Origin of the sequence: Nocardia sp. NPDC052254 (genome assembly GCF_040679495.1) — a bacterium.
GTDB lineage: Bacteria > Actinomycetota > Actinomycetes > Mycobacteriales > Mycobacteriaceae > Nocardia.
In genome coordinates this window covers 173,015-403,700 of sequence record NZ_JBFAUW010000003.1, presented here as the reverse complement: position 1 = coordinate 403,700, position 230,686 = coordinate 173,015, and the positions used below count along the sequence as shown (strand labels likewise).

The following is a 230,686-nucleotide window of genomic DNA, read 5'->3' as shown; positions in this document are numbered from 1 at the left end:
CGGCGTTCAGGTAGTGCCGCTTCTCCCGCCCGTGCCGGCGGGCGACGACCAGATTCGCCTGCTCGAGTACGGCGAGATGTTTACTCACCGCCTGCCGCGACATCTCCAGCCCACCGCACAGCTGCCGCAGCGTCTGCCCGTTCTCGGAGTTCAGGCTGTCCAGCAGCGACCGCCGACTCGGATCGGCCAGCGCCTTGAACACCTCGTCCACCCATCACCTCCGAACGCAACCTTGTGGTTGCCTGAAGCAGGGTAGGCAACCTTTTGGTTGCATGTCAAGCCCTGGTGTCGCGGCCCGCCGCCGCGGACGGCAGGATGACTCGGGTGCTGCGTAGTTTTCAGGTGACCAATCACCGTTCCCTCGCCGAACCGCAGGAGCTCCGTCTGGTCGGGAGCCGCGCCGGTGCCCTGCCCGCACCGGTGACCGCCGTGCACGGCGCCGCCGCCAGCGGTAAGTCCGGCCTGATCGACGCGCTGGCCCAGATGCGCGAGGCCGTGCTGCATTCGGTCACCGGCTGGGATCCCTATGCCGGTCCCGTGCGCACACCGCATCTCGGATTCGCGGATCGTCCTTCGGAATTCGCCGCCACCTTCGTCGCCGAGGGCATGCCGTACAGCTACGGTTTCCGGATCGACAACGCCGATGTCACCGCCGAGTGGTTGCACACCCATCCGCACAACCGCAAACGCATCGTCTTCGAACGCGAAGGCGAGCAGATCCGGATCGGGCCGATGTTCGAGCCGGTGCGCTACGGCATCGGCGCGCTGATTCCTCTCGTACGCCCGAATGCGTTGCTGCTCAGCCTGTCCGGGCAGATCTACGCCGAAGCACTGGTGCCGGCCTACCGCTGGTTCTCCGCCGCGCTGGATGTGCAGCACGGTCCCGCGGACACGCACGCCGTCGCCGAACGCCTGGGCGGTCACATCTCCCGATCCACCCACAACGCCGCCCGGCTGCTGATGTTGCTGCGCTCGGCGGAACTGGGTATCGAGGATGTCCTGCTCGCCGAGAACGATCCCGCCTACGCCGACTACCTGCGCGACCTGGACGGTGAAATCGCGGGCCTGGCAAAGGAACTCGACATGTGCACGCACTCCCCCGCACATGCCCTGCAGCTGCGCGAGACCCACGGCCTGGAGCCGACCGAGCTCGAACGTGAACTGAGTAATCTGCGCGCTGCCCGCGACACCCTCTACACCCGGATGGTCGCGCGGCGTGGCGTCGGGCTCGGGCTGGTCCACGCGGGCATCGACGCCGCCTTCGACATCGCCGACGAGTCCACCGCCACCCTGGCGTTGTTGCGCCTGCTGCCGACCGTGCTCGACGCACTCGACACCGGCCGGGTCCTGGCGGTCGACGATATCGACACCCACCTCACCGGCGATACCGCCGACCGGCTGATCCAGCTGTTCCAGAATCCGGAGACCAACTCCCGGGGCGCCCAGCTGATCTTCACGACGCGCAACCGCACTCTCGTCGATCGGGGCAACGGCCGATCCCAGTCCCGCCGCACCCGGGTCTGGCAGCTGCGCCGCACCTCGACCGGGACCAGCGAACTCACCACGGGTTGAGTACGCGGCGGCCCGCACCGCCACCCGTGTGCGCGAGGAGCGCCACGCGGCACGAGCACCCTTCCGGTCCGCAGCGTCCGTCGCGCGAGTAGCACGACCGGCCGTGCGGGCCGAGCGATTCGACTCCCGCGCCGCTCACCGCGGCATCTCCGGGCTGTCCAGTTTGTCCGCCTAGCATGGAGGCATGCTGCTGCAGATCGTGTTCATCGTGTTGATCGCCGGCGCCCTGGTGGCGCTGCTGATGAACTTCCGCCGCGGCCGTGGCCGGCCCGGCGGATTCCAGCGCGCACCGCAGGAGGCCGGAACGCTCCGGATCACCGGTGTGAGCCCGCGCCCGGCCGGTCAGGGCGAGCAGTTCGTGACGATCACCGGCACGATCTCCGGCCCGAGCGTGCCTGCCGAAACGGTCTACGGACGCTTCGCCTGGGACGTCAACCAGTGGCCCTTTCCCGGCGAGGACCTCCCCGTGCGATACCCGCCCGGAAAACCCGAGCGCTGGGAGATCGGCCATCCGGACCCGCCGCAGGGATTCTGACCCGTAGACGCGCGGTCGCGGCTCACCAACGGTGTCGAGAGGCCGGAGCCGCGGCGCCGGGACCACCGTCGCGGTGAGCTTCGAGCGGCCCCGGAGCGGTTGGTGTCGCGGGCTCAGTCGAAGGTGAGCGATTCCGGATCGTCGGCGTAGGCGCGGGCGATATCGGCGCTGAGATCCAGCGCACGCCGGGCCCACGCGAGCGGGGCGGCGGCGAGGCCGCAGGCCGGGGTGACCAGGACACGATCGGTGAGGGTGCGGCGGCCGAAGCCGAGGCGATCGATCAGCCGCACGCCGGGCTCGGCGAGTTGACGCCAGGTCGGCGGCGTCGCCGGAGCAGCGGTGGGAACCAGGCCCAGCGCGAGGAGTTTTCCGGAATCCAGCAGCTCGCCGACGGCGTCGAGATCGCCGGTGGCGATCGTCGACAGATCGAAACCGATTGCGGCGGCGGCACTTCCCCGCAGGAAGTCCAGCGGCGGCGAGGTGGCACAACTGTGGATCAGGACCGGGCCGGACTGAGCGGCGACGACCGTGTCCAGGATGTACAGAGCCTCGGGTGCGGGCAGGGCACGCACCGTGTTCAGGACGCTCGCGCCGCGCAGACTGCCCTCGAGTACGGCCGGTGCGGACGGCTCGTCCAATTGCACGACGATATCGGCGCCCAGGCGCTTGCCCACCTCGGCCGCATGTGATGCCAGCCCCTCGGCCAGCGATTCGGAAAGATCGCGTACCGCACCGGAATCGGTGAGCACACGATGGCCGTTGGCCAGTTCGAGCTGCGCCGCGAGGGTCAGCGGACCGACCGCCTGAACCTTCACCACCCGGCCGGTTCCGGCGTAACCCGCCGTCTCCCACGCCTCTTCGAGTGCGTCGAGGTCGGTGCGCAGCAGGTCGTGGGCACGGCGCGCCGTCGCGCCCGGGCGGGCGCCGAGCCGGTATCCGCGAGTGGTGGTGTCGAATTGCATATCGACCAGCAGCGCCGACGCGCGCCCGACCATATCGGAACCCGCACCGCGACCTGGCAATTCGGGCAGATGGGTGAGCTCGGGCAGCTCGCCGACGATCGTCGTGGCGGCCTCCCGGGGATCGGCGCCCGGCCACGAACCGACGCCGGTCGCGATACCGCCGTGCAGGCACGACTTCCCGTCGGAGTTCTTCTCGCTCACTGTGTCACCCATTTCGATGGTTACGCCGGTCAGGAGGAATCGGCCGCCGGGCCACCGCATCCTCCCAGACCGGCAGGCCGCCCGCCGTCGCAGGCCGGTGGGCGCATCGGCACCGAGCGCCCCGATGGGACTCAGCGGTCGCGATGCGACAGGACCCCGGCCGGGACCGTTGCGCCACCCGGCGCCCCATCGGTGGCCGCCCCGATCGCTGTCACCGGGCGGATTCGGCGACCGGCTCCGCCGCACGCTCGCGATCGGTGGCGCCGATGGTTGCGCTGCCGACCACCCTGTCTCCCGCCGCGTCCGGGACGTAGGCGACGACGGCCTGGCCACGGGCCACACCGGTGAGCGGTTCACGCAGATGCGCGAGGAGGCCACCGTCCGCGGTCGCCGCGACCGTCGCGGGCGCCATCCCGCCGTGCGCACGCACCTGGACGACGCAGTCGAAGGGCGCCTCGGGCACCGCACCGGAGGTCCACACCGCCCGGTCGGCCCGCACCGTCCACACATCCAGATCCTCGGCGGGGCCCACGTGCACGGTCCCGGAATCGGGATCGATTCCGGTGACGTAGCGAGGACGACCGTCGGCCGCGGGTCCGGGCAGGCCCAGTCCCTTGCGCTGACCGATCGTGAAGCCGTGCACGCCCTCGTGCTCGGCCAGCTTGTGCCCGTCGCTGTCGACGATCGCGCCGGGCCGCACACCGATCGAGGCACCGAGGAAGGCACGCGTGTCACCGGAGGGGATGAAGCAGATGTCGTGTGAGTCCGGCTTGTTCGCCACCGCCAGCCCGCGCTCGGCCGCCTCCTCGCGAATGCGCGGCTTGGGGGTGTCACCGACCGGGAACATCGCCCGCGACAGCTGATCGGCGGTGAGGACGGCCAGCACGTAGGACTGATCCTTGTCGGCATCGACCGCACGCCGCAGCACGCCGTCGGACAACTGCGCGTAGTGGCCGGTGACCACGGCGTCGAACCCCAGGGCGATCGCACGATCGGCCAGGGCCGAGAACTTGATCTTCTCGTTGCAGCGCAGGCACGGATTGGGCGTCTCACCCGCGGCGTAGGCGGCGACGAAGTCGTCGATCACGTCTTCTTTGAACCGATCGGCGAAATCCCAGACGTAGAAGGGAATCCCGAGCACATCGGCGGCCCGGCGCGCATCGCCGGCGTCTTCCTTGGAACAACACCCGCGCGACCCCGTGCGCAGGGTGCCCGGTGTGGCCGACAGCGCCAGGTGCACCCCGACCACCTCGTGGCCGGCGTCGACCGCACGCGCGGCGGCCACGGCGGAATCGACACCACCGCTCATCGCAGCCAGCACTCTCATCGTGTACCTCCCTTCGCACCGGCCAGTCCGGCCGCTTCGGCTCGCTCCACCACCGGCGGCAGAACGTCGAGCAATCTGTCGATATCGGCGCGCGTCGAGGTGTGCCCCAGGGAGAACCGCAGCGATCCGCGCGCCCGCCTCGGTTCGACACCCATCGCGAGCAGCACATGGCTCGGCGCCGCGACGCCGGCATTGCAGGCCGATCCGGTCGAACATTCGATACCGGCCGCGTCGAGCAGCATCAGCAGGGAGTCACCCTCGCAACCGGGAAAGGTGAAATGCGCGTTGCCCGGCATTCGCCGTTCCCCCGGCGCGCCGTTGAGAATCGCATCGGGCACCGCGGCCCGGACCCCCGCGATCAGCCGGTCCCGCAAGCCGGTCAATTCCACAGCGCGCACGGGCATTTCCCGCACGGTGGTACGCAGCGCCGCCGCGAGGCCGACCGCGGCCGGCACATCGGAGGTGCCCGACCGCAGGTCCCGTTCGTGGCCGCCGCCGTGCATCAGCGGGACGCATCCCACCTGCCGGCCGAGCAGCAGTACCCCGCAGCCGTGCGGGCCGCCCACCTTGTGCGCGGCGAAGCCGGCGGCGAACAGACCGCTCGCGGCGAAGTCGATGGGCAGCTGAGCCGCCGCCTGCACCGCATCGCTGAACATGGGGATGCCGAATTCCTGTGCGACGGAAGTCAATTCGACAATCGGCTGGACGGTTCCGACCTCGTTGTTGGCCCACATCACGGTGACCAGCGCGGTGTCGTCGGCGTAGGCGGTCAGCGCCTCCCGCAGCACCGCGGGCGATACCGTGCCCTCGTCGTCCACATCGAGCAGCGTGACCTGCGCGCCCTCGTGCTGCTGCAGCCATTCCACCGCGTCCAGGACGGCATGGTGCTCGACCGCGCTCACCAGAATGCGGGTTCGGCGCGGGTCCGCGTCGCGGCGGGCCCAGTACATCCCCTTGACGGCCAGATTGTCGCTCTCGGTGCCGCCGGAGGTGAAGATCACCTCCGAGGGGCGCGCCCCCAGATCGGCGGCGATGGACTCGCGCGACTCCTCCAGCATCCGCCGCGCGGCGCGGCCGGAACCGTGCAGCGAGGAGGCGTTACCGACGGTGCCGAGCGCAGCCGCCATCGCCTCGACGGCGGCCGGGAACATAGGTGTCGTGGCCGCGTGATCGAGGTAGACCGTCTTGGGCGCCGCTGCGACCGGACCCGGGAAAGCCGACATCATGACCGAATAAGCCTATCCGATCGTTGACCTGCGCATCCTTGGGGTATCCCGAGCCGGCGACGGTACTCCACAAATCCGCACACCACTGACACAACCGGCCGCCCGCGTTCCGGTATTCCCGCGCCGCCGCATTTGCTCCCACGGCACCGAGTGGGCCGTCCGCTCGCCACGCCATTCGTGACACATCCGCAACCACATCGTTGTGCCACTCATTTGCTGTAACACCGAGCATGGCGGCGACGATCATCCCACCATCCGCCCAACCATCGATTCCGTTCGAAATCTATTGAAATTCACCCTCTTTCGCCGTATTCGGCGCGAACAAAGAGGTTTGCAGTCACCGGCGGAGCTGACTAACATAGTTGCTGAGCGATTACCACGGCGTTATTCGTATTCGTTCAGGCGGGCGCGATCGCGTATTTTTCCCGTCTTGTCGTGGGTGGTGCTCGGGGGTTGTTCGCACGGATATGACGGTTGAGCGCGTGGTGCGGCAGGTCGTACCCGCGCCGTGAGGGTGAGGAGAACGGTGAGCGGCGAACTGATCACGGCAACTCCGGCGGCCGACGTGCTGGTGGAGGAGATCATCGATCGTTACGGGTCGATCGCGCAGTTCTGCGATGTCCTGCGCCGAGATCTGGACGATCCGACCGTCGAACTGCCGTGCATCCCCGTCGTTTCCCGCCCCGGACAGATGCGCACCGCACCGCCACCGCCGAACCGAACCGCGGGCACTGCGGTACCACCACCGGCGCGCACCGCGCCGGCGCCTCCCGACTTCCCGGTGCCCCCCACCGTGGCGCCACCTCCCGCCGCCGCGGCCGTACCCGAGGCCGAGGCCGAGGCGCACCGGCGGCGGGGATTCTGGCGCCGGTTCCTCGACCGCTGGCGCTCCTGACCGGCACCGTCGCATCGCTTCCGGCAGGATCGATGCGGTGAACCCGCAATTCGCCATCGGTACCGGGTACGCGGCGTATCGGGGTCCGGTGTCCGACAGTGGAATCCACCGGCACGCCGCATTCCAGATCGCCATGGCCGCGGACGGGGTCGAGATGATGGACGCGGCCGGAACCCGGCACCGATCGACGGTGCTGCTGGTTCCGCCCGCGCACCACCACCGCATCCGCGCCACCACCTGGCTCGCGATCTACTTCGTCGAACCGCAGTGCGTCTTCGCCGATCGGCTGCGGGCCCGATGCGGTGCCGGCATCACCGTGGCGCCCGAATTACGGGACGTGGACGAGGACGAGATCCGGGCCGGGACGACTCCGTCCAGCGAGCTCGACCCCCGGCTGCAGCTCGCGATGGATCTGATGCGGGACAACGGGTTTCCGATGCCGGAGCTGGCGGCGGCGGTCGGGTTGTCCCCGCAGCGGCTGCGCGCGCTGGCCCGGGCCCAGGCCGGTATGCCATTGACGCGATGGCGGGTGTGGGCCCGATTGCGCCGGGCGGCGCGCGCACTGCGATCGGGCAGTTCGGTGGCCGATGCCGCCATCGTGGCCGGCTTCGCCGATCAGGCCCATTTCACCCGGCAACTGCGCGAGATGATGGGGATGACGCCGACGCAGATTCTGCCGATCCTGTGCCCTCAGTCCCGCCGCGCGACATAGATCGAGACGGACCCGGTGATCGTGGACACCACCTCGGCCTCGCGTACGTCACGAAATCCGCCGGCGCACATCAACTCCGCGACGATGCCGTCGGCATTCGGCTGGGTGTCGGCCTTACCATCGGCGAACTGCACGATCCGGAACGCCGAACGCATCGCCGGCGTCCGCTGCGCCCCGTAGTCGGCGATCACCAGCCGGCCACCGGGACGCAACACCTCGTGCATCGAGGCGAGTATCGCCCGCTTCACCTCGAGCGGGCACTGATGCAGCACCAGGCTCGACAAGACGGTATCGACCGTTCCCGGACCGGACACCTCCGTCAGCCGGGTTCCCATCCCCTCGCACCATCGCACCGCCGCACCCGCGGCATCGCCCTTGCGGCGGGCCACGGCCAGCACGGCCGGGTCCGGGTCCACGCCGATGATGTCCGCCGCCGGCTGCACCCGGGCCACCAGCAGGGCCGACGAGCCGGTACCGCACCCCACATCGAGGATCACCTCACCGGGCCGCGGCGCCACGTACATCACCGCCAGCGCCCGCCACAGGCGCTCCCGGGTCAGCGCGACCACGGAATCGTAGAAGCGAACGGGTGCGAATCGTCCCAGAGCGGGAGTGAAGGTGTGGTCGGTCATCTCGTCAGTCTCGACCGCCGCCGGTGCGCGGTCTTGAACGAATCGCTCGCCCCGACGACCACGGCGGCGGATGCCCGGCGGACCCCGGAGATGACCACGAATCCGCCGCGGTCGATGATCATCGGAGATGTCCGGCGCACCGGCGGGCCGGACGAGGAAGGAGTCCCGCACCCATGAGCAGTGCGTTCTTCCGCGTGAAGCACGGGGATACCGAGGAACTGCATCCCGAATCCCGCGCGGGCAGCGGCTGGGGTGCCGATCAGATGCGCGGTCCCGCGGTGAGCGCGGCCCTGGCACGCGAGGCCGAGCGGACCCTGGCGATGCTGGGCCGATCGGATCTGCAGCCGGTGCGATGGACATTGGACCTGTTCCGCGCGGTGCGGATGCGCCCCTCGGTCACCTCGGCGACGGTGGTGCGATCCGGGCCACGGCTGTGTCTCATCGACGCGGTCCTGAGCCAGGACGGCGAGCCGCGCGCCCGCGCGACCGTGCTGTTCCTGCGCCCGAGTGAGGCGGCGCCCGGCCACGTCTGGTCCGGTGGTACCAGCCCGGCGGCACCGCCGGAAGGTCTGGTGCCGGTCGGGGACCCGGAACGGCTGTACTTCACCGAAGCCGACGGCTGGGGCGAGTGGAGCGACGCCTTCCGCGACAGTGCGCGAAAACGTATCTGGCACCTTCCGGTTCCCGCCGTGGACGGCGAGGATCCGACCCCGTTCCAGGTGGCGGCGTCGGTGGCCGATGTGACGAATATGGTGTCGAATCTCGGCAGTGCGGGACTGGAGTACATCAACGCCGATGTGACGATGGCCCTCTCGCGGCCGCCGGAGGCACTCGAGGTCGGGCTCGCACTGACCGAGCGCACCGAGCACGCGGGCATCTCGGTCGGCACCGCGGTGCTGTTCGACCGGCAGGGCGCGCTCGGCACGGCCACCGTCTCCGCGCTCGCCAATGCGCAGCGCGCGGTGCGGATCGCACGTGGAGCGGAGTAGCTGACCGCCTCACGCCCCGGCCACCCCCTGCGCGTCGGCTCGCCCAGCTGTGGACACCGGCTCGCTCTCGCCCCGTGAGTTCGCGGTGCGGCAGGCGATCAGCGCCGCGACCAGGGCCAGCGCACCGGCCACGAACAACGCGATGCGGAAGCCGGAGGTCATCGCCGCCACCGGATCGTCGCCCTGTGTCAGCCGGGAGTTCGTGTGTGAGGTCGCGACCGCGGTGAGCACGGCCAGGCCGATGGCGCCGCCGAGTTGCTGAGCGGTGTTGAGCAGCGCGGCGGCCAGCCCCGCCTGCGCACTCGGCACTCCGGCGTTGGCGGCAGTCGTGTTGGCGACGAACACCGCACCCATCCCGACAGACATGATCAGCAGACCGGGCAGCAGGTCGTGCAGATAACTGCCGTGCACGGGCAGCCGGGACAGCAGTATGACGCCGAGACCGCCGACCGCCGCGCCGCCGACGATCACCGGGCGAGTTCCGATGCGGGGGAAGACCTTGGCGAACAGGCCCGCCGCGGCGCCGATGGCCAGACTGACCGGCAGCGAGGCCGCTCCCGCCCCGAATTCGCTGTAGCCGAGGACATTCTGCATGTACAGCGTGACGAAGAAGAACATCGCGATCATGCCCGCGGCCACGGTCATCTGGGTGAGATCGGCGGCGGCCAGACCACGGATCCGGAAGATGGACAGGGGCATCAGCGGATTCGCGGTGAGCCGCTCGTTGAGAACGAACCCGATCAGCAACAGGGCCGCCAGCGTCAGCTCCACGATCGTGCCCGCACTCGACCAGCCGTGTGCGGGCGCCCGAACCAGCCCGTACACCAGCAACATCAGCCCGCCGGTGGCCGACGCGGTGCCGAGCAGGTCGAATCCGCCGCGCACCTCGTTGCGCCGATCATCGGGCAGCAGTGCGGGAATCGCGACCAGCGCCAGCAGACACACCGGCGTGTTGACGTAGAACACCCAGCGCCATCCCGGCCCCTGCGTCAGTACGCCCCCGAGGAAGACCCCCGCGGCCGAGGCCAATCCGGCCGCACCACCCCACGCGCTCATGGCGGTATTGCGCTCGGGCCCCTCCCGGAAACTCGTGGTGAGCGTGGACAGCGCGGCCGGCAGCATCAGCGCGGCCCCGACGCCCTGCGCCACCCGCGCGCCGATGAGCAACCCGGCGGTATCGGCGAGTCCCCCCACCGCCGAGGCGATCCCGACGATCGCGGTGCCGGTCAGCAGGACACGCCGCCGCCCCAGCAGATCGGCCAGCCTGCCGCCGAGCAGCATCAGCCCGCCGTAGGTCACCAGATAGCCGCTGGTGATCCACTGCAGCGTCGACATCGGCACATCGAGTTCGCGCTGGATCGTCGCCAGGGCGATATTCACGATCGAGCCGTCGGCGAAGTCGAGAAACGCGACCGTGCACAACAGCGCGAGTACGAGCTTGCCTCGGCGCGTGCCGAGAAACGACGGCGTCCCCGCCACCACGGATGTATCCACCGAACCGCCCTCTCCGGGATGGACGCCGGATGCGCCCGCTCCCCTCCAGAGGCCGCTCGCCCGGAGAACGTGACAGCGTGAGATATGGATCACAGCTCTCGGTCGCGTCGACCGGCCGACGCACGACTCCCGGAGGTATGTTCGCCGCATGCGCCTGAGCACCAGGAATCAACTCGACGGAACCGTCGTCTCGGTGACCCGCGGCGAGGCCATGGCCGTGGTCCGGGTCCGGTTGACCGGTGGGGACGAGATCACGTCGTCGATCACCCGGGATGCGGTGGAGGACCTTGCGCTGGCCGAGGGGTCGGTGGTCAAGGTGCTGATCAAATCGACCGAGGTCACGCTCGGCATCGAAGAGGACCGAGCGCCCCGCACGCGAAGGGCGAGTGATCGCGCGCAGTAGCGTGGTCGGTGTCCGCCGAGGCGCGGGCCGGGATCGGTGGTGGCGCCTCTTCGCCGATGGAGGGTGTGCCGTGACGACGCTGCGACCGGATGCGCGCCTGCGGCTGTCCCACGACGGCCGTGTGCTCATCGGTGGTTCGCCGATGCGGATGCTGCGCCTGTCCCCCGCCGGAGCGCGCAAGGTACGGGCCTGGCTGGCCGGTGAACCGGTCGGCGCGGAACCGTCGGCGCGGGCGCTGGCCCAGCGGATACTCGCCGCCGGAATCGCCCATCCGGTGACCGTGGCCGGTCACTTCACCAGCGGCGATGTCACCGTGGTCGTGCCGGTGAAGGACAACCCGGCCGGACTCGCGCGGCTACTCGCGGCGATCGGCGAGGTGAGGGCCCGGATCGTGGTGGACGACGGATCGGCCCGACCAGTGCCGAGCGCGCTGCGGCACGAGAACGCGCGCGGTCCGGCGGCCGCACGCAACACCGGTTCACGCGTGGTCGAAACGGAGCTCATCGCCTTCCTGGACTCCGATGTCATTCCCGATCCCGGCTGGCTCGACACCGTACTTCCGTTGTTCGAGGACCCCGCGATCGCCGCCGTCGCACCCCGGGTACGGACGCTGGCGCGCGGACCGCTCGGGCGATACGAGACCCACCGGTCGAGTCTGGACATGGGCCCCGATCCGGCGGTGGTGCGGCCGGGTGGGCGGATCTCCTACGTTCCCACCGCGGCACTGGTGATCCGGCGGCAGGTGCTGACCGAGTTGGGCGGATTCGACGAAACTCTGCGCTACGGCGAGGACGTCGATCTGATCTGGCGGCTGGTCGCGGCCGGTCACCTGGTGCGCTACCAACCCGAATCGGTGGTCCGGCACGAACCGCGAGCGACCGTGCGGGACTGGCTTTCTCAGCGCTACGCCTACGGCTGCTCGGCGGCGGAACTGGCACGCCGGCATCCCGGGCAGTTGTACTGCGCGCGCCTGCCCTGGCCGAGCGCGCTCCGCTGGCTGGCACTGGCCGTGGGCCGTCCACTTGCCGCACTGCCGACGCTCGTCGAGCCGTTCCGGCGAGCGCGCGAACTGCGCGCACACGGCCTGCCACTGTCCACCGCGGCCGCGGTGATCGGCGATCGCGAGGTGTCGACGGCGCGGCAGCTGGGCGATGCGCTACGCCGGATCTGGTGGCCCGCGGCGCTTCTCACCCGGCGCGGGCGGCGGATACTGGTCGCGGCCTACCTGCTCGTCGCGGTCGACGCGGCCGTACGTGGGCGCGATCCGCGGGCCGCACCGCTGCGGATCGCCGACGATCTGGCCTACGGTTGCGGGGTGTGGTCGGCGAGTCTGCGATCACGGCGAGCAGAACCTCTGCTACCACAACTGATCTGGAACAGCGGGAAATCCGATGCGCCTGGCTGACCTGACCGCCGCCGACCTCGACACCGCACCACTGCTGGCGATCCCGCTGGGCGCGACCGAACAACACGGCCCGCATCTACCACTGGGCACCGACACCACCGTGGCGGTGGAACTGTGCCGCCGCCTGGCCGCCGAACGACCCGATATCGTTGTGGCCCCGGCCATCCCGTACGGATCCAGCGGCGAACACGCGGGATTCTCCGGGACCCTGTCCATCGGCCGCGCGGCACTGGAACTCGTCATCCTCGAATTGGTCCGGTCCGCGGACGAATTCGCCGGAGTCGTGCTGGTCAACGGACACGGCGGCAACCTCGAGCCGCTACGGGCCGCGCGGCAGCGCCTGGCCACCGAGGGCCGCGACCCACTGCTGTGGTCGCCGACCGGCCCCGCCGACGACACGCACGCCGGGCACGGCGAGACCTCGGTCATGCTGGAACTGCACCCCGACCGGGTCGCGATGGACCGCGCCGAACCGGGCAACATCCGGCCCCTGCGAGAACTGATGCCGCAGTTGCGAACCGGCGGCGTGCGAGCCGTGAGCCGCAATGGCGTCCTGGGCGACCCGAGCGCCGCCTCGGCATCCGACGGAGCCCGGATACTCGACCGATGGGCCACCGCGTTGATTGCCGCCGTCGGGGAGAGGTTCCCCGAAAAGCGCTGAGCGGCAGTCGATCGCCCCAGGTCATGGTCGGCGGATGGGCGTAAAATCTCGCGTCGTGGGTCGATTCGGGAGGGGGCCGATCTCGTGACACGGGTGTTCATCAGTCACTCCGGCCGAGACAATGCGTGGGCCGTCGCGGTGAAGCAGTGGCTCGTCGAGCAACAACCGGACCTGGCTCAGGAGATCTTCCTGGATATCGATCCTCGGACCGGCATCCACTCCGGGCAACGCTGGAAGGATGCCCTGCGCGCGGCCAAAGAACGCTGCGAAGCGGTGGTCTGCCTGGTATCGCGGAACTGGCTGGGCTCGAAGGAGTGCGAGGCCGAGTACCGTGCTGCGGAGTACTTCGGCAAGCGCATCTACTGTGCCCGGATCGAACCGTTGGACGGCCTGACCGACATCACCCGTGAGTGGCAACGCTGCGATCTGTACGGCAACGGCCCGTATACCGAGGTCCGCATCGACGCCCGGCCCGAGCCGATCGCACTACGGACCGCTGGGCTACAGCAGCTGCTGACCGGATTGCGTTCCGCGGGCATCGGCACCGATCACTTCCCGTGGCCCCCGCCCGATGATCCCGATCGGGCGCCCTATCGCGGCTGGGAACCGTTCGAACCTGTTGATGCGGCAGTCTTTTTCGGGCGTGACGGGCAGGTCCTGCGAGCCATGGACACGCTGCGAGCGATGCGTACCGACGGCACGCGGCCGCTGTTCGTCGTAGTGGGCGCTTCGGGCACCGGCAAGTCGTCATTTCTGCGAGCCGGGCTGATTCCGCGACTGACACGCGATGACCGGCATTTCGCGGTCCTGGACATTCTGCGACCGGAACGACACGCTCTGACCGGCGTCCACGGCCTGGCGGCGGTGGTCTACGCGACTCGTCGGCGGGTGGGTCTCCCGGCTCCGGATCTCGGTGACGTCAAAACAGCACTTACCGAACAGGACACCGCCGCGCTGCGGCAATGGCTGATCGAAATCCAGCAGGCCGCACGGCATCGTCTCGGCGATCCGAGTATCGAGGCCCCTACGCTGGTCCTCCCGATCGATCAGGCCGAGGAGTTGCTGTCCACCGACGCCGGCACCGAGGGGACGTGGATGCTGGACCTCCTGGCGGGTCTGCTGACCGCGCCGGTCGGTGAGCGACCATCACTGATCGTCGCGGCGACCATCCGCACCGACCGCTACGAACGCCTGCAATCGACCCAGCAGCTGGCCGATGTCGCGACGGTGGTGTTCGACGATCTCAAACCGATGCCACGCAACCGGTTCCGTGACATCATCACCGGTCCGGCGGGCCGCAGTCTCCGGCACCTCGAGGTCGAGCCCGACCTGGTCGACCAGCTACTGGCCGATTGCGGCGACGGTGCAGACGCCTTGCCGCTGCTGTCGCTGACACTCGCCACACTCCATCGCGATTACGGTGCGAGTGGCACACTCACCCGGGCCCAGTACACCAAGCGCCGCGGAATCGGCACGGTTGTGGCGACCGAGATGGACGCCGTGCTGTCCCACGATCCGAGGGTTCGCGAACACGAACTCGCGCTGTTGCGGTCAGCGTTCATCCCCTTGCTGGCCACAGTCGCATCCGACAATGATCAGCCGCTGCGCCGTATCGCCCGATGGCGGGATCTGCCCGCCGGGGCCCGCCCGTTGATCGACCGGTTCGTCGACCGCCGCTTGCTGGTCAAGGACCACCGATCCACCGGCGACGACAGCGGCGAGACCGTTGTCGAGGTCGCGCTGGAAAGCTTACTGCGGCAATGGGATGACCTCGCCGGGTGGCTACGCGAGGAAGCCGAGGATCTGCGCACCGCCGATAACCTCGAACGTTCCGCCGATGACTGGCACCGCAACGATCGGAGCGCCGCCTGGCTGCTGAACGGTGCACGGCTCATCGCCGCCGAAAACCTTGCCGACCGCCCCGGCTATCGCGAACGTCTCGCCACCACTCGGAATTACCTGGCCGCGTCTCGGGAAGGCGAAGACGCGCGTCACGCGGACGAGTTGCGCCGAGCCCGAGCGCACGCCGACTCGCTGCGCCGACGGGCCCGAATCCTCGTCGCACTCGCCACCGTTGCGATCCTCGTGGCGATCACCGCGGGCGTCTACTATTTGCGCGCCGACACCGCCGAACACCGCGCCAGCGACCTCGCCGATGCGAGCATCGCCGCTCGCCTGGCTCGAGATGCCCAGCAGCGACTTTCCAGTGGCCGCGACCAGCGCCGCAGTATTCTGGAAATACTTGCCGCACATGCACTTTCATCAGATAACACCGCCACCGCCCTGCTCGCCGCGCAACTTCGGACACAGAACATCACCAAGATCCTCAATGTCCGCTCGACGAATTTCGCGGGAGACGCGGTCAGTCCGGACGGACGCTGGATCGTCACATGCGACGGCGCGAAGGCGGTGTGGGTGTGGGATACGACCTCCGACACCGGACCGAAGATCCTGCCCGACACCGGTTCCGCGTCGGTCGACGCGGTGGCGGTCAGTCCGGACGGACGCTGGGTTGCCACCGGCGACGACACCGGCGCGATACGAATATGGGACACGACCACCGACAACGGACCGAAACTACTGCCCAACACCGGTTCCGGGCCGATAAATGTGCTGGCGATCCGGCAGGACGGACGCCGGATCGCCACCGGTGGCATTGCGGGCGCGGTCGAGATGCGTGATACGACCTCCGACACCGGACCGAAGATCCAGCCCGACACGGGTTACCGAAGAATTTCGGCCATGGCGGTCAGTCCGGACGGACGCTGGACGGTCACCGGCGACGACACCGGCGCGATACGAGTATGGGATACGACCTCCGACGCCGGGCCGAAACCACTGCCCGGCACCGGTTCGACGCCGGTCAACGTGGTGGCGATCAGTCCGGACGGACGCCGGATCGTCATCGGTGAACGTCCGGGCACGGTGCGGGTGTGGGACACGGTCTCCGGTGGTGGACCACGGACTCTGCCCGAGACAGATCACCGGAGGATTGGGGCACTGGCAGTCAGTCCGGACGCGCGCTGGCTGGCCACCGGCGACGACACCGGCGCGGTACAGATTTGGGACATGGCCTCCGATGCCGGACCGAAACCACTGCCCGGCACCGGTTCCGCCTCGGCCGACGCGGTGGCGGTCGGTCCCGACGGACGCTGGGTCGCCGCCGGCGACGAGACAGGCGCGATACGACTGTGGGACACGACCTCCGACACCGGACCGAAACTCCTGCCCGATATGGGTTCCCAGTCGGTGGGCCTGGTGGCCGTCCGTGCGGACGGGCGCCGGGTCGTCACCCGTGACACCGCCGGTGTGGAACGGGTGTGGGATTCGACCGCGACCGTCACCGAACAGAACCGATTTCCGAGCTTTCGGGACAATCGACTCGCAACGGCGGTCACTCCGGACGGACGCTGGACAGTCACCGGCGACGGCGCGGGCACGGTAGAGATCTGGGATACGGCCTCCGGTGCCGGACCGCGGAGTCTGCCCGCTCCGGGTGACAAGGACATTGTGACTGTGGCAGTCACTCCGGACGGGCGCTGGGTCGCCGCCGGCGACCTCTCGGGCGGCGTACGGGTCTGGGACACGACCTCCGACACCGGACCGAAACTCCTGCTCGACACCAGTTCCGGGCCGGTCGCCCTGCTGGCGATCAGCCTGGACGGACGCCGGGTCGTCGCCGACGACACGGCCGCGATGCGCGTGTGGGACACCACCTCCGACACCGGACCGAAGCTTCTGTCCGACAGCGGTTCCGAGTTGAACAACGCCGTGGCGGTCAGCCCCGACGGCCGCTGGATAGCCACCGGCGACCTCGCGGGCGCCGTCCGGGTCTGGGACACGACCTCCGACACCGGACCGCGAGCTCTACCCGACAGCGGTTCCGAAATGATCAACGCGGTGGCGCTCAGCCCCGACGGCCGCTGGATAGCCACCGGCAATCTCACAGGTGCGGTGAGGGTCTGGAGCACCGGCGCGAACCAGAGCGGGGTCGCTCTGTACGAGCAGACCGTGAACGGCCTCCGTGACATGGCGTTCGATCCCGGAATGAGGTCGATCGATGTCCTCACCAAAGATGGCGGGTTCGCCGCTCTTCCTTTTCCTGTCCTCGACCCGAAGCAGTTGTGTTCCAAGCTGACAACGACGATGAGCAAAGCCGAATGGGACGAATGGGTGACACCGAGCCGGTCTCCCGCCCAGCTGTGCGACGGCCTGAATCCGCCTCCGAGTAGGTAGGATCACACCGAAATATGGCCCTCGGTACAAGAATTCGCGATGCTCTCGCTCCCAGCAGAGCCGCGGCCACGCACGCTGCGGCACCCACGATCCACACCGGGGTGTAGGAGCCGTCGAGGTCGCGGATCAGGCCGCCGATCAGTCCCATCACCCCGGGTCGAGTACTCGCTCACGCCCACCGGCGCCGCACTGCGGGATTTCGTCGCCGAGTTGGACCGCTGGGGCGATGCCTACATCCGCGGCATCGAGAGCCGAGCCGTCGGCGCGACGGCGATCGACCACTGACGGCACTCCCGCCGATCAGGGCGGGAACCCGCTGACGCGCGACCACGCGATGACGATCACGACCTCTCTTCGAGACCGCGTCCACCTCCGAGCCGGATGACATGGTGTGGCGGCACGCGTAGAGTCCGGGCTCGCTGTCCGAAGACATGGGAGGGGCTGGCAATGGTTCGATCGGGACTGATGCGCACCGTGGGAAACATCGCCGTGAGTGTGGCCGGGATCCTGGCGATGGTGGGTGCCACCACCGGATGCGGATCGGCGGATCCGGCGCCCGCACAGCCGCCACAACTCAACGCCCACTGCGACGACCATGGTGCCACCGCGCGAGTGTCCGGCGGCCGCACCGTGTATTGCGCCCAGGTGCAGGGCACCGGCACCTATGTCTGGGCCTACACCCGCGGTCCGCTCGCGCACGACCCCAATGCCCGCAAATACACCTGCGACGACAAGGGGTGCACCAATCCCGACGGCAGCACCGTTCCGGACTATCAGCGCTGCGGACTTCTGTGCGGTGAACCGCCGACCAGCGGAGACGTCCAGAGCGGATTCGCGGACTGCTTCACTGCGGGCACACCGTTCGAGGAGTGCGAGCGCCGGCTGCAGACCGGTCGCTGAGATCGGCCGTCGCCGGATCGAACGCCTCGGCTCGTCCGCGGCGGGCCATCAGGACGAATTCGCCTGGCGGCGTTCGATTTCCGCGATGCTCCAGGCACCGATCATCCGGGCCGTCATATCGATGGCCTCCCGTCGTTGCTCGGGCTCCACCTCCAGGGCGGAGGCGCGCAGGACGGCGGAAAAGCCGGTGTTCACCAGCACGAAGGCCATGATGTCGAGTTCGTGGTCGTCGGCGGGACCGAGAATCTGAATCAGCAGGACCTTCACCAGCAGTCGCAGCCGCGGTTCGAATTCGGGAATTCCGCTGTTGTAGAACTGCACCCCGGCGGCCAGCGCGCGAACCAGTTTCGCATTGGCGACGAGTTCGTCGGTGATGGTGGCGAGGATATCGGCGGTGAGCTCCTCGACCGTCTTCTCCGACAGATTCAGGCGCTCGGTGAAGCGCCGCTCGATACTCTCCAGCAGCTGTTCGAGCAGTTCCTCGACCATGACCGTGCGGTCGGAGAAGTAGCGGTAGACGGTGCCGATACTCGTGCCCGCCTCGGCCGCGATCCGGTTGGTGGAGGTGTTCTCGATCCCCCGCTCGCCGAACAGTCGGGCCGCGGTGTCGAGGATGTGCTGGCGAGTCTCCTTGGCACGCTCCTGCATCGGGCGTCGACGCTGACCGACCGCCTTGGACGGCATCGTCCACTCCTGCCTGTTGCCATTGCTGTCACCCACCACCACCCGCCGGCGGTACGCGGATCGGTTGACCATCCTAGAACTCCGGACGCGCGGCCATCGACCGTTCGGCGTCGCATGGGCACGAATTGGCCGAGTCCACAACGCGACGTCACGCACGCTATTACCGTCGCGCACGCTGTCACCTCCGCGTCACCGCCCGCCGTACCTTGTGTCCGGTACCACGGTTAACATCCATCCGTGGCGAAACTGAAGGTCTCGGTCGACGTTCCGGCCGCCCCCGACCAGGCGTGGTCGCATGCGTCGAATCTGCGCGAGCTGGACCGGTGGCTGATCATGCACGAGGCCTGGCGCGGCCGGGTGCCCGACGATCTGACCCCCGGCACCGAACTGGTCGGCGTCGCCACGGTGAAGGGGTTTCGCAACCGGGTGCGCTGGACGGTCCGGACCGCGGAACCCCCACGTCGGCTGGTGCTGAGCGGCGCCGGAATCGGCGGGACCAAGCTGGGTCTGGAAATGCTGGTCACACCGAAAGGTTCGGGTTCGGCGGTCACCGTCGACATCGATCTCGGCGGGCGGCCACTGTTCGGGCCCATCGGATCGGTGGTGGCGCGAGCGCTGAAGGGCGATATCGAACGCTCCCTCGACAAGTTCGTCGAACTGTACTGCTGACGGCCGGTCCGGTCAGCGACTCCCGAGTACGACAACGGGTATACGCCGGGCCCCGGCGTTCTCGGACCGCGAAACGTTCACCGAACCGCCGCTGATTCCGCACCTGACCCGGTTGCGGACCGCACACACGGCAATATGCTTCCCATTGTGACGAATCTGCGGATCAGTGAGGCGGCGGCGCTGCTGGGCGTCAGCGACGACACCGTGCGGCGCTGGATCGACCAGGGCCGACTGCCGGAGGTCCGGCTGGACAACGGCCGCAAGGGGGTGCGCGGGGAGGACCTCGCCCAGATGCTGCGAGAGCAGTACACCGTGGCGGCCGAACCGGGTGCCACGGTCGCCGCGTCGGCCCGCAACCGGTTACGCGGCATCGTGACCCGCGTCGTCAAGGACACGGTGATGGCGCAGGTCGAGATGCAGGCCGGGCCGTTCCGGCTGGTGTCGCTGATCAGCCGGGAGTCGGTGGACGAACTCGGTCTCGAGGTCGGCAGTGTCGCCGTCGCCTCGGTCAAGTCGACCCATGTCGTGGTCGAAATACCAGAAAGTTGACGAGAATGCAGATCTTGCGAGCACTCGGTGTCGCGGCGGCCGTCCTGGCCGTCACCGCGGCAGCGGCCGGATGCGGCTCCGACGATTCGAAGGCCACCTCGGGAACGGGCGAGCTCTCCGGCACCGTCACGGTTTTCGCGGCGGCCTCGCTGACCGAGACCTTCACGAAACTGGGCCACGACTTCGAGGCAGCTCATCCCGGAACCAAGGTGGTCTACAGCTTCGGCGGCAGTTCGGCACTGGCACAACAGATTCAGCAGGGGGCGCCCGCCGATGTCTTCGCCTCCGCCGCACCGTCGAACATGCAGCAGGTCGTCGACACCGGTGATGTCACCGCCCACCCCGAGACGTTCGTGAGCAATCGCCTGGAAATCGCTGTGCCCAAGGGCAATCCGGGCAAGATCGCCGGGCTGGCCGATTTCGGGAAGCCCGAGCCGCGGATCGCGCTGTGTGCCGTGCAGGTGCCGTGTGGGGCGGCCGCCGAGCAGGTGTTCAAGATATCGGGCATCACACCGCAGCCGGATACTCGTGAGCAGGATGTCAAGGCCGCCCTCACCAAGGTGACCCTCGACGAGGTCGACGCGGCACTGGTGTATCGCACCGATGTGCAGGCGGCGGGCGACAAGGTGGAAGGTATCGATTTCCCGGAATCGGGGAAAGTGATCAACACCTATCCGATCGCGCCACTGGCAAAGGCTCCCAATGCCGCCGCGGCCGCCGCCTTCGTCGAGTACATCCACTCCGACCAGGCGAAGAAGGTCTTCGCCGACGCGGGATTCGACACGCCATGAGCCCGTGCGGCGAGGCGACGTGGTGAGAGGCGCGGCGGCGCGGCGGCGGGCGGCGACCGGGCGGCGACCGGTCGTGCTGGTGCTGCCCGCCGTCTGCGCGCTCGCCTTCCTGACGGTTCCGCTGATCGGCCTGCTGGTGCGCGCACCGTGGGCCACGCTGACCGATCGGCTGTTCAGTGCCGAAGTCGGCGTGGCACTGCGCCTCTCACTGGTCTGCGCCACCTGCGCGACGGTGATCTGCCTGCTGCTGGGCATTCCGCTGGCCTGGTTGCTGGCCCGCGCCAGGGTTCCGGGGCAGGCATTGATCCGGGCCCTGGTGACGGTGCCGCTGGTGCTACCACCGGTCGTGGGCGGGGTGGCGTTGCTACTGGTGTTCGGGCGGCGCGGGCTGCTCGGGCGCCACCTCTACGAATGGTTCGGTGTCTCATTGCCGTTCACCACCGCCGGTGTGGTGGTGGCCGAGGCGTTCGTGGCGATGCCCTTCCTGGTCATCTCGGTCGAGGGTGCGCTGCGCGGCGCCGACACCCGATACGAGGAGGCCGCGGCCACCCTCGGCGCCGGCGACTGGTACATCTTCCGCCGGGTCACGCTGCCCGCGATCGCCCCCGGGGTGATCGCGGGCAGCGTGCTGTGCTGGGCGCGCGCCCTCGGCGAGTTCGGCGCGACCATCACCTTCGCCGGTAATTTCCCGGGACGCACCACCACCATGCCGCTGGCGGTCTATCTGGCGCTGGAACAGGATCCGGACGCCGCGATCGTGCTGAGCCTGGTGCTGCTGGTGGTCTCGGTCGCGGTGCTGGTGTCGTTGCGGGAACGCTGGATTCGAGGTGCGGTATGACACTGCGCGCCGCCCTGCAGGTTCGGCGGACGCGATTCCGGCTCGACATCGAGCTCACCGCCGAGCCCGGTGAGGTCGTGGCGCTGCTCGGGCCGAACGGTGCGGGCAAGACCACGGCACTGCGCGCCCTGGCCGGGCTGGTGCCGCTCACCGGCGGGCGGCTCACCGTCGGCGGTGACATCTGGGACGAACCACCGGCGATCTTCGTACCGGCGCAGCGGCGCCGAGTCGGCGTCGTCTTCCAGGATTACCTGCTGTTCCAGCATCTTTCGGCGATGGAGAACATCGCCTTCGGTCTGCGAGCGCGCGGAACGGGCCGCGGTGAGGCCCGCGCCCGGGCCACCGCCTGGCTCGAACGGGTCGGTCTCGGCGAGCACGCCCGCGCCACGCCGCGCGCCCTGTCCGGCGGGCAGGCGCAGCGGGTGGCCCTGGCCCGCGCCCTCGTCACCGAGCCCCAGCTGTTGCTGCTCGACGAACCGCTCGCCGCACTCGATGCCGGCACCCGGCTGCAGGTACGGGCCGACCTCGCCCGGCACCTGCGCGATTACGGCGGCCACACCGTCGTGGTCACCCACGATCCACTCGATGCCATGGTGCTCGCGGACCGGCTGGTCATTCTCGAGAACGGCGAGATCGTCCAGCAGGGCGCACCCACCGAGATCGCCCGCCGGCCGCGCTCGGACTTCGTCGCGGACCTGGTGGGACTCAATCTGTTCCGTGGCAGCGCCGACACCACCGCCGTCGCTCTCGACAGCGGCGGCCGGCTGACCGTCACCGAACCGGGCACCGGCCGGGTCTTCCTCGCCTTTCCGCCGACCGCGGTGAGCCTGTATCGCGATCAACCCACGGGAAGTCCCCGCAACACCTGGCCGGTGACCGTCGCCGGGCTCGAACAGCACGCCAACCTGACCCGCGTCCGGCTCGACGGCACCCCGCCGGTCCTCGCCGACATCACCTCGGCCGCGGTCGCCGAACTCCGGATCGAACCCGGTATGCGCCTGTGGGCCGCGGTCAAGGCCGCCGAGATCCACGTCTATCCGGCGTGAGCGGGCAACCGCGTGACTAGCGCCGCACCGGGTTCAACGGCGGCGCCGGGTGGAAGGCCACCGGAAGGGCGACCAGCGATCGATGGAAAGCGCCCGGCCGCCAATGCAATTCACTCGCGCGCACCTGTAGCTCCGCATCCGGGACGGCGTCGAGCAGCTGATCGACGGCGTCCTGCGCGATCCGATAGGCCGCGGACTGCGCCGGGCACCGATGCCGCCCGGCACCGAAGGCCAGATGTGAGCGATTCCCGCTGCGATCGCCACCGCGCACCTTGGGATCGTCGTTGCACGCGGCCATACTCACCAGCACCGGTTCGTCGGCCGGCAGCCACACCCCTTCCATCAGCATCGGCTGCCGGGGATAACGCGCGCACGCATTGGCCAGCGGCGGATCGTTGAACAGCACCCAGTCCAGCGCATCGCGGGTGGACAGGCTGCCGTCGCGCAGTCCGCCCGAGAACGGTTCGTCGGTCACCAGCAGCAACAGCGCGTTGGCGATCAGATGCACCTGCGGCTCCACCGCGGCCGTGTAGAGCGTGGCGATCTGCTCGATCAGTTCCTCATCGCTGAGCTCCGCGGGATGTCCGATCAGCCGCGAGGTGACGTCGTCACCCGGATCGGCGCGTTTGCGGCGCACATGGTCCTGCAGTGCCGCGACCATCGTCTCGGTCGCGGCCTCCGGGTCCACGGTGTTGTCGAAGCTCTGGGTCGTACCGGCCGCCAGGTGTTCACCGATATCGGGTTCGATACCGAGCATGGTGTCGATCGCGGTGCAGACCAGCGGATAGACGTACTGCCCGATCAGTTCGGCCTCACCGACCGCGCAGAACTCGTTGACCAGCGTTATCGCGATCTCCTCGACCAATGCGTGCATGGCGTGCAGATCGACCCCGCCGAGAGCGTCGGTGCCGGCGGAACGGAAGCGTCGATGGTCGGCGCCCTCGTTGCGCAACGCATTCGGCCGCCAGCCCAGGGTGGACAGGATCGGGCTGTCCCCGGGCACGGTGTCCTGCCAGCGCCGCGGATCGGCGGGAAAATGATCGGCGTCATTGAGAATCTGCACCGCCGTCTCGTAGCCGATCACCAACGTGGCCGGTACATCCGGAGCCAGCTCCACATTCGCGAAGGACGGGTGTCGCCGCCGCATCTCCCGGTAGGTGCTCTGCGAATCGGCCGCGAAGCCCTCGGTGTAGATCGCGGTCCGTTGTCCACCCGATATCGGTTGCAGCGCATGCGGCGTCGTCACAGCGAGAACTCCATAGGTCGAGGTACGTGAAACACACAGCGACATCTCACGACCGGGACTGTCCGGCACCTGTGCCACCCCGCCGACATGTGGAGAACCCGCAAAAGGGCGTCCGGCGCGGGACCGCGGCGGCGCGGCGGAACAAGAACTCCGGCCGACCGTGCAGGCTCACGATGAGGTCGAAAAGGCGAGTACGGTGACTCGCGCTCCCCCCTTGTCGTATGCCAAAACTCTCGTGCAGAAGCTGATTCGGCTCCGATGCCCGATAATAGCGGAGCCGCCCACGACCGCGCAGGAGGACGATCGAAGTACGCACCGTCAGCGACCACTTTCAGGTGCCACTTGTTTGCAGTTCGCCCGTCCGGCGCTTGATGGCGGCCATCGGGCCGCCATCCTGTGAGGCGAAGTCGATCGCTCGCCGTGCGTTCTTCTCGATGGACACGATGGTGTGGCGGACGTACACCGGATCAGTTGCGCGGCAGGCCGATTCTCATCGCCGAGATCCACCGCACCATCGTCTCCTCTCGTATTGCTCCCCCGCGGTCAGCCGTTGACGATCGTCGTGCAGGCGAAGGTGATGGCGAACCTGGCTGTGGCGGGCCCGGCCATCGGGTTCGACATGTCGGGGGCGGAGACACCCTCGCCGGTGATCTTGTAGGTGTTGCCGTCCGCGACCACCGCAGCCGAGCCACCGGGCTGACCGTTGCCGTACCCCACCGCGTACGGCATACCCGACGAGCCGCCCCTGCTGCCCCCGATGGCGACGGCCTGCACGGTCTTGTCGCCGGTCACCGTGGCACTGACGCTCAACTGCCCGTAGGCCGGGTTGTCGGAGTCGATCATCGCCAGCGCGAGGGTGTCGCCCTGCTTCGCACAGGTGGTCTCGAACTTACCGGCCAGGTCCTTCCCGTCCACCGACGCCGCCGACGTACCGGAACCGGCCGGGCTCGCCGGCGCCGCCGAGGTCTGCGCGGTCGCGGAGGTCCCCGCCGCGGGCGTCGTGGTGGTGCCGGAGTCGTCCCCGCAGGCGGCGACCGACAGGACGAGCCCCACGGCGGCGAGCGTGGCGGCGGCTGTGCGAATCTGTTCGACGTTCACGATGTTCATTCCTTCGCTCCGGTGTGCACCGGCCCCGTGATCGGGCCGTCGAGGAGAATGGTGGCCGCCGCGCGGCGCCTACCGATCCCAGGTTTGCGGTGCGGACGCGAATCGGACAGTGGGCTAGCCTGGCCGAATGCGACGACCGCGCGCCATGGTGCTCGACGAGGTGTGGCGCGATATCGAGGGCGTCGAAGCGCTCAGCGGCGCCCACGGCGGGCCGCTGCGCCGCACCGTCAAACTCGTGCTCGATCCGCTGGTGCTCCGCCCGGTGCAATACCCGGCGTGCGCCGGGCCGATGGTCACCGCCGAGGGCGCCGCACTGCTCGCGACGCGTCTGCGCGCCGCGGCCGAGGTCCTGCGTGCCACGGCCGCCTGGTTCACCCTCCTCAAACAGGTCCGCCGCACGTTGCGGATCACCGAGGGACACCCGCAGGACCTGTACTTCCAGCGATGTTTCGAGCTGGCGACCGCATCGGGCCGGCCGGATCCCGGACACGATCGCGCCACCGCGGAATCGGTGCTGCACGAGATCCATGACGTCGCCGCCGGCCGCACCACACGAGCGCTGCGGGACCACCTCACCGACCCAGCGACCACCGCCCGGCTCGGCACCCTGATCGATTCCCGCTGGCGACACCGGCCGTCGCACCCCGGCGGCGCCGACACCGCCGCGCTCACCGCCCTGCTCGAGTCGTGCGCGGCGCTGCGATCGAGCGGACGCGTCACCGACGGACGGATCCACGATCTGGTCGCCGCACATACCGGAACTCGCTCGGGAATCGATTTGTGGCACAACCACTCCGGTAGCTCGGCGCAGGAACTCGGCCTCACCGCACATCCCCTTCCGGCCGCACCCGCACTCGGTGCGGCGGCCTCGACGGCGACGCTGGCACTGCCCTTCGATCGCACCGTCTACGAGCGGGTGTTCACGGTGCTCCAGGCATCCACCGAGCGATCGGACCTACCCACGATCGAGCAGCTCGTGACCACCGAAGTCGACCGCAGTTGCGCACCGTGGGCACTGCTGGACGAGTCGCTGCGGGTGGCCGCGGCCGCCGGGATGCAACTGGCACTCGGACTCTCGCCGATCACCACCGCGATCCCGATCGACGCGGCCGGCGACCCGAATCGAGACACCACCGCCGCGCACCGCGTGGTCAACGGGCGCTGGCGGCGAGAGGCCTATGTCCTGCAGGCTCGCCGCCTGGTCGTGCACGACACCGGAGCCCAGACCGGTCCGCTGACCACGATCGCGGCGGAACTACACCGTCCGTGGCGCCCGTACGCTCGCCGACTGTGGGTGCGCCTGCACGGGCGCGACGTCCGCGACGCGCCGATTCTCGACCCCGCCGAGCTGTGGGATCTGCTCGACGGCGTGGCCCGCTCGGTCATCCTCGATCACCGGAGCCGGGTCAAGAAGGCTCTGAGCACGAATACCGTTGCTGCGGCATCGGATACGACGGAATCGAAGGCCAGCTGATGCCCGAGCCCGTGCACGTCCGCCACGACTCCACAGGGGTGATCGTCACCCCCGCCGGAGCCCCGAACGTCCTGGAATCCGCTGCCGGTCTCGATACGCTCGTCCTCGAGACCGCGGGCGGTCATCTGTCCTGGAGTCTGCTTGCCGGACAGTGGGTTCCGGCCGCCGCACTGCACGATCCGGTGGTGGCGCAGGATTGGCTGTGGGCCGTCTACGGCGAGCCGGTGGCGCTGGCGGTCGCCGAGCGGACGTCCGGGAATCTTCCCGCCGAACCGGTCCTGCCCGATCTCGTGGACAGTGCTCGCCGGCTCGCCTACGCGCACTGGGCGACCCGCTGGTGGCCGACCTCCTCGGTGGACGGTATCGCCGCACTCGACCGGCGCCTGCTCGATGCGGAGATCGCGGAGCTGACCGAGGCATGTGATCCGATCGTCGACGGCCCCGACGCCCAACCACCCGCGGTGCGCACACCGTTCACCGAGGTCACGGGACAGCGGCAGGACTACGCCCTCGCGGCCGGAGCAACCGCGTCCACCGGGTTGATCCTCGCGGCCGGAACCACCGGATGGGATTGGCGGCGTTGCCCGCCCGGCATTCTGGACGCCTCCGAGCACGCGGTGTCCTGGCGGCTCACCCACGATTCCGGGTCCAGGACCGTCCGAGTGGAGGCGGTCTGCGCCCCGGACCTCACCCCCGGGCTGCCCGCACACCTGTGGCCCCACGCGCACGTCACCGCCGCGTCGGCGACCACCGATCTGGCCCTGACCCGCACCGGCGACACCTGGTCCGGCACGGCGGGTATCGACGCGGACGACATCGCCCGCGTCGACGTCCATGTCCCGGGCGTGGGACCGTCCGATTCCGGCACGACGGACGCGGAACACGGCCCGCGGGGCCGGCAGCTGATCAGAGATTTCGCGGCGCACCGGTTGCGGGCCGCCCCGGCCACCCTGCCCATCGCAGTGCTGCGGGCCGAGATCGCCGCTGCCGCCTCGGATTCGGACTTCTGATGGCCGACTCACCCCCACCGGGTCTCGAGCTGCTCCACGAGGGCGCCGCGGCACACGGCCGCGGCGAGATCACCGAGGCACTGCGGATCTTCGAACATGCCGTCCGCACCACCGCGGGCGGAGTGCGGGTGAGCGCCATGATCAACGCGGCGAGTATGCGCGACGAGCTCGGTGACCATTCCGGCGCGATCGACGGCTTCCGGGCCGCTCTCGCCGAAATCCCGGACGACGCGATCGAGAAACTCGCCTCGACCCTGATCAACTATTCCCAGGCACTTCAGCACATCGGCGAGCTCGATGACGCCCAGCACGCGCTGGAACGGGCCCGCGACCTGCTCACCGGGCACGAGGAGTTCGCGACACTGCGGGTGTCGTGCCTGGTCTCGCTCACCGCGGTCGCCACGCACCGCAGCCAGTGGGTGCGGGCGATCGAGCTGGCCACCGAATCCTTGGACGCCGCACAGTATTTCGCACCGCGGCTGCGCGGTCACCCGCTCGGGAACCTCGCGGTGGCGCATTTCGAGTCCGGACGCGCCGAGCTCGGGCTCGACTTCGCGCGGCAGGCACTGGTGGCGTTCGAGGCGGCGGGCGATGTGAACGCGGCGGCCGAGTCGCGACAGAATCTCGCGCAGATGTATGCCCGGCTGGGCCGCGACGACGAGGCCGAAGCCCACGCTCGCGACAGTCAGCGCTATTTCGAGCGCGCCGGTCTCGGCTACCGCGCCGGCGTCGGTCTCGCACTGCTGGGCCTGCTCGCCGAACGCGACGGTGACCTCGAGCGGGTCGAGGAGCTGTATCGGCGCGCGCTCGACCATTTCGAGACCTCGGGCGCGGTGCTGGACGCCGCGGGCGTCCGGATCCGGCTGGCGACAACGGCTTTCGCGCACGGCCGCGCCGGCGACGGTGAGCGACTGCTCGCCGCCGCCTATCACACCTACGCCGAGCGCGGACTCGGGCTGCACTGCGCGCGGGTCGACTTCTGGCATGCGTCACTGTGGGATGCGCTGATCGACGACATGGTCGATCCGCCTCCTCCGGAGGTGCTCGCGCAGGCCCGCGATCTGGCCGTCACCGCCGCGATCGCCATCGACGCGGTGCGCTACGGCTTCGCCAACGGCGCCCAGCGCGCACAGTGGAACCGCGAGATGGCCGCGCCCGCCCTACGGCTGGCCTTTCGCTTCGCCCATCGCTGCGGCGACGGCCGGTTGATCGCCGACCTGATCGAAACACAGTGCGCGGGTACGACTCTGGATCGCACACCGGCCGGGCCCGCGGCGCCCCCGCAGTTGCCGTTCGAGGCGATGCGCCCACCGGCCGATCCCGATTCGCCGTCGGCGGGCACCCTGCGCCTGGGGGCCGCGCTGGCACAGGTCGCGGCGGCCGCCGGGCTTCCGGTGTCCCCGCCACCGCGTCTCACGGTCCCGCCGGACGGGCGCATCGCGCTGGATGCCTACATCACGGCCGCCGAGCAGCGCTACGGTCGGCCGGTACGCGAGGAGCGGGTACTGCCGACATGAGCGAGAGTTCCGTCCCCGGGCAGCCGACGGTGATCGTGCGCATGGCCGACGCCGGCGAGCTGTACATGTCCTGGTACTGGACCGACGGCAGCGCGGAGCAGGGAGCGAGCATGCTGCCCGGAGCCGATGTGGACGCCGTGGTGCGGCGCCTCGCGGCAGCACTGCCCGACCTCACCGACCCCGGTGGCCTCGAACGTGCGCTCACCATCGGGGCGTTCGCCGATCGGACCTCGGAATACGAACTGGCACAGGCGCTCAGCCGCGCACTGCTGCCGCAGGGACTGGCGGTGCAGTTGCACGCCCTGATGATGAGCGGAGTTCGCCCGCACATCCGGCTGCAACCCTCGCCGCGCGTGGCCCAGGTGCCGTGGGAGATCATCGCGCCCGACCCCTCGTTACGGCTCATCGACATCGCCGATGTGAGCCTGCTCGCGCCCGCGGGTATCGTGCACGCGCCCGGCCGGGTGGCGCGCTCCTGGGCAACCGATCGCGATCTGCCGGTGGTGGCCGTCCTCGATCCCCGGGTGCCCGGTTTCCGGGCCGACTCGGAACTCGGTTCGGTACTCGGGCGGATGTCGGACACCGCACCGCTGACCGAACGGATCGCCGGTCACCTTGCGCGACAACGTCTTCGCCCGCGGGTTTCCGAGCCCGGTGCGGCGTTCCGGCGCACCGATCTGGACCGCGAGCGGCTGGCCGCCCTGCTCCGGGACGGTGCGAGCCGTCTGATCTATGTCGGTCACGTCACGGCCGCGGTGCCGGAATCGGGCCAGAGCGAGAACGCCGAACTCCACCTGTGCTGCACCGCCGACACCATCGGCTTCGCCCGCCCCCTGCGCACCCACCGGCCGCTGTCGGCCAAGGATCTCCTGCTCGGCACCCACACCCTGGACGCGGAACCCGTTGCCGGACCGCAACTCTGGCCGATTCCGAGCCGGGTGGCGCTGATCGCCTGCGAGAGCGGCGGCGATCTGCGCTTCACCGAGGCCCTGGGCTTGGTGGCCGCGATGATCAACGGCGGCGCCGAACTCGTCACCGCCACCCGCTGGCCACTACCCACCGATCTGGCCTTCCAGCGCCTCGCGGGCGCCACCGATGCCACCCCGCTGCAGCACGTCGTCTGCGCGGTCGACGCGGCGCACGAACAGCCCGACCCGGTCGGCGTCCTGGCGGACTGGCAGCGCGAACGCCTCACCACCTGGCGCGAGACCGGCGCCATCGAGAACTCACCACTGCTGTGGGCGGCATTCGCGACCGTCCGCACCTGATCTCCGCCGAGGGCCCCGCTATTGACAAAGGATGATGCCGGGCCAATTGTTCGGCGCGCACCCCCATGACGAACTCGCCCCTGACCCGGAGGAAATCAAATCCTCGCCGGTCAGGGGCGGGACTGCTGCACGATCGGGTGACAGCGGTCAGGCAGCTCGAAGAGCTGGTGTGGTCATGATGGCCTCGTATTCGACCGGGGGCAATTTGCCGAGTCTGGCCTGGCGCCGACGTCGATGGTAGGTCCGCTCGATCCAGGTGACGATCGCGATCCGCAGCTCATCACGAGTCGCCCAGGACGCCGGTCGAGGACGTTGCGCTGCAGTAACGGTGATCGGGTCGACGAGCCACCGGTAGTACGGTTGGCGCACGATTTCGAGGACCCTGCACGTCACCGCGACAGGGATCCCGTCGGCGGCCAGCTCAGTGCGGCAGTCCCCCTACCGCGTAAGCCCACCCGGCGCGTCCGGAACTTTCCGAACAGACAAGACCAAACCTCGGCGGGACGCCTCGCGAAGTCCTGGTGGCGCCCATCGGATGCGTGCCCGGGGCGACTTCGGTTGCCCCGTAGTTCGGACGCCGTCGGCCGAGATCCACATCTGTACCAGTCCTCGGCCGGCGGCGATCGTTGCCCGCTTCGATTCGGCCGTGAAATCCAGTGCGGCACAGGACCAAACCGCTCATCCGAGCGGATCGAACTCGGAGTTGTCCTCTTTTGCCAGCGGCCGTCGGGCCACCTCTCACGAAGGAACGAATGATGAATCTTGTGCAGCGTTCGATGGCGTCGGTGATCGCGCTGGCCGCGGTGACCGCGGGTTTGACGGCGTGCTCGAATGACGATTCCGGCGGTTCGAGCACGTCCGTGCCGGCCTCATCGATGTCGAGCACCCCGAACGTGTCCGCCGCCGCGGATCTCGTCGGTCCCGGCTGCAAGCAGTACGCGCAACAGGTGCCCACCGGTGCCGGGTCGGTCGAGGGAATGGCACAGGATCCCGTCGCCGTCGCGGCGTCGCACAATCCGATGCTCACCACTTTGACGGCGGCAGTATCCGGGCAGGTGAACCCTCAGGTCAATCTTGTCGACACCTTGAATGGCGGACAGTTCACGGTGTTCGCGCCCGTGGACTCGGCCTTCGCGAAAATACCCGCGGCCACGATGGATTCGCTGAAGACGGATTCCGCGGCGCTCAGCAAGATACTCACGTATCACGTGGTGGCGGGCCGGATCTCCCCCGATCAGATCGCCGGCACACACAAGACCGTCGAGGGTGCCGAGGTGACCGTGGCCCGCAACGGTGACGCCATCAAGGTCGGCGACGCCTCGGTGATCTGTGGTGGCGTGCAGACCGCCAACGCGACGGTCTACATGATCGACACCGTGCTGATGCCGCCCGCCTGATCCCGCTGCGCGTTCGCGACTCGCCGCCGATCCGAATGCGCGACGAAACGAAACCCGCAAGCGCCGAAGTCCACGGACCAGTAAACCACCGGAGCTCACGGACCCCGTTGTGTCCGAATCGGTTCCACGAATGACGGCAGGTGCGAGCACGATGAACGAACTTCTCGATGGGCAGCAGTCGGTTCCGGGCATATCGCCCGCCAGAGACCCGCGGGACAATGGGGTTCAATCCCGGCTCGCCGAGTTGCTCGTCGCGGTGAGCAACGGTGACCGGGACGCGTTCACCGCGTTCTACCGGATGACCGATCAGCGGGTCTTCGGACTCGCATTGTGGATGACGCGTAATGCGGCCATGGCTGAGGAGGTCTCTCAAGAGGTCTACATCCAGGTGTGGTCTCTCGCCGGTCGCTACGACCGGGGCATGTCGACTCCCATGGGCTGGGTGCTGATGCTGACACACCGTCGTGTTGTCGACCGTATTCGTTCCGAACAGGCGGCTTCCGGTCGCGAATCGGTGTATGGCGGCCTGCACAGCGGTCGTGACCACGATGTGGTGTTCGAAACGGTCGAGCAGCGACACGACGAGCGGGCGGTCCAGCGCTGCCTGGAACTGTTGACCCCGCTGCAACGCGAGTGCATCGTGCTCGCCTATTACGGCGGACTCACCTATCCACAGGTAGCGGAACGGTTGGGAACCCCGGTGTCGACCGTGAAATCACGCGTTCGAGAAGGGTTCAAGCGCATGACCGGAGCTCTGAACGGGAGCGTCTGCCCATGAGTGGTTCGGAGTTGCCGGAGCTGGATCTACTCGGACTCGCCGAGGAGTACGCGCTGGATGCTCTGACAAAGGTGCAGCGCGGCATGGTCGAGGAACGACGCGAGCGATCGGACCGGTTCACCGCGGCCGAGTTCGATGCGGCGGTCGCGGCGGCCCACGAAGTTCTCGCTCAGCTGGGTGCCGTGACCGCCTGCTCGCCGCCACGCGGTATGGAGAATCGGATTCTGCGCGCGTTGGACAACAACACGCGCATCGATCGCCGCCTCACAGGGGACCGTCGGGCATGGTGGCCACCGCCGCGACGAGATCTGCTACTGGTAGTCGCGACGGCGGCACTGGCGCTGGGCGGGGTCGTGGCGGTGACCACACAGCCGTTCGCCGGCCGCGATCGGCCGCCGGAGATCACGGCCGAGGCAATCGATGCCCAGCCCGATCTGCTCGTCCGGACGGTGTCGGCCGCGGACGGCGGCCGACTGGAGGTCCACAGCTCGGCCGGCCTGTCCGAGCTCGCGGTGTCGATCGCCGGACTACTCCCGCCGGGGCTGCACCGGTCGTATCAGGTCTGGCTGAGTTCAGCGGACGGAACCACCGATTCACTGGCCGTTTTCGACGCACCGCCGACATCGGCGGTGGTGGCCGGATTTCGCTCCGCGGACACGATCGCCGTGACCGTGGAACCGGCTGGTGGCTCGTCACGACCGACGACAAAACCGATCGCGAGCATCGACCTGAGCTGATCCGACAGCTCGTTCATCTGATACGGAAGTACTCACCATGACCGCGTCACACGGCACATCAGCTGTGCCGGAGGGGAATACACGACGACCGATCCGCGCGATACCAGCTGTCGTCGCGGGCATACTCGCCGCCGCGACGGTCCTCGGGGTCGGGCACGCGATCGCCGTATTCGTCGACCCGGCCTCGTCACCGTTCTTCGTACTCGGCGCCACGATGGTGGACCACACACCACACGAATTGAAAGACGCCGCCATCCGCCGGTTCGGCGACCACGACAAGGATGCGTTGTTCGCGTCGATGGCAGTGGTGATGATCGTCGGCGCGGCCTGTGCCGGCCTGATGGAGCGCCGTCGCCCCCTGGGCAGCATTCTACTGCTGGGCCTCGGTGGTCTCACCGTATGGGCTGCGCTGACCCGCCCATCGGCCACACCGGCGTTCGCGATCCCCACGATTGCCGGAATCGTGTCGGGTGTCCTCGCCCTGCGACTGTTGACCACCGCGGTTCCCACGTCGCGTTCGTCGACCGGTAATGCCATGTCGCGCAGGCGATTCCTCGGCACGGCCGCCGCTGTCGCGGCATTGGCCGCCGGTAGCGCCGCCGCGGGTCGCTTGCTCGCACAAAAGTTACGGGATGTGGCAGCCGACCGGGCCAGATTTCCGCTGCCCAGGCCACAGCACCCTGCGCCACCGGTGCCCGCGCAGCCGCGAGCCCCCGGTCTCAGCGCATTCGTCACCCCCAACGACACCTTCTACCGTGTCGACACCGCCTTGCAGCCGCCGGCTCTCACTCGCGCCGACTGGAGGTTACGGATTCACGGAATGGTTCGCCGCACAGTCGAATTCGACTTCGATCGACTGGCCGGGCACACGGCGATCGAACGAATCATGACATTGACCTGCGTATCCAACGAAGTCGGCGGGCAACTCGCGGGTACCGCGCGCTGGCTCGGATATCCGCTGTCGGAGTTGCTCGCCGAGGCCTACGCCGATCCCGGCGCGGATATGGTGTTGTCCCGCAGCATCGATGGGTTCACGGCGGGAACGCCGCTGTCGGCGATTCTGGACGGCCGTGACGCTCTGCTCGCGGTCGGCATGAACGGTGAGCCACTGCCCATCGAACACGGCTACCCCGCGCGGCTGATCGTTCCCGGGCTCTACGGTTATGTGTCGGCGACCAAATGGGTCGTCGACCTGGAAGTCACCCGCTTCGATCGGGCAAAGGCCTACTGGACCGATCGCGACTGGTCCGATCGGGCGCCGATCAAGACCGCCGCGCGCATCGATGTGCCGGCCGCATTCGCCTCGGTGCCCGCGGGACGGGTGACGGTGGCCGGTGTGGCGTGGGCGCAGCGCCGTGGTATCGCGACGGTCGAGGTTCAGGTCGACGATCAGCCGTGGCGACTCGCCGAGACCGCCCCGCAGTACTCGCTGGACACCTGGCGGCAGTGGACCTGGTCCTGGGATGCGACACCTGGAACACACACGCTCCGCGTGCGGGCGACCGACGGCGAGGGACAGCAGCAGACCGAGCGGCGTGCAGCTCCCTTTCCGAACGGCGCCACCGGTTGGCACAGTCGCGTGATCACGGTTTCCTGACCAAACCGCGGTGAACCCCACATCGAAGCACAGGTATGCATCCAACCCACCCTCCGTCGCCGCACCGGGCACATCCCTGCGGATCGCGATCCACACGGCGGGCCGACCGCGGCGTGCGCTGTCCGGTGCGCAGTGAGGTCACGGTGATCGATACAGGAGACCGCAGTGCACCGCCTCGTCCGTTTCGAGCCCACCGCCCTCGTCCGCGAACCGAGGCCACCCGTGCGACCACATCCCCGCAACGCTGCGGATACGGTTCACCGAGAACCACCATCGCTGCGGGTAGTGTCCGAACGCGTAGCAGATCGTCGCACCGGTAATCGGCTGTGGTCGGCATCCGAATTGCCATCGGGATACGCCCACACAGGAAGACAAAGCGCTATGGCGGATGAACGCCCCGAGTCGCCCGGGGCGACCGATCACATCGACGTGCGTATCGACGAGCCCGACGCCTGTCCAGCGCATCGGGCGCAGCCGGACCCGGAAGCGGCACGACGGCTCGCCGAGCAGCTGCGGGGAATCGCGGACGGCGATCGGCATGCCTTCACCCAGTTCTATCGATCCACCAACCATCGCGTCTACGGTTTGGCATTGCGCATTCTGCGACGACCGGCCGCCGCGGAGGAGATCGCGCAGGACATCTATCTCTACGTGTGGAATGAGGCGGCACGCTACGACTCTCGCCTCGCCAGTCCGATCGGATGGCTCATGATGCTCACCCATCGGCGCGCCGTCGACCGCGTTCGCGTCGAATCCACTTCCACCACACGCGATCTCGCGTTCGGCCACCGAAATCTGGGCCGTGATCACGATATCGTCGCCGAGACGGTGACCCAGCGCTCGGAGGAACGCGCGGTCGTCGAGTGCCTCGCGACGCTCACCGAGACGCAACGCGAGACCGTGGCGCTGGCCTACTACGGCGGACGAACCTATTCCGAAGTTGCCGAACACCTCGACATCCCGCTCAACACTGTGAAGACCCGAATTCGTGACGGTTTCAAACGGCTGCGCAATTGCCTGACGGGATCGGTGAGCGATGCCTGACATCGATCCGAACAGCGAACTGCTCGAGCTCGCACACCCCTACGCGCTCGATGCCCTGTCCGAGCACGACCGGGCCAGCGTCGAGCGCCTGCTCGACACCACCACCCCTGATCTCGCGGCGGCATTTCGCTCCGAGGTGTACCGACTGCACGAGACGTTGGCACTCATGACCGTGGTCGACACCGTGCCCGCGCCGGCGACCCTCGAAGCGACTCTGCGACGCGCACTCGACGCGCGTGGCGCGAAGCCGGTCGAGGAAGGCCTGTCGCCGGATCGGGAGATGGCATCCGTTCGCAGCATCCGGTCCCGACGGCTGCGCGATCCGCGATGGCTGGCCGCCGCGGCGGCGGCCGTGATCGTCGTCGCGGGAGCCGCGGCGGGAGTCGCCGGATACAGCACTCGATCCCACGACACCGGCGGCGTTACCGCACAACAGGTCATCGACCACTCGGACGCCCGCGAACAGACGGTTCCCGTCGAAGGCGGCGGCACGATCACCGTCAACGCATCACGTGAACTCGACGCGGCCGTCGTGTCGTTCGCCACCGTCGCGGCCCCGCCGACCGGCCGCACCTACCAGCTGTGGCTGATTTCGGGTGCGGGCCAAGTCCGTTCGGCCGGCATCCTGGACGCGCTACCGACCGCACAGGCGCCGAAACTCGTGCGGTACGGGGACGCTGGCACGCTGGCGATGTCCATCGAACCGGAGGGCGGTTCACCCCAGCCGACCACCCAGCCGATCGTCGGCGTACCGCTCACCTGAGTTCGCACACCTCCATGCGCCTGCCAAACCATGCGGCGGGGCAGGCCGAAATCCCTTCGAAGTCAACGAAGGGACGGCCACCATGGCACGGACGCACGGCACGGTGAAGTGGTTCGACGAGAAGGTGGACTTCGGGTTCATCGCTCCCGACGACGGGGGTCCCGACCTCCTGGTCGAAACAGCGGACATGCTCACAGAGCCGCCTGACCGGCACCTGCGGGAAGGCCAACAGGTCGATTTCGACATCACGATCGGATCGAAGGGACCCCAGGCTCGGAATGTGTGCTGCCGCTGAGCCCGAGTCGAACCCCCGGAAATGTGCCGCTCCGGCTCAAGACCGAACCGGAGCCAGGCACAGCGCGAAACATTTGTGTGCCATCGGACAGTGACCGACAGCTGACGAGCGAAAGAGGTCCAACAGTGCGAGTATCACGAACGGCGGTGACCACGCGGCTTCTTGCCGGCGTGCTGGCCGCTACCGGTCTGGTCGCCACAGCCGGCGCGGCCACCGCCGCTCCCGAGACGGCCAGCGTCGTCTCCGTGGAGCAGGTCAGCGCCAGACAGCAGAAAGTCATGGTGTTCTCGCCGAGTATGCACCGGGCGATCCCAATCCAGGTCGTCCGCGCGGCGGACACCAGCACACCACGCCCCACCCTGTATCTGCTCAACGGATCCCAAGGTGGACCCAACGAGAGTGGATGGGATGCCGAGACCGACGCGCTGAACTTCCTGCGCGGCAAGGATGTCAACGTCGTCAACCCCGTGGACGGCGCCAGCTCCTATTACACCGATTGGATCCACGACGATCCGGTCCTGGGCAACAACAAATGGCAGACATTCCTCAACGACGAGCTGCCACCGGTCATCGAGGGGTATCTCGATGCCGACGGACATCGCGCACTGGCGGGTGTGTCCATGAGCGGCACATCGGTTCTGAACCTGGCCATCGCCAAGCCCGGCTTCTGGAACAGCGTGGCCTCCTACAGCGGCTGCGCACAGACATCGGATCCGATCGGGCACGAGTTCGTCCGGCTCACAGTCGAGAACTGGGGCGGTGCGCGCAGCGTCGCGAACATGTGGGGCCCCGCCGACGACCCCCGCTGGCGCGCCAACGATCCACTCGTCAACGCCGACAAATTGCGGGGTACCGCGATCTATTTGAGTTCGGGCAGCGGTGTTCCGGCCGCGCCCCACGACACCCCAACCGATCGACGGGTCGAGGAGGGCCGCATCCCGCTGCCAGCGCAGATCGCACTCGGCGGACCGATCGAGGCGGCGATCCACTTCTGTACCGTGAACCTGACGAACCGACTACACGAACTGAATATCCCCGTGACAGTCGATGATCGGCCGGTTGGCACCCATTCATGGGGCTATTGGGAGGACGATCTGCATGTTTCGTGGCCCTTCCTGGCCCAGTCGATCGGCAGCCGAACCGGCTGAGGTGGTCCGATCATCAACCGCACCCCCGAAGTTCGCAGATCGTCCCGTTCCCATATTCGACGTGCTCGGCCCAGAACACATACAAAATGGTGCGTGCCCCGCCGAAGATGCGAGTCGTCGGCCGTCGAGGTAGCGGGCGTCATCACGGTCTTGTGGGAGACCGGTGGGGCGCAGGTGGCACGGTACCTACCGTGGCACAGCTGAGAACCATTCCAGGGTAAGGTAAGTCACTTGATACCGCATCGGATTTCCTCAGCGCCCGGGGAGAGAAGTCCGAACCGAACCTGAAGGTCCAGTGGGATCCACGCGCACATCCAGCGCGCCCGTTTCAACTGCCACATGGGTCAGGTAAATCTGCCGCATCGAGGGAATCGAGTCCCCCGCTCGCACAATGCCTTCGGTCATGTGGGAACATCAGGGGCCCGGTGTGGGAGACGGGAAATGCGACCGATGGGGCCATGCCTCAGGCGATCGCAGTCTCACAAGTCCCACCAGGTTTCATTGAAACCGCTGGTTATCAGCCGTTTTGCCGTTTATCGCCCAGCGGTCGGCTCGTGCCGAGTCAACGCGCTTTCCCGTGATGCCGAATCCGATGCCGAGAACCTCGACAAGAGTTGAAGATGACCTGAAAACTGTTGACCAGGGCTACCTTTCATGGCAACAGGGACGGGATTTGAACCTGCGACCTCCGGGTTATGAGCCAACGGGAGGCAGTCCGGGGCGTGGCACCGCGCACCGCTGCGCCCTGTCCATACAGGTCAACGGGAGGACAATCGTCCACGCCGTCCGCCCTGATACCACTCTGACCGATAATTCCCACCAGCGGGCGATCAGGGCGGCCATAACCTCCGCCCGCGCACCCGACAAAACCGGAACGAACGCGCCACTGCCCGGAACCACCGGCGTGACGCCGTTGGACAACTCGGTCAAACATCGACAGGACCGGTCGACGAAACGGTCGGCGGCAATTTTTGGGGTTTTCTTGGCGAAGGGTCCGATCAGCGGACCGAACGAATATGGCCCCTGACCCATATTCCCTGGTCAGGGGCCATATTCCTGCTCCCCCATCTGGACTCGAACCAGAAACCTGCCGATTAACAGTCGGCTGCTCTGCCAATTGAGCTATAGGGGATTGTTTCGAGCCTGCCCTTCCGGGCTGGCCGAGGACAAACTTTATCCTATGTCCCGTCCAGGACCCAAATCGGCCCTTGACCTGGACGATGTCGGTATCCGGGCACACATGGCCGGTGCCGCGGACGCGGTGCGCGCCGTCGTGCCGCGCCGGTTGTGTGCGGCGAACCGAAACGGATGTGCGGCCGGGGAATTCGGATCGCTGCGAGGCCTCCGGCGCGAAGGGGCGCAATGTGTCGGTGCGGTCTGGCAAGGTGGTGCCGGATCGACAGCTCGACCCGGCGTCGGGCAGGATGTACGGCGCGGACAGCTACTGGGAGGAGCCCGAAAGAATGCTGCGGTTGATCATCGGCGTCGCAGCCGGTTATGTGCTGGGGGCAAAGGCGGGGCGGGTTCGTTACGAGCAGATCAGCAAGACCACCCGCGCTGTTGCCGCCAGCCCCGTCACCCGCAAGCTGGTGCAGGTCAGCAGGCAGAAGTTGTCGGACCGGCTCAATACCCAGCCGAAGCTCGAGCCCATGCGACCGCTCGACGAGCGCACCACCGTGCTGGTGCCGCACGATCAACTCCGTCGCTGAACGCCGAACGGCAGCGCTCCCCCGCGCCGAAACCTCATTCGGCGGCACCCGCCCGGTCACCCGGCGTATTCGCTCAGCGGGCGGCCGCTGCCGCGATGCGATCGGCCAGCAGTTCCGGTGCTTCGGCGTGGGCGAGGTGGCCTTGACCGGGCAGCAGTTCCACGCGCGCCTGGGGTAGTGCCGCCGCGATGCGATCGAACGCCGCTCCGTACGGTTCGCCACCTGGGTTGAGTTCACCGAGTAACAAGGTCACCGGCGACGCCGGCGTGCGATACCGATCCCAGCTCGGGATGTGAGCGTCGATCGCGGCCAATTCGTCGGCCAGGGGCGCCGTCAGCGGTCGCAGTACCTCCCAGACCGGCGATTGCCGCAGCGCCTCAACATATTCCGCCGAGAACCCGGACACATCGGTATTCACCAGCCGCACCGCACCGTCCGGGTCGCCCCGCTCGATCGCGGCCCGCACCGCCGGAATCGCGGCGGGTGCGAACGGGGCGCAGACCGGCTCGTAGGCCGTCAGGGAACGCAGCTCCGGCCGGTCGACGGCGACCTCGAGCGCGATCAGGCCACCGTAGCTCCAGCCGAACAGGTCGGCCGGGGTGCCGAGCGAGTCGAGCACATGATGCAGATCCTCGATCTCGGTGCGCAGCGAGTAGTCGTCGCCGAGCGGCCCGCTGGGGGTGCGGCCGCGCCGGTTGATGGTCACCACCGGATTCGGCAGTGCGATCGCGTCGGCCACGGGCCGCCAGGTGGCGGCATCCGACATCACGCCGGGAGGCTCACCAGCGGTGGCCCGTCACCGTCACGGATGTCGGCGGTCAGATGGGTTCCGGCTCGTTCGAAACATGTCGATCTCATACCGGGTGGAACTACCGGACGGGCGTGAAATCATCCGAGTTGCCCATGGCCTGGGTGAGCAGGCTCTTGCGGTATTGCTCGAGGGCGACCAGATCGCCGAACAGCGCCATGTAGTCGTCGGGTTGCTCGGTGGACGACACCCGCTGCAATTTCGACTTCAAGGCCGCGACCTGCCGTCCGACCCAGGCCTCCTGGACCCGGGCCAGCACACCGGCGATGAATCGCGGAATTCCGTCCATGGATTTCACCGGCAGCGATTCGGCGGCCAGTTCCGAGACCAGCGCGCGCAACACCAGGTCATCGGTGTGGTCGGCAACCAGGGAAACCCACTCGGCTCCCCCGAGTCCCGCCGCGGTACCACCGGCGGCGACGATGGCGGCGTGCACGGCCGTATAGGCCGGATGTGTGAAGGCCTCCGGCTCCAGGCTGTCGAACAGCGGTCCCGCGGTCGCCGGATACTGCAGCGCAGCGGCCAGCACCTGACGTTGCGGCAGCAGTACCGGATCACCGGGATGCGGGCGGGCGGCCGCCGCGGCATTACCGTCGGAACCCGCCTGCCCCTCCGAACTCTTTGCCTCGGCGGCTGTTTCGCGCCCGGTGACGGCCTTGCCGGCCCGGGCGCGGCGGGCCTGGTCTCCGACCCGGCGCACCACCAGCTGGATATCGTCCCAGCCGACCCAGCCCGCCAGCTTGATCGCGTAACCCTTGCGCAGCGCGTTGTCCTTGATCTGCGCCACCACCGGAACGGCGCGGCGCAGCGCCTCCACTTGCCCTTCGGGTGTGTCCAGGTCGTGCTCGGTGAGCAAGCCGCGAATGACGAACTCGTACAACGGCTGACGACGGGCCACCAGATCACGCAATGCGCCGTCACCGGACCGCTGACGCAGCTCGCACGGATCCTGGCCGTCGTCGGCGACCGCGATGAAGCTCTGCATGGCGAGCTTCTGATCCCCCGAGAACGCCTTCAGCGCGGCGGCCTGACCGGCGGCATCACCGTCGAAGGTGTAGATGATCTCGCCGCGCATCCAGGTGTCGTCCATCAGCAACCGGCGCAACATCGACAGGTGTTCGTCGCCGAAGGCGGTGCCACAGGAGGCCACCGCGGTGGTGACACCGGCCAGATGCATCGCCATCACATCGGTGTAGCCCTCCACGACCACCGCCTGATGACTCTTGGCGATCTCACGCTTGGCGAGGTCGAGCCCGAACAGCACCTGGGACTTCTTGTACAGCAGCGTTTCCGGCGTGTTGATGTACTTGGCCGTCATCTGATCGTCGTCGAACAACCGGCGCGCACCGAAGCCGATGACATCACCGCTCAGATTCCGGATCGGCCACAGCAGCCGCCGGTGGAAACGGTCGATCGGACCGCGCCGGCCGGGTTTGGACAGCCCCGCCGCCTCCAGTTCCTTGATATCGAAACCCTTGCGCAGCAGGTGTTTCGTCAACATGTCCCAGCCGGCCGGGGCATATCCGCAGCCGAACTGCTGGGCGGCACCCGCGTCGAAATTGCGATCGGTGAGGTACTTGCGCGCGGCCTCGGCGGCCGGATCGCGCAACTGCGCCTGATAGAACTCGTGCGCGGCGGCATTGGCGGCCACCAGCCGGGCGCGGGTGCCGCGATCGCGCTGCACCGAGGTGCCGCCACCCTCGTAATTGATCTTGTAGCCGATCTGGTCGGCGAGCTGCTCGACCGCCTCGACGAATCCGACGTGCTCCATCTTCTGCAGGAAGGCGAACACATCGCCGCTCTCACCGCAGCCGAAGCAGTGGAAGTGGCTGTGATTGGGCCGCACATGGAACGACGGCGACTTCTCGTCGTGGAACGGGCACAGTCCCTTCAGCGAATCGGCCCCGGCCCGCTTGAGCGAGACGTATTCGCCGACGACATCCTCGATGCGTACGCGTTCACGTATTGCCGCGATATCGCGATCCGGAAGTCGACCTGGCACGACAGCGAGTCTAGCCCCGTACCGTCACGCCCACGCCGACGACCGTCTCACCCGGCCGCGATGCGCTCGAGCCGGCTCTCGGTACAGGAGGCGATCTGATCCACGATCACCCGGACCCGGTCGGCGTCGTCGACGGCCGCGTCCCACCACGGCAGCAGAATCGGATCCAGGCCGTGCGGGGCGCCTGCCAGCAGGTGCTCGCACACCCGGCGGATACGTTCGCGCTGTTCGGCCTGGCGCCGATGATGTTCGGGGTCGGACATCACATAGCGCAACGCCACGGTCTTCAGCAGTGCCACCTCGGCGGCGACCACGGCCGGAACCTCCAGATCGGCGGCGTAGCGGCACAGTGACCGCCCGGGCCACGCGTCCCGGGTGGCCTCCACCGCGGCGGTGGCGAACCGGCCGACCAGATCACTGGTGAGCCGCTTGAGCGCGACCGAGGCGCGCAGGGTGCCGTCGTAGACCGCGGCATCGGCGATCACCCGCAGCTGTGACAGGCGTTCACCGGCCGCGATCAGATCGTCGGCGGTCAGATCGAGGTGCTGACGCTGGCCCAGTTCGGCCAGGGCCGCCTGTTCGGCCGGATCGGCGAGGGCCCGCAGGTCGATGCGCCCGGCGATCACCCCGTCCTCCACATCGTGCACGGAGTAGGCCACGTCGTCGGCCCAGTCCATGACCTGTGATTCCAGACTCTGCCGGCGTTCGGGGGCACCCTTGCGGACCCAGTTCAGCCTGTCCATGTCCGCCGCGTACGCGCCGAACTTGGTACCCGAACCCGTTCTGCCCCAAGGATATTTGACGGTGGCATCGAGGGCCGCGCGCGTCAGGTTGAGACCGAAACTCTCCCCCGGCTCGTCGAGCACCTTGGGTTCCAGCCGGGTCAGGATGCGCAGGTTCTGGGCGTTGCCCTCGAATCCGCCGTGGGCATCGGCGAATTCGTCGAGGGCGCGTTCACCGTTGTGCCCGTAGGGCGGATGACCGATGTCGTGGGCCAGTCCGGCCAGATCGACCAGATCCGGGTCACAGCCCAGCCCCTCGGCGATACTGCGCCCGATCTGAGCGACCTCGAGCGAGTGGGTGAGCCGGGTGCGCGGGGTGTCCCCTTCGCGGGGTCCCATGACCTGGGTCTTGTCGGCCAGGCGCCGCAGCGCCGCCGAGTGCAGCACCCGGGCCCGGTCCCGGGCGAAATCGCTGCGCCGCGCCGGGCTGGGTGACCAGCGCAGCCCCGCGGTCGACGCGGTCTCGGGCACCATGCGCTCGTGGTCGGGTTCGAGATACGGACAGTCGGGCACGCGATATCCTTCTCACTGTTCCGCGGTGTATTTGAAATCGGCGGAGAAATGGGTGATCTGGTACCACAGCAGCGCGCCGGTCTCCCGGGCGATGCCGTGGAACTGGGACTCCCTGGTGTAGACCGCCGGGCCCGTCCGGGTCGGCGCCGTCCACGCGTCCAGTCCCTCGTCCCGGGCCATCGTCCGGATCCGCAGCGAATGCCACGGGTCGCTCACCAGTACCGCCGAACCGATATCCCGGCCGCGCATCGCGGCCGTCACCGCCTCGATGCTCTGCAGGGTGTCCGATCCGGTCTCCACCGCGACCACATGGTCGGCCGGAACACCGCGCTCCTCGAGATAGTTCTTCCCGGCGGCGGCCTCGGTGTAGTTGTCGCCGACCTGTTTGCCGCCGACCGTGATGACCAGCGGCGCAACACCTTTGCTGTACAGGTGGAAGGCCTGCCCGAGCCGCGCCTCGAAGACCGAAGACGGGGTGCCGTTGTACTGGGCGGCGCCCAGCACCACGATGGCGTCGGCGTGCGAGTAGTCGTCGATCCGCGCCACCTGCCACACCCGGAACGCCGTCCCCGCGACGAGGACCACGCCGATGAGGATGATCCCGGCGATCGTGCGCAGCACCCAGCGTGCCAGCGCCGACCCGCGCGAGCGGCGGGGGGCCACGGGCGTGCGGGTAGGGGCTGGGTGGGTGAGGGCCGACGGCATGACCCGAGTGTGCCAGCGCTCGGTCACGTCTTTGTCACCGCCGCGGCCGCCGCGGCTCGGGGCCGGATAGGGGCGTCACCAACCCCGCTGCCGCCAGTGCGCCAGTTGCGGCCGCTCGGCTCCCAGCGTGGTGTCGTCACCGTGGCCCGGGTACACCGCGGTCCCGTCGTCGAATCGGTCGAACAGTTTGGTGGTCACGTCCCGGTAGAGCGAGTCGAACTCCTCCGGGCCGGCGGTTTTGCCGACACCACCCGGGAACAGGCAGTCACCGGTGAACACATGGGTACGACCGGCGCCGTCGGTCAGAACCAGTGCCACCGAGCCGGGCGTATGCCCGCTCAGATGGACGACCTCGAAGGTCAGCTCACCGATCGACACGGTGTCCCCCTCGGCGAGCAGGCGGTCCGGGCGCACCGGCAGCGGCTCGGCATCGAGGGCGTGCGCGGCGGTCGGCACACCGGTGTCGGCAGCCACGGCACTCAGCGCCTGCCAGTGGTCGAAATGCTGGTGCGTGGTGACGAGCAGGCGCAACCGGCCCGGGACCTCCTGGTCCAGCAGGGCCAGGATGCGCTCGGACTCGTTGGCGGCGTCGATCAGGACGGCATCACCGGTTGCGGTGTCCTGCACCAGATAGACGTTGTTGTCCATGGGGCCGACCGACATCTTGACGATCCGGGCGCCCGGCACGTCCCGCTGCTGCGGATTGCTGCCCGGTGCGACATGACCCGTATAGGGGATATCCAGCGTGATCACGCTGACGATGGTAGTCACCCGCTCCGACACGAGTAGACCCGAACAGCGCCGATTCCGAGGTGACGGCGGATACATTCGAACCATGCGACCGCTCCCGCATCCACGCCGACCTCAGCCGCCGGCGGTCCTCGCGGTGCTGCTGTCGGTCGTGTTCGGGTTCGTCCTGGGCTGCTGCGGCTCGGCCGTGGCCGATCAGCCGGTGCGGCTCGACACCTCCATCACCGATTCCGCGCAGGCGCTCGGCACAGCGCAGCGCGATTCGGTACAGACCTCCGTCGATGCGCTCTACACCGCGCATCGGGAACGGCTGTGGGTGGTCTACGTCCGCGATTTCGGCGGCCTGGATCCGCAGAGCTGGGGTGAGCGCACCGCGCAGGCTTCCGGATTCGGCGACCGCGATGTCCTGCTGTCGATCGCGACCAGCGACCGGTCCTACGCGTTCACCGGGGCACTACCGCAGTCGGTCACCGAGTCGGAACTGAACTCGCTGCTCACCGACGAGGTGGAGCCGCGCCTGCGCAGCGGGCAGTGGGCCGAGGCCGCGATCGCCACCGCGGACGGATTGTCCACGGCCATGGGCGATTCCGGTGGCGTGGGAATCTGGCCGCTGATCGTGATCACACTGATCGTGCTGGGTGTGATCGGCCTGGTGCTCGGTTATTCGCAGCTGCGGCGCCGGGCCCGCGGCCACGCGGAATCGGAGGCGGCGCGCGCGGTCGACCCCACCGACACCGCCGCCCTGAACCGGATGCGACCGGATCTGCTCGATGCCCGGTCCGCACAGGTGCTGGTCGACACCGACAACGCGATCCGCGACAGCGCCGAGGAACTCCAACTGGCCACCGACGAATTCGGCGCCACCGCGGCCGCCCCGTTCGCCGCCGCGCTGGAATCCGCGAAACAGGCATTGGCACATGCTTTTTCGATCCGGCAACGGCTCGATGACGACATTCCGGAGACACCGGACGAACGCCGTGATCTGCTGGTCGAACTGATCTCCACCTGTGGGCGCGCCGATGCCGAACTCGACGCGAAGGTGAGCGAATTCGACACCATGCGCAATCTGCTCATCGACGCGCCGCAGCGCCTGGACACCCTCACCCGCGATGTCGTCGATCTGACCGTGCGGGTGCCCGGATCGGAGGAGACGCTGCGGCGACTGCTGGGCGCGCAGCCGGAGTCGGTCACCGCCGCGGTGCGCGACAACGTGACCATGGCGCGCGAACGCATCGGGTTCGCGGAGCAGACCATCGAACAGGGCCGGCAGGCCGCCGCGCAGCCGGTCGGGCGCCAGGGACCGGTGGTGGCGGCGATCCGGGGCGCCGAGGCCGCCGTCACCGCCGCGCGCGCCCTGCTCGATGCCGTCGACACCGCCGAAACCGATATCGCCCAGGCCCGTACGGGATTACCGGCGGCCGTCGCCGAACTGGACCGCGATCTCGCGTCCGCGACGGAGCTCACCGAACACGGTGGCGCCGAACTGGCCGCAGCGATCGCCGAGGCCCGTGCCGCACTGGCCCGAGCCCGGACCGGCGGCGAGTCCGATCCCCTCGGCACCTTCCGGCGCGCGGTGGCCGCCGACACGGCGCTCGATCGGGCCGTCGCGGCGGCCGGTGAACGCAAACTCGCCGCCGACCAACTGCGCCGCCGCCTCGATCAGGCGATGACCGCGGCCGGAACCCAGGTCCGGGCCGCGAGTGATTTCATCGGCACCCGCCGCGGCGGCATCGACGCCACTCCGCGCACCCGGCTCGCCGAGGCCCAGCGCAATCTCGATCGGGCGCAGCAGCTTTCCGATACCGATCCGCAGAGCGCGCTCACCGCGGCACAGCAGGCCGCCGACCTGGCCACCCGGGCGTTGTCCGCCGCCCAGGCCGATGTGCGCGATTGGCAATCGCGGCAACCGGTTTCGGGGACGTCCCAGGCGGGCGCGGTACTCGGCGGAATCCTCATCGACAGTCTGCTGCGCGGCGCGGGCGGCGGCTATCGCGGCAGGTCGATGGGAGGCTCGATGAGCGGATCGAGCTGGGGCCCTGCCTCTTTCGGCGGTTCGTCCGGTTCTCGCCGGATCAGCCGCGGCGGTCGCTTCTGAGCCTCGGGTTCGGATGGCGCTCAGGAGGCCGGTGGCACGGATGCACCGGAGCGGGTGGCCAGCCACTGCTGGATCTCGATCAGATTGCCCTGCGGGTCCCGCAGATACGCGCAACGGATCCGGCCGTCGTATTCGATCGGCTCGCCGAGGATGCTCGCGCCACGCCGACGCAGCTCGACGAGAAAGCTCGCCAGATCGTCGACCCGCAACGACACCATCGCCGCATCGCCGCCGCGTTCACCGGGCGGGCGCAGCACGGTGCCCAGCGCCGCGGCCAGATCCGCACGATCGTGCAGTGCCAGTGCACTACCCAGTTCGGGCTTGAAGGCGACATAGGGCGGGCGCGGCTCGCCGACCTGCGGCGTGAGACCGATGACATCGCGGTAGAAGCTCACACATCCGTCGAAATCGGAGACGAGCAGGCGGATCTGGGTCAGGTGCACGCCGGCAAATCTACGCCGCGTGCGAGCGGGGAGGCGCGCTCACAACCAGCCGAGACGTTCGGCGGCGCGGACCGCCTCGGCGCGCGTGCGGGTACCGGTCTTGCCGATGGCGGCCGAGAGGTGGTTGCGCACCGTCCCATCCGACAGGTGCAGCCGCCGCGCGATCACCGACGCCGTGGACCCGTCGGCCGCGGCGGCCAGGACCTCCCGTTCGCGGGCGGTCAGCGGTGACGTTCCGGCGGTGAGGGTTTCGGTGGCCAGCGCCGGATCGACCACCCGCAGCCCCATGTGCACCCGGCGCACGGCATCGGCCAGCTCGCGCGCGGGAGTGTCCTTCACGACGAATCCGTCGGCGCCGGCATCGATGGCGCGGCGCAGATAACCGGGCCGGCCGAAGGTGGTGACCATCAGAATGCGCAGGGCCGGGAACTCCGCGCGAACCTGCGCCGCCACCGAAATACCATCCATTCCGGGCATTTCGACATCGAGCAACGCCACATCCGGGGTGCTGCGCCGCACCGCGTCGACCACCTCGTCACCGCGCCCGACCTCGGCCACCACCTCCAGATCGGGTTCCAGGCCGAGCAGCGCCGCCAGTGCGCCCCGGACCAGGGCCTGATCGTCGGCGAGCAACAGCCGGATCACCGCGCACTCCCCCACGCCGCCGATCCGATGACGCTCGTCGCTTCTTCCACATCCGAGACGATAACCGCCGTACCCGAACTCCGGCCGCCGCGGGCCGGGGAGCCACCGGTCGGCGGCCTCGGCAGCGCCGCCGGCGATCGTCATCCCGCCCTCGCCGGGAACGATGATGTGCGGGTGCCGGCTTCGGCTCGGACCGGCTCGGACCGGCAGGTCAGTCCGCGGCCGCGCGCGGTGCCGGGTCCTGAAATTCGGCGGTGACGGTCGATCCACCGTCCTCGGATGGCGTGGTGCTCAGAGTGCCGCCGTCGGCACGCACCCGCTCACGCAGACCGGTCAGGCCCGACCCCATGGGCTTACCCCGCATACCTGTTCCGTCGTCACGTATTTCGATGCGCGTCTCGTCGACGCGCACTCGGCAGTGCCGGGCGCCGCTGTGCCGGACGATATTGGTGACCGCCTCCCGCAGCACCCAGGCGAAGGTCTCGGCATGCCGGGTGCTCACCGCCGCGGCATCGGGCAGGTCGGCCTCGATACCCGCGGCGTGCAGGGCCGTGCGGGCGTTGACGAGTTCCCCGGCCAGCGTGACCTCGCGCAGGCCACCGACGGTATCGCGCACCCCGGCAAGTGCTTCCCGCGCGAGCCGCTCCACATCTGCCATCTCCTGGCCGGCCCGCGCTGGATCGGTGGCCAGCAGCCGTTGCGCCAGTTCGGTTTTCACGGTGATGACGGTCAGCGAATGGCCCAGGATGTCGTGCACGTCGCGAGCGACCCGGTTGCGTTCCTCGACGATGGCGAGTTCACCCTGCTGGCGTCGGGTGAGCTCGCGCAACTGACCGCGCCGCGCGCCGACCTCGCGGCCGACCCACATCAGCACCGGGACGAAGGCGAAATACAGGGGTGCGGTGCCGAAATGGAAGGCGGGCACCAACGAGGAACCGATCAGCACGATCGCGACCCCTGCCACCACAATCCCGGATGTCGCGGTGGGGAAGATGAACACCGACGCGGCGGCGACATAGATCAGGGTCGGCAGTGCGGTGACGCCGAGCAGTGCGGTCATCGCGAAGGACAGCGCCACCGACAGCCCGATCGCGGCCCAGCGCATCAGGTCTCGTCGCGCGTCGGCCGGTTCTCGCGCCTCGTCCCAGTCCGGCTGCCGCAACGGTCCCATGCAGGAGGCGACGAGGCTCCAGAAGATCGCCAGACAGATTCCGGCGGCCATCGCCTGCCAGTGTCTGCCCTCGTGCCAGCGATCGGTGATGCCCGTCACGAGATACAGCAACCAGACGAACGACAGCAGCGCCCCGAAGAACAGCCGCCGGCGATCGACCGCACGCCGGTCCCGATCCTGATCCCCCATCGTCCGCCCCGCGACCCGGTCCAGCGCCTTCGCGATCGGACCGCTCTCCCCGGGTTCGCGCACCTGCACCCTCGGCCTCCCGCCCTGGTCACCGCCACCGCGCTCCGACGCTACCGCACCGTCCGCCGGAGCAGACGGTGCGGAGACCCGGTCAGCGTGCGGTGTCACGACGGAACATCACCGCGGCCCCCAGACCGAACAGCGCGGTCCAGGCCACCACATTCAGCACACCCACGGCGGCCGAGGCAGCGCCGACCTCACCCAGCGGCAGCCGGGCCAGTGTCGCGACACCGTTGGTCGGCAGGATCCGCGAGGCCGTGTCGAGCCAGCCGTGCAGCGGGAAGAACAGCCCACCGGCGAACGACAGCAGCGCGAGCACCGAGCTGAGAATCTGCATGACGTTCTCCGACGGCAGCAGATAGCCCATGAACAGGCCGAAGGCGGCGAACACCACCGAGGTCAGCCAGGCCAGCAGGAAACAGGACACCCACGCGGCCGCGCCCATCGACGTGCCGATCACCGCGCCCGCGATGAAAACGACGGTGACCGAACCGAATCCGAGCACCATGGCGCAGGCCAGCTTGGTGAGGACGTAGGCGGCCGGACTCAACGGTGTCAGCCGCAGCTGGCGTGCCCAGCCCGCGGCACGTTCCACCGCCACTGCCGCACCGCCGGTGGTGGTGGCCAGCATCGCGCCGTAGACCGCGATCGACACCATGACGAAGGCCGTCACGGTGGTCGATCCGTAGTCCGTGGTGCGGGCGGAGGATTGGGCACCGAAGATGACGAAGAACACCACCGGCATCACCAGCGCGAAGACCACGGTGCGCCGATTGCGCACCATGCGGCGCAGTTCGATGAGCAGGAAGGCCCGGCTGAAACCCCCGAGCGCGGGACGTGCGGCGGGCGGGGCTGTCACAGTGGTCATCGGTCGTCTCCGGTCAGTGCGAGGAAGGCTTCTTCGAGGTTGTGGCCGGTGACCTCCAGGTCGACCGCCGGCGTCGCGGTGAGCAGATAGCGGGCCACGGCGTCGGAATCCTTGCCGTGCACCAGCACTCGGTCCCCGCGCTGCTCGACCCGGTCGACACCGGCGATCCCCTGCAACTGCGCCCGGTCGGCGCCCGGCAGGGTGGCCGAGACCGTGCGCCCCGAGGCCAGGTTCTTCACCGCCGCGGCACTGCCGTCGGCGACGACTTTCCCGTTGCGCACCAGCACGATTCGATCGGCGTAGGCGTCGGCCTCGTCGAGGTAGTGGGTGGCGAACACGACGGTGCGGCCCCGACGGGCATCGGCCCGGATGGCATTCCAGAAGTCCCGGCGGCCCTCCACATCCATACCGGTGGTCGGCTCGTCGAGCATCAGCAGTTCGGGATCGGGCAACAGGGCGAGCGCGAAGCGCAGGCGTTGCTGTTGGCCGCCGGAGCATTTGCCGACCTGCCGATCGGCGATCCCGTCGATCCCGGCCCGCATCAGCACCTCGGTGACCGGGCGTGGCCGGTGGTGCAGCGCCGCCACGGCACGCACGGTGTCCGCGACGCTCAGATCCGGCAGCAGGCCGCCGGACTGCAGCACCGCGGAGATACGCCCCGCGGCAATCGCGTCCGACGGCGAACCGCCGAGAACTCGCACACTTCCGGAATCCGGGCGTTGCAGGCCCAGCATCATGTCGATGCTCGTGGATTTCCCGGCACCATTGGGGCCCAGGAAGGCCACCACCTCACCGACGGTGACGGTCAGGTCCAGACCGGCGACCGCGTGGACGGGTCCGGCCGCGCCGCGGAAGGACTTGGACAGTCCGCGGAGCTCGATCACCGGTGCGGCGGCGACCCGTTCCGCCGCACCTGATGTCATTGCTGATGTCATGGTTCCACTGTCGCGCCGGAAGGGCCCCGGTACCTGGCCCGAGCGTCACGACTCTGCGATGACAGATGTCATGGGTGATCGGCCCGCTCAGGGCAGCAGGACGATCTTGCCGCGGGTGTGGCCACGCTCGAGTTCGGCGAAGGCGTCACGGACCGCGGTCAGCGGATAGGTGGCGGCGATCGGAATCCGCAGGGTGCCGGCCGCGGCCAGATCCGCCAGCTCGGCCAGCACATCGATGGTGTCGGCGGCGGCACTGCCCTCGCCCTTGACCCCGTACTTCTCCACCGCCGCGAAATCGATGATGGTGTCGATGCGATCGGATTTCACCCCGAGTTCCACGGCCAGGTCCACATAGCCGCTGCCGAAGGTGTCGACGAACGCGTCGATGCCGTCGGGCGCCAGGGCGCGCAGCCGGTCGGCCAGACCGTCGCCGTATACGACCGGTACCGCGCCGAGCTCGCGCAGATACTCCTGATTGTCCGGCCCGGCGATCCCGATCACCGTGACCTCCCGCGCCCGGAGCAGTTGCACCACAACGTTTCCCACCCCACCCGCCGCACCGGACACCGCGATCGTGTCACCCGGCTCGGGACTCACGGCACGCACGGCCGCGAAGGCGGTGCTGCCCGCCACATGCAGCGAACCCGCGACCTCCCAGGACAGCGCGGCCGGTTTGGGCGTCACCTGATCGGCCGGCACCACCACCCTGCTGGCGTGGCTGGAGCGCTGATCACTGAACCCGAGCACCTCGTCCCCCACCGCGATACCGCTGACCCCCTCGCCCAGGGCGGCGATCCGGCCGGCGAAATCCGTCCCCTCGCCCGAGGGGAAGGACGCCGGCCAGCGCTTGTGCAGTACCCCGGTGCGGATCTTGGTCTCCCCCGGATTGATCCCGGCGGCGACCACATCGACGGCGACCTGTCCCGGACCGGGCTCCGGATCCGGCACCTCCCGCACCTCGAGGACATCGAGATCACCGTATCGATCGAATTCGACAGCCTGGGCCATGACAGCACCTTTCATCGGAAATCACGGGCCGAGACGGCGCCGTGCGAGCGGACTCGCCTCGGGGGGTGTCAGTGGCGGCAACGGATCCGCCGCCCGCGATATTTCCGATGTCCGGACATTCGGGAATGCCCGTTTCCGTCCGGCCGGTCACCGCCCCGGAGTGAACAGCTCCAGATGCCCCAACTGCACGAATTCGGATTTCGGACTCGCGGCGGCGACCGCCTTGCGCAACGGTTCGAGTCCACCGGCATCGCGGGCGGGCTCCGCGAGCGGGTAGTCGAAATCGTCCCAGTGCGTGGGCAGCACGTAGCGGGGATTTCCCACCGTGCTCAGCATCCGCCCGACATAGTCACGCACCTTGGCACCACCGGTGGGCAGCAACACCATATCCGGACGCAGGCCCGCCAATTCGCTTTCCACATAGTTGGATCCGCCGAAATCGAGCACGCTGAATCCGCCGCCGCTGATCTGATACGCGAGTGTGCCGCCCTCCACCAGATCGCTGATCACCTGGGGTGGCGGCAGTTTCGCCGCGCCGTAACCGGGACGTGTTCCGGGATAGGGGATCTGCGCGCGCGGACCCAGCGCGGAGTGCAGCGACCGCAGCACCCGCACGTCGTAGCCGTCGAACCGGAAATCCTCGCCGCCGGTCACCAGCGACAGCTGGTCCTCCGGCGCTCCGAGCGCGGCCATCAGATTCAGATGGGTCTCGGTGCCGAACACGGTGGCGCCGGTCCGGCGGGCCAGATACGGGACGTCGGTGAGATGGTCGTAGTGGCCGTGGGTCACCAGGATCAGATCCGCGCGCAACTGCCCGGAATCCACATACGAGTCGATCAGCCCGGTGTCGACCGAGATCGGTGTCCGCGGATCGGCTCCCGCCGGGGAGTAGGTCCCGGTCTTGAACCGGGTGAGCCAGGGGTCGATCAGGATCGTCTTGTCGCCGACCCTGATCTCCCAGCCGTTGTTACCCCACCACCGCAGCGTCATTCCCGCGCCCGGCGCGGGTGCGGTCGCGGTCGTCGATGCCGCGGGCTGCGCGGTGTCCGAGTTCGAACATGCCGCCATCAACACCGCCGCGGCCGCCGTACCACCGGCGCCCAGCAACCCTCGTCTGCTCACACTCACCGGAGCACGACAGCACAGTCCGCGCGGTACTGTCCACCGGCGACTGCCCAGCGGTGAACCAGACGGCCGACCGAATCCGGACCGCTGCCTCAGGCACCCAGCAGGCGCTGCGCCAGATATCCCTCGACCTGGTCGAGCGCGATGCGCTCCTGTCCCATCGAATCCCGTTCGCGCACGGTGACGGCCTGATCCTCGAGCGTGTCGAAGTCCACAGTGATGCAGAACGGGGTACCGATCTCGTCCTGGCGGCGGTAGCGGCGGCCGATCGCGCCGGCATCGTCGAAGTCGACGTTCCAGTTCCGGCGCAGTTGCGCGGCAAGGTCTTTCGCCTTCGGCGACAGATCGGCGTTGCGCGACAACGGAAGTACCGCGGCCTTCACCGGCGCGAGGCGGCGATCCAGCCGCAGCACGGTGCGCTTCTCCATGACGCCCTTGGCGTTCGGCGCCTCGTCCTCGGTGTAGGCGTCGACGAGGAACGCCATCAGCGAACGGGTCAGACCGGCCGCGGGCTCGATCACGTACGGCGTGTAGCGCTCGCCCGAGTTCTGATCGAAGAAGCTCAGGTCGGTGCCGGAATGCTCCGAATGGGTCTTCAGATCGAAGTCGGTGCGGTTGGCGAGGCCCTCGAGCTCACCCCATTCGCTGCCCTGGAAGTGGAAGCGGTACTCGATGTCGACCGTGCGGGTCGAATAGTGCGAGAGCTTCTCCTTCGGATGCTCGAACAGGCGCAGGTTCTCCGGGTCGATGCCCAGATCCGTGTACCAGGCCAGACGCGTATCGATCCAGTACTGGTGCCACTGCTCGTCCTCACCCGGCTTGACGAAGAACTCCATCTCCATCTGCTCGAACTCGCGGGTGCGGAAGATGAAGTTGCCCGGGGTGATCTCGTTGCGGAAGCTCTTGCCGATCTGCGCGATACCGAACGGCGGCTTGCGGCGGGCAGTCGTCATCACATTCGCGAAGTTCACGAAGATGCCCTGCGCGGTCTCGGGGCGCAGGTAGTGCAGGCCTTCCTCGGATTCGATCGGGCCGAGGTAGGTCTTGAGCATCATGTTGAAATCGCGCGGCTCGGTCCACTGTCCGACGGTGCCGCAATCGGGGCAGCCGATCAGCTCCATCGACACCGTGTCCGGATCGTCGATCTTGTGCTTGTCGGCGTAGGCCTCCTGCAGGTGGTCCTGCCGATGCCGCTTGTGGCAGTTCAGGCATTCCACCAGCGGGTCGTTGAACACATTGACATGCCCCGAGGCCACCCACACCGGCCGCGGCAGGATGATCGAGGAGTCCAGGCCGACCACATCGTCGCGGCTGGTGACCATGGCCCGCCACCACTGCTTCTTGATGTTCTCCTTGAGCTCCACGCCCAGCGGACCGTAATCCCACGCCGACCGGGTCCCTCCGTAGATCTCGCCGCTGGGGTAAACCAGACCCCGGCGCTTGGCGAGATTCGCGACGGTGTCGATCTTCGACTTGGGTGCCACGGCGGAAGCTCTCCCTCTGGATGGCGGTTCGACGATTCGACCCAGCCTAGCGACACGATGAGCGACGACGCGAAGCAGTATCTGGGCGACCCGCCCACACCTTCCTTGACATGCGCACGTTTGCATACCAATAATGGCATCGGTTTCCAATAAGGAGTTGGTTCGATGACCGCCGACAGCGGTGTTCCCGCACGCCGAAGCCGCGTCGCCGTCGAGGCGCCCACCCCGATCCCGCACGACCCGTACCCCTATCGCGCCCCGACCGCACCGGCGGTTCCGGGCCGCACCACCCTCGACAACGCCGGCGAGCTGTTGCGCGCGCTCGCCGCGCCGGTGCGCATCGCCATCGTGCTCCAATTACGGGAATCGCCGCGCTGCGTCCACGAGCTGGTCGATACGCTCGGGGTGACGCAGCCGTTGGTGAGCCAGCATCTGCGTATCTTGAAGTCCGCGGGGGTGGTGCGCGGCGAGCGTACCGGTCGCGAGGTCATCTACGAATTGGTCGACGATCATCTGGCACGCATCGTCGTCGACGCCGTCGCACACGCCGAGGAAGGATGATCGTGCCGGAGAATACGGGCACAGCCGAGAAGACGGTCGGAATCCGCAGCACCCGCCAGCGCACCGCGATCACCGCGCTGCTGGGCGACATCGAGGAATTCCGGTCGGCACAGGAACTGCACGACGAATTGCGCCGCCGCGGTGAGGGCATCGGGCTCACCACCGTGTACCGCACGCTGCAGTCACTCGCCGACGCCGGCAAGGTCGACGTATTACGTACCGACACCGGCGAATCCGTGTACCGGCAGTGCTCCAAGGGCCATCACCACCACCTCGTGTGCCGCCAGTGCGGGCGCACGGTGGAGGTGGAGGGTCCGACGGTGGAGGCCTGGGCCGAGACGATCGCCGGCGAACACGGCTTCACCGATATCAGCCACACCATGGAGGTGTTCGGCACCTGCCGAGAGTGCGCCTGCCGCACCCGCTGACTATCGGTCCGGCGCCGAGTCTCCGATCCGCCCCGCGAGCGCGATCAAGCCCTCGGCGATGTCGTGCGCGGTCGGCGCGTTGTCCGGGTCGAGGGTCCACTGCATCAGCACGCCCGACATCAGGGCCAGTTGCAGTGAGCCGATCGTGCGCACATCCCGGTCGCCGACCGCGTCCTCCGGCACGCCCAGCAGTCCGGCGGTGAGTCCGCTGCGCCCTTCCCGCAGGGCGTGCGCCATGAGTTCGCGGACCCGCGGTGCGCGTTCGGCCTGCACACTCGCCTCGATCGAGGCGAGCCACAGTTGTTTCGCGTCGATGTACGAGGCGATCGTCTGTTCCCAGAAGGCTTCGTAGCGACCCCGCGGATCGGCGTCGGAGGTCAGGCTCGCGAGCGTGGCGGCCTGAATTCGCTGCCCCCATTCCTCCATGGCCTGCGTGAACGCCTCGATCAGCAGCGCGTCCCGGGAACCGAAGTGGTAACCGATGGCGGCATGGTTCACCCCGGCCGCGGCGGCGATGTCGCGCACCGTGGTGGCCGCCCAGCCCTTCTCCTTCAGACAGGTCAACGCACCGGCCAGCAGATCCTCGCGGTTTCCCATGCCCCCGATGCTATCCCGGCCTGATCCATTCGGTTTATCCAAACGGATTGACCAAATGGATAAGACGTTTGTATGGTCATGGGGTCACGTCTTCACACGACCTCTTGGAGCGACCATGACGATGTCCATCCTGATTTCCGGAGCCGGGATCGGCGGCCCCTCGCTGGCGTATTGGCTGGGCCGTCTCGGCCATCGGGTCACCGTCGTGGAGCAGTCGGCCGTCCTGCGCGCCGGCGGCGGCGCGGCGGTCGATTTCCGCGGTGACCAGATGGCATTGCTGCGGCGCATGGGTGTGCTCGACGACATCCGGGCGCACCGCACCGGCATGGGCGATCAGCGGGTGGTCGACACCACCGGCCGCCGGTTGACGACCTTCCCGTCCGTTCTTTTCAGCGGCGAGGTCGAGATCGATCGCGGCGATCTGGCGCGAATCCTGTACGAGCACAGCCGAAACGAGGCCGAGTACATCTTCGGCGATCGCATCACCGGCATCACCGAGCGGCCCGGCGGGGTCGAGGTGAGCTTCGCGAACGGCACGGACGCCACCTACGACCTGGTCATCGGCGCGGATGGCCTGCATTCCGCCGTGCGCGCTCTGGTGTTCGGTGCCGAGGACCGGTTCCGCAGCGACCTCGGCTACTACGTCGCATCGTTCGCGGTACCCAATACCTTCGGCCTCGACCACACCGGGCTGATCTACAACGAGCCGGGCCGCTATGTCTCGCTCTGCAGTGGCCGCGATCCTGAGCACGCGATGGCCGGATTCATCTTCGCCGCCGAACCACAGGAATACGACCGGCGCGACATCGCCGCACAGAAGAGCATCGTGGCCCGGCACTTCGCCGGTTCCGGGTGGAGGACCACGGAGTTGCTCGCCGCACTACAGGATGCGCCGGACCTCTATTTCGATTCGCTCAGCCAGATCCGGCTCGATCGGTGGTCGACCGGCCGGGTCGGGCTGCTCGGTGACGCGGCCTGGTGTGCGGGTCCGGGCGGCAACGGCACCGGGCACGCCATGCTCGGCGCCTACACCCTGGCGGGCGAACTCGCGGTCGCCGACGGCGATTATCGGCTCGCCTTCACCCGTTACGAACAGGCCATGCGGCCCGCGATCGAGAAATCGCAGAAGTTCGCCGCCGGTGCGGGCCGCTTTCTGGCTCCCGCGACCACCGGGCAGCTCCGCCGGCGAAATTTCACCTACCGCATCCTGTCCTCGGCCGTCCTGTCCGGCCTGTTCACGCGGCTGAGCAGCAAAAACGCCAATACCGGCGAGCCGGCGCCGTATCCGCTGCCGGCACCGGCGACCGCATGAGCGACATTGCGATCAGGGAACGAGACCCTGGCGGGCGCGACCGGCACCGGACAGTGCCAGCAGCAGCATGGTCGTCAGCGCCTCGTCCTCCAGGCCCGCCGCGGGGAAGGTGTAGCGCAGCAGGACATCGGCGAGCTTCTCGTGGGCGATGATCGTCAACGAGCCGAACTGCAGATCGTTGTTGCGGTCGGCGACGCGCTTGTGCAGCTGCGGTTTGAGAGGGCGATCCCAGGCGAGTACGCAGGTCAGCGAGAGCACGTCCAGGCCGGGAGCCAGCGTCACCGCTCGCAGTGAGCACAGTGCGCCCTCGAATTCGAAGCCGAGTGCGTCGCCGTCCTCCACGCGTACCGCGATATCGCAGCCACGCAGGCAGTCGGCGGCCCGGGCCTGCAATTCCGCGGCGATGGTCAGATCGTGGCTCACTTGACACCACCGAACCGGCGATCGCGCTTGGCGTATTCCACGCAGGCCTCCCATAGGTCGCGACGGTCGAAATCGGGGAACAGGGTGTGCTGGTAGACGAACTCCGCGTAGGCCGACTGCCAGATCAGGAAGTTGGAGCTACGCAGTTCCCCGGAAGGGCGCAGGAACAGATCCACATCGGGCATATCGGGTTCGTCGAGATACTTCGCGAAGGTGGCCTCGGTGATCTTCTCCGGATCCAGTTCACCCGCGGCGGCCTTGCGAGCGATTTCCCTTGCCGCGTCGGCGATTTCGGCCCGGCCGCCGTAATTGACGCACATCGTCAGATTCATCACCGTGTTGTCCCTGGTGAGTTCCTCGGCGACCTCCAGCTCCTTGATCACGCTGCGCCACAACCGCGGTCGGCGACCGGCCCAGCGCACCCGCACACCCATCTCGTGCATCTCGTCGCGCCGGCGGCGGATCACGTCCCGGTTGAACCCCATGAGGAACCGCACCTCATCCGGGCTGCGCCGCCAGTTCTCGGTCGAAAAGGCATAGGCGGAAAGCCATTTCACGCCGATCTCGATGCAGCCCTCCACGGTGTCCATCAACACCGCCTCGCCCCGCTCGTGCCCGGCGGTGCGCGGCAGGCCCCGGTCCTGTGCCCAGCGGCCGTTGCCGTCCATCACCAGCGCGACATGTTTGGGTACGAACTCCGCCGGCAACGCGGGCGCGGTGGCGCCGGACGGGTGCGGTGACGGCGGGCGGATGGTGCGGGTGGTCTGAGAACGGTTACCGATCACGCCACCTATCCTGCATCACGCCGCCATCCGGCCGGGGCGGGGCCGCCGGATCCGCCGCGCGGGCCGAGCAGCGGGTCAACGCTTGATACCGACGCCGGCCCACACGCCGAAGGCTTTGTCCGCCCAGGCGAGGCGCTCTTCCGGGATGTAGAAATCGGGATTGGGCCGCCACCGGTGCAACGGAACGACGCCGGGGTCGACGAGTTCGAGGTCATCGAAGAAGCGGGTCACGGCGGCGTGGTCGCGCAGTGGCACGGTCATCCCGTTCTGGGCGTAGACCTGGGCGATCTTCGCGAAGGTTTCCGGGTTCAGATCGCTGGCGGCGTGGGTGATGCTCAGGTAGGAACCGGGCGCGAAGGCGTTCATATAGGCCCGAACGATGTCGTGGGCGCCCTCCTCATCGGTGATGAAATGCATGATCGCGGCGAGATTCAGCGCCACCGGTTCGGACAGATCGATGACCGCGGCGAACTTCTCCGATCCCAGAATGATGTCCGGATCACGCACATCCGCCGGGACGAATTCGGTCCGGCCCTGCTCGGATCCGATCATCAACGCGCGCGCATGCGCCAGCACCAGCGGATCGTGATCGACGTACACCACCCGGCAACGCGGATCCACCGCCTGGACCGCATTGTGCAGATTCGGCTCGGTCGGAATTCCGGTGCCGATATCCAGAAACTGCCGCACCCCGTCACGCGCCGCGAGACGCGCCGCCCGGTGGACGAACTCGCGGTTGGCCCGAGCGGCCTGCGCCGTCTCGGGAAATGCCTCCATCACCTCGGACGCGGCCTCGCGATCGGCCGGGTAGTTGTCCTTACCGCCGAGGTAGTAGTCGTACATCCGCGCGGAATGCGCCTTCTGCGTATCGAACTCGACCAACTCGTGCGACATCGAAAAGCCTTCTCCATGTGTTCGGATGCAACCCTCGACCGAAGGTACCCCGTCGTCGCCGCCCGTACGCCTCGACGGCGCGGCGGATCCGTGCCGGACGTGGGTCCCGCGGCGAACGAGCGTAATGGCATGGACCACAGGATTTCTCGTAGAGCGAACGCGGGCGGCAGTACCTTCCGAAAGGGTTGACCTGGAGCACACTCCAGGGGCTAGCGTACGAAACCGCAGATCAGGCATCGACAAGGAGAACTACCCATGGAACTCGGCATTCATGTCCCGATCTTCGACGTCGACGGGGGCACCACCGCGATCGCCGGGGAACTCGCCCGGCTCGGCCAGGCCGTGGAGGCGGCCGGTGTCTCGTGGCTGTCGTTCATGGACCACTACTTCCAGATCGAACCGACCGGGTTGCCGGCCGAGGCCAATATGCTCGAGGGCTACACCACCCTGGGCTACCTGGCCGCGAACACCAGCACGGTGGACCTCGGACTGCTGGTCACCGGTGTGACCTACCGGCATCCGGGCCTGCTCGCCAAGATCGTCACCACCGTCGACGTCCTGTCCGGCGGACGCGCCACCCTGGGCCTGGGCGCCGCCTGGTTCGAGCGCGAGCATCAGGGCCTGGGCGTGGACTTCCCGCCGATCTCGGAGCGGTTCGAACGGGTCGAGGAGACCCTGCGCATCTGCGCGCAGATGTGGGATCCGCAGAACAACGGGCCGTTCGAAGGCAAGTACTACCAGCTGGCCGAGACGCTGTGCTCCCCGCAGCCGATCAACCGGCCGAAGGTGCTGATCGGCGGTGGCGGCGAGAAGAAGACCCTGCGGCTGGTGGCGCAGTACGGCGACGCCTGCAACCTGTTCGGCACCTCCCCGGAGGAGGTGGCCCACAAGCTGGATGTGCTGCGCCGGCACTGCGACGACGCCGGCCGCGATTTCGACACCATCCGCACCACGATCATGGCCAGCAACCCCCGGCCGACACCGGATACCCGCGACGAGTTCGTCCGCGCCATGGCCGACTACGCGAAACTGGGCATCGACATGGCCATCGTCACCCCGACCACCGGCTCCCCGGCCGCCTGGGTCGATGACATCGCGCCGGCCGTGCGGCAGCTCGCCGAACTGGGCTGACCGCGCTCAGCCCACCCGGCTGTCGACCACGTCGTGCGGCCGGGTGCGTTCGATCAGCGGCAGCGTCCGCAGCTGCCGTTCCAGATGCCACTGCAGATGCGCGGCGGTCAGGCCGCTGGCCTGCCGCCGGATCGATTCGGCGACCACATCCAGCCCCGCCCAGTCACCACGATGGAGCGCACTCATCAGTTCCAGCACCCCGACCGACGGGGTGGCCGATCCGGGCGGGCGGCAGTGCACGCACACCGCTCCCCCGGCGGCCACGTGGAACGCGCGATGCGGGCCCGGGGTCGCGCAGCGCGCACATTCGTCCAGCGCCGGCGCCCAGCCCGCGAAACCCATGGCCCGCAACAGGAATGCGTCGAGAATCAGTTCGTGCGGCCGCTGTCCCGCGGCAATGGCGCGCAGCGCACCCGCGGTCAGGGTGTGCAGCCGCGGCGCGGGGGCCCGCTCCTCACCGGCGAGTCGTTCCGCGGTCTCCAGGACCGCACAGGCGGTGGTGTAGCGCCCGTAGTCGGCGACGATATCGGCGGCGAATGCCTCCACGGTATGGACCTGGGTGACGGTGTCGAGATTGCGCCCGGGATACAGCTGCACATCGATATAGGCGAACGGTTCCAGCCGCGCCCCGAATTTCGAGCGGGTCCGGCGCACCCCCTTGGCCACCGCCCGCACCAGCCCGTGCTGGCGAGTGAGCAGTGTGACGATGCGATCGGCCTCCCCCAGCTTGTGCTGGCGCAGCACAATCGCCTGGTCCCGATACAACAACACGCGAACAGTCTCCCACGCCCGACCGACCAGGATGTACGAACCACGCCCGGCCGTGCGCTCACACGCTGCGCGGCAGCCCCTCCCCGTACAACTGCGCGATACGGGGCGCGTGAATTGTGCGCAGCATCAATGTGGTCCAGCCCGTGCGAAGCGGATCGATCGCTCCCCGATCGGCTTCCACCAGCATGCGTTCCGGGCCCTGCAATTCCATCGTGACGGCCGGGTGCCCGAGCCACACATCGACGAGCGCCTCGCCATTACCCCAGATGACCAGGCGTTTTCTGCTCATGCCAATGGTTCCGCCCACGACATTCTCCCAACTGGAAGAACCGTAGTGCAGTGGCGTCCGATAGCTGCGTCTGGCCAGCGATCCACTCACCGGGCCGAATACGACGATCCCTTCCGATTCCAGATCCGAACGCACTTGCGGCGGCAGCTCTTTCGAGCCGAACGCCCGGGACATCCACTTCACTCCAGGATCGTAGGCCCCATACGCAATGTGCGTGCGCACACAGTCTGCACGCTCCTGCGGAAATACCGGATTCGCATATCACGATTCGACTACGACGCGTTTTAACACGCATTAACTGGACGATCGACCAGCTGCGCGATATGTTTTTCTTCATCGACCCCCGAGACGGAGATCACAGATGGCATCGGCGTCCACGCGACAAATGGGATTGAGCGAAACCGCGGCCGCGATCGTCGCCGGGACGACGACTTCGGTCGCCGCGACGAGCACCGCGCTGGACCGGATCGAGGCGAGCGGGTCCACTCTGAACGCTTTCCGTATCGTGCGGCGCGACCAGGCCCTCGCCGAGGCCGCCGAGGCGGACCGCCGGATCGCGGCCGGACAACGGCTGCCGCTGCTCGGTGTCCCGATCGCGATCAAGGACGACACCGACCTGGCCGGCACACCGACGGCCTTCGGCTGCAGTGGTACCTTCCCGCCGAAAACCGAAGACGCCGAATCCGTTCGGCGCCTGCGCGCGGCGGGCGCGATCATCGTCGGCAAGACCAATACCTGCGAGATCGGCCAGTGGCCGTTCACCGACGCGGCGGCCTTCGGATACACCCGCAATCCGTGGAATGCCGCGCACACACCGGGCGGCTCCTCCGGCGGTTCCGCCGCGGCGGTCGCGGCCGGAATGGTGCCGGCCGCACTGGGTTCCGATGGTGCGGGTTCGGTGCGCATTCCCTCGTCATGGACCAATCTGGTGGGCATCAAACCCCAGCGGGGCCGGATCTCCACCTGGCCGCTGGCCGAGTCGTTCGGCGGTCTGACGGTGAACGGCCCACTGGCCCGCACCGTCGCCGATGCCGCCCTGCTGCTGGATGTGGCCGCGGGCCCGCATCCCGGTGACCTGCACACACCAGCGCCGATCGCGGCACAGGAAGCGGTGGGGCACGATCCGGGAAAGCTGAAAATCGCCCTGTCGCTGCGTATTCCGTTCACCGCGACACCGACCCGGCTGGACCCGGAGGTCGCCGCCCGGGTGCACGGTGTCGCGGCCGCACTGCGCCGGCTCGGACACGAGGTCACCGTCGCCGACCTGCACTACGGTCTGCTCGTCGGAGCCAGCTTCCTGCCGCGATCGATGGTCGGAATCCGTCGGGAACTCGCGAAACGACCGGGTGCGCAGGTGGATTCGCGCACTCGCTTCAATGCCGGCGTGGGCCTGGCACTCACCGGGCCCGCCCTGTTCGCCGCGCGGGCGGTGGAACCGTTGCTGCACAAGCGCATCGGCCGCTTCTTCGACGACTACGACATCGTCCTCGCCCCGACGACGGCGACCCCGCCACCCCCGGTCGACGCCATGGACGGGCTGGGCGTCTCCGCCACCGACGCGCTGATCACCGGCGCCTGTCCTTACACCTGGCCGTGGAATGTGCTCGGCTGGCCCAGTGTGAACGTTCCGGCCGGCTTCACCGACGAGGGCCTTCCGGTCGGTGCCCAGCTGATGGGCCCCGCCGCGTCCGAGGAACTGCTGATCGCCGTCGCCGCCCAGCTGGAATCCGATCTGCGCTGGGACCGGCACCGGCCGCAGCCGTGGTGGGAGCGCTGAGAACTCAGAATCCCAGTTTGCCCAGCTGCTTGGGATCGCGCTGCCAGTCCTTGGCCACCTTCACATGCAGGTGCAGGTAGATGCGCGTGCCGAGGATGTGCTCGATCTGCTTGCGCGCCGCCGTGCCGACCTCCTTGAGCCGCGCACCGCGCTTACCGATGATGATCGCCTTCTGACTGGGCCGCTCCACGTAGAGCAGCGCGTGCACATCGAGCATGCCCTCGTGCTCCTCGCGCGGCATGATCTCCTCGATCACCACCGCCAGCGAATGCGGCAGTTCGTCGCGCACCCCTTCCAGTGCGGCCTCGCGAATCAGCTCGGCCATCAGGGTTTCCTCGGGTTCGTCGGTCAGCTCCCCGTCGGGATAGAACGCCGGGCCCTCGGGCATCTTCGACGCGATCACGTCCACGAGCAGTTCGACCTGCTCCCCCTTGGCCGCCGATACCGGAACCACCTCGGCCTCGGGCCCGAGCAGCTGCGACACCGCGAGCAGCTGTTCGGCGATCTTCGGCTTGTCCACCTTGTCGATCTTGGTGACCACGCCGAGCAGCGTCGTCTTCGGCGCCATCTGCTTGATCTGCTGCACGATCCAGCGGTCACCGGGCCCGATCTTCTCGTCGGCCGGAATGCACAGCGCGATCACGTCGACCTCGGAGTAGGTGTCGCGCACCAGATCGTTGAGCCGCTGCCCCAGCAGGGTGCGAGGCCGATGCAGACCGGGGGTGTCGACGAGGATCAGCTGGGCGTGATCGCGATGCACGATGCCGCGGATGGTGTGCCGGGTGGTCTGCGGCCGCGAGGAGGTGATCGCGATCTTCTGCCCGACCATGGCGTTGGTCAGGGTCGACTTGCCGGTGTTGGGCCGGCCCACGAAACAGACGAAGCCGGAACGGAATTCGCCCGCACCGGGCTGCTCGACGCTCATCGCGCGGTCTCGGTGTGCGCATCCACGACCCGGTAGCGCGCGCCCTTGCGGTCGGTGACGATGATCGCCGCCGCGGCGCTCACCTCGTACACCGCGGCCACGCCCGGATCGGTGTCCTGGCCGCCGACGACGACCGCGGCCTCGAACCCTTCGGCGCCGCTGGAGATCGCGGCCGCCACCGCCGCCTGCAGGGCGGTCAGCGATAGCGCGGTCAATTCCACGGTGCCCGCCGCGTAGGTGCGGCCGTCGGTATCGCGGATCGCCGCGCCCGCCGCGCCGCCCGTGCGTCCCATCGCACCGCGCGCCAGCACCAGCAGTTTGTCGTCCTCGGCGCCCAGGTCCGCGGTATCACGATCGCTCATTGACGGCTCCATCCTCTTGTCCCGACATCTCGTCCTGCCCCTGTGGTGTCGTCACTGCCCCGGCATGATCCCCCTCGGGTTCCGCGCGGCGCGCCAGGACCGTATGCACCCGCACCCGGCCGCGGGCGTCGTCGCCGCCCTCACCGTGCAACATCAGTCCGTGCACGACCGCTTCCGATCCCGGCAGCGGCACCCGGCCGAGTGCGTGGCCGAGCATGCCGCCGACCGTGTCGACATCGTCTTCCTCGATCTCCAGGCCGAACAGCTCGCCCAGATCCTCCACCGGCAACCGGGCCGATACCCGGTACACCCCGTCGCCCAGATCCTCGACGGGAGCGATCTCGTCGGTGTCGTATTCGTCCGCGATCTCCCCGACGATCTCCTCGAGCACATCCTCGATGGTGACCAGGCCCGCGATCCCGCCGTACTCGTCGACCAGCAGCGCCATGTGGTTGCGGCGGCGCTGCATCTCGTCGAGCAGCGCGTCGAGTGGTTTGGAATCGGGGACGAACACCGCCGGGCGCATCACCGCCCGCACTCGTACCGCGCGCCCCCGATCCGCATACGGCACCAGGTCTTTCAGATACACCACGCCGAGAATGTCGTCGACGTTCTCGCCGATCACCGGGATGCGGGAGTGCCCGGAACGCACCGCCAGCGACATCGCCTGTGCCACCGTCTTGTCCGCTTCGATCCACACCATCTCGGTGCGTGGCACCATCACCGCGCGCGCGGCGGTGTCGCCGAGTTCGAACACCGACTGGATCATCCGGCGCTCCTCGGAGTCCACCACACCGCTCTGCTGCGCCATGTCGACGATCTCGCGCAGTTCGACCTCGGAGGCGAAGGGGCCGTTGCGAAAGCCGCGGCCGGGGGTGATGGCGTTACCGATCATGATCAGCAATCGGCTCACCGGGCCCAGCAGCGCACCGATCGCCTGTACCGGAAGCGCCGCCGCCAGCGCGATCGAATAGGCGTGCTGGCGGCCGAGCGTGCGTGGTCCGACACCGATGACGACGTAGTCCACCACCACCATCACCACGGCGGTCACCGCCAGCGCCCAGCCCCAGCTCAACACCTCGCTCAGCGCCGCCACCAGCAGAACGGTCGCGGCGATCTCACAGGTCAGTCGCAGCAGCACCATGAGATTCACATAGCGCGGCCGGTCGACGGTGAGCCGGGCCAGACGGCGGGCACCCGGCCGATCGGCGCGGACCAGATCCTCGACCCGGGCCGCGGACACGGTCATCAGGGCCGCGTCGATCGCCGCGAACACACCACCGACCGGCACCAGCAGGATCGCCAGCAACAGCGGGATCAGTGGAGTCACATGCGGCCCTTCACGACACGAGCGGAAGCGGCGGTCGTGATGCCGCGCTGCGCACCGCTCATTCCGGGCCCAGCGGGTCGCCCGGTGCGGTGAAGCCGGTCTTGCCCAGCAGCCGGCGGTCGCGCTCGGCGAGTTCGGCGCGGCGGGCGGCCTCGCGCAGGCTCTCGTACCATTCGGCGAGCAGGCGGTTCTGCAGGCCGAACATCACCTTCTCCTCCTCCGGCTCGGCATGGTCGTAGCCGAGCAGGTGCAGTACCCCGTGCACGGTCAGCAGCGCCAATTCCTGATCGAGGGAGTGACCGGCCTTATCGGCCTGCGCACCGGCGAATTCCGGGCACAGCACGATGTCGCCGAGCATCGACGGACCCGGTTCGGAGCCGTCGGGGCGGCCGCCGGGTTCCAGTTCGTCCATCGGGAACGACATCACATCGGTGGGACCGGGCAGGTCCATCCACCGCATGTGCAGATCGGCCATGGTGTCGAGATCGACCAGCACCATCGACAACTCGGCAGCGGGATGCACGTTCATCCGCTCGATGGCGAACCGCGCGACGCTGACCAGATCCGGCTCGGATACGTCGACACCCGACTCGTTGGCGATCTCGATACTCACGCAACCACCCTAATGGGGCGCGGCGCCGCCGACCGCAGCGGCTGCGGCGCCACGCCGCCGGTCAGCGGCGTGCGGCCCGGTCGGCGGCCCGCCGCTGCGCCCGGTTCCCGGGAAAGTGCGGTGCCACCTGCGGCCGCACATCGGATTCGTAGCGGTCGTAGGCGTCGACGATCTCGGAGACCAAGCGGTGGCGCACCACATCGCTGGAGGTGAGCTCGGCGAAGTGAATATCGTCGATATCGGTGAGGATGTCGCTGACCACCCGCAGCCCGGACTTGGTGCCGCCCGGCAGATCGACCTGGGTCACGTCACCGGTGACCACGATCTTGGAACCGAAGCCCAGCCGGGTCAGGAACATCTTCATCTGCTGCGGCGTGGTGTTCTGCGCCTCGTCCAGGATGATGAAGGAGTCGTTGAGGCTGCGGCCACGCATGTAGGCCAGCGGTGCGACCTCGATGACACCCGAGGCCATGAGCTTCGGGATCGCCTCCGGATCCATCATGTCGTGCAGGGCGTCGTAGAGCGGGCGCAGATATGGATCGATCTTCTCGTTGAGGGTGCCCGGCAGGAAGCCCAGCCGCTCGCCCGCCTCCACCGCCGGACGGGTGAGGATGATCCGGGTGACCTGTTTGGCCTGCAGTGCCTGCACCGCCTTGGCCACCGCCAGATAGGTCTTACCGGTACCCGCCGGGCCGATTCCGAACACGATGGTGTGCTCGTCGATCGCGTCGACATAGCGCTTCTGATTGAGCGTCTTGGGCCGGATGGTCTTACCGCGCCGGGCGATGATGTCCAGGCTCAGCACCTCGGCCGGGGACTCCGAGGACCCCTCGGTCAGCATCGACACCGTGTGCCGGACCGCTTCGGGGCCGACCACCCGATTGTGCGCGGTCAGCGCCACCAGCTGCTCGACCACGCGCTCGGCCAGCGCCACGTCCGCGGCCTTACCGGTGAGGGTGACCGAATTACCGCGCACATGGATGTCGGCCGCGAGCAGACCTTCGAGTTCACGCAGGTTCTGATCGGCGGAGCCGAGGAATCCGAAGACCGATTCCGGAGCGAGTTCGATACTTGAACGCACTGTCCGAGCCGCAGGACCCGAACCGTTGCCGTTGCCGCCGGCTGCGATGCCGGCCGAGGGGGTTGTCGGGTCGCCGATATCACCTGTTGTTCGCAAAAGGGTCTATGGCCTGCTTTCCGGTCTCGAACGATTGCTCTGTCGTGCTCAAAGTCTATCGCGCGGCACCGACACCGCCCAGTGATTAGATCTGCGCCCCGGCCAGGCCCGGAAAGCTCAGCGCCCCGCCTGACGAGCCCATTCCACCGCGAAGTCGCGGAAGGTGCGCACCGCGTCGCCGGGCACCACATCGGCCGACCAGATCAATCCCACCGCGCGCGACGCCCCGGGATCCGACAGCGGAACCAGCGCCGGCCCCGGCTGCGGCCCGCGCACCGCCGGTTCCTCCCATGGCAGCAACCCCACTCCGAGCCCCGCGGCGACCAGCCCGGAGACCGTCACCAGATCGGTGGATTCCAGCACGATGCGCGGGCGGAAATCGGCTGCGGCGCAGAGCTCGTCGAGGATGCGCCGCATACCGTAGCCCGACGGCATGGCGATGAATTCGGCGTCGGCCGCCTCCGCCAGCCGGATCTGCCGGCGACCCGCCAGACGATGGTCGACCGGGACTCCGAGAGCGAGGCGTTGCCGGAAGAGCATCCGCCAGCCCAGTCCGGGGACGGCGGGCCGGGGTGAGGTCAGCCCCAGATCCGCGGTCCCGTCGAGCACCCGGGTGGCCACCACTCCGGCGGCGCCCTGTTCGAGGCTGAAGGTGATCCGTCCCGATTGCCGCCGGAAACCCGCGATCAACTCCGGGACCACGCGACCACCGAACGAATGTACGAACGACAGCCGCACGACACCTCGCGCCGGATTCGCCAGGTCCGCCAGCGACCGGGCCGCGGCATCGAGTTCGGCCTGGGCGCGGCGGGCGTGCTCGTAGAAGATGCGACCGGAATCGTTGAGGGTCAGGCGCTTTCCGTGCCGGTCGAACAACTGGGTGCCGAGCCGGCGCTCGAGGCGGGCCAGCATGCGCGACAGGGTGGGCTGCGCCAGGCCGAGCCGATCGGCCGCCGCACCGACGCGCTCGAGTTCGGCGAGGGTGAGAAACCAGTGCAAATCGTCACTCCGCACAGCACACCTCCGCACGCTCAGCACATCTAATGCCGAAATGACATCGACTTACCGATCATTATGCATTTCCTTTCTTAGTGCATCGGAGTCACGGTGGACATCATGACCGCCACCGTGACCACCGCACCCGCCCGCTCGGCCGATACGGTGCGGCGCGAGCGGCGGATCACGCTGGCCCTGTTCGCGGCCGGGCTCACCACCTTCGGCTCGATGTACAGCGCACAGGCACTGCTGCCGAGCCTGTCCACGGCATTCGGCGCCTCCCCCGCCCGAGCAGCGCTCGCGGTGTCGCTGACGACCGGGCTGCTGGCTGTCGCGATCGTGCCGGTGAGTGTGCTTTCCGGCCGGTTCGGGCGAACCCGGGTGATGATCGTGTCCGCGGTGACGACGAGCGTTCTGGGCCTGCTGCTGCCGTTCAGTCCCAATCTGGACCTGCTGCTGGCCGGGCGAGCGCTCGAGGGGATCGCCGTGGCCGGTGTCCCCGCGGTGGCCATGGCGTACCTGGCCGAGGAGATCGGTTCGGCGGGACTGGGCGCGGCGATGGGTGTGTACGTGGCCGGCACCACCGTGGGCGGTCTCACCGGTCGGCTGATTCCGGCATTCGCCCTCGAGGTGGCCGATTGGCGTTGGGGCGCGGCGATATTCGCGGTCGCCGCGGCACTGTGCACGGTGTGGTTCGTCCGGCTGCTGCCCCCGTCGCGCCGGTTCGTCCCGCAACCGCTGGGCATCGGTGCCCTGGCCGGGGACCTGGCGCGACATCTGCGCGACCGCTCGCTGCTCCCGCTGTTCGGCCTGGCTTTCCTGCTGATGGGCGGATTCGTCTCGGTCTACAACTTCCTCGGCTACCGGCTCACCCAGTCACCGTTCGGATTGTCCGCCGCCACAGCGGGTTCGGTATTCCTGATGTACCTGTCGGGCACGGTGTCCTCGACCGCCGCCGGGCGGCTCGCCGACCGGCTCGGCCGCTTCCCGGTCGTGGCCCTGTCCATCCTGACCATGGGCGTCGGCCTGCTCCTGACCATCCCGGATCAGCTGGCGATCATGCTCCCCGGCCTGCTGTTGTTCACCGCGGGCTTCTTCGGCGCCCACGCCGTGGCCAGCGCATGGGTCGGCGCCGGCGCCACCGGCAACCGGGCCGCGGCTTCCTCGCTCTACCTGTTCGCCTACTACGTCGGCAGTTCGATCGTCGGCGCCCTGGCCGGGCTGGCCTACAGCTGGCACGGCTGGGCCGGATTGGCCCTCTACGTGGGTGTTCTCATCATCGTCGCGGCGGGATTGGTGCTGACTCTTCCTCGCACCTCGCTCCCGCCCGAGGCACAGCGGGTTCGGCTCGACCGGGCGGCTACCAGCGAGGCGTGAGCGCGCCCAGCGCGCCCAGCGCGACCGCAGCCGCCGTGGAGGTGCGCAACACCGTGGGTCCCAGCAGGGCGATCCGCGCTCCGGCCGCCTCGAGTGCCGCGAGTTCACCGTCGTCCAATCCGCCTTCGGGACCGACGATCAGCACGATCCGCGTGGCCTCGGCCACCGGTAGCTCCACGAATCGCGAGGCGCCCGATTCGTGCAGGGCGACCGCGATTCCGTTGTCCGCCACGGTGTCACGAATCAGATCCACCACATCGGCGGTGCGATACAGATCCGTCACCCGCGGAATATAGGGCCGCCGCGATTGGCGGGCCGCCGACCGGGCGGCCGCCCGCCACTTCTCGACGCCCTTGCGCGCCTTGGCTTCCCAGTTGGCCACACAGCGCGCGGCCTGCCAGGGCACGATCTCGTCGGCACCGGCCTCGGTGGCCAGTTCCACCGCGAGTTCGGAGCGATCCGATTTCGGCAGGGCCTGCACGATCGTCACCGCGGGGGCCGCCGGCGGCGCCACGATCCGATCGAGCACGCGCAGCTCCAGCCGATCCCGCTCGGCCACGACGACCTCGGAGGCGGCCATCAGCCCGTCGCCGTCGGACAGGGTGATCGGCTCACCCACCCGGATGCGGCGCACGGTCGCGGCGTGCCGGCCCTCGGGACCGTCGAGTACCGCGATCGCACCCGCGGGCGGTATCTCGTCGAGGTAGAAAACCGTTGCGGCCACGGTGTTTTCAGCGGCCGCTGAACGAGGCCCGCAACCGGGCGAACAACCCGCTGTTGTGTTCGGACTGCGCCGAGAGCACCTCGGTGTGCTCGCCGCCACGCATCGACTGATACTTGCGCAGCAGATCGGTCTGCTTGCTGTCCAGCTTCGACGGAACCACGATGTCCAGATGCGCCACCAGATCGCCGCGCGAACTGGACCGCAACTTCGGCATACCGTGCGCCCGCAGCACCGACACCTCACCCGGCTGGGTGCCCGCGGGAATGGTCAGCTCGGTCGGGCCGTCGAGAATGGTGTCGATGACCACCGTGGTGCCGAGCGCCGCGTCCACCATCGGAACCCGGATGGTGCAGTGCAGGTCGTCGCCGTCGCGCACGAAGGTGTCGTGCGGCTGCTCGACGATCTCGACGTACAGATCACCGGCCGGACCACCTCCGGGGCCGATCTCGCCTTGAGCGGCCAGTCGCACCCGCATGCCGTTGGCGACACCGGCGGGGATGGGCGCGGCGATCTCGCGGCGGGCGCGCACCCGGCCGTCACCACCGCACTTGCGGCAGGGATCGGGAATGGTCTCACCGGTGCCGCGGCAGGTCGGGCAGGGCCGCGAGGTCATCACCTGTCCGAGGAACGAACGCTGCACGGTCTGCACCTCACCGGCGCCACCACAGGTCTCACAGCGCACCGGCTTGGAGTTTCCGTTGGTCCCCGAGCCCTGGCACAGATCACAGAGCACGGCGGTGTCGACGGTCAGATGCTTGGTGACACCGACCGCGCATTCGGCCAGCGACAGCCGGGTCCGCAGCAGTGAATCGGCACCGGGCTGCACCCGCCCACGCGGCTTGCGCGTGCTGGTGGCGTTCATGCCGCCGAAGAACGCCTCGAAGACATCACCCAGACCACCGAAACCGGCGCCGGAGAACCCGCCGCCCGCACCGGCGGACTCCATGGGGTCACCGCCCATGTCGACGATGCGCCGCTTCTCCGAGTCGGTGAGCACCTCGTAGGCGGTGGACACCTCGCGGAACGCCTCCTGCGCCTCCGGGTCCGGGTTGACGTCTGGGTGCAGTTCCCGGGCCAGCTTGCGGTAGGCGCGTTTGATCTCCTGATCGGACGCGTTACGCCCGACGCCGAGGATTGCGTAGTAGTCCCGTGCCACTTGAGTCTCTAGTCCTGTTCCGAATGGTTTCGTTCAGCATCCCTGATCGCAGCCGATGCCGCCCTGTTCACTGTGGTCGATCGGCACCTCCCTGCCGATCGATGCGGATCCCCCGCGACGGGGGCAAGCTCATCGTTCCGCGAGCACCTCACCGATATACCGGGCCACCGCGGCGACCGAAGCGATCGTGCCGGGATAGTCCATCCGGGTCGGGCCGACCACTCCCATACCTCCCAGCACGGTACCCGGCATACCGTACCCGGTGGATACCACGGCGGTCCCGCGCATCTGCTCGACCATGGTCTCCTCGCCGATCTGCACGGTGACCGTGCCGGGATGCTGCGAGGCCGCGAGCAATTTCAGTACCACGACCTGCTCTTCGAGTGCCTCCAGCACGGCTCGCAGCGAGCCCGGGAAGCCGAAGTCGCCGACATTGCGGGTGAGGTTGGCCGTACCGCCGAGCACCAGCCGTTCCTCGGGATGTTCGACCAGCGTCTCCACCAGGACCGTCGACACCCGGACCAGTACGTCGCGCAGCCGCGCGGGAGCCTGTTCGGGCAGCTCGGCGACCGCACTGGACGCCGCGGACAGCCGTTTGCCGTCCATCGCCTTGCCGAGCATGCCGCGCAGGGCGGCCAGATCCTCGTCGTCGATCACGGCGCCCAGTTCGACCAGACGCTGATCGACACGTCCGGTGTCGGTGATCACCACCAGCAGCAGCCGGGCCGGGTTGAGTGCCACGACCTCCAGATGCCGAACGGTGGACGCCGAGACGGTCGGATACTGCACCATCGCGACCTGCCTGGTCAGCTGGGCCAGCAACCGCACCCCGCGCCGCAGCACATCGTCGAGATCCACCCCGCTTTCGAGGAATTCCATGATGGCGCGGCGCTCCGCGTTCGACAGCGGCTTCACCTCGGCGATGTTGTCCACGAACTGCCGATACCCCTTGTCGGTGGGGATCCGCCCGGAACTGGTGTGCGGCTGGGTGATGTAACCCTCGGCTTCGAGCACCGCCATATCGTTGCGCACGGTGGCACTGGAAACACCCAGATTGTGCTTGTCGACCAGTGTTTTCGACCCGATCGGCTCCTTGTTCGCGATGTAGTCCGCGACGATCGCGCGCAGGACATCCAGTCGCCGCCGCTCGGTACTCGACATCGGCCCCACCTCCTCGCTGGCCATCGGGTCCGCACGGCCGCATTCGGGCAGCATCGACCAAGCGGACACTGGTTGATCCGAACCCAGTTTAGTTCCTGTGTGCCCGAGTTCCCGCGTGTGAGGTCGCACAGTGGGCGAACGCCGACGCGAACTACCTGGTGACGCGGTTGTACAGCACCCGGCATCCACAGCCCGGTCGGTACGGTTCCGGCTTCCCGCGCACCAGGAACGGGATTGCCGTGTGTATCGCGGCGCCGCGCCCCGGTGACGAACGTCGCGCCGCGGCCAACCGACTACGCGAAGTCGAATTCGAGCAGGCAGCGTTGTTCGGTCGGATCGGTCACCGTCGTGAGCGAGAGACCGTGCGGCGCTGCGAGCGAACGGGATTCGTCGAGGCGACGTTCCGCGCGCGGATCGACAGCGAGCTCGGCCGCCGGGGCGGCCAACAGAACTCCCCGGCGGATGAGCAGATCCGGCAGCCCCAGCGTCACCGCCGTCCGCAGTGCCATCGGCGTGGCGAGCCCGGCCATGCGACGCAGCACATCCGCATCGTCGTTGTGTCCCATGACAATCCAGTGTGCCGCGCGCCGGGCCGCGGCCGCCGGCCGGTGTCAGAGGGGGTCGGCGGTCTTCCCGGTGGCGGCATCCAACCCCAGCATGGTCAGCAGGGCGATGCAGTCGGGGGCATCGATCGAATGACTGGCGACGGCCCTCGCGGCCAGCGCGTTGCGACGCTCGGTCTCCGCCTTCTCGGCAGCACGAGCTTCTGCGAACTCGCTCTGATCAGCGACGATGGGATGTGCCTGTGTCATGGTTCTCCTTGGGTCGCTTCGCACCCTACGCTGTGCGCCGCATCCTCGGCTCCTGATGACAATCTCCGATGTTCCCATCTCCGCCGACGACGGCACGTGGTCGGCGCCGATCGTCGCGGCGGGCTCAGGAGAGCAGTTCGCGGACCACGCCGTCGGCGAGCAGGCGCCCGCGATCGGTCAGCACCAGGCGATCGGCGCGCACCACGGCCAGACCATCGGTGATCACCCGTTCACAGGCGATGCGACCGTCGGCGTCGAGTTCCGCGACGGGCAGGCCGGAGCGCAATCGCACGCCGAGCATCACCCGCTCGGTGTAGCGCTCCGCATCGGTGAGCGTCTCCCATCCCGCCGCGGGCAGTCCGCCCTGGGCCACGCGTTCGGCATAGCGTCCGGGATGCTTCACATTCCACCACCGCACCCCGCCGACGTGGCTGTGCGCGCCCGGTCCCGCACCGAGCCAGTCACCACCGTCCCAGTAGCCGATATTGTGGCCGCATCGACCGGAATCCGTTGCGGCCCAGTTCGATACCTCGTACCAGTGCAGTCCGGCCGCGGTCAGCCGCGCGTCGATGCGCTCGTAGCGAGCGGCCAGCGTGTCCTCGTCCGGCGCGGGCAGTTCACCGCGCCGGACCTTGCGGGCCATGGCGGTGCCGTCCTCGACGATCAGTGAGTACGCGGAGACGTGGTCGACCCCGGCGGACAGAACGGCGTCGAGGCTGGCGTCCAGATCGGCATCGGATTCTCCGGGGGTGCCGTAGATCAGATCGAGATTGACGTGTTCGAAGCCGGCTTCGCGGGCCTCGCGTGCGGCGGCCACCGGACGCCCCGGAGTATGGGTGCGGTCGAGGATGCGCAGCACATGGGATGCGGCCGACTGCATTCCCAGGGAGATCCGGGTGTATCCGGCGGCCCGGATGCGCGCGAAGAATTCCGGAGAGGTGGATTCGGGATTCGATTCCGTGGTCACCTCGGCACCGGGGGCCAGGGTGAAGTTCGCGCGCAGGGCGTCGAGAACCTCGGCCAGGCCGTCACCGCCCAGCAGCGAGGGCGTGCCCCCGCCGACGAACACCGTCGACACCGGCGGCTGCGCACTCGGCAGATCGTCGAAAACCGCTGCCGCCGCGGCCAATTCGCCGCGCAATGCCTCGAGCCACGACTGCGGCGAGGCCGAGGTGCCCAGCTCCCCGGCGGTGTAGGTGTTGAAGTCGCAGTATCCGCACCGCGTCGCACAGAACGGGACGTGCACATAGATCCCGAACGGACCGCCGCCGAAATCACGCAGCGTCGGCGCGTCGGTGGCTTCGGGAGCGGGTGCGATCACCCCACCAGTGTGCCCGCCGCCCAACAGTGACGGCGGGCACACCACCCGTTCGGCGCACGATCACGCACCGACGACGCCGGTGTTCTGATTGGCGGCCAGCAACCACCGGCCGTCCTCCTTGGTCATCACATACATGGGCGCACCGGCCGTCGTCTCCACGCCCGACCGGTTCCGATACTGCTGACGCACCGTCACCGCCGCGACATCCGGCCGCAGGAACACCACCCGGTCGATCTCGTAGGTCGCGATCTCCGCCGCGGTCGCACCGGGGAGTACCCGGGCGGTGAACTCGGCGATGGCGTCGCGACCGTACAGCCGCTTGCCGTGCGCGGTGGTCCAGACCGCGTCGGGGCGGAACAGCGCGACGAACTCGTCGACCAGCTCGCCGTGTTGCGCGTGTTCGATCCGGGCCACCACATCGCGGATCTCTTGCAGATCGGAATCACTCATGACATCCACCCTGGTTCCTGAACCAAAGTTCAGGTCAAGGGCTCGCAGCGGAAAGAATCCGGTCGGTCTATGACGCATCTCACAAAACAGGTCGCCCGTCCAGGGAATTTCCCCCGATCCTGCGGGAAATATCACCCACCGGTCCGAAAGACCTGGCTGACATGGCACAATGAGTCGCATGACCGGACTTGGAGTACGACTCGTGGCGCGCCGCCATGTCGACTTCAAGCGTGTCTGCAGTGCCAGCTGTCTGCCGGACAGCCTCCGGTAGCTCGGCATTCCCCCTCCCGGTTCCAGGCGTCCGTCGTGATGCCCATCGGCCCGATTCGCTGAACACCGAAGGCGTGAGCCAGCCCCTCCCGCCTGCCGCAAGGCCTGATCCATCTTCTTCAGGAGCGACCCTATGACGTCGAGTACCGACGCCGGTCCCACCCCCGAGTCCGTTCGCGCCGATCGTGAACGCCTCGCTCGTGAGCGCCGCGCCCGTCCTCGCCCGGAGGCCGGAGCCCGGGAGCGCACCGGCAAGCCGGTGCGCCGTAAATCCGAGGGCCAGTGGGCGCTCGGCTACCGGGAGCCGTTGAACGCGAACGAGCAGAGCAAGAAGGACGACAATCCGCTCAACGTTCGCGCGCGCATCGAGAACATCTACGCCAAGGGCGGATTCGACTCGATCGACAAGAGCGATCTGCGCGGCCGCTTCCGCTGGTGGGGCCTCTACACCCAGCGCGAGCAGGGCTACGACGGCACCTGGACCGGTGACGAGAACATCGACCTGCTCGAGGCCAAGTACTTCATGATGCGCATCCGCTGCGACGGCGGCGCGTTGAACGTCGAGCAGGTGCGCACACTGGGACAGATCTCCACGGAGTTCGCGCGCGACACCGCCGACCTCTCGGACCGTGAGAACGTGCAGTACCACTGGATCGAGATCGAGAACGTCCCGGAGATCTGGCGGCGCATCGAGGCGGTCGGACTGCGGACCACCGAGGCGTGCGGCGACTGCCCGCGTGTGGTGCTCGGTTCCCCGCTGGCCGGGGAGTCACCGAACGAGATCATCGACGGCACCTGGGCCGTGGACGAGATCACCAGCCGGTATATCGGCAAGAAGGAATACTCGAACCTTCCCCGCAAGTTCAAGACCGCGATCTCCGGCCAGCAGGATGTGGTCCACGAGATCAACGACGTGGCCTTCATCGGTGTCGAGCATCCCGAGCACGGCCCCGGTTTCGACCTGTGGGTCGGTGGCGGACTGTCCACCAACCCGATGCTGGCCCAGCGGGTCGGCGCGTGGGTGCCGCTCGAGGAGGTGCCCGATGTCTGGGAGGCGGTCGTCTCGCTGTTCCGCGACTACGGCTACCGGCGGCTGCGCACCAAGGCTCGGCTGAAGTTCCTGATCAAGGACTGGGGAATCGAAAAGTTTCGAGAGGTTCTCGAAGAGAAGTACCTGCAGCGCAAGCTCATCGACGGCCCCGCCCCGGAGAAGCCCGCCCGGCCCATCGACCACATCGGTGTGCAGAAATTGCGCAACGGGCTCAACGCGGTCGGGTTCTCCCCCATCGCCGGCCGGGTCTCGGGCACGATTCTGACCAAGGTCGCCGACGCCGTGGAGCGCGTGGGCTCCGACCGGATCCGCTTCACTCCCTATCAGAAACTGATCGTGCTCGATGTCGCCGATGACAAGGTCGACGAGCTGATCGCCGAACTGGAACCGCTCGGCCTGCACGCCCGGCCATCGGTGTGGCGGCGAAATCTGCTGGCCTGCAGTGGTATCGAGTTCTGCAAGCTGTCGTTCGTGGAGACACGCAAACGATCGCAGGTATTGGCCCCGGAGCTCGATCAGCGGCTGGCCGATATCAATGCCCAGCTCGATGTGCCGGTCACGATCAACATCAACGGCTGCCCCAACTCCTGCGGTCGCTCGCAGATCGCCGATATCGGCTTCAAGGGCCAGCTGGTCGACGACGGCGACGGGAATCAGGTCGAGGGCTTCCAGGTTCATCTGGGTGGCACCCTCGGGCTCGACGCCGCCTTCGGTCGCAAACTGCGCCAGCACAAGGTCACCACCGACGAGCTCGGCGACTACATCGAGCGTGTCGTGCGCAATTTCGTGAAGAACCGCGACGGGGGCGAGCGGTTCGCGCAATGGGCTGTCCGCGCCGACGAGGCCGACCTTCGGTAACGGGAGATATCAGTTATGGCAACCACTTTGGACAAGCTGAGCGAGTCCGAGCTGCGCAAGATCGCCGAAGACGGTGCGGCGCAACTCGGTCCGGACGCCTCGGCGACCGACCTGCTGCAGTGGACCGAGGACACCTTCGGCACCAACTACATCGTCGCCTCGAACATGCAGGACGCGGTGCTGGTGCAGCTGGCCGCGCAGACCCGGCCGGGTGTCGACATTCTTTTCCTGGACACCGGTTATCACTTCGCCGAGACCATCGGCACCCGCGACGCGGTCGAGACCGTGTACGGCGTGAACATCGTCAACGTGCGGCCCGAACACTCTGTCGCCGAACAGGATCGGCTGCTCGGCAAGGATCTTTTCGCTCGCGACGCCGCGGAATGCTGCCGCCTGCGCAAAGTGGTGCCGCTGAAGAATTCGCTGGCCCCGTACAACGCCTGGGTGACCGGCATCCGGCGGGTGGAGGCCCCGACCCGGGCCAACGCCCCCCTGATCTCCTTCGACGAGGGCTTCGGCCTGGTGAAGATCAATCCGATCGCCGCCTGGTCCGATGACGAGATGGCCGCTTACATCGAGAAGCACGGCATTCTGGTCAACCCCCTGGTCGAGGAGGGTTATCCGTCCATCGGTTGCGCTCCGTGCACACGGAAGCCGGAACCGGGATCCGATCCGCGAAGCGGCCGCTGGGCCGGCCTCGCCAAGACCGAATGCGGGTTACACGCCTCATGACTTCAACGGTGACAGATACAGAGTCCGATGTTCTCGCTTCGCTCGAGGAATTCGATACCCTCGCCGCCCTCGAGAGCGAGGCCATTCACATCTTCCGTGAGGTGGCAGGCGAATTCGAGCGCCCGGTGATCCTGTTCTCCGGCGGTAAGGACTCCACGGTCCTGCTACACCTGGCCATCAAGGCCTTCTGGCCCGCGCCGCTGCCGTTCGCGCTGCTGCACGTGGACACCGGGCACAACCTGCCCGAGGTCCTCGCCTTCCGTGACAAGGTGGTCGAGAAGTACGGCCTGCGTCTGTATGTCGCCTCGGTGGAGGACTATCTCGCCGACGGCCGCCTGCAGGAGCGCTCGGACGGCATCCGCAATCCGCTGCAGACCGTGCCGCTGCTGGACGCCATCAACGAGAACCGCTTCGACGCGGTCTTCGGTGGCGGCCGTCGTGACGAGGAACGCTCTCGCGCCAAGGAGCGGATCTTCTCGCTGCGCGACGCGTTCGGGCGCTGGGATCCCAAGCGGCAACGACCCGAACTGTGGAACCTCTACAACGGCCGTCACGCTCCGGGCGAGCACGTGCGCGTCTTCCCCATCTCCAACTGGACCGAGCTCGACATCTGGCGCTACATCGCCCGCGAGAACGTCGAACTGGCCACCATCTACTACACCCACGAGCGCCCGGTCTACCAGCGTGACGGCATGTGGATGACGCCCGGTTCCTGGGGCGGCCCGCGAGACGACGAGGAACTCGTCGTCAAGTCGGTCCGCTACCGCACTGTCGGTGACGGATCCACCACCGGCGCAATTCTTTCCGACGCCGCGACCAACGAAGACATCCTGGCCGAGGTCGCCGCGTCGCGACTCACCGAACGTGGTGCGACCCGTGGTGACGACCGTGTCTCCGAGGCCGCCATGGAAGATCGCAAGCGAGAGGGTTATTTCTGATGGGCGAGTGGAGCTTGCGGAACGAGCAGACGAAACGGCCCGATCTCCTCCGTCTCGCCACCGCCGGCAGTGTCGACGACGGCAAGTCCACACTGGTCGGACGCCTGCTCTACGACACGAAATCGGTGCTGGCCGACCAGATCGACGCGGTCACCCGCGCCTCGGTCGACAAGGGACTGGCCACCCCGGATCTGTCGCTGCTGGTCGACGGTCTGCGCGCGGAGCGGGAACAGGGCATCACCATCGATGTCGCCTACCGCTACTTCGCCACCCCGCAACGGTCGTTCGTGCTCGCCGATACGCCGGGGCATGTGCAGTACACCCGCAACACCGTCTCCGGCGCCTCGACCGCGCAGCTGGTGATCCTGCTCGTCGACGCCCGCAAGGGTGTCATCGAGCAGACTCGCCGCCATGCCGCGGTGATGGCGCTGCTGGGGGTGCCGAAGCTGGTGCTCGCGGTGAACAAGATCGATCTGGTGGACGACGCGGAAGCCGTGTTCAACCGGATCGTCACCGAATTCAACGAGCTGACAACCAAACTCGGCTGGTCGGCCGAGGACATCGTGGAGATCCCGGTCTCGGCGCTACACGGCGACAATATCGCCTCGCGCTCGGCGGACACCCCGTACTACGACGGGCCCTCGCTGATCGAGCACCTCGAGTCGGTTCCGGTGGATGCCGACAGCACGGGCCGCCATCAGGTCGGGCTGCGCTTCCCGGTCCAGTATGTGATCCGTCCGCGCACCGCCGAGTACCCGGACTACCGCGGTTACGCGGGCCAGGTCGCGGCCGGTGTGGTCGCCAAGGGCGACGAGGTCGTGGTGCTGCCCTCGGGTATCCGCACCACGGTCGAGCGGATCGACACCGCCGACGGTGAGCTGCCGTCCGCGCAACCGGGCCGCAGTGTGACACTGCTACTCGCCGACGAGGTCGACATCTCGCGCGGCGACACCATCGTCGCGGCCGCCGACGCGCCCGAGCCGATCGATTCGTTCGACGCCACCGTGTGCTGGCTCGGCGACAAGCCGCTGCGGGCCGGTGCCCGCCTGCTACTCAAGCACGGCACCCGCACCACCCAGGCGATCGTGGGCACCCTGATCGAGCGGTTCGACGAGCAGAATCTGGCCGCCGATCCGAACCCGGAATCGCTGGCGCTCAACGATATCGGCCGCATCGCTGTGCGTGTCGCCGAGCCGATCGCGGCCGACGACTACCGGGTCAACCGCTACACCGGCAGCTTCCTGCTCATCGACCCCGCGGGCGGGAACACGCTGGCCGCCGGTCTGGTCGGTGACGTGCTGACCTCGGTCGAGGTCGGTAGCTGAAATGAGCTCCGGGGCTTTCACGCGTGGTGAGCGGACGTCGTTCACCACGCGTGTTCTGCCCGCCGGTGCGACGGCGCGGCTGCGCCGCATCGATGCCGTCCGGGACCCGCGGTCCCGCCCGCGGCCGGCGTTCATCGCGGTCGCGCACGGCAGTCGCGATCCGCGCTCGGCCGCGACCATGTCCGCGGTGGTCGCCGATATCGCGCGCCACCGGCCGGATCTCGATGTGCGCCTGGCCTTCCTGGATCTGAACACGCCGTCGGTGGATCATGTGATCGATGCCGTTGCCGCACAGGGACATACCGAGGCGATCGTGGTTCCGCTACTGCTGGGCAGCGCCTTTCACGCACGAGTGGATCTACCCGGCATCCTGGCCGCCGCGGGTTCGCGGCATCCGTTGCTGCGCATCACGCAGGCCGATGTGCTCGGCACCGAAGACCGGCTGGTGACGGCACTACGCGACCGCGTGTCGAGGGTGGGAGCCGATCCCGCCGACAGCGGGATGGGTATCGCGGTCGCCGCGGTCGGTTCGTCCTCGGCGGCTGCCAATCGGATCACCGGACAGGTCGCCGCCGCGCTGGCCGCGGGCACATCCTGGCAGACCACGATCTGCTTCGCGACGACGGAACCGGCACTGCCGCAAGCGGTGTCCGAACTTCGACGCCGGGGTGCGCGGCGGGTGATCGTGGCTCCGTGGTTCCTCGCCCCCGGCCTGTTGACCGACCGTCTCGCCGCGGCCGATCGCACGCTGCGGCATGCGGCCACCATCGGCTCGCACCCATTGCTCCGCGACGTCGCCCTCGATCGCTACGACACCGCCGATCGAGTCCATCTGGAACTGTCCGCCTAGCACGATCGGCAGTCGGCTCCCGGTACGTTCGCTTCCCGGTGCCGCGACCGCCTTCCCGCAGGACTAATTCCCGAACCAGCGCTCCAGGACCAGTGCGGCGCCGTCCTCGTCGATATCGGCGGTGGTCTCGTCGGCGACCGCCAGTGCCGCCGGCACCGCATTGCCCATGGCGACGGAATGTCCTGCCCAGCTGAGCATTTCGACATCGTTGTAGCCGTCACCGATGGCCAGGGTGGCCTCGGCGGGGATATCGAGTGCGAGCCGCAGCTGTTCCAGGGCCCAGCCCTTGGAAACCCCCTCCTTGGACGCGACCAGCCACGGTTCGTCCTCACCGTGCACCCAACCGGCGCCGGGCAGGTCCAGCTCACCCACGGTTTCGATCATCTCGGCCAGAGTGCCGCCCGGCCACCAGCCGTTGAGCCGGGTGGTCGGTTCGAGGCTCAACTCGGCATCGTCGACGAAACGGAATTCGCCGAGCCGGAAGCTGCCCGGGTAGTAGCCGGTGGCCCAGGTGCCCACCCCGACCTTCTCCACCGACAGCACCATATCGGGCAGGATCGATCGCAGCTGCACCACCGAGGGCTCCGGGTCGAAGGTATGCACCGCGAGTGGCTCCCAATTCGAAATATCCACGTGCACAGCACCGTTCGAGCACAGCGCCTGGCCTTCCTCCAGCCCCAGCTCCTCCATCACCAACCGAGTCGCCAGCAGGGTGCGGCCGGTGGTGATCACCACGTGGGCACCCGCGTCGACCGCGGCACGCACCGCGGCACGCACCCGGGGGCTCATCGGCGCACCTGCCTGCAGGATCGTCCCGTCAACATCGAGGGCAATCAGTCGCGGACTGTTCACCGAGACATTGTCGCCGATCATGCAGATGCGCTTACATCGCGATCGGCGTTACCGGACGGTACGCACCCCAGATACATGACATATCAATTAGACGGCCGGATTCCGCCAGCTCGGCGCGCTTCGGACGACTTGACTGACTGATGCGACGAGATCGCATGGCAGCCAACAGATATGGAGACAGCAATGGACAATCGATTCGAATCCAAGGTCGTTCTGATCACCGGCGCGACCAGCGGCGTGGGTGCCGCCGTCGCACGCCGGGTCGCGGCCGAGGGCGCCGCGGTGGTGCTGGGCGCACGAGGCAAGGAGGCGGGTGACCGGATCGTCGCCGAGATTCGCGCCGACGGCGGCCGCGCCGTCTTCGTCCCGACCGATGTCACGGTGGCCGAGGATGTGGCCCGCCTGACCCGGACCGCGGTCGACGAATTCGGCCGGCTCGACGCGGCGTTCAACAACGCCGGTGCGGTCGGCTCCGCGGGCCCCATCCAGGACATCGACGAGGCCGGGTGGCGGGCGGATCTGGAGCTGAACCTCACCGGGGTGTATTACGGTCTGCGATACCAGATTCCGGCGCTGATCGCTTCCGGCGGCGGTGCGGTGCTCAACAACGCGTCGAATCTCGGCGTGGTGGGCATGGCCTCGGTCGCACCGTATGTCGCCGCCAAACACGGCGTGATCGGATTGACCCGGGCGGTCGCCCTGGAGACCGCCGAGCAGGGGGTTCGGGTGAACGCCCTGGTCTCGGGCGCGGTGGACACTCCGGCCTTCCGATCCTCGATGGGCGCGACACCGGAGGGCGCGGCCGCGGTCGCCGCGCTGCACCCCCTGGGCCGGATCGCAGAGGCCGGCGAAATCGCCTCCCTGTGCGCTTACCTGCTGTCCCCCGAGGCGAGCTTCGTCACGGGCGCGGCCGTCGCCGTCGACGGCGGCTTCACCGCCCGGTAGACCGCCCGCCATCGAGGGCTGCGTGACCGCGTCGGTGGTCGATCCGTTCGGCAATGTCCGCGGAATCATGGCGAACCGGCACCATCTGGATGTGCTCGCCCACCGGACGGCGTAGCCGCCGGAACTCAGTGGTGGAAACCGCCGAATCCGCCGCCGTGGAATCCGCCCGGCATCGATCCCATACCGCCGCCGTGAAATCCACCGCCGGGCGCCACACCCGTGCCGAGTCCGCCGGGACGAGGGGGCGAGACAACTCCCGGACGCACCGGGGCGGGGGCCGCCGGGACCGCGGGGACGGCCGGCACGCTGCCGGTTCCACCCGGGCGGGTCCCGACACCGGCACCCGATCCCGGCGTCGAGTTCATACCCGCGCCGGGCGCGGCACCCGCACCGGCGTCGGAATCGGCTCCCGCCGATGGACCGGAAGGCGTTGTCCCCGTGTGTGAGTTCTCGCCACTCGAATGCGTCGCCCCGCTCGAATTCGCGCCACCACCGGAGTTCGCGGTGTCGGCGGCCGAGCCCGCGTCGTCCGGGGAACTCGCGGCGGGCCCGGAATGGGTACCGGAATCCTGACTCGCCGCATCCCCGGAATTCGTGGCACCGCCCGAACTGTCGGTGCCGGAATCATTCGTGTTCGAGGCGGAGGTCCCGGGAACCGGCGACGTCGCGGACGAATTCGCCGATACCGGTTGCGATTCCGATCCCGAACCGGCGCTGTCGGAGGCACCGGGGTGCACCGCCGAACCGCCGTTGTTGTCCTCGGAGGTTCCCGAGCCCGCGGTTCCGCTGTTGCCGGACGTCGAGTTCGCGCCCGGCGACGAGGCCTGCGGCGCGGACGAGGATTCGCCCGTTCCGCTGCCGGACGCGGGCCCGCTCGCCACCGGATCGCCGATCGGCGCGGGTGCCGGATCGGGTGCGGGCGGGGTATCGCCGCCGGGCGCCGGTGGTCCGTCCGGCGGCTTCGTCGAGCCCTGATCCCGTCCCGGTAACCACGTTCCGGGCAGTGTGCGGGCCGCGAGCGCGGCCGCCGCACCCGAGGATCCGAACGGCAGCGGATTGGTGAATCGGGCGGGATCGGCGTAGGTGCCGCCGCGGGGCGGTTCACACGGGGTCGCGGGGCCGAATACTCGCAGCGTATTCTCCGACTGTCCGGTCAACGCCTTCGAGAAGCCCTGCGCTGCACCGGAATAGGTGCGCAACGCGGGAACAGCGGATGCGATCAGGCCGTCGGCGCGATCCGCCAGCGTCGCGAATCCGGCGCCCAGGCCGGGCAGCCGCGGCCCGTCGATCTCCTCCCGCAGCGCCTGCGCGGGGCCGGCCAGCACCGGGCCGAATTCCATGATCGGGCCATCGGTTCCGACGGGGCCCCCACCGATCATGGTCGCCGCGGACATGGCCAGTGCCGACACCACCGCGGCCGACGACGCGACCGCCGCGACCCGGGTATATCGACCGGTATTGCCGGTGCCGCCCGCGAATCTGGCGGATGCGATCGCCGCGCCGGTCGCGACGGTGTGTGCCGGATCCGGCGCCACCACCACCGGCGGTCCGAGTTCGGCCAGTACCTCCGCCACCTCGGCCGGGCGGGCGGCGCCACCGACGAGCAGTACTCTGTCGATGTCCTCGATGCCGATCCGCGCGCCCCGCAGACATTCCCGCACCACCCGCAGCGAGGTGCGGACATGCCAGGCACGCAGGCGGCGAGTGTCCTCCGCCGGAACGACTTTCGACACCGGCACCGGCATGTCCGGCGCCAGTGCCCTGGCATAGCGCGCCAGCATCGAGCCCAGCGGCCGGCCACCGTAGGAGTCGGACCGGACGCCCGGCCCCACCGTGCCGCGCTGATCCCACTCGGACTCGGTGCGGACCACCGCCACGTCGACGGTGTTGGCGCCCAGATCGTAGACCAGGGTGGAACCCGTTGCGGAGACGCCGAATTCGGCGTCGAGCCATTCGGCCGCGGCCACCGGCTCGGGCATCAGGATCACATCGAACATCCCCGCCCGATGCAGCGCGAACTGCAGTGCCGCGACCTGCCGCGAGGTGTAGCAGGCCGGATGGGTGAGTACCGGACCGGATTCCGGATCGGTGGCGCCGACCAGGCAGCCGGCCACCGCGGCGACCAGGTCCGCCGCCGACCAGATCCGGCCGCCCAGCGACACCGGCTCTCGCACCTTGGTGAGATCGGCGAAATCCGTTACCACCGGAGCGAATCGGGGCGTTCCACCGACTCGAACCGCACCCGCTGGGTCGACGCTGACCGCCGTGCGGCGCACTCGGACCGCGGGTCGATCCCGATCACCGGCGGTGGCCGCCCACACGGAGTTCACCGAGCCGATGCTCATACCGAAACCAACCGTCATTGCCATCCCGTCAACGCACCGAGACCACGGCCCGAGGCGATTCCCGATGAACCACACACGCGGTCGCGGTCGTTTACCAAATAGCGCCAACAGGTTAGCTGGTTGATCTCGATTACGGAAACCGAATGGGCGGAAAAGGTTTCATACACACTGGTCAATCGAGCAAAAGACCTGATAGAGCGGCGTCTGATTCAAGATCAGCGGATCGGATTCACTTGCAGCAGGAAAGTAGCTGGTGAAACTGACTACTTCACAGTATTTCTCGTTGAAAACCGACCGTTGTTCTTTTCGATTGCACTGTCGCCATTCGTGTTACCGATTTACCGCGAGACATTCCGGATGGCTGGACCGTTGCCCGGTGGGGGCCGATCGACGTCACCCCCGGAAAACGTCGAACGCCCCCGATCCGGAGATCGGGGGCGTTCGAGACACTTCCAGGACGAATCCCGCCCTGTGCCGGGTGTCAGACTCGGGCGAGCTTGCGCTTCCACCATGACTGCGCGGCCGCGCCACCACGCACCGCATCGGGGCGGCGGCGCTGTACCAGTCGATCGAAATCGGCGGCGCCGTCCACGGGCCGCGGCAGTCGACCGGCATTGAAATCGTCGACCAATTGGCGGACCGTCTGCTGCGCACAGGACTTGTTCGTCCCGATGAATCCGGTGGGCCCGCGCTTGATCCAGCCGGTGACATAGGTTCCCGGCACCACGGACCCACCGGCCGCGTCCAGCACGCGCCCGTCCGCGTTCGGGATGACTCCGGCCGCCTCGTCGAACGGCACCCCGGGCACGGCCACCCCGCGATATCCGACCGACGCGAGAACCAGTGCGGTATCGAGGATTTCGGTGTCGTCGGTGGCCACCGCGCGCGCCACGCCGCTCTCGTCGGCCACCAGTTCGTTACGCACCAGCTCGATTCCGGTGACCGTGTCCGTGCCGGTCAGTGCGACCGGCGCGGACAGGTAGCGGAATACGATGCGCCGCCGCGAACCCACGGGGCGATCGGCGACGCCGCGCAGCAGCTTCAGCTTCTGCGCCACCTTCTGCGGCAGGTCCGGCGTCGGTTCCGGCACGTCACCCTCGACGACGATATCGATGTCGGAACCCAGCAGACCCACGAATTCCGGCACGGTGAAGGCGGATTCGGCCGGACCGCGGCGTGCCACGATCACCACTTCCTCGATCTTGCTGGTGCGCAACGCCGCCGATGCCGTCGGCGATATCTCGGTGGCATCGAGCAGCTCGGGATCCATGGTGAGGATGCGGGCCACGTCGAGGGCCACATTGCCGTTGCCGACGATCACCGCGCGCCGCCGCGACAGGTCGAACGTGTGCTGCGCGTAGTCGGGGTGGCCGTTGTACCAGGCGACGAATTCGGTCGCCGACAGGCTCCCGGGCAGTCCCTCACCGGGAATGCCGAGCTTGCGGTCGGACGAGGCGCCGACCGCGTAGATCACCGCGTGGAAGTGATCGAGCAGTTCCGCCTGCGAAATATCCTGGCCGACAGCCAGATTCAGATACGAACCGAACCCCGGCTGCGCGGAGATCACATCGAACAACCGGCTCACCTGCCGAGTCCGGGTGTGATCGGGCGCCACTCCGTGGCGGGCCAGGCCGTAGGGCACCGGCAGCCGGTCGAAGACCGTCACCCCCACCCCCGGCTGGGTGAGCAGCTCGTCGGCGGCGTACATCGCCGACGGACCCGAGCCCACGATCGCGACGCGCAACGGACCCCGATCGGTGTCGACCTCGGCGGCGGGAACCGGCTTGGCCAGCAGGTCCCGCGGCCGGGATTGCCGATAGAAATCGGCATTGATCTCGATGAACGGCTTCTGTTCGTCGGTGAGCTTCTTCGAGGAGGTGATGGCGTCCACCGGGCAGGCCGTGGCGCAGGCGCCACAGTCCACACAGGCGGCCGGGTCCACGTACAGCATCTCCGCCGTGCGGAAGTCCGGTTCGTCGGGCGTGGGATGGATGCAATTGACCGGGCACGCGTAGACGCAGGACGCGTCGCTGCAGCACGACTGGGTGACTACATACGGCACTGTATGGCTACCCTTCAGGCGGCTTTGGTCTTGGCGCGCTGCGGCTCCGAACGGTACCGGCTGGCCGGACCGTCGATCTTCAGCAGCTTCCAGACATTCTTCGAGATCGGATTGATCAGACCCAGTTCCTTGGCCAGCGCGCGCACGTCGATGAAGTAATCGGCGAAGGTCTGCCGGGCTTCCTTGGAGCCGTAGAACAGTTCCTTGCGGACGCTGTCCGGAATGTCGAACTCCTCGAAGAAGGACTTCGGCGGGGTCGCGATGGATCGGCCGAGGATCCACATCACGATCGGCATGGCCAGCGACAGTACGAACTTCGCGCCCGCATTCGACTCCGGCACATGCTTTTTCAGGAATTCGTGCGCGAAGGAGATGTGGCGCGCCTCCTCGGCGACGTGAATCGCCATCACGCCGCGCATGATCGGATGCACTTCCTCGCCGGAGCGCAGGATCTGCTTCTGGATGTGGTCGATCGGTTCCTCACCGGCGAGCACCGCCATGAAGAACAGATTGGGGAATCGGGCCGCGACCGGCGCGGCGAAGTACCGGAGCTTGCGCACCAGCGGTCCCATGCCCGGCACGTCGATGCCGATCCGGTTGACCATCTCCTGGAACATCAGGGTGTGGTTGTGCTCCTCGATCATCTCGTGGGAGCAGTACCGGAATTCGGGCGAGCCGTTGGGCAGGCTGAAGTTGTGCGTGGCCATACCGCTGATCAGGATCGACTCGAACTGCAAACCGACCTTGGCCACATTGGCCTGGCGGTACTTGCCGATGGCGATCTTGCGCTCCTCCGACAGCGCCTTGTACCAGGGGTGACGCCCCAGCGGATCGGCGGATTCCGGAAGGATCCACCGCTGCTCGCCGGCATCGGCGGCGAAGTCTGGATTGTCCCAGTCGATGTCGGTGAAGGGATCGAAGTGCTTGTTGACCGAGCCCTCGGACAGCAGAAGCAGCTTCTGGGCGTATTCCATGGCCTCGGCGACCACGGGGTCTACTTCGGGCGTCGCGGCAACGGACATCGTCGTCACAGCCTCTCCATCTCGTGGGTAACTGTTTCCCATAGTTACACCTAAAGGGACGGAGGTCAACACACTCGATCGGCAACCGGGGACACGATCGCGCAACCATCCCATTCGATCATGAAAACCCCAGCTCACCAGCGACAGAAAAGGCATTACCGGGCCGTACTGTGCCGGGCGTCACAGCGGCCGAATCGGTCCGGCAGGACGGCTTCGCGCGTGGTCCGGAGTGGCGGCACCCACATGGCAATTCATCCCATGTCCCGGCTAAGCTACAACTTGTGTCTAAGACGTACTCATCGGCTGAGCGTGCCTATCGGGAGATCAAGGAACGCATTCTCACCGGGTCGCTACCGGGCGGGGAGCTGATCAGCGAAGGCGAGATCGCGACCGATCTCGGCACCTCGCGAACCCCCGTCCGCGAGGCCTTCCTTCGTCTGGAGACCGAGGGCTGGATGCGGCTGTATCCCAAGCGGGGCGCGCTGGTGGTGCCCATTCCCTCGCACGAGGCCGAACACGTCGCGCACGCACGGTTCGTGGTGGAGGCCGCGGCGGTCCGCGCGCTCGCGAGCCGAGACCGTGCCGAACTGGCCGGCAACCTGCGCGATTCGCTCGCCCGCCAGCGCGATCTGCTGACCGAGCTCACCGGATCCGATCCGCAGGTCCTGGCCCGGTTCGCGACCGAGGACACCGATTTTCATCGCACCTATGTCGCCGCCGCCGACAATCCGCTACTCACCGGCTTCTACGATTCGCTGCGCGAGCGGCAGCGCCGGATGAACAGCGCCGCCCTGCATCGCGCGCCGATGAATGTGGACCGCATCGTCGAGGAGCACGCGCGGCTGGCGGATCTGATCGCCGCCGGGGACACCGCGGCATTCGACACCGCGCTCGTCGAACATCTGGCGGGCGTGCATCAGCTGGAACTGAAAGGACTCCGATGAGCGCGCCCACCGCCATCGCACACCGCCCGTCGCCAGCGCACAGCGGCGCCGATCCGCGGGTGTGGTGGGGAGTGGCCGCCGCCGTCTTCGCGATCGCCTGGGGCGGAAACGAATTCACGCCGCTGCTGGTGATGTACAAGAACGACGGGCTGCCGGTCACCACCGTCAATCTGCTGCTGTTCGACTACGTGCTGGGGATCGTTCCGGCGCTGCTCATCGGCGGCCCGCTGTCGGATCGGTACGGCCGACGCCGGCTCCTGCGGCCCGCACCGCTGATCACCGCCGCCGGCTCGATCCTGCTGGCCTTCGGCGACGGTGTGGTGCCGATGCTCTCGATCGGGCGGGTGCTGTGCGGTATCGGGCTGGGACTGGCCATGGCGGTGGGCAGCAGCTGGATCAAGGAATTGTCGCAACCGCCGTTCGGACCGCGGTCGGCGCTGGGCACCGGCGCTCGCCGCTCGGCGATGAGCCTGACCAGCGGCTTCGCCATCGGCGCCGGGGTGGCCGGAGTCCTGGCCCAGTGGGCCCCGTGGCCGTCGACCCTCGCTTATCTGATCAATGCCGCGCTCTGTCTGATCGCGGCGGTGTGGGTGCGGCGGGCACCGGAAACCGTGGCACCGCAACCGGTTCGGAAGCCCCTGCGCGAGGATCTGCGAATCCCGGCGGCCGGGCATCGGCGGTTCCTGAGGATCGCGCTGCCGCTGGCACTGTGGCTGTTCACCGCGGCCGCGACCGCCTACGCCATCCTGCCGACGCTGGCGGCCGATCGCATCGCCGGTACCCCGATCGCGTTCTCCGCCCTGATCACGGTGATCACCCTCGGCTGCGGATTCGCCATCCAGTCGGTGGCGCGCCGGATCGATCTGCCCGGTACCGCGCGGATCGCGGCACTGTCGCTGGTACTTACCACGATCGGGATGGCGATGTCGGTGTACGCGGCGGCCTCGCTGGCACTGTGGGCGGTCGCGATCACCGCGGCCGTGCTGGGATGCGGTTACGGCATCGGCCTGGTCGCCGGGCTGCAGGAGATCGAGCGGATCGCCCGGCCCGATGATCTGGCCGGATTGACCGCGGTGTTCTACTCGGTGAGCTATCTGGGATTCGGCACACCGGTCCTGCTGTCGCTACTGCACAACACCCTGCATCTGGGATATCCGCTGATGTTCGCCGGCGGGCTGGTGATCGCGGCGGGCTGTCTGGCGGTGGTGCTGGCCAACTATCGCGACGACACGATCGACGCCGCGACAGCGGCCGAGCACTCCCCCGCCTGAGGCGCTACACCGGTGGGAGATGGGCCACCTGGATCATCTCGTTGCCGCCTCGGGTCACCAGTGTGCCGCGGCCCGGGGGCAGCTTCGTCGACCGCAGATCGCCGATGATCTTGCCCTCGTCCTTGGGGGCGCTCATCATCAGTGCGTCGACCGACAGGTCCTTCATGCCGCCGAGCACCTTGTCGTAGAGGGCCCGCGAGGCGCCGCCGGAGCGCCGGGCCACGATCAGATGCATGCCGACATCGCGCGCCTGCGGCAGGAATTCCAGCAATGGTGCCAGCGGATTCTCCGCGATGGCCACCATGTCGTAGTCGTCGACGACGATGTAGATCTCCGGGCCGCTCCACCAGCTGCGCTCGCGTAGCTCCTTCGGAGTGATGTCCGAGCCGGGGATCCGCTTGGACAGATAGCGCGCGACCTCCTTGATCATGCCCACGGAGGTCTGTGACGAGGTCGAATACCCGGCCAGCTGCTCACCCTCGATCACCCCGAGCATGGTGCGGCGATAGTCGATCAGAATGACCCGCGCCTGCTCGGAATTCGAATTCTCGACCACTCCCATGACGATATTGCGCAACATCGTCGTCTTGCCGCACTCGACATCGGCGAACACCATGAGGTGCGGCGAAGCGCCGAAATCCAGTACCACCGGCTGCAATTCGGACTCGTCGACACCGACGACGACGCGGGTCGGCCCGAGTTCGATGCGCTGGGCGCGGGCGGTCGCCATCACCTGTTCGCGCGGAATCTCCAGCGGCAGCATGCGCACCTGCGGGGCCCGGCTGTCGCGGTGGAGCTCGCCGAGCTGCCGTTTGGCCTCGCTCACGCCCTCCGACAGTGTCCGGGGGTCGGAGACGGAATCCAGTCGCGGCAGCGCGATCAGCATGTGCAGACTGTCGGGGGTCAGACCGCGGCCCGGCCGCCCCATCGGGACGAGCACGGCCGTGCGGCGGTCCATTTCGGAATCGGTGGGATCACCGAGCCGAAGTTCGAGACGGGTGCCGATGAGATCCCGGACCACAGCGCGGATCTCGGCCCAGCGCCCGGCACCGAGCATGAGGTGAATGCCGTAGGACAGTCCGCGAGCGGCCAGTGTATTGAAAGCCGGCTCGAGAACATCGAATTCGTCCCGGATGGTGGCCCACCCGTCCACCACCAGGAACACATCGCCGAACAGATCCTCGGACAGAGGGTCGGCGGCGCGCTCGGCCTCCGGAAGCTGGGCGAGATATGCCTTGCGCTTGCGGAATTCGACCATCGAGTCGATACCCAGCTCGCGGAAACGTTGCTCGCGCTGGTGCAGCAACGTGTTCATCTCGGCGATGGTGCGCCGCACCCGGTCGACCTCCAACCGGCCGGCCACCGAACCCACATGGGGCACCTCGGCCAGACCGGACAACGTGCCGCCACCGAAGTCCAGGCAGTAGAACTGGACCTGTTCGGGGGTGTGGGTTGCCGCGGCGGCCATGATGACGGTGCGCAGCGCGGTGGATTTGCCCGACTGGGGACCACCGACCACGGCCAGATTTCCCTGTGCGCCGGACAGATCGATCATCAGAACGTCACGACGTTGTTCGTAGGGTTTGTCGATGACGCCGATCGGCATCCAGAGCTGACCGTGGCGGTTGACCGGCGAGCGCCAATCCGGATCGGGGAGCAACATGTCCACCGAAGGCGATTCGTCCAACGGCGGCAGCCACACCTCGTGCGCAGGGCGCCCGTGCCCGTTCAGGCGGGACACGACCACCTGGAGCAGAGTCGCGGGCACACCGCCCTCATCCACACCGGCGATCGACTCGGGTAGCTCCGCACCGACCGCCCCGGGCGGGGGCGGCAATGCCGGAAGTCCTTGCGGCCCGGTACTTGCCGCGACGGACGGCCGCTCGGGCGCCTCGACCTCCGAGGCCGTGAAGATCAAGGGCACCTGTCCCCCCAGCGGCTTGCCGTCGACCCGCTGGCTTCCCTGCGGCGAGATGTACTGTCCCGAGACGTAGGCCGCGTTGAAACGCAACGGATCGTCCGCATCGCTCTTCAGATAGCCCGAACCGGGCACGCTGGGCAGATGGTAGGCATCGGTGATACCGAGTACGGCCCGCGACTCGTTGGCCGAGAAGGTACGCAATCCGATGCGATAGGACAGATGACTGTCCAGCCCGCGCATCTTGTTCTCCTCGAGTCGCTGCGAGGCGAGCAGCAGATGCACCCGCAGGGAACGCCCGAGACGGCCGATCATCACGAACAGATCGGCGAAATCCGGCTTCTGCGAGAGCAATTCGGAGAACTCGTCGACCACGACGAACAGGGCCGGCAGCGGATCGAGCTGGGCGCCGGCCACACGCGCCCGCTCGTATTCGGTCACATTGGCGAAATTGCCCGCCGAACGCAGCAGTTCCTGACGACGGTTCATCTCACCCGACAGCGCGTCCTTCATGCGGTCGACCATCGAGAGTTCTTCCTCGAGGTTGGTGATGACCGCGGCGACATGCGGTAGCGAGTCCAAGCCGAGGAAGGTGGCGCCGCCCTTGAAGTCGACGAGAACCAGATTCAGCAGGTCCGGTGAATGTGAGGTCACCAGCGACAGCACCAGGGTGCGCAGGAACTCCGATTTACCGGAACCGGTGGCGCCGATGCACAATCCGTGCGGGCCCATGCCGTTCTCGGCGGACTCCTTGATGTCGAGTTCGACCGGAGTGCCGTCGGGGGTGACGCCGATCGGCACGCGCAGTCGCTCGCGGTCGCTGCGCGAACGCCACACCACCGCCGGATTGATCTGTCCCGCATCGGGAATCTTCAGCAGTGACATCAAGCCCGTCACCGCGCGGGTCTCGTCACCGAGGCTCACGATCTGCGCGGCGGTCGCGATGCGGTAGCGGGACAGATCTCTGGCCAGCGCCGCGGCCTCGGGCACCGTGACGGTGTCCGCGACGGCGAATTTCTCGGTGCCCGCCGCCGATTTGGCGGCCACCATTCCGTCACCGACGACCAGCTGCAGTCCCCGGCGCACGGCGAGCCCGGTCTGCGGCGCGGTGAGGTCGAGCACGGTGACCGAGTCCAGGCCCGAGTCGCTGACGATACGTTCACTGCCGCTGACGAATCCGTCGTCGATGATGACCAGCAGATGGACGCGCCCGGCCGTCGGCTGGGCATTGCGCATGAAGCGGCCGCGCTCGATCAACTCGGCGGACATGGCGGTTTCGAGTTCGGCCAGCGACTGGTACATCATGCGCCGGGAGCCGAGTCCGTCCCGATCGACCGGATGTTGCAGGTGCGGTAGCCATTTGGCCCAGGACCAGGCCGTACCGTCGGGGTCGGCGCAGATGATGGCCACCGCGGTGTGATCGGGTCCGTGCGAGGTGGCGAACTCCATCAGCATCGACCGGACCAGCATTCTGGCGGCGACGGCATCGCCTTCGATATTGATCGCGGGGAAGGCACGCAGGGAGATCGCGGTGGGCAGGTTGTGCACCACCGAGTGGGTGCGGACGAACCGGCGCAACGCCACGGTCGAGACCGGTTCCAGATCCTCGAGTGGGCCGGTCTCGGGGCGGGCGAGTTTGGTGGCGAGCCGGTGGCTACCGGAGCCGACACGCACATGCCCGAAGTCGGGATCGCTGGGCCGTCGTTCCCACATCCGCCGGGTGCCGGATATCGATTGCAGATCCGCGGGTTCCGGATGACTCCAGACCAACGCCGCCAGCTGGGATTTGCCGGTCTCCCGCACGTCCGTGCGGACCTGGGCGAGGTAGCGGAAGTAGTCCTTGCGTTCCTCGTTGAGTTCGGCGGCCTTCTTCGTACCGCCTCCGCCCCGGAAACCCGCGACCATGCCGACCATCGACATGAGCATCATCATCGGGAACATCATCATGAACGGATTGGCCAGCAGGTTCCGGCCCATCATGACCATCATCGCGATCATGCCGACCACCGCGACCACCATGACCACCGGCATGAGCTTCATCAGCAGCCCGGCCGGTACCGGACGTGGAATCTCCGGCGGCGGCGACAGTGCCACCTCACCACCCGGCGGCCGCGGCGGCGCGATCCGCGGGCGGCGCACAAATCCTTCGGTAACCATGTCCTACAGTCCTTCTCGGGTCTCGTCCGCCGGATCGGAACGGTTACGTCGGCCGCGGAACGGAATCGACAACGCGAAGCCGACCGCGAGCAGCGCCAGCAGGACCAGAGTCCCGATGATGGCGATCCGGCCGGGCGCCGGATCGACATATGCCGGCGGCGCCGGGGCCGGTAGTTGTCGCGCCACGTCGGCGCCGACGGCGATCGGCTGTGCGGGCAGCTGTGCGGTGAGCGCGGCGAGCGGATCGATCAGTCCGGCGCCCAGCCGATCGTCGCGGCCCGGACCGGGTTGCATTGCCGTGCGGGTGATCCGATCCATCACCTGCTGGGCCGACAACTCGGGAAATCTGGCCCGCACCAACGCCGCCAGCCCGGCGACATAGGCGCTGGAAAAGCTCGTCCCGTCGATGGATCCGGTGCCCTCGCTGGTCTGCACGGAGTCGACCACACCGGTGGCGCCCGGTGAGCTGTCGAGGGAGACGATGCCCCGGCCGGGTGCCGCGACGCCGACCCACGGACCGTGAATCGTGAAATCCGAGGGCTTCCCATCGGGGTCCACCGATGCCACCGGCAACACATAGGGGCTGAACCGAGCCGGGCTCACCACGGTCTTCACCGCGGCCCAGCCGGTGCCGTCGTTCTGCGCGGCACAGGCGCCGCCCTGGGCAATATTGCCCGCGGCGGTCACCACCACCACGTTGCGGTCGTAGGCATATTTCACCGCGGCGCCCAGGGCGGCATCGGCGGGGTCGGATCCGCCTGTGGCACAGGCGACTTCGGAGATGTTGAGCACGGTCGCACCCATGTCGACCGCGCGGACGACGGATGCGGCCAGGGTCATCACATTGCCGTATCCGGCCGAGGCGATCTTGCCCGGTTCGTCGCTGCGGCCGCGGTCCTTGGCTTCGAATGCCAGGCTCAACTGCCGAATGGCCAGAATCTCGGCATCCGGCGCCACTCCGGCGAATCCGTCCTCCGGGCTGGGCTGGGCGGCGATCAGGCCGGCCACCAGGGTGCCGTGGCCGTCGCAATCGTCGGTACCGTCCGAATTGGACACGAAATCCCCGCCGGGCTGCACCGCACGCAGGCGCGGATGGCTGCTCACCCCGGTATCGATCACCGCGACTTTCTGGCCGGCACCGCGGCTGAACTGCCAGGCGGCGGGCAGATCGAGCAACCGCTGCGACTGCGGCGGATCGCGCGGCGGATCGCCGGCGAGCTTGGGCTCGGCACAGACCGAGCGCTGTTCGGTGACATCGGGCGCCCCGCCCCCGCTGGCCGCGATCGCCGCGCCGAGCGCACCCGGGTCGATGCTGGGCGGTCCGGCGGCGAAGACCGGGCCGGGAAATCCGATTGTGGTGAGCGCGAGCACAAGCGTGGCTCCGGCCAGCCTCGACGCAGCGCTCATGGACGGGCCTCGGGTCACAGGTTCCGAGCGAGCGAGTAGATGTCCATGATCCACAACGCCAGCGGAATGATGGTGACGATCAGCAGATACTCGAGTATCTCGCCGGCCCGGCGGACCACCGGGGAGAACTCGGTGTGCGGTGCGATGACACCGAAGGCGATCATCGCCGCCGACACCGCCAGCACGATCGCTGCGACCGGCACCAGATGGGACGACTGTCCGAGACCGGCGGTGACCAGCGCCGCGAGCACGGTGACAGCGCCACCCACGATGAGTGTGCCGGCCTGGACCAGGTCCGCGAACGACCGCCCGCGCAGGCACAGGATCAGCCCGACGACCACCGCGAGCGCGACCCCCTGCCAGTGCCCGGACCCGAGCTGATCAGCGGCGAGGACCGCCGCGACGACGGCCGCCAGCGTACTCGCGAGCAGCTGACCGGATTGATAGTGGTTGGCGGCGTTGGCCCGCAGTTCGAGGCCCGCCGCCGACGGCAGCGCGGTCGCGCCGATGGCACCGATGTCGGCGATCGTCGGCCGCGGCTCATGATCGGCCGGGTCGATCGCGCCCCCGGCGGTCGGTACCGGCGGAACCGGCAGTCGCGCGGCCCCGACCGCGAGCCGCGGCGCCATGGTGATGACGATCAGCGCCGCCACGAGTACCCCGGCCGCGATCTTCGGTGTGCCCGCGTCCCACACCATGCGAACCAGGGCAGCGAATCCGCCGAACAGCACGAAGGTGATCACCGTGGCGCACAGCATGGCGCCCACGCCGGTGACGGTGTACGCGATCACCGCCACGAACAGTGCTGTGGCACAAGCCAACAGCAGATGCGGGCCGCCCATGTCACCCGGCACCAACAAGGCCGCGGCGGCGGCGCACAGCAACGTCGCGAACAGCGACAGCATCATCGCGGTCACCCGGGCCGCGTACTGGCGGACCGCGATCACCGCCGCGACGACGGCCGCGACGCCGATACCGAGCGGAAGAAGACCGAGAAAGCTGCTCGCGCCATCCTGTTTGGCGACCAGCAGCAGCCCGAGCGCCGCGGATATCCCGACGAGTGCGGTGAGCAGCCCGGTCCAGCGCGCCGAAACCGGTGACCACCCCCGGAACGACTCCGTGGTCAGGCGGGACACCGCGTCGATGACATCGTCGAACAGCGCCGGTGATTCCTTGGCCGTCACCGAACGCAAGACCAGTAGCTCACCATCGAAAACCTGTGCGTCGATCAAGGTTTGGTTCGGCGGGATCGGATCGTGCCCAACCCTGGCAAGAGTCCAGTGCTCGGTGCGCAGCGGACCGCCCTCGTCGTCCGCGGTGAGATCCGGGGTGCGAGATTCGATGAGGCCGACCACATCGGTGATGAACGCGGCGATCGGGACCGTTGCGGGTAATCCCATGTCCAGCTGGGTATTTCCGCCGATGATCGACACCCGGCACAGTTCCGGATCAGCGGCGCCCACGCTGACGGTCGAAGGCTCGCTCACGAGTTTGCAGACTCCTCATTCACGCTCTCGAGCTGGCTAAGGCCCCCAATCTATACCTGCGCCTGTCGTATGCTGGGCGAAAATTCGTCCGCATCGCACGCTTCGGGGGCTCTCCCACATGACTGACAATCGCCAAGCACAACGCGCATTCGACGCCGGTGTATTGTCGTTGGGCCTCGCCATAGACGGGCAGGAATCCGCTCGCGACCTGGAATATGCCCAGCTCGCGTTCACTCGGGCAACCGAATGGGACCCGGAGATGTGTGACGCCTGGCTGGGCCGCGCGGCGGCCGGTGAGGTCACGCGCGAGGTCGTTTTCAACCTCTATAAAACGAGTTCGACTTCCCTGTTCCGGGAACAACGCCGCCTCGGTCTTCGCCCCCGCGCGCTCGCGGGCCGGTTCGTGATCGGTCAGTACATCGACTATCCCCTCGCCAGTTTCGTCGAGATCGCGCTGGCTCAGGCCTCGACATTGATCACCGACGGCGATTACGACGAGGCCGAGCGCGTGCTCGACGAACTTGCCCGGCATCGCAAATCCCAGCTGTCACAGGAGGACCGCTCGGCCGATGACCGCATCTGCGCGTATGTCCGCGGTGCGCTGCATTATCAGACGCAACGCTGGTCGGATGTGATGACGGTGCTGGCCGGCTCCGCCGAGTGGGACGACGCCTATATGGCCGCGGCCGCACACGTGATGGTCGGCACCGCCTGCGCTCAGCTGGGACTGTTCGGTGAGGCGATCCGCAGGATGGAGCGGGCCGAGCAGGGCCCGATCCCGGCCGCCGCGGTCTCCGCCCGATTCTGCCGTGGCCTGTGCCTGCGTGAAACCGGCCACGAAAGCGAAGCACAGGCACTGTTCGAGAAGGTCTTCTCCGAAGCTCCGGATTTCGATGCCAACGCACAGGCCATGCGCGACCGCAGGTACCGCATCACGACCACGACCCAGGACCGGATCGATGCCCGCACCAACCGCTGGGATCCGGCCTCGGCACCGTCGGCCGAACAGATCGACCGCGAGGAGCGCGACGACAAGGCCAAGCTGATTCTCGACGCCGCCCGCACCGAACTCGACGAGCAGATCGGCTTGACGGCGGTCAAGACCCAGGTGGCCAAGCTGCAGGCCACCGCCCAGCTGGCGAAGATACGTGCCGGGAAGGGGATGGCCAGCGCGCCGCGCGGGCAACATCTGGCCTTCACCGGCCCGCCCGGAACCGGCAAGACGACCGTCGCCCGGGTGGTGGCGAAGATCTATTGCGGGCTCGGGCTTCTGAAGAGCGACTCGCTGGTGGAGGCCAAGCGCGCCGACTTCGTCGGCGAACATCTGGGCAGTACCGCGATCAAGACCTCCAAGCTGATCGACAGCGCGATGGACGGCGTGCTGTTCATCGACGAGGCCTACACCCTGGTGCAATCCGGTCTGCAGGGCGGTGATGCCTTCGGACGGGAGGCGATCGACACCCTGCTGGCCCGCATGGAGGACGATCGCGACCGCCTGGTGGTCATCATCGCCGGATACGACGGCGAGATCGACCGGCTGCTGGCTTCCAACGACGGGCTCGCTTCCCGGTTCGCCAAACGGGTGAAGTTCGATTCCTACACACCGGACGAACTGGGCGAGATCGGGCGATACATTGCGCGCAAACGAGATTCGGCGGTGACCGAGGACGCCCTGGCACTACTGATCGAGGCGTGCACCGAGCTCTACAACCACGAAAGCACCGACTCCAACGGTCAGCCGCGGCGCGGTATCGATCTGGCGGGCAACGGGCGCTTCATCCGCAACCTCATCGAATCGGCCGAGGAGGAGCGCGAGTTCCGGTTGGCCAACGACGAGAGTCTGGACCTGACCGACATCGACGAACAGATCCTGATGCGCATCGAGGCCGAGGACATGCGCAACGCGCTCACGAATATTCTTGGCTAGCAGGCCAATTCGCCTGCCTCAGAGGGTGTCGTGGCTCACCAGGGCCTGCTGGGGAGACAGGGTGGGCCCGGGTACCAGCTGCTCGACGATCGGCCAGGGAGCCGGCAACGGCTTGTCCGCCAAACCGAGGATCTTGGCCGTTTCGGCATCGGGGATACCGTAACGAACGCCGTTGTCGCCCACGTAGAACAGCGCGCCGCGCCGCTCGCTGTCGGAATCGATACCGGCCGCCTGGACGAACTCCCCGGTGCTCGGCGGGATGAAGGCGGCGTCGAGGCGGTCGCCGGTGCCGTCGGCCGAGGTGAGTTCGACCGGAGCCGACGACTTCGCCAGCGGCAGTTCGGACCCCGCGAGCACGGTCACGACCGCACCCTCCCCCGCGGCATTCGCCGACCAGGACACACATCCGACCGGCGCCTTCTCGGCGGAGACGAGGGCAGGTGTCTGTTTCGGGAAGTGGTCGACCGGGAGCACCGTGAGCAGCGGAACACCGACCAGCCGGTCCGGCGGCACGGTCGTGATCTCACTCATCCCTTGGGAATTCGCGTTGCGGATCATCTCGGCCGCGAATGGTGACACCCGCTGTACCCCGGTGGCGAGCACGACATACAGTTCGTCGGAATCGACCCCGCGCACCCGGATCACCCCACCGACCGGCACATCGGAAAGCCGCCCCGGACCGGGCTCACCGATGCGGTCGATCGGCGGCGGCGGAGTCAAGGCCGGAACCTGGACGGCGGCATTCAGCAGGGCGGCACTGATCGGCCTCGGGACAACCTTGCCCGCACCCAGCGCCCTGGCCACGATCGAATCCGTCAGGTCCACCTCGGCACGCTTACCGTCGAAGATCAGGAAGGTCTTGCCGTCCCGGACCGCCAGTAGCGCCTGTGCCGAATTCAGCGGGCGGGCAGCCGCTTCCGCGGAGGTGTCGAGGGCTCCGGCGATCACCGTCGAGGCCGCACCCGACACCCCGGTGGCGCTGCCCGCCGACGACAACGGGACGGTGTCGCACAACGTCCAGGTCGACCGGTTGCCCGCCGACGAGCCCGGCAGGGTGGCGGGGGCGCCGGGGATGCCGAGCAGGGGCCCGCGCGGCATGTTGCCGAGTTTGGATTCCTTCACCGACGTGGGCGTCTCGTTGCTCTGGGTGATCAATCGGGCCGAAGCCAGATTCAGCACCGGATGCAGGGTGTTGTCGACGACCGCGTACAGCGCGCCGCTGTCCTTGGCCATGACGATCTTCGCGTCCCCGACCGAACCCTGTGGACGCAGGAACGACAGGATCGCCGCGCCCGCGATGATCAGGATGCCGAACACCGCGCTGATGATCAGCGAGCGCGATTGCGATCGCATCGGGTCGTGCAGCATGCGCACGTCACGCCGCACCAGCGCGTGCTCGTAGCGGCGCAACAGGAACCGGTACCCGTTGACCTGGGCACGTGTAGTCAGCTGGGCCGGCACGATTCCTCCGAGACACGTGGTGAGCGAATGCGATGGGGCACATACGCCTCGAGCGACGAGAGGTATACCCACCTGAGGTGACCACAGTAGCGAAGGCAGCGACGTTCGGTCCATGATGAGCGGATGGCGACGACGACTGCCGGCCCCACGGCGCACCCGGCGGCCCCACCGCTGAGTTCACAGCAATTCTGGCTGTTCCGGCTGCTTCCACTGCATCTGGTGGTCCCCGTGCTGTTGATCGCGATCGCCGTGGGTTTTGCTGTAATCGCCTGTGGTGCACCGTGGTACGCGGGTGCCGGCAGCGGCGCGGCAGTGGCCCTGCTCGGGCTCGTGCGGTTCGGCGGCACCAGTGCGGCAGCGGCCCTCGGCGAGGCGATCGCTTTCCGATGGCATTCCCAGCAGCGGGGAGAAAAGGCCCTGCGCACACCCTTCGATGTGCCGGTGCCCGACAGCGGTAGTTACGGTATGCGCTGGGACGGGACCCGGTTGGTCACCATGCTGCGCATCGACGCACCGCCACAACATGTGACGCTGCTGAGTCCGAGCGGGCTGAACACCGGCGAGATGGTGCCGCTGCCCGACATCGCCTGCTGCCTCAGTCAATTCGATATCGACCTCGATTCGATCGACGTGATCACCACCGGTGCGCGCACCTCCGACGCCGGGCGGGTCGCACAGTTGTACGAGCAGATCCTCGGGCCATTGCCCGCGGTCGCACACCGGACCGCCTGGGTGGTGCTGCGGTTCGATCCGCTGGCCAATGCCCCGGCGATCGACCGTCGCGGCGGTGGCCCCGAAGGCACCCTGCGGTCGGCCATCGTCGCGACCCGGCGCGTGGCCAACCGCCTCGCCGCCCGCGATCTGACGGTATCGGTGCTGTCGGCCACCGAGATCACCGCCGCGGTGCACCAACTCACCCTCAATGCCGATCTCACCCGGCTCACCGAGACCTCGCACAGCGTCGAGCACGACGGAATCCATTCCGCCACATACCGGATGGCTCCCGAGGCTCTCGGGCCACGCGGGCTGGCCGAAGTGTGGGCGACACCGAGTCTGGCCACGACCGTCACCCTGCGGCTGCGCCGCGCGACCGGCGCACCGACCCACCGAACGGATCGCGGACCGGCCACCATCTCGGTATCGGCCACGGCGCGTTTCGACGCTCGTCATCGGCCGCCCAAGGTATCGAGTCCCGGGCTCGTCGCCCTGTCCGGCAAGCACCGGCGCGCGCTGCTGGATCGGTTGCCGATCGATGCACAGGGGCCCGCACTGACCATCGAGAGCTATTTGGGCACACCGGATTCGCTGGCCGATCTGTTCACTCCCATCACCGGGTGCGGGCAGATCGTCGGTGCCGACTTCTCCGGTCAGGGTGTGGCACTACCACTGGTCGGTCAGTACATCCGCCGGGTCGAGATCATCGGGTCGCTGCTCATCGCGAAGCAGGTGATCCTGCGCGCGATCGCGTTGGGCGAGACCGTCGTGGTGCACACCAGTCACCATGAGGCGTGGCGTGCGATGGTCGCGAGAGTCGATGTACCACAGGCACTCTCGCTGGCGGGCTGGTCGGCCAGTTCGCAGCAGGCGAGTTCGCATCGGTCGGCGACCGTGGTCGTCTACGACGGGATCGCGCCGACCACACATCATTCCGACGCGACCGTCATCGTGTTGCGTCCGCACCCGAGCCACGGAAGCGACACCTTCACGGCCGACATCACTTTGGTCGAAGATCCGCAGACGCCCAATCTCGTCACGGTGCACACAGCGACGAAGCAGACCTCGGTCCACATGGTCGCGACGCCGGCGGAGATGGAGTATCTCGATTCCGGAATGGTCATGGCGTACTGACCGCCCGGCGCAGCACACATTCCCGCGGCCCGAGCATGGGAACATGCTCGGGCCGTTCAGGAGTCGACGTGGTTACATTCCCCTGAAGCTGTCGTAGACCTTGAGATCGGCGTGCTGGGCATTGCCCAGCGCACGGTCACAGGCGTCACGCAGCGCCTCGAGCGTTTCAGCAGAATCCGAGAATTCCTGTTCCCAGCCCTTGTGCGCGGCACGGAAGCCTTCGGCGGACTCGTTGTCTTCCCACGCCGTGTTGATCAGCTTGCCCGCCGCGGCCTCGAGGTGCGAGATTTCGGTCCGCAGCGACTTGTAGTGGGCGTCCAGTTGTTCCATCAGAGGTATGAGGTACTTGGGATCGTAATTGATCATGTTCTGTCCTTTCGAAAACTGGAAACCGCAGCTCAGCGGCCGAGATTGGTGAACTCGTCAAGGTTGGCGGCGTCGACGTTCTCCTTCGTCTGGCCGCCCTCGAAGATCAGCGATGTCATCTGATCGAGCTTTCCGTTCAGACGAGTGCCCTCGTCCTGCCATGCCTCAGCAGCCTTGCCACATGCGGTACTGGCATCACCCTGCCAGCCGGGCTTGGCCTGCTGAATGGAGTGCTCGATACCGGCGATCGTCTTCTTGATCTGACCGACCGCTGTGGTGAAGTCGTTGACCACACCCGCGGTGGCGGCATCATCGTTGGTTACCTTGCTCATTTCCTGACCTCTCGTTGATTGTGTTGTTTCAGGTGGTGTTGCCGATACTTCGCACAGTCGGCCCTCGGCAGCGGGGAAGCTAGGGCATCCACCCTCCGCCGGGCAGGGAATCGATCAGCGCCGAAATCGCCTGCGCGATACGGTGATCGGATCCCGGCGTGAAGGTGGCCCAGACCCGGAGATCCTGCGCCGCTCCAGGACTGGCGACGATGCGGCCACGCGCGGTGTCGTATATCGCCACCGACCCGAGCGCCCGGGTCGTCACCGCGTCGGACGTGGCATGAGCGGTGATTTCGGCGTGCGCGAAACAGGTCGACATGGCCAACCCGAATTCGATCGCCTCGCGTTCCCCGACCACCCCCAGTGAGTACAGCGCCTGGGTGAAATCGGTCGAGGTCGTCGCACTGTCGAACAGCGTGCGCAGATCCTGGGCCAGTGCACTGAAATGGGCGATCGCCGCGGGCTCGCAGGCGCCGAGGGCGGCCACTATCGGACGGGCCAACGCGGTGCCGTCGCCGTCGGCCCAAGTGGTGCGGATGTCGATGTCACCGCCGGTGCGAATGGCCAGCGCATGCTCGAATCCACGGCGTACCAGACAGATTCGGATCGGGCCGGACTCGGTGTAGATACGCGCCACCAATTCGCGTTCCGGCTGAGCCAGGACGTGCAGCGCGGTCGCCAGGTCGGATTCGACCTCGTCGTATCCGTCGATCAGGCCGGCGCCGCGCAGATCCACGATCGCCTGCTGCTGCGCGGCGCGCCAGGCATCGGCCGAATCCTGCTGCGGCCCCACCGCCAGCACGGTCGGAAGAGTTTGCACACCGAGCAGGCCAGAGACGGCGAGCAGCCCGTCGTTGGTCAAGGTCGGCATATCGGCTTCCTCCGTCCGGTCGATGTCATGACTGCGCCCTGCCCGGGGCGGGCGCCGTCTGCTCGGCAACGCCACCGAGCACCGGCGGCGCGGCCTCGACACCGGCCTCGATGTGCAGGGCATCGCCGGGGCGCGGTGTGGCGGCGGCTCCGGCCCGAAGGCTTCGTTCCTCCTCGCCCATCCCGCTCATCCCCGCGGCGCCCGGGCTCATTCCACCGGGCACCATCCGGCCGGTGGCATCTTCCACGTGCATCGGAACCGGCTGTGCCGCAGTGGATTCCACGACCTCCACCGACTGGGCGACGGTCTGGGCCCGATAGGCGGTCTGGGCGAGCGGCATCGCAGGCAGCCCCGGGAGGGCGGGCATGAAGCCACCGCTGGGCATCGCGGGTGTTGCCGTGGTTTTCGTGGCAGCCGCATTCCGCTCGGTGTCCAGTGCCGCGCTCGTCGCGATCACCGGTGGATGCGCCTGCACCCAGGGTGTCGCCAGCGGCGCGGTGGCGGACTCGTAGCCCTGCATCACCCGGGCGGCATCGGCCTTCGCCAGATCCTGTTCGCCCTCGACCTGTGCCGCGGCGGCTACCAGCGGTGCGCCGAGCGCGGCGCCGGCGTGCTCGATGCTCTGTTTGGCCGCTTCCAGTGCCGCGATCTCGGCGACATGAGGCATCGCGAGCCTGGCCACCTCATAGGCGGCGGCCTGGCCCCCCGCGCTGGTGGCATTGCGGCCCGCGGACGCGGCCGCGTCGACGAGCCACTCCCGTAGTTTGCCGATCCGTTCGAGGACGAGATCGCTGCCGTCCGAACGCCACAACTCGCGCAGCTCCGCCACGATCTGGTCGTATTCGACGACCGCGGCACCGAAGCTCGCGGCCAGCTGGGTCCATGCCGTACCGGCCTCGGCCATCGGCGCCGCACCCCGGCCCGTGGTCAGATCGCGCGCCAGTTGCTCGGTGGGTCTGGCGGGCCAGACCACACCGGTGAATCCGATTACCGGTGGCTCGACCATCTTTGTCCCCGTTGCTATTTCACCGCCCGGAAGCCGGTCGCGTTGTCGTCGTCCATCCGATCCATCACATCGGTCTGGGAACGCAGCGTGGCGGCCAGCTTGCGGACCTCGTGGATGCCCGCCGTGGTGGCTTCGTCATAGGACGAGGCAACCGTGCGCAGCGACTGCGCGGCCCGGACCGACACCTCGTCGGTCCCCGCCGGTTCGACGGCGAGCGCGGGTAGCCGCTGCCGCAGATCGGCCTCCAGTCGCGCCGCGAGCGCGTCCAGTGCCGTCGCGGACTTGCGGGCCTGCGTCGATTCGAATTCCATGATGTCTCCCGTCAGAGGGTGAGTGCCTTGTCCGGCGGATCGGAATCCATTGGCCCCGAGGCCTGTTCGGGCGCACCGACCACGGGCATCGATACGCCGTCGACGGGACCCACGACCTCGTCACCGTGCTGTCCGGTGACCAGCAGACCGCGCAGACCCTCGGTTGTCTGCTGCTCCTGCGCACGCGCACCCGCCGCATTCGCGGCGCCGCCCAGCGGCATGGCGCCCGGCGAAGTGCCGGCCGCACCGCGCAGCGACGAAGCCTGAACGGTCGAGGCCGACTCCGCGGCGGGCATACTCGCGCCCGCGGGGCCGAAGGATGTCGCGCCGCGCATTCCGGCCCACGGAGTCAACTGGCGCGCTTGGCTTCCCACGGCCGAACCACCCGCACCGATACCCGCCGCACCGCCGCCGAGCGCACCACCGGGGGTGCGCAACTCGGCCTCGTGGCGTGCGCGCAGGGCTTCGGCATCCTGCTCGACCGTCGCCTTCGCCGGATACAGCGCGGTCTGCGCCGCCTGCAGTGCCTGGCCCCCCGCGTTCGCCATCTGGGTCAGCGGCCCCACCAGTTGCATCATCTGCTGGACCGCCTGAGTCGGATCGACGTTCTTGGGCGCTCCGGTGACCGGGACCTTCTTTCCGGTCTTGGTCATGGCCGCACTGTGCACGGTGAGTTCGGCACGTGTCTTGGCGACGCAGGCGGTGGCCTGGGCGAGTGTGTCGGCCGTCAGCGCGACCACGAACGCCTGGCCCGGCGGGGTGGGAAGGAACGGGGTCGCCGCCACCAGCGAGGTCATGTATCTCGCGATGATCCCGGACATCACGGTGGCGCCCTGGAAGACACTGCCCGCCGCGGCGGTGACACCGACCGATGTCTCCGCACTCTGCTCGGAGACCGCCGCTCCGTCCGTGGCGGCCTGGCCCGCCTTCTCACCCGCCGAGGTGGCGCCCTGTCCTTGCCACAACATCTGCGCGATCTGCATGGCGGAGGTACCCAGTGAGACCGCCGTCTGCACAACCGACGACACCTGCGACAGCGCCTGCACCGGATCGATCGCGGGCGCCGCTGCCGGGTTCACCGTCGGCTCGTTCTGCCCGACGGTTCCCACGGCAGGGATGCGCCCGGTGCCGAACGTGCCCGCCAAGTCGGTGAGCGGTTTCGTCAGCACGGACAGGTCGAGGACGGGCAGTGGCGGAAACTCCGGCATCGGCGGCAGACCGGGGATCTGGGGCAGCGCCGGCAAGCCCATGTCCTTCAGCACATCGTTCACCGGCCGATCGACGGCCGACCCGATGGCACTGTGGCGCAGCAGCTCCACGACCGATCTATCGAGCGGCGCGTTCATATCGATCTGCTGATCTTCCCGAAATCCGAGGCCGAGGCGGCTTCGGTGCCGTCGTACAACGCGGCACTCTCGTATGCGCTGACTGCCGTCATCCCGTGCACATGCGCCAGTTCGGCCACCGAGGTCAGGTTGTTGGCCTGGGCAACGGCGAAGGTAGCCAGAAAATCCTGGCCGATCAGTCCGAAGACCGGGATCGCGGCAGCCATGGTGGCGACCTGACTCGTCGCGCCAGCGACAGCGACCTCGGTCGCCATCGAAGCCGAAGCGTCCCCATACCGGCGGATGGCATCGGACGTGACCACTACTTCATTCATCGCAAACCTTAGCTGCCGGAAGTTGATTGCGCCGCCCCCCTGAAGGTAGCGGATTGCCGCAGCCTGAACACGGCGGAAACTGCCCACCAATGGTGAGTCACCACTGGTCGGATCTCCGTTGCGCTACGGCCCCGTACCCCTTTCGATTCTCTCGGCCCCCATGGGCTGATCCACCGTCTCGCCGTTGAAGGCGGTCACCAGATCGGCACGCTCGGCGAAGGCCCGTTGCGCGGCACGGCTCGCGGTGTCGACCAGGATCCGCTCGAACTCGGCCGGCGAAAGTTTCGCTGTCCCCGAGGACAATTCCAGCTCCTGCAGCGCACCGTTGCCATCGACCACCGCGGTCACCACGCCATCGGGGGAGGTCTCCCGAACCCGGACAGCTTTCATCTCGTCCGCGAGGTCGCGCAGCCGATTCAGGCTGCGATGCGCCCGCGCCTCGATGTCGTCCATCGCGCTGCTCATACCGATCGCAGCCAGCTCTGCGGTTCGACCTCGTATTCCTCTTCTTCAACGAGTTCCTGGCGGGCAACATCTTCCGGCTTGGGCAGGCCGGTCAATGCAAGGACATCGCCGGTCAGCCCCGCCTGCCGCAGCTGCTCCCGGCGTGCCAGCCCGGCCCGATTCGCCGACTGTCGGCAGAGCCTGACTATCTCGGCCGCCAACTCCCCCGGTGGACGGCGTAACTCATCGCGCTCTACTTTGACACCGACCGGCAATCCCTGCTCGGTGGTCTCGACCGAGATCGAGCCACTCTTCGATGCGGCTGTCCACATAGCGCCCCTCATCAACTCGCGCCGACCCACGGGGACCGGCATGGCAGCGGTCGTGATGTCACCGATCACCGTTACACCCCACGGCAATTCGCCGCAGGAGCGTACGGCCACCGGACTGTCGCGCGCCAGTTCACGTGTTGCCACCGATGAGAAGGAGGTCCATCTTGTGCAGCACACGCGCGTGCCAGACTGGTCGAGATTGTCGGTGATAGTCAGGAGCGCGACCTATGGGTGACACCGGGGCCTTGCCACAGACGAGTGCACATACCGGGGGGCACCGATGATGGACGGCGGCGGTGAACCGACCAAGAATGTCGGCCCGGTCACAACTCCCGGCAAGAAGGACAAGGATCCCTGGAAAGACGTTGCCAAGAAGACGGCGGCGGGCCAGGTCCGGTTCGATCCCGCGGCCGCCCAGCTGGCAGCCCAGGAATGCGCCGACGCGATCGCCGGCATCCTCGCCGTCCAGAAGAAGATCCCCGACGCCAAACTCGAGAAGCAACTGAGCAATCTCACCTCCGGCGGTCTGCTCACGGACCAATTCAATCGCACGCTCCGAGGACTGGACGATGTGCTGGAGACCCACAAGAACGTGTTGAATGAAATGCTCAACACTTTCAAGGCCGCTGGCACCAAATACATCGACACCGACCTGGATTCCGCGAGCGGCTTCGATAAGAAGACCAAGGATCGCATGAAAGCCGATCTGTCTGCGATAAAGGCACCGACCAAGGCCGGAAAATTTCACCACAAGGCGCCGAAGGGCGGCAAAGAATCCAAGGATTCCGACACCGAATATCAGAGCGACGATGCCGAGATGACCACGGGGCTCGGTAGAAATCTGATCGATGACGCATTGACAGCGAAACAAAAAGATCTGGTCAGCGATATCAAACCGAGCGATCTGGTCAAGCCCGCAGCTCTGCCGAAAGGGATGGCAGACAGTCTGGGCCACAATCAATCACAGCCGGAGGCTTTGAAGCAGTGGCGACTGGAATTCGACTCCAGGCCCGACGGGGACAAGCACGCCAAGGGCGGAGACCCCAAGCCCGAGAACCCCGCCAGCCAGTTATGGCGTGACCTCTACGATCTCGGCCAGTCGACGAAAGATGCGATCACACCGGTGAGTGACGCCGCCAGAATGTGGAACTGGATGGCTCTCGAACTGGGCGACACCGTGGGAGCTCTCTCCAAGAAACTGACGAATATGCCCGAATCCTTGTGGAAAGGCGACGGCGCCGATTCGGCGATCGGCGCGGTCAAGAAATATCACAAGAAAGCCGACGGGCTGACCCAACGGATGAAAGCCGTCGGTTCCAACCTCAACTACACCTCCGATTGGCTGGCGGATACCCATAAAGGAATGCCAACCAGCAAGGAGCCGATGAAGCCGCTACAGCTGAGCCCTGGTGCCGACAGCGGCGAAATGCCCGGCGGCGGTGCTTCATACGATCAGGCATCATACAATTCCGTCGTCAAGGCCCAGAACGAACGAGCGCTCGCCATATATCGCCAGAACATGGAAAACAACTATGTTCAGGGCGTTCAGACATCGTCGATGTTCGTCCCGGCATTGGACGAACTGCCGACGACGGATACCAAGAAGCCCGGCGCCGGCGACAAGGGTGGCGGAGGCAAACAGTCGGACGGCCCCGGCACGACCCCGGGCGGAGCCACACCGGGTGTCGGTGCTGGTTCCGGCGTCGGTGCCGGTGCCGGCGTCGGTACCGGTGCCGGTGCCACCCCAACCAGCGGCTACACCCCGACGAGCATCTCCCCGACTCCCCAGAGTGTCGCCGACTCCTACGTCCCCTCGTCCGTGGGCGACTCGACCGACCCGTACACCCCCACCAAACCCGCCGCGGTGGATCCCACCGACGCGATTCAATCCGCCACCACCCCTTCGGGTTTGGACGGCCTGGGCCAGGCGGCCAACCTTGCGCAGCAGGGTATGGGAGGTGCCGAGAGCGCGATGCAGGCCGCGGCCCAGGCCGCGCAGAATGCCGCACAGCAAGCCGCCGGTGCCGGACTGAACGCCGCCAGGGCCAACATGCCCTCGGTGCCCGGCGGTCTGGGTGCGAGCAGTGGTGGCGGGGCCGGTGCCAGCAAGATCGGCGGCGGCGCGGGCCTCAGTAGTGGTGCGGCCGCCGCATTGCAGAAGGAAGCCGATGCGGCACGGCTGTTCCCGCGCGCGGGAACAGCCGGACCGGCCTCCTCGCTCGGCCGCCTGAGCGGGATGCCCGCCGCCGGTGTCACGCCCGGAGCCGGAACGCCGGGATCCCCGGGCGCCGCGGGCGGCCAAGGCCAGCAACAGGGCAAGGAACACAAGCGGCCCAAATACCTCGAATCCACCAAACATCTGGAAGAGGCACTGGGTGACGCACCGACCGTTGGCAAGGCCGTCGTGGAGAAATGACCCGGACCTGGAAATTCACCGACCTGGAATTCGTCGTCGCCTGGGAGAACGCGCAAGCCGATGTGCTGCCGGCACCGTTCATATTCACCAGCGACACGCCACTGTACGAGGACTTCCAGCGCGAAAAGCGGGAAGTCCGAGCACAACTGGGACCTCGGCTGGACGAGGTCGAGAACATACTGGATGTGGCCGCGCGGCCGGATATCCGGATCGAACTGCACGGCTGGGGCAGTGACTTCGACGATGCCGCCGGTCAGATCCGGCTACTCGCGGTGCGCCGCGAGGGCTACGGGTATCTGCTGAAGCAGCTTCCGGGCGAGACCGCCTGGCACAGCGGCGGTTACACCATCACCGAATGCGGTGCGCTGGAGCTGGCCGGCTTGCTCATCGCCGAACTGCCCGAAGCGGCCGCGGGCAAACTCTCCGATATCGTACTGGCCCAACGCAATCGGAATCCCGATCTGGACTACTCCTACGGTCAGTCACTGGTGACCGACACCTTCGACGACACCGTGGAACGGCGCGCCGACCAATTCTTCCGCGCCCCCGTCACCGGCGAGGGGATCATCGACATCGTCCAGGGGCTGTCCCGCTTCGGCCCCCGCGGCCTGGCGCAGAGCCGCCTGTGCTGGCGCGACCTCGCCGACGACGGCCGCTACGCGATCACCGACGGGCACCCGCAGATCGCGTTGGGAGCCGACAGCAAACGCCTTGTGACTCTCCTGAATTCCGGTATCGCGGAAGTGATCAAGGCCATCAAGGACGAGCGGCGCTAGACCGCCCGCGACTCGTCACCACTCAATGGCTCATGGGACGGTGACGCCCTTCCAGTGGATCCCCTCGAAGAACTTGGCCGCGTCCCACCCGTCCGGTAACGCGTCCGCGATCTCGGCCGGGGTCGGATAGCGTCCGTCCGGCGGGTACTCGAGCTCACCGAGCAACTGGCGCAGTCGCGTTCCGACCGCTGCGTGCGGGGTCACCGCGAGGTCCGCACGAATGCGCAGGCTCAGTGCCCGCATGCAGTCGGCCAGCTGAGCTGGATCTGCAGTGAGATCCCAGTCCAGACCCTCACGGATCGCGGCTCGAGCACCGCGCCGACCATGGACCTCCACGTAGATCCGCTCCACCCCTTCTCGGCGGAGGTAATCCCGAAACGCCGGAGTGACCGTGTCGCCGCAGCGGGTGTCCTTGTGCCACGGTTCTATCCAGAAGGTGTCGATTCGAGCCGTGCGTCGGCCGTTCTCGTCCCACTCGATGCTGAAGTCCGCGTCACCGACCTCGGCCGGGTTGTCCGGCCAGGTGGCGAATACACCGCGGAACCGCACTCCGGATGCGAATCCACGGGGAGCATTGCGCAAGAATTCGACTCGATTCAGGACGAGTCCGAAGTTGGGTCCGAACTGCAGCTGCATTCCCGAAAGCTCCTGGAGGAGCTCATCCTCTGGGACGTGTTTGTCCCTCAGAAGTTCCGAAATCGTCGGAACCGCGGACAGATCCGCCTGTACCGGCCGGCCGGTGTATCGGAACGGCCGGGGGGCGCCGTCGGTGTCGGGGGCGATGTCGAGCAGCGGCGGGCGGGGGTTGGCGGGGTTGGCCTCATGCAGCATGAGCTCGCGAACCGTCTTGTATTCCAGCGGTCTGGAGCCACGCGACGGCCACAGCTTGCGCGCCTCGGCATAGGCCCACAGCGTGCGGTAGTCGGAATAGAAGCGGTCGACCAGCACATCCCTCTGCCGGGGGTCGATGCGGATCTTCTGCACGAAGGTGTCGGCGTCGCTGTAGAGCGAGTCGAGGCAAGCGATCGCGCGCAGTCGGCGGAACTCGTCCACCCCCGCTGCACCGAATTCATCACTGATCTCCTGCTCGACCATCGCCGTCACCTCCTCGAGATCCGCAGGCGCCCAGGGTGTCCAGAAGATGGTCGTGAGGTCCCACAGGATGTGCCGGACGCCGGTGAGGTTCCAGTTGTCCAGTGCCACCGAGCCATCGGGCCGGACCCACAGATTGCGGAAGGTCGCGTTGCCGTGGCTGAGCCCAGCTGCCCAGGCGGTGTCACCCGGCACCCATATCTCGTTCGGCATCGGTAGCCGCAGAGCGTCCAGGAATCGAGCGCGCTTTTCGTACTTGATCCGCTGCATGCTCCGGTGCAGCTGTTCCCATTCGACGACGGTGCGCACCGCGAGGTCGGCGGGAAGCCGGACGGCCCGCAACAGCCGCAGCTGCTCCAACAGGCCACGGAGGGTATCCCGCCAGTCGGCGTCCCCGACCATCGGAATGCGCCCGCCCATTCCCATACCCCGGATCGAGCTGGAACCACGATGCGCGCCACCGGCACCCCATGCGGCAACTGTCTTCGGTACATCCACACCGACATCGCGAGCCAGGTCTTCCGCCCTGCTCTCGGGCAGGACGATGATGTGGAAGGCACGGTCGCCATCGCGGAGCTGAGGGTGGGTGGGGTTGGCTGCCAGGTCCTTATCGCCCGGCTCCGCCGCTATGTATCGCACCTTCCACATCATTCCGTCATGGTCGGTGACGCACCAGACATGTGTGTAATAGCCTCTGGCGTGTGGCGGCTCCATCGCGGTCGTGACCGCCAACTGGGCAACCTTCGCCGGACCGATGCCGCCGTCGCCGGTCGCCTCTGCGACATCGGAGAAGAATTCCTCGCCGGGCGGCCGACGTGTGGCCGTGCGATTTTCGATCGGAGTCGGCGGCACCGCGTGATCGGTGAGGTCCTTGTTCGCCCACCACCGCGCGGCGCGCAGAACACCTGCCCCCGTCCGGCGGATGAGCGCCTGCGGACTTTCGTCGAGTGGCCAGTCCTGCCACGATGTGTCGGCGGGTGCCTGCGACCGGTACGCCGCCTGGAGGGAGGCCATCGATTCGGTGAACGTGGCCGATCGTCCTTCCCGGCCGTCCCAGTCGAATCCGTTGTGCGCCGCCTGCATACTCTCGTCGCCGGAAACCTCGATCACCAGTGTGTCGGCGCCCAGCCGGCGAGCCAGGTCCTCGGCGACTCCGAGCAGATGCGGACCGCCGTACTCGCCGGCGAGCCGGTCGATGTCGGCACGGGACTCCAGGCGCGCAATCACCGTGCCGGCCCGGGCGGGTCGACCGTCCAGGTGCGGTTCGTGCCCGCTGTCGTCGCGGCGGAGTTCGAAAAGAACTGATACCTCACCGTATTCGCGAGACCCGTCCATCAGCACCGTGCGCATCCGGATGCGGCTCACGATATCTGTCTGCGCGCTGTCGGGCGCCTCGAACCGCGCGCCCACCGGCTCCAGTCTGGCAGGCCCACCGCTGGATCTCATGCCGGCCACGACATTCGCCAGGGCCGCATTCGCAGCGGTCTGCCCGGTACCGGTCAGCAACGGTTCACGTATCGACTGCTGTGGCAATTCGGCCGGCGTCGGCACCTGACCACCGGCCACCGGCTCGGTGGGCAGCTGCTGTTGATCGCGCCGGCGCACGATCCGCCGGGCCCACCGAGCAAGGTGAGCACGCACCTCCGCCAATTCCGGCCCGGTTCGGCCCGCCGCCTCGAATACGCGTCCGAGATTGCGGTGCAAGCCTTCCGCCGCATCATCGAGAACCCGCGAATCTCCGTCGAGGAATGCCGGATCGCGGGCAATGAGCAGCGGCAATCGGAAGCTGTCACCCGCGGCGGACTTCCATGCCTCGACTTTCAGATACTCGTCGAAGTCGTTGGCAGCCTGCTCGCCGTAATGCGCCAGCAACCGCGTCCGGCACCAGTGCTCCACATCAGCGCGGACAGTGGGTGTGGGCCACGGGTTGCGCATGGCGAACGCGACATAGTCCCATACCGGCGAACCCGGGTGGGCCAATTCCAGATCGAGCAGCGCGACCTGATCGCGGTCGTTCACCCGGAACATCATGTTGTTGAACGTCGGATCACCGTGCACGACACCGAGCTGCACATCGTCCGGTGCCGATGGCCGCACGGCGAAGATTTCGTGCAGGCCCGGCATACCGAGCTCGCCGTGGAGCCGGTCCTCCGAGTCGTACTCCAGTGGGATCCGCGCCACCTCACGTACCAGCCGCTGCTCCCATTCGACGCGGGTGAGCGGCAGGGCTTCATCGTGCTCGAGGCAATCCCATGCGTCCGAGTGCAGCGCATGAACCCGATCGAGTTCGGCGAACAGCGCCTCGGCCGTCGGCTGCCAATCCTCGCCCGGTACGGGATGAGAGCCGTCCAGGTACTCGTGGATCAGGAAACTCTGCGGATAGGCGGACCGGGCACCGATGTGGTGCAGCTTCGGCACCCGCACGCCTGCTCGCCGGAACAACTCCGCCGCCAGCGGTTCCCCGAAGACCAGGCCGATCCGCGGATCGAAATTGGGATTCGGTGTATCGGTCGGCACGCGGATGACCACCTTGCGCCCGTTCGGCATCTCGACGATCCAGACGCCGTGGTGGTTGCCGACGATACGGGCCCGGTAACGGACCAGCTCGGCGAACAATTCGATCTGTGGTTCCGTCAGCGCGGGGTCGTCGGTATCCGGCCATGCCGTTCGGGGCCTGCGGCGGACTCCCATCGCCGACGACGGCAGCGCGACACCGGACTGCGCGTCGTCGGCGTCCGCGGGTACACCGTCCAGCACACCCCACCATCGGCAGTCATCCGGCCAACCGTCCAGCGACCGACCGAAATAGTGGGCCATCTCGGCGAAGGTGGGCCGGGCCTCGACCGGTCGGTCGAATCGGTCCAACATCGGATCGACGACAGTACGGTGATCCAGTCTGTTGACCAATTGCGCAGTGCTGTCCCGCGACTCGGCCAGACGGTCCGGATCAGGATCCAGCCGAAGACCGTGGCGCGCCGCGACCCGGAAGCCGGTCCGGCCATGGATCGGCAGCACGATCCGTCCACCGGCGCCGACCGCACGACGCAGCCTCGGCACGAAGTCCGCTGTGAAGCCGCCATTCTGGAACAACTCCTGGATGACGAGATGGTCGAAGGTGACCGTTACGAGTCCATCCCCATCGTGATGGACATGCAAGCGCAGGTCGCCCGGTTCCTCGACATTCGATCCATCGACCCCGACGATCGTCGCCGATACGGTCAAGCAGCGGCTGCCCGCACGCTGGGCGTACCTCGCGGCGGTCGGCACGAGGGTGTATCCGCGCCGGCCGTACTCCTGATTCAGCAGGCCGGTCACCACGGCGAGCAACTCGCTGTCTCCCGGTAGGACGGCAGGGGGCAGCACCGACTCCGGGCTCACCTCGCCGGTCTGCGGGGAATCCGGTGTGCCGACAGGCTCATTCGGCAGTGACGGCTCTCCCCACTCCCGCCGCATCGTGTTCGCCGCTTCCAGCATCAGGCTGCGGACCAGGTGCGGCGGCTGCGCCTCCCAGCCAGGACGCAGACGGCACAACCTCCGATAGTCGGAATAGAACCGTCCCACCAGCACGTCGGTCTTGCTCGGATCTTTCGCGATCTGCCCGACGAAGTATCCGGAGTCGCCGAACAGCGAGTCCAGGGATGCCATCGTCAGGAGCCGATTCAGCTCGACCACGCCACGCTCTCCGAAGCGGGCGCGAACCTCATTTCTGATCTTGTCCTCGACCAGCTCGGCTCGGTCCTCCGGCCACGGCGTCCAGAGCATGGTCACGTAATCCCACAGCGGATGGGTGATGCACGCGTTGTCCCAGTCGAGCAATGTCACCGTGCCATCCTCGGCGACCCGAATGTTGTCGAATGTCATGTCGGCGTGGCTGAGGCTGGGTGGCCACTCGCCATCGTCGGTATCGGCAGACCATGCCTGGTGCGGTGCCAGCCGGAAGAGCGAGTCCAGCCAGTCGGCGCGTGCGCGGTAATTGCGGCGCTGGAAATCCAGGAACAGGTGGAACTGCTCGGTCACCGATCGCACTTTCAGCTTCTCGGGCAGCTCCACCTGCGACAGTCGGCGCTTCAGCTCGAACATCCTGTCCAGCACGGCTTCCCAATCCGAATCCGTCGGAGCGGGGGTTCGGCCGTCTATATACCGTTGCACCCGGTAGGGGCCCCACTCGTACAACTCCTTCGGATATCCGACCTCTACTTCTGTGGTGAGCCGCTCTACGTCGAACGAATCGGACGATAGTCGCCGGAACCAACGGTCGACTCCGTCTTCCCGGCGTGGATTGGTGGTCAGATCCTTGGCCACGACGGTCGAAGACTGCAGCCGGGTGATGATCACCTGATTGCCCTGCTCGTCTCGGTCGATCCACCCCCACTTGCTGTTGCCCCACCACCTGGGAACCCGTAGTGAGGTGCGAAGCACCAGTTTGGCAACGGATTCCGGGGCCAGGATGCCACTTCCCTGGGCCTCGATGTCGACCGGTAGCTTCGGCAGCGCGGGGGGCGGCTCGCTCAGTCCTACGCCCCGCCGCAGTTCGAAAGCACTCCACACGGCGCCCCCCCTATCGGCGGCGAAGGCAACCTCGATGGATCCCCACCACCGATCGGGAGCCTGGGGTCCGCGGGCGGCGACCTCATCGAGATCGACGCCGCAGTCGAGCAGCTCCTTCGGGGAAGGTAGGTCGCCCGTACGTACTCGGCGGATCAACTCCACAATGCCGTCGGATATCTGCGCATCACCCTCTTCGAGGGCGCGCAACGCGCCATCGACCGCCACCAGCAGATCGTCGATATCTTCCTCGTCCCAGTCGAATCCGGCCCTGGCCGCTCCCGGTCCATCGGTGACCTGCAGCCGGAGTCGGTCGATACCCGCGGTACGAGCGAAGTCGAGTGCCAGATGATCGATCGGCGTTCCACCGGCAGCATCACCGCAGGTTGCCGTGATGACGCCGGTGTCACTACATGTGAGAAAGATATCCACGTCGTCGTATTCGCGAGTGCCGTCCATGACGACGGCCTTGACGAACACCTGTCGGACAGCGCCGCCGCTCGAATGCTCGATGCGCGCCTGAACAGGCTCCAGGCGTGGCGGCCCGTCCCAGCACTGGTTGAACACCAAGGCGCGCTGCACGTCCTCGGCCGAGTCTCGGGTGCCGGAATGCCTGGACGTATCGAACAGTCGTCGCGCCCATCGAGGCCGGGCCGTCGACGTGTCGGCCGCGGCACGCTCCTCGGTGGCCGGTGCCGCGCTCGGGGATGCACCCGGTGTATACGAATCCAGTTCGCGCTGTGTCCATTGGTTCAGTAATGCGCGCACGTCCGGCATCTCTTCCAGACCGGGGTCGGAAGCGCGCAGGCCGCGAGCATATTCGACCGCGGCCCTGCGTACCCGGACGACGTTGCGTTCGAAGTCCGGCAGAGCTTCCTCGACGGTCAGGATGCCCGCCGCGATCTTTTTCGGCAGCCGATAGGCGTCGCCGATGATCGACTTCCACGCCTCCAGCAGCACGTACCGGTCGAAGTCGCGTGCCGCATCGGGTCCGTACCGCTCGGTCAGCATTTCCTTGACCCGGTGTTCGACCGCGGTGCGCTCGTCGTCGGTCCATTCGTTGCCGAGATAGTACCGAGCCCAATCCCAAGCGATCGGCGCGAATTGTGCGGATTTGGCGTCGGTGAATCCGATCCGGCCGTCCGTTCCGCGTCGCATCTTGCGGCGGATCGGGTTGCCGTGTGTGAAGCCCATCGGGCTTTCCGGTACGCCGGTCGGCAGCGGACTCCACGTGGTGAACAACGGCACCCCGCCGGTCAGCATTTCCATTCGATGGTCGATGTCGTTCTGGTGCAGTTCACGGACCCGGCGCTGCTGCGTGGTATCCCAGATCCGCTGCGTCAGAGCAGGATCGACGGGTGCCAGCGAGTGCAGCCGGTGCAGCTCCGGGGCGACATCTTCGGTCGTACGTCGCCATCCCTCGCGGGGCAGAACATTCTGCCCCGGAACGAATTCGTGAATCGTCACCCGGTTCGGGTATCCCTCGACTCGAGTCATCGACTCGGAGTCGTACAGCAACCGCGGCCCGTGCACCCCTGCCGCGTGAAACTGATTCGAGGCATCCGCTGCCGACACCGCCAGCGCGTCCAGCTCGAAACTGAGCTGCTCGGCGTCGGGAAGATAAGCCCGGACCGTTACCGCCGGTCCGGCCGGGCCGGCCCCTTCGGACAGCGGGAGATGCCAGACACCGTTCTGATTCTCATACTCGTCCGGTGCGTTGAGTTCCACATTGCCCATCACCCCGCGTACCTCGTCGTGCGTGAGACGTCGACCGATACGCGCGGTGGCGGGCTCGGCGGGCACCGCCCGGAGTCGTTCGCTCACCCACATCGATTCGTCGGCGACCGGTGTGAAACCGGCCCGCAGCAGCTGATCACGATCGTTGAGCACATGCTCCGCCGTACCGTCGGCAACCTTGATCCGCAGCACATCCGCGCCGGTGCCTCGGATGAAATGGCGCAACAAATCGATGAACGAGCCCCGTTCCGTGCCACTACGAGCGGCCAGGTATTGCGGGACGAAGTCCCCGGCCGGACCAGGATCGACACTGGCGGTGACATTCCCCGCCAGATCCAGATCGAAACGCATATCCACTTCGCCGAGCTCGACCGGGCCGATCATCACAACAGCACGGACGTGCAGACGTGTCACCACGCCGGGTTCGGCATCTTCGAACTCAGCGAACGCCATATGGAGACGATGCGGGCGGCGATCCATGGTGAGTTCGCTGTTCAAACTCCTCAGCTGCCACTGGCTCCAGGCCGGATCTCGCAGCACAGCACGAATGGGAATTCTGATACTGGGTGCCAGGGACTCGTCCAGCTCGCGCCTGACATCGAAATTGTTCGCGTCCGTCGGCCACCCCTGCGCGCGCAGCCGCGCGAGATCATCGAGCAGCCGCTGGAAGACCGGATCGATCATGACGTCGCCGTATCGCAGCAATTCGAGGATCGACTTGAACGCGAGCCGCCGATCGGTGGCGCGGACGGTGCCGTCGGCGACAACTCCTGGCAACTGGAACGCCTGCTCGAGGGCAGCGTGTCGCGCCTCCAAGTAGACGTGAGGACTGAACAGCTTCAATACGTCGGGGCCATACAGTCGCCTGATGCGCCGAACGCACCACTTGTGCACTTGTTCTCGCACTCCGGGGGGCCATGGATTGCGGACGACAAATGCGGCGTACACCCACTCCGGCGGACCGGATTCGACGAATTCCCAGTTCGACCCGGCCAGCTCACCATCCGGCGTCCGAATCAAGTTGGCCAGGGTCAATGCGGCGTGCAGGCGGATGGGCTCGGTGTTCTCGGCCGCCGTGGGGAATCGCCTATATCCGTACGCCAGCTCGTCGAGTCGCAGCAACTCGATCACCGGTCCGAGACTTGCGATTCGCACGTCGGCGAAGCGCCGCGCTCGGCGAAGATGTGTGTCCCACTCGGTGCGCGTCGTCGTCGAAAACGGTGGCGGCGGCGCATGATCCGGGACGAGCTCGGCGAACAACGCGTCGGCCTCGTCGGCGAGGAAGGTCCTGGTCTCCCGATCGACGAAGTCGGCCACTGTCAATGGCTGCCCGGCGATGTATTCCTGGACGAGGATATCGTCTCCCGCGTACAACGTTCGGGGCATTCGCGCGCCTCCCCGAACTGCGCCTCCCAGGGCATCGGTGCGGTCGTGGATCGCCCCGTCGGCGGTCACTCCCGGGACCACCTTCAGTGTGGCACTGACGATCCCGGGTACATCGAGGTCGGCGGTACCCAGGAATTTCCGGACGATGACCGGGGCGGTGTGCCCCGGTCGTGGATCGCCCATCAACCACACCCCGTGCGGACCGTCCCGGTAATCCGGCGCGCCATACGTGGTGAGGGCCACGGCCTGTTCGCGGGTGAGGGCAGGGCCGGTGGATGCGTCCGGAACCGACTGTCCGACCGCGAAGTTGTCGCGCGAGCCACGCAACCGGACCTCACCGTCGACAACGAGAACACCGTCATCGACCGGCGGAACACCGTCGGCAACAGGACGACCCCGCTGGTCCAGGAAAAGAGCGAGGACGCCATCGGCGGACTGGTCCTGCGGCCCAGCGAAATTCGGATCGAGATGGCTGACAAACTCCCCTCTGCCCGGATCCCGCAGCTCGAACCACACCCGGTCTCCGTCGACACGGCGAATCAACCACCTGGCATGGCCCAGATCCCCTCGCCGGCCGGACAGGGCCGGCTCGAATACCACCACCGCAATCCCGTCACCCCGCCCACTCGCATCCAGACCTCGCCCCCACGCGTCCAACCGAGCCACCGCATCGGCCAACCCCGCGACGTGCTGCGCCCGGCCATCCAGCGCATGCTCGACATCACTGACCAGCACCCCGTCCATACCGGCCCGGCCCAGCAGCCGAATATCCGTGCGACCGAACCATAGAGCCACATCTTCGACCACCTTCGGACCACACTGATAGCCCTCGAGACCATCGGTCGTCACATCGACCGGGGCCTCGTCCTTCGCGGGGGGCGCAGATTCGAGCGCCGAACGCACGGCCTCATCCATGTCTGCGGCATTCCGCGATGCCGGGTCCACACCGCTGGCGACAGCACCGATGCGGGCGGTGAATCCCGGTTCGGCTACCGACGACGGCGGCTCGAGGTCGCTCACGGGGGAATCCGGGGCATCGGTACCGAGACCGCGCTGCCCGGTTCCATCCTCGAGATCGACCAGACCCGACCAGTCGACTGTGCGCAACAGATCCTTCGCGGCGGCGAGTTTCTCCTTCGCTTCACCCACCTCGAGTCCCAGATCCATCTCCGCCACCTCCTTCGGAAGTTTCTGGAGATACACCTTTTCGACCAACTGCTTGGTGACATCGTTGTCCGGCAGACCGGCCAACGCCTCGTGAACCCTCGCCGCGAACGCCGGATCGATGCTCTGCAAGGTAGGTACAACAGCGTCGTCGCCGTGCTCCACGTTCGCATGAGGATCCGCCATGACCGCGGAAGTGTCGGCACCCAGCGAGTCGTTGGACAGCGAAGCGTCCCTTCCCTGGGCGATCGCCGTCAGCGCGAACGCCACCTGCGACGGTTTCAGTTTCAGCGCGCCGGCGATGTCATCGATCAATCGCGCCCGCTCCGCGGTTGTCATCCCCGTCTCTTCTCCAGGGGTGAACAGGTTCAGGATCTGGCGCCTGCCGAGCTCGGCGTACACGCGGACGACCATTCTCCGCGTCAGGGTGTCCAGATTCGGGAGCCTGGACTCGAAAAACACCTTCAACTTCGCAAACCTCAACGATTTCTGGACATGCGGGACGAACGGCATACCCGGAACGTGGGTAAGGATCGCGGCCCGAATTACCCCTGCGAATCGCTGGGTCAGGTCATCGGCAGATTCGAAGCGCTCGTTCCGTGCGGCGGAATACGCGGCGGAACGTGCGAGCGGCAGGTGTCTCACCCATATCCGGTTCAGTGGCACCGACTCCGGACGCTCACCCGGGAAGGTGAAGAGTAGCTCCCAGAAATCCTCCTCCCCCTCCTCGGGAGGCTCGGCACGCAAGTCATTCGGCCGATACTGCGGGGCGATGAACAGTTCGACAATCGAGCGAACATAGCCGTGTGGCAACTTCAGGACAAAACACATCCGCCGCAGGAAATCGATGTTCACGCGGACGTCGCCCTTCTCTGCGGCTGGTACCGTCCCGTTACGCCCCATGCGTTTGTCGAGCTCCATCTGGGACAAGCGGTAGGACAGCCGGATCGCCCGGACCAAGTCTCCCGGTGCCCACGATTCGGCGGTGGCGGTATCGAGGTCAGGGAGCGAGTCGGAGAGCAAGTCCACGAGCTCGGGAGCCCAGCGCAGGGCCACCGCCCGCATCACATCATCCGGAATATCCAGGGCCACACCGAACGCCCGCAAATACTCGACGGACACGTGCTCGTCATCCTCGTGATGCGCAACAGTGTCATCGGTCACACCAACCGCAGCGGCAACTTCTTGTCGTTCCAATCCGCGACCATCGCGGGCAGCTCTCAACCACGCGCCCAAAGATTTGCGGCGGAATCTGTCCGGGTCGAAGGAAAACTCTCGGAGGCGCTGCGCATACGCAGGAGCCAAGACCAGCACCGCCGAGTACACTTCTTTCGAAATTCCCAGCACCACACCAAGATTCCATAAATACTCGACGGAAACATTATCGTCATGCTCGCTGGCAGAGATAGTATTCTGAGCAACGCCAGTCAGATCAGCAATTTCTTTTTGGGTCAATTCTTCTTTATAGACACGAACACCTCTCAGCCACGCACCGAGTGATTTACGTCCGGACTCACCCGGATCATAAACAAACTCCAGCAGATGCTGCGCGAGGTCCGGCGCGAAATGACGCACTGCCGCGTACACCTCATCCGAAATACCCAACACCGCACCGAACTTCCGCAAATACTCGACAGACACATGGAGGTCACGCTCGTTGCTCGAGACAGTGTCCTCCGATACACCGATCCGTTCGGCAAGCTTCGCTTGAGTCATATCTTTGTACTCACGAACACCGCGCAGCCATACACCCAGCGAGTTACGCCGCGGTTTGTGCGGTTCAACGATCAACTCCCTGAGATGCTCCGCAACCTCGGAATCCCAGAACAACGCTGCCGCGTACACCTCATCCGAAATACCCAACGCAGCGCCGAACACCCACAAATATTCGGCAGACACGCGGGGGGCACGCTCATTGCTCGAGACAGTATCTCGCGATACACCGACCCGTTCGGCAAGCTCCGCTTGAGTCATATCTTTGCACTCACGAAGGCCGCGCAGCCACGCACCCAGCGAAGTACGTCCGGACTCACCCGGATCATAAACAAACTCCAGCAGATGCTGCGCGACGTCCGGCACGAAATGACGCACTGCCGCGTACACCTCAGCCGAAATACCCAACACCGCACCGAACTTCCGCAAATACTCGACAGATAGGTAAACGTCACGCTCGTTGTGCCTGACAGTTTCCTCGAGTACAGCCATCCGTTCCGCGAGCGCCGATTTGGACAATCCTGCGCACTCGCGGGCACCGCGCAGCCACGCACCCAGCGAAGTACGTCCGGACTCACCCGGATCATAAACAAACTCCAGCAGATGCTGCGCGACGTCCGGCACGAAATGACGCACTGCCGCGTACACCTCATCCGAAATACCCAACACCGCACCGAACTTCCGCAAATACTCGACAGACACATGGAGGTCACGCTCATTGCGCGAGACAGTTTCCGTGGATATATCCATCTTTTCGGCAAGCTTCGCTTGAGTCAATTCTTTGTAGTCCCGCACACCGCTCAACCACACACCCAGCGATACACTTCCAGATTTCTGCGGATCGTATACATAATCTTGAAAGTGCTGTGCGAGCTCAGGAGCCCACAACAGTACCGCCGCACGCACCTCGTTCGGAATCCTCAACACCGAACCGAACTTCCGTAAATACTCGACAGATAAATTAATGCCATGTTCGTGGCTAGAGACAGCGTAGAGAGATATTTCCATCCGCTCGGCAAGCTCCGTCTGAGTCAATCCTTCGCGGTTGCGAGCAGCGCTCAGCCACGCACCCAAAGACGCACATCCGGACTCACGCGGAGCAATAACAAACTTCAGATGCCGAGCATGCTCAGGCGCCCAAAACAGTGTCGCTGCATGCACCTCATCCACAATCCCCAACGCCTCACCGAACGCCCGCAAATACCCAACAGACACATACACGTCACGCTCATTGTTCGAGACGACGGCGGGAGATACACCCAGCAGCCCGGCAAGATCCGACTGGGTCAATCCATTGTCGATGCGGGCAGCACTCAACCACGCACCCAACGACACACACCCGGACTCACCCGGGGCATAGACAAAGCCGCCGAAATACCGCGCAAGCTCCGGCTTGAAATGCAGAACCGCCGCACGCACTTCAACCATTATCCCCAACGCCTCACCGAACGCCCGCAAATACCCAACAGACACGTAAGCGCCACGCTCATGGACCTTAACGGTGGAAAGAGATACACGCATCAGCTCGGCGAGATCCGATTGCCTCAATTCTTTATGGTCACGGACAGCGCTCAACCACGATTCCAAAGACGCACATCCGGACTCACGCGGAGCAATAACAAACTTCAGATGCCGAGCACGCTCAGGCGCCCAAAACAGTGTCGCTGCATGCACCTCATCCACAATCCCCAACGCCTCACCGAACGCCCGCAAATACCCAACAGACACATACACGTCACGCTCATTGTTCGAGACGACGGCGGGAGATACACCCAGCAGCCCGGCAAGATCCGACTGGGTCAATCCATTGTCGATGCGGGCAGCACTCAACCACGCACCCAACGACACACACCCGGACTCACCCGGGGCATAGACAAAGCCGCCGAAATACCGCGCAAGCTCCGGCTTGAAACGCAGAACCGCCGCACGCACTTCAACCATTATCCCCAACGCCTCACCGAACGCCCGCAAATACCCAACAGACACATACACGTCACGCTCATTGTTCGAAACGACGTCGGGAGATACACCCAGCAGCTCGGCAAGATCCGATTCGGTCAATCCGCTGTCGTCGCGGACAACACTCAACCACACACCCAACGACACACACCCGCACTCACCCGGGTCATGGACGAAATCCCGAAGATATCGAGCGCGATCAGGAACCCAAAACAACACCGCCGCATACACCTCATCCACAATCCCCAACGCCTCACCGAACGCCCGCAAATACTCAACAGACACGTAGACATCACGCTCGTGGCGTGCGACAGTTTCCGGAGATACACCCATCAACTCGGCAAGGCCCGATCGGGTCACTCCTCCTTTGCGGTTGCGAACAGATCCCAACCACGCACCCAACGACACACATCCGGACTCACGTGGAACATAGACAAACTCACGGAGATGCTGCGCGTGCTCGGGCGCCCAAAAGCGTACTGCCGCATACAACTCATCCGAAATCTCCAACACCTCACCGAACTTCCGCAAATACTCCGCAGACAGGCTCACGCCACGCTCGTGTTCCGAGACAGTGTGCAGAGATACATCAAGCTGTTCGGCAAGTTCAGCTTGATTCAATTCTTTGTCGTCCCGGACACCGCGCAGCCACTCACCCAGCGACGTACATCCGGACTCGCTCGGCTCATAGACAAACTCCTGAAAATGCTGCGCAAGTTCAGGGGCCCACAACAACACCGCCGCACGCACCTCATCCGAAACCCCCAACACCTCACCGAACTTCCGCAAATACTCCGCAGACAGGCTCACGCCACGCTCGTGTTCCGAGATAGTTTCCCGAGCTACACCCATCCGTTCGGCAAGCGCCCGCAGGGACAGTTTTTTGTCGTCCCGGACACCGCGCAGCCACTCACCCAGCGACGTACATCCGGACTCGCTCGGCTCATAGACAAACTCCTGAAAATGCTGCGCAAGTTCAGGAGCCCACAACAACACCGCCGCACGCACCTCATCCGAAACCCCCAACACCTCACCGAACTTCCGCAAATACTCCGCAGACAGGCTCACGCCACGCTCGTGACGTGAGACCGCTTTCGGAGATACTGTCATCCGTTTGGCAAGGCCCGGTTGAGTCAATCCTTCGCGGTTACGAACCGCACTCAACCACGCTTCCAACGATTTGGCTGCGCGAAAATCCGGGACAGGTCCTGCGGAGTCCATACCGACGGCGAAGTTGTCGTCGTCCCCACGCCACCGCACATCATCGTCCGAACCCAGGACACCATCAACGACCGGCGGCACACCATCGACGACCGGATAACCCTGGTTGTCCAGGAACAGCGCCAACGCAGCATCTGTCGGCAAGCCCTCCGGCGCAACGACTTCCGGAGCAACGGCTCTCCCCGGATCCCGCAGCTCGAGCCGCTCCACACCATTTTCCACCCGACGCACCAACCACCGAGCATGACCGAGAGCGCCTTTCGCACCCGACAACGCCGGCTCGAACACGATTACCGCAATCCCATTACCCCGGCCCGATCCATCCGCATCCAGCGCCTGGCCCCAAGCCCGCAACCGCGCCGCCGCATCGGCCAACCCCGCGACGTGCTGCGCCTGGCCCCCCAGCGCACGCTCGACATCACTGACCAGCACACCATCCGGACCAGCCCGGCCCAACAACTCGATATCCTTGCGGCGGAGACACTTCGCCACATCCTCGACGACCCTCGGACCGCACTGGTAGCCCTCGAGACCGTCGGTTGTCACAGCAGCGGGATCGGCCCACTCGGTTGTCACCTCGGGCTCCGCTACTGCAGGCACACCCCGAGCCTGCAGTAGCGCCTGCGCCGGTTCCGGTGCCGCAACCACCCCAGCCGATTCGCCCACTGTCAATAGGCGTTCGACCTTTTCCCGCAATGCGGGGTCGATCGCGGCGACAGGCTCGGGCCCGGCGCCTGTATCGGCGGGATTCTCGGCGTGGCCGTTCTGCACAGCCCACTCGATGATCGACTCGATGTCCGAGGCCCCGAGATTCCTGCGAAGTTTGCCCCTCGCCTGCTGGAACGCCCGCTTGGTGACACCCAGTTCCCGTGCCGCGTCCGCATCGGCGAGCCTACGCGGCAGAATCCGCAAAACCTGCTTCTCGCGGCGGGTCAGTGAAGCGAAATCACCTGTCGGGCCGGCTGGTTCGACGATGCCCTGGGCGGCCGCGTGCACCGACTCCGCGACCCGCGTCAGCGTGCGACGATCGGTACCCAGGTCGGCGGCAAGGGCAGTGAGATCGCCGAGCACCGTTATCGCGGCCACCCCGAGATGCGAGGCAATCGCGTTGGTGGGTAACCCCGCCGCGGTTTGTCGGAGAGCGGTCAGCCGACGTGCGGTCGCGGGTGTCTCGGCAGGCGGGGCAGCCGGGGGACGCATGGCGAGCACGGCAGCGTCCAGAATCCGCCGGATCGCGCCGGTCTCGAAGCCTTCGGCCCCGGAACGCGACTCGGCCTCGCCGGCGTCCTGTGCTGTGCGGGCCTCGGCGGCGTCGACCAAGTGAATGGTTTTCGCGATCAACTGCCCAGTGGTCCCGCTCCCGGTCGTTTTCTTCAGCCGAGCCATGGTCGTCCGCACAGTCTTGAACGGCACCTCCAGTTCCGTCGCGATGGCGTTGTCGGACTTGCCTTCGGCCTTGCGGAGCATGATCCGGCGTTCCTGAGGGTCGTCGAACGAGGGTTCATTCTCTGTGGGAAGAGGTTCGAGAATCCGACCGCGAACGGCTGCGGCGACCAGCGCCGCCTGATTGTCGATGACGCCGAAAGCCGCCGCCAGCGCGGTGCACCGAATATTGACCCAGCCCAGTGACCGGCCGAATTCGGCCGCGATCTCCTTTCGTCCTTGACCGCAGGCGATCATGACGAGGACCCGCATCAACTCGGAATGCGATGTCCAGCCCGGCCCGGCAGAGGCGGAGTCCAGCTGGTAGATCGTCCTGATCACCAGCACGGTTGTGGTCTGGGAATCGGTGGCTTCCCTCAGCTCGGCGAGTATCCGATGCACGGCGTTGGGCAGCAAACCCACCTCGTTCGCCGTCTGCTCAGCCGTTCTGCCTTGCACTTTCGCTGCGAGGATGGCACGTTCCTGCTTCGTCAGGGCGATGGGGAACTGCGGGGGTGCGTCGATGACGCCGCGCCGTACTCCGGTTGCCACCAGGGTGGTGTTGTGGTTGACGATCCACCGTTCGGCGAGACGTTGGAAAGCGATCCTCTCGAGTTCCACTTCCCATGGTTCCTGAATTATCTCCTCGGCGACCGGGAAATCGAATACCTCCGTCCAGTTGTCTGCGGAAACCTTGTGCAGGATATCCTTTCCGATCGAATACGCTGTCTGTTTGGAAATTCCGAGTTGCGCGGCCGCCTCCGCGTAGGTCATACCTTGCGCCCGCGCTTCTATGATCTGCAATTCACGATCAGAGAATCGCACCCAGCCGCTTTCGCGGATCGGCACATCGACAATCCCCAGTTCGATTCCTCGGGAAAGTATGACGTCCCGAAGCTTGAGACCGACTCGACCACCGATTTGTTGCGTATATTTTTGAATGGTATTGGGAGACAATCCCATCGCCACAGCGCATTCCCCGGGTGTCTTTCCCTCGCCGAACAGTCTCAGCAGTTCGGTATGACGTGCGGGGAAACGCGCCGAACGCAGTCGACTTCTTGTTCTCCGCGAATCCCCCTGTGCACGTTCGGATTCCATCAGATCGTCGGCCGCTTGGGCAAGTGAGCGATAGTAGTCGATCTTCAATCTTCTGGCGATATTGAAGTATGCGCGATAGAGCGACTCTCGAGTCACCCCCAGATCATGAGCAATTTCCGCATCCGACAACGTACCCAGCCGGGTGAATATCTCCATATATTCTCGGGCGATATCCACCTCGCTGACTCCCGCACCGGATTCGGCGGGGATAACCTCGGCGATGCCCGCACCGGATCCATCGGAAACCACCTCGGCAACGCCCTCACCGAATTCATCCTCGGCAACACCCACGCCGACATCGCCTATCTGATCAACGGGCGAGCTGTGATCGGGTATCTCGGAGCGGTCCTCATCCTGCTCGGTCGGCATTTCCTGTGCGGTATTCAGCCGAAGCTGGTGGGCGAGCAGGCGGGCTGCTATCACAATCTTCATGCCGCCGGTTGGGCCGATTCCGATTCCGGCACGGCCGGTATGTGCACGCCGGGACGTCGGCCAGAGAGCGTCGATCAACTCGCGTTGGGGGTAGCTGAGGATCGGCGATTCCATGGCTTGTTGGAGCTGTGCGAGAGTCGCCTTCTCGACAACCTCCACGAGCCGGCCAACAGTTTCCGGCACCGGGCGGGCAGCTGTATCCACATCGCCGAACGCAGCGACCGCCGCGGCGATTCGGTGCCGGAATTCGATGAACGTGTCGTATTGCGGGATGAGTCTCTCGGCCTTACCGACTATCCACCGCTCGATGTCGAGGTTGTCAGGCATCCGGTGCAGGGTGTCGACGGCGCGATCGATCGCATCGTCGGTGATTTCCTGTGCGACAGCCGAATCGTCGTAACGCCGCGAAATCGACCGATACAATTTGTCACCGAACTGCTGTTGCAGAACGGCGATGGCTTGATCCCAGTTCTTCTGCGCCACAAGCTCTTTGACCAGGGCGGTCAATTGCTCCCAGAACGGCTCCGATTCGGGTGTGCCGCCGGACGGGTCCGATGTCGATTTGCCCCGGACAGCACTCTTCGGTAGTTCGCGCTGTGTCTCTTCGTCCACATATTCGTCGAGGGCGATGAGTGCGCCCTTGTGGCTCCGGAACCGGGCAACATAGGCCGTGAAATCTTTCGCGGTGTGATCGTAGGAGGGTTCCCAGTCCTCGATAGGGCGGGTGCGGGGGATATCGATCGGGGAATCGATGAGGGTGTCGGTGACGAACAGCGACCCGGCGACCTTGGTGATGACATACGCGTGGGCCTCGTGGCCGTCGTCGACGACGACCACAGCAGTATCCAGTTTGCTGTCTTCCGTCTCCATCTCCGCGACCACGGATGCGACCGGGTCTCCAGCACCGATCTTGTGGAGTTGGGCATTGACAGCGGCTTCGAGTGTGGCGGCGTCGGTCGCGTCGTTCTGCGGGATCCACGCGCCGTCGTTTCCGTGTGCCCATATGGTCCGTGCGACGTGCGGCAGACAGCCCCGGACGCGAAGCCTCGGGATCACCTTGGAAATATTGGTGTGCAGATGGGACCTGTGTCTGAGTGCTCGAGCCAGGTTCCGTCGCTGGGCGGGGTCGGAGGATCGCTGCAGGTCCCGGTGGAGCTGGCGAAGTCTCGCTTCGAGGTGGGCGACGCCGGGCACATCGAGTCGAGGCACCGTCGCCAGAGCCAATGCCCTGCATGCCTGCCCGACATACGCCGTTCCGGTGGCGTGGTCGTCCCCGTCGAGCAGATGTTCCGCCGCGGCGGTGAGTAGATCGTTCAGATACGCCGCGGTCGCGTCGGCGAGATCGGTGTCGGATCCCGATTGTGCTCGGGCGAAGGCCTCCGCGCGGTGGCGCAACCGCGCCTCGGCACGGTCCGGTGTCACGGCCGGTGATGTGCCGGGGTGGCGTGCGGCCCCGGCATCGTCCTGTCCGGAGCCCGCGTTTCGCCGACGGTTGTCGAGCTGCTTCCATGCGTCCGGCAGCGCCTGATACCAGCTGGATATCGGAGATGTCGCGGCCGCCGGATCACCGGCGTGCCGGATCTCGGCCAGTGCCCTACCGATCGTCCAGACGACCGGTGTCCCCAGATCGAAGTGGCTGACGATACGCCGAATCCGCTCAGCCCGCAGGAAGCTGGGGAGGTCGTCGTACTTCTCGCGCACTTCGTCGTGAAGTTGCCTGATCCCGTCGAGGGCCTTGCGCACTGTTCGCAGCTGCGGCATCCGGGATGCCGCGGTCTCGAATGCGTCGATAGTGTGCCGGAGGACATCCAGGCCGGTCTCGATGTCGTGACTTCGAGCGAGGTAATACAGTGCGGCACTGAGCAAATCGGATACGTAGTCGGCAGTCGCGTCGGCGAACTCGCGTTCCGAATCCGGGTGTGCGGGTCCGGAGCGCACCCGAGTGAAGGTCGCCGCGCGTTCCGGCAATCTCCGGAAGAGATCGATCAGCGCTGGATCGACGCCGATGCCGGCCTCGGCCCGCAATGACGCGTCGACCGCGGCCTCGGAATTCCGGCGGACCGCCCTGTCCACCCAGTCGTGAATCACGGAACAGACGGCTTCGACGGACTGGCGGTGACGGGGCGTCGGGTCGGCATCGGACGAGAGGCTGCCTTCGTCTGCCCAGGGAACGGATTTCAGGTTGGTTTCCAGCAGATGCGCTACCCGTCCGAACTGTCCCGAACTCCAACGGTGGTCCGCTGTGCCCGGATCCAGCACAGCGTCGATTCCGTCTGCCAGGGTTTCGGCCGCCGCACTCATCTCCCGCACCACAGGAATCCAGGAGATCAGGTGGCGCGCCGAGACGAACAGCGTCGGGTAGTCGTCGATGGGCCCGGCGGGCGTGTCCTCCCCCAGCCGGATCTGCATTTCGAACAATAGGGCCTGCAATGCCCGTGTGGTGCCGATAGTGTCGTCGGCGCGGGGTGCGGCCCCGCTGAGGAGCGTGCCGAGCTGGTCGTTCAGCGTCGAATGCAGCCGTGCCAGCAAGCCGCGGGCGTCCGCATCGGTCAATTCCCGCACGAATTCGGACAGCTCCTCGAACGAGGCATCGATGAAGTCGATCGTCGGGACCGCGGTAGATTCCCGAGCGAACTGGCCGCGCGATGCTCCGAGCGGAGCGGACGCCGGCGACGGCCACCTCGCGTCGGTCGATTCCTGTGTATCGGAACGGATTTCGTCCGGCACCGGCATACCGTGAGCCCCCCGGGCGACGGGTGCGACGGCGGGCCTGACGATCGTGGCCGGCGCCGGCGTGAAGACACCGAGCCGCTTCGCCAGATCGATCCCGGTGGTCCCTCCGAGTGGCACATTGTGCGCCATCCGAACCCGCGTCCACGCCTGTTTGAACTCGTTGCCGATGAAGGCGATCTGTGCGGGTGTGAGCAGCCCGCAGGCTGCCGCACGGGCCAGCCGGATGGTGTCGTGGATGAGTCGCTGGGTCGACGCCAGCAGGGCGTAGACGTGGATGTCGTTGCTGTGGACCCCGACACCGGTCAACAGCTCGAGTCGGGCCAGGTCATACGCGACGTGACCGTTGCGGCTGAGCTCCCAGTCCACTGCCACGATGCGATTGCCCACGCGCACGAACAGCAGGTTTCCGAAATGCAGATCGCCGTGAATGACCTGGGAAGACGCTGGGGCCATCGCCCAGGACCGTGCCTCGACCGGACCGAACGGAGGGTCCGGGACCCCTACCCGGTCGAAGAACTCACCGAACTCGGCGCGCGCCGCCTGGTAGATGGCGTTCTGCTCGTCGATCAGTTGACGGACGAACTCCCCGGGCGCGATCTGGGTCACCGGAACTCCCCGCAAGTCGCGATGGAGTTGCTTGATCTCCGCGACCAGGTGATCGACCGAGATGGCGTCGGCATCGGCGAGGGTCTCCGAACCCTCGACAAAGCCCATGATCTGCACCGTCGCACGGCGACCGTCGGGCAGCTCGAAATCCTCCAGCACCTTGAACGTGCGCGATGCCTGCACCCCGTACTTCGCGAGGAGCTCGGAGGTTCGCCACTCGAGTTCGGTGCGCACGTCCAGGCCGTCGGCCTCGGCCAGTTCGATACGAACGATGAACCGACCGGTTTTCGGGTCTCCGACAGGGATATTGAGGTGGTAGAGCCCCGACATGGCCGAGGTCTTCCGCAACGCGGCGTCGATCAGGCCCCGGGCCGTGTCGTCGGACATCTCCTCGCCGGTGCTACCACCCAGGTAACGGTACTGGTCGATGGTGAGAAGATCCGGAATTCCCTTGTCTGCCAGAGTTTCCGAAGCATCGGCTGGTGGGTGCGCGACCTCGGGCACCACCCGGGCGAGTTGGTCGGCCAGTGCATCGCGGCCGCGAGCCGCGAGTTCTGGGTCGGCCGGTGCTCCGTGCCAGTACACGCGCAGGAAGTGGGCACGTTCATCGGGCCGGAGAGTTTCCAGACACGCTTCCCACTGCGATCGAGTTGCCACGTGCGCGGCCCGAATCGAGCGGGGACTCGTTTTCTGTCGCACCATGTCGACCAGCACGAACTGTCGATGCCGCGCGAATTGAAGTTGTTGCTCCCCAAGGGCTGTCGCGGCCGGGCCGAAGGCGCCGCGATTGTCGCCCACCTGTGCACGCGCCTGGGCCACGATGTCACGAGCGGTATCCGCGGCACCCACGATGGCGTAGACCTGCTCGAGAATTGTATCCAGGTCGGTTTGCCGAAGTACGGAATCATCCGGCACTCCCGCTGTCGAGAGCCGCTCGAGCATTTCCCGGATGGCAGTGTCGGCTATCAGTTCTTCGTGGGCGATCTCGGGTATCCGTGGCCCGGTGATATGTGCGTGGTTCCCGAGATACCGGGCTCCGGACAGGCGGGCGCACAATCGCTCGACCGCTGTGACCGTATCGCTCAGCGGCAGTGGGAATCCCGCCGCGGCGGAAATGTCCTTGAGGACGCGGCCGACCTCGCGAAGATGTTCGATTCCCGCATCGTGATCGGTGGTCTGAACGAGTTCGTGCGTCGCGACCGTCAGCGCGTCGGATGCCAGGGCCAGCGCCTCGGTGATATCTATCGGGCCTTGCGCGGAACGGATACCGTCATAGGCCCTCGAGCGTTCCGGCAGGCGCCGCATGATCTCGGCGAGGGTGTCGTCGAGCCGTTGTCGCGATCGCGTCCGCAATGTGCCGAGGGCCAAATCGGCGAACATGACATTGTCGTTGCCCCGGGGCACCGACAGAACGGCTTTGACGAGCCGCGCTCGAATCCGTTCGGCCGCACCGTTGTTCGGTGATGATTCGGCCGCCGCGGGTGCGCCGGTCACCTGGCGCAAGGCATCGGCGAGACGTCCGAGACCGAACGCCCGGTCCGCGCTCGTCGGCGCCAAACTGTACACGGGATTGGGCGACGACGAACTGGAGGGAATAGCGCCGACGCTGTCGACCACGGTTTCGGCGCTGTCGGTTATCTCCTGCGCGATCGGCGCCCAGGATGCCAGCAGCGCAGCGGTGTGCCACACCATCGGCTCGCTGAGGCCCTGGACGTATTCCGAGACCCCGACATGGGAAGAGTACGTGGGCAGCAATGCGTCGAACCTGATGATCAGTGCGCAGAGTGCTCGTGCCGGACCGGTCACCATCGGCGTGGCGGGGGTCTCCCCGCGGCGGATAGCGGCGAGTTGTCCGGCCGACTGCCGGCGCAGGGCGATCATGGCGCCCCAGGCCTGCTCGACGGACAGGCCCGCGGCCCAGGCATCGAGCTCACGGTCCGTGGCTGCCACCGGATCCGGTATCGCGACCTCGGCAGCGGGAGCGATCGGGGCCATCGTCGTCGTCGAGAACGGCATGACATCGTCGGGGGGGCCGGCGGAGAAGACCGGGGGATCGTGCGACGGATCGGGATCCGGATCCTGGCCGAAGTCCCTGTCGTCCGGGAAGGCTCGCAGTCCGAGGACGCGTGGCACCTCGACCACCGCACCGTCGTCCACCACCGCCGCCCACACCCCGGTCGGTTCCGGACGGCCGTCGATCCGCTGCTCCTCGGCCCACTCGTCGAAGTCCGTCTCCACCCCGGCGGCACGGACGACGACAACCCGGCCACCGCCCTTGTGCACCAACAACACCGCATGCCCCATACCGGAGTCGCCGTACACCTCGAACAACACCGCAGCGGCATTCTCACCACGACCAGCCAACTCACGAACGACTGCGTCCCGATCGGAGAACCCGGGCGGCTGATGCCGCAACGCGGCAATGATCCGACCACCGGAGGCCCCCTCGATCCCCACCACACCCAACGCGGACCAATCCACCAGGCCGGGGCCGTGCAACCACTCCAAGCCCTCGAACGCCACCGGCACACAGTCATTCACATGCGCGGCATCACCGTGCGGCACCGACCGGATCGGTGCCATGCCGGAATACGTCGAACGAGGGCCAGTGATATCGGGGCCGGGGAACGGCCCTCGATTACCCCAGCCCCCTTCCGAATTATCTTCTCCCTCATCGAAATACAACGCCAGATTGCCGCGATCGGTCTCGACGGTGACATCGAGTTGCCGCGAGCCGCGCGCCCCGGACAACTCCATGGTGAATTCGCCGGTGCCCTCGATCAGTCGGACGGTGGGGCGCACGCCGATGCCGGACATCCGTTCGAGGACGGTCGTGAACGCCCGGGTGACCGCACCGGGATCGGTCCAGCCGGTCATCAGATCGGGCACCAGCTGTTGTGCCAGCAGAACCTGAGCCCGGCGGTCACGGTGCAGGTACGTCCGTACCCGCACCACGCCGTCGGTCATCTCGATGTCCACCAGTTTGCGGCCGGCGCCATCGCGCACCTGGACGCGGTGGCCGGTGCCGACACGCTCCACCGGCCAGAGGTCAGCGCCGTTGTGCGCCAAAGCTTTTGTCAGGACGGTGGTGACCGCCGCTCGCTCGTTGGGTCCGAGACTTGGTACCTCGGCAAGGTGTTCGGCGATCCGGGTCGCCACGGGTTTCGGCTCCGGCACGGCAGGGTGGGCCCGCTGATCGAGCTGTCGCGCATGCGCTTCGCAATCACGCAACCGATCGACCGCCCGGACGATCGGGTCCACCGCCAGGAACCGTTCGCACAGGGTCGCCGTCCGGTCGGCGAACAGGAACCGCCTCGGATCATCCGGCGGCAACGGGGATTGCTGTTGCTGCTGCGCCTGCCCCAACAGGTTGTCTGCCTGATCCGCCGTGAGTTGTTCGGGCGTGATGTCCAGGAAGTCCGCGAGTTCGGCCCGAACCTCGTCCCGTTGCCGCGTCAGCTCGACCATCATTGTGGTGTCGGGTCGCGCCTGCATCGGATCGTGCGACGACTCGAAAGCGAGCAGATCACAGGTTGCCCGCTGCCGATCGGCCTCCGCGTAGGCTTCGATCACGGCGTCCAGTAGACCGACCCGTCCGTCCCAGCGGTGATACGTATCGATCGAGGCGACCGACGTCCGGGTCCGCGGATCGGTCGCTCGCCGCAACAGTTCCAGCTCAGTGGAAACCGGCCCCAGCGCGGCCAGTTCGCCATCGGTCAGTTCCGGCAGATCAGCGCGGGCACGCACGCGAGCCTCGTCGGCGCCCGCCCGTTCCTCGACGAGCGCGGTCAGCAGCCGCTCGATCTCGAGGGGCGCCCACGACCCGTCTTGCGCTCCCGCCGTATGCGTATCCGGCGACCCCTCACCGGCCGATGTGAGATCGGCGGGCGGGTTCCCCTTCGCGTCGTCCCACAGCCACCCGAAGAAATGGGCATAGGTCGGCGCGGACAATCGTGGCCCGATGCGCTCGAGCAACGGGCGTACCGCCGCGACACCGGCCTGCCAGGCCAGCGTGATCTCGGCCACCGCCGGGGCCCGATCGGTTCCCACTCCACCGCGAACGTGCTGATAGGCCGCTGTGTATACGAGCTCGAGCGCGCCCGGTGGGTCACTGTCGAGGCCGACCTCACGCATCTGCCGCATCGCCTCGGCGCGCCCAGCTTGCGCCTCGGCCTCCTCGTCCAGGCGTTGCGCCACGTAATCCGCGCGCTCCGATTCCATCAGATTCAGCATCGCCGTGGCGCCGGTACGATTCCGCTCCTGGCGGACGTGGACGGCGCCCGCGACCATCGCGGCAGCGAGTTCGGCGTCGGAACCTCCGACATCGAGTACCAGGACCTTCCTGGCCGGATACAACCTGTCGTCGGCGTCGGCCTCCAACAGTATGTGGATGCCGTTGTCGCTCAGGAAATTTTCGGCCCATCGCCCGATCTCGGTTTCGCGCAGCATCTTTCGCACTCGACGCAGGCGCCGATCCGCGGCCCGGCCGGCAAGGTCCAGCCACGGCAACTCGGGCAGTGGCGGTTCCGGGCGCGATTCCGGATTCTCGATACCGCCCAGCCACACCGTGCCGTTCCAGTCACTGACAGCGGACAGGTATTCACAAGCCAGACCTGACAGTCCGGGCTGAGCGGCGATCACCTCATCACGCAATCGAACATGGTCGGCCTCGCCCGCCACGACGATCAGGCGTGGCTGATCCCCACCGATCACAGCGACATGATCGGTGAGTTGTGTTCCGGGCTCGTTCTCCAACATCGCCCGCAGGACATCGCGGGCGACCACCGAATCGGCTGCGGCACGAATCGCGGCCGCCTCGCGCGCGGCGGCCGCTCGCCAAGCGATCAGGTCACGAAGCAACAGCGAAGCATGTTCCTGGCGACGATTGTCCGCAAGCGATGACGGGTCGAGCGGCTTTGCGTGCAGACGTTCGAGTTCCCGCTCGACCGCGCGATCCACCATGGCGAGATCGCGGACCGCGGCGGTCCGAGCCAAGGACCGGCGCCGGATTTCGGTGGCGGCTTCCGATGTGGTCGCCGTGTGCACATTGGCGCTCTGGGCGAACACCCGAGCACCGAGCCAGTCCTTTCGCGCCTCCTTTACGTAGTGGCCCGGCTCGCCGTAGCCGGACGAGGCGAGAACGTCCTCGAATTTGTCCGGTGACGCGATGAATTCGTCGAACTTGTCCGGTGACTCGCCGATTTCGTCGTACCAGTTGTCGGGGGAAACGAGGAAGACTTCCAGTGCCCGGACACCGGCCTGGAAGCCGACCGCTTCCTGCTGCGATTCCGTGAGGTTGGGCTGAACACCGAGGGCTTCCTGCACAGCGTGCAGGTGGGCCCTGGTGTAGATGAAGTACTCGACGTTGTTGTCGACATCGACGGGATATCCACGCGCTTCCAACACCATGGTGAACAGCGCTTCGGTGGCGAAAGCTGTTGCCTCGTAGCGCACCTTGGCGTGGACGTACTCCCCACGCAACATCATGTCGGCCGTAGCCCAGACTCGCTCGTCGAAATCCACCGCATGCTTGTTCTCATGCTGCAGGACGACCGCCTGGGTCACTCGGTCCACGCCGGGCCGCAGGATGGAGTTCATCAGGCGGTAGTGGTCGAATCCTCCGGTCGCGCCTGATTTGAGCTCGGGCACATAGCGGGTCTTGACAGTCGGTAGCAACTTCGCCAACCACCGCGGTCCGGCCGCACCCACGATCGACAACACCTGGTCATCGATCGTGTCCTGCGACAATCCGACCCTGAACTCCAGATCAGAAGGATCAACCTGCGTCCCTGGCAGGTCCAGCGAGTTCCCGGCCCGGTCGGACCCAACCGCCCACAACCACTCCAGATCCACCAACTCCGCCGGATCCATCACATCCTCGAACGGGCCGAACACCCCCTTGCCCGGATCCTCGATATGAACCTCACCGCCGACCACCACCAGCCGGAACACATGCCCGGCGACACCGTGCTCATCGGCCTTGTCGAAACCGTCGAACACCAGCATGGACGCGCCCTCGCGCTGATCCTCCGGCAATGCCAGCAACGCGTCCACAACACCCCGATGCGGACGAGCAGGATCAATCGCAAACCGCCGGAGATGCCGCGGATCCGCCTTCGCGATATCCACGACGTCCTTCACCAGCATGCCCGCGAGGCCGATCTTCTTCGCGCTCGGAATCCTTTTCTTGTCAACCCATTCCAGCCGCTCGAGCACCAACCGGCCACACTGGTTCGCCAGGTGCCCCGCCTCCCGGTCACCGGCCGACCCCGCAATGGCCACCACACCATCGTCAACCGGAACCGCCGGCGGTGTGGGGAAACCTGGTGTAGGCGACGAGCCACGCGGTGAAGCCGTCCGCGGTTCGATCGTGTTCGCGATCGGTCCCTCATCGAGCCCATTGCCCGGCTTGCGTGGCCCGAACGCATGCGCACCGAATTCCTCGGGAATGTTCTCGTCCGCGGCGAACCAGGTATCCGGACCGAAGCGGCGCTGGGAGCCTTTTCGAGCCGGACGTTGTCCCAGTTCGTCGCGTTCGGGGCGCGAGGTGGTCCCGTTCCGATCGACAGCACTCCCAGCATTCGACTTCCGGTGCCACCACCGTTGCCGCGAGTTTTTCGGCGCCGCCGCGTCGGCGGCCTGGCGGGGTTCGGCATCGCCCGGCAGTGTTTGCACGACGACGACGGTGATGTCGTCGGTCTCGCCCGCCTCGACCGCGCCGTCGACCACCTCGGCCGCGATCGCGTCGGGCGCACCGGGATGGTCGCGGACCGCATCACGGAGCTCAGCGGGTACCGACGTGGGATCCGACGACGCCGGATCGGACATCGTCTTGATCGCACCGTCGGTGGCGGTGACCACGACACCGCCGCGTGGCACCGTGATCGTGCCGTCCGCGCTGATCACCGGTGCGGTGATGTCGTCCGACAGCAGGACCGTGGTGATGTATTCCCCAGGGACGACGTCCTCGCCCGGTCCCGCCGGGATCCGCGCATCACGGCCGAGGGCGAATTCGATCACGTTCGGCTGGTCCGCGAGCCACGGCCGCCGGTCGAGCGCCTGACTCTCGGTTATTCCCTCCTCCGTCATGTAAACCCGGAGCGGGGTGTGGTCGGCGGTCAACCACACGGCCTGCCGGCCGTCGGCCGATACCCAAGCGACGCGACTGTCCCCGACCCATCCGACGGTGAGTCGGTCCGGTTCCGTGACCACGACCGCTGCCGTGCACTGTGGTTTGTACTCGGCCTCCGCGTATTCGGGCTGCCGTCCGAGGGCCAGCACCTTCAGCTGGAGATGGTGCAGCACGTCCCGCATCACCGCGGCCCGGGTGAGCTTGCGCCCGAACCGTGCCCGTGCCCATGCCTGTTTCAGGTACGGACCCAATTCGGCCGCGGCCGCCTGGGCGGCACGATGCCCGTCCGGCGCCCCGCTCACCCCGTCGAATGTCGCGGCGGCCACCACCGGTTTCCCGGCGCGAGTGAACTCGACGACGGCCATGGCGTCTTCGTTGTGGCCGTCCGCATGGACCGAACCCCGCTGACTGTCCCCGGCCGCTGAGCGAGTTCGCTGGGTCAGCCGCTGGGCCGGATCGGGCTCACGGTCGGCAGCGGGCACTGTGGTGGACGCGGGACTCTCCGGCTTGCTGAACCGCACATCGACTTCGGTGAATTCGCCATAGAACCGATCACCTTCCACCGAGCCCGCGCCCTCGTCGCCTCTGAGCGAGACGATTCGCACTCGGGTGTAACCGTATTCGGCGGCCATCCGGCCTCCGAAGGTGAGCGGCGCCGCATCCTCCGGGGACAGGAACAGATCCTGCATGAGGGCATTGAAGGTCTCGAGGTTGTCCCCTGACCATTCCTTCTCATTCGAGGGAGCGCGATCGTGCCCCCGAATCAAGTCGCCCGCGACGCTGTAGTAATTCCAATGCTCATGGATCTCGGTTACCGGCCGTGGCAGGGAATCCATGAGATGGCGGTACATCTCACGGCCTGACGGTGTCCCGGGGCCGGCTTCGATGGTGATTCTGAGAACGCCGTCCTCGATCTCCGCACGGATTCCGTATCGCTCGGTCCCATAGAGGTTCGTGTATTCGGCCGCGTTCAGATCGGGATAGTCCGTCCATCCGCCGGCGCGCGGTGGGGCCGGGACGTTATCGGCGGGTGTGTCCTCGGTGCGCCAACCGACCCGCTGCGCAGTCTCGGCACCCGAAAGTGCCTGCTGCGGTGTTTGTTCCGCCTGCTCGGCGATACTCTGCGTGCCACCACCGAATCCGCGGTGGCGGGCGTCGACTTCGGCCACGACCTGTCGCAGTCGTTCCAGACCACCCACCCGCTCCAGCAGGTGTCCGTAGGTGGCGATGATCTGCTCGGGTGCGGCTCGGTAGCTTGTTCCGGTGCCCTGATAGAAGCCGTACCGCTCGATCAGTCGCAACCCCAGTTCGGAAACCTCGACCGTATCGCCGGTCGTGGTGTTGGTCACCGTGTAATCGACCGAACCGCTCGCGTCGTCACCGAACGGTGAATTCTGAACTCCCTGTGTGGATTTCTTGCGCACGGTGTAGGAGTGATCTCCCGCACCGAGGTAGTCGGTGACGTGGTGCCCGGTTGCCAGTGTGTGGGTCAGACCGATCGCCTGGCTGAGATCGGTGTGGCTCAAACCGAGGCTTCGAACCAGGTCGTTGTCGCGGGCCATCGTCGCGAGCAGACTGTCTTCCGGGCCGAGGAAGCCTTCCGACGAATCGGCGTCCGGTCGCATCCGGCGCTCGAGTTCGGCTGTCGAAATCCCGTTGATGGTGTCGAGCCGACGGATCAACTCCGTGAGGTTGTCGCCCGCCACCACGAAACCGGTGTCCTCCCGACGGGGTGACGGGATTTCCATTCCCACGTCGGCCGGGGTGACCGGGCGCACCACCCGATAGCGTTTGTGGACTTCCTCGTCGTTGACGAAGGTGTATTCCAGCCAGCCATTGGTCAGGCGCAATCCGAATGGGGGGCGACCCCACGAACTCGGCGGCACCGGATCGACGGCCAGAATCCGGGACTGAGCGAACAACCGATTCATGCCGTATCGCACTACCTCGGTGTGGAATTCGATCCCGCCATCGGGCCGCATCAGCGCGGTCAGTACGTCGTCGCGATGGCGCAGGCGCAGTATCCCGTCGGCGATTTCCTCGAAGCCGGAATCGATCAACTGTTGCCGCAGCGGGACCTGCGCTTGCGCGCGTTCCTCCAATTCCCGCAGTACCCATTCCCGGCCCCTCGTTTTCAAGGGACCTTTACCCCCTGAGGGGGTACCGGTCATATCCACCGGGCCGCGTTCTTTCCCACGGGGCAGTACACACCGAACGTGCACCATCACTGTGCGAGGGCCGTATTCGATCGCCAGCGACATGACCTCGGCATCGTTGTAGAGGGCCGAATTCGGGCGGTGCAGGCGGACACCGTCGCCCTGCGGTTCGATCAGGAACCCACCGCCGCGGTAGAGGCCCTCACCCAATCTCTCGATCCCCGCAATGGCGGTGAGATCGGAATTCGATTCCGCCGCTGGAGCACCGCGGTCCGGTTCCGCACCCGTTCCGGACTCGTCGGCCCGACCCACCGCGAAGTCATCCGACTCACCACGCCCCTGCACCACACCGCCGGCAACCAGAACACCGTCGACAACCGGCGGAACACCCTCACGAACCCAATAGCCATCCTTGTCCAGGAACAGTGCCAAGGTCCCCGGCACATCCGGGACATCTACCGGCACATCGAGATTCGGAACGACGTCACCTCGGCCCGGATCCCGCAACTCGAACCGCTCCACCCCGTTCTCGACCCGGCGCACAACCCAACGGGCATGGCCCAGAGCACCCTTCCCAACCGACAAGGACGGCTCGAACACCACTACTGCAATCCGGTCACCCTCCCCCCTCGCATCCAACTCCCGACCCCGCGCCTGCAACCGCGCCACCGCATCAGCCAGCCCTCCGACCCGCTGCGCCCGACCACCCAACGCATCCTCGATCTCGCTGACCAGCACACCATCCCAGCCTGCGGGGCCCAACCCCACGACATCACGACGACCGAAACATTCAGCCACATCCGCCACCACCCGCGGACCACACTGAACATCATCAAGCGTCCGAACAACATTCGGCCGCTCAGCAGGAACCGAACCATCGCCCTGCCTCGGAACACCCTGCCGGACAGCAGGATCCGGCAACTGCGACAACGGGACGACAGGACGGACATCGCCATGACTCTCGATGTCGACGGGCAAACCCGTCCCATCGGGCACACCCACCGCCGCGCTCGGCCCATCCTCCGAAGACAACGATGCGCGACCGGTGGCGGCGCGCTCCTGGAGCGCGCGCAGTGTGTTCGGGGTGGGGCGCGCTGTGCGTGGGGAGCCATCGACTGCGTGCGCGTGGCCCGATTCCCCGGGTTCCGCCCAATCCGTTCGATGAAGCTCGAACCAGACCGACTTTCGCCAGCCGGAGCGGTCATACCGCAGCAGATCGACGCCTGACCGCACCCATGGTTCCCGTGGTGCGTCGGTCTGTTCGACCGGGCCCGGAACGGGCGGCAGATCCTGCTCCGCATCGAACACCTGCTTCTGATCGAATACGCTCACGCGCACAAGATCACCGATCATCGCCAGCGCGACCTGCAGCGCGCCGTCGGTATGCCGTCGTGCGTTGTCCAACAGCTCGGCGAGCATGCTGCTCGCATACTCGATCGTGGACGCAGGCCAGCCAGGCAGCTTGTTCGCCAGCCAAGACGACGCCGCATACCGATCGACCGCACCCGTCGCAACGCCACTCATGGAGCGAATGAATGTCTCCGGCGAGTTCCCTGATGCAGTCGCCCAGCTGGGTGCCGTCCGGTCCCCGATCTGCCGGGTTTCGCCGTCCACGAACGACACGGCGTACGAGTCCGCCATCCACGCACTCAGTCGCGTCCACAACTCGCCCAGCACCATGGCGACGCCGGCGCGCGCCGCACCGAGAATCACATCGCGCAGCTCCACGGTCGCGACGCCGTTCACCCGCTTCATCACTACCGTGACCTGCCCGGGTTCGCCGCCGACCGGGTCGAGTTTCAGGGTCACCTCGATACCGTTCCCCGAGGTTTCCATGCTGACGAGGTCTACCGAGAAACCGGCACGGTAGCCGACGAGCAACCGGACGACATCCCGGCCTCGGCGCTGCAGGACGTCGTCGAATGTCAACGCGTCGAACTGATCCCGCCACAACAGACCAGGGGGTGTGAAGTCCTCGGGATCGAATTCGAACGTATCGGGATCGATTCCGGCCGCGTCCAGATCGAACAACAAGGTCGCGGAGTTCTTGGGGTCGGTGCTCGCGGCGGCGAACAGCTCGCCGCCCAACGCGTTGAGCGTGGTGAGCTGCCCCTCGACGAACCACCCGACCCCGACACCCGCGACACCCGGTCCCATTCCTCGCTTCAGGTAGCTGAGGTACGCGTCGTGGGTGGAGGGCCCGCTGTAATAATCGTGCGGCCGCGACCCGAGTATCAAGGGATCACCGGCAGTATTGGTTGTGTTGTAAGGATTTCCATCAGGACCGAGGAACACCGTGGCGCGCCGACCGTCCGGGAATTCCCAGTCGCGAACCAACCGAAGACTGAAGCCTGTTGTGCTCGAAGTTGGCTTCCCGACCGGCCGGTCGGGAAGCATGGTGTCGTACTCGACCACGGCCAGCTCTCCGGCGGGTTCAACCAGACGGTTTTCCCGCAGCGCGCGCAGTGTGTCCAGGGTGAGCCGGGATCGCGTCGGCGGTGTATCCGTGACCTGGGATGGCCCGTTTGCTTCGGCGTTCAGTTCCGGCGCGTTCAGGCCGATCGTCCGCACCCGCGCAAAAGTGGGCAGGTCGAACGAGATCGGCGGCAGAATCGGCAATTTCGCCCAATCGGCGTGGTAGGGAGCGGGTGTCGGCCAGTCCCATGTCGATCCGGCGCGATCCCGCAACGCCTCTGCGAACATCCCGGCTTCCTCGGGTGACAGACTCGCGATCATTTCGGCCGCGCGCCGCAAGACCCGCGCAAGCCGCTGATCGGTCGCTTCGACAATGTCAGCGAGTGCCAACAGACGGTCGGGGTGAACAAGCCCGAGGACTCGACGTACGACATCGGGTCCGGCATGCCACGGCAAGCCGTGCTCACTCATGAGCAAGTACTCGCGCAACGGCATCCGCGCATAGGCGGGCCCTTCACCGTCGTTTCGAACGAGCACGGCCTTGTCCTCGCTCCGCGTGGCCAGCGGAAAACACTTGAAGAGGATGCTGGCCAGCGCATACATGACAGGGTCCGCGGTCACAATGTCTTGCCGGGTCATGGCGGCATTCAGCGTGACTTCGACAGACTGCCACTGCTTCTTGTTCGGACCGAACACCGAGAGCCCGATGACGGACATATGTTGCAGGGCCAGCCATTTGAAAGCGCAGGTCGCCTCCGTGTATGCCTCGAGCGCCACCTCGTCCGACGAAATGGCGGACACACGGCGATGTCCCTCTTCGATGTCGGGATCCCCGGAACCGGCAATCTCTTCCGTCACCGACTCCGTGACCTGTGACAGCCCGCGGCGCAGCCGTTCCCCGGCCGCACCGGACCGTGGGGGGGCGGAGCTGTCTCGCAGCCACGACTCGACGGCTCGCACCTGATCGCTGGTCTCGGTCTCCCACACCAGGCTCAGCCTGCGGATGGCGGAGGCCAGCTTGAAGGGATGCGAACGGCGGATTTCTTCGACACGCTCGATCAACTCGGCCAACGAGGGCAGCTCGACCTGAACTTCTTGCGGGGCAAAACGTTCGGTACCCGACAGATCGATATCGACTACCACCGAGAACATGTCCGCTCCATCCGGGAGCTGGGCCAACCAGGTCCAGGCATCGGGACACGGGGCCCGCATCGCATCCGAGAGGACGCCCGCGTCGCCGGGCAAATTCGCCATCATCTCGGCAAGCCGCAGGTGCCTGTCGCGCTGTTCCTCCCACTGGTGCGCACGTGCCAACGCTGTCAACCGTTCCGGACGAACCAGTTCGACAATCTTCCGCACCGCTTCCGGCGAGGCGTTGAACGGCGGTCCGAAACGTTCGAACAACACCGCCTCGGCACCGGCCACCACGAGCCTGCTCGGGCCGTCGCCGTGGTTGTACAGCACCGCGTTCATGGACGGCGGCAGCGGTTCTCCCCCCCATGGCCAGTACGCCCGGAACGCCTCGAACAAGGCGGCCAGTACAGGATCGGCCGCAAGAGCCTCCCGATGGCGGCTGTTCCACTCCTCGAGAACCGTCGTCGACGACGGTGAGACCTCGAAGGAATCCGGGTGCGGACCGAGATCATGGATGCCGTGCCGGTCGAAACCCCTGTACATGCACAGCCATTTGACGGCATACATCACCTCGGCATCCGCAGCGATCAGTGCTTCGGGATCTGCGGGGGTGTCACTCGTAAGCTGCACGGTCAGCGGGGATTCGAGAGCCCAGCGGCCATCCACGGGCTCACTCGCGTCGGCAATCGACAACCTCGCGCTCGGCGAACTACCCCATTCGCTGTGGTTGAAGATAAACGCTATCCACCTGCAGAGATCCAATACGCCGTCGGCCAGTATTCGATCGAATTCGCCAGTCGGCACACCCAATTCGGCAGCCATCTCGGCCGTTGTCCTCGGCGAGCCGTCGCGGAATCGGACGTTCAGGCACCGCCACAGTTCGTTGTCCAGCGCCTGCATCTTATCGAGTGCCGCTCGCAGTACGGCCGGAAAGTACTTGCGCGTATCTTCGATCAGCGTGATCGCCTTGTCACGATCGAGCGGCGCCGATACGAAAGCGGCCAGCCGCGCGGCGCCGGACGCCCGCCGATCGCCGGCAGTGCGCTCAGTAACACCCAGCTCCGCAGCCACCACCGCGATCTGCCAGTCGCTGGTGATCCACCTCGAAACACACAGGTACTCGAGCGGATCGGCCTCCTGCAACAGCCGAAGCCCCACCATCAAATCCCAGCGATCAGCGGACCGGATGGCGGTCATCATCGCCGCCGGGAGCGGGGAGGTGTCGAATGACATCCACGTGGTCACCGTAACGATCCCGGCGGCAATGCGGGCCTCGACTATGTGGCGTGGGATTCCCAGTGCACGAGCTACTTTCGCGGTCGTCGTCGGGTGCGAGGCCAGGTACCGCTGCCGGAGGCATTCCTCCTGGTCCGCAGGGAGCCCCGCGATCAACTCTCGCACCCGGCTCGGGTCTGCGCGCAACTCCGCATCGAAAGCCGCGATCCGATTCGCGTCCGCGACCGGTGTCTCGGAACTCTCGAGGTGGGTGCCCACCACCTCGTCGGCCAGCGACCGCAGCCACGGCTCGTAATCCGATCCGGCCGGCAACTCCTCGACTCGCTCGCGCGCCAACAGGAATGTCTCGGCGGTCATCTGGACCGAGGCCGGGTGCTCCCAGCCGACAACGGATGCCACATGTCGCTGCACGTCGGTGCAATACGCGGCATACAGCGCTCGATACGCCGCCGGCTCTCCGCTCCGTAGGCCGGAGTCCATCTCCGACGGCCCCTCCGGGCCGACACCGACCTTCCTCGCCGGGCCGCGCTTCTTCTGCACGTCGGCGGCCAATTCTTCGGTCTTCACCAATGCCTTGCCATCGGCATCCATGCCAGCCATATGGACCTCGGCCGATCCCGCCCATCCGGAGTCCTTCCACCGATCCACCGCATCCCCACGCAGCAGGCCGCCCGCGGCGTTGTCGAAGACGATCACCTCGCCGACCACGAACTCGGGCCCACCACGGACCTCGGCGGACAACGCATTCATCTTCTCGGCGAAACCCTTGTCGACCTTCGCCACGGCGAAAACATGACCGAGCCCCTTCCCCGCCGGATCAATACCACCGACCAGCACACCGCCCTGTTTGCCGACATGCTCGAGCATGCGCCTCAGGCCGTTTTCGCCGACGCCGATGTGGCCCGCAGCCCAGCCGATGTTCATATCGGCGAGGAACTCGACCGTGTCCATACCGGATACGGCGATGGCTTTGTCGTTCACATCCTTCGGCCGCATCGCCGCACCCGCATCACCTCCCGCGGCGTCACGGACGAACCACTGCACCAGCGGACCACAATTGAACGGGCCGCCCTCGGCGTCACCCTGCGAGTGTCCATCGACGTTCAACCACTGGGCGGTGCCGTCACCCTCCGGTGATGGCAGCGGAACATCGGCAACGGCACCATCGGCCGGTGCCGCGAGGTTCGCCGACGACGCCACGATGCTGGTCGTTTCCGTCAACGCCTGCAGGAGGCGCACGTCCAGCCGCCTCCACATGCGCGCCAGCGCCGCCAGCGCGTTCCGAAGTTCGCTTGCCTCGACAGCACCCGGGGTCCGCATGTCGATCTGTAGCCGCAGGTTGTCCCGTTGGCCCTCGACCACGCGCAGCTGCCGGGCCAGAGCGGAGAGCTCGTTGCGGTGGGCATCCAGCCGCTGCAGCCGATCTTGCGCCCGCTGCAACTCGGCGGCCGCCGCCGCCCACTGCCCGGGCTGCTCGGCGGCGGTGGAGCGAACCACGGCGGCGAGCCGATGTGCCGCCCGTCGATGCCGTGAATGTGCCTCTGCCAGAGCAGTTTCGAGTATGCCGAGCACCTCGGCCAACCGTCGGGAAGCGCGGCGCTGGGCGCTGAAATCGTGACCGACGCTCAGCACGTCATCGAGTTCGTTCAACTCTCGTACAGCGTCGACAGCAGCGGATCCGTCCGAGTCCGGTTCCAGCAGCAGGACGTATTCCCAGACCCGAGCCGGATTCAGCTCCAGATCCGCGTCACCGAGCAACCGGGCCAGCTGTGCCGCCAGCGCGGTGCGACGAGTTGTCAGCTCCGCACTGTCGAAGTCGTCGGGGCGCACGCCACGCTCGGTGAGAGCCTCGCCGAGATCGGCGAGCCGGTTCGTCGTCCGCAGCCGGAGTGCGACCAGCTCCGCTCCCAGCCCCAGGCCGATCCGAATATCGGGCGGCACGTCCGGCAGGGAGCGCAGATGGACGGTCGCGCCCATCGAAGCGTCGAGCCGGTCGTCGAGCTCGTCGCGCCTGCGCTCCTGTTCTCGGATCGCACGGATCGCGTTGTTCGCATCCCGCAGATACTCGAATTCCACTGCCAACAGTGCCAACGACATCAATCCGAGTTCGCGCAGCGGACTGGCATCCGACATCGCGGAGACCTGTTCGACGACTGGGCCATCCAGATTCAGCCCGGGCAGCGCATCGGTCAGCTGCATGCCCACGGTCACCAACCGGTCACCGACGATCTGCTCGACCGTCGCGTCCGGATACGGATCCCCAGCCTGCCACCTACCGTCTGGGGTGCCGTCTTCCTGCTGCGGCAACAGCGGCGGGTCTTCGAGCTGCTGACGTTCGGCGGCTATTCGGCCGTGCGCGGCGACCTCGGCAGCCAGCGACCGGAACTCCTCGGCGCGTTCGCTGTCTCCGTAGGTTGCGAGCAGCGCAGCTTCCAGCCTGTCGATGACCCGGATCCGATAGTCGAGCATGTCGGCGTCCTCGAGCAGCTTCAGCTGTTCGAAAAGGACATTGATCCGCCTTCCGAGCACCTGTGTGAGGCCAGGGTGAACGCCCTCGCCCAGTGGCATCGTGAGCGTCCTGCGCACATCGGCCTCGTCGGACACCGTTCCGGTGCCCAAGCCGTACTGCCGCTCCAGGCTTCGACAGAGGCCGGCGAGTTGCAACCGCATTCGCTCAGCGAGAGGACCTCCCGAAGTCAGGTCCGTCGTCCGGAAACCGTGCTGGGTCAGCAAGCGAGCATGGGCCTGCTCCCGCCGAAGTTCGGCGGCGAGGCGGGCAGCGGTCAGTGCGGCGGGCAGCTCTGCGTCGGCCGGCAGGCCGCGAACCAGGCCCTGCGGAGCCGCGCGAGCGATGATCTCCGCGCGATCGCGACCTTCGACGAACTCCCCACCCGAGGCCGGGTCCTTCTCGACGACAATCCCGAGTATCCGGCCCAGGCGCATCCGGGACCGCGAGAAGAGCCACTGCAGCACTTCGGTGGGGCCGACCCAGCTCAGCTCTTGTCCGCCGACTTTCTCGAACACCTCGATCGGGCCATCGGCACGCATCTTCACCGCGAACGCATGCTCACCGGCATCACCCAATTGCATGACACCGGCGACCGCCCGGCGCCTGCTGGGGTCCCGGCGAGCCGCAGGGTCATCGACCAGGCGCAGCACCTCGAGCAGCCCGTCGAGCCCGACTCCGAAGCCACCGTCCTTCCACTCACGGCCGACCCCACGCGCAATCGCTTCTTCGGGCACCCCCCGCGCGCCGGCCTCCGCCGAATCGGCCAGACCGGGCCCCCGCGCCACCCCGATCTCTTCCTGGAAATCGTTGATGAACCCGACCATCGCCGGCGCACAGTTGAACGGTCCCTCCCGCAACACATCCGGGACCTCGAAAGCGGCCGTCTCGCCGTCGACCGGCGAAAGATCGGCACCGGCCGTGTGACCGAATCCGGCGCGCGCGATACTCGCCGGTGCGGAGATCGGCGCCCCGGTGCCCGCGTCGTTCTGGTCGAAATACCAGCTCCGGACTCTGCTTCCATCGTCGGTGGCGATATCGAGTTCCCGAGTGCCGCTCGGACCGGACACCGCCATGGTGCAGGTGCCGTCGAGACGTGCCAGCGCCTTCCACAGCACGGCGGCAACCCGGTCGGACTGCGGCCCCGCCATCAGCTCGGTCGCCAGGCGCAGGGACATATCCGCTCCGGCCGGGTCATGCCGGCGCAACGGCATTTCCACCGTCACCGTCGCGTCCCGGCCGGAGCCGACCCGGACGGTCACCAGCGGTTCGCCCTGGGCGATGACCTGAATGCTCCGACCGTCGCCGACCACGGCCACTCCACCGAGCTGGGCGCGGTCGAGATCGAGCGAGGCGGCCAAGAGCCGGGCAAGTGCCACGCGGAGGGGCTCGTCCACCCCTGCCAGCGCATCCGTCACCGCCTGCAGTCGCTCGAACCGGTGGGGATCGGCGTCCAGCGCGGCGTCGAGCTCGGTGTGCAGCCCGTACACCCGCTGCTGCCGGTCACGAACCTCGTCGAAAAGATCGACCAGTCTGCGCAACTCCTGGAATCTGGTGGTCAGATCGGCCCGATTGCTGTCGTCCCAGATCTTGAACAGCGCCGCTTCGCGCTGCTCCTCCCAGATCGCCTGCTGCCGTGGGTCTTTCGGCTTCGCGGATTCCACGAGGAACGCGGCGAGCGCCGGGTGTCCCTGCATGGTCGGCGCCCACTGCTGCTCCAGCCACGCATCGCTCAGCGGCATCGGATCCTGGTGCAGTAGTTTCGCCAAGGACCGGCGCGTCTGCTCCAGGTCACCGCGCAGCCGGGCCTCGGTACTCCCGCCGAGCGGGACGTGTCCGGGAACCAGGCCGTGACCGGACAAGGTCGACTCGACCGCCCGGTCGCGGACCGGTTCCGGCACCGGATCCCGGCCCTCGACCGCCAGCACAGCCGCGGCGACCTCGTCGACGCGGGCTGCCCTGGCAGCCACCTGCCGGAACTGCGCGGCCGTGCACCTGCCCTGCCGCAGGCGCCGGTGGGTATCGAGCAATTCCCGCTCCAGCGCGGCGAATTGGCGCACCAGACTGTCGTTGCGCTCGGCTTCCTCGACCCGGATCATCAGCTCGTAGGGCTGCTCGAGCACCTTCAGCTCGTCGGCCTCCAGCTGATCGGCCCGTCCCGCGCGCAGGCCAGCGGCAGCCTGTTGCATCTGAACCGCGGTCGCCACATCTTCCGGACGGAAACCCGCTTTCAGCAGGACTTCTCTCGCGCGCGCTTGTTCCCGGAGCAATGTCGCCCGCGCATCGGACTCGGGGTCCAGCAGTTCCGCGGTCATCGAATCGGCATGCAAGCGCGCCGACACCAGTTCGCACCGGCGGCGGAGCTGGACCAGCGCCGGGCTGGAGTCGGTCGGCTCCGCACCGATCGCCCGGCGCACCGCGGCATCGGTGAGCAGCCCGGTGATCACGGATCTGGTCGCGGCGTCGAGACCACGCACGTGCGGCAGGTGTATTTCGGCGGTCGCGGAGGCGCCACGGCCGATTCCGACCTGAATGGTCAGCATTGTTCCGGCCTGGTCGAGGACGGTGATTCGGCGCACGCCGCCGATCGTCTCCACCGGGCCGAGCCAGGTTCCGGGATGGCTCAACGCCTGGTCGAGCAGGCGGGTGGCATCGGTTCGGGTGGTTCGAGCGAGACCGTCCAGCGCGTCGAATGCCTCCCGCATCCGGGTCTGCGCGGGAGTCGGCGCCGGGGTGTCCGGGCCTCGATCGGCGCGCGGCATCGCGGACTCGGCCGCGTTCCCTTCCGCGGGAGCTGCGTGACGTCCGCCCCCGTCGCCGAGTGCCCGGCTTCTGCTCGCTTGCTCGGCGGGTGGAAGCACCGCCGCCGGCCGATGACCGACCATGACGGGCCGATTCCCGATATTCGGGCGATCGGTGAACGACACCTTCCGCTTCCCCCCGGCGCCGATTTCGACGCCGTTCACCTCCTCGACTCCGGTGCCCGCGCGTTCGGCCCACGCTTTCACTCGATCAGGAGCGATCCAGCCGTTGTGGCCACTGGCGTGCTCGTCGCCGTTGTCGAACACGACGACCCGGCCCAGCCACGTTTGCGGTAGATCGTGTTTGTCGATCAGCGCCCGAGTCACTCGCATGACCCCGAACGCGTGATGGCCCAGGCCGTTCGCGAGCTGCATCACGCCACCGAGGGCCATCACGTCACCGAACCGCACCGCATTCACCGCGGCGAGCAGTCCGCGCTCACCACTGCCGTAGGGCTTGTCGCGCCAGCCACCCCGCAGGCCGCGGGCGAACGCGTCGTCGACGATGCCGTTCAGGTTCACTTCGTCGTCGATGAGCACAGGCTCGATGTCGGCGCCGAACTCGCCCAGGGCATCCTTGAGCCGCTGCTGGACCTCCGGACCACAGTTCTTCAGCTGGCCGATGTGCGTCAAGGACTGCCACAGCCGGTCAAGGTCGGACTCGGCCACCTCGGGTTCGCTCGATTGTGCCGTTTCGGCCAGCCAGGTGCCGTCGGCCGTGACCCGACCGGCATGTCCTGCCTCGGCAACGCCGTAGTGGTGGCGGCGCCCGTTCTCGTCGACGAACGCCCGGGACTCCGAGATGACGAGTTCCCGCGGCAGCACGAACATGTTGTGTTCGAAGTCCCAGTGCACCGGAGTGCCCTCGGGGACATATACATACGCCCAGTCGCCACCGGGCGATGTGCCGGTCGGCAGCGCGACGGTGAACCCGCGGCCGCGGCCGGGCGTGGTGGCGTCGGGTACCGGAACGAGCAGCACCATCGCGCGGTCGAGACGCACCCTCCGCAGCAACCGGTCGGTGGTCTCGATGTCCCTGCGGATCGGTGCGTCGGGAGCTCGCTGATCCGTCGCCTGGTCGAGGTACGAGTTGGCTGCCGCGAAGCCGCCGAACGGGTCGTTGCCGTCCCAGTCCCAGATCCGGTCCAGTGCCGCGCGTTCCGGCGGGGCGATTTCCCGCTGCCCGAAGTCGGCCGCATCAGCATTCGCCTGCTCGGCGTTGTCGAATACCGTTGCGTCAGCCTGAATCTCGGCGCAAGCCACGATCTGCTTGGCGGCGGTCGACAGCCCATCGAATACGTCGCTGTCCACCCGTCGGCCCGAGTCGGCGAGCAACGCGGTCAGCGTGCGGATGTCGTTGTCCCGGTGCAGACAGGTGCGTGCGTCGGCGACGAGCTCATCCAGTTCGATGAACGCCGCGCACAGCGGGATCAGCTGGGCGGCCTCCGGCCGCTGCCGCCGCTCCAGTTCTCGAGCCAGTTCGGCTACCGCGGCGGCGGTCAGCGGCTGCGATGTCATGTCGGACAACTCGGCCGGGAGAGCGGCCGCGGCCAGTGCGCTCGACAATTGCCCATCAGCTTGCTGACGCAGCAACCGCTGCTGTGGCACGTCCGTCGGTTCCACAGCGCGGCTGGCGGCGACGGCATCGCGCCGTGCCCGCGCGGAATCACGTTCCCGGACGGCGTCGTCGATCTCTCTGGCGATCGAATCGCTGTCGGCCAGATGGGTGAGATCGGCCAGCCGTGCCAATGCGACGAGCCGCTCGCCGGCATCGGCGAAAGCGATCAGCCGCGGCTGATCGGCAAGCTCACCGAGGTGGTGCAATGGCCGCGCGACGCTGTCATCCTCGAGATCGGGGATGTCCTCATCCTCGAAGAAGTCAGTGGTGATCAGGTCGTACAGGTCGTCTATCGAGGCTGCGAGCCGACGCTCGGCGGCCCGTCGCCACGACGGATCGTCCTCGCGCTCCCGGGCCGCCGCCGCCAGCAGTTCGGTCTCGGCAGCCAGCTCGCTGTGGGTGAGAACCCAGTCGAACAGCTGCGCAACCCAATCCGGATCCCGGGCCACCTCCGCCAGCGCGGAAAGGGCACCCTCGCTCATCATGGCGAGTTGCTGCTCCAGCAGTTTCACGGCCGCCGCCGACGAGTTCCCGGCCGGGATCCGAACCGGGTCCACACCGAGTGCTGCCGCCAGCTGCTGCCGGATTCGATCCTGATGCGCGGCCACGTCCTGCCACCGCACGCCGAGTTCGGCGGCCAGCGCATCGCGTCGTTCCGCGGGCCGCTGCCGTTCCGGCTGCTCGGGTCGGCTGTCCGAGGACGGCCGGGGTCCAGCCGGCCGATGGCCGTGAGCCAGTATGTCTTCGGCTTCGGCGATGACCTCGTTTCGCTGCGCGGCAACCTCGTCGTAGCGCTCGGGGCTGTCCCGCATGGTCTGCCGCAGATCCGCGGCCCGCACGGCCAGTTGTTCCAGCTTCGCTCGCTCGGTGGTCGAGATCAGGTCGAACTGCAGTCCGGCGTGGAACACGATCGCCGTGGTGGCCTTGCGGACCGGCCCCAGCTGACGGGGCGGGAAGTCGTAGGTGAGCGAACCGTTGCCCTCGATCACCATGATGCGATCGTGGTAGTTGACCAGCAGGTAGGTGTGGTCCTCGGCCCCGTAACTCGTGTCGGTCACCACCATCGTGGAACCGTGCTTCAGCCCGCGCAGTACCCGCGCCGCGGTCTCGTGGTCGGCGAATTCCTGCGGCCGGGCCCCCAATGCGGCGGCCAATTCGAACGCCGGTATGTCACCATCGCCGAAACCACTTGCCGGTAGCCGGATCTCGCAGTGAGCACCGGCAAATTCACTGGTCAGGTCGGCAGCGAACCCGGCAGCTACCGTGACGGCCGCGAAGATGTCGAAAGCGGGCGGCAGCGGGTTCGCGTCCACGTTCCCCCGCGTCGCCAGGGCGTCGGCGAGCAAGCGATCCATGGTCCGCAGGTCCCGCTCGGCTCGGGTCACAGCTTCCCACCGAGCCGTCAACTGCCGCTCGCTGATTTCGTCGATGCGGATCCGATCCGGTTCGACGCCCATCTCGCGCAATGCCGCCCGGAATTCGGACCGCTCCCGGTGCAGATCCAACACCGACCGGATCCGGCGATTGTTCAGGCCCTGCAGATTCCTCAACTCGGCAGCGCATTCATCGCGGCGCTGTACCGCAGCGACGAGATCCTCGATCGACTCGCCCCGTGGCCCGTTCACCGACTTCGCTTCGGCGCGCAGCCGCTGATGCGTCTGCCGCCACTGTGATGTGTGCAGCTGTTCGCGGGTCAGGTCGAACTGCTCGGCGATCGCCATCATCGCACCATGGGCGCGCTGCAGCTCCAGTGTGATCGCATGGATCGAAAGCAGCTGCAGGAAGCGGAATTCCACCGGATCGATCTCCGACTGCGGTGCCAGTTGGGCACCACCGGAGATGCTCACCGTCAATGTCCGCCCCGACCGCGGGTGCTCGGTATCCGGCACGTTGTAGTCCTCGCGGACGCGTGCCTCGACGGGATGGAGCGGGCGGCCGTCCGCGTCGAAACGCACGGCATGGATGCGGGTGGAATCCACCCTCGCTCCGTGGGACGGCGAGTGGTCGTCGGACACGAGCCCGAGCGCCGTGACCTCCCCGCGGTGACGAGCGATCTTGATGACCGTCCCGCCGTGGTTGGTCAATACGTAGCGGGCGACACCGCCGTCGGCCTGCTTCTCCACCACCAACGCCGATTCGCCGATACTCAACTGGTCGGCGAGCGTCTTCAGTCCCGGCTCGAACCGCAACCGCCCCCGGGCGCGGGCCTGCAGCTCGGTATCGGAGAGGTCGGAGGTCAGTACCCCGACGGCGTCGACAGCACCCGGACCGTACAGGTCGAGCAGGGTCTGCAGCGCTGCGACGCCGTCCTCGATCGCTGCGAAGTCCCGGTCGCGAATGCCATCCGACGACGCCTCGGACGCGGCCAGTGCGGCATCCACATTCTCTGCGGCAGTGCTCAATTCATCCGCAGAGAACTCCGACTCGCCCGCGATATCGATTCCGACCGTCGCGGCGCTCTGCGCGCTACCGGCCCGATCCAGCAGAGCCTCGAGATACCGACCACTCGTCTCAGCCAGCGTGCGAAGTGCCCGATCGGCCTCGCCGTACTCGTTCACCGCCGCGTGCATACCGTCGGCCCCGTCGAATTCGAGCCCGTGCAACACCACAGTCACCGGTGTGTCCGGGGACAGACCCAACCGCTGCGCGGCGATGTCGAAAATCGGCCGCAGGCGGGTCCACTCTGCCCGGAGTGCGTGTTGCGTGCGCGTCGCCGCGCGCAGTCGCGCGGACTCCGGGTTCGGGCGCGCCCCGATCAGGCGCCGCTGTCCCAATCCGACCGGCTGGCGGCCGTGCAACGGGATCTCCGGATCTCGGGGACCTTCGAACACGATCGCGTCCACATCACCGACACCGCGACCCGCGGCCGAAACCCACGCATCGACGGCCGCATCACCGATGATCCACCGATCATCGACCGCACCCACGAAACCGTTGTCGTGCACCACGACAGCACCGATCGCGACCCGGCCCGTCAGTTCCGGATTCTCTTCCAGCAACCGCTCCGTCACCCGCACGACGGCGAACGCGTGATCACCGAACCGGCCCAGGTTCATCACACCCGCGATCGCGTGCTTGCGGTGCGGAACCCCCGCGACATCCCGATAGCCCCGGACCTCGGCCACCGCCGCGCCCAACCCGCCGACGCCGCGCCCCAGCGGCACGCTGCGGAAGTCCGCATCCAATCCCGCGGCAAACGCCAGATCGGACACGCCACGGGCCCGAGCTGCTTCATCCCGGACCGATATCGGATGTATTCGGACCGCGACGGTCTCGTCCATCACCGCGCGAATAACACTCTGCACCAACGGGACACAGATCTTCGGTGCGCGTCCGGCCAGGTGCTCGGCCGCCACCGAGGGAGATTCGTAGCCGGCCAGGTCGGTGACGACCGGTTCCGGCAGCATCGACGGGATCGGTTCGAGCGCCGCCTCGGCCAGCCGCGCGGTCATTTCCCGATCGAGGCGGTCGAATTCCACTCTGGCGGCACGATATTCGGTGGCCGCGGCGACAGCGGCCGCGAGCTGTACGAAGACATGTGCGGTGTCGCGCGCACGCTCGGGCAACACATCCCGATCCAGTAGCTCGCGGACTCGCTGGGCGGTCAGGTCTTCCCGGGTCAGACCGAGGTCGCTCAGCTCGTGATCCCAGAGCAACTCGTGTAGTCGCCTGCCGGCCGGTTCCTGATAGTCGTCACGCAGGATCTCGGGCAGTCGCGGGGACTCGGTCGGATCGTCCAACGAGAGATAGGCGGCATCACAGAGTTGTTCGCAGAGTGCCCCGCGCCGGGACCTCTCCTCGTGCGCCTTCCGGCGCTCGGCCGCCAGTGATTCCAGTGCGTGCGCCCGCCGGTCGAGCTGCTCGGCCAGATCCGCCGAAGCCTGCCGCGCCTCGATGATCTCCACCAGACGCCCCAGGCTCCGATGCCTGCGGACCGCGGCGAATTCGACGCGGCCGGGACCATGCGGATCGGCGGCGGCATGCAGTCCACTCAGGGTGGCGGCGTCATCGCCCGCCGACGCCAGCGACTCGGAGTCTTCGGGGAATTCGGCCAGGTGCTGGGCGCGCGCTGAGTGGAGCTGCTCAGCGAGAAGCGCACGGCGAGCGTCGATCCGGCGGCGCGCGGTGGGCAGCGCTTCGATATCGGCCAGCTGCCGTCGCGCGCGCACCAGATCGACCGAATCGACGTCCAGGGCTGTCGCCCGGTCGGCCACTCGATCTGTCAGTCGACGGATGGCCGTCACTGCCTCGGAGCGCAGCTGTGCCAGATTGGGCCCTGGAGCCACCGGAGCAGCGACCGCGCCGAATGCGACATCGTTGAGAAGTCCGCCGAGCTCGTCGCGACACTGTGTGATCCGGACCTGCCGAGCCTGTTCCGCCTCGTCTGCGGCAATCAATTGCCGCAACGTCTCGAATCGTGTCGCCAAGTCGAATGTCAGGGCGGCCAACACGTCCAGTTCGGGCTGCTGGTAGGGGTTCGGGGTCCGGGCGGCCAGTTCGTGCGGAAGCAGACGTTCGGGGTCGACGCCGCCCAACGCGGCCTTCAACTCGTCTCCGACTTGGATACGTTCGTCTTGCCACCGCGTCACCACCCGGTCGGCCTGGAGATCGCCGCTGACCCAACCATGGTCGTCGAGCGCTATCGGAGTGCCACGGACATCGGCGGGTAGCGGAGACTTGGTCTGCTCGAGGTCCGTCAACTCGCGATACACGGCCTCGATCCGGCTGGTGAAGCCGACTGCCGAGGTCCAGATCCGGCCCGCGGCCGAGCCTTGCTCCCGGCCCAGGGATCCCTTGTGCAGCAGATCTTCCAGCACATCGATCTGCCCCAGGCGCCGTCCTTCTGCCTTGGCCGCGTCGATCGCGTTCTGGACGCCATGGAAGTACTCGAATTTCGCCGCGGCAGCGGCCACCGCATCCGACGTTCCGCCCCTGCCCCGCACCAGAGCGAGCCACTCCCGGGTCATCCCGAATTCCGGTTCCTCCACCCCGGGCAGAGCGAGCAGTTCCGCCCCGGCCGCCCGATATCGCTCGGACCATTCGATCTGATCCGCTGAGCCGGTGATCATCAGTTCGGTCACGTCCAGGCGTGACCCGAGGTACCGCGCGCCTTCCCACTCGATCATCGTTCTCAGATTCAGGAGCTGGGCCTGATATTCGACGCCGAGGCCACGGCGGATCCGGTTCAGCACCTCGATCTGCTCGACAAGCGGGTCGAGCACAACGGGTTCGGCCGGGACAGCGGCCGGCACTCGACCTTCCCGCGCCGGATCCAGCACCCAGCGCACCGATTCCCATTCCCCGGGCTGGAAGCTGTGCTCGGTCAGCACCGCGTCGTCGACGGCCGCCCGGACGACATCGTCCGCACCGCCGACGGGGATCAAGCGGATCACCGGTAGTCCCGGCCCATCGACCAGCTGCCTGCGGGCCTCGATCAAGCTTGCCAACCGGGCGGCCAGCCGACGTGGGTCGGTGCCGTGCCAGGTCACCGTCGCGTGTGTGCGCTTCTGGTATTCCCGCTGCTGATGGTGAGCGACCGCTCGGTTCACCCCGGCCTGCAACGCTTCCGGCGTCGGTTCCTCATCGGATATGAAAACCGTTATTTCCAAGGCATTTTCGGGATCTTCGATCGATGCCGACGCACACCCCGCATCGTCGCCCAGCGGCAGTTCGAGCGGATGCAGCCCAAGGTTACGGGTTTCGATCCACTGCTTCGCCCGGCCCAACGCGTCCACCCAGGCATCCACATCGGACAGCCCCATATCGCCCGGCCCCTGCAGGTCGGCGAACTCCCGCTCGACCCGTGCCCGAATCGCCCGCAGCGTCAGCAACTCGCGCAACACGGCCTCGGCCCGATGGCGTCCCACGATGCCGTCCACCGCGGCAACCACATCCGGCCGCGCGCGGCTGAAGGCGTCCCGCTCCCTCGGCTCCCACTGTGCCCACTGCCGGGCAACCTCTGCGATCGTGAGGTTCGGATCTGCGATCAGATGCTCGTTGGACGCCGCGAATTCCATTGCCCAGGTGGTCGGTTCGACATTGATGTCGGACAGGCCCGAGTTGGTGAGGAACGATTCCGACATGTCGATGGCCGAGATCTCGCCGCGTGGCACGTCCCCGGACAGCCGACCGCCGTGTGACGCGATCTGCACGGTCGCGCCGCCCTCGTCGCGGCCGCGCAATGTCAGCCGGCGTGTCCCGCCTCGGTAGCCCGGGTTGTCCAGGTGCCAGACCGCGTCGTCGGCCACGATCCGCCGAGCCAGGTCGTCACCGTCCACCTGGGCCTGATTCGCAGCGGGCGGAGCCATCCGGTGCGAGGCATGGGTGAGGTCCACGTGCACCACCACGAGCTTCGCCGTCGGCGTATCCCCCTGGCGGTCGGTCGCATACCGCTCCATGCTCTCTGCCACGACCTGCTGCACCCTGTCCCGTATCCGCACGGTTTCCGGCACGTCGACAATCCGATTCGGCGCCTGCTGGGCCCCGTAGCCGAGCACCACCCGGCCGCGGGTCCGGCGGTCGAACGGCCTCGGGAACGACAGGACCGAGACCGACGGGCTCCCATCCAGCCGCTTCGCGCGTTTGTCGGCAACGGCTATCGCTTTCGATACCTGATCGAGTTCGAACAGCAGCTCGGCATCGCCCGAGCGAGCAGCCCATTCCCCCAGCCGCTTCAGTTCCGCCCGGTTGACCGCATCGCGGACCTGCCACGGAATGCCTTCGGCCGTGCCGATGACATCGGGGTGCAGCATGATCAACGCCCGCTGCTCGGCAGTCAGCGTGTTTGGTTGCTCGGGGTCGGTCCAGGCCGACCACAGCCTGTGGTTGGCCACGGCCTTCGCCCGCGCATCGTCGAGATCGCCGGTAGCGATCATGTCCGACATGTGCGCGATCCCGGAATCGTCGAGCACCTTGCGCACCAGCGCTTCCGGCGATACCGGCCCATCCTGCTGTGCGGTGTCGAAGGCTGCGTCGAGCACCGCCGCCGCCTCTTCTTCGATCGCCGTCGCCCGCTGGAATGCTGTGAGATGTCGCCGGGCAGCCACCGCGACCTGGTCGATCTGCGCCGCCTTCCCCTCGTTGACCGGCACCGCACGCAGGGCGGCGACGAACGCCTCGACCGCCTCCGCGGAATCCAGACCGTGTCCTGACGGCAACACCAAACCCTCGGTCGTCACCTGTAGCTGCTCGAGTAGTTCCTGTTGGGCAGCGAGCGCCTCGTCGATCGCCGACGCCAAGCTTTCGAGCGTCGCGTGCGCCTCGTTCGACACCGGGTTCGATGCCATGTCCGTACCGGCGGCGAAGACGATGCCTGTGCAGCCCGTGACCACATGCTGCGCTTCCGGCGGGAAGTCGTGCACGACAACGCCGTTCCAGTCGATGACCAGGACACGACCGCGGTAGTTGGTCATGACATAGACGTGCTTGTCGCCGCCCTCGATGTGGTCGGTGACGACTATGGCGCTACCGTGCGGCAGATCCAGCAGAGTCTGCCGCACCGCCGCGTGATCGGCGAACTCCTGGGGTCGCGCACCGAATGCGGCAGCTATCTCGAATGTCGTGGTACCGACAGCTTTTACGGCCCGCTCCAAGAGCCGAATACGCGGGCCGTTCGTCAGGGCCGCGATCACCATGGCGGCCGACGGGACACAGTGACTCGGCCACCTGAGAGGCGCGAACGGTTCGGGGACAGCTGCTCGATTCGCCAGACCGTCGGCCATCGCCTGGTCGAGACGACGCAGCTCGGACTCAGCCTGCCACGTGGCGGTCTCGAGCTCGGAGAGTTCCGGCGACCGTGACCGCCCCTGATCCTCCAGGCGGCGAGCCAGAAGAGCGTATTCCGCTCGGTAGTGGTGATGCGCCAACAGCGCCTGCAGGCGCTCCTTGTTCACCGCGTGCAGCCAGGCGAGTTCATCGGTGATGCGCTGATACCGACGCAGCGCTTCGATCAGCGTGCCCACCTGCTGTGCCCGAAGGGGGGCCGGCAAGCTCGCCGCTTCTCGCTCGAGGTCGTCCAGGGTGTTGGACACCACCGACGGACTCAGATGCCCCAAGTCCCTCCCGAGTACCTCGGCCGCGGCCTTCGCGTCGGCGCGAGCGCGACCTCGCTCCACGGAGGCGAAGTAGAGCTTCGACAATTCGGCCGCCCGTTGCTCCGACGGAACATTGTCGGACTGTGGCGGACTGTAGATGTCGTCATCAACCGGATGAACCGGGTTGCCCTCTCCATCGAAGAAGACACCGTAGGTCCGCGGGCCGTCGATCTGAAGACCGTAGGACGACGCAACGTGATCGGCCTGGGCCGAGAATTCGGCGATGTCGCCGACGTCCAGGGCGATCTTGATGATCGTGCCCGCGAAATTGGTGAGGACATATCGTGTGCGGCTGCCGTCGACAGCCCTGTCCACCACCAGAACCGATGCCTTCGAACCCAAGCGCTCGAGCTCGCCGATCATGTACTTGGGCCCGGGGAACCGCAACAACCTGCCCCCGGTGCGGGCCTGCAACTCGGCATCGGACACATGCTGTAGCGGTTGGTCGGCGACATCGATGACGCCGGACCCGAGCAGGTCGGCGAGCGCCTGCAGAGCCGCGGTGCCGTCCGCGCCCCCCACTCCTCGATCCGGCTCGGCGGGATCCCGGTGCTCCGGTGTCACGCCCGGATCCGCCAGGCCGGCGACCAACTCACCTTCGAGCCTGCGTACTTCGGCGTCTGCTCGATCGAAGTCCCGGGCAGCGGCCAGCAGTTCGCGCAGCAGGCCCGCCCGGCGTTGCCGGAAGGAATCCGACAACCGAGCAGCGCGGTCCTTCACCTTCTGTGCCGCAGATCCGGGGGCCGACATGTCGATGCCCATCTGCCCGGCCATCCCTGTGATGTCGGCGGTGAAGACCGCCCGTTGCAGCAATGCTGTGAGGTACTCACGGCGTACGGCGCTCAACCATTCATGCGCTCGATCCGCATAGTGGAAGGACCGGACACCGTCGATCAGATCCGACCGCTGCTCACCATCGGGCACCGGAATCGACTCGTCCTCGAGCCGCCGCAACACCTCGACCGCAGGTGTTTCCCGATCCACTCCGAGCTTCCCGACCGTCAGGTCGTATTCACGACGCAGCCGACCGAGTTCCGCTCGCGCAACGCGCTGCCTCTGGGTCACATCAGCCAGCCGCAACGCGTCCGGCGGCGCGCCGATCCGGCCCCTCAACCCGACAGTCGGACGTTCGGCGAAATCGACCACCGCGTCAAGGTTTTCGTCGAATTCGATCCCCAGAATCTCGGCATCACCGCCGGCGGCGACCCGCTGCATCCAGGCCGCGATCGCCTCATCGGTGACGAGCCAGCCGCCGTCGCGGGCAGCGTCGGGGTCGGCATTGTCGAACACCACGACCTGGCCCTCGACCACTCCGGCCTCGCGCAGCTCCGAGTTGGCCGCGATCAGCGCCGCGGTGGCGCGCATGATGCCGAAGGCGTGCGCGCCGAGGGCACCGCGATCGAGCACGCCCGCGATCGCGCCCCGGTCGTTGTTCACCGCGGCCAGTGCGGCCTTCAATCCCGTGACACCCCGGCCGAACGGCCGATCCCGCCAGCCGGCGGCCAGGCCCTCGGCGAAGGACCAGTCGGTCATTCCGTCCTGCACCAACTCCGCGGTCAAGGACGCAGGAGTGATCCGGGATCCGCTGTCGCCCAGCAGTTGCTGGAACTTCAGCTCCACCTCGCGACCGCAGACCTTGCCGGGCACGCCGGGCTGATCGTCGCTCGCGGTGGTGAACATCACTCCGGGCGTGAGATGTTGCGGCGGCGTGGCCGTCGGCAGCGGCGGCGTGATCGCCGGATATCCCTCGGCGGTCGCCGGTGTCGCCGGCGCGGGCAGCGGCGACTCATCGGCGTTCTTCTCGAACCAGGTGACCTTCACGAGGGTCTGCTGCGACTCGGTGGTACCGGCCGCGGCGGCTTCGGCGGTGTCGAGCGGATGCCACCCGTACGCGTCGGCGCATCCGTCGAAGACCACCTTGCCGCGACCGCGTTCGCCACTGAGCATCGCTTCCAGGGCGCCGAGGTCGAAGTCATCGACACCGGCCACATCACCGTCCGCGTCGGCGAACGCGTTGATGGCCGCCAATTCGGCACCCTGCCTACCGGCGGGGTCGTCTTGGAATGGGCGGCCGGGATCGGTGTCGAAGCCGCGTACCAGTACTCGATCGTCGGAGATCGACACCTCGACGACAAACTCACCGTCGGTGTGATTCAGCCCGTTGCTCGCCACTTCGGACATCAGCAACTTGACATCGTCCATCTTCTCGCGCGACCAGCCACTGGGATGTTCACTGATCAGCGTGACCACCCAGTCCCGGACCTGACGCACTTCTTCATGCCGTTCATCGGGATCGGTGCTGAGACCGAACAACTTCCGGTGCACGGCGAATCCCGGGAGGTGTACGTCGATCGCGGGACGCTCGAAGAACTCCAGCCAGATCTTCATGCCCTCCTCGACGGGCTCGATACCGGACTGTTCGGCCGCCGCCGATGCCGCGGCGACAGTGTCGGGCAGCGACCCGGTGACCACCAGTTCGACCCGCAGCACCCGGGCACCGGGATTACCCTGGACCTGCTCGCTGACTGTCACCCGCCGATCGTCGTCAGCGTCGGCGAACAGCCTTTCCAGTACGGCGGCCAGCGCCCCAGCGGCAGCCACCGGTGTATTCGGGTCGGCCCAGCCGTACCAGCGCATCACCCCACCGAGACGGTCGTGCACCCCTTCCCACAGGCGTTCGGCGGCCGACAGATCAGCGGCGCCGGACTCCAACCGCTGCCGCCAGGACTCACGATCCAGCGGCGTAGGTTTGATCTCCTCGATGGCCAGCCGGGCCGCGGCGAGGTCCTGTGTCCGATCCACCGGCGGAAGATCCTCGTCGGCGGTCAACCCCGCATACGGACGCAGGTACGTCGAACCAGCGTTGGAATCGATGTCCTGCTGGGCGAAAACGCTTTGGTGGACCCGGGATTCCCGCAGCCGTGCGGCAATGTACTCCGCCGCCATCGGCGCGTGCAGGTCGACGCCGGCATCGCGGGCCGCGATCGTGATTCGCAATGCCGCCCGGGCCTGGGCCAGATTCACCCGCTGCCAATACAGCGGCAACTGTTCGAACGACAGGTTCGCGATATCGACCTGCTCGCTGAGCGGAGTCCGGCGCGGAATCTGTCCGCCGTGATCGCGCATGCGCAACTGTTCGGCATAGCTGCCGTCGGGCTGCCGGAACAATTCCCGGTACGCCTCGTGCACCTGGGCGGCAATCTGCCGACTCACCTGATCGAAAAGCGCAGCGAGACGGGTAGCGGGGTCACGCGGTGGCTGGTCGACATCGGTGCGGTCATGTTCCACCCGGCCGACGTCGCGAGTCAGCGCGTACGGGTCCGAGAGCAATCGCACCTCGGTGACGAAGGCGCGGATCGCCCGGCGTTCCAGCTCCGCGATCTCATGCACCGGCCTCCGCGCGGCGGCGGCCACCACACCCAGATCACGCTGATGGATGTGGTGCTGCCACAGCACCCATCGGTCTTCCGGCGAAGACAACGCGTCCAGAGCGGACTGCAGCACTTCCGGCGCGACACCCGTCAGCGGACCGGCCGGCAGTCCGTCCGACGCATTCGGATGACGACTCTCGGTTCGCACGAACGACGCCCACACCCGCTCGGTGAACGCCTGCCGCTCTCGCTCTTCGGCCACCACCAGGCCGATCCGGCTCAACACCCAGACGTCGATTCGGCGTCCCTGCGGGAGAGTCCCGGCGAAGAGGAGATCGAATACTCGTTCCCGCAGCCGACGCGCGACTTCCTCGCCGTCCACCTCCGTCTTCAGCCACTCCAGCACTGCGGCGCCGTAGCGAATTCGGAACTTGCCCATGGCATCCCGATTACCGCTCTGCGCTGCGCGCAGCACCACGATCCGGTCGTCACCGGTGTCCGGCCGCACCGCCGCCTCCGCACCGTCACCGACAGTGGCCGGCGTCGCACCGGGGTCCGCCTCGTCGGAGACTTGCACCAGCAACGCCGGGGGAAGCGTGGCGGCGATCAGGGCCACGAGGCCGGGCGACCGGCGGCGGGTCTCGGGCCGATGGAGCGGCTCGGACTGTTGCTGTTGCGTCAGTGGGTAGCCGATGAGCCGTGCGGCGATGCGAACCCGTTGCTCGGTATCCGGGCCAACTTGGTGACCGTTGCGCACCTTGCTGACCGAGGATGCCGCGGCACCGGCCACCCAGACCACCGCATCCTGCGTCCGCACACCTGGCAGCCGGTACCCGAGTTCGGTGGCGGCATCGCGGATCCGCTGCGCGGCAGCCTCGTTCACATCCCGGCCGGCGAGCAGATCGACGACCGTGGCGGGGTCCACCTTCGCCGCGGCGGCCACCTTCCGCGCACGGGTGTCGCCGGGAAGTTGTCGCAGCGCGGCCGCGACGTCGAATTCACCTGCGGCAGTGAGAGTATGACCGTCGCCAACTTCTTCCGGCAGCTGGCCGGCAGGCGCGGCCATCGGTGTGGGCAGATGCGCGGGCGCCGCTCCGGCAACCAAGACCCCGACACCGCGCCGAGCACGCGAAGGCGCTTCCCAGTCGGCCAAGCCCAGGATGGCGTCGAAAACCCGTGCTCCGTCACCGGTTTCGGCAGACATTCGCCCGTCGAGTACTTGCGCGACGACTGTAACCGCGACATCGGCCGCCGCGGCGATGGCCGCGCGCCGGCGCAGGATCCAACGCAATCCGATGGGCAGGCCCCGATAGCGCAACTGCACGGCGGCCGCCAGCGCGCGACGGTGCGACAGGTCGTGCACCGACGCACGCCGGGACACCACCTCTCGCACCGTCGCGGGCGAAACCCCGGCCGCCTCAGCCACATCCCACGCAGTGACCCCCGGGTCCGGTGCCGCCAGCGCCGCTGGATCCACTGCGAGCGTCGCCGGCAACGCCAGCCCGTGCCGCTCCGCCGCTTCGCGCACCCGTTCGGCCGTCGCGCCGAGTACCGGGATGCCGTCGGCCACACACAGCACCGTCCGGACGGACACCCCGGCCTCCACGGCCACCGCACGCCACAGCGGCAGCCGTGGCGGATCGGGATCATCGGGCGGTAGCTCTTCCACAGGTGGGCGGGCGCCGATACGGTCGTCGGCCGGGCCGCGATTGGGCCTGTCCCCGCGGCCCTTCTTCAGCGGTTCCGCCGGCTTGCCATTGGCCTTGAAGACAACCCCGTGCACCGTGCCGGCCTGCTGCTCATCGGCAAGACGTAGCCAAGTCTTCACGTGCTCCCCACGCAACAAACCACCCGCGGCATCGTCGAACACCACCACTTCGCCCAGTGTCAACCTCAATTCCGGATGGCGGTCCAGATAATCCTGGGTAACCCGGAACACAGCGAACGCATGGGCACCCAGTTGACCGAACTCGATCGCACCGGCGACGGCACCTCCCCTGCGCCGCACATGCTCGAGAACCTTCGACAATCCATCGGTGCCCTGCCCGAACGGCCGCCGACGCCACTCTGCACCGAGGTGCGCAGTGAATAGAACGCCGCTCATACCCGATTCGGCGACAAAATCCGGATTGATCGGGGAGATCATTGCACCCGCCGCGCCGAGAAAGTCCTTCACTGCCCACTGCACCCACGCACCACAGTCACGCCGACCGGACCGCAGATGCTGCGACAGTCCTGCGCCACCTCGCGATCCGGCCGCCGTCGTGTGGCCCGCGGCGGAGGCAGGCACCGCATCGCTCGGGGTGGTTGACGCGGGCGGGATACCGATGCGCGGCTCCTCGATCGCGGCATCGAGATCCGCCGAAGACCTACTGCTGTCGCTGCGTACCGACTCCGGCACGGGCAGGTGCTCGGTCAGCAGCGAGAAAAGCAGCCGCTGCCCATCGGAGGGCTTCTCCTGGTTCCGGGGCCTCACGACCGCGACAACCGACTCCGCGAGCGCGGCTCGAGCGTTCAGATGCAGGAGTCGTTCAGGCCGACGATCGTTGAAGTGAGCCTGTCGGCTGAACTTCGAGAACTGCCGGCCGAGCCATTCCGCGAACGGCAAGTCGTACCCGGGTTCTTCGCGGTCTCTTCCACGGATCCACCGGGCGAGCAGAGCCGGAAGCACGGCATCGAGAACGGCGGCACCGGCGTCGCCGACCATGACCAGCGCGAAACGGTGGGCAGCTTCGTCCACCCCGACCTGAGTGCCATGCCTGAATTCGGTGGAATACTCAGCGGGAGTGTTCGTTTTCAGATATGCGGCGTTGCAAATTATCTCATTCGTACGGTCACTCGCGTCGTCAGCTGGTGTGGCAATCACCGAGTTCGGCATCGATCGAGCACCCGCAGCGCGGATTTCGACACTCGGGAAGATTTCAGACATGAAACCGATCCCACAAAGGAAGAGCCGAAATTTCGCTATGTCGAGGCCCAGCACATCGGCCCCGACTACCGGTACACCGGTGTCTGCTTCGAATGCCGCTGCGATATCGGAGACCGTGCGGTAACGCACGTAGTCCCAGCCCCACGAGAGATGCCAGGATGGGGCGAATTCCGGCGTGGAAACATCCAAGAGATCCCGCGATTCCGGGTCTTCCCGCACTTGCGCGAAAAGCAACCGATACAGCGTCCGCGCCGCATCCGACGCGCCCTCCCACCCATTGACCTCCACATCGACCGTGGCTGCACGCGCCGCACGCTCGATATCGAAACGCCTCGACAATTCCCGGCTGCGGCGCGTCCGACCACGGGCCGCGACCACCGACCCACCGAGCTGCTCGCCCACCCACTTCTCGAACCCGGCCTCGGCGTCAACATCCCCGTTCGGGCGAGATTCGAGGTAATGCGAGTACAGGTACTGGAATCCCACTTCACGCGCCACGCCGACTTCGGCGTCGACCAGAACCTCGCCGAACGCACCGACAACAGCCGCATAAAGTTTGTCACCGGCCGTCTCGGTCGAGTCTGCGAGCAACTGTGGGTCGACGGTGATCGACTCGACGAAGATGTCGCCGCTGCGCCCACGCCGCCCCCTGATGTCGACACCCTTGCCACCGGCGACCGAGCCGACCGTGACGGCAGCACCGTTCACCACGCGGAATCGACGATGACCCGTGAGCATGTGATGCACACCAGCGGCCACACTCCTGGCCGCCTCCGGCACATCGATACCCGACATCTCGACGTGCCACACACGCCGCAACCACGCGACAACCTCGGTGGCCGTACCGCTGTCGAATACCGCTTCGTCCAGCCAGTCACCGGAATCGTCCAGCACATCAGCTGTCACATCGGCACGGACATCACCGTCGGGATCTTCCACAGCCGGATCGAGATCGAACTCGAACCACATCGTCTTGCCCAGCCGATGCCGCTGGACACCCCATCGGCCGGCGACATCATCCACCATGACAAGGCGGCTCGGACGCACCGGATCCGGCACCGGCAGAGCAGAACTCGAATCGCCGACCTCGACCCGCAGGACGCCCCGATCCGAGAACGTCGCACGAACCCACGCATCACCGTCGGTATGCCGATGCGCATTGTCGACCAGCGCGGCGAACGCCAACTCCGGGAACAAGGTCTGACCGCGACCAACTCCAGCCAGCTCGACAATGGCCTGGCGGACCTTGTTGATCAACTGCCGCTGATCACGGTGAATCCGCACGCCGGCAGTGAGATCCACGGCACGCCCATCCCAGGCATCGGCAGCAGGGGTGGTCGCAGTCCACCAGTCCGGTGTCGGCCCCCGGTCGGAGGGCCGGCCGAAAATGGTGAAGCTGACTTCCCGGCCGGGCGGGTTCCGATGCAAGGTGACGCCCCATGAATCCGCCGATGCCAACTCGGTGACCCAATCATCCTGTGTCCCTGGCAGTTCCGGTGTCAGCGCACGACCGCCGACAGTGACGCTGCACTCCAATCCGTCATCGGGCATCCGCGTCACCACCACCCGCGCGCTGTCACTTCGCGTGAAAACGTGATTCAGCAGAGTGGAGATCAGCCGCACTGCGCCGGGACGCTCACGCGACCATTGCGGGGGCACGAGGCTCTCTGCGCCTACCTCGTCCCGCTCCCACTCCGCGCGGGTGATATCCCGCTCGGCCGACGGCGACTCCCCGGCCTCGGCATCACCGTCCCTCGCCCCCAGCGGCTTCTCGGGACCTCGCAGCGGCGACGGCCACCCGTCCGCGCCCAGCCTCTCCTTCGGCGCGCCGTTGTCACCGAAGACCAGACGATGCGCCTTCAGTACGCCCGGTCCGGCTCGGTGCACCCACCGCGCCACCGCGGTCTCACCGACGATCCATCCCTCGTCGGCTTCGTCGTAGGCGTCGTCGAATACCGCGATCTCGCCGATTCGACCACGCAACTGCCGCGGGAATTCCGCCACCAGCGCCGCATTCACCCGCACGACCGCCACCGCGTGCGCGAACCCCTGACCATTCATATCCAGCGCCGCCGCGATCATGCCGACGCCGTTTCCGGGCATGTTCACCTGCGACACCATGTCGGCCAGCGCGGCCCGACCCGCCAAGGGAGAATCCGAATCCCAGTTGGCGTCCAGACCTTTCGCAAACGTCGTGCCCGCCAGGCCCTGCGTCGCGATCGTGCGGTCGTGCACAGATTCCGGAGCCATTCCGATGGCCTGTTCCCCGGCGCCCACGACGATGACACCTTGTACCCTGGGAGCGCAGAGCAACTCCGGCGCGTGCTTCTCAGCGAAATCGTAAGCAGCCGTGGCCGGTTCGGATTCCGGCAGCACAGCCGGCCTGGCCACCTCGGGCACCGCCCGCGAGGCCGGTCCGGGCTGATACTTGTGGCGGATCTCCGCGAGCGTGTCGGTCAGCTGCTGCTGTGCCCACGCCTGCGGAGCGAAGCCGAGGTCGCTGGCGAAGGCGGCAAGTTCATCGTCGAGGGCGGCGGCTGCCGCACGACCGACGGTGGCGGTCAGCCCGGCGAGCAGGTTCGCACGCTCCAGCTGCCATCTCATCGTCGAATCGGCGTCAGCGTGCGACCGCGCCATTCCGGCCAGCTCATGCAGGATGTTGAGCCGAGACTGCAGGTCCGACAGCCTTTCCTCACGATCGGCCTCGGACTCGGTCAAGGACCCGATCTCGTCCTGGATCAGCTCATAGCTCAGGTCCTCGAGGCCCACGTCCAGTTCATCGGCAAGCCGCTGATTCACCTCGGTGCGCAGCCTGCGCACCTCGTCCGCATCGGTGCCGACGCTCGTCGGCACATCGAGCCATCGGCACCGCTGGTCCATGGCCTTTCGGAGCCTGGCGCGACGCGCGTACGCATCCGACATCACGGTTGCCAAGGTTTCGAGGGTCGATATCTCGGACGCACCCCGAGCCTTCGGCCGTAGATACGCGATTTCGATGTCGACGACAGTCAATTCCGCTGCCAGATCGATCAATTGGGAAATTCTGTCCCGGTCGGCCTGGGTGCGCGCCCGTGCCGCCAGTTCGGTCGTCCGGTTCCGGACCAGGTCCAGGTCCAGTTCGCTCAGCGGTCCGAGGTCGCTCGACTCGGAGTGGTGCTCCCGCCCGATGGCGCTGCCGGACAATGCTTCCGGCACGAGGTCGGCGATCTGCACCGCCAGTACCTGGCGCCGGGCGAGCACGCCCACCGCTTCCCAGACATGCTGCTGGTCGTCGAGCCCCATCCAGAACGCGGCATCACGCCCCTGCTGGCGATAACGCCGGAGGTGGTCTCGCAGGGCGGCAGCAGCACGCAATTGCTCGGCGAGCCGTACACATTCGGCGATGATGACCCCATTGTCCGCACCTGCGGTATCCATTCCGAGGTCATCGGCGGCAGTCAGGTCCCGCACCGTGCGGTCGACCCGGTCGGGGTCCAGCGCCTGCGGATCCAGCATCGGCGCGGAACCATCGAAGCGCAGGCGCTGGACCAGAGCGTCGAGTTCACCGCGGATATGGACGTATTCGCCCTGAGCGACCCCGAGCGCGCGGTCCACCTCGTTGGCGGGATTCGGAATCCGGCGGGTGTCGAATTCTCCGGAAACGGTGTCGACCTCGCCTATTTGCCGCAAGAGCGCCGCCGCATGCGCCACCCCCGGTGCACCGGCCGGTAGTCCGACGAGTTCGGCGTGCGGGCGCCGACCATACGGGTGCAACGCCCGGCGGGCACCATGTTCGGCGACAATTCGGAGCGCCATCCGACGGCCGGCGGATTCGGCGACCACCGACGGATCCACGGCGGCATTCGGACCAGCCACCCGGACGACCGCGACCAGAGCCGCGTCGGGCGAGGACCTGCGCAGCGTCTGGAACTCCGTGACCGCGCTCGACAGGATCGAATTCAGCTCCGCCACGGTCGCCGCGGGAGCGGGTACGAGCCATCGCGACGGGGCTTCCTTGCCCAGGCCGAGCAGTCGGGCGGCGGTGCCGGGCTCATCGAAGCGGATGGTCAGCTCGAGGCCACCGTCCGGCGTGCGCGTGCGCGACAACAACTGAGCGTGGTCCGGCGCGCGGAACCGCTGATCCATCAGTGACCGAACGATCTTCATCGCGCGGTCGGCTGTGTTGATCTCGGCTTCGGCGCCCGCTGCCGCCAGGGTCTGCTGGTTCGCCCAGCCGAGCACGTCGTCGGGCAATCCGGCAGCCTGGGCCAGCACATCCGGATATTGCTGCTTCAGCACCTCCCGCACGTAGGGCGGCCATCCGTCCCACGCCACCGCATTGGCCGCGCCCACTCGCGCCGCGTCGGTGAAGGAGGCGCCTTCCGCGAGCACCATGTCGCCAATGCTCGACATCCCGGCCCACCGCAGCGCGTCGCGGACGATCTTTGCGGTACCGGCCACCGGCACGGTGATCGCCTCGAGCAGCGACGCGCTCGAGGAAACCTGAGGGCGCCGAATGCTCACTCCGGCACCGTTCAGATCGTTCAGCACCTGCCGGGAGGACTGGTCGTGTCCGATCACCGTGATACCGGAGTCCGATCGGCCGGCGATGCCGCGGGCCGACGCCAAGTGCGTGACAAAGGAGGTGAGCCCCGGTCCATCGGATCCGAGCCACAGCACCGCCGCCGTCGAATCCTTGGACGTCGCCCGCGTGGCATGGTCCATCACCGCGGTCACACCGTCGCCGGCCGCGGCATCGGATCCGTTGCCGTAGACGTGAACCTGGACCTCCGACGCCTGCGTGGACCGCGGGTCACCGACGGTGACCACCAGGTGCGGCGAGTCACCGAAGTCCAAGCGCAGCAACCGAACCCGTGGATGGCCCGGCGCATGCGTGGCCCACCGCTGCGCAAGCTGCAACCGGTTGATCCAGTTGTTCGTCTCGGCCAGGTCGCGCACATTCTCCGCGCTGGGCCGCTCGATACCGGCGAGCTTCTCCCGCCGCCGCGCCAGCAGCATGCGGTTCAGCTCGTCGGCCATCTGTTCGGGCAACTGATCGGCGGTCGGCAACGGTTCACCACGGTGCTCCGCCTGCGAACGCTCGAACGGATCGGTCAGATACCCCACGATGCGCGATCGGGTGGCCGCCGACAACGCCGACCAGCGCTGCCGCAGCACCGCCTGCTGCGGCAGATTCGCTTCACTCCACCGAACCAGCGGATCCACAGCAGCCGAGTGGGTGCGGCCCGGATCGGCCGCCTCACCGTACACACCCGACCGGAAGTCGTCCCAGTCGCGCGGCGAGACCCGGGCCGGTATCGCCGGCACCGCCCGTCTCGGCTCGATGAAGGTTTCCGATTCGAAGTCACCCTCCGCGAGCACGGCACCCAATGGCTTGTCCGGACCATGCAGCACCGACGGTTCCGCACCGTTCAATCGGTGCTGCGGCGCGCCATTGTCGCGGAACACCAGCCGGTGCACCTTGTGCACACCCGGCCCGGCTCGGCGCACCCACCGCGCCACCGCGGCCTGACCCACGATCCAGCCGTCGTCGGCTTCGTCATACGCGTCGTCGTACACCGCAATCGCACCGACTCGGCCACGTAGCTGGGCCGGGAACTGCTCAGCCAGCTCATCATTGACCCGCACGGCCGCCACCGCGTGCGCTACACCCTGCCCGGTCACGTCCAGTGCCGCGGCGATCATGCCGATGTCATTGCCCGGCGCGTACACCCGCCGCACCAACTCGGCCAACTCCGCGACACCGGCCGACTTCGACCCAGCCAACTCCGCCAACTCGGTCCAGGCGGCCAACTCGGCCGGGCCCGGCAGCGACGAATCCGAATCCCAGTTCGCATCCAGCCCCTTCGCGAACTCCGAACCCGCCATCCCCCGCAACGCAATCTCCCGATCACCGACCGACCTCGGAGACATCCCGACCGCATGCGTCCCCGCACCCGCCACGATCACAGCCTGCACCTTCGGGCCACAGAGCAGCTCCGGTGCGTGCTTCTCTGCGAAATCGTAAGCGGCCGTCGATGTATCGGACTCGTCTGTCGCACCGGACCGGGCGGCGCCCGGCGAGGGCGGCGAGGGCGGCCGGTACTTGCCGGTGAATTCCGTCAGAACAGCGTCGATTTGCTCGTTGGTCCACACATTCATGTCGACAGCGACACCGGTGAGCTCGGCGACTTCGGCACGAGCGGCATCGTCGCCCAGTGCGGCCAACAACTTCGCCTGTCCTGTCAAACTCCGCAATCGCCGTTCGGCGACGTGGTGCCGGGACGCGACTCGAACCAATTCGCGCAGGCCGAAGTATCGGTTGGCCAGCGTCGTCAAGGACTCCTCGAGAGTGGTGCCCGCCGCGGCGTGGTGGGCGATCTCCGCCCGGATCCGCTGCGGGCTCAGTGTCGCCCCGGGCCGGCTCGGCAGGCGGGCGATCAGTTGTTCACGCGCCCGATCACGGTCGGCACGCATGCCGCGGAGCCCGTCGATCTCGGCACCGGCGCCGATGGGCAGATCGGCCGCCGATCGCAGTGCGTCGAACTCGTTGCGAAGGTCGGCACGGTCCGAATGTGCCTCCTGAACAAGGGTTGCCCACGCCTCGGCGGCGTCGACTCTCGTCCGCGACCGCAAGTGCGCGATCTCGATGTCGACGATCGCCAGCGCTGCGGCCGCGTCGATGAGTTCGGTGACCCGGTCCCGATCACGCGGGGTGCGCGCCCGCTCCGACAGCAATGTCGCCCACGTCCGTACCCGTTCCGAGTAGATGGCGTCCAGATGGCCCGACAGCACCAGTTCCCGAGCTATCGATCGCCATGCCGGGTCGCCGGCATTGGCGGACAACGCTTCCCGAACCAAGTCGGCGACCCGAAGCGTCAGCACCTGACGCCGGGCGAGAGCACCTGCCGATTCCCGGGCCGTCTGCCGTTCGTCGAGCTGCGACCAGAACGCCCCGTCGCGGCCGTCCGTCGGGTAGTCCTCCAAGCGTTGCCGAATCGCCACCGCGGCCCGCAACTGGGGAGCGAGCCGGAAGCATTCGGTGAGGGCGAGCACGTTCCGGCCGTCATCGTCGAGGGCCAGCTCCCGCAAGGTTCGGTCGATTCGGTCCGGTCGCAACTCGGCCGGCGCTATCCGACCACCACGAATGCCACGGACCAGCCGTTTGATCTTCTTTTCGATGTCGGCGGCCTCGGCTGCGACAACCTCGCGCGCTCGTGCGATCTCCCGGGCGGGATCGGGGAACCAGATATCGTCGGTGGAATTTCCTGCGACGGAATCGATCTCGTCCGCCGACCGCAACAGCGCCGTCGCATGGCGTACCACCGGCTCGCCGGACTCCTGCCCGAGGAAGTGGCTGTTCGGGCGTCGCCCATAGGGATCCAGGGCCCGGCGAGCACCATTGGACGCCGCGGTCTCGGTGGCCAACCGTGCACCGGCCTGTTCGACCACCGCGGCGGATGACGGCGATTGCGTACCGGCCAATCGGAGCACGACGACCATGGCCACGCCGAAATTTGCCTTGGGCAACTGCGGGAAGCGATCGACAGCCGCCGAGATCTGCGCCTCCAGCTCGGTCACGTCCGCCGCCGCATTCAGCTCGAGCCGATATACGGCGCCGGCCGTGCTCAGGTTCCCGAAACCGAGGGTCAGCTCTCGCTCGCCGGCGGCCGTGCGGGTGCGGGACAGCAACCGGACCACGGCGCCGGATTGCCCCTTCATCCGCTGTTCGGCGACCGTGAATACCCCGAACGCGGCGCGGGCGTCGGGATCGAAAGCCGCGATTTCGGACGACAGAAGCGCCAGATTCGCCTCGTGACGTATCTGCTCCGGCAGCCCGAAAGACCGTGCCAGCGCAGCCGCGTGCCGCTGCTGCAGCGCCTCTCGCGCGTAGGCGGGCCAGCCGAGCCAGCGCAGCGCATTGGCGGCACCGATCGCGGCCGCTTCGGCGACGGAGGCACCGTCGGGCACCAGCATCTCCTCGATGCTCGACATTCCGGCCCACCGCAACGCATCCCGCACGATCTCGTCCGCTTCACCCGCCAGCGGGGGCACATCGGTCTTGCGATCCGGGATCTGCTCCTGCCGGTGACGGCCGTGCTCGGCGACCCTCGCCTCAACCATCACCTTTTCCGCGACCGCATCGTGTCCGACCACCTCGATATCGGGAGCCGCACCGTCCAGCACGCCGCGCGCCGCCGCCAGATCGGCGACGTAGGTCATCAGTTCCGGCGCCTTCGGCCCGATCCACAAGACGGCCGCCGCCGGATCCTCCGGTGTTCCCGACGACATGTGGTTCATCACCGTGGCGAGGTGGCGGTCGACCGCGGGATCGAGCCCCTCGGCGGAGACATGGACCGCGGTATTCGTCGCCGTCCGCGGCTCGCCGATGGTCAGCATCGCGCGCGGCGATTCGAAGTCCAAGTGCAGCAGGCGAACCCGCGGATGCCCCGGCACATGCGTGACCCACCGCCCCGCGACCCGCAACCGGTTGATCCAGTTGTCGACCTTGGCCAGCTCCCGCACGTTCTCCGCACTGGGCCGCTCGATGCGGGCCAGCTCCGCCCGCCGCCGCGCCAGCCGCATCCGATTCAGATCGTCGGCCATCGATGGCGGCAACTGGTCGGCGGACGGCAGCGGATAACCGGCGATCTCGGCCCACTCGCGTTCGTCGCTGTCGCTCAGATGCCCCGCGATGCGCGATCGGGTTGCCGCCGGGAGCGCCTCCCACCGCTGCTCCATCACCTCCAGCCGCAGCTGCTCCACCGCCAGCGGATCGAGACCACCCGGACGCGCATCGCTTTCGCGGGCCACCGCGGCGGACACGTCCGACACGAATTCGTCCCACGCCTGCCACGAATCCCGGTTCGGTATCGTCGGCACCGCCCGGCGCGGCTCGATGTAGTTGCGCGGCGGTTTCGCCGGCGACCGCGCGCCGACCTTGATGTTCTCGAATCGCTTTGCCACAAACGGGAATTCATTATCGACCGGCACATCCTCGGCAGGTGACTTCGACACCCGCATGGCGACCACCACCGGCTCACCACCAGCACCCACCACCACACCCTTCGGCGGCCGCCACTGCTCGAACGCAACACCCTCGCCCGGCATCCCCTCCTCGAACACCCGAACCACGCCGTCGGCACCACACTTGATGTCCACCGCATGGCCCCACCGGGGCAGCCGACCATCGACGCCCTCGTACACCAGCACCACGACCACCGCGCCACCCTCGACCGCCACCACATCACGCGCGCGCTCCAACGACGTGATGCGCTCATCGAACCCGACACCCACCACGCCGGGCGCCTCGCTCAGCAACACACCATTGCCACCGGAACTGAAATCGGCCAGCCGCTCCGGCACCGTCCGACCAGCCGCCACATACGCATCACGCCCCGCCACCGGCAGACAATCCCTCGGACCTTCAGCCGAGACATGTCCGACCGACGGCGACACATACGCCGTCACATCCCCGGCCTCGGCTGGATTGCCCATCGCGGGCCGCCCGCTGATCGCGGTCCGAGCCGCATAACCGGGCTCGTCCACGTCCACACCTGAACGCCGCACGTCGTCATCGCTATCGGCATCGGGAGAAAGGACAGTCCCGAGCACAGCTTTGACCTCGTCGTAGAGCTCCTCGGCACGCGTCATTGTCAGGCCGAGACGCTCGGCAACCTCGGCCAGCGAAAATCCGTCGATGAGATGGAGAACAAGGAGATTCCACGCCATGTTCGGATCCGCAAGGCCTGCCAACCCTGCCTGGACATCCGCAGCGAGGGCGACATCATTGAGAGGAGACCCAAACCTCTCTTCGGCAGCCGCCGACTCGAAAAGTTTGCGAGCTTGGTCGTTACCGGCGGTGGGCAAGCTCTCGAGCGAGATGTTGCTTCCCGCGAGAATATGACGCGCCCACTCAACATCGGCCAGAGGCACACCGATCGCTTCAGCAATCCGCGGACTCGGCACCGAAGCCACGTTCAACTGCAGTTCGGCCGCTTGCCCAACCGCTTCGCGACGCACTTCGACGACCAGATCGTGTTGCACGTCGCTCAATTGCAGTAGCGACCCGTCGCGAGCAGTAGTGACCAGCCACCGAGAATTCTTCCACGCGTGCTTCACAAACGGAGTGCCGGGAATATGGCGCGACACCGCCGACCAGATAGCAATTCGGCACCGTTGCGCAAGCTCGTCACGGACTTCCGGATCCGCGCGGCCCGCCAGCCGGCGTACCGCCCGATCGGCAATCCAGGCGTAGACTTCGACGATCTCGCTTACGATCGCGTGTTCCTCCGGTGAACCCACCTCGGTCCGGAAAAATCGCCCGAACAGGGCAGCCTCTTGCATGTCCATTTCATGCTCGGCCGTGCCGTACTGATCCTCGCTGTCCGGACCGATATAGGTCCAGTTTTTAGCCCGATAGAAGGGTTCCCGATAGAATCGTTCGACGGCGGCAGTAATCATCTGGTCCGGGATACCATTGGCGTCTCGCAGTTTTCGCAACGTCACCAATTCCGGTCGGACCGTATGACCTTGTTCGAGGCGATCCAGGGTGTATTCGCTGACCTTGCCGGAGAACTCTTCCCGTGTCGATCCAGAATAGCGACGCCATGCACGCAACCATTTATTCACCGCAAGCGGGTCAGCAGCGTCGAAATCCTCCGGCCGAGGCGCGAACTCACGCTCAGGATCGAACGGACCAACCGCCTCACCATCGAAGAACCGAACCAACGCCGCACGAGCGAGATCGGCCGGAACATCATTTGCGACACAAAGATCACGAACTATCCGCGCCCGCGGCCGGGTTATCTTGTGCTCGTAATTAACAATCGTCGACTGACCGAACGGCCCGGCGAACTCAGCTCGAGTCTTACCGAGGTAGCGACGCCATGCACGCAACCACTTATTCACCGCAAACGGATCAGCAACATCGAAATCCTCCGGCCGAGGCGCGAACTCACGCTCAGGATCGAACGGACCAACCGCCTCACCATCGAAGAACCGAACCAACGCCACACGCGCGAAACCGGCCGGAACATCATTCGCGACACAAAGATCACGAACTATCCGCGCCCGCGGCCGGGCCACCTCGTTCTCATAATTCCCAATCGTCGACTGACCGAACGGCCCGGCGAACTCAGCACGAGACTTACCGAGGTAGCGACGCCATGCACGCAACCACTTATTCACCGCAAACGGATCAGCAACATCGAAATCCTCCGGCCGAGGCGCGAACTCACGCTCAGGATCGAACGGACCAACCGCCTCACCATCGAAGAACCGAACCAACGCCACACGCGCGAAACCGGCCGGAACACCGTTCGCGACACAAAGATCACCAACCACCCCCGCGGCCGGTCGGCTTGTCTTGTTCTCATAACTCGCAATCGTCGACTCACCGAACGGCCCGGCGAACTCAGCACGAGACTTACCGAGGTAGCGACGCCATGCACGCAACCACTTATTCACCGCAAACGGATCAGCAACATCGAAATCCTCCGACCGAGGCGCGAACTCACGCTCAGGATCGAACGGACCAACCGCCTCACCATCGAAGAACCGAACCAACGCCACACGAACGAAACCGGCCGGAACACCATTCACGACACAAAGATCACCAACCGACCCCACACCCAGCGTGTTCACCTCATTTTCAGAATCCCGAACCAGCGTCTCGCCGAACGGCCCAGCGAACTCAGCACGAGACTTGCCAAGATAGTAACGCCACGCACCCAACCACTTATTCACCGCAAACGGATCAGCAACATCGAAATCCTCCGACCGAGGCGCGAACTCACGCTCAGGATCGAACGGACCAACCGCCTCACCATCGAAGAACCGAACCAACGCCACACGAACGAAACCGGCCGGAACACCATTCGCGACACAAAGATCACCAACCACCCGCGCACGCGGCCGGGTTATCTTGTGCTCGCAATTAACAATCGTCGACTCACTGAACGGCCCGGCGAACTCAGCACGAGACTTGCCAAGATAGTAACGCCACGCACCCAACCACTTATTCACCGCAAACGGATCAGCAACATCGAAATCCTCCACCCGAGGCGCGAACTCACGCTCAGGATCAAACGGACCAACCGCCTCACCATCGAAGAACCGAACCAACGCCACACGAACGAAACCGGCCGGAACACCATTCACGACACAAAGATCACCAACCGACCCCACACCCAGCGTGTTCACCTCATTTTCAGAATCCCGAACCAGCGTCTCACCGAACGGCCCAGCGAACTCAGCACGAGACTTACCAAGATAGTAACGCCACGCACCCAACCACTTATTCACCGCAAACGGATCAGCAACATCGAAATCCTCCACCCGAGGCGCGAACTCACGCTCAGGATCAAACGGACCAACCCCCTCACCATCGAAGAACCGAACCAACGCCACACGAACAAAACCGGCCGGAACACCATTCACGACACAAAGATCACCAACCACCGCCGCAGACGGCTTGTCGGCGTTAATTTCAATATGCTTGATTGTCCACTCACTGAACGGCCCGGCGAACTCAGTTTGAGACTTGCCGAGGTAGCGACGCCACGCACGCAACCATTTATTCACCGCAAACGGATCAGCAACATCGAAATCCTCCACCCGAGGCGCGAACTCACGCTCAGGATCAAACGGACCAACCGCCTCACCATCGAAGAACCGAACCAACGCCACACGCGCGAAACCGGCCGGAACACCATTCGCGACACAAAGATCACGAACTACCCGCGCACGCGGCCGGGCCACCTCGTTCTCATAATTCCCAATCGCCGACTCACTGAACGGCCCGGCGAACTCAGCACGAGACTTACCGAGATAGTAACGCCACGCACCCAACCACTTATTCACCGCAAACGGATCAGCAACATCGAAATCCTCCACCCGAGGCGCGAACTCACGCTCAGGATCAAACGGACCAACCGCCTCACCATCGAAGAACCGAACCAACGCCACACGCGCGAAACCGGCCGGAACACCATTCACGACACAAAGATGACGAACCACCCGCGCACGCGGTCGGCTTGTCTTGTTCTCGTAACCCCCGATCGCCGACTCACTGAACGGCCCGGCGAACTCAGCACGAGACTTACCAAGATAGCGACGCCACGCACCCAACCAATCATTCACCGCAAACGGATCATCAACATCGAAATCCTCCACCCGAGGCGCGAACTCACGCTCAGGATCGAACAGAGTAACCCCCACGCCATCGAAGAACCGAACCAACGCCACACGAACAAAATCGACCGGAATATCATTCGCGACACAAAGATCACGAACCACCCCCACAGCCGGCTTGTCGGCCTTATCTTCAACATTCTTGATCATCGACTCACTGAACGGCCCGGCGAACTCAGCACGAGACTTACCGAGATAGCGACGCCACGCACCCAACCACTCATTCACCGCAAACGGATCATCAACATCGAAATCCTCCACCCGAGGCGCGAACTCACGCTCAGGGTCGGACCGAACGATCGCTCTGACATCGAAGAACCGAGCCAGCGCCGCAAGCACGATATCGACCGGGACACCATTCGCGACACAAACAGCACGGACCGTTCGCGCAGTCGGCTTTTTGAATTTATTTTCAGAACCACTGATCGCCGACTCACTGAACGGCCCGGCGAACTCAGCACGAGACTTGCCAAGATAGCGACGCCACGCAGCCAACCACTTATTCACCGCAAACGGATCAGCAACATCGAAATCCTCCACCCGAGGCGCAAACTCACGCTCAGGATCGAACGGACCAACCGCCTCACCATCGAAGAACCGAACCAACGCCGCACGAACGAAATCGACCCGAACACCATTCACGACACAAAGATCACCAACCACCCCCGCGGCCGGTCGGCTTGTCTTGTTCTCATAACTCGCAATCGTCGACTCACCGAACGGCCCGGCGAACTCAGTTCGAGACTTGCCGAGATAGCGACGCCACGCACCCAACCAATCATTCACCGCAAACGGAGCGTCAACATCGAAATCCTCCGCCCGAGGTGCGAACTCACCCTCAGGATCGAAGGCAGCGATGCCTTCACCATCGAAGAAACAAACCAGCGCCGCACGCACGAGATCGACCGGAACACCATTCGCGATACAAACACCACCGACCGTTCGCGCAGTCGGCTTTCTGGTCTTATTTTCAGAACTCCAAGTCATCGCCCCACTGAACGGCCCGGCGAACTCAGCTTGAGACTTGCCGAGATAGCGACGCCACGCACCCAACCAATCATTCACCGCAAACGGAGCATCAACATCGAAATCCTCCGCCCGAGGCGCGAACTCACCCTCAGGATCGAAGGCAGCGATGCCTTCACCATCGAAGAAACAAACCAGCGCCGCACGCACGAGATCGACCGGAACACCATTCGCGATACAAACACCACCGACCGTTCGCGCAGTCGGCTTTCTGAGCTTATTTTCAGAACTCAAAATCATCGTCTCACCGAACGGCCCGGCGAACTCGGTTCGAGACTTGCCGAGATAGCGACGCCACGCACCCAACCAATCATTCACCGCAAACGGATCAGCAACATCGAAATCCTCCGGCCGAGGCGCGAACTCACCCTCAGGATCGAAGGCAGCGATGCCTTCACCATCGAAGAAACGAACCAGCGCCCCACGAGCAAGATCCACCGGAATGGCATTCAAAACACAAATATCAGAAACCGACTCCACACGAGGCGCGTTCACCTCATTTTCAGAATTCCGAATCAGCGTCTCGCCGAACGACCCGGCGAACTCGGGTCGAGATTTGCCGAGATAGTGACGCCACGCACCCAACCACTTATTCACCCCATACGGGTCATCAACATCGAAATCCTCCGGCCGAGGCGCGAACTCACCCTCAGGATCGAAGGCAGCGATGCCTTCACCATCGAAGAACTGAATCAGCGCCGCGCGAGCCACATCGATCGGGACAGCGTTCGCAACACAAATTTCACGGACCGCTCGCGCAGTTGGCTTCTTCATCCTCTTTTCGTTTTCGAATTGAGCAATCAAGGACCCGCTGAACGGCCCGGCGAACTCCGCTCTAGTTTTTCCGAGATAGTGACGCAACGCACGCAACCACTTATTCACCCCATACGGGTCATCCGAAACAAAATCGTCGGAGTGAGGGACGAGAGAATTCCTTGAACTGCCTGCCGGCACATGATCCGGCGACTGCGGGACGTACGCGGGTCCCTCCGGAGCCGTCGAATCGGTCTGCTGTGGTCGCTCGCCCACGCCCCCGGCACGGTCGTCGGCACTGGGGTTGTCAGCGGTCGCCGGATCGGACTCGGACATGCTGTCCGCCTGCACCTCAGAGGACTCTGGTGTCGGCGAAGGTGCTGTCGGCCTGGTTTTTTCAGCAATTTCGGCCAGTACTTCGTCGATGCGCTCGTCGGCCCAGGTGTCGGTATCGGGGCCGAATTCGGCGGCGAATCCAGTCGGGTCGGCGGCCGCCGCGGTCCTGCCCGCGGGACCCGCACTCTCCACTATCGCGGCCAGCAGGTTCGCCTGCTGTGTCAACCACTGCAGGCTCGCATCCGCCCGGGCATACATCAGCGCCAGGTCGAACAATGCCGCCAGGCCGCGACGCCTATTCTCCAGCCGCTGCGCCGAATCCGCATCCGGCCCGGTCCGGTTGTCGATCTCGAGCCGAATTCGCGGCGGGGTCAATTCGGCAGCGTCCACGCCGAGAAGTTCGGCCAGCTGATTGTGCGCATCGATGTGCAACCAATGCACCTCGTCGACCCGGGTGCCGATCGCTATGGGAACTCCGAGCGACTCGCATCCCGCCTCGAGGCCGTGTCGGACATCGGCACGTGCCGCATGGGCGCGCAATACCCCGGCTGCCAAGTTCTCGACCGTCGACACTTCGACCGCCTGCTCGGTTCGCGAACGCAGGTGGGCGACCTCGACGTCGACGGCCATCAATTCCGTGGTCAGAAGGATCAATTCGGTGAGCCGCTCCCGATCCTGCGGTGTGCGCACCCGCGCCCACAGCTCGCTCAGCAGCCGAATCCGATCCACGTCGACCCGGCCACCGCTCGGGCCCCAGGGCCAAGGCACGACGCCATCCGCGGTCGACCCGCTGTCGCTGCCGAACAACGCGTCGTGCTCGACGTCCTCGTCGTCGAACCCGACCTCCATCTTCTCGGCGATTCGCACGGCCAGCCCTATGCGTCGAGCCAGCGCACCGAGCGACTCCCGGACCTCCCGCGGATGATCCAGCGTCGCCCAGAACTCACTGTCGCGTCCGTCGCGCGGCAACTCCCGCAGGCGGTCCAGGAATAGGGTGAAAGCTCGCAATTCCGCTGCAAGACCGAAACATTCGGCGAGGAGATCCGTGTTGCTCTCCGCTTCGGCGTCGTTCCGGTCACCTCCCCGCGAAACCTCGGCGAGCACCTCCAGCTCCCGCAGGGTGCTGTCGATCCGGTCGATGTCCCAAGCCCGCAGATCCAGCTGCTGAGCGGAGCCGCCGAACCGCAAGCGGCTGACCAGATGATTGATCTGATGTCGAATTTCGGCTTGCACGACCGACGCATCGTCGAGGATGTCGGTGACCGTCGTGGCGGGATCAGCGTCCCGGGAAACGGCGCCGATCTTGTTCAGCAATGGCTTCAGCAGTAGCGCCGCCTGACGCACCTCCGGCGTTCCGACCGGCAGTCCGACCAGCTCGAAGTCCGGGCGTCGATGATGCAGTGCGCGGCGGGCTCCGAATTCGGCCGCGACCTGAAGGGCGAATCGTGTCCCCGCCGACTCGGCGGCTGCCTCGGCTGATCGAGCCGCGGCCGCACCGGCACCATCGAGCCGGACGAAGAAGGCCAGAGCCGTCTCGGGTGACGCCGCACTCACCGTTCGGAGCCATGTCACTGCCTGCGAAGCCTGCTTTCGCAGCTGATCCTCGGTTGTCGCGGTTCCGAGCATGAGCCATTGCACCTTGTCGGCGGTGCCCGGATTGCCCAGCCCGAAGATCAGTTCGAGCCCACCGTCCGGAGTTCGCCGGCGCGACAACAGCTCTGGCTGTGCACCGATCGTTTCCCGCTGAAGCAACTGTCGGAGCAGCGTCAAGGTCCGGTCGGTCGCCTCGACATGCGCGATGTGCTCACCGGAAGAGTCTCCCGCGGCGATTTCGGCGTCGACCGCCCCCAGGTCCGCTTGGAGAGCGTGAGTATTCGCCCAGTAACGCACCTCGTCGGGCACCCCGAACACGTTGGCCAGCACATCGGGGTATTTCCGCTTCAGCTCCTCCCGTGCGTAGCTGGGCCACTGCCGCCACCTGATGGCGTTCTTCGCACCCAAATCGACCGCGTCCGCGATGGACGCGCCCTCGGGCAGCAGCATGTCCTCGATGCTGGACATATCGGCCCACCGAAGCGCATCGCGAATGATCCTTTCCCGATCCACCGGCAACGTCGCTGCCACGCGCGCGAGCGCGTCCGACGAAACCTTGTTGGGTTGTGTGCTCAGTCCGACGTCGTTCAGTCCGCCGATCACCTGCCGGGATGCCTGATCGTGTGCGATCACGGTGATGTCGGAGCCCCACCAGTCACGGATGTCGCGTGCCGACGCCAGGTTCCGGACGAACGCCTGCAGTCCCGTCGCATCCGGACCGAACCACAGCACCGCGGCGGGCGGTTCGGCCGGCGTCGCGCGCGAGGCGTGGTCCATCACCGCGATCAGCCCGGTATCGGCGCCCTCATCGAATTCGCTGTCGTAGACGTGGATCTGGACCTCTGACACGTCCTGGGAGGCCAGGTCGCCGACGGTGAGCACCCATTGCCTGTCACCGAAGTCCGAGCGCAGCAGCCGAACTCGCGGATGTCCCGGCAGGTGGGTCGCCCACCGCTCGGCTGTGCGCAACCGGTCGATCCAGTTGTTCAACTCGGCCAGTTCTCGCACCTGTTCAGCGCTGGCCCCGTCGATATCGGCCAGCTCATCGCGCCGCCGCGCCAGCAGCATCCGGTTCACCTCGTCGGCCATCGATGGCGGCAACTGGTCGGCGGAGGGAATCGGCGCGAGGCGGGGATCCGCCAGCAAGTGCTCGAATGGATCGGTCAGATACCCCACGATGCGCGAGCGGGTTTCCGCGGGCAAACCGGACCACCGCTGCTCCATCAGCTCCAGCCGCCGCTGCTCCGCCATCAGCGGATCGAGACCACCCGGGCTGGAGACACTTTCGAGTTCCACCTCCGCGACCACAGGCGCCAGGAAATCGTTCCAGGCGTGCCGGGAAACCTCGCTCGGTATCGCCGGCACCGCGTCGCGGGGCGGAATGTAGTCGTGTGGCGGTCCGGAATCCGGCGACCGTGTACCGACCCGAATACGCGCGAATTGCCGTACTGCGGCGGGCAACTCACCACCAGGTGAGACATCCCCGGCGCGCGAAGCCGAAATTCGCATCGCCAACACCACCGCCTGGTCATCCGCACCGACCACCACGTCCTCCGGCGGCTTCCACCCCGCCAGCACCACACCCTGCTCCGGCATCCCCTCCTCGAACACCCGCACCACACCGTCAACACGCTTCACAGTCACCGCATGACCCCACTGCGGCGCCCGCTCACCCACCTCCTCGTACACCAGAACCGCCACAACAGCGTCACCGTCGTTCGGTACCAGAGCACCCACATCCGCCAGCGAATGAACACGCTCGTCGAACCCGACACCCACCAGGTCGGGTGCATCTCCCACAAGCACACCGTCCAGCCCGGCAGTGAACCCAGCCAGCCGCTTGGGCACCGGCCGCCCCGCCGACCTCCATGCATTCCGCGCCGCCTCCGGCAGACAATTCTTCGGCCCCTCCGCCAGAACATGATCCACAGACGGAGACACATGAGCACCCGGAGCGGCCGAGTCGGCTTGCCGCGCACCATTCGTCGCGGTGCGGCTGTCGTCGACTTCGTATGCTGCCATCGCGGGATCGGTTTCTGACATGCCCTTCGGCGGCGCTGCCTCCCATTCCTGCCACGAACCCCGAGCCGGTATGGACGGCAACACCGACCGCGGCGAATGGGAGACGATATCGGTCACCACACCGGAGTGATCGGACATCGTCGCCGCACCGGTCGCCTCGCGGTAGGTGAACTTCTCGTAGAGACCGCGGTCGGTCTGGAGGATGAATTCCAGCTGCCGTCTGCCGACCGGGCCGGTCATCGTGACTTTCACCTGACCACGCCCGTTCCTCGCGGCCAGCAGATCACCGGTGCGCGACTCGAGCAAGTCGCGCACGGTGTCCCGGTTCTCGTGCTCGGCCCACTCGCCGACCAGCCCGGCCAGCTGCATCGCGACAGTGTTCCGTGTCGAATTGCCCCGGAGGGTGCGCAGAATGAAGTGCGCCTGCTGCACGCCCTCCTGCAACTCGACTTCGAGAACCGAACGACCGTTGACTCCGTATACATTCAGCTCGCTGAGCCCACCGTCGATCGCCTCATCGAGCTGCTCGACCCGGTAACCGTCGGCGGCGGCGAACACGGCGGCCATTTCCGCCACCCGCTCCCGGGTGATGTCGTCGACCTGCGATATCGGGGCCTCCAACAAGGTGCGGATCCGTTCCTGCACCTTGGCGGTCAATGGGTCGGCGACAACCTGTTTCGACGGTGCGGAGGGGGCCTTGGAACGCTGCTCTGCGGCCACGACCACGACAGCATCGTTCATGATCTGCTCCCAGCCATCCACAGATCCGGCTGCGGCATGAGCCTGCGCCGTGAGCATCTTCCGCGAGGTACCGGTCGGCAGCGCCGCCAGCCGTTCGGACAGTTCGCGTAGTTTCGCGCACCCCTGCTCGGACAGCGGCCGGGCCGCGATGCCGTCCGATCCGTAGAGGTAGACACGAATCGGCTTGCCCCGGGAAGCAACCCTCGGCACAGGTGGGAAGTCGTGGAGCTCCACGCCGCCGTTGTCGATCACCACCGTATGGCCGTCGAAGCGCATCACCAGGTAGATGTGGCCACCCTCGGCCCCGCCGTCTTCGTCCACCGCCGCGAAACCGTCGTTCGGTAAGACTTGTTGCAGCTGTTCGTAATTGGCGACCAGGCGATACCTCGAATTGAGCGCCGCCATCGTCGGGACGCCGTATGTGCCGGTGACCGACATGTCGTGTTCTATCGGTGCGATATCCGGGTTTCCGGTCAGCGCTGCCAGCGCCAGCACCGACGCTGGAGCGCAGAAGTTCTGGCCCAGCCGGTACACATCGACAGGGTTTTTCACCGGCTCGCGCTCCGCCAACGCGGCTTCCAGCTCTCGGTCGAGCCGCTCGACTGCCTCCTCGGCCTGGACGAGAACGGCTTTGATCCGACGCAAGTCGCCGGGTGTCCGCTCAGCGGACGCAATCACCGCCCCCTCTCTGGCTTTCAGGGCGTGGCACACCAGGACGGCCTGCCATCGTTCCCGCTCCAACGCGTTCAACCAGAGCAGTTCCTCGGTGATCCGCCCGTGCACCGCGAGCACTGCGAGGAGTTCGAGAGCCGAAGCGTTCTTGGCGTCGGACTCCCCGGCCAGCACCGCCAGCTCACGGTCGAGGACGCCGCGGTGTTCCGGCTGCAGCAACTGTGGATCCAGGCTCAACGTAGCTGCGAGGCCGAGCGCACGACGCCACTCACGTCCACGCTCGATGTGGGCGGCATACAGCCGAGCCACCTGACGTTTGCGTCCCAGGACGGGTTTGATCGCGGATGGCGGCGGACTGTGCCACGTGGGATCGACCGGGTACAACGGAGTGCCACCGTCGCGGAAGACGACAACGAATGTTGTCGCCGTCGCACCGGGCCGGGGGACGAACTCCTGCGCAACCCCTGTGCTGCGGTCCAGATCAACGATGGTGCCCGCACGGTTGAGCAGCGTGTACCGTTCGTCGCCGTCGACCACGATGATCGAGGAACCCGGTCCCAGCTTCGTCAACCGATTCACCAATTCGGTGTGGTCCGAGACCTTCATCAGCCGACCGCGGACCCGCTCCTGCAACCGCGCGTGCGACTCGGACCAGCGTGCCCGCGTCTCGACGGGCATCACGGCGCTGGGGCCGTACAGTTCCGCGACGGTGCGCACCACCGATGCCGTATTCACGGTATCGGAGTCGTGAAGCTGCACCGGCCGCTCCGCGAGTTCGGCCAACCCCGCATCCAATGCGGTGCCGGCCCGCCGCACCCGCTCGTCGGCATCGCTCAACGCGCTTGCAGCAGTGGCCAGTTCGGCCAATTCACCGGCTTTCGCCTGCCGCTGCCCGGCATCCCAATCCCGCGTTCCCGCGTCGAGCTGGTCACGCAGCGCACCGGTGCCCGCGACATCGATGCCCAGTGCCCGGATCCCCTTCTTCAATACGCTCGCCCAGTGCACGCGATCTGCCAGCGCCATGGTGAGATCCGCACTCACCGCGTCGAGCCACGCGTGCGCCCCCTGGAGGTAGTGGTATCGGGTGACCACCTCGGCATGTCTGCGCAGCTGCCCGTCGGATACAGCGGCGGGATCACCCAAACGCGCGACCTGCTCATCGATCGACTCGGACGCGTCGAGATTCAACTCCCGCAACGCATTCGGATACCGCTGCGCGAGTTCGGCCCGTCGATAGTCCGCATCCCGCTGGCGTTGTGCCACCGCGGTCAGCCGCCTCGACACCTCGGCGCCGATCTGGAGGCCGCCGCCGGTTGCGGGCCAGCTCGAATCCACCTGCGACCGCTGCGGCGACGCGCTTTCTCGCCCCCCGTCTCGAGTGCTCGAATGCTCACCCCGCCGGGGCCGATCCGCACCATCTTCGGGCGCCCGCGTGCCGACGCGAATGTGCGCGAATTGCCTCACTGCAGCAGGCAACTCACCATCACGTGACACATCCTCGGCAGGCGAAGCCGGTATACGCATCGCCAATACCACCGGCTGGCCATCCGCACCGACCACCACGTCCTCCGGCGGCTTCCACCCCGCCAGCACCACACCCTGCTCCGGCATCCCCTCCTCGAACACCCGCACCACACCATCGACACGCTTCACAGTCACCGCATGACCCCACTGCGGCGCCCGGCCATCCACTCCCTCATACACCAGTACCGCGACAGCGGCGTCACCCTCATTCGGCACCAGAGCACGCGCATCCGCCAACGAGGCAATGCGCTCGTCGAACCCGACACCCACGACACCGGGCGCCTCACTCAACAACACACCCAACCCACCGGAGCTGAAACCGCCCAACCTCTCCGGCACCATCCGACCAGCCGACACATACGCATTTCGCCCCGCCACCGGCAGACAATCCAGCTCATCGCCCGACCGCACATGCTCCACAGACGGCGACACATAGAACGCAGTCGCATCCGGAGAGGCCGGATCAGTCGGTTGCTGCAGATCGGACAGGCCGGCACGCAGCTCCGCGTCGAGCAGGCCGACCTCGGCGAGCGCCGCGGCGTAATCGACTGCGGCGTCGAGCATCTTGTCGGTTGTCAGCACTCGCCCGGCCAAGGCGTCGAGCACGGGGTCGCGCCGTCCGGTCTCGCGATCGGTCAGCGGACTCACCCCGTCGGGCTGATCCACCATCTGCTGGATCAGCGCGATCGGCACCGACCGGGACTCGTCCGCTTCCGGCGCCGCGACACCCATCTCCCGGGCGAACTTCAGATCGAGCTCACGGGCGAGTTCGCGCTGGAGTCCGAGCCGTGTGCGATCCAGCTGGCCGGGCACGTCAGCCGTAAAATTCCAAGCGCCGTACTGTTTTTCGGAGTTCCTTCGCAGCATGCGCTCGGCGTCGTCACTGCTGGTCGCCGCCTCGTGGCGACGACGCGCCAACTCCGTGAGCTCGCGTGCCTGCTCGTCCAGCCTCTCGGCCAGCTCGGTATGACGCCGGTGGCGCTCGGCAAGATCGAGCAGCGCGTCGAGCGAGCGGCGCCGACGCCGGTGTGCGTTGCCCCGGGCGACGCGCAACTCGGAAATCTGGTTCGGTGCCTCGGCCAACGCCGCCGCGTCCTGCGGGTACCAACGCTCATGTTCGATCCGGCGCGCCTCGAAAGCCTGTTGTGTCACAGCGATCAGGGAACGTACTCGGCGCTGGGCCGCCTGTAGATCGGCGATGCCCTGAATCCCGGCATGGTCGAGCCGCGCCAGCGGCGGGCTCAACACCACCCGGGGGTCGGCGGTGTCTGCGGTCGGTTCGAGCGCGGCTGCTATCTCCTGATCGAACCTGCTGGTGAGCTGCCGCAGTCGTTCGTCACGCTGTTCGATCTCCTCGGCATAGGCGATCACCGCCGCGCACTCTTCGAATTCGACAGCGAGCTGGTACTTTTCCCGCGCAAGCTGCGGATCTCGGACAGCCGGGTCGTTCGGCTGCGGCTTCGGAGTCAATGACTCCAGCACGCCGACGGCCATCGTCGCTGGGTCGGTGCCCAGTATCGCCTGCAGCAGTTCGCGGGTTTCGGCGTAGTGGCTCCGCACCCGCTTCAGGATCCGCCGCCGGATCCGCTTGTTCGGCAAGCAATAACCGCTGATATCGCGGAGCCGGACCATCGGCAATGTCGGGGTCATGTCCTCGGTCTGCTGGATGAGCCCGGCCAACTCCGCAATGCTCGAGATCCGGGCTGCCATGTCCCGCACCGCGGCGGCGGTACCACCCAGCCCCTGTTCATAGCGTGAATACGAGTCGTAGAGTGCGTCTTCCAGCACGTCGACAGCGCGGGCCCGGGTGGTGTACCGGTCGAAATCCACGAGCTTCTGCATCGCATCGACATGCCTTTGGAACCTGACAGCGACATTTCTCACGGCCGCGGTAACGTCGGAACGTGCGAAGACGTGCGAGACCTCGTCGTGCACCCGTGGCTGGTCGGTCAAATCTCGCTCGGAGATGTTCGCCACGTCGGCGAACTCGCGGCGAAGCTTCCCGAGCTCCTGTTCGAGAGCACTCCTGTCCTTCGACTTGGGATTCAGCAACTCTTTGTCGATATTCCCGAGCTCGATGACCAACTCGAGGAGATCCAGACGCAGCTCGGCGCGCCGCTTGCCGTCGTGGCGGCGCAGTTCGGCCAGCGCCGGGGCAAGCGAGGGTGTGACTACCGTTGCGGGCCTGAGCTTCTCGGGAAGGTATTGCGCAAGCCGCTCTCGGAGACCGGGCAAGGACGCGGTGTCGAACGCCGAACTCGCCACTTCGGACTTCCCGACAGCGAAGTCCGCACGACTGGTACGCACCACACCATCGGCGTCGGCGACCTCCACCCGCTCACCCGCGGCGTCGAGGAACATGCCGAATACCGGCCGCCCCGCCGATTCCTGAGGCGGCACGAAATTCGGCTGCAGCACGCCCATACCCGGGTCGCGCTTCTCGATACGTACATTCCCGTCCGCGTCCACCCGACGCACCAGCCAGTATGTATGCCCGACATCACCGTGCTCGCCGCTGTGACCGGTATGCGTCGGCTCGAACACCAGCAATCCCACGTTGTGGCCGCCGGGCGGGGTCTTTCCGGTTCCGTGGTCGACCCCGGGGTTCTCCGCGTCGAGCTGCGCACCCCACTCACGCAGCCGGGTGACCGCTTCGCCGATATTCGTGAACGCCTGCTTGCGCCCACCCATCACCTTCTCGATGCGCTTGACCCGCAAACCTCCGAGCCCCGCGGTGAATTCATCGAGACCCGCACGCCCCGTCACCACACCGATGTCCCACATCGTCAACGGACCACACTGATTATCGACATGCGGCCAGGGGACCTGGGGTTTCCGATCCGCGGCAGGGCGCTCGTGGATCCCCTTGCCGTCTCCGTCCGTGTCGTCCTCGGTGGCGGTGCTCGACGCCGGCACCAGGCGACGTATCGGCGCGAGCAACCGTTGCAACAATCTCCGGTTCTCACCAGCAGCGCGCACCCTCGATCGGTTGAGCTGGTGCGCCAGCTCCCAGTCGCCCATGGTCCTCGCGAATTCGGCAGGGTCCAGTCGATGCGACATAGTGTGGGTCACCCGCGCCGGATGAGTCAGCGGCAACGAGGGATCCATAGCGCCGCCCACGCTTCCCTCGGCCAGCACCTCCTGCTTCTTCCACTGGTCGACCAGTTTGCCGTTTTTGTCGCGGCCCTTGCGGGGATACGCCGGTAGCTGATCCGACCAGGCCGGTGCGTTCGGATACGACGGCACCAGCGAGCGGCTCCGATAGACATCGAAGGCTACGGCCAGTCCCTCGCGCATGGGGTCGCCGGGCTCCTCGTTGATCCGGAAGAACCGAGCGATCACATGGCCGAATTCATGGCGCAGGACGGCGGCCACCAGGTCCCTCGGCGACCAGCTCCACCACCCGTTCTCCTGCTGGGCCCCCAAGGTCTCGGCGGCCCATTTCGGGTCGGTCACCGCCCGCCGGTCGATCTCGATGACCGAGTAGAAGTTGCGGGTCTGCTGGTCGTACCGAGTCCCGCAGGAATAGACCCTTCCCGTGGGCGGCTCGCCGTCGGCGCCCCATCGCATCGAAGCCGGATCGACGAACCGAACTTCTCGAAGGTTGTGCCTGCCGTTGTATTCCGCTATCAGAGTGCGCAATTCGCGATCCGCGGACACCAAGGCATCAGTGTCCGCGTCTTCCCACCCGAGCAACCGGACATGATGGTCGTCGTACAGTTTCTCGACGATTCGCTTCTTGACCGCCAGGGCACTTGCCAGGTCCGGCGATCCCTGCGGAATGTCACCATCGAGGGGCGTACGAGTGGATTCGTCCGCGGCGCCGCGCTCTTCGAAAATCGCCCAGACTTCACCGTGCGACTCGACTCCCGACCGGGTGGCGGCCGACAATGTCCGGCGGACTTGCTCATCCACCGTGTCCGCACCGTGTTGCGGAAATACACCCAGGTTCGTGGCGGTCGATACCGGCAACGGTCCGAGCGGGCGGTATTGATCGCATTCGACCGAGACGTGCAGGGAACGGACACCGGCATCATCGAACAACCGGAGCGTCAGTCGGACCGTCGCGTCCAACATGGACAACGGATGCACTTCCTCGGCAGCCTGCCCAGGCCGAGCAGCAAGGAAGGAGGGCTCCAGCAGCGAGAACATGCGATGCTTCAGCAACTCCGACTGCGTCGGCAAGTCTTGGATGAAGTGCAGCGCGTCGAGACCTGCGCGGCGAACGATCAAGGTAGCAGCCACGATCTGGTCCATGTCACGCCAGCCGGCCCGCTCCAACCAGAGTCCGAGCGCGATCTCGGCCGCTTTCAACGACTGCCAGCCCCCCGGCGCGAACGCGATGGTGACTTCGCGAGTGTCGGCGAATGCGTTTCGAACCTCTTGTACGGAGGAGTCGTCCGAATCCGCAGTGCCGATGGGGTTCTCGGCGACGGCGTCATGGGCGGCAACGGCATCTTCGGAGTCCCGGACCGCACGAGTCAGGGTGACATAGGTGCCGACCCGCCACTTCAAATCGTCGTAGGTGAGCGCGGAAATCTGCCCCCGCAGACGAGCAACCTCGGCGTCGGCACTCTCCCGCGACCACAGCGCCGACAGGTCGGCCCCCGCCGCCACGGCGGCTTCCCGCAGGGGCTGTTGCCAACCGGCCCAATTCATCACCGCTTCCGCATATTCGGTGAGCAGTCGGAATCGCCACGGGGTCGCCGTCCTCGACACTTCGCCGAGTTCCTCCAGCCGACGGACCATCGCCGCGATCTCGTGATAGCGAAGTGTCAGACCGCGCAGCTCGACGTCGTAGCTGCCGGCTTCGACCACCCCCTGTTCGTCGAGCCGCTGCCGCGAAGCTTCCAACTCCTCGGCGAAACGCCCCGACCGCAACGTCTGCACATCGGCGTCGGTCTTGCTGGCGACTTTGGCCAACGCCACCGCCACTCTGGCGTGTTCGTCGGTCAAAACCCGATAGGCAGCCCGGTATTCTTTCGGGACAACACCTTTCGCACTGGCCCGCGACGATCCCGACACGTCGGAGACGCTGACAGCGAAGTCTTCGGTGCTGATTCGCACCTCACCGTCCGCATCAGCAAACACCACCCGCGCACCGGCCGCGGTGAGGAACGTCCCGAACACCGGCCGCCCCGCCGACTCCCGCGACGGCACGAAATTCGGCTGGAACACCCCCATACCCGGATCACGCTTCTCGATCCGAACACGCCCATCCTTGTCCACCCGACGCACCAGCCAGTACATATGCCCGCCATCACCGTGCGCGCCACCGGCATCGACATGCGTCGGCTCGAACACCAGCAGGCCCACCTCGGCCTCGGCGCGCACCATGAACTCGGGATCACCCGGCGGATCCATACCCTCGCGCCACACCTTCTCCGGATCGATGCCCTGGTTCCGCGCATCGGTCCGCCAACCGAAAGCAGCCAATTGCGCCACAGCCGTATCGATATCGGCGAAAGCCTGCTTCGGCCCACCCATCCTTTCCTCGATAACGCTGACCCGCATCCCACCGAGACCCGCGGTGAAACCGCCGAGATCACCGCGGCCCGTCACCGAACCCACGTCCTGCATCGTCAACGGACCACACAGGTTGTATTCATGCGGCGCAATGGGATTCGGCTGCTCATACGTCACATCGCCCTCGGCGGCGGGTGGCTCGCCGCGCTCCGCTGCCAACGACGGCAGCAGTGCGGCCTTGGCCTTCCGGCGGTCCGCGTGCGCACGCGCCCAGTCCACCATTGTCTCGGCGTAGTCACCGGCATCGATGCCGTGGGTGAAGGCGAAGACGATGCGTGACGGATCGGTCAGCGGCAGCGAGGTGTCGCGTCCACCGACCGCACCGGCCTCGGCGAACGCTTCCAGGTTGTTCAGCGTGTCGCGCGAGCCCTTTTTGAAGGAATACCCCGGAAGCCGCCGCAGCCAGGTGGTGAAGTTCTCGTCCACGTGCAGGAAGGAGTGGCGCCGGTAGACCTCCCAGGCTTTGCGCAGTTGCTTGCGCAGGGTGCCGGCCTTGGTCAGCTCGAGGAAGTAGTCGATCCCGTGCAGGATCTCGTGGTCCAGATAGTCCGCGAGCGCATTACCCGATGATTTGCCCCAGGCACCTTTCTCCTGCGCATCCCGCACCGCGCGAGCGGTCCACCTGCGATCGGTGATGATCCGCCGATCGATTGTGATCGCGCTGTAATACCCTCCACCCCAACGGGATTGGAGCAGCCACAGGGCGCGGGGAGCGGTGTCCGATTTGCTGCCGAAGACCGGCGTCCGCTCATCGACTGCCCGCAACCCGTCCTCATCGAGAAAACGGATCTCCTCCAGGTTGTGGGATCCGCGGTACTCCGCGAACTTCTCGCGCAGGGTGCGATCGAGAGTCTCGATGGCGTCGAGTGGGACATCCACATCCTCCCAACCCGACACCTTGACGCCGAAGTCCTCGCCGAGTTTGTCGATCAAGGCTCGTTTCGCGGGAAGGTCGTGAGCGGCGAGCAGGCGCGCCGCTTCCCGAACCGAATCGAGGGCAGCGGAGTAGCGGCCCAGCGCCTCGGCTTCGGTGCCGGTTCCGGAAGCCTCCTCCAGGATCGACGCGGCCTTGATCCAATTGTCGACGGCGACAGCATGGTTCGTGAGCAGCTCGTGATGGCGCGACGAGGACGGGCGCCGCACGGCGCCGAGTTCCTCGACTCGGCGGATCATGGCACCGATCTCGTGGTAGTGCTCGGTCGTCGCCACAAGTTCCCTGGCGAGTTCGGAGCGCCCCTCCAGCAGCAAGCGGCGACGCGCGGCGTCCAGATCGCGATGGAATCGTCGGGACAGCAGAGCTTTGCGGCCGACAACCGCCTTGTCCGCCGCGTTCGCCAGCTCGTCGGCGAGCGTGGCCTGTGTGGTGAGCAGTTCCTCGTACACCGCCCGGAACCCCTCCGGAACGGGTACCAAGTCGTCCTGTTCGTCGGACACCGGTGGCTGATCCGATATCGGAGCCACCGTGCCGTCACCGACCGCCGGGGGCAGCTGGGCGTTCCGGCCGGCAACGCCGACGGTCAACCCGATCCGGGTCTCCGGCTTGTCACGGCCCGCGACTCCGGCCCCGGCAACGTACTCGTCCTTCGGGCGGCCATCACCATGCCGAAGGATGGCGTAGGCCCGCGCCACACCGTTCTTGACCTGGCCCCGGACGTGGGGGTGGGTGACGACGGTGGGTTCCGGACGTTGGACCGTCCTGCGCTGCACCGGTTTTTCCCAGGTCCAGTCGCGGACCATCACCGTCTCGCCGTCCTCGGCGACAAACATCTCGTAGGTGTGCGAACCCACGACGTCGGGGTTCTCGGGATCGAAACCGAGATATTCGTCTGTGACCGCGGCGGTCGCACCCGCCCCCATGGCCAGAAGCTCGGCGGCGATCTTGTCGTGCGCCGTGCTGCCACTGTCCGCGTGGAAACCGCCCGGATGCCAGCCCGCACGGAGCAGGTCCTGGTATTCGTCGGCGCTACGGCCGTTCAGTCCGGTCGCGTCTGCCGGCGCCGGAACAAGCTCCGGCCACCGATCATGGTGCGACCAGCCCACATTCGTGGTGCAGTTCGCCGGATTGCCCTCCAGGATGTTCTCCAGCAGCGGCACCTCGTAGGAGACGCCCGGATGCTGGTAGCGCCCCAGGTCGGCGGGATTCGCCCACTGGAAGTCGCCCCATTCGACGTGGATTTCGTCGGGGTCGAGCAGCGACCGCGTCAGAGACCGGCTGCTCGCGTTGTCTCGCAGGGCCCTACCTTCGGGCAGCGCCAGAATCTCGACCCACGGCATCGGCAGGCGCAGCGACCTACGAGTTTGAACCAGACCGTTGACGTCCTCGACCAACCGCGTCCCGCTGACCGTATCGACGCCGTCGCGCCCGTAATACAGCACCGACGCGTGCTTGCGCTCGGAGCCGGCGTCATGTGCGTTCCCGGCGAAGTCGCTTGCGGCCGCGTCCAATCCGACGAGCAGCGTGTCGTCGCCGAAGTGGCCGGCCACTGTCACGGTGACGTGGGTAGCGGTGTCGACATCACCGAACGCGACCATCAATCGCCGGTCCGTGCCGGTCAGACCGAGTGTCAGCACATGGACCGGCGGGTGGCCGGGCAACCGGGCGGCGAAACCTTCGGCTTCGATCAAGTCCGCCAACCGCTTTCGCAGCTCACCCAGCCGAGCGAACCCGGCAGCGGTCATCCCGGTGTTCTCCGCCGCCGCCGACTCCAGCTCGGTCAGTTCGTGCCAGAGCAGCTGCCGGTTGGCGCGGTCGCGCCAGCGCGCGGGTACACCCAGGTGATCGGCGATCAACTCGGGCTTACCCTCGACCAGGGTCCAGCAGTCGTCGAAGGTCAGCTTTCGCCAGATCTTCGACATATCTTTCGTCGATATGTTCGGGCGTTCACCGAAATACCGGTTCCAGACCACATCGGACCGTGTTCTCGCCTCCGGAGTCATCGGACTGTCCGGCAGGATCTGTCGCTGGGGAACGGGCTCCGGCTCCAGCGTCGGTACAGCTCGGTCCGCTCGCTCCGAGCGCAGATATCCCTGCATGCTCCGGTACGTCTCGGGCTCGAATTCCGCACGGTAGCCGTCGAACCGTGTGTGCTCGAATGCATTGCGCAGCAATGCTTTATCAGCGTCCTCCGCAGCGAGAACGCGGATCCGCGGCGCGACGTCGCCCTGTACTTCCGCGCGAGCCCTGCCGTCCTCGATCAGCGCGATGAGATCGCGAGCCAGCCGCTGGGGGTCGGTTCCCTGCCACACCGCCACAGCCTGTGACCGGCCACTCTGCAGCACCCTGCCTTCTTGCCCGGAGTACTCGTGAGTGGCGTGGCGCAGGCCGGTGCGCAGCACCTCCGGCGTCGGATCCGCCGCTGTGACGAACACGGTGATCTCGTCGGCGGTGCTCGGGTCACCGACGGAGACGAAAGAGCGTTCCTGGGAATCGGATTCGTCCAGTGGGAGCGCGAGAGGCAGGATCGGCCGGCCCGGGTCGACCCTCCTGGTGGCCACCCGGTTGGCCCGGTTCAATGCCACCAGAAGCGCCTGCAAACGGGCCACCTGTAGCGGCTCGAAGGCATCGCGACGATCGTCCATCGCACGCGCGAATCGTCGGAGCACCGCGTGCCCACGAGAACTGTCGACGATGCCGTCCGTGCCGGCGATCACCTCCGCGGCCGCCCGCGCGAGCGCCATGCGATTTTCGAGCGACTGCCGCTGCCACAGCACTGCGACCTGGGCCGGCGTGAGAATTCCGCGCTCCAAGGTCCTCTGCAGCATGTCGGCCCGGCCGGGGTCGGCCGTGTCGGCTTCGTATTCCGACAGCACGAACGCCGTCGGCGCCGGATCCACGCTGGGCGGCATTTCGACCACGACAGCATCGCCGTCCAGCTGCTCCCACGCCGCACGAGCCACGACGGCACCGTCACCGACTCCGGCCAGCACGATCCGCGGCTGCCGGTCACCGACCGCGTCGGTCAGGTGTGTCGCCAACGCCCCAGCGTCGAGGCCGACCAGGTCGACATCCTGCGACGCTCGGCCGTAGTACGCGTAGTCGTCGTCGAAGGGCAGAATCGCGATCATCGCCACCGACCCGCGCGACAGTTGTTCAGTGGCAAAGAAATCGACGACGGACTCGGTGACCGCATTGATTTCACCGAGTTCGCGTGTGGTGCGCGCCACGTAGCCGAGAACCGTATCCGCGGTAGCCGGATCCCCGAACTGGAGCACGAGCCGCCCGCGCCCGCCGTCCTCGGCCGTTCCGTCGTGGGACCGCACGTACACCGGCGTCGTCACGTGGTTGGCTTCGAGACGCCTCGTCAGCCCGGACAGAGCCTCGAAAGTCGCGTGCAGCTCGATACCGCGCTGCGACTCCTCGGGGGTCTGCCGCGTCGGTGGCCCCGCGAATTCCAGCCGCACCTTTTCGTAGATCTGCCGGAAGACAACGTCGAGCGGTTCGGGTTCCCTGGATCCCAGATTCCCGCGCTTGCCGAAGCGGCGCCGCGCAGCCACGACCGACTTCTCCCCGTCGGCCAGCGGGCTCGCGGCGGTGTGCCCCCGCGTCGTGAGCGCATCCGCTCCGGCCGCCGCGGGGCGGCGCATGACGATGCCTTCGGTGGCGATCACGTTCTGCGGCTGGTCCCACTCGTCGAAGGCGCAGTGGACGATTCCGTCCTCGCCCTTCTCGTAGACCATCACTTGGCCGTCGTCCGCCTGGTATACGAGGAAAACGTGCCCGCCGACCGCACGGCGCGACCGGCCGGCGTACTGCACCGCGCCGTACACCGCGCCGCCGTGTTCGCGCACATGCGCGCCGATCGCGGCGACCGAGTCGAATCCCTTCTCGTCCCAGTCCGCGTGCGCGGCCTCGGCGAACTCACCCCATCCCATACCGGCGGCCGCGATCCGCGGATCGTCCAGCGCGGGCGCGTTCACTTTGTGCCCCAGCTGTTCCCGGCCGAAGTGCAGTACGGCCGGACCGCAGTTGAACGGCCCCTTACCTGCCAGGTGGTGCTGCGCGCGATCGGTTCGTGGCTTGGCGACCACCCCAGCGGCAACGCTCCCGGAATCGATCGACTGCCGCAGCACACCGCCTGTGCCGGAAGCATTCTCCGAACGGCCGACAGTCAACGCCCCGTCGAACCTCGCCGACATTTCGAACATATCGGCGGGAATCCGCTCCGGCACACCGAGTACCCCGGACTCCGCCCGAGCTCGACCCCGCGGCACCGCCAACTCGGCCCACCGATCGGGCTCATCGCGGCGCAACCCACTACGCGGCACCGACACACCGCTCTCACCGGCCGTGCGCCCCTCGAGCATGGGGCGAGCCTCGGATGCGAGGCCGGCCGCATTGTCGACGGCGGCCGTCCCGGTTCCGGGCTCCGGTGGCCCGACCGCGCGCCCCGGAACCGTGAAGGTCCCCTGAACGGTGACCACTGTTACCGGGACACCCGCGTTCATGACCGGCGCGAGGGCCTGCGCCGTGCCCATCATCGTGGCCCGCGAGGCATTGGCTTGGGCCGTGGCCCAGTCGATGGCCCGGCCGGCCCACCTGTCGGCCGCTGCCATCACATCGGCGGGGATTCGGCCACCCATCCGCTGCTCGTGCGCCCACTGCTCGGCATTCGGTCCCCGGACCTGCTCATAGAGGGAGTCGAGCTGGTCGGCCAGATGGGGATGGTGCCGCTTGGCCTCCGCGATGAGCTCGAACATTGTCTCGGGGTCGACGGCGTCGACCACGTCTTCCCACCGATCGGTATGAACACGCCCCGTGTGTGCTCCCTCGGCGGTGATGACGGTCTGTTGCTCGTACCGGCCATAGCTGAAACCCGACCCGTCCTGATCGCTGATCAGCACGCCGACCACGTCATAACCGCCGGGATCGGTATTCGACGGGCGTAGCATCACACGCGGCTTTTCATTCCGTTCGATGAACGACTCGTAGGCGGCAGCAATCGCACGCAACTCCTCGTCGCTCACGCCGGCTGTCTTCATATCCTCCAGCGCTTGCCCCAGCTGCCCTGGATACAGCAGCAAGCCGGTAGCGTATTCCGTTTCGACAGACCGGAAAGCGGCATCGCCGGTCAGCGGATAGACCCCACCTTCGCCCCGATCATTGATCGGAATCGTCACCCGCCACCCGTCGGGCCCCAGCTCGACCCGCTGACCTTCACGCTTCCCGACCGGTATCTCGACAACCGGCAATTCCCGCTCGGCGGCGAACTGCCTCGCCCACTCGGCATCCCATGCGCTGACCGGTCCCTCATCGCCGGATCCAGCGTGCGGAACGACCACCCCGACAATTTCCAGACCAGGACCAAATGTGCTGTTCACAGAGACCGGTGCACCCATCCGGCCCTCATCGGCCATGAGAACGTCACCGGTGATCACACCATCGGATGACCACGCGAGATGCACATTGTCCGGCGACATCGACACGAGCAGCCCCGCATACTCCGGCGGATGCTGAGCATCGATGAGAACCGGATCATGGGACATATTCCGGTTTTCTTCGGGATCCCATCCACGACGAACGCCGACCCGATCTGGATCCCGGACGAACACATCTCCCGGCGTCGACCGGGCAATACGGGAATCAGGCTCGACCAACCCCTGCAGCATGGTGCCCCGTGTACTCAACGGCACCATCACATACCGCCACCCGGGCCCGTGATTCCGAGGATCCGTATCGCCGAGCAACTCCGACGACGATGCGGCGCCGCCGGAATCAGGACCCGCCGAGACCTGCGTCGAGTCGCGCTGCTCGGGCATATCAGCAGCCAATTGACCAGCAGCAGTTGACGGTACCGAGTCGTACCCCGACGATTCCTCGGGCCCCGGCTCGGACGGAATCTCCGCCGGTCGAATGGCATCATCCGGACTCGATCCCGGCTGGGCTGCGTACATGCCGATGTTCACGGTCGGCAGCGGGAAAATTGCGAGACCTTCCGTACCCGGAATCTGATAGAGGTGCATGACCGCATCCACATGGTGATCGCAGTACCTGCCTCCGGCGCGGTGATATTCACGGAGATCGACCAGGAAAACGTTGCCTTCCACTCCCTCCGCACGAGCAGCCCGGGCGAGCAGGCTCACGGTCTGGTAACCGCCATCGAAACCAATCGTTGTTGTCTGATAGCCGAGACGTCTGATTCGCTCCCCGAGCGGAACGACACCCTCGGTCATCGGGGTCGATGCAGCGTGGAAAGCACCGACCTGAATGGCCATCCGCGCATCGGGATTCGCCCGCATTGCCTCAGCCACCCTGTCGGCCAGATGCGCCTCACGCGCTTCCCTCGACGGAGACGTCGACTGATCGATGTCCACGGCGACGATCTTGATTCCGGCGGAAACCATGGCCAGCAACACATCTCGGGCATGCGCGGCCGGGCCGCAATCCACCCCGGTGAGGTCCGCGAAATCACCGTTGTTCAACGCGTCGAACGCCGGATGATGCGGGGCCTCGAATCCCCAGAGTTCCACTCCCGCTTCGCGTAGGGCAACGGCTTGCGATATCAGGTATTCCCCGATAGGCCTGTTGCCGTGGTTGTCTGCCAGGAATACGATCTGGTTTCCCTGTAACAGCCCGTCCCAGTTCACCTCTCGTTGCTGCCGCACCAACTCCGCCAGCCGCGGATCGCCGACCGACTCGGCAGCAGAATCCGACTGCGACCGAGTAGCGGCGATGCCAGCCGTACCATCCCCGGCTCCCTGTTCGAGAACATGCCGCCGCCATGCCTCGTCGGACATCCATCCGTACGGTTCCCCAGGCCCCGGCTTGGGCGGAATCTCCTCCGATCCAACGCCGGCATCCGAACTCCCCGGTCGTGGACCGGCCGCGGTATCACGGTGGACGGCGCCTTCCCCGGCAGGGTTCTTCGAGCCTTCGTTCGACTTCCCTCCGATTCGGGTCTGGGGCTTGGGGACACCGGTGGCGGTCGGGTCGTAGGCCACGGTCGAAGTGCCATCGGCATCGCGGAAGATTACGAAGGTTTCCCTGACGCCTTCTGCAGGGACGCCTTGCGAATCGACATGGAGCTCGTCGATCCGGGTGACGGCGGGGCGCTGGATGTGGTGGCGGCCCGCCGTAGCCTGCCTCCAATCACGAATTCGCACCACACCATGGGCGGTGACATACATTTCGCGGGCGTGCGCACCGACCTTGTTCGGGTTGCGCGGATCGAAGTGGGCCATCTCATCGACCACCACAGCGGTGGCACCGGGGCCCATGTCGCGCAGGGCCGCGGCAATACGGTCGTGTGCATTGCGCCCGTCGATCACCTCGGGGCCGAAGGACTCGGGGTGCCAACCGGCCTGCAGCAGTGCGGTGAACTCGTCGGCCGATCGGCCGTCGGGGCCCGCGTCCAGCGCAAGCGGCAGGCGCAGGCGCGGCCACCGTTTGCTCTGGGAGTCCGAGACATGGGTGGTGCAGTTCGCCGAAACGCCCTCGAGTTCCTGCTCCAGCAGCGCCATGTCGAAGGTGTCGGGTGCCCCGTACGCCGCCACCGCGTCGCCAGGTTCCACGCCGCTGGTAAGTCCCTCGATCCGGCTGTGGCCGGGCACCAAAGTCGCATAGAACCTTGCGGCATCTACGACGTCCTCACCTTCGGGTAATGCATCCACCTCCAGCACCGCCATGCTGCGGCCGAGCTCGCCGGTCCGGTGCAGGTGTTGCACCTCCATGAGGTTTTCCAGGTCGGCGATCAGCTGCAGCGCTGCCTTGTCCGCCCGCTCGTCAGTGGCGAGATACATCACCGAAGCGTGTGTGCCACTCGGGTCGAACACCCTCGCGGCGGCATCCATCGCCGCCGCAATCGACATCGCCCCCAGGTGGCCTGCCACGGTCACGTTGACCCGACCGGCGGTGTCGACATCGCCGAACGAGACGATCATCCGTTTGGGCTGCCCGTCTCCCCGGAAGGCGAGATCGGGGATGTCAACGCCCAGCGACAGCACGTGCACCGGCGGATGACCAGGCATGTTCCTGGCCCGGAGATCGGCGGCCTGCAATGCCCGCCACCGATCTTCCAGCAGCTCGAGTTCGATATCCTCATCGAAGCCCGCGTCGATGAGGTTCACCGCTCGCTGGCTCCACAGGTGTGCGAGCTGCTGAGACAGCAACATCCGGTTCGCGCGGTCGCGCCAGCGGTCCGGAACCCCGCGTCGCTCGGCGAGCTTTTCGGGAACCCCCTCCACCAGCAGCCAGCGCTGATCGCTGCTCAGCGTCGACCACTTGGCCTCGAAGGCATCGACGTCGATCCCCGAACTGGTGCCGAACAGTGTGAGCCACAACTTGTCCGCTCGAACGTCGGTATCCGGGTCCTGTGGCAGGTCGGGCAGCGACGGGACCCGGCCGGAGGCCGGTGCCTCGGGCGCAGGTACGCGCGGCTTGACCGGTTCGCCCGGGTCATCGTCCTCGGCTGCCCGTGGTACCAGTTCGTCGAGACTCAGCTCGATCTCGGCATCCGGCACATCGGGCACGGCGAAGGAATCATGTTCGGTGGTTCGGAAAACCGTGTCGACCGTGAATTGATTCTCACGCGAGACGAACGGCTCGATGACCATCGCGGCATAGAGCAGATCCCTGTCACCGACCGTGCCGGGAACGAGCCGGATCCGCACCCCACGCGGGTGGGCATCGGCCAGCTTCGCCAGATCCTGGGCCAGCCGCTGCGCATCGGTGCCCTGCCAGACCGCGACCGAGTGCGGCGCGGTTTCACGCTGATACTGCTCCTCGAGTTCGTCGTAAGCGCGGCTCAGCCCCGCGCGCAGATCCTCCGGCGTGGGCTCGATCGCAGTGACGAAGACCGTGATCTGTTCCGGGGCGGCCGCTCCCATCGACACGAACGACCGGGCCTTCTCGCCCTCGCTCACCGGTAGCGCTATCGGACGAGCGTTCATCTCCGATGCGGGAGAAGTCGAGTCGTCCCGCAGGACACCGACCAGCCGGTCGGCTCTGTTCAGGCATTCCAGCAAAGCGTCCAGGCGCGCCGTCTGCGTTGTGGCCGCCGCGGCCCGGTGCTCGGCCGAAACGATTGCCAGCCAGCGCATCCAGGCATCGACCCGGCCAGGCTCCAGGACGCCGGCCAGCTCAGCGGTCATCTCGGCATCGAGGAGGCCCGGCACTTCCGCACCCGGCACATCGGCGCTCTCGTTCGGCGACACCGGATCTGGCCGATGGTTGCGCAGATCGAAGGCCAGGCGCAGCGCCTGGGGCTGTTCCTCCACCAGCTCATCCAGGTCACCCATACGGGCATGCGCCAGCCGGGCGGCCGCGACACCATCGCCCGATCCGACGATCACCATCCGGGGCAGGCTGTACGACCGCCGTATGTCACGCACGTGCGACAGTTCCTCGCGCAGCGCGTCCGCGTCGAGGGTGACCAGATCGACCGCGTGGTGGGCCCGGCCATCGACGAACAGGTCGTCGTCGTAGCGCAGGACGGCGATGACCGCGACCGAACCGCCCCGCTGTTGCTGCTCGATGGCGGCATACGCGGCCGGTGCTTGGGCTTGCTTCGACAGCAGAGCCTGATCGGTAGCCGTTTCGGCCACATATCCGATCACGGTGTCGGCGCTGGCCGCATCGCCGTACTCGAGCACGATCCGACCACGGGCACCGATTCGTACGCCGCGGTCGTAGTCCAGCAACCGGACGCGCGGACCGGCGCCGTCGGCGGCCGGTGCTCGGCCGATGCCGGCCAGAGCGGATGCTCTGTCGGCATCCTTCAGGGCCGTGCCGATCGCTTCGACATCATCGCTGCGCTCCGGGCCAAGGCTGCTGTCGGGCTCGGCCTCGAGGTCCCGCCGGTTGCGTCTGTCCCGCTCGCCGGAATCGCCCGGCGGGCCACGATCATTGGGCAGACCCGCCAGTATGGCCTCCGGGACCTCGTCGTCCATCGCCAACCGCTCCTGCTTCACGAACGGGACAGCGGCATTGCCTTTCGCATCGGCGACGATGCCGTGAACCTGCACGATCTTCAGCTTCTCGGACCGCTTCAGCCGTTTCAGCCACTCCCGCACCTCGCCGTCGCGGCGAATCTCTTCGGTACCGTCGACCCATTCGTGCAGTACGAGACGGCCGGCGTCATCGATCTCCACCTCGAACATGTGCGCACCGACCCGCCGGCCGTACCGGTACGTGTATGCCCCGGCTATCGCGCCGCCGTGTCTGGCGACATGCCCGATGAGCGCATCGAGTGACGGGAAGCGCTGCCAGTCGGCGTCCGCGTGCTCGGCGACATCCTCCTGTGACGCTCCGGCCGGCTTCCGGACACGCATCGCAGTCGTCGGCATTGCGTCGAGCCCGCCGCGACGGACGCGGAACTTCAAGAAGTGGTCCACGGCGAACGGGGCACAGTTCGGTATGCCCTCGTGCACCGGTGGTTCCGGGACATCGGTCGCCGGGTCGATCGGCAGCAACAGGCGGAAGCTCTCCGCCGCCAATCCGTCCATCTCCTCGATGGCGGCCGCGCGCGCCTGGTCATCGATATCGGAGCCGATCGTGCGTGCCAGTTCTTCGAGTCGCCGCATGTCGGCGAGCACGTGCAGGTACGCGCGATTCGCCCGGGAATACTTCTCGATCGCCCGGGTGCGCAGCTGCTGGTCCCAATACGCGTGGATCGCGACGGCCAGATTGTCCGGATCACCGCGGATCACGGTGCGCCGCAGGAGCTCTCCCAGAAACAAATTGTTCAGGTCCCGCGTCGTCGGCCTGCCGGACCGCTCGGCGACCAGCCGCAGTAGCTCGGCCCGCTGTCGACGGGCCTTCTGGAGCGCGGCCGGATCCCTGTCCACCGCACCGACGTCCATCCCGAGGAGCGAAAGCCCCTGCTGGGCCTCGCGTCGCGCCTCGGTCTCCTGCTTCAACCGTTCGGCCGGAGAGTCGAGTCCCTTGTTGCCCACCCACCACTGCAGATGCGCGATTTCCGCATCCGCGATGATGAAATCCGGCACCTCCGCGACGAATTCGGCGATCCGGGCCAGGTGATCGTCCGAAGTCGCATGCCGCTGCAGGGTGGTCAGCACAGCACGCAGTCGATCGACGGACAGGTCGTCCATCGTCATCGGCGAACCCAACAGCTCGGTCAGATGCGCGCGATCGGCCGGGTCCATGACCTCGGCCATCTCGACCGTCAGGGCTTCGATGCGGCCGATGAACCGCAGGCCCGACATCAAGCGCGCAACCTGCGCGGCATACAGATTCGACTGCGCCTCGAGTACGCGCAGCGGCTTCGGCGCGGCGGCGGCCAGGTACGTCTCGTATCGACGCACCTGGGCGTCCGCCAGCATCAGACGTGCGGCATTGTCGAACAGGTCGACCGGTGCCGCGAGGTGGTCCAGATCGACGGCACGCCTCGACAGCCGGCGAATCGTCTGGAACACCCGGCCGGGCTCGAGTTCGGCCGAATCCAGATTCTCGTCGACGAGTCGCGCCGATTCGGCAAGGCGTTCGGCGGCTGTGGCACGGTCACGGCGTGCGGCTTCGAGCGAGCCCCGGATCTCCAGCTGCGCGCGAGTCGGCGCCGAATCGATCTGGGCTGCCGCCCCGCCGTTCATCCGCACCCGAGCGACGGCGCCGGACGTGCCGACAAGATGATTCCGGGGTCGGCGGCCGTACCGGTCCTGTGCGCGGCGCATGGCGTTGCGCTCGGTGATCAGGCGTTCGAGCTGCCGTGCGGCCGAGGCCGCCCGATCTTCGGGGGAAGTGACCCGGTCGTGCCCGTGCGCACGCAACACGGCGATCACCGCGGTGTCAGGATCGGGGCGAGCGTCGAAGACCTCGATCGCCGCGGACACCGCGGTGGACAACTCGGCCTCGTCGAAGACCACCCAGTGCACCGCCTTCGCGGTGTCCGGATTGCCGAGCGCCACACTCAGTTCCGGGATGTCGCCGTCCATCCGGTGAGCCAGCACCCGCAACCGGTGGTCATTCAGCCAAAACGTATCCAGGAGATTCAGGTCATCGCTGCTCCAGGGCTTTTCGCCGTCGGTGCGCTCGGGATCGCTCTCCCTGATCAGAACCCGCAGCCCGGCGGCATCACGCACAGCAAGAGACAGACCGGGGGCTTCGGCGAGGATCTCCGCATGGTTCGCCAGCAGAATCCGGTGCACATACGGTGGCCAGGTGCGCCAGATCCGCTCATTGGCCGCGGCCCGCGCGCGCACCGTGTCGAGGTCGGCGTCCGGCGACACCAGCAGGGCCCTCATGGTGCTCAGCCCGGCCCATTCCATGGCGGTCGACACCACCGCTGCCGGATCTTCGCGAACCCAGTGGTCGTCATCGCCCATTCGCAGGGCGGTGTGCGGATAAGGCGGCGGCACGCGGACGGTGTCCACGGGGTCGGCCTCGATGACCCAGAGGGAGGTCCAGGGCACCGGCCCGCCGCGGCCGGACATCCGGAACACTTCGTTCGCGATGGTCCTGGCCGCAGTGCCCACCGCTGAGAGATCGACCCTCTCCGGCAGTGGTGTCGTCTCGTCTCGAGCGCCGATCAGACCGGCGAGCTGCTCGTGCAGCGCGACGGCATCGCGCGGACAAGTCAACACCGCCGCAGACGAATCACCGGGGTGGACCGGTGTCATCTCGTTCATGATCGCGACCAGATCCGGATCGGCGATCGAGATGCCATTTTCGTCGGTCACCGGCTGCGAGGGCATCAGGTCTGCGGCGACCTGCACGAAAATGTTCCGCGCCTCGGTCACATCGCCGACGGTGAGGATCGGGTTGCCCGACTCGCCGAGCAGCGGGAATGCCAGCAATCGCACCGGCGGATATCCGGGCAGGTGTGAAGCCCAGCGTTCGGCGACGATCAGCCGATCGGCCCAGGCGTCGAGTTCGACGAGCCACGACACGTCGTCGGCGGTGGGGTGATCCATGGCGTGCAGCCGAGCCCGCTCCCGCGCCAGCCGCATTCGGTTCACGGCATCGCGCAACGCATCCGGAAGCTCTTCGCCGACCAGGTCGTCGGCCATCGTGTGCAGGGTCGCCGCACCATCGAAATCGTGTGCGTTCCACAACTTTTCGACCTGAGCCAGACGGAATTGCCGGCGGGCGTTCATCTGTTCCGCGGCATCGAGTGCCTCGAATCGGCCCGCGGCAGCGGCGACCGCGCGGTTCACCTGCCGTTGCAGGCGCTGCCACCCTTCCTGTGCCGCAGTTCTGTCGGCGTCGGTGTGGCGGGTGTCGAGAACGGGCAGCGCCGGAAGTGGGTCGACATATCCCGGCAGCTCCTGCCGCCGGGCACCGATGCGGACGTTCTTGAAGTCCAGGCCCGCGATCGCTCGCGACGTACCGCCCGGGCCGAGCGCGACGGCCGCGGTCCAGATGCCGGCGTCCTTCCGCGTCAATGCGAACCCGGCCAGGCTGTCCACGCCGTGCTGGCGCGCCCGCCATTCCTCGAACGTGTACTCGATGTCGCTGTCGATCACCTTCACGGTGTCGCCGTCGCGATACACGGTGGCCGCGTGCGAACCGATCTCGTTCCGTTTGTCGAAACCATGAAAGCCGACCACCGCGACGACGATGTCTCCGGTGGAATCCACCCGGTCGTACAGCGCCTGGAACGAGGCGAAACCGCCCTCTTCCCAATCGGATCCGAAGACCTGTGGCGCCTGCGTGGCGTCGGTTCCCGGCAGACCGGACGGGTCGGCGCGCCGTGCCGGTGCCGGTATGCCCGCCAACCGGTAGGCGTGGTCGGTGGACTTCAGGAAACATGTGCCCAGCTCGGTGCCGGTGGCACCGGGGCCGCGTAGATGCTCCTCGGCCGCGGAATTCGGGCGCTCGTAAGCGAAGTCGTCCCCCGGTTGCGCCTGAGGCACCGAGAGCAGGGCGATCGACCGGTCGCCGAGACCGTCGGTCAGCGCCGCGTCGATCCGCGCCAGCTGAGCGGTGGCGATATCGGCGGCCGGCGATACGTCTGCTCGGCGGAGCTCCGCCCGCACGCGCAGCCACTCCCCGGCCAGCGCCCCCAGTCGCTCGAGGTGCCCGCGCAACCGGCCCAGCTGTGTCTCGGCGGCGTCCCGTTGCTCGGCGTACCGGATCATCTGCTGAAGTTCATGCCTGATCCGGCCGCCCGGTTCGCCGCTCCTGGGCCGGTATGCCTTGGCAGCCGAGTACATTCGCGTCAGGTCGGCGAGCTGTGGCGGGCCCGGCCGCAGCTGGAAGTCGGCACCGATGATGGTCTGCTGATACCGGTCCCGAAGCCGGCCCAGGTGCTCGTCGGCCACATCCCGCTGTGCTTGCGCCCGGCTCAGGGCCGCATGCAGGTCGTACACATTCCACGTCCGCCGAGCGGCCGCGAGAATCCGCTCCCGCTGCGCGATCTCGACATCGATGACACTGCAGTTCCTCGCCCGGTCCGTGCGCTCGGAACTCTCGTGCTGGGCGACGTACCGCGCATACAGCTGCGCGACGCGGGCCGGGGTGAGTCGCGCTTCCGGCACACCCGACGCAGGCGCCAGCTGTGCGACGTTCTCACGACGACGGTCGTTGAGTTCCCCGAGACGATCCTCCTGCGCGGCCAGGTTGTCGACGTCGATGGTCTCGTCCGCGGGCAGGGCAGGGCGCTGCTGCTCGAGCATCCGCGCCAACACAGGCATCGCCGGGCTGCCGGTGGTGGGCGTGGCGGCAGCATCGTCGGCAAGCATTTCGGATCGGCGTGCCAGTGCCAGGAATTCGGCCGCCTGGGCGTTGAACCAGGCCGTCCGCTCGATCATGGCATCGAGGTGATCGTCGTCGTGCGCATTTTTGCGACTTGTCTCGATCGACTTCGCGGTGCGGCCCAAAACCTTCAGTTTGTCCGTCAACGCCCGATACTGGCCTTCGGTCCTGAGGCCCAGTTCGAAGTACGCCTCGGCACGGTGTATCGCGGTTTCGATGAGGTCGGCCTGCACGGGCAGTACGGCCCGGATGGGTCGCAGCCACTGGTCGACCTGGAGGAGCTGGTTCGAGATGCCGCCGGGTCGTACCGTGACCGCAGCGGGACGCGGTGCCAGAACACCGTTGATCAAGCCCTTCGCCACGGCCCCCAATCCACTGAGCCGGGACGGGTGCCGCTGGGCGGCGAGCGACACCGGCCGGGTGAAGGCGGCATGGTGTGCGGCCAGCCGCACGTCCGCGAGCGCGTCTTGCACGAGGGCACGATCGCGTCGTCCGGCGTGCAACCGGATCTGCGCCGAGCCAGCGTCTTTCCGTCCGGAGGCAAGGCCCGCGAGTTGGACCGCCAGCGTGCCCGAGTCGGCGGCCTGCGCCACCACGACCGCCACGGTGCCGCCGGGGTGCGCCCGGTGTTGTTCGGCATATGCGCCGATCGCGTTCCGTAGACCGATACGCAGCGACTCCCGGGTGCCGACTTCATGGGCATCCAACTTCGCCTGTACCAGCACGACCACCTGATCGGCGGTACTCGGGTCGCCGAGGGTGGCGGCGATGGCGTGCTCGGTCCCGCTCATGCGGAATGTCGGGGCCGGGTTGCCGGGCAGCGTCTGCGCCCACTGCTTCGCTCTGGCCTCGATGTCGTCGAGGTCGGTTCCGGCGTGCGACACCCTGCCCCGCATGACCTCCCACAGCTTTTCACCGTCACCGCGGGTGATGACCTCGACCGTCGGCGGCAGCTGTTTCCGGAGTTCATGGATCGCCTGGGTCGAGACGATCCGGTGCACAATGTTCTCGGCGACCGCGTGAACGGTTTTCTCCGAATTTCCGTTCGCGCCGTACGGCATGACCACGATCGTGGATGTGGCTCGATCCGGCAGATTCTCCGCCCTGGCGATATCGGCGCCTTCTGCCACGCGCGTGATCAGCTGATGATGTCCGGGCGCATTCGGCGCCAGATACCAGACCTGGTGTTGCGCCGAGGCTTTACGGTCGCCGAATTCGAGAATCAATGCCCCGCCGGTGTAGGACAGCACGTGCACCGGCAGGCCCATCGCCTCGCCACGGTCTTCGGCGATTTCCACCGCTTTGACGATCTTCGCCAACTGCTCGAACCGAGCCGATTCGGCGGGATCCAGCTTTTGCTCGAGTGCTCCCGGCGCCAAATCCTCGTATTCACGCTGTATCGCGGCACGCAGGCTCCGGCTCTGCACAGGACTCGGAACCACTTCGGCCGCGAGGAAGGTCTCCGGGAATTCCTTCTCGAAGGCATCGCGGACATCGATGCCATCGGACTCGTCGGGAGCCTGATCCCAGAATCGAACCGCGCCGACTGCCCGGTCCCGGGTGGTGGCGACCGCCACCGCGGAGCCGTCCGGGGCGAGGTCTTGCACCCTCGCCAGGCCCGCTGCTTCGGCCACGGCCTCGACCACCGCACGACGCTGGCGAGCGGCCTCCTCATCCTCGTCCGGATCCCCGGCCACCGGTACCTCGGCGAACCGGTCCGGGGCGACCTCCACACCGGGCATATCCCGCCAGGCCACACCGGGAGACTCGTTCTCGCCCAGCGGATCCAGCCGCTTCAGGGCACCCTTGGGATCGTCCGGATCGACATGGAAGACGATGCCGTGGAACCGTCCGGCGGGTTTGTCCGCCCAGTTCGCAAACGCCACGTCGATGACCTGGTGTCCCTTGCGCTCGTGCACCCACACCGTGCCGTCCGCATGGCGATACAGCACGAACATGTGCGCACCGACGTCATCGTGAGTGACTGTGCCCATGACGATCTCGCCACGCGCCGCACGCTCACGCATGGCCTCGAGATTCTCGAAACCGCCCTCGTGCCACTTCGCGCGCGCACGTCTCGCGATCGTCGACGGCAGCATGCCGCCGGCGTGGATCATCGAGTCGAACATCGACGGCGGGTCGATGTCTTCGACGCCGAGGACATCCTTGACGAACCACATCGCGTCCGCGGCACAGATTTTCGGAGCACCGGCCAGGTGCAGTTGCGCATCGCTCGGGAACCCGGGCCAATCCACGTCACCGTCGAACGGGTCAGCCGGCATGTCGTCGGCTGCCGGATCGGCGGCCGCGGGCGTGGCCGGCGCCTCGCGTATGCCATCGGTGGGCATCGGCGACGGCTGGGCCAGCAGCGCGACCTGCTCTTCGAGCGGAGTCGACAGGATCCGATCGAACTCGGCGGCGAGCTGTCGATCGATGTCGGCGACGGTGTCGTTGTCCGCGTCGGCGTATGCCGCGGCGCGGTCGGCGGCCATGTCGTCCAGCCGTCCGCTCTCGTCCACCAGCAGGTCGAGCTGCTGCTGCAACCGAGTGTGAGCCTGGTGGCAGGCGATCATCGCGCTCAGTTGGCCGCGGCGCCAGGACTGCCCGCGCGCGGTCTCGGTGTCGACGGCAAGGCGGTCGGCCAACTGCTGCCGCGTGTCCGGGCCCCAATGAATGTATTCGGCATCGGCGGGAGAGTGCTCCACGAGCTGTGCCAACTCGTGGAAGAACCGCCGCTTGGCTTCCTGCAGACGCGTTTCGGCGTCGGACAGCATCGTGCGCAGCCGCTCGATCCGCTGAGCCAGCTGCGCGTCGACACGGAATTTCTCCACTTGGACGACGGCGTCGCTGGCCTGCCAGAATTCGACGAACACCTCGAGATCGGCCCTGGTGTGCCCAGAATTCTCCAGCTGCGCCAACACCCGCATGATCGGCATGGACATGACGGCTTGCGGGGTCAGCGTTTCCGGAGCGACCTCCAGCCAGCCGGCGATCTGCTCCGCGAGCCGCGCCTGCCGGTCACGCAATGCGGCGAGGTCGTCGGGCATCGAGTCACCGGCCGCCCCTTCCGGGGCCACGGCGTTGAGCTGATCCTGTTCTTGCGCCCGCAGATTCGCGGCACGCCGCATCGCGCGCAAACCGGATCCCAGAACTTTCCGCAGCGGTGCGTCGCGTCGTTTTCCGAGTCGCCGGGTGAGGTCGGCCAACCGGCTGTCGAACAGTTCGCGCAGCAGATGTGCGACGGTCTCGGACCCGTCCTCGGACCCGCCCTCGGCCCCTTCCAGGGCAGATGGCCGATGCTCATCCACTGTCAGTGCCGCGGCGAGCTGCCCCAATTCCCGAGCCTGACCGGAGAATCGATTCAGTTCGTCGTCGGTGTCTTGGGTGAGGGTCGTTTCCTTCCTCATGCGCGTCAGTGCTCGGTCCAGATCGACGAGCCGCTCCAGCCGGGTGTCGGAGCGGTCGATATCCGCGACCAGGAGTGATACCCGGTGATAGCGCATGAACCTTTCATGCGCGTCTGCATGCGCCGGATCGGCAAACAACCAAGCCGGGTCGCCCAGTTCGTGTGCGGCCAGCAGCGGATCGGCCAGCAATGCGGCTGCGGCACGCTGTTCTTCGGCGAGCAGCCCCGGCGGGACATCGTCTCCGAGACGGCGACGGGCGAGGATCTCGGCGAATTCCGCTCGCGCGGTGGCCATCCGCGACACCAGATCATCGCGCCCCGGTCCCGGTCCCGCCAGCTCGGCCCATGTCATTCCCACTTGTTCGGCCGCCGAGTGCACTTCGCAGATCGCGACGGCCCGCGATCGAGCGGTCAACACCGCCCTGCCGATCAGGCGCGTGCTGAAGGCCGGTGCCGGCCCGGAGCGGACGAGCGAATCCACCGAGGCAGCCGGGAATACCTCCCCCGGCCCGCGGGAAGCCAATGCCTGGGCCTCGAAGATCGGGGTGACCGTGTCGAGCAATTCCTGCAGGTCGGCGCCCGCGGTCAGTATCGTCACCAGCCCGTCGCCATCGGCCATCTCCCGGTGATGTCCGAGGATCGCCACCTGTAGCGCACTGTCCAACGGGATCTCGGTACCGAGGCTGACATAGATCACACACCGTGTGGCGTCCTCGGCGTTACCGATGGCGAATGTCGAGCCGTCCAGGTCCGCCACCGACGCCTGAGGCGATCCCGGCAGCCGGTCGACCGAGCGCAGGAACCGCTGCAACAACTGATGTTCGGACATCAGTTGTTGCAGCCGCTGCCGCGCTTCCCGGGTCGAACCGCCGGAGTCTCGTTCCCGCCGCGCCTCCTCCTTCGCTTGCCTCAGCCGCTCGGCATGTTGGTACATCGCGGCGAGCTGACGGGCCGAAATCGGCGCGCCCGGCAGGTTCGCGACCAGATCGGGGTCGACAGTGGCGACCAGATCCAGCACCTTCTGACTGTGGTTACCCGCCTGCAGTATCGACATGAGTTGCCATGCAGTGGGTTCGGGTCCCAATGCGCGCAATTCCTGAGCCAACCGGCGTGCCACCGCCGATGATTCGTCGTCGATCGTGGGATCGAAGGCGATCTGATCCAGAACGCGCCGCGGATCCCACCGATCATCGGTGTCTTTCGACTGGAACTCGCCGGCCAGAGCCGGGGCCGCCTGTTTGACGACGTCGCTGCCCTCGCCTCGGCCTACCAGCACCACCTTCGGTCGGCGCCGGCCGTGTCGAGCCTCGTAGGCCGCGTTCGTCATAGCGACGTGTTGCACCAGTCGGTTCTCGTCCCGGCCCGCACGAATGGTCAGCACTTCGTCCCAGTAAGTGGTTGTGCCTTCGAGGGTGGTGAAGTCGTAGTCGACCGTCACCATCATCGACACGGTGCCCGACTCGGACCGTTGGTAGCTGTGCAGGATTTCGGCGGCCTCCGCGGTGGCTCGCTCGATCCCCTCCTGATCGGAGACCGCGCCGGCCTGGAACCAGATCAGCGTGTCGGCGTCCGCGGCGCCGTCGTCGGCCGATTCGGCATCCGCGATTTCCCCGACCCGGAACCGGAGTTGGTAGCGGCCGCCGGTCATCGCGAAGTGGCTGTTCCGGTCTTTTTCCCGCAGGAGCTCGCCCGACAGAAGCTGAACCGGCCTGCCGGGAGCGCCTTGGCGCATGGCCTCGAGCACCGCCGGCACGAAGTCCTCTTCGACCGTTGCCAATTGGCGCACCATCGTGTTCGGGTACTCGCCGCGAGTGTCCTCGGGGAGGTTTCGCAGCGGTGTCAATATCGCTTGCAGCTCCTGCAGCACCAGCGGGTCCAGTACGTCGGCGGGCAGCGCACCGATCACCTCCCGCAACCGCGGGTGCCGCTCCAGCAGTGCGGTCGTCAGCCCGGCAGCCTCAGCGGCCTGCCACAGTCCCGCGACAGCTCGGCCGACGGTGCGGGCAGGCTCAGCGTCGAGGTCCCCCCGCAGGATCGGCGCCAGCAGTTCCTCCAGGGTGCGCTTGTTCGTCTCGCGCAGGGCATCCCGAACCAGCGGCACGAGTTCGGGGGAATCGGAGGAAAGTTCGAACCAGACCTCGCGGCCCGATTCCGTCCTTTGCATGCCGGACCGATACCACGGTCCGAGAGAAGTGGACGGCTTCGGCGGGACCAGAAGGACGTCGCCACCGTCCGACAAGGTCACTCGCAGCAGGCCGTCGACCGATTGCACGCGGACGAGAACCTCTCCGCCGTCGGTATGGGTCATCGCGGTGACGATGCTGTTGATTTCGTCGATCGCGCGATTCGCATCCCACGGCGACCAACCGACCATCTGTTCGGCAAGCTGGTCCAACACCATTGTGCTGCTGTCGTTGTCCGACGAGTAGTTCGCGGCAGTCCACAGCGAAGCCCCGGATCCGCCGTCGGGCCAGCGATCGTGTTCGGTCAGGTTGTGCGTCGGAGCCTCAGCGCTGTCCTCGGCCCACACCACACCCGATGTGCCCATCCAGTTGGTGAGCCGGTCGTGCAGACGTCCCACCGCCGGTGCGACGCGCGCGGCATCCGGCCCCAGATCGACCCGCCGATACCGCCCGGTGGCGCGCTTGTCCTCGATCGACATCTGCCACTCGATTCGCGCCGACCCACCATCGTCGAGGTCCAGTGTCAGGGCCACCGACACCCCACTCGGCGACAACACGACACCATCGACCCGAACCGAGAGGCCGTCCATACCGGTGCCCGCGAACACCATGTCGGCGGTCATTCCCTCCAAGGACCACAACCTGCTGGGCGTCAGCTCCCGGGGGACCGGCTCGTCGCTCCAGAGGGCCCCCGGTCCATCCGTGGGCGGCAGGTCGGGGAGGCTGATACCGACCGCGAAGTCCTCTTCGCGCAGCGACACCGGCTCGGCACCGTCGGGCACCCGGCACGCGCGGCCCTGGTCGTCCAGGAACAGCACGTATACCGGTTTGCCCACCTCCTCCGGGGTCACCATCAGATCCGGCTCGTACACCCCCTTGCCGAGGTCGTGGCGCTCGATGTGCTCGTTGTCTCCCTCGTCCAACGTCCGCGTGAGGAAAAAGGCGTGGCCGAGGGCACCGTCGTCGTCGCTGCCGTCCAGGTTCGGCACGAACACGATCGCGCCGAGTTTGCGGCCGCGACCCGTACGCCGCATTTCGGGCCGGGCGGCCCACCGGGACAACATTTTCTCCACCTGGCCCAGATCGGCCACGCGCTGCGATTCCAGGGGGGACTGCCTGGGTTCGGATTGCGGCAGGACTCTCTCGACGGCGCTGACGAACGTTCCCTCGATGGTCGGCTTCCCCAACGCCGACAACAACTCCTGGGCCGGCAGCTCGTAATACGCGGCGTAACCGCGCAGCGTCTCCTGCGCGCACTGGTTCAGTTCGTGTGGCGACCACGATCCAGGCGGGGCGATCGACACACCGGTCAGTGGGTGCTCGTAGGCCACCACGCCGCTGCCGAAGCCGTCGGCGACTGCCGCGAACGCGTCCCGCGGATGCTGCATCTCGGCGAGCGCGGTGTCCAACTGGGATTCGAGGTGCTCGAGTTCGTCGGACAGTCCGCTGATTTCTTCGGCCTTGTCGATCAGGGACCTCAACCGTGCGCGCTCTGCGGAGTTCGCGTCGGTGTCGGACTGCCCGCCGCCGGACCTGCTTTCGGCGTCCTGCCCCGCGAGGCTCTCCGGGGCGATCTGCTCGATCTGCTCGATCTGCTCGCGGATCGCGGCATCGATTTGACGTACCTGATATCGACGGTCCTGCGCTCGCCCCCGGGTGATCCCCAGCTGGCCCGCCGTCCGGTCGATCTCGGCGACGACGACGCCGTACCTGCCGGCCAGACCGTCGAGCTTGCGCGCCCGCGCCTCCAACCGTTCGGCGCGCAGTGTCCAGTCTCGTAGCTGCTCGCCCGCCGCAACCAACTCCGACAGCGCACGCCGCTGCTGAGCGGCCTCCGCATCCGAGCGCGCGGACACCCCCGAGGAGGGCCGATCCTGTTGCTGTGCAAGCGCATACAAAACATCGAGTTGATCTCGATTCCCCGGATTCTCGGGGGGCTCCCGCTCGGCATCCGGATAACTCTCGCAGTAGGCGCCGCGTGCGGCGGTGTACCGGTCATCCGCTGCCTCGCGCTGAGCTCGCGCATGCCGCCGGGCCTGATCCAATGCGGTGACCCCGCGGAATCGGGCATCGAACTGAACGAACCCGCGCGAGGGGCCGATCAACTCCTCGATCATCTTGTAGATCGAGGCGAGCGGCGCCGCCGCTTCCGGCTCCTGCGAGTCGGCCATCTGCCGCATCCGCGCGGGGGTCACCTCGACCGGACGTACTCCCAGCAAGCCGGCGACCTCGCCGCGGATCTCATCGCACCAGCTCTTCAAGTGCGCCGGTGTCTCGCGAGTCATCGTGTCCGGGTCGACCTGGAAGCGACCGCCCGAGGCGGTCGCCAATCGCTGGGCCGACCGCGCGATCCAGCCGGACAGGGACGCCCTCTCCGCGATCGCGTCCCCGACGAACCAGGTCAGCTGGACGCCGAGCGCACGTCCAGAATCCAGCGGTTCGATCCCCGTCGCCGAAAATGCGTTGTCGAGCGCCACGGTCGCCTCGTGCACACGCGCCATGCGCTCGGTCGCCTCGGCGAAGGCGGTGGTCAGCTCCAGTAGCTCCGCACAGCGCCGGGCTGCTCGCGCTATCTCGTTCGCCCGCAGACGATCGGAGCCGGAAGCATCGTTGTCCCGGCGATTGGCCTGCGCCGCAATGCGTTCGAGCTCTTGCGCGTCGCCGAAGTCAGCCACATCACGGCCGGTGAGCTCTGCCAACTCCCTCGTGACAACAGCCAGGGAGCGGGTGAACTCATCGCGCTTGCGCCGCGCGGGAACGAAGTCCAGATCCGCGCTGACCACCTGGTATCGGTCCAGATCGATCTGCTCGAGACCCGGACGCTCCGCCGCCGACCGCGACGCGTCGGCAGCCTCGAACTCCCTTGCCAGGGCTTCGATCTGACCTGTCAGCGCGCCCAGGAATTCCAGCGTCGGCGCACCCTCCGCACGCCCCGTGCCCTGCGCGTAGACGTGGTGAAATTCCGTATCCAGCGCTTCGATGTACCGTACCCAGTCACCGAATCTGCGCGCCTCATCGACGAGGAACACGGTGTCATACCACTGCCGGAACGCTTCCCCGACCTCGGCGACCTCCGCCGGTTGGTCGCTCCAATCCCGCAGGTTCGCCAGCACCTGCTCCACCGCTGGGGTGTCGGAAATATCCTCGGGGGCAGAGAAGTCCGCACTGACCGCGATCTCCGGAATGCGCGCGATCTCGCTGTTCAGCAGCTCGCGTATCTGATCCAGAGTCGCGTGCAAGTCCGCGCGCAACGCGGAGTCGGGGGCGAGAAGTTCGTCTCGGACGTGCTCGTCGCCGACGACTAGATTGGGCAGCTGCGCCAGTAGCGACTTTTGCCGTGCGCTGAACTGCCACCGCATTCGCGCCAACGTCATTCCCAGGTCGGCGCTGATGCCCGCCGCGTCGGGCTGCCCCGGGAGGCGCGGTGGGTCCGGGCCGTCTTCGGGGTCCTCGAAGTCGAAGCGCCTGCCCAGGTTGCGTGCCGGGTGGTCCACCCCCGGGTTGTCCGGCGGTGTCTCACCCGGCGCCAGCGGGTGCAGCGGTTGCTTGTCCTCGTCGAACACGATGCCGTACAGCGGACCTTCGGGCCTGTCCCATTCGTCGAACCGCACATCGTGGACCTGGTTGACGTCCACATCGCCATCGCGTACGGCGACCACCTCGTGCACCCAGACGTCACCGTCGCTGCCCTGGTACACGACGAACATGTGCGCACCGATGTCACCGAAATCGACCGCGCCGAAGACCGCGCCGCCCTGTACCGCGATCGCGTACATCTCGTCGAGCGAGGAGAACCCGCCCGGATACCACTTGGCATTCGCCGCCAGCGCCGCGTCTTTCGGGCTGGTACCCCGCAGCTGGGTCGTGGCGTCCTGTTTGGACAGTGCTCGTACCGGCAGCCCGAGCACATTCGCGCCGAACGACATGCTCTCCGCGACGCACACCTGCGGAACTCCGCTGAGCAGGTGCCGTGCCTGCGTTTTGGTGGGGCGCCGCGGCGTCGTGAGGCCGTCGTTGACCGGGCCGTCGAGCGGCTTGGCGTGGCGACCGGACGTACGGCGGTGCCTGCCGCGCCCGGGGTCGGGCTGCTGACGTCGTGCCCGGCGTGCATCCTCGATCGAGCGCGCGTGCGCCGGCGACGGGCGCATGCCGTCGGTCGGGCCGGTGGCGGCACCGCCGGCAGGTTCGGGAGAATCGGTCACAAGGAATTCGATGTCGCCGATGGCACGGTCCAATGCCTCGGTCAGCTCGGTATCGAATTCCTCTGCCTGCATCGACATTTCGTCGCGCCGAGCGGCCGCGGCCTCGTGGTCGCCGGTCTGCGCCCGTGCGGCGAGTTCCTCGGCATGCCGCAGCATCTGAGCGGTTCGCTCGAGCAGTTCGGTGTGGCTTTCGAGGGTGGCGGTCCGCCGCGCGGCAGTCGCACACGCCTCGGCGGCATCGGCGAGTCCGAGCAGAATTCCCGACAGCCGCAGGTGCTCCGAATCCCGGGTGGACACGGCGAACAGCTCCCCGTGCGCTCGCAACTCACCGGCCCAGGTCGCACTCGCTGGGGCCTGTTCGGTACCAAGGATTCGGGCCAGTTCGGTCGACCGATCGGCGCGCGCGGTGCGCAGCCGATCAGCGAATTGCACTCGCGCGCGGTCGTTGTCGACTCCGACCTGACGTATGGCCGCGGACAGCGCCTGCAGACGCGCGATCCGCTCACCCGCGGCCTGGTACCGCGCGCTGCTGACCGCAGCCGAGTCCGCGTTCGCCGCCGGCGTGTCCTGCCGATACCGCACCCGGGCCGAGGCGTCCGCGCGCCTGATGCGAACGAGTTCCGGGCCGAGCGCACCGCGGCGCGTGACCGGTGTCCCGTCGGGATCGCGCACTGCCTCTGCCAGGCCGCTGTCGAGTAGTTCGTCGAGTGTCCGAGCAGTGGTGGCGTATTCGTCGAGGTCCAGATTCCGTTCGATCGCATCGCGGATCTCGAGGAATTCGCTTGCCCTCCTGGCGCGTTCGACGGCCTGATCGTGGGCGGCGGACGGTTCCCCGATCGCGGCCTCGGCCGGGGGCTCGGACAGTTCCACCAACTGTGCACGGCGCATATGGGTCGGCGGGGTATCGCCGTCCAGCAGACCGTTCAACAACATGGCCGTGCGGTCGTAGGCGTCGCGGAGATCGGTCTCCACCGCGGTCTGTTCGGCACGGCTGCGGCGTGGGTGCGACCCCACCAGATCCGCATCGAGCCGTTTCCGGTCTCCGGCGAGTTCCTCGAGCCGGGTCAGCTGGGAAACCAGCCGGCGATAGTCGTCGGTGGCAGCACCGATGCGAACCCGGGCGGCGGCGGCCCGCAACCGCCGCTGCAGGCGCGTGATCTGCCCGGCGCGCGTCTGAATCCGGTCGATCTGCCGCAGCATGACTGTGATCTCGTAGCGCCAGCGGAATTCCTTCTCGGCTTTGGCGAGATCCACTGATTTGCCGGTCCGGTCGCGCAGGTCCGCCAGCTCCTGCGCAACCAGTACGTCATCGGCCAGCACCGAAGGCGACACCCCCAGCACCTCGGCCAGCCGCGCGCAGGCCGCGGCGAACTGAGTGTTCCATTCCGTACGTGCCGCGGAGGCCGGCTTCAGCACGTTCCTCGGGTCCAGCCAGCTGTCGCGGATGATCATGTCCAGCCGGTTCGACATCATCTCTGCGCGCACGCTGTCCGCCAAACGCCATGCCACAGTGTGTGGTTCATCCAGCAGCCTCTTCAGGTTCTCCCCGAGGCCGCCCCCACCGGGGTCGAAGTCGTCCCCGCCGGGTCCAGAGCCGCCGCCACCGCGACCGGCCCCACCCCCACCGAGCCCGATCTCGTCGTTCGGCGCACGCGGCATCTGCGCCCTGCCCATATTCGCGATCGGGAACGCGACACCAGCCCGGTCCACCGGCCGCTGCCCCGGGGCGAGCGGAATCGCCGCTTTCCCATCGGCTTTGAAGACGATGCCGTGCCAGCCGACCACACCGGACAGGCTCTGCCGCCACACCTCGAACTCGACCGGCGCCCTGTCGCCGTCGCGCACCATGACTCGGCCGTTCTCGCGGTAGATCTCGACCGCGTGCGCACCGACCACGCCCCGCTGCTGGAAGCCTTCGAACGCCACCGCGCCGATCATCACCCAGCCCTCGGGCACCGCGGCGGCCATGTCGTCGAAACCCGCGAACCCGCCCCGATGCCAATCCGCACGCAGCAGCCGCGCGGCAAGGTCGCCCGATACGCCGTGCTCCGGCGCGATCAGGAACTCCAACGACGCGATCCGTTGCCGCAACTCGGCAACCACCGAATCGGTTTCGGGGTTCACCCCGGGAACGCGCAACCGAGCGGCCAGTGCTCGCGCCAGTGCCCCGCGCGCGGCATCCGGGAAGCAGTTGTTGGCGATGCCCTCGACTCGATGCGACGGCAGCCACGCCAGGATCGCCTGGTCCGGTTGCTCGGCTGCGATCTGGACGGAACGGCCCGCCAACGCCTCCTCGCGCAGAGCGTCCGTCGCCAGCTTCGCCGCGGCGGCCGCGTCGTCGTGATATCCGATGACCCGCACCGCCGATACCGGATATCCCTCGCCGGCACGGGCGTCCAGCAGCCGGGCCACCGACTGTGCCAGGGTCGCGGCCTGGGTGGACCTTGGGCCGCGAGCATGGTCGGCGATATCAGCGGTGCTGCTGTCGGCCGGTCCGATCCACACCACCGCCGCGGTCGGCCGTCTCGCCGCGCCGACATCTCCGAGAGCCGTGAGCGTGGCGCGGCGCAATGTGTCCTCCGACGAGGTGGAATTCCCGTCCACCGCATGGACATTCACATTCTCCGCGAGCTCCAGATCGCCGATCACCAGGACCGTGCCGGTGGTGTCGATCATCTGCACCGCGGGGTGGCCGGGCATCTGCGCGGCCCACCGCTCCGTGGCGGCCAGCAGATCGCCCCGCGAGTTCGCCAGCTCCAGCCTGCGCTGCTGGTCGGGGGTACGAGTGCCGAGATTCGACAGATCCCGGTCCCGGCGCAGCATGATCCGCATCGCCGCATCACGCGCCTCGGGCGGGAAACCCGCTGTGCCGACCACGATGTCGGGTATCGCCCGGATCATCTCACCCTGCAACCCACCGAATTCCGCGGTCGTGCCGTCCGCGTGCACGCCGGGATCGGTCCACTGCCACGCGATCGCGTAGTCCTCCGCGGATTGTGCCCATGACCGGATGCTGTTCATCCGTTCCATGGCCCGCTGCCGCTCCGGCAGGCGGTAGCCGGGGTCCTGCTCGGGCAACGCCGGACGTGCCTGGGCACGAACGGAATCCACCCAATGCCGATGGGCCTCGATGCGCTGTTCCAGCGCGCTGATCCGGCGCGCGCTGCGGTGATACGCCTCGGTCGCCTCACGCACGGACCGCAACCGTTCGGCCAGGTGGGTGGTCGAGTCGTGCTCGGTCAGCGATCGCGTCAACTGCTCGAGGGCTTGGGCGTAGCCGTCCTCCTGCAGCTCCCGGGCGACGGTCGTTTGCTCGTCGAGAGACAGGGGCAGCAGCGCGACCTTGTCGACGACGGCGTTGTGCGCTCTGAGCAGCCCGGTGTGCAGTGCGCGATACCCGATGCTCAACGCGGACGGGATTTTCTTCCCACTGGGAGAATCGATATCGGTGAGTGCCTGCTGCGCCGAGCGGACCCAGGCATCGGCGGCATCGACGTCGAAGCGTGCGATGTCGATCTCAGGGTGTTGCGTATCGAGCAGGTGCGCCAATTCGGCGTCCCGGGCCCGACGGACCGCGGCCGACCAATCGACCAGTGCGGACACGTAATTCGCCTCGTCGTCGGTCCACCTGGAGGCATCCCGAACACCGTGGGCGGCGAACCACGTGTTGAACTCGCGGAGCCCCGCACCCAGCAGGTGCAGGCTTTCGGTGACGACCTTCAGCCGGATGGGGACATCCGCCCCCTCTCCGGTCAGATGTTGGTGCGCCAGCCAGATCTCGTCGGCGAACCGGTCCGGTGACGCCAAATGGTCCAGGCTCACCTTGGGCTGCAGTGCGACGAGTTCGCCGAGCTGCGACCAGACGCGGTCGTACTCGTCGACCAATTGCTGATAGGCGCTGCGCACGGCGGCGGGGACATACGGGGACGGTGCGGGCAGCCGGCGCGGGAGCGGTTCGGATTCGGCGCACGACACCACCGCCACGCTGGCGTTGTCACTGCCGCCTCGTTCCAGCGCGCGGTTGAGCAGCGCGTCGAGCATCGACCGCAGGTCACCGTTGCGACCACGGCGATGTACCTGCGCCAGCTCAGCGGGCCGCTCGGGATTGCGCAAAGCGATCCCGTCGGTGTCGACGAAGATGAGATCGGTTGCCGACACCGTGCCGGACCGGACGTACTTCCCCTCGCCGTACCGCGCGTTCGCCGGCGGCGGTCCGTGGCCCCGGCCGAGCGCGTAGGTGATGGCGTGTGCGCCCTCTTCTCGAAGCGCCTCTTCCGCGGACTTCCCTTGCCACCGACGCCGATTGAGCACATTGTGGTCGGTGGTGAGCAGCTCCGCGGTGCCGTCGGCACGCGCCACGTGCACCTGACTGTCGCCCACCCAGCCGGTGATATAGCGGCCGGGCTGCCCGTCGCGGCCGGGCAGCACCATGACCGCGGCCAACGTGGTGAGCGGTGGGTTGTCACTGTCCGCATACTCGCGATCGGTCATTTTGACCACCGCGTTCTGCGCGGCGGTGATCGCATCGCGCATCGCCGCTTCGGCCTGTTCGCGCGACAGGGTCTGCCCTGCGCGCAGCTCACGCACCACAGCGGCCAGGTGCTGACGCGCCCGGTTCGCGGCCACCTGGGCGGCGCGATGCCCGTTCGTCGACGAGGACACGCCGTCACACACCACCGCGATCCGGACCGGCCCCTCCGGGGTCTCGATCACAATGGCGGCGACGCTGTCCTCGTTGCGCGATTTCGCCGCACCGATATCACTGATCGCCATCACCGAACCGAGCTCGATCTCGACGCGATCGAGTGCTGTGGTGTCGGGGGCCGGTGAACCGGTCTGTGCGAGAAGCTCATCCACGGATATGCCCGCAGTCCAGGGACCACCCAGCGCCGTGAGCGGACGCAGCGCGGGATCGGCGGCCATCAACTCGATGGCGGACCGCAGCCGGATCAGATCCACCTCAACCGCTGCGAACTGCGCGTTCGCCGGGACGGGCAACCCGGCCCGACGCGCTTGTTCGACGGCTTCGTCTCGCCGACGCAATTCGTCGGACGCGTCGTACCACTCCTGCACCGCCGCGCCGTACCGCACCAGCGCGTGCCGCCGCAGCGGTGAAACACGCTGCGAAACATCGGGGTTCAGCTGTTCGAGGAACGCGTCGACGGTCCCGTCGAGGGCGCGATACGCGCGCACCGCCGCGCGCGAGATCCGCCGGGCACTCACTTCGTTCGGCCCCGGCGAGGTCCGCACCGGATGCCCGTTCCGCCGATCCAGCTCGCGTGCCGCCCGCACCTGTTTCGCGGCGGCCCTGACACGTTGCTGCGCGCGATGATATTTCCGCAGATCCGACAATCCCGCCCACAACCGGTCGTCGGTCCCATGCCGGTCCGCCCGAACGCCGGGTTCGGTCGGAGTGGCCGGCACAGCGACGCCGGTGGCATTGTCGCCCGTTTCGTCGGTGTCCTCGTCCTCCATCGCGGCCAGCGCCGCGTCCGCCATCGCGGCCAGTGCCGCGACCAGGTCCCCGTTGTGCTCGGCGACTGCCCGGGCGAACGCGGGCGCCTGTCGATTCCTGCCGCCGAACCCGTCGGAGCGGACCAGGAGCACCTCGCGTGGGTCCACCTCACCGTCGCTGAGGTACCGGTTGTGCGCCTTCGCGGCTTTCGGCGGACCGCCGCCGCCGTCACGTTCCGCTCTCTGCATGCCGAAGCCGAGCACGTTGTTCAACTGGCCCTTGCTCACCGGCGCTTCGCCGAGCACGTGCGGCACTTCACCGACCAAGCGTTTCTCGATCGCCTGCCGCTCTTCCGGGCTGATGGTGGTGCCGGCCGCGCGAGCCCGTTCGATCACGTCGGCGAGTGCCGCCGCGACCGCGCCGTTGTAGAGCATGTCCATCATCCCGACGGACGTGTGGTCGAAGCTCACCGTCCTCGATGTGCTCGGATCGGCCGGGTCGAGCACATCGACGCGACTGTCTCCGACCCAGCCCGCCGTGTACTTGCCCGGCCTTCCGTCTCGACCGGGAAGCACCAGCACCAACGCGATGGTCGCCTGTGGTGGGCGCCGGACGCCCCGTAGCGGATCGCCCGGTTTCCTCGCCTGGATCTCCTGCTTGGCGTTGTCGAGTTCGGCGCTGTATTTCTCCTCGGTCAGTTTCATGACGGCGGCCTGCGCGTCATCGATGGCGTCGGCGACCATCTTCCGGCGCAGCTCATCGGTGATCGGGACCGTGGGGTCGTGCGCTTCCAGAGCCGCGCGCAGACTCTTCCGGGCTGCCTCGACCGCTACGGAAGCCGCGCGATGGCCGTCGACCGATGCCGAGACTCCATCGGAGACGATCGCGAATCGGACCGGCGTGTCGCCGACCATGATCACATCGGCCGCCATCGCGTCCTGATTGCCGTGCTCGACCGGACCCCGAACACTCACTCCGGCAACGGATCCCAGATCCAGCGTTTCCCTGGCGAGTAGCGCCCAGCTCGCCTGCAGCGGATCGATCGCGGCTCGCACCCGGCGGATGAGCGCGCGGCCTTCGGCCGGGTCGACCTGGTGCAGCACAGCGTCGCGCAACTCCCGTACGACGGCGGACCAGGCAGGAAGCGCGGCGGCGAAGCGACCGGCGGCAGCGAGCCACTCGGGAGCGTGTTGTTTCCGCTCCGTCACCTCGTACAGGAGCCCCTCCACCTGAGCGGCCATACCGGCCAGCTCGTGGTAGTGGTTGGTGTGCGCTTCCAGCTCGCGCCATCCGGGCAAGGGGCTACGTGGTGGCGGAGCCGGCGACTCGACGTCGGTCGAGTCGGGTGACAATGCCTGCAGGCGGTCGAGTTCACGGGCGTAGTCCCGCGATTGCAGCGCGACTCGCGAACTGTCGTCCACCCGAACGACACCATCCGCGTTCATCGTGTGCACCGCGGCGATCATGCGCCGGTCGGCTTCGCCGCGACCCGTGCGCAGGTCGCCGAGCGCCGCCCGCAACCGGGCCGCGGTCTGTTCCGGAGTCGATGGCGGGCCGATCGGCGGGGCAGGTGGGCCACCGTTGCGAGCACCTCCTCCGGCACCGAGGGCGTCACGTCGCGCGCCGATGTTCGCGACCGGGAACGCCTTCCCCACCACACCTGCGGTCCGACCAATGTCATCGAGCGGCACAGCCGGAATTCCATTCGCGTTGATGACGATGCCGTGCCACCCGACCACGCCGACCAGCCCCGCACGCCATGTCGCGAACCCGACCGCGGGCCCCCGCCCGTCGCGCACCATCACCTGGCCGTTTTCGCGGTACATCATGACCGCGTGGGCGCCGACCGCCCCGCGCCGCTGGAAGCCGTCGAATGCCACCGCGCCGATCATCACCCCGCCCTCGGGCACCTCGGCGGCCATCTCGTCGAAACCCGCGAACCCGTCCGGATGCCAGTCCGCGCCGAGCAGACGCGCGGCGAACGCGCCGTCCACGCCGTTCTCCGGTACCCCGATCTGTTGCAGCATCCACAACCGGTCGCGGAGATCGTCGATCACCGCGGGATCGGCATCCGGATCGCGTTCCAGCTGGGCGATCATCCGCGCCAGCCCGGCCTGGCCCGCCTCCGGGAGACAGTTGTTGGCAATACCTTCCAGGCGATGCGAGGGTTCCCACTGCACCACGCCCGGGTCGGGCGCATCCACATCGATCCGATCCTGATGCGCCGCCAGCGCCTCATCGGCCCACGCGTCGAGTACCAGGTCCGAATCGGTCTGCGACCTGGCGACGTCCCACGGTCCCTGTTCGATGGCGGCGTCGTGCCCCACCAGCACCACATCCGGTTCCGGAAGACCGTTGTCGGCGCGCTCTTTCAACATTTCGGCCACGTCACCGGCCAGAGCGGCGCCATCCGCGCCGAGCCAGACGACCGCGGCGGCAGGCCGTCGCGCCGCGGCGACACCGTCCACCGCCACCGCGGTCGCCTGCATGACGGTCGAGACGAGGGTGTTGTGGTCGACGGCGTGATAGCGGACTTCTTCCGCGGCATCCAGATCGCCGATCACCAGCAGCGTTCCGGCACGGCCGGTCAGCTGCACCGTCGGATGCCCGGGAACCTGCGCCGCCCACCGCTCCGCCGTGTTCACCAGATCGGCCCGGAAGTTCGCCCTCACCAACCGATTCGCATCCGGATCGGCCTGCTGCCGCAACGTTTCCCGCTCACGATGCAGGCTCAGCCGCGCCGCTTCGTCACGAACCTGCCTGGGCAGTCCCTCGGTGCGAGCGAGCGCCTCGGGCAGGTGCTGGATCAGCGCCCGCCTGGTCGGGAGATCGGTCATGGCCCACATGACCTGGATATCGGCGGGTTCGCTCGCGAACATCCGGATGGCCCGCCACCGGCGCACGGCCCGCGCGCGCTGCCCATCGGTGAGCGCGGCCTGGGCGGCCAGGACCTCGGCGGCCACGAATGGTCGC

General features: G+C 67.0%; 108 protein-coding genes, 1 tRNA gene and 1 pseudogene (2 of these 110 cut by a window edge). 49 read left to right on the top strand and 61 right to left on the bottom strand.

The window, feature by feature from the left end:
* Nucleotides 1-211 carry the 5' portion of a metalloregulator ArsR/SmtB family transcription factor gene (locus tag AB0L57_RS10515; RefSeq protein WP_364959815.1) on the bottom strand. The gene continues 584 nt to the left of window position 1, outside the view, so the window shows 211 of its 795 coding nt (coding positions 1-211); its start codon is at nt 209-211; its stop codon lies beyond the left edge, outside the window.
* Nucleotides 212-315: 104 nt separating this feature from the next.
* On the opposite strand from AB0L57_RS10515, the gene AB0L57_RS10510 reads away from it, so the two are divergent.
* Nucleotides 316-1,572: an AAA family ATPase gene (locus AB0L57_RS10510; protein WP_364959813.1), complete on the top strand. Its 1,257-nt coding sequence runs from the start codon at nt 316-318 to the stop codon at nt 1,570-1,572.
* Between the two features lie 184 nt (nt 1,573-1,756).
* The gene (locus tag AB0L57_RS10505; protein ID WP_364959812.1) at nt 1,757-2,107 is read left to right on the top strand and encodes a hypothetical protein; all 351 of its coding nucleotides are present in this window, start codon (nt 1,757-1,759) and stop codon (nt 2,105-2,107) included.
* 113 nt (nt 2,108-2,220) lie between these two features.
* On the opposite strand, the gene AB0L57_RS10500 is transcribed toward AB0L57_RS10505, so the two are convergent.
* The 3 genes from AB0L57_RS10500 to AB0L57_RS10490 form a co-directional block, all read right to left on the bottom strand.
* On the bottom strand, nt 2,221-3,270 hold the full coding sequence (locus tag AB0L57_RS10500; protein ID WP_364959811.1) for a methionine synthase: 1,050 nt from the start codon (nt 3,268-3,270) through the stop codon (nt 2,221-2,223).
* A 211-nt stretch (nt 3,271-3,481) separates the two neighbouring features.
* Nucleotides 3,482-4,597: a tRNA 2-thiouridine(34) synthase MnmA gene (gene mnmA, locus AB0L57_RS10495; RefSeq protein WP_364959810.1), complete on the bottom strand. Its 1,116-nt coding sequence runs from the start codon at nt 4,595-4,597 to the stop codon at nt 3,482-3,484.
* On the bottom strand, nt 4,594-5,823 hold the full coding sequence (locus AB0L57_RS10490) for a cysteine desulfurase family protein (protein WP_364959808.1): 1,230 nt from the start codon (nt 5,821-5,823) through the stop codon (nt 4,594-4,596). Before AB0L57_RS10490 ends, mnmA begins: the two co-directional genes overlap by 4 nt.
* Nucleotides 5,824-6,349: 526 nt before the next feature.
* Between AB0L57_RS10490 and AB0L57_RS10485 the strand changes: the two genes are divergently transcribed.
* Together AB0L57_RS10485 and AB0L57_RS10480 are read left to right on the top strand one after the other, a co-directional pair.
* A complete protein-coding gene (locus AB0L57_RS10485; RefSeq protein ID WP_364959807.1) occupies nt 6,350-6,718 on the top strand; it encodes a hypothetical protein in 369 nt (122 codons plus the stop codon).
* A 37-nt stretch (nt 6,719-6,755) separates the two neighbouring features.
* Nucleotides 6,756-7,430: an AraC family transcriptional regulator gene (locus AB0L57_RS10480; protein WP_364959805.1), complete on the top strand. Its 675-nt coding sequence runs from the start codon at nt 6,756-6,758 to the stop codon at nt 7,428-7,430.
* Here AB0L57_RS10480 and AB0L57_RS10475 read toward each other — a convergent pair.
* Nucleotides 7,409-8,062 carry a class I SAM-dependent methyltransferase gene (locus AB0L57_RS10475; RefSeq protein WP_364959803.1) on the bottom strand — a complete coding sequence of 218 codons (654 nt, stop codon included), beginning with the start codon at nt 8,060-8,062 and terminating at the stop codon, nt 7,409-7,411. The two genes, AB0L57_RS10480 and AB0L57_RS10475, sit on opposite strands and share 22 nt — an antisense overlap.
* Before the next feature lie 173 nt (nt 8,063-8,235).
* Between AB0L57_RS10475 and AB0L57_RS10470 the strand changes: the two genes are divergently transcribed.
* A complete protein-coding gene (locus tag AB0L57_RS10470) occupies nt 8,236-9,051 on the top strand; it encodes an acyl-CoA thioesterase domain-containing protein (protein WP_364959801.1) in 816 nt (271 codons plus the stop codon).
* A 9-nt stretch (nt 9,052-9,060) separates the two neighbouring features.
* Here the strand turns inward: AB0L57_RS10470 and AB0L57_RS10465 are convergent, their stop codons facing one another.
* Nucleotides 9,061-10,545 carry an MFS transporter gene (locus AB0L57_RS10465; protein WP_364959800.1) on the bottom strand — a complete coding sequence of 495 codons (1,485 nt, stop codon included), beginning with the start codon at nt 10,543-10,545 and terminating at the stop codon, nt 9,061-9,063.
* Between the two features lie 148 nt (nt 10,546-10,693).
* Here AB0L57_RS10465 and AB0L57_RS10460 point away from each other — a divergent pair, with 148 nt between their 5' ends.
* The 6 genes from AB0L57_RS10460 (at nt 10,694) to AB0L57_RS10435 (ending at nt 18,150) form a co-directional block, all read left to right on the top strand.
* Nucleotides 10,694-10,948: a TOBE domain-containing protein gene (locus AB0L57_RS10460; RefSeq protein WP_364959798.1), complete on the top strand. Its 255-nt coding sequence runs from the start codon at nt 10,694-10,696 to the stop codon at nt 10,946-10,948.
* A 70-nt stretch (nt 10,949-11,018) separates the two neighbouring features.
* Nucleotides 11,019-12,353 (top strand): mycofactocin biosynthesis glycosyltransferase MftF, encoded by a 1,335-nt coding sequence (mftF, locus tag AB0L57_RS10455; RefSeq protein WP_364959797.1) that lies wholly within the window; start codon nt 11,019-11,021, stop codon nt 12,351-12,353.
* The gene (gene mftE / locus AB0L57_RS10450) at nt 12,340-13,014 is read left to right on the top strand and encodes a mycofactocin biosynthesis peptidyl-dipeptidase MftE (protein ID WP_364959795.1); all 675 of its coding nucleotides are present in this window, start codon (nt 12,340-12,342) and stop codon (nt 13,012-13,014) included. Before mftF ends, mftE begins: the two co-directional genes overlap by 14 nt.
* A gap of 84 nt (nt 13,015-13,098) precedes the next feature.
* The gene (locus tag AB0L57_RS10445) at nt 13,099-17,250 is read left to right on the top strand and encodes a TIR domain-containing protein (protein WP_364959794.1); all 4,152 of its coding nucleotides are present in this window, start codon (nt 13,099-13,101) and stop codon (nt 17,248-17,250) included.
* 39 nt (nt 17,251-17,289) lie between these two features.
* Nucleotides 17,290-17,535, top strand: a complete 246-nt coding sequence (locus tag AB0L57_RS10440) for a winged helix-turn-helix transcriptional regulator (RefSeq protein WP_364959792.1) — start codon at nt 17,290-17,292, stop codon at nt 17,533-17,535.
* Nucleotides 17,536-17,697: 162 nt separating this feature from the next.
* Nucleotides 17,698-18,150 carry a hypothetical protein gene (locus AB0L57_RS10435; protein ID WP_364959790.1) on the top strand — a complete coding sequence of 151 codons (453 nt, stop codon included), beginning with the start codon at nt 17,698-17,700 and terminating at the stop codon, nt 18,148-18,150.
* Between the two features lie 48 nt (nt 18,151-18,198).
* On the opposite strand, the gene AB0L57_RS10430 is transcribed toward AB0L57_RS10435, so the two are convergent.
* Complete coding sequence (locus AB0L57_RS10430; RefSeq protein ID WP_364959788.1) at nt 18,199-18,906, bottom strand: helix-turn-helix domain-containing protein; 708 nt, start codon at nt 18,904-18,906, stop codon at nt 18,199-18,201.
* A gap of 165 nt (nt 18,907-19,071) precedes the next feature.
* Here AB0L57_RS10430 and AB0L57_RS10425 point away from each other — a divergent pair, with 165 nt between their 5' ends.
* The 5 genes from AB0L57_RS10425 (at nt 19,072) to AB0L57_RS10405 (ending at nt 22,727) form a co-directional block, all read left to right on the top strand.
* Nucleotides 19,072-19,503, top strand: coding sequence for an SRPBCC family protein (locus AB0L57_RS10425; RefSeq protein WP_364959786.1), 432 nt, complete (start codon nt 19,072-19,074; stop codon nt 19,501-19,503).
* A gap of 147 nt (nt 19,504-19,650) precedes the next feature.
* On the top strand, nt 19,651-20,052 hold the full coding sequence (locus tag AB0L57_RS10420; RefSeq protein WP_364959784.1) for a TOBE domain-containing protein: 402 nt from the start codon (nt 19,651-19,653) through the stop codon (nt 20,050-20,052).
* A gap of 5 nt (nt 20,053-20,057) precedes the next feature.
* Complete coding sequence (gene modA, locus AB0L57_RS10415; RefSeq protein WP_364959783.1) at nt 20,058-20,843, top strand: molybdate ABC transporter substrate-binding protein; 786 nt, start codon at nt 20,058-20,060, stop codon at nt 20,841-20,843.
* Between the two features lie 22 nt (nt 20,844-20,865).
* Nucleotides 20,866-21,681 (top strand): molybdate ABC transporter permease subunit, encoded by an 816-nt coding sequence (gene modB / locus AB0L57_RS10410; protein WP_364959781.1) that lies wholly within the window; start codon nt 20,866-20,868, stop codon nt 21,679-21,681.
* Complete coding sequence (locus AB0L57_RS10405; RefSeq protein WP_364959779.1) at nt 21,678-22,727, top strand: ABC transporter ATP-binding protein; 1,050 nt, start codon at nt 21,678-21,680, stop codon at nt 22,725-22,727. The genes modB and AB0L57_RS10405 overlap by 4 nt, the downstream gene beginning before the upstream one ends.
* Nucleotides 22,728-22,743: 16 nt before the next feature.
* Here AB0L57_RS10405 and AB0L57_RS10400 read toward each other — a convergent pair whose 3' ends face one another.
* Nucleotides 22,744-23,973, bottom strand: coding sequence for a cytochrome P450 (locus AB0L57_RS10400; RefSeq protein WP_364959777.1), 1,230 nt, complete (start codon nt 23,971-23,973; stop codon nt 22,744-22,746).
* Between the two features lie 543 nt (nt 23,974-24,516).
* Entirely contained in the window at nt 24,517-25,071 is a 555-nt protein-coding gene (locus tag AB0L57_RS10395; RefSeq protein ID WP_364959775.1) for a lipoprotein LpqH, read from the bottom strand.
* A 154-nt stretch (nt 25,072-25,225) separates the two neighbouring features.
* On the opposite strand from AB0L57_RS10395, the gene AB0L57_RS10390 reads away from it, so the two are divergent.
* The 4 genes from AB0L57_RS10390 to AB0L57_RS10375 are packed head-to-tail and all read left to right on the top strand — an operon-like array spanning nt 25,226 to nt 30,349.
* A complete protein-coding gene (locus AB0L57_RS10390) occupies nt 25,226-26,554 on the top strand; it encodes a hypothetical protein (protein WP_364960556.1) in 1,329 nt (442 codons plus the stop codon).
* Nucleotides 26,554-27,564: a hypothetical protein gene (locus tag AB0L57_RS10385; protein WP_364959773.1), complete on the top strand. Its 1,011-nt coding sequence runs from the start codon at nt 26,554-26,556 to the stop codon at nt 27,562-27,564. Before AB0L57_RS10390 ends, AB0L57_RS10385 begins: the two co-directional genes overlap by 1 nt.
* Entirely contained in the window at nt 27,564-29,081 is a 1,518-nt protein-coding gene (locus AB0L57_RS10380) for a tetratricopeptide repeat protein (RefSeq protein ID WP_364959771.1), read from the top strand. The genes AB0L57_RS10385 and AB0L57_RS10380 overlap by 1 nt, the downstream gene beginning before the upstream one ends.
* Complete coding sequence (locus tag AB0L57_RS10375; protein ID WP_364959769.1) at nt 29,078-30,349, top strand: CHAT domain-containing protein; 1,272 nt, start codon at nt 29,078-29,080, stop codon at nt 30,347-30,349. Before AB0L57_RS10380 ends, AB0L57_RS10375 begins: the two co-directional genes overlap by 4 nt.
* Before the next feature lie 147 nt (nt 30,350-30,496).
* Here AB0L57_RS10375 and AB0L57_RS10370 read toward each other — a convergent pair.
* Nucleotides 30,497-30,675: pseudogene (locus AB0L57_RS10370) on the bottom strand (IS3 family transposase); the annotation flags it as partial.
* A 429-nt stretch (nt 30,676-31,104) separates the two neighbouring features.
* Between AB0L57_RS10370 and AB0L57_RS10365 the strand changes: the two are divergent.
* From AB0L57_RS10365 to AB0L57_RS10330, 8 genes are all read left to right on the top strand, one after another.
* Nucleotides 31,105-31,746 (top strand): fasciclin domain-containing protein, encoded by a 642-nt coding sequence (locus AB0L57_RS10365; protein ID WP_364959766.1) that lies wholly within the window; start codon nt 31,105-31,107, stop codon nt 31,744-31,746.
* Between the two features lie 151 nt (nt 31,747-31,897).
* The gene (locus tag AB0L57_RS10360; RefSeq protein ID WP_364959765.1) at nt 31,898-32,524 is read left to right on the top strand and encodes a sigma-70 family RNA polymerase sigma factor; all 627 of its coding nucleotides are present in this window, start codon (nt 31,898-31,900) and stop codon (nt 32,522-32,524) included.
* Entirely contained in the window at nt 32,521-33,261 is a 741-nt protein-coding gene (locus tag AB0L57_RS10355; protein WP_364959763.1) for an anti-sigma factor, read from the top strand. Before AB0L57_RS10360 ends, AB0L57_RS10355 begins: the two co-directional genes overlap by 4 nt.
* Before the next feature lie 37 nt (nt 33,262-33,298).
* Complete coding sequence (locus tag AB0L57_RS10350; RefSeq protein WP_364959761.1) at nt 33,299-34,858, top strand: molybdopterin-dependent oxidoreductase; 1,560 nt, start codon at nt 33,299-33,301, stop codon at nt 34,856-34,858.
* Between the two features lie 381 nt (nt 34,859-35,239).
* Complete coding sequence (gene sigK / locus AB0L57_RS10345) at nt 35,240-35,902, top strand: ECF RNA polymerase sigma factor SigK (protein WP_364959759.1); 663 nt, start codon at nt 35,240-35,242, stop codon at nt 35,900-35,902.
* A complete protein-coding gene (locus AB0L57_RS10340; RefSeq protein WP_364959757.1) occupies nt 35,895-36,665 on the top strand; it encodes an anti-sigma factor in 771 nt (256 codons plus the stop codon). The genes sigK and AB0L57_RS10340 overlap by 8 nt, the downstream gene beginning before the upstream one ends.
* Nucleotides 36,666-36,747: 82 nt before the next feature.
* The gene (locus tag AB0L57_RS10335) at nt 36,748-36,960 is read left to right on the top strand and encodes a cold shock domain-containing protein (protein WP_364959755.1); all 213 of its coding nucleotides are present in this window, start codon (nt 36,748-36,750) and stop codon (nt 36,958-36,960) included.
* Between the two features lie 146 nt (nt 36,961-37,106).
* Nucleotides 37,107-38,108: an alpha/beta hydrolase family protein gene (locus AB0L57_RS10330; protein WP_364959754.1), complete on the top strand. Its 1,002-nt coding sequence runs from the start codon at nt 37,107-37,109 to the stop codon at nt 38,106-38,108.
* A gap of 1,059 nt (nt 38,109-39,167) precedes the next feature.
* On the opposite strand, the gene AB0L57_RS10325 is transcribed toward AB0L57_RS10330, so the two are convergent.
* Nucleotides 39,168-39,240, bottom strand: a tRNA-Asn gene (locus tag AB0L57_RS10325).
* A gap of 331 nt (nt 39,241-39,571) precedes the next feature.
* Between AB0L57_RS10325 and AB0L57_RS10320 the strand changes: the two genes are divergently transcribed.
* Nucleotides 39,572-39,817 carry a hypothetical protein gene (locus tag AB0L57_RS10320; protein ID WP_364960554.1) on the top strand — a complete coding sequence of 82 codons (246 nt, stop codon included), beginning with the start codon at nt 39,572-39,574 and terminating at the stop codon, nt 39,815-39,817.
* Between the two features lie 73 nt (nt 39,818-39,890).
* Here AB0L57_RS10320 and AB0L57_RS10315 read toward each other — a convergent pair whose 3' ends face one another.
* From AB0L57_RS10315 to AB0L57_RS10295, 5 genes are all read right to left on the bottom strand, one after another.
* Nucleotides 39,891-40,583: an alpha/beta hydrolase gene (locus AB0L57_RS10315; protein WP_364960552.1), complete on the bottom strand. Its 693-nt coding sequence runs from the start codon at nt 40,581-40,583 to the stop codon at nt 39,891-39,893.
* A gap of 103 nt (nt 40,584-40,686) precedes the next feature.
* Nucleotides 40,687-42,627 carry a DNA primase gene (gene dnaG, locus AB0L57_RS10310; protein WP_364959752.1) on the bottom strand — a complete coding sequence of 647 codons (1,941 nt, stop codon included), beginning with the start codon at nt 42,625-42,627 and terminating at the stop codon, nt 40,687-40,689.
* Nucleotides 42,628-42,674: 47 nt separating this feature from the next.
* The gene (locus AB0L57_RS10305; protein ID WP_364959750.1) at nt 42,675-43,922 is read right to left on the bottom strand and encodes a deoxyguanosinetriphosphate triphosphohydrolase; all 1,248 of its coding nucleotides are present in this window, start codon (nt 43,920-43,922) and stop codon (nt 42,675-42,677) included.
* A 12-nt stretch (nt 43,923-43,934) separates the two neighbouring features.
* Nucleotides 43,935-44,627: a YdcF family protein gene (locus tag AB0L57_RS10300; protein WP_364959748.1), complete on the bottom strand. Its 693-nt coding sequence runs from the start codon at nt 44,625-44,627 to the stop codon at nt 43,935-43,937.
* A gap of 75 nt (nt 44,628-44,702) precedes the next feature.
* The gene (locus AB0L57_RS10295) at nt 44,703-45,380 is read right to left on the bottom strand and encodes an MBL fold metallo-hydrolase (RefSeq protein WP_364959747.1); all 678 of its coding nucleotides are present in this window, start codon (nt 45,378-45,380) and stop codon (nt 44,703-44,705) included.
* Between the two features lie 82 nt (nt 45,381-45,462).
* Between AB0L57_RS10295 and AB0L57_RS10290 the strand changes: the two genes are divergently transcribed.
* On the top strand, nt 45,463-47,472 hold the full coding sequence (locus AB0L57_RS10290) for a TPM domain-containing protein (RefSeq protein ID WP_364959745.1): 2,010 nt from the start codon (nt 45,463-45,465) through the stop codon (nt 47,470-47,472).
* A gap of 20 nt (nt 47,473-47,492) precedes the next feature.
* Here the strand turns inward: AB0L57_RS10290 and AB0L57_RS10285 are convergent, their stop codons facing one another.
* From AB0L57_RS10285 to AB0L57_RS10250, 8 genes are all read right to left on the bottom strand, one after another.
* Nucleotides 47,493-47,915: a VOC family protein gene (locus AB0L57_RS10285; protein WP_364959742.1), complete on the bottom strand. Its 423-nt coding sequence runs from the start codon at nt 47,913-47,915 to the stop codon at nt 47,493-47,495.
* A gap of 39 nt (nt 47,916-47,954) precedes the next feature.
* Nucleotides 47,955-48,560 (bottom strand): response regulator transcription factor, encoded by a 606-nt coding sequence (locus AB0L57_RS10280; RefSeq protein WP_364960550.1) that lies wholly within the window; start codon nt 48,558-48,560, stop codon nt 47,955-47,957.
* A 211-nt stretch (nt 48,561-48,771) separates the two neighbouring features.
* Nucleotides 48,772-49,989 carry a sensor histidine kinase gene (locus AB0L57_RS10275; protein ID WP_364959740.1) on the bottom strand — a complete coding sequence of 406 codons (1,218 nt, stop codon included), beginning with the start codon at nt 49,987-49,989 and terminating at the stop codon, nt 48,772-48,774.
* Nucleotides 49,990-50,071: 82 nt separating this feature from the next.
* Complete coding sequence (locus tag AB0L57_RS10270) at nt 50,072-50,848, bottom strand: ABC transporter permease (protein ID WP_364959738.1); 777 nt, start codon at nt 50,846-50,848, stop codon at nt 50,072-50,074.
* A complete protein-coding gene (locus tag AB0L57_RS10265; RefSeq protein WP_364959736.1) occupies nt 50,845-51,783 on the bottom strand; it encodes an ABC transporter ATP-binding protein in 939 nt (312 codons plus the stop codon). Before AB0L57_RS10265 ends, AB0L57_RS10270 begins: the two co-directional genes overlap by 4 nt.
* An 87-nt stretch (nt 51,784-51,870) precedes the next feature.
* Nucleotides 51,871-52,791: an NADP-dependent oxidoreductase gene (locus AB0L57_RS10260; RefSeq protein WP_364959735.1), complete on the bottom strand. Its 921-nt coding sequence runs from the start codon at nt 52,789-52,791 to the stop codon at nt 51,871-51,873.
* Between the two features lie 147 nt (nt 52,792-52,938).
* Nucleotides 52,939-53,919 (bottom strand): MBL fold metallo-hydrolase, encoded by a 981-nt coding sequence (locus AB0L57_RS10255; protein ID WP_364959733.1) that lies wholly within the window; start codon nt 53,917-53,919, stop codon nt 52,939-52,941.
* Between the two features lie 89 nt (nt 53,920-54,008).
* The gene (locus tag AB0L57_RS10250) at nt 54,009-55,400 is read right to left on the bottom strand and encodes a glycine--tRNA ligase (RefSeq protein ID WP_364959731.1); all 1,392 of its coding nucleotides are present in this window, start codon (nt 55,398-55,400) and stop codon (nt 54,009-54,011) included.
* A gap of 165 nt (nt 55,401-55,565) precedes the next feature.
* Between AB0L57_RS10250 and AB0L57_RS10245 the strand changes: the two genes are divergently transcribed.
* Both AB0L57_RS10245 and AB0L57_RS10240 read left to right on the top strand, forming a co-directional pair.
* A complete protein-coding gene (locus AB0L57_RS10245; RefSeq protein WP_364959729.1) occupies nt 55,566-55,961 on the top strand; it encodes a metalloregulator ArsR/SmtB family transcription factor in 396 nt (131 codons plus the stop codon).
* A complete protein-coding gene (locus AB0L57_RS10240; RefSeq protein ID WP_364959727.1) occupies nt 55,958-56,389 on the top strand; it encodes a Fur family transcriptional regulator in 432 nt (143 codons plus the stop codon). The genes AB0L57_RS10245 and AB0L57_RS10240 overlap by 4 nt, the downstream gene beginning before the upstream one ends.
* On the opposite strand, the gene AB0L57_RS10235 is transcribed toward AB0L57_RS10240, so the two are convergent.
* A complete protein-coding gene (locus AB0L57_RS10235; RefSeq protein WP_364959725.1) occupies nt 56,390-56,986 on the bottom strand; it encodes a TetR/AcrR family transcriptional regulator in 597 nt (198 codons plus the stop codon).
* A gap of 115 nt (nt 56,987-57,101) precedes the next feature.
* Between AB0L57_RS10235 and AB0L57_RS10230 the strand changes: the two genes are divergently transcribed.
* Nucleotides 57,102-58,298 (top strand): FAD-dependent monooxygenase, encoded by a 1,197-nt coding sequence (locus AB0L57_RS10230; RefSeq protein ID WP_364959723.1) that lies wholly within the window; start codon nt 57,102-57,104, stop codon nt 58,296-58,298.
* A gap of 12 nt (nt 58,299-58,310) precedes the next feature.
* Here AB0L57_RS10230 and AB0L57_RS10225 read toward each other — a convergent pair whose 3' ends face one another.
* The 3 genes from AB0L57_RS10225 to AB0L57_RS10215 form a co-directional block, all read right to left on the bottom strand.
* Nucleotides 58,311-58,667: a hypothetical protein gene (locus AB0L57_RS10225; RefSeq protein ID WP_364960548.1), complete on the bottom strand. Its 357-nt coding sequence runs from the start codon at nt 58,665-58,667 to the stop codon at nt 58,311-58,313.
* 50 nt (nt 58,668-58,717) lie between these two features.
* Nucleotides 58,718-59,515: an isoprenyl transferase gene (locus AB0L57_RS10220; RefSeq protein ID WP_364960547.1), complete on the bottom strand. Its 798-nt coding sequence runs from the start codon at nt 59,513-59,515 to the stop codon at nt 58,718-58,720.
* A gap of 66 nt (nt 59,516-59,581) precedes the next feature.
* On the bottom strand, nt 59,582-60,400 hold the full coding sequence (locus tag AB0L57_RS10215; protein WP_364959721.1) for an SAM-dependent methyltransferase: 819 nt from the start codon (nt 60,398-60,400) through the stop codon (nt 59,582-59,584).
* Nucleotides 60,401-60,655: 255 nt separating this feature from the next.
* Between AB0L57_RS10215 and AB0L57_RS10210 the strand changes: the two genes are divergently transcribed.
* On the top strand, nt 60,656-61,531 hold the full coding sequence (locus AB0L57_RS10210) for an LLM class F420-dependent oxidoreductase (RefSeq protein ID WP_364959719.1): 876 nt from the start codon (nt 60,656-60,658) through the stop codon (nt 61,529-61,531).
* 6 nt (nt 61,532-61,537) lie between these two features.
* Here the strand turns inward: AB0L57_RS10210 and recO are convergent, their stop codons facing one another.
* A complete protein-coding gene (gene recO, locus AB0L57_RS10205) occupies nt 61,538-62,302 on the bottom strand; it encodes a DNA repair protein RecO (protein ID WP_364959717.1) in 765 nt (254 codons plus the stop codon).
* Nucleotides 62,303-62,360: 58 nt separating this feature from the next.
* Nucleotides 62,361-62,813 (bottom strand): hypothetical protein, encoded by a 453-nt coding sequence (locus AB0L57_RS10200; RefSeq protein WP_364959715.1) that lies wholly within the window; start codon nt 62,811-62,813, stop codon nt 62,361-62,363.
* A 139-nt stretch (nt 62,814-62,952) separates the two neighbouring features.
* Here AB0L57_RS10200 and AB0L57_RS10195 point away from each other — a divergent pair, with 139 nt between their 5' ends.
* On the top strand, nt 62,953-64,368 hold the full coding sequence (locus tag AB0L57_RS10195) for an amidase (protein WP_364959713.1): 1,416 nt from the start codon (nt 62,953-62,955) through the stop codon (nt 64,366-64,368).
* A 4-nt stretch (nt 64,369-64,372) separates the two neighbouring features.
* Here the strand turns inward: AB0L57_RS10195 and era are convergent, their stop codons facing one another.
* From era to AB0L57_RS10165, 6 genes are all read right to left on the bottom strand, one after another.
* Entirely contained in the window at nt 64,373-65,293 is a 921-nt protein-coding gene (gene era / locus AB0L57_RS10190) for a GTPase Era (RefSeq protein WP_364959711.1), read from the bottom strand.
* The gene (locus AB0L57_RS10185) at nt 65,290-65,655 is read right to left on the bottom strand and encodes a cytidine deaminase (RefSeq protein ID WP_364959709.1); all 366 of its coding nucleotides are present in this window, start codon (nt 65,653-65,655) and stop codon (nt 65,290-65,292) included. Before AB0L57_RS10185 ends, era begins: the two co-directional genes overlap by 4 nt.
* Nucleotides 65,642-66,985, bottom strand: a complete 1,344-nt coding sequence (locus tag AB0L57_RS10180; protein WP_364959707.1) for a hemolysin family protein — start codon at nt 66,983-66,985, stop codon at nt 65,642-65,644. Before AB0L57_RS10180 ends, AB0L57_RS10185 begins: the two co-directional genes overlap by 14 nt.
* 58 nt (nt 66,986-67,043) lie before the next feature.
* Nucleotides 67,044-67,598: an rRNA maturation RNase YbeY gene (gene ybeY, locus AB0L57_RS10175; protein ID WP_364959705.1), complete on the bottom strand. Its 555-nt coding sequence runs from the start codon at nt 67,596-67,598 to the stop codon at nt 67,044-67,046.
* Between the two features lie 61 nt (nt 67,599-67,659).
* Nucleotides 67,660-68,727 carry a PhoH family protein gene (locus tag AB0L57_RS10170; protein WP_364960545.1) on the bottom strand — a complete coding sequence of 356 codons (1,068 nt, stop codon included), beginning with the start codon at nt 68,725-68,727 and terminating at the stop codon, nt 67,660-67,662.
* Nucleotides 68,728-68,892: 165 nt separating this feature from the next.
* Entirely contained in the window at nt 68,893-69,789 is an 897-nt protein-coding gene (locus AB0L57_RS10165; RefSeq protein WP_364959703.1) for a LysR family transcriptional regulator, read from the bottom strand.
* Between the two features lie 102 nt (nt 69,790-69,891).
* On the opposite strand from AB0L57_RS10165, the gene AB0L57_RS10160 reads away from it, so the two are divergent.
* Nucleotides 69,892-71,148, top strand: coding sequence for an MFS transporter (locus tag AB0L57_RS10160; RefSeq protein ID WP_364959701.1), 1,257 nt, complete (start codon nt 69,892-69,894; stop codon nt 71,146-71,148).
* On the opposite strand, the gene AB0L57_RS10155 is transcribed toward AB0L57_RS10160, so the two are convergent.
* The 7 genes from AB0L57_RS10155 to AB0L57_RS10125 all read right to left on the bottom strand — a co-directional run bounded on the left by AB0L57_RS10155 (nt 71,132) and on the right by AB0L57_RS10125 (nt 76,772).
* Nucleotides 71,132-71,872, bottom strand: coding sequence for a 16S rRNA (uracil(1498)-N(3))-methyltransferase (locus AB0L57_RS10155; protein ID WP_364959699.1), 741 nt, complete (start codon nt 71,870-71,872; stop codon nt 71,132-71,134). The two genes, AB0L57_RS10160 and AB0L57_RS10155, sit on opposite strands and share 17 nt — an antisense overlap.
* A 7-nt stretch (nt 71,873-71,879) precedes the next feature.
* Nucleotides 71,880-73,028: a molecular chaperone DnaJ gene (gene dnaJ / locus AB0L57_RS10150; RefSeq protein WP_364959697.1), complete on the bottom strand. Its 1,149-nt coding sequence runs from the start codon at nt 73,026-73,028 to the stop codon at nt 71,880-71,882.
* A gap of 129 nt (nt 73,029-73,157) precedes the next feature.
* The gene (gene hrcA / locus AB0L57_RS10145) at nt 73,158-74,189 is read right to left on the bottom strand and encodes a heat-inducible transcriptional repressor HrcA (RefSeq protein ID WP_364959695.1); all 1,032 of its coding nucleotides are present in this window, start codon (nt 74,187-74,189) and stop codon (nt 73,158-73,160) included.
* Between the two features lie 293 nt (nt 74,190-74,482).
* Nucleotides 74,483-74,755, bottom strand: coding sequence for a hypothetical protein (locus tag AB0L57_RS10140; protein WP_364959693.1), 273 nt, complete (start codon nt 74,753-74,755; stop codon nt 74,483-74,485).
* A gap of 45 nt (nt 74,756-74,800) precedes the next feature.
* Complete coding sequence (locus tag AB0L57_RS10135) at nt 74,801-75,001, bottom strand: hypothetical protein (protein WP_364959692.1); 201 nt, start codon at nt 74,999-75,001, stop codon at nt 74,801-74,803.
* Between the two features lie 124 nt (nt 75,002-75,125).
* Nucleotides 75,126-76,322, bottom strand: coding sequence for a radical SAM family heme chaperone HemW (gene hemW, locus AB0L57_RS10130; RefSeq protein WP_364959690.1), 1,197 nt, complete (start codon nt 76,320-76,322; stop codon nt 75,126-75,128).
* 60 nt (nt 76,323-76,382) lie between these two features.
* Nucleotides 76,383-76,772 (bottom strand): SgcJ/EcaC family oxidoreductase, encoded by a 390-nt coding sequence (locus tag AB0L57_RS10125; RefSeq protein WP_364959688.1) that lies wholly within the window; start codon nt 76,770-76,772, stop codon nt 76,383-76,385.
* 169 nt (nt 76,773-76,941) lie between these two features.
* On the opposite strand from AB0L57_RS10125, the gene AB0L57_RS10120 reads away from it, so the two are divergent.
* The 6 genes from AB0L57_RS10120 (at nt 76,942) to AB0L57_RS10095 (ending at nt 82,796) form a co-directional block, all read left to right on the top strand.
* Nucleotides 76,942-77,043 (top strand): Ms4527A family Cys-rich leader peptide, encoded by a 102-nt coding sequence (locus AB0L57_RS10120; RefSeq protein WP_364959686.1) that lies wholly within the window; start codon nt 76,942-76,944, stop codon nt 77,041-77,043.
* Nucleotides 77,044-77,175: 132 nt separating this feature from the next.
* Nucleotides 77,176-78,951 carry a nitrite/sulfite reductase gene (locus AB0L57_RS10115; protein ID WP_364959684.1) on the top strand — a complete coding sequence of 592 codons (1,776 nt, stop codon included), beginning with the start codon at nt 77,176-77,178 and terminating at the stop codon, nt 78,949-78,951.
* 15 nt (nt 78,952-78,966) lie between these two features.
* Nucleotides 78,967-79,683: a phosphoadenylyl-sulfate reductase gene (locus tag AB0L57_RS10110; protein WP_364959682.1), complete on the top strand. Its 717-nt coding sequence runs from the start codon at nt 78,967-78,969 to the stop codon at nt 79,681-79,683.
* Nucleotides 79,680-80,621, top strand: coding sequence for a sulfate adenylyltransferase subunit CysD (gene cysD / locus AB0L57_RS10105; protein ID WP_364959680.1), 942 nt, complete (start codon nt 79,680-79,682; stop codon nt 80,619-80,621). The genes AB0L57_RS10110 and cysD overlap by 4 nt, the downstream gene beginning before the upstream one ends.
* Nucleotides 80,621-81,946, top strand: a complete 1,326-nt coding sequence (locus AB0L57_RS10100; protein WP_364959679.1) for a GTP-binding protein — start codon at nt 80,621-80,623, stop codon at nt 81,944-81,946. The genes cysD and AB0L57_RS10100 overlap by 1 nt, the downstream gene beginning before the upstream one ends.
* 1 nt (nt 81,947) lies before the next feature.
* Complete coding sequence (locus AB0L57_RS10095; RefSeq protein ID WP_364959677.1) at nt 81,948-82,796, top strand: sirohydrochlorin chelatase; 849 nt, start codon at nt 81,948-81,950, stop codon at nt 82,794-82,796.
* A 63-nt stretch (nt 82,797-82,859) separates the two neighbouring features.
* On the opposite strand, the gene AB0L57_RS10090 is transcribed toward AB0L57_RS10095, so the two are convergent.
* Nucleotides 82,860-83,648, bottom strand: a complete 789-nt coding sequence (locus AB0L57_RS10090; RefSeq protein ID WP_364959675.1) for an HAD family hydrolase — start codon at nt 83,646-83,648, stop codon at nt 82,860-82,862.
* 183 nt (nt 83,649-83,831) lie between these two features.
* Here AB0L57_RS10090 and AB0L57_RS10085 point away from each other — a divergent pair, with 183 nt between their 5' ends.
* Nucleotides 83,832-84,593, top strand: a complete 762-nt coding sequence (locus AB0L57_RS10085; protein WP_364959673.1) for an SDR family oxidoreductase — start codon at nt 83,832-83,834, stop codon at nt 84,591-84,593.
* A gap of 125 nt (nt 84,594-84,718) precedes the next feature.
* Here AB0L57_RS10085 and AB0L57_RS10080 read toward each other — a convergent pair whose 3' ends face one another.
* From AB0L57_RS10080 to AB0L57_RS10070, 3 genes are all read right to left on the bottom strand, one after another.
* On the bottom strand, nt 84,719-86,938 hold the full coding sequence (locus tag AB0L57_RS10080) for an Hsp70 family protein (RefSeq protein ID WP_364959671.1): 2,220 nt from the start codon (nt 86,936-86,938) through the stop codon (nt 84,719-84,721).
* A 481-nt stretch (nt 86,939-87,419) separates the two neighbouring features.
* The gene (locus tag AB0L57_RS10075) at nt 87,420-89,000 is read right to left on the bottom strand and encodes an FAD-dependent oxidoreductase (RefSeq protein ID WP_364959669.1); all 1,581 of its coding nucleotides are present in this window, start codon (nt 88,998-89,000) and stop codon (nt 87,420-87,422) included.
* Nucleotides 89,001-89,014: 14 nt separating this feature from the next.
* A complete protein-coding gene (locus AB0L57_RS10070) occupies nt 89,015-90,022 on the bottom strand; it encodes a diiron oxygenase (protein ID WP_364960543.1) in 1,008 nt (335 codons plus the stop codon).
* 281 nt (nt 90,023-90,303) lie between these two features.
* Here AB0L57_RS10070 and AB0L57_RS10065 point away from each other — a divergent pair, with 281 nt between their 5' ends.
* Both AB0L57_RS10065 and AB0L57_RS10060 read left to right on the top strand, forming a co-directional pair.
* Nucleotides 90,304-90,966, top strand: coding sequence for a GntR family transcriptional regulator (locus tag AB0L57_RS10065; RefSeq protein ID WP_364959667.1), 663 nt, complete (start codon nt 90,304-90,306; stop codon nt 90,964-90,966).
* Nucleotides 90,963-92,237 (top strand): MFS transporter, encoded by a 1,275-nt coding sequence (locus AB0L57_RS10060; protein ID WP_364959665.1) that lies wholly within the window; start codon nt 90,963-90,965, stop codon nt 92,235-92,237. The genes AB0L57_RS10065 and AB0L57_RS10060 overlap by 4 nt, the downstream gene beginning before the upstream one ends.
* Before the next feature lie 4 nt (nt 92,238-92,241).
* Here the strand turns inward: AB0L57_RS10060 and eccCa are convergent, their stop codons facing one another.
* The 3 genes from eccCa to eccD are packed head-to-tail and all read right to left on the bottom strand — an operon-like array spanning nt 92,242 to nt 99,206.
* The gene (gene eccCa / locus AB0L57_RS10055) at nt 92,242-96,312 is read right to left on the bottom strand and encodes a type VII secretion protein EccCa (protein WP_364959663.1); all 4,071 of its coding nucleotides are present in this window, start codon (nt 96,310-96,312) and stop codon (nt 92,242-92,244) included.
* A gap of 3 nt (nt 96,313-96,315) precedes the next feature.
* Nucleotides 96,316-97,719 carry a type VII secretion-associated serine protease mycosin gene (gene mycP, locus AB0L57_RS10050; RefSeq protein ID WP_364959661.1) on the bottom strand — a complete coding sequence of 468 codons (1,404 nt, stop codon included), beginning with the start codon at nt 97,717-97,719 and terminating at the stop codon, nt 96,316-96,318.
* A 14-nt stretch (nt 97,720-97,733) separates the two neighbouring features.
* Entirely contained in the window at nt 97,734-99,206 is a 1,473-nt protein-coding gene (gene eccD, locus AB0L57_RS10045; protein WP_364959659.1) for a type VII secretion integral membrane protein EccD, read from the bottom strand.
* 118 nt (nt 99,207-99,324) lie between these two features.
* On the opposite strand from eccD, the gene eccA reads away from it, so the two are divergent.
* The gene (gene eccA / locus AB0L57_RS10040; RefSeq protein WP_364959657.1) at nt 99,325-101,133 is read left to right on the top strand and encodes a type VII secretion AAA-ATPase EccA; all 1,809 of its coding nucleotides are present in this window, start codon (nt 99,325-99,327) and stop codon (nt 101,131-101,133) included.
* Nucleotides 101,134-101,151: 18 nt separating this feature from the next.
* Here eccA and eccB read toward each other — a convergent pair whose 3' ends face one another.
* Nucleotides 101,152-102,594 carry a type VII secretion protein EccB gene (gene eccB, locus AB0L57_RS10035; protein WP_364959655.1) on the bottom strand — a complete coding sequence of 481 codons (1,443 nt, stop codon included), beginning with the start codon at nt 102,592-102,594 and terminating at the stop codon, nt 101,152-101,154.
* Nucleotides 102,595-102,717: 123 nt separating this feature from the next.
* Here eccB and eccE point away from each other — a divergent pair, with 123 nt between their 5' ends.
* Nucleotides 102,718-104,442, top strand: a complete 1,725-nt coding sequence (eccE, locus tag AB0L57_RS10030; protein WP_364959653.1) for a type VII secretion protein EccE — start codon at nt 102,718-102,720, stop codon at nt 104,440-104,442.
* A 72-nt stretch (nt 104,443-104,514) separates the two neighbouring features.
* Here the strand turns inward: eccE and AB0L57_RS10025 are convergent, their stop codons facing one another.
* From AB0L57_RS10025 to AB0L57_RS09985, 9 genes are all read right to left on the bottom strand, one after another.
* A complete protein-coding gene (locus AB0L57_RS10025; RefSeq protein WP_364959651.1) occupies nt 104,515-104,808 on the bottom strand; it encodes a hypothetical protein in 294 nt (97 codons plus the stop codon).
* A gap of 32 nt (nt 104,809-104,840) precedes the next feature.
* Nucleotides 104,841-105,140 carry a WXG100 family type VII secretion target gene (locus tag AB0L57_RS10020; protein WP_364959649.1) on the bottom strand — a complete coding sequence of 100 codons (300 nt, stop codon included), beginning with the start codon at nt 105,138-105,140 and terminating at the stop codon, nt 104,841-104,843.
* Between the two features lie 79 nt (nt 105,141-105,219).
* Nucleotides 105,220-106,011 carry an ESX secretion-associated protein EspG gene (locus AB0L57_RS10015; RefSeq protein WP_364959647.1) on the bottom strand — a complete coding sequence of 264 codons (792 nt, stop codon included), beginning with the start codon at nt 106,009-106,011 and terminating at the stop codon, nt 105,220-105,222.
* A 25-nt stretch (nt 106,012-106,036) separates the two neighbouring features.
* On the bottom strand, nt 106,037-107,017 hold the full coding sequence (locus AB0L57_RS10010) for a PPE domain-containing protein (RefSeq protein WP_364959645.1): 981 nt from the start codon (nt 107,015-107,017) through the stop codon (nt 106,037-106,039).
* Between the two features lie 14 nt (nt 107,018-107,031).
* Complete coding sequence (locus AB0L57_RS10005; RefSeq protein ID WP_364959643.1) at nt 107,032-107,328, bottom strand: PE family protein; 297 nt, start codon at nt 107,326-107,328, stop codon at nt 107,032-107,034.
* An 11-nt stretch (nt 107,329-107,339) separates the two neighbouring features.
* Nucleotides 107,340-108,674: a hypothetical protein gene (locus tag AB0L57_RS10000; protein WP_364959641.1), complete on the bottom strand. Its 1,335-nt coding sequence runs from the start codon at nt 108,672-108,674 to the stop codon at nt 107,340-107,342.
* Nucleotides 108,671-109,075, bottom strand: a complete 405-nt coding sequence (locus AB0L57_RS09995) for a type VII secretion target (RefSeq protein WP_364959639.1) — start codon at nt 109,073-109,075, stop codon at nt 108,671-108,673. The genes AB0L57_RS10000 and AB0L57_RS09995 overlap by 4 nt, the downstream gene beginning before the upstream one ends.
* A 36-nt stretch (nt 109,076-109,111) precedes the next feature.
* Complete coding sequence (locus tag AB0L57_RS09990; protein ID WP_364959637.1) at nt 109,112-109,453, bottom strand: YbaB/EbfC family nucleoid-associated protein; 342 nt, start codon at nt 109,451-109,453, stop codon at nt 109,112-109,114.
* On the bottom strand, nt 109,450-109,833 hold the full coding sequence (locus AB0L57_RS09985; protein WP_364959635.1) for a hypothetical protein: 384 nt from the start codon (nt 109,831-109,833) through the stop codon (nt 109,450-109,452). Before AB0L57_RS09985 ends, AB0L57_RS09990 begins: the two co-directional genes overlap by 4 nt.
* Nucleotides 109,834-110,044: 211 nt before the next feature.
* Here AB0L57_RS09985 and AB0L57_RS09980 point away from each other — a divergent pair, with 211 nt between their 5' ends.
* Nucleotides 110,045-112,180, top strand: a complete 2,136-nt coding sequence (locus AB0L57_RS09980; RefSeq protein ID WP_364959633.1) for a hypothetical protein — start codon at nt 110,045-110,047, stop codon at nt 112,178-112,180.
* The gene (locus tag AB0L57_RS09975; protein WP_364959631.1) at nt 112,177-112,956 is read left to right on the top strand and encodes an ESX secretion-associated protein EspG; all 780 of its coding nucleotides are present in this window, start codon (nt 112,177-112,179) and stop codon (nt 112,954-112,956) included. The genes AB0L57_RS09980 and AB0L57_RS09975 overlap by 4 nt, the downstream gene beginning before the upstream one ends.
* 30 nt (nt 112,957-112,986) lie before the next feature.
* Here AB0L57_RS09975 and AB0L57_RS09970 read toward each other — a convergent pair whose 3' ends face one another.
* Nucleotides 112,987-230,686 carry the 3' portion of a helix-turn-helix domain-containing protein gene (locus AB0L57_RS09970; RefSeq protein WP_364959628.1) on the bottom strand. It continues 11,324 nt past the right edge of the window, so the window shows 117,700 of its 129,024 coding nt (coding positions 11,325-129,024); its start codon lies off the right edge, out of view; the stop codon is at nt 112,987-112,989.

Bases quoted from the DNA above. Each gene is read 5' to 3' on its own strand.
- sigK (WP_364959759.1), top strand. From the start codon at position 35,240: ATGGCGGATGAACGCCCCGAGTCGCCCGGGGCGACCGATCACATCGAC.
- AB0L57_RS10025 (WP_364959651.1), bottom strand. From the start codon at position 104,808: ATGATCAATTACGATCCCAAGTACCTCATACCTCTGATGGAACAACTG.
- mftE (WP_364959795.1), top strand. From the start codon at position 12,340: ATGCGCCTGGCTGACCTGACCGCCGCCGACCTCGACACCGCACCACTG.
- AB0L57_RS10430 (WP_364959788.1), bottom strand. From the start codon at position 18,906: ATGGTCAACCGATCCGCGTACCGCCGGCGGGTGGTGGTGGGTGACAGC.
- AB0L57_RS10115 (WP_364959684.1), top strand. From the start codon at position 77,176: ATGACGTCGAGTACCGACGCCGGTCCCACCCCCGAGTCCGTTCGCGCC.
- AB0L57_RS10365 (WP_364959766.1), top strand. From the start codon at position 31,105: ATGAATCTTGTGCAGCGTTCGATGGCGTCGGTGATCGCGCTGGCCGCG.
- AB0L57_RS10235 (WP_364959725.1), bottom strand. From the start codon at position 56,986: ATGGGAAACCGCGAGGATCTGCTGGCCGGTGCGTTGACCTGTCTGAAG.
- AB0L57_RS10385 (WP_364959773.1), top strand. From the start codon at position 26,554: ATGCCCGAGCCCGTGCACGTCCGCCACGACTCCACAGGGGTGATCGTC.
- AB0L57_RS10265 (WP_364959736.1), bottom strand. From the start codon at position 51,783: ATGACATCAGCAATGACATCAGGTGCGGCGGAACGGGTCGCCGCCGCA.
- AB0L57_RS10080 (WP_364959671.1), bottom strand. From the start codon at position 86,938: ATGAGCATCGGCTCGGTGAACTCCGTGTGGGCGGCCACCGCCGGTGAT.
- AB0L57_RS10185 (WP_364959709.1), bottom strand. From the start codon at position 65,655: ATGAGCGATCGTGATACCGCGGACCTGGGCGCCGAGGACGACAAACTG.
- AB0L57_RS10000 (WP_364959641.1), bottom strand. From the start codon at position 108,674: ATGAACGCGCCGCTCGATAGATCGGTCGTGGAGCTGCTGCGCCACAGT.
- AB0L57_RS10290 (WP_364959745.1), top strand. From the start codon at position 45,463: ATGCGACCGCTCCCGCATCCACGCCGACCTCAGCCGCCGGCGGTCCTC.
- AB0L57_RS10350 (WP_364959761.1), top strand. From the start codon at position 33,299: ATGACCGCGTCACACGGCACATCAGCTGTGCCGGAGGGGAATACACGA.
- AB0L57_RS10490 (WP_364959808.1), bottom strand. From the start codon at position 5,823: ATGATGTCGGCTTTCCCGGGTCCGGTCGCAGCGGCGCCCAAGACGGTC.
- cysD (WP_364959680.1), top strand. From the start codon at position 79,680: ATGACTTCAACGGTGACAGATACAGAGTCCGATGTTCTCGCTTCGCTC.
- AB0L57_RS10475 (WP_364959803.1), bottom strand. From the start codon at position 8,062: ATGACCGACCACACCTTCACTCCCGCTCTGGGACGATTCGCACCCGTT.
- AB0L57_RS10315 (WP_364960552.1), bottom strand. From the start codon at position 40,583: ATGTCGGATGCCGCCACCTGGCGGCCCGTGGCCGACGCGATCGCACTG.
- eccCa (WP_364959663.1), bottom strand. From the start codon at position 96,312: ATGGTTACCGAAGGATTTGTGCGCCGCCCGCGGATCGCGCCGCCGCGG.
- AB0L57_RS10505 (WP_364959812.1), top strand. From the start codon at position 1,757: ATGCTGCTGCAGATCGTGTTCATCGTGTTGATCGCCGGCGCCCTGGTG.
- AB0L57_RS09990 (WP_364959637.1), bottom strand. From the start codon at position 109,453: ATGAGCAGCGCGATGGACGACATCGAGGCGCGGGCGCATCGCAGCCTG.
- AB0L57_RS10020 (WP_364959649.1), bottom strand. From the start codon at position 105,140: ATGAGCAAGGTAACCAACGATGATGCCGCCACCGCGGGTGTGGTCAAC.
- AB0L57_RS10260 (WP_364959735.1), bottom strand. From the start codon at position 52,791: ATGGCCCAGGCTGTCGAATTCGATCGATACGGTGATCTCGATGTCCTC.
- AB0L57_RS10210 (WP_364959719.1), top strand. From the start codon at position 60,656: ATGGAACTCGGCATTCATGTCCCGATCTTCGACGTCGACGGGGGCACC.
- era (WP_364959711.1), bottom strand. From the start codon at position 65,293: ATGAGCGTCGAGCAGCCCGGTGCGGGCGAATTCCGTTCCGGCTTCGTC.
- eccA (WP_364959657.1), top strand. From the start codon at position 99,325: ATGACTGACAATCGCCAAGCACAACGCGCATTCGACGCCGGTGTATTG.
- AB0L57_RS10195 (WP_364959713.1), top strand. From the start codon at position 62,953: ATGGCATCGGCGTCCACGCGACAAATGGGATTGAGCGAAACCGCGGCC.
- mnmA (WP_364959810.1), bottom strand. From the start codon at position 4,597: ATGAGAGTGCTGGCTGCGATGAGCGGTGGTGTCGATTCCGCCGTGGCC.
- AB0L57_RS10100 (WP_364959679.1), top strand. From the start codon at position 80,621: ATGGGCGAGTGGAGCTTGCGGAACGAGCAGACGAAACGGCCCGATCTC.
- AB0L57_RS10335 (WP_364959755.1), top strand. From the start codon at position 36,748: ATGGCACGGACGCACGGCACGGTGAAGTGGTTCGACGAGAAGGTGGAC.
- AB0L57_RS10010 (WP_364959645.1), bottom strand. From the start codon at position 107,017: ATGGTCGAGCCACCGGTAATCGGATTCACCGGTGTGGTCTGGCCCGCC.
- eccE (WP_364959653.1), top strand. From the start codon at position 102,718: ATGGCGACGACGACTGCCGGCCCCACGGCGCACCCGGCGGCCCCACCG.
- AB0L57_RS10245 (WP_364959729.1), top strand. From the start codon at position 55,566: ATGACCGCCGACAGCGGTGTTCCCGCACGCCGAAGCCGCGTCGCCGTC.
- AB0L57_RS10320 (WP_364960554.1), top strand. From the start codon at position 39,572: ATGCTGCGGTTGATCATCGGCGTCGCAGCCGGTTATGTGCTGGGGGCA.
- AB0L57_RS10470 (WP_364959801.1), top strand. From the start codon at position 8,236: ATGAGCAGTGCGTTCTTCCGCGTGAAGCACGGGGATACCGAGGAACTG.
- AB0L57_RS09980 (WP_364959633.1), top strand. From the start codon at position 110,045: ATGATGGACGGCGGCGGTGAACCGACCAAGAATGTCGGCCCGGTCACA.
- AB0L57_RS10230 (WP_364959723.1), top strand. From the start codon at position 57,102: ATGACGATGTCCATCCTGATTTCCGGAGCCGGGATCGGCGGCCCCTCG.
- AB0L57_RS10110 (WP_364959682.1), top strand. From the start codon at position 78,967: ATGGCAACCACTTTGGACAAGCTGAGCGAGTCCGAGCTGCGCAAGATC.
- AB0L57_RS10360 (WP_364959765.1), top strand. From the start codon at position 31,898: ATGAACGAACTTCTCGATGGGCAGCAGTCGGTTCCGGGCATATCGCCC.
- AB0L57_RS10125 (WP_364959688.1), bottom strand. From the start codon at position 76,772: ATGAGTGATTCCGATCTGCAAGAGATCCGCGATGTGGTGGCCCGGATC.
- AB0L57_RS10070 (WP_364960543.1), bottom strand. From the start codon at position 90,022: ATGTCCGTTGCCGCGACGCCCGAAGTAGACCCCGTGGTCGCCGAGGCC.
- AB0L57_RS10120 (WP_364959686.1), top strand. From the start codon at position 76,942: ATGAGTCGCATGACCGGACTTGGAGTACGACTCGTGGCGCGCCGCCAT.
- AB0L57_RS10440 (WP_364959792.1), top strand. From the start codon at position 17,290: ATGCTCTCGCTCCCAGCAGAGCCGCGGCCACGCACGCTGCGGCACCCA.
- hrcA (WP_364959695.1), bottom strand. From the start codon at position 74,189: ATGTCGAGTACCGAGCGGCGGCGACTGGATGTCCTGCGCGCGATCGTC.
- AB0L57_RS10375 (WP_364959769.1), top strand. From the start codon at position 29,078: ATGAGCGAGAGTTCCGTCCCCGGGCAGCCGACGGTGATCGTGCGCATG.
- AB0L57_RS10405 (WP_364959779.1), top strand. From the start codon at position 21,678: ATGACACTGCGCGCCGCCCTGCAGGTTCGGCGGACGCGATTCCGGCTC.
- AB0L57_RS10160 (WP_364959701.1), top strand. From the start codon at position 69,892: ATGACCGCCACCGTGACCACCGCACCCGCCCGCTCGGCCGATACGGTG.
- AB0L57_RS10355 (WP_364959763.1), top strand. From the start codon at position 32,521: ATGAGTGGTTCGGAGTTGCCGGAGCTGGATCTACTCGGACTCGCCGAG.
- AB0L57_RS10390 (WP_364960556.1), top strand. From the start codon at position 25,226: ATGGTGCTCGACGAGGTGTGGCGCGATATCGAGGGCGTCGAAGCGCTC.
- AB0L57_RS10240 (WP_364959727.1), top strand. From the start codon at position 55,958: ATGATCGTGCCGGAGAATACGGGCACAGCCGAGAAGACGGTCGGAATC.
- AB0L57_RS10015 (WP_364959647.1), bottom strand. From the start codon at position 106,011: ATGCCGACCTTGACCAACGACGGGCTGCTCGCCGTCTCTGGCCTGCTC.
- modA (WP_364959783.1), top strand. From the start codon at position 20,058: ATGCAGATCTTGCGAGCACTCGGTGTCGCGGCGGCCGTCCTGGCCGTC.
- AB0L57_RS10095 (WP_364959677.1), top strand. From the start codon at position 81,948: ATGAGCTCCGGGGCTTTCACGCGTGGTGAGCGGACGTCGTTCACCACG.
- mycP (WP_364959661.1), bottom strand. From the start codon at position 97,719: ATGAGCGCTGCGTCGAGGCTGGCCGGAGCCACGCTTGTGCTCGCGCTC.
- AB0L57_RS10300 (WP_364959748.1), bottom strand. From the start codon at position 44,627: ATGCCGTCGGCCCTCACCCACCCAGCCCCTACCCGCACGCCCGTGGCC.
- AB0L57_RS10140 (WP_364959693.1), bottom strand. From the start codon at position 74,755: ATGGGACACAACGACGATGCGGATGTGCTGCGTCGCATGGCCGGGCTC.
- AB0L57_RS10005 (WP_364959643.1), bottom strand. From the start codon at position 107,328: ATGGAATTCGAATCGACGCAGGCCCGCAAGTCCGCGACGGCACTGGAC.
- AB0L57_RS10510 (WP_364959813.1), top strand. From the start codon at position 316: ATGACTCGGGTGCTGCGTAGTTTTCAGGTGACCAATCACCGTTCCCTC.
- AB0L57_RS10060 (WP_364959665.1), top strand. From the start codon at position 90,963: ATGAGCGCGCCCACCGCCATCGCACACCGCCCGTCGCCAGCGCACAGC.
- AB0L57_RS10435 (WP_364959790.1), top strand. From the start codon at position 17,698: ATGGTTCGATCGGGACTGATGCGCACCGTGGGAAACATCGCCGTGAGT.
- AB0L57_RS10215 (WP_364959721.1), bottom strand. From the start codon at position 60,400: ATGTCGCACGAGTTGGTCGAGTTCGATACGCAGAAGGCGCATTCCGCG.
- AB0L57_RS10270 (WP_364959738.1), bottom strand. From the start codon at position 50,848: ATGACCACTGTGACAGCCCCGCCCGCCGCACGTCCCGCGCTCGGGGGT.
- AB0L57_RS10135 (WP_364959692.1), bottom strand. From the start codon at position 75,001: ATGACACAGGCACATCCCATCGTCGCTGATCAGAGCGAGTTCGCAGAA.
- AB0L57_RS09975 (WP_364959631.1), top strand. From the start codon at position 112,177: ATGACCCGGACCTGGAAATTCACCGACCTGGAATTCGTCGTCGCCTGG.
- AB0L57_RS10085 (WP_364959673.1), top strand. From the start codon at position 83,832: ATGGACAATCGATTCGAATCCAAGGTCGTTCTGATCACCGGCGCGACC.
- AB0L57_RS10460 (WP_364959798.1), top strand. From the start codon at position 10,694: ATGCGCCTGAGCACCAGGAATCAACTCGACGGAACCGTCGTCTCGGTG.
- AB0L57_RS10340 (WP_364959757.1), top strand. From the start codon at position 35,895: ATGCCTGACATCGATCCGAACAGCGAACTGCTCGAGCTCGCACACCCC.
- AB0L57_RS10380 (WP_364959771.1), top strand. From the start codon at position 27,564: ATGGCCGACTCACCCCCACCGGGTCTCGAGCTGCTCCACGAGGGCGCC.